The sequence below is a fragment of the Mixta mediterraneensis genome (assembly GCF_030283135.1).
GTDB lineage: Bacteria > Pseudomonadota > Gammaproteobacteria > Enterobacterales > Enterobacteriaceae > Pantoea > Pantoea mediterraneensis.
Genome location: NZ_JASUAZ010000003.1, coordinates 1 through 212,065 on the forward strand (window position 1 = coordinate 1; position 212,065 = coordinate 212,065).

General features: G+C 50.7%; 204 protein-coding genes, 3 tRNA genes, 1 other RNA gene and 3 pseudogenes. 141 read left to right on the forward strand and 70 right to left on the reverse strand.

The features are described from left to right. Window positions 1-274 (forward strand): hypothetical protein (locus QRY16_RS03140; protein WP_289775608.1); only part of this gene is annotated, 274 nt, incomplete at its 5' end. A gap of 142 nt (window positions 275-416) precedes the next feature. On the opposite strand, the gene QRY16_RS03145 is transcribed toward QRY16_RS03140, so the two are convergent. The 4 genes from QRY16_RS03145 to mutY are packed head-to-tail and all read right to left on the reverse strand — an operon-like array spanning window position 417 to window position 3,323. Further along, complete coding sequence (locus QRY16_RS03145; RefSeq protein ID WP_289775609.1) at window positions 417-785, reverse strand: hypothetical protein; 369 nt, start codon at window positions 783-785, stop codon at window positions 417-419. 47 nt (window positions 786-832) lie between these two features. Further along, a complete protein-coding gene (gene mltC, locus QRY16_RS03150) occupies window positions 833-1,912 on the reverse strand; it encodes a membrane-bound lytic murein transglycosylase MltC (RefSeq protein WP_193406017.1) in 1,080 nt (359 codons plus the stop codon). Between the two features lie 53 nt (window positions 1,913-1,965). Beyond that, window positions 1,966-2,238, reverse strand: a complete 273-nt coding sequence (locus QRY16_RS03155) for an oxidative damage protection protein (protein WP_009087157.1) — start codon at window positions 2,236-2,238, stop codon at window positions 1,966-1,968. Continuing rightward, a complete protein-coding gene (gene mutY, locus QRY16_RS03160) occupies window positions 2,238-3,323 on the reverse strand; it encodes an A/G-specific adenine glycosylase (RefSeq protein WP_289775610.1) in 1,086 nt (361 codons plus the stop codon). The genes QRY16_RS03155 and mutY overlap by 1 nt, the downstream gene beginning before the upstream one ends. A 154-nt stretch (window positions 3,324-3,477) precedes the next feature. On the opposite strand from mutY, the gene trmB reads away from it, so the two are divergent. The 3 genes from trmB (at window position 3,478) to QRY16_RS03175 (ending at window position 5,403) form a co-directional block, all read left to right on the forward strand. Beyond that, a complete protein-coding gene (gene trmB / locus QRY16_RS03165) occupies window positions 3,478-4,197 on the forward strand; it encodes a tRNA (guanosine(46)-N7)-methyltransferase TrmB (protein WP_289775611.1) in 720 nt (239 codons plus the stop codon). Beyond that, a complete protein-coding gene (locus QRY16_RS03170) occupies window positions 4,197-4,523 on the forward strand; it encodes a YggL family protein (protein WP_289775612.1) in 327 nt (108 codons plus the stop codon). Before trmB ends, QRY16_RS03170 begins: the two co-directional genes overlap by 1 nt. Window positions 4,524-4,686: 163 nt before the next feature. Continuing rightward, window positions 4,687-5,403 (forward strand): YggN family protein, encoded by a 717-nt coding sequence (locus QRY16_RS03175; protein WP_289775613.1) that lies wholly within the window; start codon window positions 4,687-4,689, stop codon window positions 5,401-5,403. 51 nt (window positions 5,404-5,454) lie between these two features. Here the strand turns inward: QRY16_RS03175 and hemW are convergent, their stop codons facing one another. From hemW to QRY16_RS03195, 4 genes are read right to left on the reverse strand one after another with little or no spacing between them, the layout of a single operon-like run. Then, complete coding sequence (gene hemW / locus QRY16_RS03180) at window positions 5,455-6,588, reverse strand: radical SAM family heme chaperone HemW (RefSeq protein ID WP_289775614.1); 1,134 nt, start codon at window positions 6,586-6,588, stop codon at window positions 5,455-5,457. After that, entirely contained in the window at window positions 6,581-7,174 is a 594-nt protein-coding gene (locus QRY16_RS03185) for an XTP/dITP diphosphatase (protein ID WP_289775615.1), read from the reverse strand. Before QRY16_RS03185 ends, hemW begins: the two co-directional genes overlap by 8 nt. Window positions 7,175-7,195: 21 nt before the next feature. Continuing rightward, window positions 7,196-7,750: a YggT family protein gene (locus tag QRY16_RS03190; protein ID WP_193406010.1), complete on the reverse strand. Its 555-nt coding sequence runs from the start codon at window positions 7,748-7,750 to the stop codon at window positions 7,196-7,198. Between the two features lie 12 nt (window positions 7,751-7,762). Continuing rightward, the gene (locus QRY16_RS03195; protein ID WP_289775616.1) at window positions 7,763-8,470 is read right to left on the reverse strand and encodes a YggS family pyridoxal phosphate-dependent enzyme; all 708 of its coding nucleotides are present in this window, start codon (window positions 8,468-8,470) and stop codon (window positions 7,763-7,765) included. A 14-nt stretch (window positions 8,471-8,484) separates the two neighbouring features. On the opposite strand from QRY16_RS03195, the gene QRY16_RS03200 reads away from it, so the two are divergent. Further along, window positions 8,485-9,480 carry a type IV pilus twitching motility protein PilT gene (locus QRY16_RS03200; protein ID WP_289775617.1) on the forward strand — a complete coding sequence of 332 codons (996 nt, stop codon included), beginning with the start codon at window positions 8,485-8,487 and terminating at the stop codon, window positions 9,478-9,480. On the opposite strand, the gene ruvX is transcribed toward QRY16_RS03200, so the two are convergent. From ruvX to metK, 8 genes are all read right to left on the reverse strand, one after another. Continuing rightward, on the reverse strand, window positions 9,474-9,893 hold the full coding sequence (gene ruvX, locus QRY16_RS03205; protein ID WP_289775618.1) for a Holliday junction resolvase RuvX: 420 nt from the start codon (window positions 9,891-9,893) through the stop codon (window positions 9,474-9,476). The genes QRY16_RS03200 and ruvX overlap by 7 nt on opposite strands. Beyond that, window positions 9,893-10,456: a YqgE/AlgH family protein gene (locus QRY16_RS03210; RefSeq protein WP_193406006.1), complete on the reverse strand. Its 564-nt coding sequence runs from the start codon at window positions 10,454-10,456 to the stop codon at window positions 9,893-9,895. The genes ruvX and QRY16_RS03210 overlap by 1 nt, the downstream gene beginning before the upstream one ends. Before the next feature lie 84 nt (window positions 10,457-10,540). Beyond that, the gene (gene gshB, locus QRY16_RS03215) at window positions 10,541-11,485 is read right to left on the reverse strand and encodes a glutathione synthase (RefSeq protein ID WP_289775619.1); all 945 of its coding nucleotides are present in this window, start codon (window positions 11,483-11,485) and stop codon (window positions 10,541-10,543) included. 106 nt (window positions 11,486-11,591) lie between these two features. Continuing rightward, window positions 11,592-12,323 (reverse strand): 16S rRNA (uracil(1498)-N(3))-methyltransferase, encoded by a 732-nt coding sequence (gene rsmE, locus QRY16_RS03220; protein ID WP_289775620.1) that lies wholly within the window; start codon window positions 12,321-12,323, stop codon window positions 11,592-11,594. A gap of 74 nt (window positions 12,324-12,397) precedes the next feature. Then, window positions 12,398-13,105 (reverse strand): deoxyribonuclease I, encoded by a 708-nt coding sequence (gene endA, locus QRY16_RS03225; protein WP_193406003.1) that lies wholly within the window; start codon window positions 13,103-13,105, stop codon window positions 12,398-12,400. Between the two features lie 74 nt (window positions 13,106-13,179). Beyond that, window positions 13,180-13,692, reverse strand: coding sequence for a SprT family zinc-dependent metalloprotease (locus QRY16_RS03230; RefSeq protein ID WP_289775621.1), 513 nt, complete (start codon window positions 13,690-13,692; stop codon window positions 13,180-13,182). Between the two features lie 85 nt (window positions 13,693-13,777). After that, complete coding sequence (locus QRY16_RS03235; RefSeq protein ID WP_289775622.1) at window positions 13,778-15,175, reverse strand: sugar porter family MFS transporter; 1,398 nt, start codon at window positions 15,173-15,175, stop codon at window positions 13,778-13,780. A gap of 455 nt (window positions 15,176-15,630) precedes the next feature. Beyond that, window positions 15,631-16,782 (reverse strand): methionine adenosyltransferase, encoded by a 1,152-nt coding sequence (gene metK, locus QRY16_RS03240; RefSeq protein WP_289775623.1) that lies wholly within the window; start codon window positions 16,780-16,782, stop codon window positions 15,631-15,633. 817 nt (window positions 16,783-17,599) lie between these two features. Between metK and speA the strand changes: the two genes are divergently transcribed. From speA to QRY16_RS03275, 7 genes are all read left to right on the forward strand, one after another. Beyond that, window positions 17,600-19,576, forward strand: a complete 1,977-nt coding sequence (gene speA / locus QRY16_RS03245) for a biosynthetic arginine decarboxylase (RefSeq protein WP_289775624.1) — start codon at window positions 17,600-17,602, stop codon at window positions 19,574-19,576. A gap of 308 nt (window positions 19,577-19,884) precedes the next feature. After that, on the forward strand, window positions 19,885-20,022 hold the full coding sequence (locus QRY16_RS03250; protein ID WP_289775625.1) for a hypothetical protein: 138 nt from the start codon (window positions 19,885-19,887) through the stop codon (window positions 20,020-20,022). A gap of 1,145 nt (window positions 20,023-21,167) precedes the next feature. After that, the gene (locus QRY16_RS03255; RefSeq protein ID WP_289775626.1) at window positions 21,168-22,319 is read left to right on the forward strand and encodes a capsule biosynthesis protein; all 1,152 of its coding nucleotides are present in this window, start codon (window positions 21,168-21,170) and stop codon (window positions 22,317-22,319) included. A gap of 34 nt (window positions 22,320-22,353) precedes the next feature. Then, window positions 22,354-24,027, forward strand: coding sequence for a polysaccharide biosynthesis/export family protein (locus tag QRY16_RS03260; protein ID WP_289775627.1), 1,674 nt, complete (start codon window positions 22,354-22,356; stop codon window positions 24,025-24,027). A gap of 12 nt (window positions 24,028-24,039) precedes the next feature. Continuing rightward, window positions 24,040-26,067: a capsule polysaccharide biogenesis protein gene (locus tag QRY16_RS03265; protein WP_289775628.1), complete on the forward strand. Its 2,028-nt coding sequence runs from the start codon at window positions 24,040-24,042 to the stop codon at window positions 26,065-26,067. Between the two features lie 41 nt (window positions 26,068-26,108). After that, complete coding sequence (locus QRY16_RS03270; protein ID WP_289775629.1) at window positions 26,109-27,353, forward strand: capsule polysaccharide biogenesis protein; 1,245 nt, start codon at window positions 26,109-26,111, stop codon at window positions 27,351-27,353. 492 nt (window positions 27,354-27,845) lie between these two features. Next, a complete protein-coding gene (locus QRY16_RS03275; RefSeq protein ID WP_289775630.1) occupies window positions 27,846-28,202 on the forward strand; it encodes a hypothetical protein in 357 nt (118 codons plus the stop codon). 85 nt (window positions 28,203-28,287) lie between these two features. Here the strand turns inward: QRY16_RS03275 and QRY16_RS03280 are convergent, their stop codons facing one another. From QRY16_RS03280 to QRY16_RS03310, 7 genes are all read right to left on the reverse strand, one after another. Next, on the reverse strand, window positions 28,288-29,385 hold the full coding sequence (locus QRY16_RS03280) for a stealth family protein (RefSeq protein ID WP_289775631.1): 1,098 nt from the start codon (window positions 29,383-29,385) through the stop codon (window positions 28,288-28,290). A gap of 15 nt (window positions 29,386-29,400) precedes the next feature. Continuing rightward, the gene (locus tag QRY16_RS03285; protein WP_289775632.1) at window positions 29,401-30,336 is read right to left on the reverse strand and encodes a hypothetical protein; all 936 of its coding nucleotides are present in this window, start codon (window positions 30,334-30,336) and stop codon (window positions 29,401-29,403) included. Further along, window positions 30,333-30,827, reverse strand: coding sequence for a glycosyltransferase (locus tag QRY16_RS03290; protein ID WP_289775633.1), 495 nt, complete (start codon window positions 30,825-30,827; stop codon window positions 30,333-30,335). Before QRY16_RS03290 ends, QRY16_RS03285 begins: the two co-directional genes overlap by 4 nt. Before the next feature lie 228 nt (window positions 30,828-31,055). After that, window positions 31,056-32,090, reverse strand: a complete 1,035-nt coding sequence (locus tag QRY16_RS03295) for a CDP-glycerol glycerophosphotransferase family protein (RefSeq protein ID WP_289775634.1) — start codon at window positions 32,088-32,090, stop codon at window positions 31,056-31,058. Between the two features lie 242 nt (window positions 32,091-32,332). After that, on the reverse strand, window positions 32,333-32,794 hold the full coding sequence (locus tag QRY16_RS03300; protein ID WP_289775635.1) for a hypothetical protein: 462 nt from the start codon (window positions 32,792-32,794) through the stop codon (window positions 32,333-32,335). Beyond that, complete coding sequence (locus QRY16_RS03305; protein WP_289775636.1) at window positions 32,769-33,431, reverse strand: ABC transporter ATP-binding protein; 663 nt, start codon at window positions 33,429-33,431, stop codon at window positions 32,769-32,771. The genes QRY16_RS03300 and QRY16_RS03305 overlap by 26 nt, the downstream gene beginning before the upstream one ends. Continuing rightward, window positions 33,428-34,204 (reverse strand): ABC transporter permease, encoded by a 777-nt coding sequence (locus QRY16_RS03310; RefSeq protein WP_289775637.1) that lies wholly within the window; start codon window positions 34,202-34,204, stop codon window positions 33,428-33,430. The genes QRY16_RS03305 and QRY16_RS03310 overlap by 4 nt, the downstream gene beginning before the upstream one ends. Before the next feature lie 709 nt (window positions 34,205-34,913). Here QRY16_RS03310 and speB point away from each other — a divergent pair. Further along, on the forward strand, window positions 34,914-35,834 hold the full coding sequence (gene speB, locus QRY16_RS03315; RefSeq protein ID WP_193405972.1) for an agmatinase: 921 nt from the start codon (window positions 34,914-34,916) through the stop codon (window positions 35,832-35,834). Between the two features lie 55 nt (window positions 35,835-35,889). Continuing rightward, a complete protein-coding gene (locus QRY16_RS03320; RefSeq protein ID WP_289775638.1) occupies window positions 35,890-36,252 on the forward strand; it encodes a YidB family protein in 363 nt (120 codons plus the stop codon). Window positions 36,253-36,302: 50 nt separating this feature from the next. Here QRY16_RS03320 and QRY16_RS03325 read toward each other — a convergent pair whose 3' ends face one another. Both QRY16_RS03325 and loiP read right to left on the reverse strand, forming a co-directional pair. Beyond that, a complete protein-coding gene (locus QRY16_RS03325; protein WP_193403339.1) occupies window positions 36,303-37,343 on the reverse strand; it encodes an IS481 family transposase in 1,041 nt (346 codons plus the stop codon). A 216-nt stretch (window positions 37,344-37,559) separates the two neighbouring features. After that, window positions 37,560-38,315, reverse strand: a complete 756-nt coding sequence (loiP, locus tag QRY16_RS03330) for a metalloprotease LoiP (protein ID WP_289775639.1) — start codon at window positions 38,313-38,315, stop codon at window positions 37,560-37,562. Window positions 38,316-38,587: 272 nt separating this feature from the next. Here loiP and tkt point away from each other — a divergent pair, with 272 nt between their 5' ends. The 7 genes from tkt to QRY16_RS03365 all read left to right on the forward strand — a co-directional run bounded on the left by tkt (window position 38,588) and on the right by QRY16_RS03365 (window position 47,350). Beyond that, window positions 38,588-40,582, forward strand: coding sequence for a transketolase (gene tkt, locus QRY16_RS03335; RefSeq protein ID WP_289775640.1), 1,995 nt, complete (start codon window positions 38,588-38,590; stop codon window positions 40,580-40,582). A 317-nt stretch (window positions 40,583-40,899) separates the two neighbouring features. Beyond that, window positions 40,900-41,919: an erythrose-4-phosphate dehydrogenase gene (gene epd / locus QRY16_RS03340; RefSeq protein WP_289775641.1), complete on the forward strand. Its 1,020-nt coding sequence runs from the start codon at window positions 40,900-40,902 to the stop codon at window positions 41,917-41,919. Window positions 41,920-41,970: 51 nt separating this feature from the next. Next, window positions 41,971-43,134: a phosphoglycerate kinase gene (pgk, locus tag QRY16_RS03345; protein ID WP_193405977.1), complete on the forward strand. Its 1,164-nt coding sequence runs from the start codon at window positions 41,971-41,973 to the stop codon at window positions 43,132-43,134. Between the two features lie 105 nt (window positions 43,135-43,239). Continuing rightward, on the forward strand, window positions 43,240-44,319 hold the full coding sequence (fbaA, locus tag QRY16_RS03350) for a class II fructose-bisphosphate aldolase (RefSeq protein ID WP_193405978.1): 1,080 nt from the start codon (window positions 43,240-43,242) through the stop codon (window positions 44,317-44,319). 388 nt (window positions 44,320-44,707) lie between these two features. Next, window positions 44,708-45,601: a small-conductance mechanosensitive channel MscS gene (mscS, locus tag QRY16_RS03355; protein ID WP_289775642.1), complete on the forward strand. Its 894-nt coding sequence runs from the start codon at window positions 44,708-44,710 to the stop codon at window positions 45,599-45,601. 124 nt (window positions 45,602-45,725) lie between these two features. Further along, complete coding sequence (gene argO, locus QRY16_RS03360; protein ID WP_289775643.1) at window positions 45,726-46,349, forward strand: arginine exporter ArgO; 624 nt, start codon at window positions 45,726-45,728, stop codon at window positions 46,347-46,349. A 272-nt stretch (window positions 46,350-46,621) separates the two neighbouring features. Then, on the forward strand, window positions 46,622-47,350 hold the full coding sequence (locus QRY16_RS03365) for an oxidative stress defense protein (protein ID WP_193405981.1): 729 nt from the start codon (window positions 46,622-46,624) through the stop codon (window positions 47,348-47,350). Window positions 47,351-47,384: 34 nt separating this feature from the next. Here the strand turns inward: QRY16_RS03365 and QRY16_RS03370 are convergent, their stop codons facing one another. Beyond that, entirely contained in the window at window positions 47,385-48,293 is a 909-nt protein-coding gene (locus tag QRY16_RS03370) for a LysR family transcriptional regulator ArgP (protein ID WP_193405982.1), read from the reverse strand. A 184-nt stretch (window positions 48,294-48,477) separates the two neighbouring features. Here QRY16_RS03370 and rpiA point away from each other — a divergent pair, with 184 nt between their 5' ends. Both rpiA and serA read left to right on the forward strand, forming a co-directional pair. After that, window positions 48,478-49,137, forward strand: coding sequence for a ribose-5-phosphate isomerase RpiA (gene rpiA, locus QRY16_RS03375; protein ID WP_193405983.1), 660 nt, complete (start codon window positions 48,478-48,480; stop codon window positions 49,135-49,137). Window positions 49,138-49,416: 279 nt separating this feature from the next. Beyond that, the gene (serA, locus tag QRY16_RS03380) at window positions 49,417-50,655 is read left to right on the forward strand and encodes a phosphoglycerate dehydrogenase (protein WP_289775644.1); all 1,239 of its coding nucleotides are present in this window, start codon (window positions 49,417-49,419) and stop codon (window positions 50,653-50,655) included. Between the two features lie 35 nt (window positions 50,656-50,690). Here the strand turns inward: serA and QRY16_RS03385 are convergent, their stop codons facing one another. From QRY16_RS03385 to zapA, 3 genes are all read right to left on the reverse strand, one after another. Beyond that, complete coding sequence (locus QRY16_RS03385; RefSeq protein ID WP_289775645.1) at window positions 50,691-51,284, reverse strand: 5-formyltetrahydrofolate cyclo-ligase; 594 nt, start codon at window positions 51,282-51,284, stop codon at window positions 50,691-50,693. A 78-nt stretch (window positions 51,285-51,362) separates the two neighbouring features. After that, window positions 51,363-51,546, reverse strand: a non-coding RNA gene (gene ssrS, locus QRY16_RS03390) — 6S RNA. Between the two features lie 37 nt (window positions 51,547-51,583). Continuing rightward, window positions 51,584-51,913: a cell division protein ZapA gene (gene zapA / locus QRY16_RS03395; RefSeq protein WP_006120829.1), complete on the reverse strand. Its 330-nt coding sequence runs from the start codon at window positions 51,911-51,913 to the stop codon at window positions 51,584-51,586. Window positions 51,914-52,083: 170 nt separating this feature from the next. Here zapA and QRY16_RS03400 point away from each other — a divergent pair, with 170 nt between their 5' ends. From QRY16_RS03400 to trhA, 10 genes are all read left to right on the forward strand, one after another. Next, window positions 52,084-52,662: a YecA/YgfB family protein gene (locus QRY16_RS03400; RefSeq protein ID WP_193405986.1), complete on the forward strand. Its 579-nt coding sequence runs from the start codon at window positions 52,084-52,086 to the stop codon at window positions 52,660-52,662. Between the two features lie 50 nt (window positions 52,663-52,712). Continuing rightward, window positions 52,713-54,035 (forward strand): Xaa-Pro aminopeptidase, encoded by a 1,323-nt coding sequence (pepP, locus tag QRY16_RS03405; RefSeq protein WP_289775646.1) that lies wholly within the window; start codon window positions 52,713-52,715, stop codon window positions 54,033-54,035. Then, window positions 54,032-55,210 carry a 2-octaprenyl-6-methoxyphenyl hydroxylase gene (ubiH, locus tag QRY16_RS03410; RefSeq protein WP_289775647.1) on the forward strand — a complete coding sequence of 393 codons (1,179 nt, stop codon included), beginning with the start codon at window positions 54,032-54,034 and terminating at the stop codon, window positions 55,208-55,210. Before pepP ends, ubiH begins: the two co-directional genes overlap by 4 nt. Before the next feature lie 13 nt (window positions 55,211-55,223). Beyond that, the gene (gene ubiI / locus QRY16_RS03415; protein ID WP_289775648.1) at window positions 55,224-56,426 is read left to right on the forward strand and encodes an FAD-dependent 2-octaprenylphenol hydroxylase; all 1,203 of its coding nucleotides are present in this window, start codon (window positions 55,224-55,226) and stop codon (window positions 56,424-56,426) included. Between the two features lie 431 nt (window positions 56,427-56,857). Next, the gene (gene gcvT / locus QRY16_RS03420; RefSeq protein WP_289775649.1) at window positions 56,858-57,952 is read left to right on the forward strand and encodes a glycine cleavage system aminomethyltransferase GcvT; all 1,095 of its coding nucleotides are present in this window, start codon (window positions 56,858-56,860) and stop codon (window positions 57,950-57,952) included. Between the two features lie 22 nt (window positions 57,953-57,974). Then, window positions 57,975-58,361 carry a glycine cleavage system protein GcvH gene (gene gcvH, locus QRY16_RS03425; protein ID WP_289775650.1) on the forward strand — a complete coding sequence of 129 codons (387 nt, stop codon included), beginning with the start codon at window positions 57,975-57,977 and terminating at the stop codon, window positions 58,359-58,361. A gap of 78 nt (window positions 58,362-58,439) precedes the next feature. Continuing rightward, window positions 58,440-61,319, forward strand: coding sequence for an aminomethyl-transferring glycine dehydrogenase (gene gcvP, locus QRY16_RS03430; RefSeq protein ID WP_289775651.1), 2,880 nt, complete (start codon window positions 58,440-58,442; stop codon window positions 61,317-61,319). A 199-nt stretch (window positions 61,320-61,518) separates the two neighbouring features. Next, on the forward strand, window positions 61,519-62,262 hold the full coding sequence (locus QRY16_RS03435; RefSeq protein WP_289775750.1) for an SDR family oxidoreductase: 744 nt from the start codon (window positions 61,519-61,521) through the stop codon (window positions 62,260-62,262). A 308-nt stretch (window positions 62,263-62,570) separates the two neighbouring features. Then, a complete protein-coding gene (locus QRY16_RS03440) occupies window positions 62,571-62,831 on the forward strand; it encodes a hypothetical protein (protein ID WP_289775652.1) in 261 nt (86 codons plus the stop codon). Then, the gene (trhA, locus tag QRY16_RS03445) at window positions 62,821-63,474 is read left to right on the forward strand and encodes a PAQR family membrane homeostasis protein TrhA (RefSeq protein ID WP_289775653.1); all 654 of its coding nucleotides are present in this window, start codon (window positions 62,821-62,823) and stop codon (window positions 63,472-63,474) included. The genes QRY16_RS03440 and trhA overlap by 11 nt, the downstream gene beginning before the upstream one ends. 97 nt (window positions 63,475-63,571) lie before the next feature. On the opposite strand, the gene tal is transcribed toward trhA, so the two are convergent. Both tal and rpiB read right to left on the reverse strand, forming a co-directional pair. Next, on the reverse strand, window positions 63,572-64,522 hold the full coding sequence (gene tal, locus QRY16_RS03450) for a transaldolase (RefSeq protein ID WP_289775654.1): 951 nt from the start codon (window positions 64,520-64,522) through the stop codon (window positions 63,572-63,574). Between the two features lie 152 nt (window positions 64,523-64,674). After that, complete coding sequence (rpiB, locus tag QRY16_RS03455) at window positions 64,675-65,133, reverse strand: ribose 5-phosphate isomerase B (protein ID WP_193405967.1); 459 nt, start codon at window positions 65,131-65,133, stop codon at window positions 64,675-64,677. A gap of 429 nt (window positions 65,134-65,562) precedes the next feature. Here rpiB and QRY16_RS03460 point away from each other — a divergent pair, with 429 nt between their 5' ends. From QRY16_RS03460 to QRY16_RS03485, 6 genes are all read left to right on the forward strand, one after another. Continuing rightward, window positions 65,563-66,894 carry an MFS transporter gene (locus QRY16_RS03460; protein WP_289775655.1) on the forward strand — a complete coding sequence of 444 codons (1,332 nt, stop codon included), beginning with the start codon at window positions 65,563-65,565 and terminating at the stop codon, window positions 66,892-66,894. 2 nt (window positions 66,895-66,896) lie between these two features. Beyond that, a complete protein-coding gene (locus tag QRY16_RS03465) occupies window positions 66,897-68,642 on the forward strand; it encodes a dihydroxyacetone kinase family protein (RefSeq protein ID WP_289775656.1) in 1,746 nt (581 codons plus the stop codon). 2 nt (window positions 68,643-68,644) lie between these two features. Continuing rightward, window positions 68,645-69,421 (forward strand): triose-phosphate isomerase family protein, encoded by a 777-nt coding sequence (locus QRY16_RS03470; protein ID WP_289775657.1) that lies wholly within the window; start codon window positions 68,645-68,647, stop codon window positions 69,419-69,421. Then, window positions 69,418-70,227: a sugar phosphate isomerase/epimerase family protein gene (locus QRY16_RS03475; protein WP_193405963.1), complete on the forward strand. Its 810-nt coding sequence runs from the start codon at window positions 69,418-69,420 to the stop codon at window positions 70,225-70,227. Before QRY16_RS03470 ends, QRY16_RS03475 begins: the two co-directional genes overlap by 4 nt. A gap of 5 nt (window positions 70,228-70,232) precedes the next feature. Then, window positions 70,233-71,087, forward strand: a complete 855-nt coding sequence (locus QRY16_RS03480) for a phosphogluconate dehydrogenase C-terminal domain-containing protein (RefSeq protein ID WP_289775658.1) — start codon at window positions 70,233-70,235, stop codon at window positions 71,085-71,087. A 121-nt stretch (window positions 71,088-71,208) separates the two neighbouring features. Beyond that, the gene (locus tag QRY16_RS03485) at window positions 71,209-72,174 is read left to right on the forward strand and encodes a sugar-binding transcriptional regulator (protein WP_289775659.1); all 966 of its coding nucleotides are present in this window, start codon (window positions 71,209-71,211) and stop codon (window positions 72,172-72,174) included. Window positions 72,175-72,254: 80 nt separating this feature from the next. On the opposite strand, the gene ygfZ is transcribed toward QRY16_RS03485, so the two are convergent. Continuing rightward, entirely contained in the window at window positions 72,255-73,241 is a 987-nt protein-coding gene (gene ygfZ / locus QRY16_RS03490; RefSeq protein ID WP_289775660.1) for a tRNA-modifying protein YgfZ, read from the reverse strand. A gap of 226 nt (window positions 73,242-73,467) precedes the next feature. Here ygfZ and sdhE point away from each other — a divergent pair, with 226 nt between their 5' ends. Both sdhE and QRY16_RS03500 read left to right on the forward strand, forming a co-directional pair. Continuing rightward, complete coding sequence (gene sdhE, locus QRY16_RS03495; RefSeq protein WP_193405960.1) at window positions 73,468-73,734, forward strand: FAD assembly factor SdhE; 267 nt, start codon at window positions 73,468-73,470, stop codon at window positions 73,732-73,734. Between the two features lies 1 nt (window position 73,735). Further along, entirely contained in the window at window positions 73,736-74,134 is a 399-nt protein-coding gene (locus QRY16_RS03500) for a protein YgfX (protein WP_309249238.1), read from the forward strand. A 4-nt stretch (window positions 74,135-74,138) separates the two neighbouring features. On the opposite strand, the gene fldB is transcribed toward QRY16_RS03500, so the two are convergent. Beyond that, window positions 74,139-74,657, reverse strand: a complete 519-nt coding sequence (gene fldB / locus QRY16_RS03505; RefSeq protein WP_193405958.1) for a flavodoxin FldB — start codon at window positions 74,655-74,657, stop codon at window positions 74,139-74,141. A gap of 102 nt (window positions 74,658-74,759) precedes the next feature. On the opposite strand from fldB, the gene xerD reads away from it, so the two are divergent. The 5 genes from xerD (at window position 74,760) to lysS (ending at window position 80,971) form a co-directional block, all read left to right on the forward strand. Then, the gene (xerD, locus tag QRY16_RS03510) at window positions 74,760-75,653 is read left to right on the forward strand and encodes a site-specific tyrosine recombinase XerD (RefSeq protein ID WP_289775662.1); all 894 of its coding nucleotides are present in this window, start codon (window positions 74,760-74,762) and stop codon (window positions 75,651-75,653) included. Between the two features lie 21 nt (window positions 75,654-75,674). Next, complete coding sequence (gene dsbC / locus QRY16_RS03515) at window positions 75,675-76,388, forward strand: bifunctional protein-disulfide isomerase/oxidoreductase DsbC (RefSeq protein ID WP_193405956.1); 714 nt, start codon at window positions 75,675-75,677, stop codon at window positions 76,386-76,388. Window positions 76,389-76,391: 3 nt separating this feature from the next. Continuing rightward, window positions 76,392-78,128 (forward strand): single-stranded-DNA-specific exonuclease RecJ, encoded by a 1,737-nt coding sequence (gene recJ, locus QRY16_RS03520; protein ID WP_289775663.1) that lies wholly within the window; start codon window positions 76,392-76,394, stop codon window positions 78,126-78,128. A gap of 214 nt (window positions 78,129-78,342) precedes the next feature. Continuing rightward, window positions 78,343-79,441, forward strand: a protein-coding gene (gene prfB, locus QRY16_RS03525) for a peptide chain release factor 2 (protein WP_193405954.1) whose coding sequence is annotated in 2 segments (ribosomal slippage) — window positions 78,343-78,417 and window positions 78,419-79,441 — 1,098 coding nt in all. Because the reading frame shifts where the segments join, the coding sequence is not laid out codon by codon here. A 9-nt stretch (window positions 79,442-79,450) separates the two neighbouring features. Beyond that, on the forward strand, window positions 79,451-80,971 hold the full coding sequence (gene lysS, locus QRY16_RS03530) for a lysine--tRNA ligase (RefSeq protein ID WP_289775664.1): 1,521 nt from the start codon (window positions 79,451-79,453) through the stop codon (window positions 80,969-80,971). A gap of 147 nt (window positions 80,972-81,118) precedes the next feature. Here the strand turns inward: lysS and QRY16_RS03535 are convergent, their stop codons facing one another. Continuing rightward, complete coding sequence (locus QRY16_RS03535) at window positions 81,119-81,745, reverse strand: S1 family serine peptidase (protein WP_193405952.1); 627 nt, start codon at window positions 81,743-81,745, stop codon at window positions 81,119-81,121. A 333-nt stretch (window positions 81,746-82,078) separates the two neighbouring features. Between QRY16_RS03535 and QRY16_RS03540 the strand changes: the two genes are divergently transcribed. Continuing rightward, entirely contained in the window at window positions 82,079-83,242 is a 1,164-nt protein-coding gene (locus QRY16_RS03540; RefSeq protein WP_289775665.1) for an MFS transporter, read from the forward strand. Here the strand turns inward: QRY16_RS03540 and QRY16_RS03545 are convergent. Then, window positions 83,239-84,159, reverse strand: a complete 921-nt coding sequence (locus QRY16_RS03545) for a LysR family transcriptional regulator (RefSeq protein WP_193405950.1) — start codon at window positions 84,157-84,159, stop codon at window positions 83,239-83,241. The two genes, QRY16_RS03540 and QRY16_RS03545, sit on opposite strands and share 4 nt — an antisense overlap. Before the next feature lie 101 nt (window positions 84,160-84,260). Here QRY16_RS03545 and lysA point away from each other — a divergent pair, with 101 nt between their 5' ends. Beyond that, window positions 84,261-85,517 (forward strand): diaminopimelate decarboxylase, encoded by a 1,257-nt coding sequence (lysA, locus tag QRY16_RS03550; RefSeq protein ID WP_289775666.1) that lies wholly within the window; start codon window positions 84,261-84,263, stop codon window positions 85,515-85,517. Between the two features lie 152 nt (window positions 85,518-85,669). Here the strand turns inward: lysA and QRY16_RS03555 are convergent, their stop codons facing one another. The 4 genes from QRY16_RS03555 to mutH form a co-directional block, all read right to left on the reverse strand. Beyond that, complete coding sequence (locus tag QRY16_RS03555; RefSeq protein ID WP_289775667.1) at window positions 85,670-86,710, reverse strand: NADP(H)-dependent aldo-keto reductase; 1,041 nt, start codon at window positions 86,708-86,710, stop codon at window positions 85,670-85,672. Window positions 86,711-86,851: 141 nt separating this feature from the next. Further along, a complete protein-coding gene (locus QRY16_RS03560; RefSeq protein WP_289775751.1) occupies window positions 86,852-87,070 on the reverse strand; it encodes a YgdI/YgdR family lipoprotein in 219 nt (72 codons plus the stop codon). A 123-nt stretch (window positions 87,071-87,193) separates the two neighbouring features. After that, window positions 87,194-87,904: a TerC family protein gene (locus tag QRY16_RS03565; protein WP_193405947.1), complete on the reverse strand. Its 711-nt coding sequence runs from the start codon at window positions 87,902-87,904 to the stop codon at window positions 87,194-87,196. Window positions 87,905-88,004: 100 nt separating this feature from the next. Further along, window positions 88,005-88,682 (reverse strand): DNA mismatch repair endonuclease MutH, encoded by a 678-nt coding sequence (mutH, locus tag QRY16_RS03570; protein WP_289775668.1) that lies wholly within the window; start codon window positions 88,680-88,682, stop codon window positions 88,005-88,007. A 684-nt stretch (window positions 88,683-89,366) separates the two neighbouring features. On the opposite strand from mutH, the gene rppH reads away from it, so the two are divergent. The 12 genes from rppH (at window position 89,367) to recD (ending at window position 107,722) form a co-directional block, all read left to right on the forward strand. Then, on the forward strand, window positions 89,367-89,894 hold the full coding sequence (rppH, locus tag QRY16_RS03575) for an RNA pyrophosphohydrolase (protein ID WP_193405945.1): 528 nt from the start codon (window positions 89,367-89,369) through the stop codon (window positions 89,892-89,894). Window positions 89,895-89,906: 12 nt separating this feature from the next. After that, window positions 89,907-92,153, forward strand: coding sequence for a phosphoenolpyruvate--protein phosphotransferase (gene ptsP / locus QRY16_RS03580; protein WP_289775669.1), 2,247 nt, complete (start codon window positions 89,907-89,909; stop codon window positions 92,151-92,153). A gap of 119 nt (window positions 92,154-92,272) precedes the next feature. Further along, window positions 92,273-93,166, forward strand: a complete 894-nt coding sequence (gene lgt / locus QRY16_RS03585; protein WP_289775752.1) for a prolipoprotein diacylglyceryl transferase — start codon at window positions 92,273-92,275, stop codon at window positions 93,164-93,166. After that, the gene (gene thyA / locus QRY16_RS03590) at window positions 93,163-93,957 is read left to right on the forward strand and encodes a thymidylate synthase (RefSeq protein WP_289775670.1); all 795 of its coding nucleotides are present in this window, start codon (window positions 93,163-93,165) and stop codon (window positions 93,955-93,957) included. The genes lgt and thyA overlap by 4 nt, the downstream gene beginning before the upstream one ends. A 189-nt stretch (window positions 93,958-94,146) precedes the next feature. Next, window positions 94,147-94,617, forward strand: coding sequence for a prepilin peptidase-dependent protein (locus QRY16_RS03595; protein WP_193405942.1), 471 nt, complete (start codon window positions 94,147-94,149; stop codon window positions 94,615-94,617). Then, window positions 94,614-95,141 carry a prepilin peptidase-dependent protein gene (locus QRY16_RS03600; protein ID WP_289775671.1) on the forward strand — a complete coding sequence of 176 codons (528 nt, stop codon included), beginning with the start codon at window positions 94,614-94,616 and terminating at the stop codon, window positions 95,139-95,141. Before QRY16_RS03595 ends, QRY16_RS03600 begins: the two co-directional genes overlap by 4 nt. Continuing rightward, a complete protein-coding gene (locus tag QRY16_RS03605) occupies window positions 95,138-95,542 on the forward strand; it encodes a DUF2509 family protein (RefSeq protein ID WP_289775672.1) in 405 nt (134 codons plus the stop codon). Before QRY16_RS03600 ends, QRY16_RS03605 begins: the two co-directional genes overlap by 4 nt. Then, complete coding sequence (locus QRY16_RS03610) at window positions 95,493-95,828, forward strand: prepilin-type N-terminal cleavage/methylation domain-containing protein (protein WP_289775673.1); 336 nt, start codon at window positions 95,493-95,495, stop codon at window positions 95,826-95,828. The genes QRY16_RS03605 and QRY16_RS03610 overlap by 50 nt, the downstream gene beginning before the upstream one ends. 138 nt (window positions 95,829-95,966) lie before the next feature. Next, a complete protein-coding gene (recC, locus tag QRY16_RS03615) occupies window positions 95,967-99,344 on the forward strand; it encodes an exodeoxyribonuclease V subunit gamma (RefSeq protein WP_289775674.1) in 3,378 nt (1,125 codons plus the stop codon). Between the two features lie 112 nt (window positions 99,345-99,456). After that, window positions 99,457-102,348: a pitrilysin gene (gene ptrA, locus QRY16_RS03620; protein ID WP_289775675.1), complete on the forward strand. Its 2,892-nt coding sequence runs from the start codon at window positions 99,457-99,459 to the stop codon at window positions 102,346-102,348. Then, complete coding sequence (gene recB, locus QRY16_RS03625; protein WP_289775676.1) at window positions 102,345-105,884, forward strand: exodeoxyribonuclease V subunit beta; 3,540 nt, start codon at window positions 102,345-102,347, stop codon at window positions 105,882-105,884. The genes ptrA and recB overlap by 4 nt, the downstream gene beginning before the upstream one ends. Further along, window positions 105,881-107,722 carry an exodeoxyribonuclease V subunit alpha gene (recD, locus tag QRY16_RS03630; protein ID WP_289775677.1) on the forward strand — a complete coding sequence of 614 codons (1,842 nt, stop codon included), beginning with the start codon at window positions 105,881-105,883 and terminating at the stop codon, window positions 107,720-107,722. Before recB ends, recD begins: the two co-directional genes overlap by 4 nt. A gap of 39 nt (window positions 107,723-107,761) precedes the next feature. Here the strand turns inward: recD and argA are convergent, their stop codons facing one another. Then, a complete protein-coding gene (gene argA / locus QRY16_RS03635; protein ID WP_289775678.1) occupies window positions 107,762-109,090 on the reverse strand; it encodes an amino-acid N-acetyltransferase in 1,329 nt (442 codons plus the stop codon). A gap of 232 nt (window positions 109,091-109,322) precedes the next feature. Here argA and amiC point away from each other — a divergent pair, with 232 nt between their 5' ends. Beyond that, complete coding sequence (amiC, locus tag QRY16_RS03640) at window positions 109,323-110,570, forward strand: N-acetylmuramoyl-L-alanine amidase AmiC (protein WP_289775679.1); 1,248 nt, start codon at window positions 109,323-109,325, stop codon at window positions 110,568-110,570. Between the two features lie 105 nt (window positions 110,571-110,675). Here amiC and QRY16_RS03645 read toward each other — a convergent pair. The 3 genes from QRY16_RS03645 to QRY16_RS03655 form a co-directional block, all read right to left on the reverse strand. Further along, a tRNA-Met gene (locus tag QRY16_RS03645) sits at window positions 110,676-110,752 on the reverse strand. A gap of 49 nt (window positions 110,753-110,801) precedes the next feature. After that, window positions 110,802-110,878 (reverse strand) — tRNA-Met (locus QRY16_RS03650). A 49-nt stretch (window positions 110,879-110,927) separates the two neighbouring features. Beyond that, a tRNA-Met gene (locus tag QRY16_RS03655) sits at window positions 110,928-111,004 on the reverse strand. 204 nt (window positions 111,005-111,208) lie between these two features. Between QRY16_RS03655 and mltA the strand changes: the two genes are divergently transcribed. Next, window positions 111,209-112,357, forward strand: a complete 1,149-nt coding sequence (mltA, locus tag QRY16_RS03660; protein WP_289775680.1) for a murein transglycosylase A — start codon at window positions 111,209-111,211, stop codon at window positions 112,355-112,357. Between the two features lie 48 nt (window positions 112,358-112,405). Next, window positions 112,406-113,206 (forward strand): tRNA cyclic N6-threonylcarbamoyladenosine(37) synthase TcdA, encoded by an 801-nt coding sequence (tcdA, locus tag QRY16_RS03665; RefSeq protein ID WP_193405932.1) that lies wholly within the window; start codon window positions 112,406-112,408, stop codon window positions 113,204-113,206. On the opposite strand, the gene csdE is transcribed toward tcdA, so the two are convergent. Both csdE and csdA read right to left on the reverse strand, forming a co-directional pair. Further along, window positions 113,203-113,652, reverse strand: a complete 450-nt coding sequence (gene csdE / locus QRY16_RS03670) for a cysteine desulfurase sulfur acceptor subunit CsdE (protein WP_289775681.1) — start codon at window positions 113,650-113,652, stop codon at window positions 113,203-113,205. The genes tcdA and csdE overlap by 4 nt on opposite strands. 1 nt (window position 113,653) lies before the next feature. After that, complete coding sequence (csdA, locus tag QRY16_RS03675) at window positions 113,654-114,862, reverse strand: cysteine desulfurase CsdA (protein WP_289775682.1); 1,209 nt, start codon at window positions 114,860-114,862, stop codon at window positions 113,654-113,656. A 222-nt stretch (window positions 114,863-115,084) separates the two neighbouring features. Between csdA and QRY16_RS03680 the strand changes: the two genes are divergently transcribed. From QRY16_RS03680 to rlmM, 4 genes are all read left to right on the forward strand, one after another. Next, window positions 115,085-115,309 (forward strand): YgdI/YgdR family lipoprotein, encoded by a 225-nt coding sequence (locus tag QRY16_RS03680; protein WP_193405929.1) that lies wholly within the window; start codon window positions 115,085-115,087, stop codon window positions 115,307-115,309. Between the two features lie 335 nt (window positions 115,310-115,644). Then, window positions 115,645-116,562: a transcriptional regulator GcvA gene (locus QRY16_RS03685; protein WP_193405928.1), complete on the forward strand. Its 918-nt coding sequence runs from the start codon at window positions 115,645-115,647 to the stop codon at window positions 116,560-116,562. A gap of 49 nt (window positions 116,563-116,611) precedes the next feature. Beyond that, window positions 116,612-117,007, forward strand: coding sequence for a DUF423 domain-containing protein (locus QRY16_RS03690; RefSeq protein ID WP_193405927.1), 396 nt, complete (start codon window positions 116,612-116,614; stop codon window positions 117,005-117,007). After that, window positions 117,000-118,100: a 23S rRNA (cytidine(2498)-2'-O)-methyltransferase RlmM gene (rlmM, locus tag QRY16_RS03695; protein WP_289775683.1), complete on the forward strand. Its 1,101-nt coding sequence runs from the start codon at window positions 117,000-117,002 to the stop codon at window positions 118,098-118,100. The genes QRY16_RS03690 and rlmM overlap by 8 nt, the downstream gene beginning before the upstream one ends. Before the next feature lie 25 nt (window positions 118,101-118,125). Here the strand turns inward: rlmM and xni are convergent, their stop codons facing one another. The 3 genes from xni to queF form a co-directional block, all read right to left on the reverse strand. Next, complete coding sequence (gene xni, locus QRY16_RS03700; protein WP_289775684.1) at window positions 118,126-118,881, reverse strand: flap endonuclease Xni; 756 nt, start codon at window positions 118,879-118,881, stop codon at window positions 118,126-118,128. Window positions 118,882-118,915: 34 nt separating this feature from the next. After that, entirely contained in the window at window positions 118,916-120,280 is a 1,365-nt protein-coding gene (gene ppnN / locus QRY16_RS03705) for a nucleotide 5'-monophosphate nucleosidase PpnN (protein WP_289775685.1), read from the reverse strand. Window positions 120,281-120,450: 170 nt separating this feature from the next. Further along, window positions 120,451-121,296: an NADPH-dependent 7-cyano-7-deazaguanine reductase QueF gene (queF, locus tag QRY16_RS03710; RefSeq protein ID WP_289775686.1), complete on the reverse strand. Its 846-nt coding sequence runs from the start codon at window positions 121,294-121,296 to the stop codon at window positions 120,451-120,453. Between the two features lie 62 nt (window positions 121,297-121,358). On the opposite strand from queF, the gene syd reads away from it, so the two are divergent. From syd to QRY16_RS03730, 4 genes are all read left to right on the forward strand, one after another. Then, the gene (syd, locus tag QRY16_RS03715; RefSeq protein WP_289775687.1) at window positions 121,359-121,907 is read left to right on the forward strand and encodes a SecY-interacting protein; all 549 of its coding nucleotides are present in this window, start codon (window positions 121,359-121,361) and stop codon (window positions 121,905-121,907) included. 583 nt (window positions 121,908-122,490) lie between these two features. Continuing rightward, on the forward strand, window positions 122,491-122,820 hold the full coding sequence (locus tag QRY16_RS03720; RefSeq protein ID WP_289775688.1) for a YqcC family protein: 330 nt from the start codon (window positions 122,491-122,493) through the stop codon (window positions 122,818-122,820). Further along, window positions 122,820-123,599 (forward strand): tRNA pseudouridine(65) synthase TruC, encoded by a 780-nt coding sequence (gene truC, locus QRY16_RS03725; protein ID WP_289775689.1) that lies wholly within the window; start codon window positions 122,820-122,822, stop codon window positions 123,597-123,599. Before QRY16_RS03720 ends, truC begins: the two co-directional genes overlap by 1 nt. 11 nt (window positions 123,600-123,610) lie before the next feature. Beyond that, window positions 123,611-124,057, forward strand: coding sequence for a flavodoxin (locus tag QRY16_RS03730; protein WP_289775690.1), 447 nt, complete (start codon window positions 123,611-123,613; stop codon window positions 124,055-124,057). A gap of 36 nt (window positions 124,058-124,093) precedes the next feature. Here the strand turns inward: QRY16_RS03730 and garD are convergent, their stop codons facing one another. Further along, window positions 124,094-125,653 (reverse strand): galactarate dehydratase, encoded by a 1,560-nt coding sequence (gene garD / locus QRY16_RS03735; RefSeq protein WP_289775691.1) that lies wholly within the window; start codon window positions 125,651-125,653, stop codon window positions 124,094-124,096. Between the two features lie 514 nt (window positions 125,654-126,167). Here garD and QRY16_RS03740 point away from each other — a divergent pair. The 6 genes from QRY16_RS03740 to QRY16_RS03765 all read left to right on the forward strand — a co-directional run bounded on the left by QRY16_RS03740 (window position 126,168) and on the right by QRY16_RS03765 (window position 133,149). Then, the gene (locus tag QRY16_RS03740; RefSeq protein ID WP_289775692.1) at window positions 126,168-127,514 is read left to right on the forward strand and encodes an MFS transporter; all 1,347 of its coding nucleotides are present in this window, start codon (window positions 126,168-126,170) and stop codon (window positions 127,512-127,514) included. Window positions 127,515-127,523: 9 nt separating this feature from the next. Beyond that, window positions 127,524-128,870 (forward strand): enolase C-terminal domain-like protein, encoded by a 1,347-nt coding sequence (locus QRY16_RS03745; protein ID WP_289775693.1) that lies wholly within the window; start codon window positions 127,524-127,526, stop codon window positions 128,868-128,870. Between the two features lie 10 nt (window positions 128,871-128,880). After that, entirely contained in the window at window positions 128,881-130,212 is a 1,332-nt protein-coding gene (gene gudD / locus QRY16_RS03750) for a glucarate dehydratase (RefSeq protein WP_289775694.1), read from the forward strand. Window positions 130,213-130,257: 45 nt separating this feature from the next. Then, window positions 130,258-131,028: a 2-dehydro-3-deoxyglucarate aldolase gene (garL, locus tag QRY16_RS03755; protein WP_289775695.1), complete on the forward strand. Its 771-nt coding sequence runs from the start codon at window positions 130,258-130,260 to the stop codon at window positions 131,026-131,028. 19 nt (window positions 131,029-131,047) lie between these two features. After that, a complete protein-coding gene (garR, locus tag QRY16_RS03760; protein ID WP_193405913.1) occupies window positions 131,048-131,932 on the forward strand; it encodes a 2-hydroxy-3-oxopropionate reductase in 885 nt (294 codons plus the stop codon). Window positions 131,933-132,009: 77 nt separating this feature from the next. Next, window positions 132,010-133,149 (forward strand): glycerate kinase, encoded by a 1,140-nt coding sequence (locus QRY16_RS03765; RefSeq protein ID WP_289775696.1) that lies wholly within the window; start codon window positions 132,010-132,012, stop codon window positions 133,147-133,149. A gap of 55 nt (window positions 133,150-133,204) precedes the next feature. Here QRY16_RS03765 and barA read toward each other — a convergent pair whose 3' ends face one another. Then, window positions 133,205-135,934, reverse strand: coding sequence for a two-component sensor histidine kinase BarA (gene barA / locus QRY16_RS03770; protein ID WP_289775697.1), 2,730 nt, complete (start codon window positions 135,932-135,934; stop codon window positions 133,205-133,207). A 515-nt stretch (window positions 135,935-136,449) separates the two neighbouring features. Between barA and QRY16_RS03775 the strand changes: the two genes are divergently transcribed. The 6 genes from QRY16_RS03775 (at window position 136,450) to queE (ending at window position 144,178) form a co-directional block, all read left to right on the forward strand. After that, window positions 136,450-136,683, forward strand: a complete 234-nt coding sequence (locus QRY16_RS03775) for a hypothetical protein (protein ID WP_193405911.1) — start codon at window positions 136,450-136,452, stop codon at window positions 136,681-136,683. Between the two features lie 305 nt (window positions 136,684-136,988). Next, window positions 136,989-139,220: a GTP diphosphokinase gene (gene relA, locus QRY16_RS03780; protein ID WP_289775698.1), complete on the forward strand. Its 2,232-nt coding sequence runs from the start codon at window positions 136,989-136,991 to the stop codon at window positions 139,218-139,220. Between the two features lie 108 nt (window positions 139,221-139,328). Continuing rightward, the gene (mazG, locus tag QRY16_RS03785; RefSeq protein ID WP_289775699.1) at window positions 139,329-140,117 is read left to right on the forward strand and encodes a nucleoside triphosphate pyrophosphohydrolase; all 789 of its coding nucleotides are present in this window, start codon (window positions 139,329-139,331) and stop codon (window positions 140,115-140,117) included. Between the two features lie 229 nt (window positions 140,118-140,346). Then, window positions 140,347-141,984: a glutamine hydrolyzing CTP synthase gene (gene pyrG / locus QRY16_RS03790; RefSeq protein ID WP_193405908.1), complete on the forward strand. Its 1,638-nt coding sequence runs from the start codon at window positions 140,347-140,349 to the stop codon at window positions 141,982-141,984. A gap of 76 nt (window positions 141,985-142,060) precedes the next feature. After that, window positions 142,061-143,356, forward strand: coding sequence for a phosphopyruvate hydratase (gene eno, locus QRY16_RS03795; RefSeq protein WP_289775700.1), 1,296 nt, complete (start codon window positions 142,061-142,063; stop codon window positions 143,354-143,356). Window positions 143,357-143,506: 150 nt separating this feature from the next. Next, window positions 143,507-144,178, forward strand: a complete 672-nt coding sequence (gene queE / locus QRY16_RS03800) for a 7-carboxy-7-deazaguanine synthase QueE (RefSeq protein ID WP_289775701.1) — start codon at window positions 143,507-143,509, stop codon at window positions 144,176-144,178. Window positions 144,179-144,212: 34 nt separating this feature from the next. On the opposite strand, the gene QRY16_RS03805 is transcribed toward queE, so the two are convergent. From QRY16_RS03805 to queD, 3 genes are read right to left on the reverse strand one after another with little or no spacing between them, the layout of a single operon-like run. Next, on the reverse strand, window positions 144,213-144,812 hold the full coding sequence (locus tag QRY16_RS03805) for an inorganic diphosphatase (RefSeq protein WP_289775702.1): 600 nt from the start codon (window positions 144,810-144,812) through the stop codon (window positions 144,213-144,215). Window positions 144,813-144,850: 38 nt separating this feature from the next. Further along, complete coding sequence (locus QRY16_RS03810) at window positions 144,851-145,066, reverse strand: hypothetical protein (RefSeq protein WP_289775703.1); 216 nt, start codon at window positions 145,064-145,066, stop codon at window positions 144,851-144,853. A gap of 24 nt (window positions 145,067-145,090) precedes the next feature. Further along, complete coding sequence (gene queD, locus QRY16_RS03815) at window positions 145,091-145,450, reverse strand: 6-carboxytetrahydropterin synthase QueD (RefSeq protein ID WP_193405905.1); 360 nt, start codon at window positions 145,448-145,450, stop codon at window positions 145,091-145,093. Between the two features lie 298 nt (window positions 145,451-145,748). On the opposite strand from queD, the gene cysJ reads away from it, so the two are divergent. From cysJ to cysH, 3 genes are read left to right on the forward strand one after another with little or no spacing between them, the layout of a single operon-like run. Next, a complete protein-coding gene (cysJ, locus tag QRY16_RS03820; protein WP_289775704.1) occupies window positions 145,749-147,551 on the forward strand; it encodes an NADPH-dependent assimilatory sulfite reductase flavoprotein subunit in 1,803 nt (600 codons plus the stop codon). Next, the gene (gene cysI, locus QRY16_RS03825; RefSeq protein ID WP_289775705.1) at window positions 147,551-149,275 is read left to right on the forward strand and encodes an assimilatory sulfite reductase (NADPH) hemoprotein subunit; all 1,725 of its coding nucleotides are present in this window, start codon (window positions 147,551-147,553) and stop codon (window positions 149,273-149,275) included. The genes cysJ and cysI overlap by 1 nt, the downstream gene beginning before the upstream one ends. Continuing rightward, window positions 149,272-150,006, forward strand: coding sequence for a phosphoadenosine phosphosulfate reductase (gene cysH, locus QRY16_RS03830; protein WP_289775706.1), 735 nt, complete (start codon window positions 149,272-149,274; stop codon window positions 150,004-150,006). The genes cysI and cysH overlap by 4 nt, the downstream gene beginning before the upstream one ends. A 34-nt stretch (window positions 150,007-150,040) precedes the next feature. Here the strand turns inward: cysH and QRY16_RS03835 are convergent, their stop codons facing one another. Both QRY16_RS03835 and QRY16_RS03840 read right to left on the reverse strand, forming a co-directional pair. Beyond that, window positions 150,041-150,325, reverse strand: coding sequence for a YciI family protein (locus QRY16_RS03835; protein ID WP_289775707.1), 285 nt, complete (start codon window positions 150,323-150,325; stop codon window positions 150,041-150,043). A 9-nt stretch (window positions 150,326-150,334) separates the two neighbouring features. Further along, complete coding sequence (locus QRY16_RS03840; RefSeq protein ID WP_289775708.1) at window positions 150,335-151,354, reverse strand: aminopeptidase; 1,020 nt, start codon at window positions 151,352-151,354, stop codon at window positions 150,335-150,337. 255 nt (window positions 151,355-151,609) lie between these two features. Here QRY16_RS03840 and cysG point away from each other — a divergent pair, with 255 nt between their 5' ends. From cysG to rpoS, 13 genes are all read left to right on the forward strand, one after another. Beyond that, on the forward strand, window positions 151,610-153,025 hold the full coding sequence (gene cysG / locus QRY16_RS03845) for a siroheme synthase CysG (protein ID WP_289775709.1): 1,416 nt from the start codon (window positions 151,610-151,612) through the stop codon (window positions 153,023-153,025). Window positions 153,026-153,035: 10 nt separating this feature from the next. Next, window positions 153,036-153,944 carry a sulfate adenylyltransferase subunit CysD gene (gene cysD / locus QRY16_RS03850; RefSeq protein ID WP_289775710.1) on the forward strand — a complete coding sequence of 303 codons (909 nt, stop codon included), beginning with the start codon at window positions 153,036-153,038 and terminating at the stop codon, window positions 153,942-153,944. An 11-nt stretch (window positions 153,945-153,955) separates the two neighbouring features. Next, on the forward strand, window positions 153,956-155,383 hold the full coding sequence (gene cysN, locus QRY16_RS03855; RefSeq protein ID WP_289775711.1) for a sulfate adenylyltransferase subunit CysN: 1,428 nt from the start codon (window positions 153,956-153,958) through the stop codon (window positions 155,381-155,383). Further along, window positions 155,383-155,988, forward strand: a complete 606-nt coding sequence (gene cysC, locus QRY16_RS03860; protein ID WP_289775712.1) for an adenylyl-sulfate kinase — start codon at window positions 155,383-155,385, stop codon at window positions 155,986-155,988. Before cysN ends, cysC begins: the two co-directional genes overlap by 1 nt. Window positions 155,989-156,041: 53 nt before the next feature. Then, window positions 156,042-156,362 (forward strand): DUF3561 family protein, encoded by a 321-nt coding sequence (locus QRY16_RS03865; RefSeq protein ID WP_193405898.1) that lies wholly within the window; start codon window positions 156,042-156,044, stop codon window positions 156,360-156,362. A 156-nt stretch (window positions 156,363-156,518) separates the two neighbouring features. After that, complete coding sequence (gene ftsB, locus QRY16_RS03870; RefSeq protein ID WP_193406020.1) at window positions 156,519-156,833, forward strand: cell division protein FtsB; 315 nt, start codon at window positions 156,519-156,521, stop codon at window positions 156,831-156,833. Between the two features lie 3 nt (window positions 156,834-156,836). Next, window positions 156,837-157,550, forward strand: coding sequence for a 2-C-methyl-D-erythritol 4-phosphate cytidylyltransferase (ispD, locus tag QRY16_RS03875; RefSeq protein ID WP_193405897.1), 714 nt, complete (start codon window positions 156,837-156,839; stop codon window positions 157,548-157,550). After that, complete coding sequence (gene ispF, locus QRY16_RS03880) at window positions 157,550-158,032, forward strand: 2-C-methyl-D-erythritol 2,4-cyclodiphosphate synthase (protein WP_289775713.1); 483 nt, start codon at window positions 157,550-157,552, stop codon at window positions 158,030-158,032. Before ispD ends, ispF begins: the two co-directional genes overlap by 1 nt. Continuing rightward, the gene (gene truD / locus QRY16_RS03885) at window positions 158,029-159,069 is read left to right on the forward strand and encodes a tRNA pseudouridine(13) synthase TruD (protein ID WP_289775714.1); all 1,041 of its coding nucleotides are present in this window, start codon (window positions 158,029-158,031) and stop codon (window positions 159,067-159,069) included. Before ispF ends, truD begins: the two co-directional genes overlap by 4 nt. Before the next feature lie 264 nt (window positions 159,070-159,333). Next, the gene (gene surE / locus QRY16_RS03890) at window positions 159,334-160,095 is read left to right on the forward strand and encodes a 5'/3'-nucleotidase SurE (RefSeq protein ID WP_289775715.1); all 762 of its coding nucleotides are present in this window, start codon (window positions 159,334-159,336) and stop codon (window positions 160,093-160,095) included. Further along, window positions 160,089-160,715, forward strand: a complete 627-nt coding sequence (locus QRY16_RS03895) for a protein-L-isoaspartate(D-aspartate) O-methyltransferase (RefSeq protein WP_193405893.1) — start codon at window positions 160,089-160,091, stop codon at window positions 160,713-160,715. Before surE ends, QRY16_RS03895 begins: the two co-directional genes overlap by 7 nt. A 166-nt stretch (window positions 160,716-160,881) precedes the next feature. Then, complete coding sequence (nlpD, locus tag QRY16_RS03900; protein ID WP_193405892.1) at window positions 160,882-161,982, forward strand: murein hydrolase activator NlpD; 1,101 nt, start codon at window positions 160,882-160,884, stop codon at window positions 161,980-161,982. A 51-nt stretch (window positions 161,983-162,033) separates the two neighbouring features. Beyond that, on the forward strand, window positions 162,034-163,026 hold the full coding sequence (gene rpoS / locus QRY16_RS03905; RefSeq protein ID WP_289775716.1) for an RNA polymerase sigma factor RpoS: 993 nt from the start codon (window positions 162,034-162,036) through the stop codon (window positions 163,024-163,026). 354 nt (window positions 163,027-163,380) lie between these two features. Here rpoS and mutS read toward each other — a convergent pair whose 3' ends face one another. The 10 genes from mutS to QRY16_RS03955 all read right to left on the reverse strand — a co-directional run bounded on the left by mutS (window position 163,381) and on the right by QRY16_RS03955 (window position 172,224). Then, window positions 163,381-165,900, reverse strand: coding sequence for a DNA mismatch repair protein MutS (gene mutS, locus QRY16_RS03910; RefSeq protein WP_289775753.1), 2,520 nt, complete (start codon window positions 165,898-165,900; stop codon window positions 163,381-163,383). 46 nt (window positions 165,901-165,946) lie between these two features. Next, window positions 165,947-167,218 carry a site-specific integrase gene (locus QRY16_RS03915; RefSeq protein WP_193405890.1) on the reverse strand — a complete coding sequence of 424 codons (1,272 nt, stop codon included), beginning with the start codon at window positions 167,216-167,218 and terminating at the stop codon, window positions 165,947-165,949. Beyond that, on the reverse strand, window positions 167,191-167,379 hold the full coding sequence (locus tag QRY16_RS03920; RefSeq protein ID WP_078003199.1) for an excisionase family protein: 189 nt from the start codon (window positions 167,377-167,379) through the stop codon (window positions 167,191-167,193). The genes QRY16_RS03915 and QRY16_RS03920 overlap by 28 nt, the downstream gene beginning before the upstream one ends. A gap of 72 nt (window positions 167,380-167,451) precedes the next feature. Next, window positions 167,452-167,949 carry a siphovirus Gp157 family protein gene (locus tag QRY16_RS03925; protein WP_289775717.1) on the reverse strand — a complete coding sequence of 166 codons (498 nt, stop codon included), beginning with the start codon at window positions 167,947-167,949 and terminating at the stop codon, window positions 167,452-167,454. Beyond that, window positions 167,946-169,961 carry a phage-associated endonuclease gene (locus QRY16_RS03930; protein WP_289775718.1) on the reverse strand — a complete coding sequence of 672 codons (2,016 nt, stop codon included), beginning with the start codon at window positions 169,959-169,961 and terminating at the stop codon, window positions 167,946-167,948. The genes QRY16_RS03925 and QRY16_RS03930 overlap by 4 nt, the downstream gene beginning before the upstream one ends. 14 nt (window positions 169,962-169,975) lie before the next feature. Then, window positions 169,976-170,323, reverse strand: a complete 348-nt coding sequence (locus QRY16_RS03935) for a hypothetical protein (protein WP_193405886.1) — start codon at window positions 170,321-170,323, stop codon at window positions 169,976-169,978. A gap of 97 nt (window positions 170,324-170,420) precedes the next feature. Beyond that, entirely contained in the window at window positions 170,421-170,573 is a 153-nt protein-coding gene (locus tag QRY16_RS03940; protein ID WP_193405885.1) for a hypothetical protein, read from the reverse strand. Between the two features lie 71 nt (window positions 170,574-170,644). Further along, window positions 170,645-170,818: a DUF1482 family protein gene (locus tag QRY16_RS03945; protein ID WP_193405884.1), complete on the reverse strand. Its 174-nt coding sequence runs from the start codon at window positions 170,816-170,818 to the stop codon at window positions 170,645-170,647. A gap of 260 nt (window positions 170,819-171,078) precedes the next feature. Further along, the gene (locus tag QRY16_RS03950) at window positions 171,079-171,465 is read right to left on the reverse strand and encodes a post-segregation killing protein PndC (protein ID WP_099707625.1); all 387 of its coding nucleotides are present in this window, start codon (window positions 171,463-171,465) and stop codon (window positions 171,079-171,081) included. 318 nt (window positions 171,466-171,783) lie between these two features. Beyond that, window positions 171,784-172,224, reverse strand: coding sequence for a helix-turn-helix domain-containing protein (locus QRY16_RS03955; RefSeq protein WP_193405882.1), 441 nt, complete (start codon window positions 172,222-172,224; stop codon window positions 171,784-171,786). 104 nt (window positions 172,225-172,328) lie between these two features. Here QRY16_RS03955 and QRY16_RS03960 point away from each other — a divergent pair, with 104 nt between their 5' ends. From QRY16_RS03960 to QRY16_RS03975, 4 genes are all read left to right on the forward strand, one after another. Next, window positions 172,329-172,580, forward strand: coding sequence for a transcriptional regulator (locus QRY16_RS03960; RefSeq protein ID WP_419776106.1), 252 nt, complete (start codon window positions 172,329-172,331; stop codon window positions 172,578-172,580). Window positions 172,581-172,590: 10 nt separating this feature from the next. After that, window positions 172,591-173,019: a toxin YdaT family protein gene (locus tag QRY16_RS03965; RefSeq protein WP_099716834.1), complete on the forward strand. Its 429-nt coding sequence runs from the start codon at window positions 172,591-172,593 to the stop codon at window positions 173,017-173,019. 285 nt (window positions 173,020-173,304) lie between these two features. Beyond that, complete coding sequence (locus QRY16_RS03970) at window positions 173,305-174,108, forward strand: phage replication initiator YdaU family protein (protein ID WP_193405880.1); 804 nt, start codon at window positions 173,305-173,307, stop codon at window positions 174,106-174,108. A 470-nt stretch (window positions 174,109-174,578) separates the two neighbouring features. Further along, a complete protein-coding gene (locus QRY16_RS03975) occupies window positions 174,579-175,652 on the forward strand; it encodes a linear amide C-N hydrolase (protein WP_289775719.1) in 1,074 nt (357 codons plus the stop codon). Window positions 175,653-175,922: 270 nt separating this feature from the next. On the opposite strand, the gene QRY16_RS03980 is transcribed toward QRY16_RS03975, so the two are convergent. Further along, complete coding sequence (locus tag QRY16_RS03980; protein ID WP_193403339.1) at window positions 175,923-176,963, reverse strand: IS481 family transposase; 1,041 nt, start codon at window positions 176,961-176,963, stop codon at window positions 175,923-175,925. A 684-nt stretch (window positions 176,964-177,647) separates the two neighbouring features. Between QRY16_RS03980 and istA the strand changes: the two genes are divergently transcribed. The 3 genes and pseudogenes from istA to QRY16_RS03995 all read left to right on the forward strand — a co-directional run. After that, complete coding sequence (istA, locus tag QRY16_RS03985; protein ID WP_193403243.1) at window positions 177,648-178,676, forward strand: IS21 family transposase; 1,029 nt, start codon at window positions 177,648-177,650, stop codon at window positions 178,674-178,676. Beyond that, window positions 178,673-179,461, forward strand: coding sequence for an IS21-like element helper ATPase IstB (gene istB / locus QRY16_RS03990; protein ID WP_193403211.1), 789 nt, complete (start codon window positions 178,673-178,675; stop codon window positions 179,459-179,461). Before istA ends, istB begins: the two co-directional genes overlap by 4 nt. Window positions 179,462-179,517: 56 nt before the next feature. Beyond that, window positions 179,518-179,667 (forward strand): annotated as a pseudogene (locus QRY16_RS03995) (IS4 family transposase); the annotation flags it as partial. 110 nt (window positions 179,668-179,777) lie between these two features. Here the strand turns inward: QRY16_RS03995 and QRY16_RS04000 are convergent. Then, window positions 179,778-180,946, reverse strand: a protein-coding gene (locus tag QRY16_RS04000) for an IS3 family transposase (protein ID WP_289775720.1) whose coding sequence is annotated in 2 segments (ribosomal slippage) — window positions 179,778-180,697 and window positions 180,697-180,946 — 1,170 coding nt in all. Because the reading frame shifts where the segments join, the coding sequence is not laid out codon by codon here. A gap of 1,076 nt (window positions 180,947-182,022) precedes the next feature. Between QRY16_RS04000 and QRY16_RS04005 the strand changes: the two genes are divergently transcribed. The 13 genes and pseudogenes from QRY16_RS04005 to QRY16_RS04065 form a co-directional block, all read left to right on the forward strand. Further along, entirely contained in the window at window positions 182,023-182,211 is a 189-nt protein-coding gene (locus QRY16_RS04005; protein ID WP_289775721.1) for a hypothetical protein, read from the forward strand. A 95-nt stretch (window positions 182,212-182,306) separates the two neighbouring features. Further along, window positions 182,307-182,900: a DUF1367 family protein gene (locus QRY16_RS04010; RefSeq protein WP_289775722.1), complete on the forward strand. Its 594-nt coding sequence runs from the start codon at window positions 182,307-182,309 to the stop codon at window positions 182,898-182,900. Window positions 182,901-182,908: 8 nt separating this feature from the next. Continuing rightward, window positions 182,909-183,469: a phage N-6-adenine-methyltransferase gene (locus QRY16_RS04015; RefSeq protein ID WP_289775723.1), complete on the forward strand. Its 561-nt coding sequence runs from the start codon at window positions 182,909-182,911 to the stop codon at window positions 183,467-183,469. 379 nt (window positions 183,470-183,848) lie between these two features. Next, the gene (locus tag QRY16_RS04020; protein WP_289775724.1) at window positions 183,849-184,142 is read left to right on the forward strand and encodes a DUF1364 domain-containing protein; all 294 of its coding nucleotides are present in this window, start codon (window positions 183,849-183,851) and stop codon (window positions 184,140-184,142) included. Beyond that, entirely contained in the window at window positions 184,139-184,789 is a 651-nt protein-coding gene (locus QRY16_RS04025; RefSeq protein ID WP_289775725.1) for an antitermination protein Q, read from the forward strand. Before QRY16_RS04020 ends, QRY16_RS04025 begins: the two co-directional genes overlap by 4 nt. A gap of 198 nt (window positions 184,790-184,987) precedes the next feature. Then, window positions 184,988-185,233, forward strand: coding sequence for an HP1 family phage holin (locus tag QRY16_RS04030; protein ID WP_419776107.1), 246 nt, complete (start codon window positions 184,988-184,990; stop codon window positions 185,231-185,233). A gap of 7 nt (window positions 185,234-185,240) precedes the next feature. Beyond that, window positions 185,241-185,762: a lysozyme gene (locus QRY16_RS04035; protein WP_289775726.1), complete on the forward strand. Its 522-nt coding sequence runs from the start codon at window positions 185,241-185,243 to the stop codon at window positions 185,760-185,762. Beyond that, window positions 185,759-186,226 (forward strand): lysis protein, encoded by a 468-nt coding sequence (locus QRY16_RS04040; RefSeq protein WP_289775727.1) that lies wholly within the window; start codon window positions 185,759-185,761, stop codon window positions 186,224-186,226. Before QRY16_RS04035 ends, QRY16_RS04040 begins: the two co-directional genes overlap by 4 nt. A gap of 82 nt (window positions 186,227-186,308) precedes the next feature. Further along, window positions 186,309-188,162, forward strand: a complete 1,854-nt coding sequence (locus tag QRY16_RS04045) for a prolyl oligopeptidase family serine peptidase (RefSeq protein WP_289775728.1) — start codon at window positions 186,309-186,311, stop codon at window positions 188,160-188,162. Window positions 188,163-188,312: 150 nt separating this feature from the next. Beyond that, window positions 188,313-188,930 (forward strand): esterase/lipase family protein, encoded by a 618-nt coding sequence (locus tag QRY16_RS04050; protein WP_289775729.1) that lies wholly within the window; start codon window positions 188,313-188,315, stop codon window positions 188,928-188,930. A gap of 88 nt (window positions 188,931-189,018) precedes the next feature. Beyond that, entirely contained in the window at window positions 189,019-190,059 is a 1,041-nt protein-coding gene (locus QRY16_RS04055; RefSeq protein WP_289775730.1) for a terminase small subunit, read from the forward strand. Then, window positions 189,989-191,377 carry a PBSX family phage terminase large subunit gene (locus QRY16_RS04060; RefSeq protein ID WP_289775731.1) on the forward strand — a complete coding sequence of 463 codons (1,389 nt, stop codon included), beginning with the start codon at window positions 189,989-189,991 and terminating at the stop codon, window positions 191,375-191,377. Before QRY16_RS04055 ends, QRY16_RS04060 begins: the two co-directional genes overlap by 71 nt. Window positions 191,378-191,379: 2 nt before the next feature. After that, a pseudogene (locus QRY16_RS04065) lies at window positions 191,380-191,958 on the forward strand (anti-CBASS protein Acb1 family protein); the annotation flags it as partial. 56 nt (window positions 191,959-192,014) lie between these two features. Here QRY16_RS04065 and QRY16_RS04070 read toward each other — a convergent pair. Continuing rightward, complete coding sequence (locus tag QRY16_RS04070) at window positions 192,015-193,055, reverse strand: IS481 family transposase (RefSeq protein ID WP_193403339.1); 1,041 nt, start codon at window positions 193,053-193,055, stop codon at window positions 192,015-192,017. Window positions 193,056-193,154: 99 nt separating this feature from the next. Here QRY16_RS04070 and QRY16_RS04075 point away from each other — a divergent pair. The 22 genes and pseudogenes from QRY16_RS04075 to QRY16_RS04180 form a co-directional block, all read left to right on the forward strand. Then, window positions 193,155-194,114, forward strand: a pseudogene (locus tag QRY16_RS04075) (phage portal protein); the annotation flags it as partial. After that, window positions 194,104-194,817, forward strand: a complete 714-nt coding sequence (locus QRY16_RS04080) for a phage head morphogenesis protein (RefSeq protein WP_309249239.1) — start codon at window positions 194,104-194,106, stop codon at window positions 194,815-194,817. The pseudogene QRY16_RS04075 and the gene QRY16_RS04080, both read left to right, overlap by 11 nt. After that, a complete protein-coding gene (locus tag QRY16_RS04085) occupies window positions 194,814-196,103 on the forward strand; it encodes a DUF2213 domain-containing protein (protein WP_289775733.1) in 1,290 nt (429 codons plus the stop codon). The genes QRY16_RS04080 and QRY16_RS04085 overlap by 4 nt, the downstream gene beginning before the upstream one ends. Continuing rightward, on the forward strand, window positions 196,103-196,600 hold the full coding sequence (locus QRY16_RS04090) for a structural cement protein Gp24 (protein ID WP_289775734.1): 498 nt from the start codon (window positions 196,103-196,105) through the stop codon (window positions 196,598-196,600). Before QRY16_RS04085 ends, QRY16_RS04090 begins: the two co-directional genes overlap by 1 nt. 1 nt (window position 196,601) lies before the next feature. Then, on the forward strand, window positions 196,602-197,669 hold the full coding sequence (locus QRY16_RS04095) for a major capsid family protein (RefSeq protein WP_289775735.1): 1,068 nt from the start codon (window positions 196,602-196,604) through the stop codon (window positions 197,667-197,669). A gap of 41 nt (window positions 197,670-197,710) precedes the next feature. After that, entirely contained in the window at window positions 197,711-198,055 is a 345-nt protein-coding gene (locus QRY16_RS04100; RefSeq protein ID WP_289775736.1) for a hypothetical protein, read from the forward strand. Beyond that, entirely contained in the window at window positions 198,052-198,492 is a 441-nt protein-coding gene (locus QRY16_RS04105) for a DUF4054 domain-containing protein (protein ID WP_160620766.1), read from the forward strand. Before QRY16_RS04100 ends, QRY16_RS04105 begins: the two co-directional genes overlap by 4 nt. Continuing rightward, the gene (locus tag QRY16_RS04110; protein WP_289775737.1) at window positions 198,489-198,947 is read left to right on the forward strand and encodes a hypothetical protein; all 459 of its coding nucleotides are present in this window, start codon (window positions 198,489-198,491) and stop codon (window positions 198,945-198,947) included. Before QRY16_RS04105 ends, QRY16_RS04110 begins: the two co-directional genes overlap by 4 nt. Continuing rightward, window positions 198,947-199,303 (forward strand): phage collar protein, encoded by a 357-nt coding sequence (locus QRY16_RS04115; RefSeq protein ID WP_289775738.1) that lies wholly within the window; start codon window positions 198,947-198,949, stop codon window positions 199,301-199,303. The genes QRY16_RS04110 and QRY16_RS04115 overlap by 1 nt, the downstream gene beginning before the upstream one ends. Further along, window positions 199,300-199,815, forward strand: coding sequence for a phage gateway protein (locus tag QRY16_RS04120; protein ID WP_289775739.1), 516 nt, complete (start codon window positions 199,300-199,302; stop codon window positions 199,813-199,815). Before QRY16_RS04115 ends, QRY16_RS04120 begins: the two co-directional genes overlap by 4 nt. A 13-nt stretch (window positions 199,816-199,828) precedes the next feature. Further along, window positions 199,829-201,316, forward strand: coding sequence for a DUF3383 domain-containing protein (locus tag QRY16_RS04125; protein ID WP_289775740.1), 1,488 nt, complete (start codon window positions 199,829-199,831; stop codon window positions 201,314-201,316). Window positions 201,317-201,326: 10 nt separating this feature from the next. After that, the gene (locus tag QRY16_RS04130; RefSeq protein ID WP_289775754.1) at window positions 201,327-201,779 is read left to right on the forward strand and encodes a phage tail fiber protein; all 453 of its coding nucleotides are present in this window, start codon (window positions 201,327-201,329) and stop codon (window positions 201,777-201,779) included. A gap of 41 nt (window positions 201,780-201,820) precedes the next feature. Further along, complete coding sequence (locus tag QRY16_RS04135; RefSeq protein WP_289775741.1) at window positions 201,821-202,288, forward strand: hypothetical protein; 468 nt, start codon at window positions 201,821-201,823, stop codon at window positions 202,286-202,288. A gap of 82 nt (window positions 202,289-202,370) precedes the next feature. Beyond that, window positions 202,371-204,047 (forward strand): hypothetical protein, encoded by a 1,677-nt coding sequence (locus QRY16_RS04140; RefSeq protein ID WP_289775742.1) that lies wholly within the window; start codon window positions 202,371-202,373, stop codon window positions 204,045-204,047. Further along, window positions 204,044-204,553, forward strand: coding sequence for a phage baseplate protein (locus QRY16_RS04145; protein ID WP_289775743.1), 510 nt, complete (start codon window positions 204,044-204,046; stop codon window positions 204,551-204,553). The genes QRY16_RS04140 and QRY16_RS04145 overlap by 4 nt, the downstream gene beginning before the upstream one ends. 5 nt (window positions 204,554-204,558) lie before the next feature. Then, the gene (locus QRY16_RS04150; RefSeq protein ID WP_289775744.1) at window positions 204,559-204,852 is read left to right on the forward strand and encodes a phage baseplate plug family protein; all 294 of its coding nucleotides are present in this window, start codon (window positions 204,559-204,561) and stop codon (window positions 204,850-204,852) included. After that, window positions 204,845-205,660: a baseplate hub protein gene (locus QRY16_RS04155; RefSeq protein ID WP_289775745.1), complete on the forward strand. Its 816-nt coding sequence runs from the start codon at window positions 204,845-204,847 to the stop codon at window positions 205,658-205,660. The genes QRY16_RS04150 and QRY16_RS04155 overlap by 8 nt, the downstream gene beginning before the upstream one ends. A 3-nt stretch (window positions 205,661-205,663) precedes the next feature. Beyond that, on the forward strand, window positions 205,664-206,356 hold the full coding sequence (locus tag QRY16_RS04160) for a Gp138 family membrane-puncturing spike protein (RefSeq protein ID WP_289775746.1): 693 nt from the start codon (window positions 205,664-205,666) through the stop codon (window positions 206,354-206,356). After that, on the forward strand, window positions 206,353-206,697 hold the full coding sequence (locus QRY16_RS04165; RefSeq protein WP_193405820.1) for a contractile injection system sheath initiator: 345 nt from the start codon (window positions 206,353-206,355) through the stop codon (window positions 206,695-206,697). The genes QRY16_RS04160 and QRY16_RS04165 overlap by 4 nt, the downstream gene beginning before the upstream one ends. Beyond that, the gene (locus tag QRY16_RS04170; RefSeq protein ID WP_289775747.1) at window positions 206,690-207,877 is read left to right on the forward strand and encodes a baseplate J/gp47 family protein; all 1,188 of its coding nucleotides are present in this window, start codon (window positions 206,690-206,692) and stop codon (window positions 207,875-207,877) included. Before QRY16_RS04165 ends, QRY16_RS04170 begins: the two co-directional genes overlap by 8 nt. Further along, window positions 207,874-208,527, forward strand: a complete 654-nt coding sequence (locus QRY16_RS04175) for a baseplate wedge 1 family protein (RefSeq protein WP_193405822.1) — start codon at window positions 207,874-207,876, stop codon at window positions 208,525-208,527. Before QRY16_RS04170 ends, QRY16_RS04175 begins: the two co-directional genes overlap by 4 nt. Before the next feature lie 3 nt (window positions 208,528-208,530). Then, window positions 208,531-209,523, forward strand: a complete 993-nt coding sequence (locus tag QRY16_RS04180; RefSeq protein ID WP_289775748.1) for a phage baseplate protein — start codon at window positions 208,531-208,533, stop codon at window positions 209,521-209,523. Between the two features lie 81 nt (window positions 209,524-209,604). Here the strand turns inward: QRY16_RS04180 and QRY16_RS04185 are convergent, their stop codons facing one another. Both QRY16_RS04185 and QRY16_RS04190 read right to left on the reverse strand, forming a co-directional pair. Beyond that, on the reverse strand, window positions 209,605-211,569 hold the full coding sequence (locus QRY16_RS04185; RefSeq protein WP_289775749.1) for an acyltransferase family protein: 1,965 nt from the start codon (window positions 211,567-211,569) through the stop codon (window positions 209,605-209,607). A 45-nt stretch (window positions 211,570-211,614) separates the two neighbouring features. Beyond that, on the reverse strand, window positions 211,615-212,025 hold the full coding sequence (locus tag QRY16_RS04190; RefSeq protein WP_193404497.1) for a type II toxin-antitoxin system HicB family antitoxin: 411 nt from the start codon (window positions 212,023-212,025) through the stop codon (window positions 211,615-211,617). Window positions 212,026-212,065 lie beyond the last annotated feature (40 nt).

Sequence of the window (212,065 nt, forward strand, 5' to 3'; positions counted from 1 at the left end):
TTCATTACTGCCGCTGCGGGCGACCGACAAGGGTTGCAGAGCGGCAACCCTTGACCCGCGCTTCCGGCCAGCCCGCCCGCCGCTGCGCGGTGCCTTCGCTTCTTCGCGATTTCTTTACGGACCGGACGGATTCGCCGTCCTGGCTCATGCCGTCCTCTTCGCGGCCTCCCTGCCGCTCGTCCTGAAATCCCTCATCCGCTCAGCGGACGGGATGGCCTCTGGTAACCCCCCGCTGCAACAGCGGCTTTTTCCTTTTATGAATTTATCGCGATAATTTTGTAGTTTTTGCATCCCAGCCAACAGACAATGCCTGGCTGAGAAAAAACTTATCACTCACAGAAGGCGGTCTGAGGAGGCATCCGTCAGGCCGCAGTGAGTGACGAAGGGACAGCGAAGGCTGCCGGACGCCGGGATTGTTAAGGGGCGGGCGTAAGCCCCTTAACACGTCCGCCTGCACAGGCCGGGCTGAAACTCCCCCCCGCCTGGCGGGCGGAACCCTCACGGAGTGAACCATCCCACCCTGCGTGCCTGACCGGCTCGTCAGGCCATGCTGACTTCCCCCCCTGGCGGTCAGAAACTTCACGGAGTGAACCATCCCACCCTGCGTGCCTGACCGGCTCGTCAGGCCATGCTGACTTCCCCCCCTGGCGGTCAGAAACTTCACGGAGTGAACCATCCCACCCTGCGTGCCTGACCGGCCTGTCAGGCCATGCTGACTCCCCCGCCTGGCGGTCAGAAACCTCACGGAGTGAAACCCCACCCGGCAGGTAAAACCTGCACGCCATACAAAGGATGAAACGCCTGGCGTTTCCCGAACCCCGTTCGGCTCCTGTCAATACCGATGGTAACTACGCTGCGCCGTACTCACCTTGTATAAATAACGACGTGACTCTGCTGACGGATGCTGTTTCGCCAGCGTCTGATAAACCTCGCTCGGCGACATGGCGTTGATAACACTGAACGCACGATCCTTATCACTCGAAAACACCCGGAGTACGCTGCCTGCACCACCGTTGTAAGCGGTGATCACTGCATAACGCCGGGACAGGGGATCCTGAATGCCGCCTAAATAACTTTTTTGCAGAATAGACAAGTACGCCGTTCCTGCGTCGATATTATTCTCTGGATCAAGCAAATAGCTGCGGCTTGGCTTGCCCCATTTGCCTTTCATGCGGAACACATCAACACCAGCCGTATGTTGCACCACCTGCATCAAACCCAGCGCGTCGGCATGGCTGACCGCATAGGGGTTAAAGCTCGATTCGGTTTGCATAATCGCCAGAATCAGCGAGGCATCCACGCCATACTCTTCGGCGGCTTTGCGCACTATCGGCAGATATTTATGGGCGCGTTTATCGAGGTGGTTCGGCACCATCGGGATAGTGATCGAATAAATCACATGCAGGCCCGACATGCGGCGCTTCAATTTATTTTTGATCAGATAATCAGCGAAGTTTTCGGCGCGACCCTGCCAGCGGATAGCCTGGCCGGTATTATCCAGCACCTGACCGTATAGCAGCGGCTCTTTGCTGATAACAATATCGTTGGCATCAGAGTAAAGATCGACATTGCCTGGATCGTCACCAATCAACAGCGTGGTCACAATCGCCTGACGCAGACTGGCCATCGGATCGGTTCCGGCAATAGTCTCGATGGTAATACTGCCGCTTTCGAAGTTGATGTGGCTGCGGGTGTAATAGTTATCGCTATATTTGACATAATCTTTCGGTCCGGCGATCAGAACCTCATTGATACCCCAAATATTCTCAATGTTATGGGCGAACTGGCCCATTAAAATGTCAAATCCGTTGGTATCCTTAACCCAGTCTTCGTGAAACAGCTGTTTTTTTTGTCCAGAACAGGAAACCAAAAGTGGTGCGATCACCAGCAGGGCTAGCAAATTTTTATTCATTGGAAATGTGTGCCTGACCAGGATAGTGGCCTCAATGTAGAGGCCAAAAGTATTTACGCTTCGGGCGGCGTGTAGCCTTCAATATGCACATCTTTGCCTTCAAACAGGAAATTCACCATCTCCTTTTCCAGCACTTTACGGTCTTCCGGGTTCATCATGTTGAGCTTCTTTTCATTGATCAACATGGTCTGCTTGGCCATCCACTTCTGCCAGGCTTCTTTGGATATTTCGTTGTAAATACGCTTGCCCAGATCGCCAGGATAGAGCTGAAAGTCCTGACCTTCAGCGTCACGTTGTAAAAAAGTACAAAAAATGGTGCGGCTCATTATTCTTCCTCATTAATCTCACAACTGTGCAAAGCCAGTTGTTGGGGATGGCGCAACTCGTGCAAAAGTCGCTCGACAGGTGCAGCTAATCCCACTGACGGTGGCAGCGCTAAGTTATACCAGAGACCGCCTGCTTCATCCATCGCCGCCCCGGCAGAAGGCCATGCCAGCCACATGGGAACAATATCCAGATGGAAATGGCTGAAGGTATGACGAAAAGCGGTTAACTGCTGCGGCTTAGCGTAGATGCCGCGTGCCTCTAACCAGTCAATTAAGGCTTCTTCATGGATAAATTGTGGAAAGCAGAACAAACCTCCCCATAATCCCACCGCTGGACGTTGTTCCAGCCAGACTTCGTCGCCATGTTGAATCATCAGGAACCAGCCGCTGCGTTCGGGCAAAATTTGTTTCGGCTTTTTACCGGGATAACTTGCCCAGCTGTTGTTAGCATACGCCACGCAGCCGCTGCTTAACGGGCAAATTTCACATTTGGGTTTCGAGCGGGTACAGACAATCGCACCGAGATCCATCATTGCCTGGTTGAACTGGCTGACGCCTTCGGCGGGTGTGACGGTTTCACTGATTTGCCATAAGCGCTTTTCGATGTCCTTTTTACCCGGCCAGCCCGCCACCGCATAGCAACGTGCCAACACGCGTTTTACATTGCCATCCAGAATCGGAAAATGCTGACCCAGCGACAGCGACAAAATTGCCCCTGCCGTTGAACGACCGACGCCAGGCAGCGCCGCCACATCATCAAAATTTTGCGGGAATTCACCTTTGTGCACATCAACAATCTGCTTTGCCGCTTTGTGCAGATTACGTGCACGAGTGTAGTAGCCAAGACCGGTCCAGAGATGTAGCACTTCATCTAACGGCGCAGCGGCTAACTCATTAATCGTCGGAAAGCGCGCCATAAAGCGTTCAAAATAGGGGATAACGGTAGCAACCTGGGTTTGCTGTAACATCACTTCGGACAGCCACACCTTATAAGGTGTTTTCTCTAACTGCCACGGCAGGGTTTTGCGGCCAAAGCGCTGATACCAGTCCAGCACCTGTTGCGCGAACTGCGGCGCTTGCATCATAAGAAGGAAATTTTCCGTGATTACTCTACACTCAGGCAGGAATTCCAGCACATGCGCAACTGGGTGTAAACCGGAAGATTGCAAAGGCTTGCTTCTGTTTATGAACTTTGCATAATGCCCGTTTCCCAGAACAGGCTAACCAGCAGGCTTTGACATGATTAATGACGTCATCACTCCGGAATTTGATGAGAACGGGCGCCCACTGCGCCGTATTCGCAGTTTTGTGCGCCGCCAGGGTCGGTTAACCAAAGGCCAGCAACTGGCGCTCGATAGTTACTGGCCGGAAATGGGCGTGGAATATCAGCCGGAGCCAATCGATCTGCCACTGCTGTTTGGCCACGAAGCGCCGGTAACGCTGGAAATTGGTTTTGGTATGGGCGCTTCTTTGGTGACCATGGCGCAAAACAATCCCCAGCAAAACTTTCTTGGTATCGAAGTTCATGCGCCGGGCGTCGGCGCGTGTTTAAGTGCAGCGAAAGAAGCGGGCGTCGAAAACCTGCGCGTAATGTGTCATGACGCAGTAGAAGTGCTGGAGGAGATGATTCCAGATAACTCGCTGCGTATGGTTCAGCTGTTTTTCCCTGACCCGTGGCACAAAGCGCGTCACAATAAGCGTCGTATCGTACAGGTCCCGTTTGCCGAATTGGTGATGCGCAAGCTGAAGCTGGGCGGCGTATTCCATATGGCGACTGACTGGGAAGCTTATGCCGTACATATGCTGGAAGTAATGAATAGCATTGATGGTTACAAAAATCAGTCCGAGAGCCAGAACTATGTGCCGCGTCCTGAGACACGTCCATTGACTAAATTTGAGCAGCGCGGGCAGCGTTTAGGCCATGGCGTATGGGATTTAATGTTTGAGAGGGTGAAATAATGGCCACGCAACGCAGCCGCCGTTTACGTAAAAAATTACACATTGATGAGTTTCAGGAGCTGGGTTTCTCCGTTGCCTGGCGTTTCCCGGAGGGGATGTCTGAAACTGAAATCGACGAAACGCTGAATCAATTTATTAATGAAGCCATCGATCCCAATGGCCTGGCCTATGACGGTAGCGGTTATCTGGCATGGGAAGGGCTGATTTGTTTGCAGCAAACCGGCAAATGCACCGAGGAACACCGTGAGCTGGTGCGTAAATGGTTACAGGATCGCAAGCTGCAAGACATCCAGGTTACCGAACTCTTTGACGTCTGGTGGGACTAAGTTAGATCGCTCGGGCTGGCTTACTTGTGCTTTGCCTGCCGGGCAGTGTTCGCATTCTTCACGTACCCGTAGGTTTTGGATGCTGTGCGCTGACCAGCACAAAAATCACTGCGGCGCGAATGCCCGACCTTTCAGCACGGTTTCAGGTGGATAAGGAGAGTTAATGATTCGGAAAGTGCTTCTTACTGCGCTGCTGTTAGCAGCGACCCAGGCTCAGGCTGCGTATGAATGTAGCGTGAAGCCGAAGGATGATGTGATAATCAAGCCGCAAAGCGTGCAGGTAGTCGGCGCTAACGGTAATCTGGAAATCACGCCGCAGGGCGACGTGCAGTTCAATGCTCAGAAAGTGCCGATGAACAATGCGGATCGCCAGAAAGCGATTGATTACCAAAATGCGTTGCGTCGCGATCTTCCATGGATTGACAGCGGAGCCACTTCGCGACTGGAAAAAAGCCGCGTGGCGCTGGATAAAGTCATTGTTGAGAAGCTCGGCGCTGACAGCAACGTGCGTAATCGCCTCAGTACGCTGAATGGCCAGTTAAAACAGCAGATGAACCGGATTATTGAGCATCGTCCGGACGGGTTAACTTTCCATCATCAGGCCATCGATCAGGTGCGCGCTGACGGCGAACAGCTGGTACAGACGACGCTGGGCGGTATTATGCAGGACAGCCTGAACGAAATGGGCAGTAAACAGGCCAGCAATGGCAGCAACCCGCTACAGGCTATTATGGGAAATCTTGGTGGGCTTCAGCAGTCGATTCAGGCGGAATGGAGCAACCAGGAACAGGACTTCAAAAACTTCGGACACGAAGTTTGTAACCGCGTCATTTCGCTGGAAGATCAGCGTAAAAGCCTGGTTGCAGATTTGAATAAGTAAATTGCCGCATCAGCCAGAACGGCTCTGGCTGATGCGTCTTTGCCAGCTATCTCAGGCTAAAAACAATTCCAGCAGCGAATTCAAAAACAACTTTCCTTTCTCGCTGATCTGCCAGTACTCATCTGTTTCAACAACATAGCCCGCCGCAATTGCCGCATCCATCTGTGGGCGAATTGCCTGTTCAGACAAGCCGGTATAACGCGTAAATTCGTTACGCGGTGCCGCCTCCAGCAGACGGAAGCGGTTCATAAAATATTCGAATGGCTTATCGGTGTCGGCGACATCATATTGCTTATCAAGGTATTTTCCCTGCATAAAGCCGCGTGGATGACGCGTTTTCACCGTGCGCACAATACGGCCATCAGGCTGCGTCAGTTTGCCGTGCGCGCCACAACCAATACCGAGATAATCACCAAAGCGCCAGTAGTTGAGGTTATGTTCGCAGCGATAGCCTGGCCTGGCGTAGGCCGACGTCTCATATTGCTGATACCCCGCAGCAGACAGCAACTGGTGGCCCTGCTCGAAAATATCCCATAGCGCATCATCATCCGGCAGCTTAGGTGGACGGGAAGCAAACAGCGTATTTGGCTCAATGGTCAGCTGATACCACGATAAATGCGGTGGGTTGAGCGCAATCGCCTGACGCAAATCATCCAGCGCGTCTTCCAGCGACTGATCGGGCAAACCGTGCATCAGATCGAGATTAAAGCTGCGTAGCTGTAAACCTTCTGCCAACTGTGCGGCGCGTCTGGCCTCTTCAGGCCCGTGGATACGACCCAGGCGCTCCAGCTTTTGTGGACTGAAACTTTGCACGCCAATTGAGATACGGTTAATACCGGCGCGTTGGTAAGCGCTAAAGCGGTCGGCTTCCACCGCGCCCGGATTAGCTTCCATGGTGATCTCAGCGCCTTCCGCCAGCGTTAAGCGCTCGCGCACACCATCCAGAAGCAGCCGCATGGCATGACTGCTTAACAGGCTTGGCGTGCCGCCACCAATAAACAGGGTATGCACTTCGCGATGATGAATCAGCGGCAGATCATTTTCCAAATCGTGTAGCAGGTGCTGCACATACTCAATGTGCGGCACCTCATCTTTCAGCGCGTGGGAATTGAAATCACAGTAAGGACATTTTTGTACGCACCACGGAATATGGATGTACAGACTCAACGGCGGTAGGTTAGGCATTACGCAGCGCTTCCAGCAACAGCGTCAATGCTTTACCACGATGAGAAACCGCGCCTTTTTCTACTTTGCTCAGCTCGGCGGCGGTTTTTCCTGCTTCAGGAACATAAAAGACAGGATCATACCCAAAGCCACCTTCACCGGCACAGGTGCGGGTAATTACGCCCTCCCAACTACCGTGAAAGACGAGCGGGGTAGGATCGTCGGCGTGGCGCAGATACACCAGCACGCAGTGGAATTGCGCCTGGCGATGGCCGTCGGGCACATTTTCCAGCGCGGTAAGCAGCTTTTCCAGATTCTGCTGATCGCTGGCCTGTTCTCCGGCGTAGCGCGCGGAATAGATTCCCGGTGCGCCGCCAAGTGCATCGACCGCTAAGCCGGAGTCATCAGCAATCGCCGGCAAACCGGTAATTTGCGCCGCGTGACGCGCTTTAAGAATGGCGTTTTCGATAAAGGTCAGGCCGGTTTCTTCAGCCGATTCCACGCCAAGTTCGGTTTGCGCCACAATATCCAGGCCAAAGGCGGATAACAGATCCGCCAGTTCACGCACTTTGCCGGGATTGCCAGTGGCGAGCACAACTTTTTGCATATCAGTTCCAGTTCAATTCGGTTACAGCAGATACCAGAGACCTGGGAACAGGTCCATGCCGAGAAAATTCAGTGCATACAACACCAGAATCACAATCATTGCTGAGAAATCGATGCCGCCCATTGCTGGCAAAATCCGGCGAATCGGAGCCATCAGCGGTTCGGTCAGCTGAATCAGGACGTAATCAACTGGCCCGCGGCCCTGGCTGATCCAGCTCATCAGTGAGCGAATAATGATGACCCAGAACACCAGGTAACCGGCCGATTTCACCAGTGACAGCAGGCCGACCAGCAGATTGGTGGGATCAATCGAGAACACGCCAACCTGAATCAATAACAGGATCGGATATTTAAGCGTAGTCAGTACAAAAGCCAGCAGCAGAGAGGCGGTATCAATCGGTCCCAGCGCAGGAATAATGCGGCGCAGCGGCTTAATGACTGGCTGAGTAATCTTCACTACAAACTGCGACAGCGGGTTGTAAAAATCACAGCGTGACCACTGCATCCAGATGCGCAGCAGCAGCACCATGACGTAGAGATCGATCAGCGTTTTTACTAAAAACGTCATTGTTAACATGAAGTTCCTCAATTATTGTTGTGGTTTGCTCGCGTAATTGCGCGCGCCAAATAATGCAGTGCCGATGCGCACCATAGTGCTGCCTGCGGCAATAGCGGCTTCCATATCATCGCTCATCCCCAGTGAGAGCGTATCGACACTGGCATAGTGCTGTTTCAGCTGTAGAAATGCGTCGGCCATTTGCTGACACACTGCCAGCTGTCGTTCGTAATCACGTTCTGGTGCGGGAATCGCCATTAATCCGCGTAGTTGAAGTTGCGGTAATTGTGTTATTTGCTGCGCCAGCTCAGGCACAGCCTCCAGCATGATGCCAGATTTGCTGTTTTCGTCACTGATATTTACCTGAATTAATACATTAAGCGGTGGCAGTGAGAGCGGACGCTGGTCATTCAAACGCTGCGCGATACGCTGGCGGTCCACGGTGTGACACCATGCGAAATTTTCTGCCACTAAGCGACTTTTATTGGATTGTAACGGGCCGATAAAGTGCCATTCCAGATGAGGATGTGCGGTCAACGCCTGAACTTTTTCAACCCCTTCCTGCACGTAATTTTCTCCAAAGGCCATTTGCCCGGCGGCGACGGCGTCTTCGACCGCGCTCGCAGGTTTGGTTTTGCTGACTGCAAGCAGGGTAATTTCTTCTGGAGCTCTGCCGCAACGCGCGGCTGCAGCAGCGATTCGCTGTCGGACTTGCTGTAGGTTGTGCTGAATTGAGGTCATAGTCAGGAGAAATTATGGATCTGGATGAAATTGTGGCGCTTAGTGTAAAGCATAACGCTGCCGATCTGCACCTTTGCAGCGGACATTTGCCCTACTGGCGACGGCAGGGCCGTCTGGAAGCCTTGCCTGACTGGCCGAAAGTCACTTCGCAATGGATGACGCAGTTTATCAATATCTGGCTGGATGAGGCGCAGCAGCAACAGCTTAAAGCCGCAGGGCAGCTTGATTTCGCGCTGAACTTATCCGGTGGTCAACGGCTACGCGCGAATCTGTTCAGACAGCGGCAGGGGCTGTCTTTAGCATTACGTACTATCGCCAGCCAGTGTCCGGCGCTGGAAAGTTTACGCTTGCCTGCGATAGTGTCCTCGCTGCTGGAAAAAGATGACGGGCTGATTTTAATTACCGGTCCTACCGGCAGCGGTAAATCGACCACCCTGGCGGCTATCGTGGATGCGATTAACCGTCAGCAGGCGCGACACATTATTACGCTGGAAGATCCCATCGAGTTTATTCATCACAGTCAGCAATCGCTGATCCAGCAGCGTGAAGTGGGCGTACATTGCCATTCGTTTAGCCACGGACTGAAAGCTGCACTACGTGAAGATCCGGATGTGATCTTGCTGGGCGAGTTGCGTGACAGCGACACCATTCGCCAGGCGCTGACCGCAGCCGAAACCGGGCATCTGGTGCTGGCAACCTTGCATACACGTGGCGCAGCGCAGGCCGTGGATCGTTTGGTTGATGTTTTTCCGGCAGAAGAAAAAAACCTGGTGCGTACGCAATTAGCCGGCAGCCTGAAAGCGGTGATCGCTCAGCGGCTGGTCTCCTCGTCTGAAGGCAAACGCATTGGCCTGTTTGAAGTGCTGGTGGCAACATCGGCGGTGTCGAATCTGATCAGGGAAGGGAAGATGTACCAGATTCCCGGCGTGCTACAAACCGGCGCACATGCCGGTATGCAGACTTTTGAACAGAGCATGTTAGCGCGTCAGGCAGAAGGATTGATTCAGTAATGCGTTTCGAACCAGTCTTGCAAAATGATTGCCGCAGACTGGGAATCAACCGAGCCTTTGTTCAGAGCGCGATATCCCCCGCGCTCAAACAGCCCGGCACGCGCTTCAATTGTACTGAGACGTTCATCCTGTAATTCGATGCGCACACCAAAGCGACCGTGGAGGCGATTGGCAAACTTACGCGCGCGGGCAGTTAATTCCTGCTCTGTACCGTCCATATTCAGCGGTAAGCCGACGACGACAAAGTCGGGCTGCCACTCTTTGAGCAGCTTTTCTATCTGCTGCCAGTCTGGCGTGCCGTTCTGGGCCTTTAATGCCGCTAACGGGCGAGCACTGCCGGTAAGCTGCTGTCCTACCGCCACACCGATGCTTTTGGTGCCAAAGTCGAAGCCTAGCAAGGTATGATTTAACATCAGGCGTGTCCGGCGTCGCTGGCCATATTGTGAATATCAACGCCAATACTGCGCGCCGCTTCACGCCATCGCTCGGCAATGGGTGTTTTAAACAGGATATTGCTGTTTGCGGATGTGGTCAGCCACGCATTTTCCATTAGCTCACTTTCCAGCTGATCTTTTTCCCAGGCACAGTAGCCCAGCGCTACCAGCACGTTCTCCGGTTGCGATTTTGTCCCAATCGCTTCCAGCACATCTCGCGAAGTCGTGATCACCGTGGTGTCGGAGATACGCACACTGGCGGAAAAAATGCGTTGTGCAGAGTGCAGGATAAAACCGCGATCTTCTGCCAGTGGACCACCGGAAAATACCGGTTTATCCAGCTTAATGGCCGGATCGCGATTGTCTGAATCGATCCTGAGCTTTTTAAGAATGCTTTCCACCGTCAGATTCTCCATGGGCTTGTTGACGATCAGTCCCATGGCTCCTTCTTCGTTGTGTTCACAAACGTACACCACGGAACGTTTGAAGAAAGGGTCTTGCAGCGAAGGCATGGCAATCAAAAAATGATGCTGTAAATTCATTCTCACTCGATGTACCAAAAATAACCGGCGCGCAATTGCCCGCCGGTGTTGGGTTGATTTCGGAGCATGACTCCGGCGTCATGCTCAGCCCAGACGTTTTTCGATGGCATCCATCAACATACCGGTGATTGAAATTGGGAATGCTGCCTCAATTTCGCGCACGCATGTCGGGCTGGTCACGTTAACTTCTGTCAGTTTATCACCGATGATGTCCAGACCGACAAAAATCAGCCCTTTTGCTTTCAACGTTGGACCAACGCGACGGGCAATTTCCCAGTCGCTTTCCGTTAGCGGGCGAGCTTCACCGCGTCCGCCTGCGGCGAGATTACCGCGCGTTTCACCACCCTGCGGAATGCGCGCCAGGCAATAAGGCACCGGTTCTCCATCAACGACCAGAACGCGTTTGTCGCCGTCTTTGATGGCGGGAATATAATTCTGCGCCATGCAAAAGAATTTGCCATGGTTGGTCAACGCTTCCGTAATCACTGAAAAGTTAGGATCTTCTTGCTTCACGCGGAAAATCGACGCGCCGCCCATACCATCCAGCGGTTTCATGATGATATCGCCATGCTCTTGCCAGAAAGCGCGAATTTTCTCTTTATTGCGAGTCACTAAAGTGTCCGGTGTAAACTCGGCAAACCATGCAGTATAGAGCTTTTCGTTGCAGTCACGCAGGCTTTGCGGCTTGTTAACAATAAGCGTGCCTTGCTCTTCTGCGCGTTCCAGAATATAGGTTGCATAGATAAATTCGGTATCAAAGGGGGGATCTTTACGCATCAGAACCACGTTCAGATCGGCGAGTTTAATCTCCTGCTCGCTGCCAAACTGATACCAGCCGTCGTAATTTTGCTCGACGCTCAGCAGACGGGTGCGGGCATAAGAGACACCGCCACGCAGCGAGAGATCACCCATCTCCATGTAGTGGATTTCGTAACCACGGCGCTGTGCTTCCAGCAACATGGCGAAGCTGCTGTCTTTTTTAATATTGATGGACGCGATGGGGTCCATCACGATGCCAAGCTTAATCATTATTCTCTCCTCAATGAGGCGGAATTACCGTCTCGTTCCTTGCGGTCAGCGTTGGGCTGATCAGTCAGGACGCCGTGTGTGCTGCGTGCGTCATAAAAATTATCGCTTAACCCAGGTCGCCAAACCTCACCTGAAGTGCCGTAATGGCGGTCAACGCGGTGGTTTCAGTGCGTAAAACCCGAGGGCCAAGCAAAATGTCAGTAAATTCATGTTGCGCTGTCATGGCGATCTCGTCAGCGGTAAGGCCGCCTTCCGGGCCAATCAGCAAACGCACCCGCTCAACCGGCTGCGGCAACGTATTAATACTGTGGCTGGCGCGAGGATGAAGATTGAGCTTTAGCCCCTTATCGTCCTCGGCACACCACGCTTCCAGCGTCATCGCCTCGCGAATTTCCGGTACGCGATTGCGGCCACACTGTTCGCAAGCAGCGATAGCGATCTTTTGCCATTGCTGGGTCTTCTTTGCCAGTCTTTCTGCATCCAGCTTTACGCCACAGCGTTCAGAAAACAGGGGCGTAATCACATTGACACCCAGCTCAATGGATTTCTGAATAGTGAATTCCATTTTTTCACCGCGTGACATCACCTGGCCTAAATGCATGAACAAAGGTGATTCACGATCGCTCAGCTGGCTTTCCAGGACACTTACTTTTACACGCTTTTTATCAACATGCGTGATCTCTGCCGCAAAAGTCAGATTACTGCCATCGAAGAGTTCCAGACGCTGGCCGCTGCTCATACGCAGTACACGGCCGACGTGATTAGATGCATCTTCATCTAGGGTAATTTCACTGCCAACGCTGAGCGGTTCAGCATGATAAATGCGAGGTATGCGCATAAGGTTCCTGAGGATGAACGCCGCGCTGAATGCCGCGGCAGAATCGAGAAAACAGCTAGTTTAGGGCAGGGTTTTTAGCGCTGGCAAGCTTGCAATACATAAGGATTATGGTTGCCCTGCACGCGCGCGATGCGTTTATCACGTTCGCATTCCCATGCAGTTACCGGATAAAGCTTGTTCCACGCCGTGAAAAGCTGGGTTTGCTGACGTGACAGGCGAAGATGATACTGGTCGCGCATGTAAAAATACGTGCGTGCAATCGCCCCGCGCGCACGTACAGGTGGCTCGGCAACCTTCTGCCTGAAATCTACTTTCATACTGCACTGACCATAAGGCTGATCGCCGCCGTTCCACTGGCTATAGGCCAGGTTACCGCGATCGCCATTCACTTCGCCGACAGCGGGTTGCAGATTATGCAGATCAGTTTCAATACGGCGATACCCGGCATCTTTTCGGCAATTTTTGCGACCACCGTTTTGCCAGCATTGCCGCTGATGACCAAATTCCCAGGCAGGCACGACATGTTCCCATTCAATGCGTTCAGCACGATTGGCATTTTTCCGTACCTGATAACCGCAGCTGTTCAGATCGGGAATGCCTTTTTTACCTTTCCAGCTGATTTTACAGCCGCAGTAAAATGTTCCCGGCGCGTCAGCATTAATCTGCGCGGCATAAACTTTAGCCTGCTGAAAATTATTCTGATGATAGTTATTCAGACTCAGCGCACTGGCGGCAAAGGGAGCAAATAACAGCGAAACAGTAATACAAATTTTGCGAGACATATTCCCATCTACTCAGACCTAAAAAAGGGCGGCAGGGTAACAGAATGGGGAATCACGCGGAATGAGAATTCTGCTCAGGAAGGGGAATACTCGCCTGGTTTTAACAGGCAGCCGCAGTGAACGCAGCGGTATTCGCTTTCACCACGTACTACCCGGTTATGACGACGCACAGTGAGCTGGTGTTGCTGGCACTGACAGCGATAGGAGAAGGTACGGCTGCGTACCGATCCCAGTTCAAAACGATGGGTACGCTGAGCGGGCACGCCAAGTATGCTTTCCATCATCCATTTCCACTCTTTGCCGTGTGGCGCAACACGACCAAATTTTTTCCATACCAGCAGATGCGCCAGTTCATGTGGCACGACTTCGTCAATAAACGCCTGTTGGTTTTCAAGCAACAAAACCGGATTGAGACGGATTTCCCACTTCTCCAGCCAGGCGGTTCCGGCAGCCGTACCGCGCTGCTGATAAACCAGTTTAGGTTCGGGGAAATCGCTCTCTAGTGTTTGATTAGCCAGATCAAGCGAATAGCGCAGAGAACGCATCACGGCTTGCTGGAGCGCGATGGGCAGGCGAGGAGTTTTCATGGCGCTAAGAATAAGGGGAGGCGGGAGTGAACTCAATATCAGAAAAGAAAACGGCGGGAAGACGTCCCGCCGTCAAAGGTGATTATCAGTCGTGTGAACCGATGTCGCGCAGTTTTCTGCCTTTCATCAGGTTGCGTTCGATGTGCTCCAGCGAGATGTTTTTGGTCTCAGGAATCAGCATTACCGTCAACAGGATAAAGAACACATTCAGCAGCGCGTATACCCAGAAGGTCGGCGCGTTGCCCAGCGTATTCAGCATCGTCAGGAAGGTAGCACCGACGATCATATTCGCAATCCAGTTGGTGGTCGTGGATACGGTAATACCAAAATCGCGGCCTTTCAGCGGCTGAATTTCAGAACACAGCACCCAGATTAACGGACCCGCCGACATAGCGAAGCCAATGATAAACATCAGCAGCATGCCGATGGCAAAATATTGCGCACCCGACGAGTTAATGCCTATATGCAGCATCGTACCCAGAATGCCCATGCCCGCAGCCATCACCAGGAAGCCGAGGATCAGCGTTGGTTTACGGCCCCAGCGGTCCACCAGACCAATCGCGATAAAGGTAGCCAGTACGTTGACGAGGCCAACGATTACCGTGCCCCACATCTGTTCCGTGGTGTTAGAAAAGCCCGCAATCTCAAAGATTTTCGGCGCATAGTACATGATGACATTCATACCGGTGAACTGCTGCATCACCTGCAACAGAATGCCGAGGAATACTGCACGACGGAAATTGCTGTTGTCTTTGAACAGGCCCCAACCGGATTGCTTGATCTTCAGGCTGTCACGAATTTCATCCAGCTCACGCTTTGCCTGCTCGCTGGTATCGCGCAGGCGATCCAGCACGCGCTGTGCATCACGGAAGTTGCCTTTCGCCGCCAGCCAGCGAGGGCTGTTAGGCAGGAAAAACACCCCAACCAGCAGCAGCGCCGCAGGAATGGTGATGACGCCCAGCATCCAGCGCCAGTTGCCAGTGAAGCTGAATGCCGTATCTGTCAGATAAGCCCCAAGGATACCGATAGTGATCATCAGCTGATACAGCGAAATCATACTGCCGCGTATTTTTTCTGGCGCGATTTCAGAGAGATAAAGCGGCGCAGTGTAGGAAGCGATACCCACAGCCAGGCCCAGTAAAACGCGCGCGCAAATCAGCATCTCAGGGTTTGGCGACATTGCCGACCACAGAGAACCGATTACGAACAGAATTGCACTTGCCATCAGGCTTTTCTTACGGCCCAGGCGAGACGACATCCAGCCACTACCGATAGCACCAACGGCTGCACCGAACATCATTGAGCTGACGATCCACTCTTGCTGGTGTGCCGTAACGTTAAAGTCTTTTGCGATGAACGGCAAAGCACCGGCGATAACGCCAATATCCAAGCCGAACAGCAGGCCAGCAAGAGCCGCCAGGAAGCAGACAAAAAAGGTCATCGCCTTATTTGATGTTCTGCTTTTGTGTGTGTTGCCAGGCATAGTGCCTCCAGATTTATCCATCGTTGTTTTTATCAATGTTAAAAAACCTTGTCCGGGAAAAAAGTGAGGGCGATCACATCAGTGTAATCGTTTACACAAGCTGAAGCCCTGAAATTCAGCATTTTCAGCCCAAAAAGGTCAAATAACCAGTGAGGTATAGCACTCATTAAGTATCTGACATTACTCTAATTATCAGCAATCAGACGACGCTGAAAATAACGCATTTTCACCAGAATAACTACGTCGTTTAATTTTTAAATTACAGATAAATAAAGCGTTTAAAACTGTAATCGTTAACATTTCTCTTACAGGAAAGGCGAAAAGAAGTGTAGCTGAGATAAAAAAAACTGCTGGCTGGCGGCAATTTTTCATCGCGCCTGAAAAACGGCAATAAAAAACCCCGCTTTATCAGCAGGGCTTTCAGGTAATGCTTAGAGGAAAGCGTGAACTTATACTTACAGACCGGCAGCGTCGCGCAGGAGTGCCGCTTTGTCAGTTTTTTCCCATGGGAAATGCTCACGGCCAAAATGACCATATGCAGCGGTTTCTTTATAGATTGGATGCAGCAGATCCAGCATCTGAATCAAACCGTAAGGACGCAGATCGAAGAACTCACGGACCAGCAGAGTCAGCTGCTCGCTAGAGATTTTCTCGGTGCCGAAGGTTTCAACCATGATAGACGTTGGTTCAGCAACGCCGATAGCGTAAGAAGCCTGAATTTCACAACGATCCGCCAGACCGGCCGCCACGATATTTTTCGCAACATAGCGTGCAGCGTAAGCGGCTGAACGGTCAACTTTTGATGGATCCTTACCTGAGAACGCGCCGCCACCGTGACGAGCCATGCCGCCGTAAGTATCCACAATAATTTTACGGCCGGTCAGACCACAGTCACCCATTGGGCCGCCGATAACAAAACGACCGGTTGGGTTAATGTGGTATTTGGTGGAAGCGTTTAACCATTCTGATGGCAGCACAGGCTTAATAATCTCTTCCATCACTGCTTCTTGCAGGTCTTTCTGGCTGATCTCTTCCGCATGCTGCGTTGACAGCACGACAGCATCGATACCGACGATCTTGCCGTCGTTGTACTGGAAAGTAACCTGGCTTTTCGCATCAGGACGCAACCACGGTAATGAACCGTTTTTACGTACTTCCGCCTGACGCTGTACTAAACGGTGTGCGTAAGTCACTGGCGCTGGCATCAGCACGTCGGTTTCGTTGGTGGCATAACCAAACATCAGGCCCTGATCACCTGCGCCTTGTTCCAGCGGATCGGTACGGTCAACGCCCTGGTTGATGTCTGGAGATTGCTTACCGATTGCGCTCAGCACAGCGCAAGAGTTGGCATCAAAGCCCATATCGGAATGAACATAGCCGATTTCACGTACGGTGTTACGGGTGATCTCTTCAATGTCGACCCAGGCGCTGGTGGTGATTTCACCGCCAACCAGAACCATACCGGTTTTAACGTAAGTTTCGCAGGCCACGCGTGCTTTTGGATCCTGTTCCAGGATTGCATCGAGCACGGCATCAGAGATTTGGTCAGCGATTTTATCAGGATGTCCTTCTGATACGGACTCGGACGTAAAAAGGTGTTTAGCCATTCTGTTCTTTACCTTACAAATGGTTTGAATTCGACTGCATAGCGTAAGTGAGGCCGGACCTGACTCAACGCCCCTTCAGGCAAAGCCGCGAGCAGTTAGGAAGTGCCAGTACATCAGGCTAACACCGCCTGGATATTAACCTGTTTAGATGGAAAACCATCTGGACGTCTATTTTAGGTTACAGAATGCGCGAATTACCAGCCCTTTTTCTGTTTCAGCATTTTACATATCGACAAAACAAAGAAATTTTTCCGGCTGTACAGCGAATAACCAAATAATCTTTTTTCATTTTTTAGCTGCAAACTGTATAAAACGCCGCTGCTTTTAAGCAGCAAAAAGGATGACGTCATCACGCGTCGCGCCTGTCAGAATTGCTTCTGACATTCACCCAGGTTGTTTTCCATATACCCCTGGTATGTGTGGAGGTGATACAAGTAATGAACCCTATTCTCTTCCCTTTCGGTTCTCTGCGCAGTTGCGCCGCGCTGGTTTTCTCCTGCTTCCCATCTTTTTCTCTGTCTTGCCGACATTTTGTTCGTTGCGGTAATTATCCCGACACGAGCGCCGGTTAATCTGTCGCGCTATCCTTACGTTTTAGTTCCTTCATTATGCTGATGCAGGTGAATGACGCACATTATCCGTGGTCCTTTTATACGTAACTGGCCGGGGTGTTTTACACTTACTCTCATGCGTGAATCGCACTGACGGCAACGTCAGGTGAACAGGACCTTGCGTTACATGGGGCAACGAATTTCCAGATTAGCGGCAGTAAAGCCGGTTAATAGTTTTATCTTTCAACGGAAAATTGAGGTTCGTGATGTCTGACGACGTGAAGAATATCAAGGGTTCGTCAGCTGGCGAACAGGGTGCACTCCGCTCAATGCAGGAGGTAGCAATGAACGATCAGGATGCCAGCAAAATGCTGCGTACCTATAACATCGCCTGGTGGGGCAACAACTATTACGACGTAAACGAACTGGGCCATATTAGCGTATGCCCGGACCCGGATCAGCCGGACGTGCGCGTTGACTTAGCCAGGCTGGTGAAAGAGCGCGAAGCGCAAGGCCAGCGCCTGCCTGCTCTGTTCTGCTTTCCGCAGATTTTGCAGCATCGTTTGCGTTCTATTAACGCCGCGTTCAAACGCGCACGCGAATCCTACGGTTATACCGGTGATTACTTCCTGGTCTATCCGATCAAAGTTAACCAGCACAAACGCGTGATTGAGTCTCTTATCCATTCCGGCGAACCGCTGGGGCTGGAGGCCGGTTCGAAAGCGGAACTGATGGCGGTGCTGGCGCATGCCGGGCAAACGCGCTCAGTGATTGTGTGTAACGGCTACAAAGACCGCGAATACATTCGCCTGGCGCTGATTGGCGAGAAAATGGGGCACAAGGTTTATCTGGTGCTCGAAAAAATGACCGAAGTGCGGCTGGTACTTGAAGAGGCTGAACGCCTGAACGTTGTGCCGCGCCTGGGTATTCGCGCCCGCTTGGCGTCGCAAGGGTCCGGTAAATGGCAGTCGAGCGGCGGTGAAAAATCCAAATTTGGCTTGTCGGCGACGCAGGTACTGAAACTGGTTGAGATCATGCGTAATGCGGGCCGTATCGACAGCCTGCAACTGCTGCATTTCCATCTTGGCTCACAGATGGCGAATATTCGCGACATCGCCACGGGCGTTCGTGAATCGGCGCGTTTCTACGTTGAGCTGGCCAAACTGGGCGTCAATATTAAGTGCTTTGACGTCGGCGGTGGATTGGGCGTGGATTATGAAGGCACCCGTTCACAGTCTGACTGCTCGGTCAACTACGGCCTGAATGAGTACGCCAACAACGTGATTTGGGCAATTGGCGATGCGTGTGATGAGCACGGCCTTGAACATCCGACGGTGATCACTGAGTCTGGACGTGCAGTAACCGCGCATCACACTGTGTTGGTGTCCAATATTATTGGCGTTGAGCGTAATGAGTTCAGCGAGCCGGAAACGCCAGATACCGATGCACCGCGTCCGATTCTCAGCATGTGGGAAACCTGGCAAGAGATGCACGAGCCAAACACGCGTCGTTCATTGCGTGAATGGTTACACGACAGCCAGATGGATTTGTTTGATATTCATACCGGTTACTCTTCCGGTACTTACGATCTCAAACAGCGTTCCTGGGCTGAGCAGCTTTATCTCAGTATCTGCCATTACATTCAGCAGCATCTTGATCCGAGCAATCGCGCGCATCGTCCAATCATTGACGAGCTGCAGGAGCGAATGGCAGACAAAATCTACGTCAACTTCTCGCTGTTCCAGTCAATGCCGGATGCGTGGGGAATTGATCAGCTATTCCCGGTGCTGCCGCTGGAAGGGCTGAATAAAAAGCCGGAGCGCCGTGCGGTGTTGCTTGATATTACCTGTGATTCCGATGGCACCATCGATCACTACGTTGATGGCGACGGCATTGCCACCACCATGCCGATGCCAGAATATGACGTAGACAATCCGCCTATGCTGGGTTTCTTTATGGTGGGCGCTTATCAGGAGATCCTGGGCAACATGCACAACCTGTTCGGTGATACCGAAGCGGTGGATGTGTATGCCCGTCCAGACGGCGAAGTGGATGTGCAGCTTTCTGATGAAGGCGATACCGTTGCGGATATGTTGCGCTACGTTCAGCTCGATCCCAATGAGTTGATGACGCTGTTCCGTAATCAGGTAACAGAAACGGAGCTTGATGAAGATCTGCGCGAGCAATTCCTGCAAGAATTCGAAAGTGGTCTTTATGGGTATACCTATTTAGAAGACGAGTAATCTGCATTGGGCTGGGCACTTTGCGTGCTCAGCCTGTAATTAAAGGCATTCTGCACTCTTACTAACAAGCCTGGTTGTTAACGCAGCCAGTGGTTTTGTTTTACAGTTTCATGCTTTTTCAGCTTTTCCGAAAAATCGCACTACGCTCACTCCGCACTTGTCCTCGCCCGAGAAAAATCATTTTTTTCAAAAAGATATGGTGGATTATGCCAATGTTTTTATGCAACTAAGATGTGAATCGTAACCCTATTGAAATATTGCCAGGTTATACGTTAGGTATTGAACTGCCATACTGAGAGCATGTCCTAATGCGTAAAGAGCAAAACAGCAAAGGTGGTTATGTGGAATATGTGCTTTATGGCCTGGGAATCACATTCTTTCTGGCCTTAATCATTGGTGTGGCAGTGGTGAAGTCGGCTGCAAAGGATATTGATAACGATTATTAGTAAAGAAGTCAGTACACTGATTTCTTCAATGATGCCTGTTCTTTCCTGTTTTCCTCTTAATCTCTTCTGTATTTTTGGTTTTTGTTTATACCATTCTGAACGGTTAATCTCTGAATTAACTTATTGATATAATTCGTAGATTTTTCTCAGTTTTCTGTCAGCGTTTTCCGTTTTAGGGTTTGTGATATTTACGCATACACATAAGAATAAGTTACTCTATGACGTGCTAGCGAGCTGGCTTCAAATGATGAATTTCCCTAAAGTCCCCTCTGCATAATGAGAGCGTGATTTATAAGCACCTCCCGCCCCGGTTTTTTAGTTTTAAGTGAAAACTAATCGCCTGCTAGTTATACCGAATTGAAAATTGTATAACACTTTTTAGCTATTATCTGTAACTACAATATCCATTACTAATAAAGAGGAAAAGCAATAGAGTGCTGTTGATTAACCTACTGTATTAAATGGTTTTTTTAAAATTATTGTATCTGGCTAGTAAGTCTGGTGTAAAAAAACACAGCGTTATGTGTTAAGAAATTTCTTAAACATCTTGTGCCATTTCTTACGCTATGTTACATAGGATTCGCTAAAACTTCCTCCCGTCAGTCACGCTGTTTTTTGACTGGCGATCTGCGCCAGGAAACACTGCTAAAAATATCCTGTGATAAACAGGAGGCCCTTTTTTTGTCTTTTTTAATGATAAAACGAGTGGCAGGTCGCGCGAAAAAAGAACGATCCAGGAAGTGAATGTTCATGGCTGCTTATTATTTAACTAAAAACTAAAACAGTATCGTGATAGCTCGTAAGCAACACAAATGCAGAAAAAAGAAGGACAGGCTCAGGCTGATAAATTCCTTAAGTAAACGATCACGTTTGCCAAATGACCATGTTGTTATTTAACCGGTAAAAAGCAACTTAATCTTATTAATCGTTTGATTTTAAAGGTTTATTTAAAGATCCCTCTAAGAGTATAGCCAGTACTAAAGTACGATATAAGGAATGTATAGTTCTGTTTTCAAACGATTGTCGATAGATAAACAGAATAAAGTCACCGATTGGTGAAATTTAACGCTAGTCCGCAGACATAAACGACGCAGCTTCAGGCGTGGCTATCTGCGTGAGCACATAAAATAAATGATGAAAGCACCATGTTAATTGAGAAAGCGAAGTCCACAACTCTGATAATGCGCAGACGCTTGTCAGCCTTATCACTGGCGAATCTGCAAAATCACCTTGGCAAAATTATCATTTTACTGCCAATGGCACTGCTACTGATTTACCTGATAATTTTCAGCCAGCCGCGCTTTATGAGCGAATCTAAAGTGGCGATTAAACGCTCTGATGATATTAACGGCAGCAGCCTGAACGTTGGTTTATTACTGGGTGCGTCAAACCCCAGCTCGGCAGAAGATGCGCTCTATTTAAAGGAGTACATTAATTCACCGGATATGCTGGCCGTACTGGATAAACAGCTTAATTTTCATGAAGCCTTCAGCCACAGCGGACTGGATTTTCTTAATCATTTAGCAAAAGAAGAAACCGCCGAACGTTTTCTTGCGTATTACCGCAGCCGCATCAGCGTGGCCTATGACGATAAAACCGGTTTGCTGGATATTCAGACACAAGGCTTTACGCCTGAATTTGCTAAGCAGTTTAACCAGGCGGTGCTGAAGGAGTCTGAGCGTTTTATCAATGAACTTTCTCATCGTATTGCCCGCGATCAGCTGACTTTTGCAGAAAACGAAATGCAAAAAGCTCGCGCCAGACTGGACCAGAGCAAAGGCGAGTTGCTGTCTTATCAGAACCACAACAATGTCTTAGATCCCGAAGCGCAAGCACTAGCCGCCAGTACGCTGGTTAATACGCTGGTAGGACAGAAAATCCAGATGGAAGCGGACCTGCGTAATTTGCTGACTTATTTGCGTGACGATGCGCCGCAGGTTATTAGCGCAAAAAACGCCGTCGCGTCGCTGCAATCGCAGATTGATGACGAGAAAAGCAAAATCACCGCGCCAGAAGGGCACAAGCTCAACCGCATGGCTGTAGATTTTGAAGAGATCAAAGCCAAAGTGGCTTTCGATACTGATATTTATAAGTTAGCGCTTACTTCTATTGAAAGGACGCGTGTAGAAGCAGCACGTAAATTAAAAGTGCTGTCGGTGATCAGTTCGCCGCAGCAGCCACAAGAATCCACCTTCCCGAATGTCCCTTATTTAATTGCCTGCTGGTTACTGGTGTGCTGCCTGCTGTACGGCACGCTGAAACTGCTGCTGGCTGTTATTGAAGATCATAAAGATTAATGCCGTCGCCCCAGGGAAATTGAACGAGTTCGCCATGAAATTATTGAAGTCTCTGTTATTCATTGCTGCGTGCCAGGCTCTACCCGCCAGCGCAATCGATATAAATGCCGATCCTAATCTGACCGGCGCAGCACCGTTACCTTCTTTTATTACTGGTCAGCAGAACACGGTACAAAGCAGCGATGGCTTTGATAATACGCCACCGCCAACCGCGCCGATGGTGATGAGCCGCATGTTTGGTGCGCAGTTGTTCAACGGCAACAGTGCCGATAACGGCGCCAGCGTCGGCTTTAACCCGAACTATGTCATCAGCCTTGGCGACACCATCCAGGTGCGTTTGTGGGGCGCATTCACTTTTGATGGCGCGCTGGCGGTCGATCCTAAAGGCAATATCTTCCTGCCGAACGTCGGCCCGCTGAAGGTTGCCGGTATCAGCAATAGCCAGCTAAATAACCTGGTGACGACGCGTGTTAAACAGGTATATCAAAGTAATGTGAACGTCTACGCTTCGCTGTTGCAGGCGCAGCCAGTAAAAGTTTATGTCACCGGTTTTGTGCGCAATCCAGGGCTTTATGGCGGCGTGACCTCGGACTCTTTACTCAATTACCTGGTCAAAGCCGGCGGCGTCGATCCTGATCGCGGTAGCTACGTGGACATAGTGGTGAAACGCGGTAATCGTGTGCGCTCTTCTGTCAATCTGTATGACTTCTTGCTCAACGGTAAACTTGGTCTTTCACAGTTCGCCGATGGGGACACCATTGTGGTTGGTCCGCGCCAGCATACCTTTAGCGTGCAGGGCGATGTGTTCAATAGCTATGACTTTGAATTCCGTGACAGCACCATTCCTGTGACGGAGGCGTTGAGCTGGGCGCGTCCGAAACCAGGTGCGACACACATGACCATTATGCGTCAGCAAGGCACGATGAAGCGCAGCGAATATTATCCGCTGAACACCGCCGCAGGTCGTATGTTGCAGGATGGCGATACGCTAATTATTAGCTCTGACCGTTACGCTGGCACTATCCAGGTTCGCATTGAAGGTGCGCATTCTGGCGAACATGCACTAGTACTGCCTTATGGTTCAACCATGCGTTCCGTACTGGCGCAGATTCGTTCTAACAGCATGTCGCAGTTGAAAGCCATTCAGCTTTATCGCCAGAGCGTGGCGACACGCCAGAAAGAGATGCTGGATCTGTCGTTGCAAAAACTGGAAGAAGCCTCGCTGTCGGCGCAATCTTCGACCAAAGAAGAAGCCAGCCTGCGTATGCAGGAAGCCCAGCTTATCAGCCGCTTTGTGGCAAAAGCCCGCACCGTGGTGCCAAAAGGCGAAGTGATTCTTAACGAAAAAAACCTGGACTCCGTGTTACTGGAAGATGGCGACGTGATCAATATTCCAGAGAAGAGTTCGCTGGTGATGGTACATGGCGAAGTGCTGTTCCCGAATGCAGTGAGCTGGGAGAAGGGACTTAGCCCGCAAGATTACATTGAGAAATGTGGCGGCCTGACGCAGAAAACCAGCAACGCCAAAATTATCGTGATTCGTCAAAATGGTGCAGCTGAGAATGCTGAAGATGTGGGTTCCTTAAATCCGGGCGACGAGTTGATGGTGCTGCCGAAATATGAGTCGAAGAATATCGAAGTGACACGCGGCATTTCCACCATCCTGTATCAGCTGGCCGTTGGCGCGAAAGTGATTCTGTCGATTTAAGGACTCAGGAACATGATTGGTATCTTTTCTTCAGGTATCTGGCGCATTCCACATCTGGAAAACTTTCTGGCACAGCCGTGCCAGAAGATCTCTGTGCTGCGACCACTGCCAGAAGAAATTGATGCCATCGCTGTTTGGGGCCATCGTCCCAGCGCCCGTAAGCCGGTAGAAATGGCTCGCGCAGCCGGAAAATCGATTCTTCGTCTGGAAGATGGTTTTATCCGTTCGCTGGATTTAGGTGTGAATGGCGCGCCGCCGCTTTCCATGGTGCTGGATGAAGAGGGCATCTATTACGATGCTAATCAGCCCAGCACGCTGGAAAGACTGATTAAAGATACTACTGGGAATCTGCCTTTTGCTATTCAGGCAGAAGAGGCGATGCAGTCTATCGTTACAGAAGATTTGTCCAAATATAACCAAGCCCCTGCCTTTAAAGCAGGTATGAGTTTGCCCTCTGACTTAGTATTGGTAGTCGATCAGACCTTTGGTGATATGTCTGTCACCTATGGCAATGCCGGGCCGGATGATTTTGCGGCCATGCTTGAAGCGGCAATCAGTGAAAACCCGAACGCCATCATCTGGGTAAAAGTGCATCCTGATGTATTGCAAGGCAAAAAGGCGGGTTATTACGCCGAACTAAAATCCACGCATCGCGTTCATTTGATGGTGGATGACGTCAGCCCGCAATCGTTGCTGCGTCATGTTTCGCGCGTCTATGTGATGACATCGCAATACGGTTTCGAAGCGTTAATGGCGGGCAAGCCGGTTACCTGCTTTGGTCAGCCCTGGTATGCGGGGTGGGGATTAACTGATGATCGCCATCCGAAAGCTGAGCAGCTTGCTAAGCGTCGCGGACCAGCAACCCTAAATGAACTGTTTGCTGCAGCTTATTTACGCTATAGCCGCTATATCGATCCGCTGACAGGCGCAGCAGCAACATTGTTTGACGTGATGCGCTGGTTGCAGCTACAGCGCCGCCATCAGCAACAGCGTAATGGGCATTTATGGGCACCGGGCTTAACGTTGTGGAAATCAACGATTCTCAGGCCTTTTTTGCGCACAAGCGGTAATCGACTAACTTTTTCTCGCCACTGCCAGGCAGCCACGGCTTGCGTGGTCTGGGGCATACGTGGTGAAAAGCGCTGGCAAGACGTAGCACAATTACGCCAGTTGCCGGTGTGGCGTATGGAAGATGGCTTTCTGAGATCGTCAGGATTAGGCTCCGATCTGCTTCCGCCGCTCTCACTGGTTTTGGATGAGCGTGGTATCTATTACGACGCTTCGCGTCCCAGTGATTTAGAAGTGCTGCTGAACCACAGCAGTTTAACGCTGGCTCAGCAACTTCGTGCCGAAAAACTGCATAAGCGTTTAGTTGAAAGCAAAATCAGTAAATACAACCTGGGCGCAGATTTCATTTTGCCGGTTGAATCGCAAGGGAAGCGCGTATTACTGGTGCCGGGGCAGGTTGAAGATGATGCATCGATTGAGACCGGTACGTGTTCAATTAACACTAATCTTGGTTTATTGCGTACCGTGCGGGAGCGTAATCCGGACGCCTTTATTATTTATAAACCCCATCCCGATGTATTAGTGGGGAACCGGAAAGGACTTTTTTCGGCTCAGGATGTTGCCCGGTTAGCCGATTATCAGGCACTGGATGCAGATGTGATTCAGTGTATTCAGGTTGCTGACGAACTGCATACCATGACGTCGCTTTCAGGTTTTGAAGCGTTACTGCATGGCAAAAAAGTGTTTTGTTACGGCCTGCCATTTTATGCCGGTTGGGGATTAACCCAGGATGAGCATAATTGCGATCGTCGTCATCGCAAACTTGAATTTTCAGATCTGGTTTATCAGGCATTGATTGCTTATCCAACTTATATCCATCCCTTGCGACTCGATGCCATTGCAGCAGAAGAGGCCGCAGAGCTGCTTATCCATGCGCCGCGTGGGCAGATGTTAATAAAAACTAGCAAACTGGAATGCATATTGCGGCAGTACCGAAAATTAATGATGTTTTTTAAAGTCAAATTCGGCTAAGGAAGCCGGGTTAATTAAAACAATAATTCTGAAGGTTGATTATGCAAAGTAACGCCTTAAAAATGCTGCTGTCTGGAAAGAAGTATTTATTACTGCAAGGGCCGATGGGACCTTTTTTTAACGATGTGGCGGAATGGCTGGAGTCGTTAGAACGCGAAGCTGTTAATGTAATATTTAACGGTGGCGATCGCTTTTATTGTCGCCAGCGTAAATATTTGCCTTATCTCAAAACGCCAAAAGAATTCCCTGGCTGGCTGCGTGAAGTCCATAAAGAATATGACTTTGACACTATTCTCTGTTTTGGAGATTGCCGTCCGTTACATCAGGCAGCAAAACGCTGGGCACAGGCAAAAGACGTGCGATTCCTGGCTTTTGAAGAAGGCTATTTACGGCCCCACTTTATTACCGTGGAAGAGGGCGGTGTAAACGCATTCTCGTCATTATCACGCGATCCTGAGTTTTATCGCCGCTTGCCTGAAACTGAGCCAATGCATGTAGAAAGTCTGAAGCCTTCTGCAATGAAACGTATTGGACACGCAACCTGGTATTATCTGGTGGGCTGGCGCTATCGGCATGAGTTTGTTACCTATCGCCATCATAAATCATTTTCGCCCTGGTATGAGGCGCAGTGCTGGGTGCGCGCTTACTGGCGCAAGAAATGGTACGGGTTAAAGCAGCGCAATGTATTAGCACATTTGCAGACCAGTCTCGATCAGCGTTATTACCTGGCAATTTTACAGGTTTATAACGATAGCCAGATCCGCAATCACAGCCCGTATAAAGATGTACGTGACTATATTAACGATGTGATGTATTCGTTTTCACGTAAGGCGCCTAAAGATGCTTTTTTGGTAATTAAACATCACCCGATGGATCGCGGCCATCGTTTGTATGGACCGTTGATTAAAAAGCTGGGTAAGAGTTTAGGCGTGAGCCGTCGGGTAATTTATGTACATGATTTACCAATGCCAGAATTACTGACACATGCAAAAGCGGTGATTACCATTAACAGTACGGCGGGAATTTCAGCGTTGATTCACAACAAACCGCTGAAGGTGATGGGCAATGCCCTTTACGACATCAAAGGACTGACGTATCAAGGGCATTTGCATCAGTTCTGGCAGGCCGATTTTAAGCCAGACAAGGAACTATTTAGAAAATTTAAGACTTATGTCCTAAATAATACACAAATTAACATAGTCTATTATGCGGATTTTAGTTTAAGGAAAAATAAGACATTAGTTCATGAGGATAAAATTTTTTCCATAATGCTAAATAAAAACTAAGTCGTTGGGATTATGGATTTACTATTTTTTTTCTGCTATAAAGAGAGATAATTATGGGATTTATTGAAAAGAAGTTTTTAGCTAAAAATAATATTGAGCTGACATATGTAGAAGATCCCTATCCAGTTGAAAATAGCTATGGTGAGAATAAAATAATATTCATTTTTTTCAATCTTTAGGAGATGAGAACTCTCAAAAGTCAGAAGAAAGATATCCCTATACATTGCTTGCAGGGTTACGTTATTTTAATTGTAAGAAAATATATATAAAAGATGATGAAGGGCTTGTAGGGAATTATTACCTTGAAGTGAATGGTAAATATACAATAAAAGATGCTGTGTTAGAATTCATAAATTCTAAAATTAGAGAATATAAAATCCTTACTGAAAATATTATATTTTTGGCTTCTCAAAAGGAGGGTATGCTGCATTACTCTTTTCTCACTATATAAAAGTTAGTTTAGTAATATGTGCAGTGCCTCAGTATGATTTAGTGAAATGGATAGATAAATATAAGTCACACCTTTCTTATATTTATCCTGAAAAAGTCAGCGTGGAGAAAAAGAATAATTATTCTAACTATTTGAAGCATGCAATAAATACGGCTGGATTTTCACCTGATAAAATATATATTGTTACTTCAAAAAATGATAACACATACGAGGACCATATTTTGCCGCTTATTGAAGCTTTGAAACATAAAGGAGAGAGTATAGTTAAATTGTATCACAATAACGAATTTTACGTAACTAAGCATAATAATGCCGTAAAGGATTCATTAAATGAAATATTTGCAATGCTATCTTATGATTTATCACCTAACAATTTAAAGGCTATATTAGGAAATTAAAATTTTTTTATTTGAAGAAAAGGAATGATATTAATGCATGCCATTAATGTGATAATGGTTTCATAAAATTCTGTAAGGGAAATTGTTACGTATTTAAGAAATAATTCTTTAAGAAATCATTCAGATTTTTTTTGTATCTCATTCCCTGAAATTCAGTTGAGCTAAAATCATTGGCGCAAAAAGAATGAGGAGCATTATCTTTGTTTTTCGTGGCTAATAGAGAATCATAATGTTTTTTTGCAGATGGAGACCTAATATTGAAATAAGAGCATATATCAATACTCGGCACAGAAAGTCCTAATTGATATTGCATATAAGGAACCATAAAAGTTGCCATATTAAGATCTAAAGATGCGCGAAATTTATTTTTAGAAAAAATGGTTATTTCTTTTTCAAAGGATTTGAATGTTAATTCAAAAGCACTTTTTTTTAATGGTACATAGGTATGTACAAGAGTATGGTTAAAACTGACACTAAATTTTTCTTGCATTAAATAATTGCAATTATTGCACGCTGTTAAAGTAGCGGTATTTCTCCCATAGGATGACATTATATCAATTTTTTTATTGCTAACAAACAAACTGCTTATTTTATTAGATTTAAAAAAATGTTGTGGCTTTAGAGGTCTTGCCACGAAAAAATCATCATTGAAATATAAAAAGTGTTCTGCTAATCCTTCTATTCTATGTAGATATGCTTCAATTACATGTGAATTAAAAGTGGGCAAGAACTGATGCGGTATAATATCAATATGATCTATGAATGTTATTTTTTTAATAAGGCTTTCTGGTATTAAAGGTTGTTGTCTATCTGTAATGATAAATATTCTATTAACCCAAGGTAAATATTTTTCTATGCTTATTAATGAGTAAAATAACTCATTATGATTTTCATACCGTGACTCTATAGTAGCATACATTTCATATTTATCTATCGTTTCAGCCGATAGATAAGAGTTTTTCTTTTTGGACCAAATAGGATCTGATGAGTCTACCCAAGTATAAACAACATCAATCGGGAAATCAGGCGCAAACGCTTGATTAATACTATCTATATTCTTAATTATTACTTCTTCAGTATTAAAGGCAATGTCGTTTTGGTTAAGGACTAAAGGATACTTATTTATTAATGCATCTCTGAAAAAAATACCGGGACTTATAAGTAACTTTTTGAGTTTTCGCATTTTTATAATCATCTCTTACGAAGCTAAATTTATTTTGTTACTTTTCGTCTCATGAAGATCAAATGATTTTTCATATATGCTTTGATGAGGTACGATGTTCTTTAAAAATAATTCATATTCTCTATAGTTATCATTCATCTGTTTAAAATTTACAGCGACAGGACATACTTTTGAACCATGTACTGCTTGTAACCATAAAAATTTTTCAATATAACCTCGATCTAAATATGCAAATTGGAGTGGATTTTTCCTCAAATTGTGTTCACCTGAGTTAATTATATTTAAAACAGGAAGTAAATCAAATAAATAATCATCAATTCTTTCAAGTTTAGTTGTCATTTTTTGGAAGTGAGTCAGATTTATATTATTAGTGCAACAATATCGCATGGCTGGTAAAAAGTTGATTTGTAAAGAAGGAAAAATGTCTCTCATTATACCCAGAATTTTTTTATCTGAACCTGATGAAGGTCTAAAAAAAGTTAATGGTAATCCCTTTTCACCAGTAAAATCCTTAAAGGACACCTCTTTAAGAAATAAAAAGTTCAAATCAATAAATAAAAAATTCTCAATGTTCGGGGCTAAATCAATGATGCGGTCGTTATAAAATGAAAAATAATTTTTGTAAATTTTCACCCCTTCAGGTTTTTGTGCTATATGTTCGGAAATATAAGACAAGCTCGAGAAGTTTGTATATTTTTCAATAGATCTGAATTGATATTTTATTAAATCAAGTTTGAAAGGATGAGTGCATAAAACGTTGTCAATAATAACTAAATGTAATTTATTTGAAAGGAAGCAGTGTTCAACCATTTTTATTTCTTTGATCTGTTTTTTTACTTCCGAAACGGCTGTCTTTTTTCCAAATTTAAGAGATGCCCCTTTTTTTCTTTTTTTTAAAGCATCCTTTATAAAAATCCTTGGTGTTTTTATGAATTTAGATAGCTTAGTCATGGGTTTATTTCCTTTATCAGACTTTCCATTACTTTCGATATTTCATATTTTTCAATGAAGGTTTTTCTTGCATTTCTTCCCAAGCTGTTACGTAGTGTTTCATCCTCTATAAGTCTCTTCATTTGACGCGCAAAGTGTTCTTTATCAAAACATGGTGATATAAGCGAATTGTGCTCATTACGTAAGAATGCTTTTGGGCCATAATCGATGTCGTAGCTGACAACTGGCTTTTCCATGCTAAAGCTTTCTATATAAACCATACCAAAGGATTCTTTATCAGAAGCTAATGCACAGAATGCGCTATTATAAAGTTCTTCATAAACTAAAGCAGTTGGTGGATGTATAATTACATTGTTGACAAGATCTAATTTTTTGATAAGTTCGAGAAGTGTATTTTTCTCATCACCGTCGCCATAAATCTCTAAAGTCCAGTCGGGAAATGTTTTAGCTATAAATGAAAAGGATTCAATCATAAGATAAAATTGTTTCATTTTTACGAGCCTTCCAAACGATACAATTCTTTTATTATTTACTTTACTTCTTCGATTTTTAATTAAACTTAGTTTATCTTGGATGCCATTAGGTATAACCGCAATGTTTTTTAAGCCTTGCTCTATGTATTCACATTCTTGATATTTAGTAAGTGCTAATACCTTTGATGCTTTTCTATAATGCTTTACTATGTCTTTTTTAATTTCATCACTATGAGAGCTAAATTGTTAATGCTCTTGAATAATTACTTTGTTGGTTTTTGAACTATATTTTATTAAATTACTACAAAGTCCAGGGAAAGTTCCAATTAAAACAGCTCCTTTTAAACTTTTAATGATCCGTTTAAGTTTAATATCAATGAGTAGTGATAATCCTGAATAGAGATCTTCTGTTTTTCTAAATGCTTTTGAGGGAAATTGAGCCAAAATATTTTCAAGCTTGTTTCTATATTTACCTTTATTTCTTACATCATTCAGATATTCAATTCTAACGCTAGGATCCAAATGAAGTGTTGGTGTTACAGAGGTGCGTCTCAAAGAAATCACTGATACCTGATAGCCTTTAACAACAAGGTAATTAGCTTGGTTAATTACTGTTTGTACCGTACCCCCAACGCCATAAATATTAAAACAGAAATATACAATATGCTTGTTTTTTTGGCTCAATGCATTGTCAATTATATTATTTGTTTTCCCAAAATTGATATAATCTTGTCGAATTAATGCGTTGTTTTTCTTGGCTAACCTTTTAAATGTTATTTTTAAATTACTATCTTCCAGTAACTGCTCTAGCTCAAAAACAGTCCTTACGACAATACCTTTAAATTCATAGGGGCTGGATAAATAATGCCCACGTTCAGATTTGTAATTATCATAATCGAATTGGAAAAAAATAACTGGCGTTTTTATCAAATTAAATTCAAATGCAACAGATGAATAATCTGTGATACATAAGTAAGTTTGAGAAAGCACAGCTGAAAAATCATGTTGCCCAACAAAATTAATTTTGTCCCCATATGCTGCTTTTAATTCATCTTTTAAATAGTGGACCTTTTCGTGTAGATAAAATGTTATATTTAAGTTTTCTTCGCTGGCGTATTTATTTATTTTTTTATTTTCTATTAGGCTTGCGACTAATCTTATGAAGCCATTACCATCACAACTTTTTATCCATTCTTCTCTCCATGTGAAAAAGAAAAGAAGATTGTTAGGTTCTTTGTTTATTTTAAATAAATTTTCATGACGGGAAAGTCCACTATTCAAAACGCGTGTGTCTAAGAAGCCAATGTTTAGAATTAGTCTTTTAAGAGTTTGTAAGTCATCTGGAGATACATCCTTATCTCTAGAATAATATCTTTCTAAAAGAGTTTTATATATTTCCTGTAGATCATTTCTTGAAAAATGATTTTTATAATGTGGTAATTTATATTTTAATATTATTTTTTTGGATTTATTATAATCTTGTGATGTTTGTAAGTTGTTACATACTATTTCATGTTCTGATTTTATCGAAGTTGAGAATTTTTGAATGCGACCATTATAATGACCTTTGTAAAAAAGACCTTTTTATATGAAATAATCCCATGTTGCAAGTAAATAATAGGGGCCCAGCCTTTACTTAAAGGGGTGTTTTTAAAGGTTGGGAATACATCTAAATAACCGTCATTTATAACTAAATAGTCTGCTTTGAAAAAGTAATGTCTATGTCTTTGGCTGTCTTTAAGTATAATGTTATTTTTGAAAAAAGTAAGTTTCTTGATGTCTATATTATCTTTACTGTATATGTAATAAGTGTTTTTAAACCCTGCTTTAATTCTATGAGAAAAATAATTAAAACCATTATCTCTAGCTTGTTTTCCAGCTTTTTCGCCTATTAATATTAGTGGATCTTCTAATCTTAAAATATCCATATTTATCACATGTTTATTTCCTTGTGTGATTTTATTGTGATTCTTTTGCATAATCATTCACAGCTTGCTCGATAGATGTATTTAAAATTACGCCACGGTCTTTAGTAATATACAATGCGATGTCGCAATAATCTTTTAAGGAACTTAGATTATGGGAAACCATAACAATACTTGATTGCATTTTACGTTCATTAAACATATCAATACATTTGCTTCTAAATCTCGCATCCCCAACCGCCGTAACTTCATCCACTAAATAATAATCAAACTTAAATGCCATACTCAGGCCGAAACCGAGTCGTGATTTCATGCCAGACGAATAGGTCTTAATCGGCATATCGAAATACTTGCCTAATTCAGCGAACTCTTCGACAAACGCGACTTTCTCTTTTAACTCTTCTTTTTTTGCATACAAACGCGCCACGAATTTCACGTTCTCACGATCGGTCAGGCTGCCCTGAAAGCCACCTGACAAACCAACCGGCCAGGAGATGGTTTTATTCGTAATAATGCTGCCGCTGTCTGGTCGATCAATGCCGCCAATCATGCGTAATAGCGTAGATTTACCCGCGCCATTACGGCCAATCAATGCCACGCTTTTACCGGTTGGGAGTTCAATATTGAGATCTTTAAAAACATAATGGCGGCCCGCAGGTGTGCGGTATGACTTAGTAAGATTTTCAATCTTAATCATGAGGTCAGCATCGCCTCTTCACGGTTGCGATACAGCGCCAGGCCAATAAACAGCGTTGCAATTGTACAAAACGCCAGGTATTGCAAACTCACGCCTTCACTAATATAGCCGGGCATCACGGCTTCACGGCTTAGTTCAACTGCGTGAACAATCGGGTTCCATAGCAGATACGGCCAATAGTCTTTCGGGATCGTATGTAGCGGATACATAATGCAGGAAATGAAATAGAGCGGCTTCAGCAGAATTGGTAAAAATTTCTGCATCTCAGGAAAGGTCTTGCCGACCACCATAAAGATCAAACCAATCCCACAAGAGAACAACACCAACAGTGACCAGGTGCATACCAACTGCAATAAGTTAGTAATAGAAAAGTATTCGCCTGCCATCCACACCACCAGCATCAGAACGATATAGACGGCGACATAGATTAGCGTTTCCAGTAGCGCACGCGCAATGATGGTATCAATGGGTTTTACCGGTCGGTAATTAAAAAGCCCCTGATTAGCTTCAATGGCACCCACAGAACGATTGCTTATATTACTGAAGATAAAATAGGGAATAATGCCGTTAAGCAGGAATACCGGAAATGAAATATCTGGCATCGTGCGATGCATAATAAAACCGAATATCCCTAATAAAATAAGTAAGTGCGCTGAAGGCTCCAGAATCGCCCAGAAATAACCCAGGCGAAACTTGCCGAATCGCGTTTTAATTTCACGTAAAAACAGTGCCTTAATGGCTGCTTGCTGTACTTCTATTCCACTTCTGGCCATTAGTTTAAAACTCTAGAAAGAACAGTTTTTTGCACGCTACCGCCCGTGGCTTAACAGCAACCAATACGCTGAATATCATGGGCGGAATATGGGTGAGGTTGTTATCTGCAGACAAAGGGAGAGCTGCTGAATAATTCAGCAAAGGTAACGCATGAAGCGATGAGTTAACTCGCAGTTTACGTCGAAAAATCTGCTTTATTTCTACCTTTACAGGCAGTTACACAGCAAAATAATTTATTTGGCGCAGGCCGAATACCCTTAAGGTCCGTAAGAAAATTCTCATTATTCGGCGGGTAAGTTACAGGGAGTGACAGAATATTCCTAAGTGTTTTACTCTATTAATCCTGCGTTAACAATCCGTTAATCCTATCATAATTCCAGCTTTTTTTGATGCTGAATAACCTATTGAAAAATAATTAAAAACATAATTTCATATAGTTTTTCTAACAGGCAATGTGAAACATTTTCATAAGGGTGCTTTACCTTTAATCGCACTTTTTTGTCTTAGATTTTACCTAATCATTCCCTCTGTCTTTCTCGCGATTTCGTCATTGCAGCAGGCAAGGTTCTTCGCGATAATCGCGCCAGATTATGAACATCATCAATCCCTTCCTCGTCGGGCTTAACGACGCGGAGGGGATTTTTTTCATCTATACCTTTTACTGACAGGCGGGCCTGGCCCGACTCATGGATATATAGAGGACGATTTATGTATAACACCCTGGGCAATCAGTACGACAACTCTCTGGTTTCAAACGCCTTCGGCTTCATGCGTTTTCCGGTCAACTTCCAGCCCTATGAAAGCGACGCTGAGTGGGTGATTACGGGAGTCCCTTTTGATGCGGCAACGTCAGGTCGTCCAGGCAGCCGTCTTGGGCCAGGTGCGATTCGTCAGGTTTCGACTAACCTGGCGTGGGAAGGATGTCGCTGGCCGTGGGATTTCGATTTGCGTCAGCGCCTGAATGTGGTGGATTGCGGCGACCTGGTTTATGCCTTTGGCGATTCACAGGATCTCTCTGACAAACTACAGGCGCACGCCGAGAAACTGCTGGCGAAAGGCAAACGTATGATGACCTTTGGTGGCGATCATTACGTTACGCTGCCATTGCTGCGCGCACACGCCAAACATTTTGGCAAAATGGCGCTGGTGCACTTTGATGCACACACCGACACCTATTCTAATGGTCCCACCTTTGATCACGGCACCATGTTCTTTACCGCGCCGAAAGAAGGTTTGATCGATCCTCAGCACTCGGTACAGATTGGCATTCGTACTGAATTTGATAAGAGCCTTGGCTTTAACGTACTGGATGCCGCGCAGGTTAACGATCGCAGCGTGGATGATATTCTGGCGGAAGTGAAGCGCACCGTGGGTGATCTGCCGGTTTATCTGACCTTTGATATTGACTGCCTGGACCCGGCCCATGCGCCTGGCACCGGCACGCCAGTGATTGGGGGTCTGACTACCGATAAAGCGACAAAGCTAATTCGTGGTCTACAGGGCATGAATATTGTTGGTATGGATCTGGTCGAAGTCGCGCCAGGCTACGATCACGCCGATCTGACTGCATTAGCGGCGGCAACGCTGGCGCTGGATATGTTGCACGTTCAGGCAGCGAATAAAGGCTAATCGCGCACATCAAAAGCTAAACTTACTGACGGTAAATTAACTTCCGGAGGCAAAGATGGGTTTTCTTGATGAACTGGTGGGGTCGTTAGGTCACGGCCAGGAACAAGGGCAGGGCAATCAGCCTGGACAGTTACTGGCTATCTGGCACTGGGTGCAGGAGCAGGGCGGAATCGAAGTGCTGCTGCATAAGTTTCAGCAAGGTGGCTTAGGCGAAGTGCTGGGTTCGTGGATTGGCACCGGTAATAATCAGCCGGTAGCGGGAAGCGATATTCAGTCTGCCTTTGGCGAAGGGGAATTGCAGTCGCTGGCCGATAAGCTGGGCACCGACGTGCAAAGTGCTTCCGGCACCTTAGCCGCGCTGCTGCCGCAGCTGATCGACAAACTGTCGCCGCAAGGGCAGATGGATGAGCTGTACTAGCTCAGACCTGATCTGACAGTTACCGGTTATTTATACAGGTGTCTGTCAGATTAAATCTGGTTCAGATTCTTTTCTGCCCAGACCCGTTTTCCATCAAGTAACGTGGCCATTGGCGTACGCCCGCAGCACATTTTCCCCTGATGAGTTCGCTCATTATTGTAATGCCACAACCAGTTGTCCAGATCCATTTGCAGGCTCTCCAGGTCTGCATATAGCTTCTTGCGGAACGTAACCTGATAAAACTCCTGCAAAATGGTTTTATGGAAGCGCTCGCAGATACCGTTCGTCTGCGGGGACATCGCTTTCGTTTTCGTATGGTCGATATCGTTGATGGCCAGATACAGCTGATAATCATGTTGCTCTACTTTACCGCAGTACTCTGTGCCCCTGTCGGTCAGTATTCTCAGCATCGGCAGCCCCTGAGCCTCATAGAACGGCAGTACCCGATCATTAAGCAGGTCGGCTGCAGTGATCGGCGTTTTACTCGTATACAGCTTGCAGTGAGCCATTTTCGAGTACGTATCCACGAACGTCTGCTGGTAGATGCGGCCAACGCCTTTCAGATTCCCAACGTAGAAGGTGTCCTGCGACCCCAGATAACCCGGGTGAGCCGTTTCGATTTCACCGCAGGCTTCGTCATCGTGCACCTTCTTCTCCAGTGCGGCGATTTGAGCATCGGTAAGCACAATGCCTTCTCTGGCGACCTTTTCCGTAAGCGCCTTCAGCCGCTTACGGAAGTTCTCCAGGTCATGTCGTTGCCAGATGGAGCGCACGCCGCTGCCGGAGATAAACACGCCTTTTTTACGCAGCTCATTACTGGTCCGGTGCTGACCGTGGGCCGGGAACTCAACGGCGTACTCAACAACCGCCCGTTCAGTGGCTTCATCGGCCCGATTCTTCAGGTTGGGTACCCGACGGTTTTGATTAACCAGCGCGTCAATGCCGCCTTCTTCAGCTAGCTCCTGGTAGCGGTAGAATGTGTCGCGTGACACCCCCATGATTTTACAGGCTTTTGATACGTTACCGAGTTCTTCGGCCAGATTGAGCAGGCCGGCTTTGTGTTTGATGATGGGATTGTTAGTATGAAGCATGAGAGTTACCTCGTGTTTTGTATAAGGATTAGACACCCATATCAAAACCGGTAACTCTCAACCTTTCAAGGTCCAGTGTCAGATCAAGTCGCGACTAATACAGATGAGCAATCGCTGCATGACAAGCAAATGGATTTAGGTTCGATGGTCGATAAGCTCTTTAAGCGATAAAATTACGCCTCACTTTGTCAAATCAACGAGAAAGTGAGGCGCCTGTTATTGCGTGTCCGCCGCGATGCGATCGCGAATATGCTGCGCACGTGCTTCTGAAGCGGGATGGGAATCAAACATTGAACTTTGACGTCCTTCTTCCAGCTTCGCCAGCTTCTCAAAGCTGGTCGCCAGCCCCATTGGATCAATGTTGCGCTTCTTCAACAGGTCATACGAATAATCATCGGCCTGCGATTCCTGCGTCTGTGAGAATTGCGCGTTAACCAGTTTTTCACCAAGCTCTCCCAGCTGCGATTGCGAAAGCGATCCAATAACACCGCCAACTGACGCAGCAGCGGTACGTGCCGCGGTAGTGGCATACGCAAGCTGCATGGCTTTACGTGTATGGCCCAACGCGACGTGGCCCATTTCATGACCCAGTACGCCTTCTACTTCATTGTCGGTCATCATATCCATTAAACCGCTGTAGACGCGGATACAGCCGTTTGCCATCGCCCAGGCATTAACATCTTTGGTTTGGTAGACCTTATAGTTGGCTGGCACGCCATTGATATTGTCGCCGAGCGCGGCGGCAATCTTATTTAAACGCTGCTGATAATCACTGGTCGCTGGCGCGATCTGATTTTCTTTATCCATTTGCTCACAGGATTGATTACTTAATTGCTTAACCTGATCGTCGCTCAGCGTATATGCCTGATACGCCTGCGCGCCCGATTGCAGCAGAGCGTTATTGTCAAAACCCGAGCAGCTACTTAGCAACACGGTTATCCCCAAAGCTAAAGCCGTTTTTTGGATTTTCATTTCAGCATCCTTTTCGTAACAAGGTAAAAAAAACAGACACCTGGAATAGAGGCAGGCATCTAAATATTCTGGTTATAACGTGATGTCTCCTGCTTTGCTAGCAGACATCGCTGAGAATGCCAGGCGAAGCGGAGACATTTAGCCATTAGCAGCATGTACTTTTGCCCTTGGTTTCATGTACATTGATGTGTAACTTTTTCCTTGCTTTGCCTGATAACTGATTAATTACAATAAGTTAAGACGCGAAGCATTAATCCGACCTGGAGTAGAAAATGCCCTCTCGTAAAGAGCTTGCCAACGCCATTCGCGCGTTAAGTATGGATGCAGTACAAAAAGCTAAATCGGGACATCCGGGTGCCCCGATGGGCATGGCGGACATCGCTGAAGTCTTGTGGCGCGGCTACCTGAATCACAACCCAACTAACCCGCAGTGGGCCGATCGTGACCGTTTTGTGCTGTCTAACGGTCACGGCTCAATGCTGATTTACAGCCTGTTGCATCTCACTGGCTACGATCTGCCGATGAGCGAGCTGGAGAACTTCCGCCAGCTGCATTCTAAAACTCCAGGTCACCCTGAATACGGCTATACCGTTGGCGTTGAAACCACTACCGGTCCGCTGGGTCAGGGCATCGCCAATGCCGTTGGCTTCGCCATTGCTGAGCGCACGCTGGCGGCACAGTTTAACCGTCCGGGCCATGACATCGTAGATCACAACACCTACGTATTCATGGGCGACGGCTGCATGATGGAAGGCATTTCACATGAAGTCTGCTCGCTGGCCGGTACGCTGAAGCTGGGCAAACTGATGGCGTTTTATGATGACAACGGTATTTCTATCGACGGTCATATTGACGGCTGGTTTACTGACGACACCGCTAAGCGTTTCGAAGCCTATGGCTGGCATGTCGTACGCGGCGTTGATGGTCATAATGCAGATGCGATTGCTAAAGCTATTGAAGAAGCCAAAGCGGTCAGCGATAAACCTTCACTGCTGATGTGCAAAACCGTTATCGGTTTCGGTTCGCCGAACAAAGCCGGAACCCATGACTCACATGGCGCGCCACTGGGCGACGATGAAATCGCACTGACCCGCAAGCAGCTGGGCTGGGAATACGCGCCGTTCGTGATCCCGTCAGAAATCTATGCTGAGTGGGATGCGAAAGAAGTGGGCCAGGCGAAAGAAGCCACCTGGAACGAGAAATTTGCGGCATATGCAAAAGATCATCCAGAGCTGGCGGCAGAATTCAAACGTCGCGTGAGCAACGAGCTGCCAGCAAACTGGCAGGAAGAGTCGCAGAAATTCATTGAACAGCTTCAGGCGAATCCGGCGAAAATCGCCAGCCGTAAAGCGTCGCAGAATACTATCGAAGCCTTCGGTAAGATTCTGCCAGAATACCTGGGCGGCTCCGCTGATCTGGCACCCAGCAATCTGACCATCTGGTCGGGCTCTAAGCCAATCAATGAAGATGCAGCCGGTAACTATATCCATTACGGCGTGCGTGAATTCGGTATGACCGCTATCGCCAACGGTCTCGCGCTGCACGGCGGTTTTCTGCCATACACCGCAACCTTCCTGATGTTTGTTGAATATGCGCGTAACGCGGCGCGTATGGCGGCCCTGATGAAGATCCGTCAAATCATGGTTTACACCCATGATTCTATCGGTCTGGGTGAAGATGGCCCAACGCATCAGCCGGTTGAGCAAATGGCCAGCCTGCGTACTACGCCGAACATGAGCCTGTGGCGTCCGTGTGACCAGGTGGAATCTGCGGTAGCGTGGAAATATGCTATCGAGCGCAAAGAGGGTCCAAGCGCGCTGATCTTCTCACGTCAGAACCTGGCGCAGCAGGCGCGTACGGCTGAACAACTGGCAAACGTGGCGCGTGGTGGTTACGTATTAAAAGATTGTGCAGGTACGCCTGAGTTGATTCTGATCGCTACCGGTTCAGAAGTTGAACTGGCGGTTGCGGCTTACGACAAGCTGACGACTGAAGGGCGTAAAGTGCGCGTGGTGTCCATGCCGTCTACCGACGCATTCGACAAGCAGAGCGACGACTATCGCGAGTCTGTGTTGCCAAAAGCCGTCAGCGCACGCGTGGCAATCGAAGCGGGCATTGCGGATTACTGGTTCAAATATACCGGCTTGCATGGCGCTATCATCGGTATGACCAGCTTCGGTGAATCTGCACCGGCTGATCAGCTGTTTACACTGTTTGGCTTTACCGTTGACAATGTGGTGGCGAAAGCCAAAGCGCTGCTGGCGTAACGGCATTATCAGGGCGGTGGATAAACCGTTTTGAGCACAGAAAAGGGACGAAGCATTTCGTCCCTTTTTTAAGCAAATTATTCCTGCAGTAATGGCTGTTTTTATGCAAATTTGTGACGCAGATCCAAATATAAAGCGCGTAGTTGATCACAATCATTCCTGTTATTCCATCCTTCCTTTATTCTAGCTGAACCGTTTCAGTTGGAGCCGGTATCGATCCCTTTCAGGGCGACGACAGGCAAGAATATCCTGTACAAAACGCAGCGGAACGCTCAGGCTATCGGCACGTTTTTTCAGTCAGATTTGGCAGGAGCAAGATGACCGTCCGGGTAGCAATTAATGGCTTTGGCCGCATTGGACGCAATGTGTTACGCGCACTGTACGAAACAGGGCGACGCGCGGAAATCACGGTGGTGGCGATAAACGAACTGGCGGAGGCGGCCGGCATGGCGCACCTGCTTAAATACGACACCAGCCATGGCCGTTTCGCTTTTGATGTGCGTCAGGAACGCGATTTGCTGTGGGTCGGAGACGACACCATCCGTATCCTGCATCAGGCTGAGCTGGCGGATTTACCCTGGCGTGAGCTAAATGTGGACGTGGTGCTGGATTGCACAGGGGTTTATGGCAGTCGCGAAGATGGCGAAGCGCATCTGTTGGCTGGCGCGAAGAAAGTGTTGTTCTCCCATCCGGGCGGCAATGACCTTGACGCAACGGTGGTGTTTGGCGTCAACGAACAGGCGCTTAAGCAAACCGACCGCATTGTTTCCAACGCTTCCTGTACCACTAATTGCATTATTCCGGTGATTAAACTGCTGGACGATGCCTTTGGCATTGAGTCCGGTACGGTAACGACCATTCATTCGGCTATGCACGATCAACAGGTGATTGATGCTTATCACAGCGACCTGCGCCGCACGCGTGCGGCAAGTCAGTCAATCATTCCGGTTGATACACGATTAGCTGCGGGCATCAGCCGTATTTTTCCTAAATTTAACGATCGTTTTGAAGCCATTGCGGTACGGGTGCCAACCATCAACGTAACAGCCATTGATCTCAGTGTTTCTGTGCGTCAGGACGTAAAGGCGTGCGAAGTTAATGCGTTGTTGCAAAGCGCGGCAGAGGGTGCATTTCGTGGTATAGTTGACTATACAGAATTACCGTTAGTCTCAGTGGATTTCAACCATGATCCGCACAGTGCCATTGTGGACGGCACGCAAACGCGGGTCAGCGGTCAGCACCTGATCAAAACGCTGGTTTGGTGTGACAACGAATGGGGCTTTGCTAACCGAATGCTCGACACAACGTTAGCTATGGCCGCAAGCGGTTTCAGGTAAGGCGCGGTCTGCGTCTGGCAAAACTTACGAGAATCAACGAGAGGATTCACCATGTCTGTAATTAAGATGACCGATCTGGATCTTGCTGGCAAACGCGTTTTGATCCGTGCCGATCTCAACGTCCCAGTGAAAGAAGGGAAAGTGACGTCTGATGCACGTATCCGTGCTTCTCTGCCTACCATCGAAGCGGCGTTGAAACAGGGCGCGAAAGTGATGGTTACCTCTCACCTGGGTCGTCCGACCGAAGGTGAATACAACGAAGAGTTCTCTCTGCTGCCGGTCGTTAATTATCTGAAAGATAAGCTGAGCGGCACCACCGTTACCCTGGCAAAAGATTACCTTGACGGCGTTGACGTCGGCACAGGTGAGCTGGTGGTTTTGGAAAACGTTCGCTTTAACAAAGGCGAAAAGAAAGACGACGAAGCGCTGGCTAAAAAATATGCCGCATTATGCGATGTGTTTGTCATGGACGCATTCGGCACCGCGCACCGCGCGCAGGCGTCAACGCACGGTGTGGGCAAGTTTGCCCCTATCGCCTGTGCTGGCCCGCTGCTGTCTGACGAACTGGAAGCGCTGGGTAAAGTGATGAACAACCCTGCACGCCCGCTGGTGGCGGTTGTTGGCGGTTCGAAAGTATCAACCAAGTTTGATGTGTTGCAGTCACTGGTGAAAATTGCGGATACCGTGATTGTAGGTGGCGGCATCGCTAACACCTTCGTCGCCATCGACAATAAAGTGGGTAAATCGCTGTATGAACCCGACTTCGTTGAAGCTGCAAAAGGTTTGCGCGATCAGTACGGTATCCCGGTTCCAACCGATTCTCGCGTTGGCACAGAATTCTCTGAAACTGCCCCGGCAACCGTGAAAAAGGTTTCCGAAGTAGCGGATAACGAAGAGATTATGGACTTTGGCGACGAAACCGCTCAGGCCATGGCTGCCCTGCTGAAAGAAGCAAAAACCATCCTGTGGAATGGCCCGGTTGGCGTATTTGAGTTCCCGAACTTCCGTAAAGGTACTGAAATTGTTGCTAACGCCATTGCAGACAGCGAGGCGTTCTCGGTAGCTGGCGGCGGCGATACGTTAGCGGCTATCGACCTGTTCGGTATCGAAAGCAAAATCTCCTACATCTCTACCGGTGGCGGCGCGTTCCTGGAGTTCGTTGAAGGCAAAAAACTGCCAGCAGTGGCCATGCTGGAAGAGCGTGCGAAGCAGTAATCTTTTGGGGGCGGGGCCAGATGGCGTCGCCTGAAGACTTGCCCGACTGGGCGTTTAAATCGTATCCCTTTATGGGGATGAACGATCACGAAACAGGACACAATCATGTCTAAAATTTTTGATTTCGTTAAACCCGGCGTTGTCACTGGTGACGACGTACAGAAGATCTTCAAAGTGGCGAAAGAGAATAAGTTCGCCCTGCCAGCGGTAAACTGCGTCGGCACCGATTCTATCAACGCTGTGCTGGAAGCCGCGGCAAAAGTAAAAGCGCCGGTTATCGTTCAGTTTTCTAACGGTGGTGCAGCATTTATCGCCGGTAAAGGCTTTAAAACCGACAAGCCACAGGGCGCAGCAATTTTCGGTGCTATTTCAGGCGCACATCACGTTCACCTGATGGCCGAGCAGTATGGCGTGCCCGTGATTCTGCATACCGACCACTGCGCGAAGAAACTGCTGCCGTGGATCGACGGTTTGCTGGACGCTGGCGAAGAGCACTTTAAGAAAACCGGTAAGCCGCTGTTCTCTTCACACATGATTGACCTGTCTGAAGAGTCACTGGAAGAAAACATTGAGATTTGCAGCAAATATCTGGCGCGCATGGCCAAACTGGACATGACGCTGGAGATCGAGCTAGGCTGCACCGGCGGTGAAGAAGATGGCGTAGACAACAGCCATATGGATGCGTCTGCGCTGTATACTCAGCCAGAGGACGTTAACTACGCGTACGAAAAACTGAATGCCATCAGCCCGCGTTTCACCATTGCGGCATCATTCGGTAACGTGCATGGCGTTTACAAGCCTGGCAATGTGAAACTGACGCCAACCATTCTGCGTGACTCGCAGAAATACGTTTGTGAAAAACACGGCCTGCCGCACAATGCGCTGGACTTCGTGTTCCACGGCGGTTCAGGTTCCTCTGCTGCCGAAATCGAAGAGTCGATCAGCTACGGCGTGATCAAAATGAATATCGATACCGATACCCAATGGGCAACCTGGGACGGCATCCTGCAGTACTACAAAAAGAACGAAGGCTATCTGCAGGCACAGCTGGGTAATCCAGAGGGTGCTGATAAGCCGAACAAGAAATATTATGATCCACGTGTATGGCTGCGTTCTGCTCAGGCATCCATGGTGGTACGTCTTGAGCAGGCATTTAAAGAGCTCAACGCGATTAACGTTCTGTAATTAATCTTTCATTACAGTGCAACAAAGGCCCGAAAGGGCCTTTTAAGTTTCTGATACCTCTGGTCTGCTGAAGCAGACAGAAGGCAAAGCATTTCGCATTATGGACGGTGCAGAGCGAGCCGCCAGGCGTGTCGCTTTTGCGGCTTTACGATCGTCCTGAACGAGCCCTGCGCTGGCAATGTTATTCACCTTCTTCCGCTTAAAAACCCGAAAGGATTTTTTTAACCAAATAAACCGAGAAATCTATCCGGATACGCTGAGAAATGTCGGTTAATTCATCTGGCTTTTGGCGCTTCGCTGGATAATTGATTACCCTTTATCATTGGGTGTCGGATTATATCTGGCAGTTTTGTCCATTCCTACGGGAACTTAATAACAGGGCTTACAAATGGAAGATTTAAACGTCGTTAATGGCATCAATAATGCGGGCGGCTGGCTGGTGCGTAACCAGGCACTGCTTTTAAGCTATGCGGTCAATATCGTAGCGGCAATTGCCATCATTATCGTCGGGATGATTATTGCCCGTTTTATTTCAAATGGCATTAACCGTCTGCTGGTGGCGCGTCATATCGATGCAACCGTGGCCGACTTCCTTTCTGCGCTGGTACGCTATGGTGTGATCGCCTTTACTATTATTGCTGCCCTGGGACGCGTCGGAGTGCAAACCGCTTCGGTGATTGCTGTTCTGGGTGCCGCCGGTCTGGCGGTCGGTTTGGCATTACAGGGTTCGCTGTCGAACCTGGCGGCTGGTGTTCTGCTGGTGACCTTCCGTCCGTTCCGTACTGGCGAGTTCGTCGATTTAGGCGGCGTGATGGGCACAGTAATGAGTGTACAGATCTTCTCCACCACCCTGAAAAGCGGTGATGGCAAAATCGTTGTAGTGCCAAACGGCAAAATTATCAGCGGCAATATCGTTAACTTCTCGCGTGAACCGGTACGCCGTAATGAGTTCATCATTGGCGTGGCTTATGATGCAGACGTGGATGAGGTTATCGCTCTGCTGCAACAGGTAGTTGAGGCCGACGAGCGTGTGCTGAAAGACATGGGTATCCAGATTGGCCTGAACGAGCTGGCTGCCTCGTCGCTGAACTTTGTGGTGCGTTGCTGGAGCAACAGCGGCGATCTCCAGAACGTTTACTGGGATCTGCTGAAAAACTTCAAACGTGCGCTGGATGCCAAAGGTATCGGCATTCCTTATCCACAGATGGATGTGCATTTTCATCAGGTTAAGCAGGCTGAGGCTGAAACGGCAGAACCAGCCGAAGAAGCAAAGCTGTCATAACGTGAAATGGGCGGCTCCGGTCGCCCATTAGCTATTCTAATCAGGCATTAACTTTTTCAATTTCCACTAATCATCTCCCCGTCACTATAATGCTTTGCATCTCCCCGATGTAAGGAAAATTCCGTTGTTATCTGTATTCTTTCAAGGGCTTGCGCTTGGCGCCGCGCTTATCCTGCCACTTGGGCCTCAAAACGCTTTTGTGATGAATCAAGGAGTTAAGCGGCAGTACCATTTAATGACCGCAACGCTGTGCACCTTAAGCGATGTTGTACTGATTTGTGCCGGGATATTTGGTGGCAGCGCGCTGCTGAATCAATCTCCGCTGCTGCTGATGGTGATCACCTGGGCAGGCGTGGCATTTTTACTGTGGTACGGTTGGGGCGCGTTGCGTACCGCCTTTAGGGGCAGCGTAGAGCTGGCCTCTGGCGGTGCAATAAAGCAGGGACGGGGACGTATTATTGCCACCGTACTGGCGGTGACCTGGCTTAATCCGCACGTTTATCTCGATACCTTTGTGGTTTTAGGCAGTTTAGGCAGCCAGCTACCTTCGCAGTCAGCACGCCACTGGTTTGCATTCGGCACGGTTAGCGCTTCGGCCCTGTGGTTTTTTGGTCTGGCGATGTTAGCGGCGTGGCTCTCTCCGCTACTGCACACCGCACGCGCCCAGCGCGTCATTAATCTGCTGGTGGGGGCAATCATGTGGTTTATCGCCTTCCAGCTGGCGCGTCAGGGCATCGCCAGTTTCTGACGCCTATGCAGGCCATAAAGTGTCAATGCTTGCCAGCCGCTTCCGCTTAATCCGCTAACATTGTGTCCTCTGCGCCAACACAGCGCGGGGGCAAAGAGGGTTATATGTGAGTGGGCGGTTGTTTGCACAAAGAATTGTGATCGATCTGCCGTTAAACCTGCGTTGTACAGAACTTTTGCCATACTCACCACTCAAAGCATGGCGCATTGCTATGCGTTTTGGGCTTCGTCACGTTGGAAGCTAATGAGTTGACATCTTCAAGGAGGACTTTCATGAAACTGAAAGCATTGGCTTTGGCCGCAATAATGAGCGCTGGGGCTGTCCCTTTAGGCGCACAAGCTGATGAACTACCGAATGCACCGCATGTCGTCACTTCTGGCAAGGCAACGATTGATGCCCGTCCCGACATCGCGACGTTATCGATTGTGGTAAATGTATCGTCAAAAAATGCGGCCGATGCTAAGAAACAGGCAGATGAACGCGTTCAGCAATACTTTGATTTCTTGCAGAAAAACAGTATTGAGAAAAAAGATATTGATGCCGCTAATCTGAGCACGCAGCCGGAATATGATTACACCAAAGAGGGTAAATCGGTTCTGAAAGGCTATCGTGCGGTACGTGAAGTGCAGGTAACGCTGCGCCATCTCGACAAATTAAATGAATTACTTGATGGCGCGCTGAAATCGGGGCTGAACGAGATTCGTAGCGTCGAGTTGGGCGTTGCTAACCCTGACAGCTACAAACAACAAGCGCGTCAGGCCGCGATTAAGAATGCGACGAAGCAAGCCTCAGAATTGGCGCAAGGCTTCAATGCGAAACTGGGGCCGATTTACAGCATCCGGTATCAGGTTTCTAATTATCAGCCTATGCCTATGGCACGTATGTATAAAGCGGCTGCATCTCCCGCCGATACGTCAGCACAAGAAACGTATGATCAGCAAAGTATCAATTTTGACGATCAGGTTGATGTAGTGTTTGAAATCCAGCCTAACGCGCAATAGCGTAAAACGGGGCATTTCGCCCCGTTTCTTTGTTTTATGCCGCAACATCATCCTGACGCAATACACGATGTCCATGCGCGATTAGCGCATCCGTTACCCGACGCATTAAACGACTCTCTGGCGCAAAGCGATGCCAGTACAACATGCGACGCTGATACAGCCCCGGCGTTAAGTCAATCAGCTCCCCGCTCGCCAGTTCGCGCTCAATCTGCAGATGCGGAATCATACAGCAGGTAGAACCCTGGCGCGCCATCTGCACAAAGGCTTCCGACGAGTTAACGATATGACAAGGCACGCTGCCGGGTGATAAGTCGAAATTCTGCTGTAAAAACGCCTGATGCATATCATCCAGATGATCAAACGCGACCGCAGGGGCTTTCAATAGTGCCGACCGCGTGACGCCATTTGGGAAGAAGCGATCGGCAAAATCACGCGAAGCCACAAACAGATAATCCAGCGCACCCAGCTGATCAACCAGGCAACTTGGCAGCGGCTGCGGCTGGATACTGACCGCACCAACCACTTCACCGCGGCGTAAACGTTCCTGAGTGCGAGTTTCATCTTCTACCTGCAAATTCAGGCGAACTGGCGAGTCAGCTAACACATCTTTCAGTGCCGGAAGCAGCCAGGTCGCCAGACTGTCGGCGTTGACCGCCAGCGACAACAGCAGCGGCGTGGTGCCGCTATTATCATCGCCGCCCAGCCACTCTTCTTCCAGCAGCTCAACCTGATGCAGCAAGGCCAGTAATTTTTGTCCCTGCTCGGTCGGGCGGGGGGGAACGGTACGCACCAGCAGCGGCTGCCCAAACAGGTTTTCCAGCTGTTTGATACGCTGCGAGACCGCTGACTGGGTAATACATAATTTTTGTGCGGCGCGCTCAAAGCCGCGTTCACGAATCACAGCATCCAGCGCCTGAAGCGTTCGATAATCGGGGCGTTTCACTATTTTTTCTCTCTCCTTCAGGGTGGACGTTACTATGCCATAAAAGTGTCACATGTGACGGATGTCTGATTTTTTTGTGGGCTGGCTTCCAAAGCGCTTAATCCACCACGATCAGCCAGGCACTTTTAACAAGCCTTGCTTTATACTACGCGCACTTCGTTGTCGCACAGGTTTTAAACATATCATGACCCAGGATGAACTGAAAAAAGCGGTAGGTTGGGCTGCACTTGACTATGTGCAACCGGGAACCGTTGTTGGCGTAGGCACCGGAACGACCGCTGCACACTTTATCGATGCACTTGCCACCATGAAGCATCAGATTGAAGGCGCGGTATCAAGCTCGGAAGCCTCAACCCAAAAGCTGAAAAGCCTCGGTATTCACGTGTTTGACCTCAACGAAATCGATACGTTATCGGTTTACGTGGATGGGGCGGATGAAATCAATCCACACATGCAGATGATCAAAGGCGGTGGCGCAGCGCTAACGCGTGAGAAGATTGTCGCGGCAGTGGCTGAAAAATTTATCTGTATCGCCGATGCCTCTAAAGAAGTGGATGTGCTGGGCCGGTTTCCATTGCCGGTTGAAGTTATTCCGATGGCGCGCAGCTACGTGGCACGTGAATTAGTGAAAATGGGAGGATTGCCGGAATATCGCCAGAAAGTCGTCACCGACAACGGCAATATTATTCTCGATGTGCATAATCTGAAAATACTCGATCCGATTGCGCTGGAAAAAAACATCAATGCACTGGCTGGTGTGGTGACGGTGGGCCTTTTCGCCACGCGTGGCGCGGATATAGCGCTGATTGGTGGCCCGGACGGCGTAAGAACTATCAAGAAATGATCTATCCGGCGCCTTCAGCGCGCCGGTAATTTTTGCTCGTGAAATATCTTTTCTTGCTCAGGTGAAATTTGGTGACTTATGTCACATAAGCGCCATCGACAGCGGATTCATTCTTTCTTATTTGCTCAGATCCCGATTTTGTACGGCAATGTGCTGCTACTGGACGTTGCCGTGCTGGTAGCAAGGCAATCGTTTGTATTGCCGGACGCGTAAATTTTGATATTTTGACAGAAGGCTGGCTTATGGCAGTCCTCATTGAATTCTGAATAGGGTCGGGAAATGGCAAAGGTATCACTGGAAAAAGACAAGATTAAGTTCCTGCTGGTGGAAGGTGTCCATCAGAGCGCGCTGACTAACCTGCGTGCAGCAGGTTACACCAATATTGAATTCCACAAAGGTGCTCTGGATTCGGAGGCGTTAAAAGCATCCATCCGTGACGCACACTTCATCGGTATCCGTTCCCGCTCCCAACTGACCGAAGAGATCTTTGCAGCGGCTGAAAAGCTGGTAGCCGTTGGCTGTTTCTGCATTGGTACTAATCAGGTCGATCTGGAGGCCGCTGCTAAGCGTGGTATTCCGGTGTTTAACGCCCCGTTCTCTAATACCCGCTCGGTTGCCGAACTGGTTATTGGTGAAATGCTGCTCATGCTGCGTGGTATTCCTGAAGCGAATGCCAAAGCGCATCGCGGAATCTGGAATAAAAATGCGAAAGGTTCGTTTGAAGCACGCGGCAAAAAACTCGGCATTATTGGTTATGGTCATATTGGGATGCAGTTAGGCGTGCTGGCTGAAAGCCTGGGCATGTATGTTTATTTCTATGACATCGAAAATAAGCTGCCGCTCGGCAATGCTAACCAGGTGAGTAGCCTGAATGAACTGCTGAACATGAGTGATGTGGTAAGCCTGCACGTGCCGGAAACCGCATCTACTCAGGACATGATCGGGGCTGAGCAGCTGGCGCAGATGAAGCCAGGCGCGCTGTTGATTAATGCCTCACGCGGAACGGTAGTGGATATTCCGGCTCTGTGTGAAGCGCTGGCAAGCAAGCAGGTAGGCGGCGCCGCAATTGACGTTTTCCCGGTAGAACCGGCAACCAACAGCGATCCGTTTATTTCTCCGCTAAGCGAGTTTGATAACGTGATCCTGACGCCACATATCGGTGGTTCAACCGAAGAAGCGCAGGAAAACATCGGGATTGAAGTGGCTGGCAAGCTGGCTAAATACTCCGATAACGGTTCTACTCTTTCGGCGGTAAATTTCCCGGAAGTGTCATTGCCCATGCACGGTGCCAGCGCCAGTCGCTTGCTGCACATCCATGAAAATCGTCCGGGTGTGCTGACCGCTATCAACCAGATCTTTACTGAGCAGGGCGTGAATATCGCCGCACAGTATCTGCAAACGTCGCCGTTTATGGGCTATGTGGTAATTGATATTGATGCAGAGAAAGAGCGGGCAGATAAAGCATTGCAGCTGATGAAGGCCATTCCAGGCACCATCCGCGCACGCTTGCTTTACTGATCCTCAGAGAAAGAGGCGCTACTGGCGCCTCTTTTTTACTCCCATAACCACAGCTTTGACGGCGTTAAGATGGCCGGTAATGGCACATCCCATGCTGCGACCGGAAGGGCATCCACCAACTGGCAATCATGTGCCAGACCAACCGGCAAAAATCCATGCTGCTTCCAGTTCTGTAGCGTGCGGTCGTAAAACCCGCCCCCCATACCTAATCGTTGTCCCTGACAGTCAAATGCCACCAGCGGCACCATCATCACGTCGAGCTGATCGAGCGTAATCATGTTACGAATATCCAGTGGCGGTTCAGGAATACGCAATTTATTGGGGGTGAGGACGGTGTCAGGCGAGTAGCGCAGAAATAACAGATTCCCTGGCGAGAAAGGATGTAAGACCGGCAGATAGATATGCTTTTTTTGCTGCCAGAGTTTGGCAATCAGCGGGCGTGTATTGAGCTCGCCATCCGCTGACAGAAACAGAGCGATATTTTGCGCTTCAGTAACCGGAGCAAAATTGATGGCATGTTCTGCCAGCAGATCAGCGGCGGTTTCTTGCTGTTCAGCGGTTAAGGCGCGGCGCAGATGACGCACATGCTGACGAATATCATGCCGTTGTAACAGAGAAGGGTGTGACATGCTTTCCCCGCAGGATAAGTCGCTGATGCCGCAACTATATCATGCAACACGGGGAAGGAAAGCAGGACTACTAAAGAGGAGATCTCCGAGATGCCGCCGTAGGCTGTAACCCTTGAACCCTTGGTTCAAGGTGAACATGCCGTCGCAACCATCAGGCTTCTCGGACGAACCGAGCATGCTCACAGGTTACGGAGCGTCACATTCTGTTTTTTTGAAATATCGGCTCAGGGGACTGGCCCACATGCAAACATCTCAGAGAATTTTTACTTCATCGTCATTGTTATCGCGACCATGAAGTTTTATTCGAACTTCGCATCCTGACGATCAGTTATGCGACCTTGCTCAACTAATGCTTGTTCAATCGTCTGCTGTAACATTCTGATGCGTTGTTCCATGTTAGCAGCATAATCACGCGTCTTGTTTTTTTCTTGCGCCAGCTCGTGGCAAATGTTTAACGCGGCGATGAACACCAGTTGTTCTGTATTGGTGACTCTAGTGCGAACTTTTAGATCTTGCAACCGTTGATTGAGGTCTTCAGCCGCTGCATTCAGCGCATCTTGCTGTTCAGGCGGACAATTCACTCTCAACGAACGACCAAAAATTTGTAAATCTACCGGTTGTGCAGACATGCCACCTTCCTGACTGATTACTTAGCCCGCAACTCCCTTAGCGGTCAACGGCTTGGGAGGCGGGCAACTATATAGACCCGCTAAATAAGTTACAACCCCTTTTCTGGAAACCTTGAGGCAGCTAGTGGTAGCATAACACGAACTTATTCTGCCAACGACGATGAAAACTTATGTCCTTACAGAACGCAACCCCCAATTACAACGCGCTGGCGGCGGCGCTGTCGCAGCAAGGTGTTGGGATGACACCAGCGGAAATGCATGGGCTGATTAGCGGCATCCTTTGTGGCGGAAATCAGGACCCGAGCTGGAAAACGCTGGTGCATGACTTAACCAATGAAGGCATCGCTTTTTCGCAAAGCCTGTCATTGCCCCTGCAATCCCTGCATGAAAGCATTGCAGAGGCGCTGGAAGACGAAGGGTTCCTCTTTCAGCTAATGTTGCCAGATGACGATGACATCACGGTTTTTGACCGTGCCGATGCGCTGGCTGGCTGGGTAAACCATTTTCTGCTTGGTCTTGGCGTCACACAGCCTAAATTGGACAAAGTGACCGGCGAAACCGGCGAAGCGATTGATGATTTGCGCACCATCGGGCAGCTCGGTTATGACGAGGATGAAGATCAGGAAGAGCTCGAACAGTCGCTTGAAGAGGTCATTGAATACGTGCGCGTAGCGGCATTGCTGTGCCATGACACCTTTAATCATCCGCAGCCTACCGCACCTGAAGTGCAGAAACCTACGCTACATTAAGCCGGACATCTCAGGATACTCACGCACTTATCTCAACGGGAAATGCAGACATGATTTCACTGGAAACTTTTCAGCAGCGTCGTCAGGCATTATTAGCAAAAATGGCGCCAGGCAGCGCGGCGTTAATTTTCGCAGCGCCGGAAGTCACCCGCAGCCATGACACCGAATATCCGTTTCGTCAGAACAGCGACTTTTGGTATTTCACCGGCTTTAATGAGCCACAGGCGTTATTAGTGCTAATCAAAAGCAATGAAACGCACAATCACAGCGTACTGTTTAATCGCGTGCGCGATCTTACCGCTGAAGTCTGGTTTGGTCGCCGTCTGGGACAAGACGCTGCACCCGCTAAGCTGGCCGTAGATCGCGCGCTTCCCTGGGATGATATTGGCGAGCAGCTACATTTGCTGCTGAACGGCCTGGATGTGGTTTATCACGCGCAAGGTGAGTATGCCGAAACCGATACCTTAGTCTTCAGTGCGCTCGACAAGCTGCGTCGCGGTTTTCGCCAGAATTTAAGCGCGCCTGCAACAATTACCGACTGGCGTCCCTGGGTGCATGAGATGCGCCTGTTCAAAAGCCCGGAAGAGATTGAGATTCTGCGTCGGGCCGGAAAAATCAGCGCGCTGGCGCATAGGCGCGCGATGGAGTGCTGTCGCCCAGGTATGTTTGAATATCAGCTGGAAGGCGAAATCCACCACGAATTTACCCGTCACGGCGCGCGTTTCCCTTCTTACAACACCATTGTCGGTTCTGGCGAGAATGGCTGCATCCTGCATTACACCGAAAACGAGTCTGAGCTACGCGATGGCGATCTGGTGCTGATTGACGCGGGCTGTGAATTTCATGGCTATGCGGGCGACATTACCCGCACCTTCCCGGTGAACGGCAAGTTTAGCGAGCCGCAGCGCGCCATCTACGACATTGTACTGGCTTCGCTGTATAAATCGCTGTCGATGTTTCGCCCCGGCATCAGCATCCGCGAAGTGAATGATGAAGTGGTGCGCATTATGGTAACGGGTCTGGTTGAGCTGGGTGTGTTGCAGGGTGAAGTTGATGTCTTAATCGCTGAAAATGCGCATCGTCAGTTTTATATGCATGGTTTAGGTCACTGGCTGGGTCTCGATGTGCATGATGTGGGTCATTATGGTACGCCAGGCCGTGATCGTATTCTCGAACCCGGCATGGTGTTAACGGTTGAGCCGGGACTTTACATCGCGCCAGACGCCGATGTGCCAGTGGAATACCGTGGGATCGGTATCCGCATTGAAGATGACATTGTTATCACCGAAACCGGTAACGAAAACCTCACCGACAGCGTCGTCAAAGACGCTGAGGCGATCGAAGCCTTAATGGCGGCGGCGCAGCGCGCATGAGCATAATCATTGCCGGTGGCGGGATGACCGGTGCGACACTGGCGCTGGCGATTTCACATTTAACGCAAGGCCAGCTGCCGGTAACGCTGATTGAAAGCCGCGAACCCACCAGCCGCGCGCATCCTGGCTACGATGGACGTGCCATTGCCCTGGCGGCAGGCACCTGCCAGCAATTAGCAGATATTAATCTCTGGCACAGCCTCGAAAGTTGCGCCACGCCGATTACGCATATCCATGTCTCTGATCGCGGTCACCTGGGCTTCGTTTCCATGAACGCGGAAGAATACGGTATCCCTGCACTCGGACAGGTCGTTGAACTGTTTGATGTCGGCCAACGTCTGTTTTCCAGGTTAAAGCAAGCACGCGGCGTTACTTTACGTTGTCCGGCGCGCGTTACCCAGACGTCGCGCACCCAGGATAAGGTCCGGGTGACGCTGGACAATGGCGAGCAGCTGGAAGGGGCATTATTAGTCGCTGCTGACGGTTCACGCTCTGCGCTTGCCGCGTCGTGCGGGATCCAGTGGCAAACCGAGGACTATCAGCAACTGGCGTTGATTGCTAACGTGACGACGCAACAGCCGCATCAGGGGCGCGCTTTTGAACGTTTTACCGAGCACGGCCCGTTGGCGTTGTTACCGATGTCGGACAATCGACTGTCACTGGTGTGGTGTCATCCTTTAGCCGTACGTAGCGAGATTGAAAGCTGGAGCGACAGCGAGTTTTTAATGCAGCTACAGCGTGCGTTTGGTTGGCGCTTAGGTAAATTTATCCAGACCGGCCAGCGAGAATGTTATCCCCTGGCTTTGCAGCAGGCGACGCAGCAAATTACGCACCGCGTCGCGGTAGTGGGGAATGCCGCGCAAACGTTGCATCCGATCGCCGGGCAAGGCTTCAACCTGGGGCTGCGTGATGTCATGTCTTTAGCGGAAACGCTGGCGGCGGCGCATCGTCATCAACAGGATGCTGGCAGCTACCCGGTTTTACATCATTATCAACAGCGTCGTGAGCGCGATCGTGCAACAACTATTGGCATCACCGACAGCCTGGTGCGCCTATTTGCCAATCGTCACGCCCCGCTAATTGTTGGCAGAAATCTGGGCTTACTGGCGATGGATCATCTGCCGTGGCTGCGAAATCAACTGGCCGAGCGCACGCTGGGTTGGGTTAAGCGTTAATTAAGGAACAGCGATGCAAACTTTTGATGTGGTGATAGCCGGTGGCGGCATGGTGGGTCTGGCGGTTGCCTGTGGCTTGCAGGGCAGCGGGCTGCGTGTTGCCGTGCTGGAAAAAGCGGCTGAACCACAATTTGATGCCAACGCATCGCCGTCTATCCGCGTATCAGCGATTAACGCCGCCAGCGAGCGTCTGCTGCAAAAGCTGGACGTCTGGTCGACTATTCTGTCGCTGCGTGCCAGCGCTTATCATGGTATGGAAGTGTGGGATCAGGACAGCTTCGGTTCCATCTCTTTCGATGATGAGCAACAGGGCTTGTCGCACCTGGGCCATATTATTGAGAATCCCGTCATCCACAGTGCGCTGTGGCAGCGCGCCGCTGTTTGCAGTGACGTGACTTTAATGGCGCCATCGCAGCTACAGCAGGTAGCATTTGGCGATAACGAAGCCTTTATCACCTTGCAGGACGGCAGCATGTTAAGTGCACGCCTGCTTATTGCCGCCGACGGCGCGAATTCATGGCTGCGAAATAAAGCCGATATTCCCGTGACCTTCTGGGATTATGATCATCATGCGCTGGTTGCCAATATTCGCACCGATTTACCGCATGATGCCGTCGCCCGGCAGGTATTTCATGGTGATGGCATCCTGGCGTTTTTGCCCATGCAGGACCCACATCTTTGCTCAATTGTCTGGTCGCTATCACCGCAGGAATCAAGCCGCCTGGAAACCATGCCCGCAGCGCTGTTTAATCAACAGCTGGCGGTCGCGTTTGATATGCGCCTTGGTCAGTGCCATCTGGAAAGCGAGCGTAAATCGTTCCCGCTTACGGCGCGTTATGCCCGCAATTTCGCTGCCCACAGGCTGGCACTGGTTGGCGATGCCGCTCACACTATTCATCCACTGGCAGGTCAGGGGGTTAATCTTGGCTTTATGGATGCAGCAGAATTAATTGGCGAAATTCGTCGTCTGCAACAGGACGGTAAAGATATAGGACAGCACCTGTATCTGCGTCGGTATGAACGCAGCCGTAAACACAGCGCGGCGCTGATGCTGGCGGGCATGCAAAGCTTTCGTGAAATATTTGCGGGCCATCATCCCGCGAAAAAACTGCTAAGAGATGTCGGGCTTAAGCTGGCAGACACGCTGCCAGGCGTAAAGCCTGTGATGTTAAAGCAGGCGATGGGCTTGAATGATATGCCTGACTGGCTACGCTAATCAACGTGCTTCAGAAACCAGCATTTTTGCTGGTTTTTTTATGTCTGCTTTTCGGTTGCACAATAAAAAGGCGGAGGTGCCCTTTCATTGTGCCTCGTTTGATTTATTCTAATTTTGCGCCCACATTCGCGTTACTTTTATTTATCTGAAATCGTTTTTGCCAAAGTGTTTTTTTTACATCCTGCGTAGCATTCCGCATAAATTTGCTGTGAATAAATAATATCGCTGTATTTATTGTGTAATAAATCACAAAAACATGGTTTTTTATCCTGCCTGCAATCGAAGTTGGCTACGCTATGCGTCGCGTTTCGACCCCGTTCTGCTTATGGTTAATCGCTACATTCGGTGGTAACGTCAGCGCAAAGAGAACGTTTGCGTCGGCTCGGAATGTGACGCTCGTTGTACCTCACTCGCTTCTGTACAGGATGATTATGACTCAGCAAACGCCTTTGTTTGAACAGCATCAGCTCTGTAGTGCCCGCATGGTGGATTTTCATGGCTGGATGATGCCGCTGCATTACGGTTCCCAGATAGATGAACATCATGCGGTGCGCAATGACGCCGGCATGTTTGATGTCTCTCATATGACTATCGTTGATCTGAAAGGCCCACGAACCCGTGAGTTTCTTCGTTACCTGCTGGCTAATGACGTCGCGAAGCTCACCCAGCCTGGTAAAGCGCTTTATACCGGCATGCTGAACGCATCAGGTGGTGTCATTGACGATTTGATTGTTTACTTTATGAACGAAGATTTCTTCCGCCTGGTGGTGAACTCAGCCACGCGTGAGAAAGATCTCGCGTGGATCGGTGAACATGCACAAGCCTATGGCATTTCGCTGACCGAGCGCGACGATCTGGCACTGATTGCCGTTCAGGGGCCGCAGGCACAGCAGAAAGTGCAGACCCTGCTCAGCGCCGAACAGCGTCAGGCGGTGGAGGGAATGAAGCCATTCTTTGGTGTACAGGCGGATGATCTTTTTATCGCGACTACCGGTTATACCGGCGAAGCCGGATATGAAATCGCCTTACCTGCGGGCAAAGCGGCGGAGTTCTGGCAGCGCCTGGTGGCGGCAGGTGTTAAGCCTGCGGGCCTGGGCGCACGTGACACGCTGCGTCTGGAAGCGGGTATGAATTTATACGACCAGGAGATGGATGAAGGTGTTTCGCCACTGGCGGCCAACATGGGCTGGACCATCAGCTGGGAACCCAGCGATCGCCAGTTTATTGGTCGCGAAGCGCTGGAAACACAGCGCGAGCAGGGCACTGAAAAGCTGGTTGGCCTGGTAATGACCGAAAAAGGGGTATTGCGTAACGGGTTGACTGTGCGCTTTACCGATGAACACGGTCAGCCACAACAAGGCATTATTACCAGTGGCTCCTTCTCACCAACGTTGGGTTACAGCATTGCCTTAGCGCGTGTTCCGGCCAGCGTTGGCACCAGAGCGGTAGTAGAAATTCGTAACCGTGAAATGCCGGTAAACGTCACCAAACCCATTTTTGTTCGCGCCGGTAAGCCGGTCCAGTAACTTTATTCAGGAGAGAATGGCGATGAGCAATGTGCCAAATGAGTTGAAGTATCGTGAAAGCCATGAGTGGGTGCGTAAGAATGCTGATGGCTCTTACACCGTAGGGATTACCGAACATGCGCAGGAATTGCTGGGCGATATGGTGTTTGTCGATCTGCCTGACGTTGGCGCAACTTTTGCGGCTGGTGAAGAGTGCGCCGTCGCGGAATCTGTAAAAGCGGCTTCGGACATCTACGCGCCAGTCAGTGGTGAGATTGTTGCTGTTAACGAAGCCCTGGGCGATTCACCGGAAACGGTTAATAACGATCCCTATCAAGAGGGTTGGCTGTTTCAAATTAAAGCCAGTGATGAGTCAGAGTTCGACTCGTTGCTGGATGCGGATGCCTATAAAGCGTCTATTGACGAATAATCGTTACGCGGCCTCACAGAGAGGCCGCACCTGTTGTTGCTTCCTTAGTTTCCCAGCCCGATTCAGGATTTACTGCTAATGAACCAGACTCTCAGCCAGCTTGAACACAACGGCGCATTTATTGAGCGCCATATCGGTCCTTCGCCAGAGCAACAAGCGGCCATGCTTGATGCTGTCGGTGCCAGTTCGCTGGAGGCGTTGATCGGCTCTGTCGTCCCTGCGGATATTCAGCTACCTGGCCCGCCAGCCGTAGGAGAGGCCGCTACCGAGCAGCAGGCACTGGCAGAACTGAAAGCCATTGCCAGCCAGAATCTGCGTTATAAATCCTGGATCGGTATGGGTTACAGCGCGGTGATTACGCCACCCGTTATTCTGCGTAATATGCTGGAAAATCCGGGCTGGTACACGGCCTACACGCCTTATCAGCCAGAAGTTTCACAGGGCCGCCTTGAAGCGCTGTTAAATTTCCAGCAGGTCACTATTGATCTGACTGGCATGGATGTGGCGTCCGCATCATTACTGGACGAAGCCACCGCCGCTGCCGAAGCGATGGCGATGGCGATGGCGAAGCGTATCAGCAAGCTAAAAACGGCCAATAAATTCTTCATCGCCCAGGATATTCATCCGCAAACGCTGGACGTAGTACGAACCCGCGCAGAGACCTTTGGTTTCGAGTTGATTATCGATCACGCTGACAACGTGCTGGATCACGCTGATCTGTTTGGCGTGCTGCTACAACAGGTTGGCACTACCGGCGAAGCGCATGATTACAGCAAGCTGATTACCGAGCTGAAAGCGCGCAAAGTGATCGTCAGCGTCGCGGCTGATTTTATGTCGTTAGTCATGCTGGAAGCACCGGGCAGGCAGGGCGCCGATATTGTCTTTGGATCAGCGCAGCGTTTCGGCGTGCCGATGGGCTACGGTGGGCCTCACGCCGCATTCTTTGCCAGCCGTGATGAGCATAAACGTTCCATGCCAGGTCGCATTATCGGCGTTTCTCGTGATGCGGCAGGTAATACCGCGCTGCGTATGGCGATGCAAACCCGTGAGCAACATATCCGTCGTGAGAAAGCTAACTCCAATATCTGTACTTCACAGGTGTTGCTGGCCAACATCGCCGGTTTGTATGCTGTTTTTCACGGCCCGGCGGGTCTGAAGCGCATTGCGTCACGCATTCACCGCTTTACCAATATTCTGGCTGCGGGTCTGCAAAACGGCGGCCTGCAGCTGCGTCATAACCACTGGTTTGACACGCTGACGGTGGAAGTTGCGGATAAAGCTGGCGTGCTGAGCCGTGCAATCAGCTTTGGTGTGAACCTGCGTAGCGACATCCATAACGCCGTGGGCATTACGCTGGACGAAACTACGTGTCGCGAAGATGTCAGCGCGCTGTTTGCGATTCTGCTGGGCGATGCACACGGTCAGGACATTGATAAACTTGACAGCGAAGTCGCCGCTGACAGCCAGTCGATTCCGGCAGGGCTGCAGCGTCAAAGCGATCTTCTGACTCATCCGGTGTTTAACCGTCATCACAGTGAAACTGAAATGATGCGTTACATGCACAGCCTGGAGAAAAAGGATCTGGCGCTAAACCAGGCAATGATTCCACTGGGCTCCTGTACCATGAAACTCAACGCCGCAGCAGAAATGATCCCCATCACCTGGCCTGAATTCGCTGAACTCCATCCTTTCTGCCCGGCAGAGCAGGCGGCAGGGTATCTGCAGATGATTGGGCAGCTGTCACAATGGCTGGTGCAATTAACCGGTTATGATGCGCTGTGCATGCAGCCAAACTCCGGCGCGCAGGGTGAATATGCCGGCCTGCTGGCCATCCGCCGTTATCACGAAAGCCGTAGCGAAGGACATCGTCATTTATGCCTGATCCCCAGCTCCGCCCACGGTACTAACCCCGCTTCTGCGCAAATGGCGGGTATGGACGTGGTAGTCGTCGCCTGCGATAAACAGGGCAACATTGATTTAGGCGATCTGCGGGAAAAAGCCGCACAGGCGGGCGACAGGCTTTCCTGCATCATGGTGACATACCCATCGACTCACGGCGTGTATGAAGAAACTATCCGCGAAGTGTGTCAGATCGTGCATCAGTATGGCGGCCAGGTTTACCTTGATGGCGCAAACATGAACGCGCAGGTCGGTATTACCACGCCAGGTTATATTGGGGCGGATGTTTCGCACCTTAACCTGCACAAAACGTTCTGCATTCCACACGGCGGTGGCGGTCCGGGTATGGGACCGATCGGCGTAAAAGCGCACCTGGCGCCTTTTGTGCCGGGTCACAGCGTGGTGCAAATTGATGGTATCCTGACGCAGCAGGGCGCGGTATCCGCTGCGCCATTTGGTAGCGCGTCAATCCTGCCAATCAGCTGGATGTATATTCGTATGATGGGTGCGGAAGGTCTGAAACAGGCCAGTTCAGTAGCCATTCTGAATGCCAACTACATAGCCAGCCGGCTGCAATCTGCTTATCCAGTTCTGTATACCGGTCGTGATGGCCGCGTAGCGCATGAATGTATCCTTGATATTCGTCCGTTGAAAGAGCAAACCGGTATCAGTGAGCTTGATATTGCTAAACGCCTGATTGATTACGGTTTCCATGCGCCGACTATGTCCTTTCCGGTTGCCGGTACGCTGATGGTTGAGCCGACCGAATCAGAAAGTAAAATTGAGCTGGATCGCTTTATTGATGCAATGTTGTCAATCCGTATGGAGATCGATCGCATAGCTGATGGAGAATGGCCAGCGGACGACAATCCGCTGGTTAACGCACCGCATACCCAGATGGAGGTGGTCGGCGAATGGACGCATCCTTACAGCCGTGAGCTGGCCGTGTTCCCGGCAGGCAGCCACAACAAATACTGGCCGACGGTGAAGCGTCTGGATGATGTGTTCGGCGACCGTAATTTGTTCTGCTCGTGCGTGCCGATGAGTGAGTACGCCTGATTTATCCGTCATACGTTGCTTCGCGCGTTGGCTATGCGTATTCGCCCGGCTCGCTTACTTCAGGAAGAGCGCCGGGATGCATTCACTTATCGCCTTCCTGCAACGAGCATGATTGAGGGTAAATACAGCAAACGCGTTTGACTTAAAGGGCCGGTTTCGGCCCTTTTCTGTTAAAGAAAATAAAGATCGGGAGACAATGATGGAACTTGCCTTAGTCACCGGTGCCAGCCGCGGCATTGGACGCGCCACCGCGCTATTGCTGGCGAAAAAGGGTTATCGCGTAGCGGTCAATTATCATCAGCGTGAAGCGGACGCGTTGTCGGTAGTGGCAGAAATTCAGCGCCAGGGGGGCGAAGCCTTTGCGGTACAGGCCAATATCGCCAATGAAGCGCAGCTAATGACCCTGTTTCAGCGGCTGGATGCAGAAGACGCGACGTTAACCGTACTGGTTAACAATGCCGGAATTTTATTTCAGCAATGTCGCGTCGAAGAGCTGACGGCGGCGCGCATTCAGCAGGTTTTCGCCACCAATGTCACAGGTACTTTTCTTTGCTGTCGTGAGGCGGTGAAACGCATGGGCACACATCACGGCGGTAAAGGTGGCGCTATCGTCAACGTCTCTTCGGCGGCAGCGCGGCTGGGTGCTGCGGGTGAATATGTGGATTACGCGGCGTCAAAAGGCGCAATGGATACGCTCACTGAAGGCTTATCGCTGGAAGTGGCGCAGCAGGGCATTCGCGTTAACGGGGTACGGCCTGGATTCATTTATACCGAAATGCATGCCGACGGCGGCGAACCGGGCAGAGTAGATCGTGTCGCCAGCGCTATTCCATTGGGGCGCGGCGGCCAGACAGAAGAGATTGCCGAAGCGATTGTCTGGTTAGCCAGCGAGGCCGCATCTTATATCACCGGCAGCATTATTGATGCCGCAGGTGGACGTTAAACGCCACAGTGAGAGCGGCGGCGTTGACGGTTTGCCACTTTCGCCGTTGCTGGCAAACACCTGTTAATACCGGCTAACGCTTTTTTTGCCTGTTATTCGTCGCCTTCTGGAAAGGTGTACGTTCAGACAGGTGAGATGGAAAAGATTTAAAACTCATTGCGGCAAACAGTGCGATCGCCTGTTGGCAATGGGAACAGAGCGTTATTGCCTGTTGATTAAGATAAAAGTTGCGGACTGAGTGTCATCGATTCGCGACTGACACCGGACTGTTCTGCCAACACGTGAATGGTCATATAACTGGCGCTTTGGTGGTGCCTGTTGATGAGTTGTTAACCCTGCATTTTGACGGTAAGAAAGCTGGCAAGCCCGTAGCACGGGACCACCAAAAAAATACGTATTGTGCAGTGGAGCGACAGGCAGTTTGTCAGTTTCAGAACGGCTGTGAATTATTACGACGGCGGCAGATTAATTTTGGCGTACATGTGTATACTGAAATTATTCCTGTTACTCAGGTGCTCAGATATTCCGCAGTTGCTACTTTTTTGAAGGACCCCTTTTATGACCGCTAACCGTTTATTGCTACCGGGGTATTCTCTGGCAGAGGAGATCGCTAACAGCATCAGTCACGGTCTGGGTTGCCTGTTTGGTGTCGTTGGGCTGATATTGTTGCTGACACAGGCGATGGAAATGGGTGTGGGGGCCACAGCCATTACCAGTTACAGCCTGTACGGCGGCAGCATGATTTTGCTGTTTCTTGCCTCGACGCTGTATCACGCTATTCCACATCCGCGCGCTAAACCCTGGCTGAAAAAGTTCGATCACTGCGCGATTTACTTGCTGATCGCCGGAACCTATACGCCATTTTTGCTGGTAGGATTGAAATCACCGCTGGCCACCGGACTGATGGTGGTGATCTGGAGCCTGGCGCTGGCAGGCATCATTTTTAAACTGACGATTGCTCACCGTTTCAAAGCGCTATCACTGGTAACCTATTTGAGTATGGGTTGGTTGTCGCTGGTGGTGATTTATCAGCTAGCGGTGAAGCTTTCAGCCGGTGGTGTGTGGCTGCTGGCCGCTGGGGGGATTATTTACTCGCTGGGTGTGATTTTTTATGTGTCGCGCCGAATCCCCTATAACCATGCTATCTGGCACGGGTTTGTATTGGGTGGCAGCATTTGTCACTTTTGCGCAATCTATTTCTACGTGCTGTAAAAAGGGCGGGTAGTTTTCCCGCCCCGTCACTGGCTTCGCCTTTCAACGTGCGGCGCCACGTTATCTGTAAACGAATCTCATAAGCACTGAAGAAACGTCAGAGTCTGGCAGACAACATATCTTCCAGCTTTTGCTGGTCCATGGCGAACTGACGAATGCCTTCAGCCAGTTTCTCAACCGCCATCGCGTCCTGATTATGTTCCCAACGGAATTCTGCTTCGGTCAGAGGTGACGGCCGGTTGAGCACCTCGCTGGAAGGCGTAAGTATGCGTTCCAGCGGTGCAGTACTGGCTTCAAGTTCCTGCAACAAAGCAGGCGAAATGGTCAGGCGATCGCAACCCGCCAGCGCCAGAATCTGCTCGGTTTTGCGGAAACTGGCGCCCATAATGACCGTATCGTAGCGATGAGATTTGTAATACTGATAGATGCCCCGCACCGACATCACGCCAGGATCGCTCTCCGCCTCGTAATGATCCTGCGGATTGCGGCTGTGATACCAGTCATAGATTCGGCCAACAAAGGGCGAGATAAGGAAAACTCCGGCTTCAGCGCAGGCGCGCGCCTGCGCGAAGGAAAACAGCAGTGTCAGGTTGCACTGAATACCGTTACGCTCAAGTTCTTCAGCAGCCCGTATCCCTTCCCAGGTTGACGCCAGCTTGATCAGAATACGCGAGCGGTTAATGCCTTGTTCCTCATACATGCGTACCAGCTTTTCAGCTTTGGTTACGCACATGCCGCGATCAAATGACAAACGCGCATCCACTTCGGTAGAAACGCGTCCCGGCACGCTTTTTAAAATCTCCAGGCCCAGGTTCACCGCCACGCGATCGCTGGCATTGATAATTTGTGTTTGTTTGCTGCCACCCTGGGTTTTGGCGTAGTCGATAGCGTCATTAATCAGGTGTTTGTAGGCGTCAAGGCTGGCGGCTTTAAGAATCAATGAGGGATTGGTGGTGGCGTCATGCGGATGATAATGCCGTATAGAATCAATATCGCCACTGTCAGCCACTACGGTCGTATGCTGTTTTAACGCCTCTAACTGATTCATCACTTCACTCCATAACGAGAAAATAAGGCGGCAACAGAGCGACAGGCGCACTTTTTCCTGCGAAGCAACGTCGCAACGTAATGCGTGATAGCTGAAGACGCCTGAAACAGGCGAAGCCGTCAGACGGCTTCGCATGAAGATGTGAGGGGGGCTTATTTTGCCTGACACGCCTGTTCGTAATAATCGATTTTTTCCACTTTAGCGGTAGAGCCGCCACCTTCAAACTCGGACGCCATCCAGGCATTGACGATATTTTTTGCCAGCTCCGGACCAATGACGCGCGCACCCATTGTCATGATCTGGGCATTATTACTCTTACGCGCACGTTCAGCTGAGAAGGTGTCATGGCATTGTGCAGCGCGTACGCCCGGCACTTTGTTCGCCACGATGGCCACGCCTATGCCGGTGCCACACAGCAGAATGCCGCGATCGTGTTTGCCATCTTTAACGGCGTTAGCCAGCGCAAAGGCGACATCGGGATACATGGGACGCTCATTTTGCGCATCATTGCTGTAATCCAGCACGTCGAATTGTTTCTCTTCTAAATGACGTTTGATCACATTTTTCAGTTCAATGGCCGCATCATCGGCACCAATTGCGATTGTTTTCATCGTTTACTCCAGTAGGTTACCCGGTTCAACCCGCCTGCATCGCAGGTCAAAAGATGTTCATCCCTAGCCTGCCACACTTCTGCTCATATGTTCAATGGTCGTTCATTTGTTTTTTGCGGATCTTTTTCTCACCTTCTGGCTGGAAACCCCTTATGTGGCCTGCTTTGTCACTGAAATGGTGACATGAATCCGAAAAAAATTTTGTTTTGGATCATTTGAACGGCTTCACAGTTTTAACAAGTGCAGTTGAGGGATGAGCAATTATACGTGTAGTGTTCATTTGTTCGCGCAGTAATACCAATGCACAAGAAGACCCGCCGAGGACTCGAACATGCGTTACAAAAATCTTACATGTACCTGCACCGACAATGCGTACTGCGTATTGCCAACACCAACGTTCTTTTATCGCGCCCGTATCGGAGATGCGTCATGACCCAGGCAACAATGGCAGCGGTTGAACAATCCGCTGTTCGTAAAATTTCCTGGCGACTGGTTCCGTTTGTCGCCCTGATGTTCTTCATTAACTTCCTTGACCGAACCGCGATCTCTTTCGCCGGTCCCAACGGCATGGCGCAGGATTTGGGGCTGACGGCGGTGCAGTTTGGTCTGGCATCCGGCGTATTCTTTATTGGCTACATCCTGTTAGAAGTGCCGAGCAACCTGGCGCTACATCGCTTCGGTGCGCGTCGCTGGCTGGCGCGGATTATGATCAGCTGGGGCATCGTGTCACTGCTGTTTACCTGGGTAAGCAGCGTGCCGGGGTTATATGGTCTGCGCTTGCTGCTGGGTATTGCCGAAGCCGGTTTTTTTCCAGGGGCGATTCTTTATCTAAGCATGTGGGTTCCGGCTCGCCATCGCAGCAAAATCCTGTCGCTTTTCTATCTCGCCCAACCGCTGACCGTGGTATTTGGTGCGCCGTTAGCGGCGGCCTTTATTGAGCAGCATGGTTTGTTCGGACTGGCGGGCTGGCGCGTGATGTTCCTGGGCGTTTCTATCCCGGCGATCCTGATCGGCATTATGGCCTTGCTCTGGCTGGTGGATTCGCCGCGCCAGGCGAAATGGCTGACCAGCGAAGAGAAAACCTGGCTGACCAATGAACTGGAAGCGGAGAGCAACGCAAAACAGCAGAAAGGCCATCAAAGTTTGCGTTCCGTCATGGGCAATGGCCGCGTATGGATGCTGTGCCTGATCTACTTTGGTTTTATTTATGGCCTGTATGCGCTGGCTTTTTTCCTGCCAACCATCATTGGTGGCTTCCAGCAGCAGTTTGGCACCACCTTTAACGTGATGCAGAAAGGAATCATTACCGGTGTGCCGTATCTGGTTGCTGCGGTCGTGATGTTCTTCTGGTCACGCGATGCGTCACGTCGCGGTTGTAAAACCTGGCATATCGCTATTCCCGCCCTGGCAGGCGCCATCAGCGTGCCACTGGCGCTTTATATGGATTCGCCATTTACCACCATTCTGGTGATTGCGATTACCGCCAGCTCAATTTTTTCCGCCTTGCCGAACTTTTGGACCTTGCCTACGCAATTCCTGTCAGGGGCGTCTGCTGCTGCTGCCATCGCCCTAATCAACACCCTAGGCAACGTAGCGGGGTTCTCGGCGGGTTATATCACGGGCGCGCTGCACGACGCGACGCAAAGTTACACCGTACCGATGTTTGTGGTAGGCGGATTTATGCTGCTATCAGCTGTGCTGATGCTGCTGTTAAACCGTAGCCGCCAGATTCAGCCGACCTCTTTAGCACAGGAGCAATAACGATGACCTACCTGTTTAACCAACCTTCAGCCTTTGCCTCCGAACTGATCGAAGGATTTGTCGCCGCAAACGCAGACAAAGTGCGGCAGGTGCCGGGCGGCGTAGTACGCAGTACGCGCAGCCAACCGGGCAGCGTAGCGGTTATTGTCGGCGGTGGCTCAGGGCACTATCCGGCATTTGCCGGATTAGTCGGGCAGGGTCTGGCGCATGGTGCGGCGATGGGGAACCTGTTTGCTTCACCTTCCGCACAGCAAATTTACAATGTGGCGCGTGCCGCAGATAACGGCGGCGGCGTGTTGCTGATGTTCGGCAACTATGCAGGCGATGTGCTGCATTTCGGCCAGGCGTGTGAACGTTTGCGCAGTGAAGGTATTCCTTGCGAAGTGCTGGCGGTTACCGATGACGTTTCCAGCGCCAGTGCAGATGAAATTGAAAAGCGTCGTGGCGTGGCAGGCGATCTCACGGTATTCAAAGTGGCCTGTGCGGCGGCAGAAGCGGGCCACGATTTAGCCAGCGTGTTGAAAGTGGCAAGCCATGCCAATGATCGCACCCGCTCATTTGGCGTCGCGTTTTCCGGCTGCACTTTGCCGGGTGCGTCCCATCCGCTGTTTGAAGTGGGAGAAGGCCGCATGGCGCTGGGCTTAGGCATTCACGGTGAGCCGGGGATTAAAGAAACCGACGTACCGACTGCAAATGAGCTGGCCGAGATTTTTGTGGATCGCCTGCTTAGCGAACTGCCGCAGGATATTACACAGGCGGAAGGTCAGCGCGTGGCGGTGATTCTCAATGGTCTGGGAACGGTAAAATACGAAGAGTTATTTGTTGTCTATCGTCGTGTTGCCCAACTGCTTGAAGCAGCAAAACTACAGGTTATTGAGCCCGATGTCGGCGAATTCGTCACCAGCTTCAACATGGCGGGCGCATCATTAACACTGATGTGGCTCGACGATGCGTTAGAAACCTTCTGGCGCGCGCCCACAAATGCCCCGGCTTATCGTAAAGGCAGCGTGATTGTCGCCGAACAGCTGGCGCCAGCGGAATGCGTGGAGCAGGCGCAGGAAACCTTGCCGCAGGCGAGCGCTGAATCGCAGGCAAGCGCCCAACGCGTGCTGCAACTGCTGGAAGCGGTAGCGAAAATGCTGCAAGCCAACGCTGAAAAACTGGGAGATATTGATGCGGTAGCGGGCGATGGCGATCACGGCATTGGCATGGAACGCGGCGTTTTGGGCGCGGTAGAAAAAGCGCGTGAAGTTGCCAGGCGGGGAGCCGGAGCGGGAACGCTACTGTGCCGCGCCGCCGATGCCTGGGCAGACAAAGCGGGAGGCACGTCCGGCGCGTTATGGGGCGTAGCGCTGACCGCGCTTGGCACGGCGCTTGGCGATCAACAACAACCTGATGCACAGCGCGTCGCCAGTGGCGTGCGTCACGCACAGGAAGGCATTATGCACTTTGGTAAAGCCAAAGTGGGCGACAAAACCATGGTCGATGTGCTGGTGCCATTTGCCGACAGCCTGAACGATGCCGTAGCTAAAGGCGAATCACTGACAGCCGCATGGTTACAGGCAGCGAAAATAGCCAATGAAGCAGCCCAGGCCACCGCGCAGTTACTGCCCAAAATGGGCCGCGCCCGTCCGCTGGCAGAAAAAAGCCTCGGCACGCCTGATGCGGGGGCCATTTCTCTGGCGATGATCGTCGATACAGTGGGAAATCTACTCAACGATAACGCGACCGCAGATCAAGGAGTATAAGCATGTCTCAACCTGCCATTTGGCTGGGCGTCAGCCTGAAAATGTACTTCGGCTATCAGCAAACGCTGACATGGTGTCGCGATGTCTCCGAGCTGGCGCGTCGTCATCCAGCGATCGTGAGCGGTGAAATCGGACTGTTTGTTCTGCCTGCTTACCCGGCGATCCCCGCTGTTGCGGAGATTTTTGCCGACACCCCGGTACGCTTTGGCGGACAGGACGTTTGTCAGGCCGAAAACGGCGCATGGACCGGCGAAGTCAGCGCCAGCATGTTACAGGAGCTGGGCTGTTCGCTGGCAGAAATTGGTCATGCCGAACGTCGTCGTCATTTTCATGAAGATAAAACGCAGATCGCCGCCAAAGTGGCAATGTCGTTACGCCATGGTTTGACGCCGGTATTGTGCATTGGTGAAGAACAGGAAGGCGAACACGCCCAGGCGATTGCACTTTGCCAGCAGCAGCTGGCCGAAGCGTTAGCCAGTGCGGAACAGCAGGGGCTGCGCGGCAGCGTATTTTTTGCCTACGAACCGCAATGGGCGATTGGCGCGCCACAACCCGCGCCCGACAGTTACATCCGCGCGGTATGCGCCGGTTTAGGTGATTTACCGACCCCCGCCGGGATCGATTTGCAGGTGATTTATGGCGGCAGCGCCGGTCCTGGCCTGATTCAACGGCTGGCAGGAGACGTTGATGGTCTGTTCCTTGGCCGTTTTGCTCACGATCCTGACGCGTTGGCGCAAATTGTTGATGAAGCCAGTGCGCTGCTCAGGGAGACCCCATGAGCCGTATCGGACTCAGCACTTACGCTTTTTTCTGGCGTATGTCATCGCAGGTGCCAAACCCATTAAGCCTGGCGCAGATGCTGGAGCAAACGGCAGCGCTCGACGTTTCCGTGTTCCAGATTTGTGATTATCCCGCCATTGAAAGCTGGACAGACGCGCAGCTTCAGGAGTTACGTCAGCAGGCAGACGCGCTAGGCATCACCATTGAACTGGGTACGCGTGGTTTGGGTACTGAGCATCTGCAACGGTATCTGCATATGGCGCGCATTCTGGATGCCCGCGTTGTGCGTTCGATGTTCTATACCGCCAGCCATCGCCCTTCGCTGGAAGAGGCTGCACAGCTGATTGAAGCTATCCTGCCCCAGTATGCGCGTCAGCAGGTAAGGCTGTGTCTTGAGACTTACGAACAGGTTAAAACCGCCGATATGATGTCGGTGATCAACCAGTTCCCGTCGCCCTGGCTGGGGGTATGCCTTGATCCCGCTAACTGCGTCGCCGGGCTGGAATTGCCTGAACAGGTCATTGCCAACACCGCCGCGCGCGTCGGCAATTTACATATCAAAGATTTCGCTTTTTCCCGTCGGGACGGTTGGGTGGGTTTCACCTACGCCGGTTGCCTGATGGGAGAAGGCCTGCTCGATTACGACCGGATGATCGCCAGCGTGCGACCGGCGGAAAAGGGCATCAATCAAATCGTCGAACACTGGTTACCGTGGCAGGAAGAGGCAGACCTCACCTGCCAGCGTGAAGCCGAGTGGACACTTCGCACCGTGGAATTCTTACGTAGTAAACAAGCTCAGGAGTAATAACAATGAATCCCTTAAAAACCATTACCGTGATTGGCGCAGGCGGCAAAATGGGCATGCGCATCTCTGCTAATTTCCAGAAAAGCGATTATCAGGTTTTTTACTGCGAGAATTCCGCCAGTGCGCAGGAGCAGGTCACAGCCCAGGGCCGTGAACTCTCCGATGCGGCTTCTGTCGTGCCGTTGAGTGGTGTGGTCATTCTGGCCGTGCCGGATATTGTGCTGGGCAAAGTGTCTGAAAGCGTCGTGCCACAGATGAAAAAAGCGGCGGTGCTGTTAACGCTTGATCCGGCTGCGGCCTACGCTAATCTGATCGCGCATCGTGAAGATATTGATTACGCAGTAGCGCATCCTTGCCATCCTTCGGTATTCCTTGATCGTTACACCAAAGAAGAGCACGCCGATGCTTTTGGTGGCGTAGCGGCAATTCAGCACGTTGCGGCGTCTTATGAAGCGGGCAGCGACGAACAGAAAGCAGAACTGAGCAAAGTCATCAGCGTCATGTACGGCCCGGTTGAAACGGTACACTGGGTAACGGTAACGCAGCTGGCTTACCTTGAACCGACGCTGGTCGAAACCGTGGCCTGTATGGTGGGTGCGTTTATGAAAGAAGCGCTGGATGAAACAGTTAAGCACAGCGGTGTGCCAGAAGAGGCCGCCAAAGCGATGTTGTATGGCCACATACAGATCGCACTGGCAGTGGCTTTCCGCGCCACCAACCCCTTCTCTGATGCCTGTATGATCGCCATGGAATATGGCCGCGAGAAGATTGTTAAGCCTGACTGGAAACAGATCTTCGATCAGAAAGAGCTGGATATTGTGATTGCCCGTATGCTGAAAATTGATGCCATTCGTCGTTAATCTGTAATGTTAGCGCGGCTCAAAGAGTCAATACCTGGCGATTTGAGCCGCATCAGTGATATAAATCCCCTCCGGAAACGCCTGTGCTTAGTCAGGTAACTCGTTGCGAGACAGATAACGCATGGAAAAACACACGCTCTCTCAGGATTCCGAACTGCTGACAGAAATTGCCGTTGCCTATTATCAGGATGAAACTACTCAGGAGGAGATAGCGCGTAAATTTGGCATTTCACGTATCAAAGTTGGACGACTGTTAAAACGCGCCAGAGAAGAAGGCATTGTTGAGATTAACGTGCGCTACCATCCGGTATTCAGTACCCGTCTTGAGCAACAGCTTCTTGATCGTTTTCCTCAGTTACAACGTGCGCTGATTTCCCTGGATCTACAGGATGACGATGAACAACGTCGTCAGGTGGCGGCGTTGGTGTCTACCTATCTTGAGCAATCGTTAAAAGAGAGTTCGGTCGTGGCTGTCGGGCAGGGACGTAATGTCGCAGCGGTTGCCGATCATCCCGGCCAGGTGCCTACGCGTAACTGCCATTTTATCAGCGGCATTGGCGGTACACATCGTCCTGGCGATGCGATCAATGCGGACCACATTAGTAGGCGACTGGCGAAAAAATTTGGTGGCATCAGCGAAACGCTATATGCCCCTGCCTATGTTGAAAATCGTGCGTTAAAAGAAGCCTTTATGCAAAACGGCACGATTAAAGAGACCCTTGACCGCGCACGCAAAGCGGATATTGCGTTGGTGGGTATCGGCGACATGAATGAAAACAGCTATATGGTGAAGCTGGGCTGGTTTACGCCGCATGAAATTATCGACGCCAGCCTGAATCAGGGCGTAACCGGCGACGTGGCAGGCTACGACTTTTTCAATTCTCAGGGCCAGCATGTTGATACGGTGATGAATGACCGGGTGATTGGGTTGAGTATTGATGAGTTACGCAAGATCCCCTGCGTGATTGCGTTAGCTTCAGAGAATACTAAAGCGCTGGCGATTCTGGGGGCGCTGCGGACAGGCGCGATAGATATTATCGCTACCACCGCACAGAATATTCGGACCATTTTAAATATGACGCAGTAGTTTCAGCGCGCCGCATTCTCTTTTCCTGGCTTCCCCCGTCTGCAAATAAAACCGGGGGAAGGGGATAATGTACTGATCTGTCAGGCTTCGTCTAGCGAATACGGCAGTGGTTGAATGGTCAGTTGACCGCCTTCATCACCCTCTACCCGTAAAATGCTGTCTGGCTCAAGATCGTTATTCATCACTACCTGCACCCAGCAAACGCCATCGTCCAGCTGCACCGCTGACAGCACCGTACCGGTGCGGCGCCAGCGCTCGCCCATCTGCAATTCCAGCGAGTCATTTGCTACCGGAACATGGCTGGCCTGACCTGCCAGCCAGTAAAGCGCACGCTTGTTAGCACCGCGATATTTAGCGCGCGCCACCATTTCCTGGCCGGTATAACAGCCTTTCTTAAAGCTGATGGCATCCAGTGCATGCAAATTAGTGGCTTGTGGAATCAACTGTTCGCTGGTAGCCGCATCAATTACCGGAACGCCCGCTTCTATATCCAGCGCCAGCCATTGCGTGCTGTCATTCAGCTGCGCATCGTTCGCCAGCTTTTGTTGCAGCGCCTGCGCCTGCGCCAGTGTCGTCACCAGTAAGAAACGCTCAGCGGGATGCTTAAACCACAGCAGCGTGGTTTCACCCTGCTGAACCACGGGTGCCTGGTCGTCTGGTAGCGTATCAAACAGGTTAGCCAGCGCTGCGCGCGCCTGAAATCCGGCTACGCCCAGCAGCACCGCATCATCGTCAGCGGTTAGCGTCACCTTCGAAAATACGGCGTATTTTTTTAGCGCCGTTAACTGAATGTCACGTAGTTCGCGACGCACCAGGTAAGCGTAACCCTCTCCACGATGAAACAGGCGCAGGTTACTCCACATTTTGCCTTTCGCATCACAGTGTGCTGCCAGCGAGTGATGCGCTGCATCCAGTCCGGCCACGTCCAGCGTTAGCTGACCCTGCAAATAGCCGGTGCTGTCAGCGCCATAAACCGAAACCAGCACCCAGGCTTCCAGGGAAATCAGCGTTAAAGGCAGACGTGACGATGCCGCAGGTTGGCGCGGTGGTAAGGTAAAAGTAGGCATGGAGGTATCCTGAGTTGAAAGGTTCATCCGAAACAATGTTATCAATGTTAAAAGAGCCGTGAAGCATTGCAACCTGTTTACCAAAAACGGCGCACAAATCGCGTTACCGCATTGAAAAGGGTTAGGTTTAATTGCGGCCTGTTGCACAGCATTGTGCAGAGCCCCTGCAGTCTGATGTAATCCAGGTTACACTAGCCGCCATTGTTTGAACTGTGGAAACTGATCGATGGATATTCATGATAAATCGCGTATTCACTGGGCTTGCCGTCGTGGCATGTTAGAGCTGGATGTCGCGATTATGCCGTTTTTCAAATACGAATATGACAGCCTGACTGACAACGATAAACAGGTGTTTATCGCTTTATTGAAAAGTGATGACCCCGATCTGTTTAACTGGCTGATGAACCACGGCGAACCGGCTGACCCAGAACTGAAGCGGATGGTACACCTTATTCAGCAGCGTAATCATGAACGTGGCCCAGTGGAGATGTAATTTGCGTCCTTCGCGCCGCGCACGCCAGTTTCACGGCATGGTGCTCAGCGGCGCGATGGCGTTTGTAGTATTAATGCCTGCCCATGAAAACGCATTGATTTTAAAATTAATGCTGTTAGCGCTGATGGGCTGGGAAGGCTGGCGTAATGATAGGCGTTTAGCCCGGCGACGCGGCTGGCTACAGCGTGAAAGCGCGCAAAGCTGGCGTTGGCAGGGAGTAAGCTGGCAACCGCAGCAGCCGCTGCTGTGGTTACCTGCTGCTGTGCTGCTGGTAGGAAAAAATGCGCAGGGCGAAAGGTTGCGGATGTGGGTAAGACAGGACAACATGCAGCCCGTTGAATGGCGCGCGTTACGCGCCTGTTGCCTCCGCGAATCGGCTGCTGTTAATGCGTTAGACTAACCCGTCAGAGCAAGTCCGCGGTTTCGGTTAAGATCTGTTCGCACCATTGCTCAACACGTTCGTCGGTCAACTCAAACTGGTTCACATCATCAAGAGCCAACCCAACAAACTGTTTGCCATCAGCGGTCAGGGGTTTGGGGCTGGTAAATTCAAAACCTTCCAGCGGCCAGTAACCAACGAAACGTACGCCCATTGGCTGCAATAAATCATGCAGCATACCTAACGCATCAAGAAACCATTCGCCGTAGCCAATTTGATCGCCCATGCCGTACAGCGCGACAATTTTGTTTTGCAGGTTCAGCGTAGGCAGCTGTTGCCAGATTGCTTCCCAGTCCTCCTGCAATTCACCGAAATCCCAGGTGGGAATGCCCAGAATAAGCAGGTCGTATTGCTCCATCAGGCTGGGATCGTCATCCTTCACATTGTGCAGCGTAACCAACTCTTCCCCAATGAAATCACGGATTTTCTCCGCTACGATTTCGGTATAACAAGTACTGGAACCGTAAAAAAGACCAATCTTCATGCAGTTAATGCTCTGTTGAGGCTGACTTTGGCGCAATTGTACCAGAAGTCGGTTTAAATCAGGCATAATGAGCACGATTTCACAGCGAACGGCGGGGATAACGTGCAAGATAGCGAACTGACAGACCAGTTTCTCGATGCGCTCTGGATTGAGCGCAATCTGGCGCAAAATACTTTGTCCTCTTATCGTCAGGATCTGCAAACGCTGACCGGCTGGCTGGCGCATCATCAGCTTACGCTGCTTAGCCTTAGCGCACTCGATTTACAGCAATTTCTCGCCGAGCGGGTAGAAGGCGGCTACAAAGCCGCCAGTTCTGCGCGCCTGCTCAGCTGCATGCGGCGCATGTTTCAATACCTTTACCGTGAGAAGCTGCGCCTGGACGATCCCAGCGCCATGCTTGCGGCACCGAAATTGCCGCAGCGGCTGCCAAAAGATCTCAGTGAGGCACAGATTGAGCGGCTGTTACAGGCACCCAATAGTGATGTCCCGCTGGAACTGCGCGACAAAGCGATGCTGGAACTCCTTTACGCTACCGGCTTGCGCGTGACGGAACTGGTCGGCCTGACGATGAGCGATATGAGTCTGCGTCAGGGCGTGGTGCGCGTGATCGGCAAAGGCAATAAAGAGCGCCTGGTGCCGTTAGGTGAAGAGGCCGTTTACTGGATCGAGCATTATCTGGAGCACGGACGTCCCTGGTTGCTGAATGGTCAGACGCTCGATGTGGTATTTCCCAGCAATCGTGCACAACAAATGACGCGGCAGACCTTTTGGCATCGCATCAAGCACTATGCCACGCTGGCAGGTATTGATAGCGAAAAGCTGTCGCCACACGTGCTGCGCCATGCTTTTGCTACTCATCTGCTGAACCACGGAGCCGATCTGCGTGTCGTACAAATGTTGCTGGGTCACAGCGATCTTTCGACTACTCAAATTTATACGCACGTCGCCACCGAGCGTTTGCGTCTGTTACATAAACAACATCATCCGCGCGCATAACCGGCGGAAATAAGGAAGAAGATGAACAAATATTTTGCCATGCTGGCCCTGTTGACTGGCACCTTTTCCGCTCTGGCTCAGGCTGATGACAGTGCGATCCAGCAATCTTTGAAAAAGTTGGGCTTGCAGCAGGCTGAAATTGTGCCGGCACCGCTGCCAGGGTTTAAAACAGTGCTAACCGAAAGCGGCGTATTGTATGTAACGGACGACGGCAAACATATGATCCAGGGTCCGCTGTATGACGTAAGCGGCGCGCAACCGGTAAACGTGACCAATACGTTACTGGACAAAAAAGTAGAGGCTCTGGCCCCGCAAATGATTGTTTATAAGGCAGCGAAAGAGCAACACGTTGTCACTGTTTTTACCGACATTACCTGCGGTTATTGCCACAAGCTACATGAGCAAATGGCCGATTACAACGCGCTGGGCATTACCGTGCGCTATCTGGCGTTCCCACGTGAAGGTTTGCATGGCCAGGTGGAAACGGCGATGAAAGCAATCTGGTGTAGCGCCGATCGTAACAAAGCCTTTGATGAAGCGATGAAGGGCGACAGGCCGAAAATGGCCGCGCCGGACACCTGTAAGATCGATCTCGACCAGCACTATAAACTCGGCATTCTGTTCGGGATCCAGGGCACGCCTGCGATTCTTACCGACAGCGGCATGATGATTCCGGGTTATCAGACTCCGCAAGAGCTGAAGCAGGTGCTGGATAATCAGAAGCGTGGCGGTTAACCGGTGTTGAAGAAAGAAGTGGAATTACGACGCCGTGGCGTGCAGGTTGATGACAGTTTACCGGCGGATCTGCCGCCGTTATTAAGGCGTCTTTACCTGCAACGCGGCGTGCGCGACGCGCTTGAGCTGGAGCGTGGTGCAAAAAATCTCCTGCCATTTCAGACCCTGACCGGCATCGACAGAGCGGTCGCGTTGCTGCATCAGGCATTGCAGGATGGGCGACGCATTATGGTGGTGGGAGATTTTGATGCCGATGGCGCAACCAGCACCGCATTAACCGTATTAGCGCTACGCAGCATGGGCGGGAGCAACGTTCAGTATTTAGTGCCAAACCGTTTTGAAGATGGTTATGGACTCAGCCCGGAAGTGGTTGAACAAGCGCGCGCGCGCGGCGCGGAAATGATCCTCACCGTGGATAATGGCATTTCGTCACATGCCGGTGTGGAGTGTGCGCATCAGCACGGCATTCCGGTACTTATTACCGATCACCATCTGCCCGGCGAAACGCTGCCTGACGCCGACGCTATCGTCAATCCCAACCTGAATGATTGCCAGTTTCCGTCGCGTTCGCTTGCGGGGGTTGGCGTGGCGTTTTATCTGATGATGGCGCTGCGTGCGCACCTGCGCACGCAAAACTGGTTCGGCGACGAGCGCGCCGAGCCAAATCTTGCGGGGTTATTAGATTTGGTGGCACTCGGCACGGTTGCTGATGTAGTGCCGCTTGACGTGAATAACCGCATTCTGGTGTGGCAAGGTTTGAGCCGGATCCGGGCGGGAAAATGCCGCCCCGGTATTCGTGCGCTGCTGGAAATTGCGCATCGTGATGCGCGTCAGCTGGTGGCCAGCGATCTGGGCTTCGCGCTGGGGCCGCGCCTTAATGCAGCAGGACGGCTGGATGATATGTCGGTCGGGGTAGCCATGTTGCTCACGGAAGATCTCAGCCAGGCACGTATGCTGGCCAGCGAACTTGACGCGCTAAACCAAACGCGCAAAGAGATTGAGCAGGGGATGCAAAGCGAGGCGCTGGCGCTGTGCCAGAAGCTAGAGCGCGAACAGACCGACTTACCGCTGGGACTGGCGTTCTATCATCCTGAATGGCATCAGGGCGTGGTAGGTATTTTGGCCTCACGGTTAAAAGAGCGTTTTCACCGTCCTGTGATCGCCTTTGCCCCGGCGGGTGACGGCACGCTGAAAGGATCGGGACGCTCCATTGCGGGTTTGCATCTGCGCGACGCGCTGGAACGACTAGATACGCTCTATCCTGGTATGATGCTGAAGTTTGGCGGACACGCGATGGCGGCGGGTTTATCGCTGGAAGAGGCGCGCTACCACGAGTTTCAACAGCGTTTTTCCGCGCTGGTAGGAGAGTGGCTGAAGGGCGAAGCGTTGCAGGGTGTTATCTGGTCAGATGGCGCGTTACAACCGGCTGAGTTTTCACTGCAAACGGCAGAGCTGCTGCGTGAAGCGGGCCCCTGGGGTCAGGCCTTCCCGGAACCTGCGTTTGACGGCAAATTTAAGCTGCTACAACAGCGTTTAGTCGGCGAACGTCATTTAAAAGTGATGGTTGAGCCGCTTGATGGCGGTCCGTTGCTTGATGGCATTGCGTTTAACGTTGATACCACCTTATGGCCGGATAGCAGCGTGCGCCATGTCGAACTGGCGTTTAAGCTGGATATTAATGAATACCGCGGTAATCGTTCGGTGCAGTTGATTATTGATCACCTGTGGCCGCTGGGCTAGAAAACACGGCGCAAATGTGACATGTAATTCTCTGTATTAAATAGATTGATAACGGTATTTCCCGTGGTTCACCCTGCGTTCCTTTTGTATTGTTTCTGTTTATCAACGGTTACCCGAAGCCGGATTGTCTCAGCGCTACAAACTGTCGCTGGTTTCGGGTAAACTTACGCGTTAATTTTCTCATCCCATCGAACGCTAAAAAGACGCTAAAGCCATGTTTGAAATCAACCCGGTCAAAAACCGTATTCAGGACCTCACTGAGCGCAGCGACGTTCTTCGGGGGTATCTTTGACTACGATGCCAAGAAAGAACGTCTCGAAGAAGTAAACGCTGAACTGGAACAACCGGACGTCTGGAACGAACCAGAACGTGCGCAGGCGCTGGGCAAAGAACGCTCTTCGCTGGAAGCCATTGTGGAAACCCTCGACCATATGACGCAGGGCCTGGACGATGTGCAGGGCCTGCTGGAGCTGGCCGTTGAAGCCGACGACGAAGAAACCTTCAACGAAGCCGTTGCTGAGCTGGATGTGCTGGAAACCCGGCTGGGCGAATTAGAGTTCCGCCGCATGTTTTCAGGTGAATACGATAACGCCGACTGCTATATCGATTTGCAAGCCGGTTCAGGCGGCACCGAAGCGCAGGACTGGGCCAGCATGCTGATGCGTATGTATCTGCGTTGGGCCGAAGCCAAAGGCTTCAAAACCGAAATCATTGAAGAGTCTGAAGGTGACGTGGCTGGGATTAAATCGGTCACGATTCGTGTGTCAGGTGATTACGCTTTTGGCTGGTTGCGTACCGAAACCGGCGTGCACCGCCTGGTACGTAAAAGCCCGTTTGACTCGGGCGGTCGTCGTCATACCTCATTCAGTTCGGCGTTTATCTACCCGGAAGTGGACGACGATATTGATATTGAAATCAATCCAGCCGATCTGCGTATCGATGTCTATCGTGCTTCTGGTGCAGGCGGTCAGCACGTTAACCGTACCGAATCTGCGGTGCGTATTACGCACGTGCCAACCGGCACCGTAACGCAATGTCAGAACGATCGTTCTCAGCATAAAAATAAAGATCAGGCCATGAAGCAGATGAAGGCGAAGCTGTATGAGCTTGAGATGCAAAAGAAAAATGCCGAGAAGCAGGCCCTGGAAGACAATAAGTCCGACATTGGCTGGGGAAGTCAGATCCGTTCTTACGTTCTCGACGATTCGCGTATCAAAGATTTGCGCACCGGCGTTGAAACCCGCAACACGCAGGCGGTGCTGGACGGCGATCTGGATCGATTCATTGAAGCAAGTTTAAAAGCAGGGTTATAAGGAACCGACATGTCTGAACAACAACCGCAGAGCGCTGACGTCGCACTTGAGTTAAATAACGAACTAAAAGCGCGTCGCGAGAAGCTTGGCGCGCTGCGTGAAACCGGCGTGGCGTTTCCTAACGATTTCCGTCGTGACACCACTTCTAATTTGCTACACGCCAGCTACGATGAGAAGAGCAACGAAGAACTGGAAGATCTCGGCATTGAGGTCAGCGTTGCGGGTCGTATGATGACCCGCCGTATCATGGGTAAAGCTTCATTCGTAACGCTGCAGGACGTTGGCGGTCGTATTCAGCTGTATGTGGCGCGTGACGATCTGGCGGAAGGTATTTACAACGAGCAGTTCAAAAAGTGGGATCTCGGCGACATCCTCGGCGCACGCGGTAAGCTGTTTAAGACGAAAACCGGCGAACTGTCGATTCACTGTTCAGAACTGCGCCTGCTGACCAAAGCGCTGCGTCCGCTGCCAGACAAGTTCCACGGCCTCGCCGATCAGGAAACCCGCTATCGACAGCGTTACCTTGATCTCATCGCCAACGATGAATCACGCAATACTTTCAAAATCCGTTCGCAAATCATGGCCGGCATTCGTCAGTTCATGGTGAGCCGCGATTTTATGGAAGTCGAAACCCCTATGATGCAAGTGATTCCTGGCGGTGCATCTGCGCGTCCGTTTATTACGCATCACAATGCGCTGGACATTGATATGTACCTGCGTATTGCGCCGGAGCTGTATCTGAAGCGCCTGGTGGTGGGCGGCTTTGATCGTGTGTTTGAGATTAACCGTAACTTCCGTAATGAAGGTATTTCGCCGCGTCATAATCCAGAGTTCACCATGATGGAACTCTATATGGCGTATGCGGATTATAACGATCTGATCGAGCTGACCGAAAGCCTGTTCCGTACGCTGGCACAAAATGTGCTGGGGACGACCGTGGTGCCTTATGGTGAGCAAGCGTTCGACTTCGGGAAGCCGTTTGAAAAGCTGACCATGCGTGAAGCGATCAAGAAATATCGCCCGGAAACTGATCTGGCTGATCTGGACGATTTCGATAAAGCGGTGGCGGTTGCGCAGTTAATCGGCATCAAAGTTGAGAAAAGCTGGGGCCTGGGCCGTGTGGTTACGGAAATTTTCGAAGAGACTGCAGAAGCGCATCTGATTCAGCCAACCTTTATTACAGAATACCCGGCCGAAGTGTCACCACTGGCGCGTCGTAATGATGAGAACCCGGAAATCACTGACCGTTTTGAGTTCTTTATTGGTGGACGTGAAATCGGTAACGGCTTCTCAGAACTGAACGATGCGGAAGATCAGGCAGAGCGCTTCCTGCAACAGTTGAACGCCAAAGATGCGGGTGACGATGAAGCGATGTTCTATGACGAAGATTACGTCACTGCGCTGGAACATGGCTTACCGCCTACCGCAGGTTTGGGTATTGGTATCGACCGGATGGTCATGCTGTTTACGAACAGCCACACCATCCGCGACGTTATCCTGTTCCCGGCGTTGCGCCCAGGCGGCAAATAATCTTTTGTTGTGAAAGCATAAAAGCCGGGATAATCCCGGCTTTTTGTTGCACTCTCCACCACGATTCTGAGCCAGCCTGCTCTGTGCGGCTTGAGACCTTACAAAAACAACAAGCGACGATTGCTGACCGGAGCCGTCGTTATATCATCAGGATTTCACCGCCTGCGTAAGCCAGTTTTTAAAGCGCGCATACGGTATATACAGCGCTACATTTTTATAGAGCGTTTTGCCACTCTTGTTATCGTTGATGCGGTCGCTATAGCCAACGATCACGCCTGCCAGCGTATCATCGGAGGCGTTATACACCGCTCCCCCTGACATGCCTTTCACCACCCCCGCATTGGCTGCCACCACAACGCAAGCCGCCTTGTTCCAGCTATTGGCTAAGGTGGTATTAATCAGATTTTGCCCGGCAGAGCTCACCGGCATCGCTGAGATAAAACTGTAACCGTAGAGATTGACGCGCTCGCCGATATGGCTGTTGCGGAAATTCGGCGGCAAATTCGCTTCATGATTCTTATGATAAACCACGGCCAGATCACATTCAGGATGCCAGGCCTTCACCCGGTAAAGAGAAAATTTGGCGACATGGGCGGCGGTCAGGCTGTAGTCCGCTGTCAGCGGGATGGTGGTGCCAAGTGTGCCTAAGCCCAACACGGTAGGAATGCCGGTAACGGTCATATCGACGCGCTTCGCGGCCTCTTTACTGTATTCATAATGACCCACCGAACAGCCGGTTAAGCCAAATACCATTAAGACAATAAGCCGTCGCATTCTCTTTCCCATGTCAGATTGATGTCATTTCATCTGGCGATCCAATAGGAGTATCGGCAACGCTAACGCTTTATTGATTGGTAAAACGAGAAAAGGATAGCTTCTGTCGGCGGGATAACCAGGCGTAGTGCGGAAACTCAGATCTGTCTTAACGTGGAGTCAGAAGCCCATTATTGCATAGCAGGCAAATTACTCTTGCGAGCGTCGGGGTGTATGACAGGAAGCGGCTATGATTTAATACGCACTGTGACGAAGATCAAATTTTAATAAGCGTCCATCGTACCGCGTAAATCTTGCGCGGGTCGCCTGCGTGTTCTTTATTGGGAGAGTGTTATGCCTGTTGCGTTATTGGCGCTGGCGCTGAGTGCGTTTGCCATCGGCACCACCGAGTTTGTGATTATGGGCCTGTTACCGGAAGTGGCTGGCGATTTACAGGTGTCGATTCCGTCGGCAGGCTGGCTGATCAGCGGTTACGCGCTGGGCGTTGCCATTGGCGCACCTATCATGGCGCTGCTGACGGCGAAGCTACCGCGTAAGCGCACTTTAATTTTGATGATGGTGATATTTATCATCGGTAACGTGCTGTGTGCGCTGGCTTACAGCTATAACCTGCTGATGATCGCGCGTGTTATCACGGCGCTGTGTCACGGTGCATTTTTTGGCATTGGTTCCGTCGTCGCGGCCAGTCTGGTAGCACCGGGGCGCCAGGCATCGGCGGTGGCATTGATGTTTACCGGTTTGACGCTGGCTAACGTCTTAGGCGTGCCGTTGGGTACCTGGTTCGGTCAGTTGTTCGGTTGGCGTGCGACTTTCTGGGGCGTGGCGATTATCGGCATCCTGGCGTTTATTGCACTGATCGTTAGCCTGCCGGGTAATAAAGAAGAAAAACCGGTACACCTGGCGAGTGAAATTAATGCGCTGGCAAACGGTAAGCTGTGGCTTTCGCTGTTGATGACGGTCTTTTTCGCCGCAGCAATGTTCGCGCTGTTTAGCTATATTGCGCCGCTGCTGTTGCAGGTTACCGGCATCAGCGCTCGCGGTGTGAGCTGGACGCTATTTCTGATTGGCGCGGGTTTAACCGTCGGCAATATTTTTGGCGGTAAACTGGCTGACTGGAAAGTATCGGTTAGCCTGATCCTGAGTTTTTCACTGATCGCTGTGTTTTCGCTGCTGTTTAGCTGGACCAGCCATGCGCTGTGGCTGGCAGAAGTGACGCTGTTTCTGTGGGCAATGGCGACGTTTGCCACGGTGCCAGGCTTGCAGATTAATGTGGTGCGTCACGGTAAAGATGCGCCCAACCTGGTGTCAACGATGAATATTTCCGCTTTCAACGTGGGCAATGCGCTGGGCGCATGGGTCGGCGGTGCGGTTATCGATCGCGGTTATGCTTTAACCGCAGTGCCGGTTGCTGCGGCTGTGCTGGCGGCGATTGGGTTGGTAATTTGTTTGATCACCTTTCGCAAATCCGGAGGTGCCGCAGTAACGGTGCGGGCTTAAACCAGCCGCGCGGCGATACGCGTTGAAAAGTGGGCCACCTGTTTTTGCAGGTGGTCGATGAAAGTGTCCAGCAGCGCTGACGCAGGGCGATGTTGCGGTTTTACCAGGCTGACGGTAAACGGCACCGCGATGCTGAATTTGCGCATTACCACACCGCTGTCAGCGTAATCCAGCGCCGTCAGCGGGTTCACAATTGAAATTCCCACACCCGCTTTCACCATTGCACACACCGATGCGGCGCTGTGCGTTTCCAGCACCAGCCTGCGTTCCACTCCCCGTTCCTGAAACAGACTATCCAGTAGTTGACGATAACTGTCGGTACGCGACAGGCTGACATAATTTTCCCCGGCAAAATCCTGGGGCGTAAGCACGTTGCGCACACACAGGGGATGCTGCTGTGGCAATACGCACACTTCATCGCAGGTCAGCAGCGCAATTCGATCCGTACCCGCCGGTGCATGTTGTGTTTCAGTCAGTCCAAGATCGTAGCGCTGTGCCGATAGCCACTCTTCCAGCAGCGGTGATTCCTGCGGAATGATATTCATACTGACGTCGGGATAGCGTTGCAGAAACGGTTGACACAGCGGTGGCAACAGCGATTGTGAAAAGACCGGCAAACAGGCAACAGAAAGCTCGCCCTGACGAAACTGGCGCAGCCCTTCGGCTGCCTCCATAATGCGATCCAGCCCATACCATGAACGCTGAACTTCTTCGAACAACCGTAAACCCTGCACGGTCGGTTGCAGACGTCCACGTATCCGTTCAAACAGTTGTAATCCAAGCTGCTGCTCCAGACGTGCCAGCTCACGGCTCACTGTTGGCTGTGAAGTCCGCAACAGCGTGGCGGCCTGGGTCAGGTTACCACTGGTCATCACCGCATGAAAAATTTCGATGTGCCGCCAGTTAATGTTCGCCACAGATCTTCCCATATCAATTTTGCATAGACGATATTTAAACAGATATTTTTCGACATGGCACGATTCTGGCTTAATAAGCAGATTGCTACAGGAGAATAGCTATGCCCATTTCGCTAAATAACACCGAAACTGCATTAACCCGCGCTAACTTATTGCCGCTGGCGCGTCATTACAGCGGTCCATTCTGGGCCTACGATGCCCAAATTATTCTGGCGCGCATTGGCCAGTTACATGCATTTGATGTGGTGCGTTTTGCCCAAAAAGCCAGTTCAAATATTCATATTCTCCGCCTGATGCGTTCAGCGGGAGTGAAGGTGGATTCAGTGTCACTGGGCGAAATTGAACGTGCGCTGGTGGCGGGGTATCAGGCGGGCGGGGATGAAATTGTTTTTACCGCTGACGTATTCGATACGCCAACGCTGGCACGTATTGCCGAATTAAACATACCGGTCAACGCCGGTTCAGTGGATATGCTGCATCAGCTTGGCAATGTTTCGCCGGGCCATGCGGTGTGGTTACGTGTGAATCCGGGCTTCGGTCACGGCCACAGCCAAAAAACCAATACTGGCGGCGAAAACAGCAAGCACGGCATCTGGCATGACGATTTGCCGCAGGCGCTGGCCGCCATTCAGCAATATGGCCTGCGCCTGGTTGGCATTCATATGCATATTGGCTCTGGCGTGGATTACGGGCATTTGCAACAGGTCTGCGATGCAATGGTCAATCAGGTGATTGAGTTCGGTCAGGATCTGGAAGCTATCTCAGCAGGCGGAGGCTTATCCATCCCTTATCACCACGGTGAAGAGGCGATTGATACGGCCCATTATTTCGGTTTGTGGGATGCAGCACGCCAGCGTATCGCGGCGCACCTTGGCCATCCGGTGAAACTCGAAATCGAACCCGGTCGCTTCCTGGTCGCTGAAGCCGGCGTGCTGGTTTCGCAGGTCCGGGCAGTCAAAGAGATGGGCCGCCGTCATTTCGTACTGGTGGATGCGGGTTTTAGCGATTTAATGCGTCCATCCATGTATGGCAGTTATCACCATATCTCGCTGATGTCAGGCGATGATCGTCAGATTGATGAGCAGAATACGGTGGAAAGTGTGGTGGCCGGCCCGTTGTGCGAATCCGGTGATGTGTTTACCCAACAGGAAGGTGGCAAAGTGGAAACCCGCGCAATTCCTGCGGCGCAGGTGGGCGATTATCTGGTGTTTCATGACACCGGCGCTTATGGCGCTTCCATGTCCTCCAACTACAACAGCCGTCCTTTGATCCCTGAAGTGCTGTTCGGGCAAGGCCAGCCACGTGAAATTCGTCGGGCGCAAACCATTCAGGAATTGCTGGCGCTGGAGCTGGGTTAAGAAGCGTGAGCGGCGCGGAGCCGCTACGCACAGGAGAAACGTATAGGTTTGCCGCTCAGCGCGGTGCTACAAAAAATACGGGTCTGGCGTGCTGTTAATAAAGTGATGCCGGGCTTTTGCCAGCCGCGATACTGTAGCTGGCAAAAGAATCCTCACGGTGCGGGATAAGTATAGCGCTGGTGAATGATCTCTAATTCTTCGGACACTTCTGCGCTCAGGGTCAGATTGAAGCTGTCGATATTGGTTTTTAGCTGTTCCAGCGTGGTCGCGCCGAGCAAAGTACTGGCGACGAAAGGCTGTTGACGCACAAAGGCCAGCGCCATCTGCGAAGGATCTAACTGATGCTTCTTCGCCAGCTCAACGTATTCCGCCACCGCTTTTTCCGACTGTTTGTTGCTGTAACGGGTAAAGCGACTAAACAGCGTATTGCGCGCTCCCGCCGGTTTAGCGCCGTTCAGGTATTTACCACTCAGGGTGCCAAACGCCAGGCTGGAATAGGCCAGCAACTCAACGCCTTCATGTTGGCTGATTTCTGCCAGACCGACTTCAAAGCTGCGATTCAGCAGGCTGTACGGATTTTGAATGGTGACAATACGCGGCAACTCATGTTTTTCCGCCAGTTGCAGGTAGCGCATTACCCCCCACGCGGTCTCGTTCGACACGCCTACATAACGAATTTTACCGGCACGTACCTGCTCGGCCAGCGCTTCCAGCGTTTCCAGTAAGGTTACCGGCGAGGTATTTTCACTGTACTGATAACCCAGCTTGCCAAAAAAATTCGTCTGGCGCTGCGGCCAGTGCAGTTGATAAAGATCGAGATAATCAGTGTTCAGGCGTTTCAGGCTGGCTTCCAGCGCTTCGCGGATATTTTTGCGATCCAGCGCCATATTGGGTCGAATCGAGGCATCATTACCACGCGAAGGACCGGCGACTTTACTGGCCAGAATGATTTTGTCGCGGCTGCCACGCTTTTTGAGCCAGCTGCCAATATATTGTTCAGTTAAACCCTGGGTTTCCGGGCGTGGTGGCACCGGGTACATTTCGGCGGTATCAATAAGGTTGATGCCGGAACTAACCGCCAAATCCAGTTGTGCATGGGCGTCGGCTTCGCTGTTTTGCTCACCAAACGTCATAGTTCCCAGCCCCAACTGACTCACTTCCAGCGTGCTGTGGGGGATACGGTGATAATGCATTGCCGGCTTCCTTTTTCTTTATGGAATGGAATGTTGTGTCCTCAAGGACTATAGCGCGAGCAATAGCGGGGAAGGAAGGGGGAAAAGATGGGGAAATCGCCTGCCAGCGAGGAAAATGCGGCAGGCTAAGACAATTTGCGCTTAACGTTCGATAATAGTCGAAACTTCGTCACCGTTAATCTGCATCTCATGACCTGACTGATCGGTGTATTGCACCAGGCCCGTTTCTTTATCTATCGCTGGTTTACCTTCGGTCATGATCATTCGACCGTCTTTTGTTGCCATTACATAATCTGAGCTGCAACCACTCAGTGTCGCCACTGCTATTACCAAACCGACTACGCCAGCCAACCCTTTCATCATTCTGCGTCCTCACCCTCACGCTGTATCACGTGCAAGAGTGTAGTAATAAAACGTTTTGTTGGCTGTGTTAATCGCATCAATCTGAAAATCAACGGACGAGCCAGCTCGTCCTTGACAATATCAGGCGGTATTTTTTTTGCTGCGCACCAGATTCAGGCACTCCACTGCCATTGAGAAGAACATGGCGAAATAAATGTAACCTTTTGGTACATGGACGGCGAAACTTTCCAGAATCAGCGTAAAACCCACCAAAATCAGGAAGGAAAGCGCCAGCATTTTCACTGAAGGATGACGCTCTACAAACTCACCAATGGCACGGGCAGCAAACATCATCATCAGCACCGCAATTACCACCGCTGCCATCATGATAAACAGATGATCGGAAAGGCCAACCGCGGTAATCACCGAATCGAGACTGAAAATAATGTCGAGCAACATAATCTGTACAATCGCGCCGAGAAAAGAGTGCACATTGGTTTTATGCTCTTCTTCGCCGCCTTCAATGGTTTCATGAATTTCCATGCTGGATTTCCACAGCAGGAACAAACCACCAAGCAGCAGAATAAGGTCGCGTGCCGAGAAAGCATGGCCCATTAGGGTAAATAAAGGATCGGTCAGTTTTGCCACCCAGGCGATAGATGCCAGCAAACCGAGGCGCATTAACATTGCGCCCATCAAACCGAGGCGGCGCGCGTTGGCTTGCTGATTTTTAGGCAGTTTTGCGACAACTAATGACAGGAAGATAATGTTATCAATACCCAACACCACTTCAAGAATGGTCAGGGTTCCCAGTGCCAGCCAGGCATTGGGATCGGCAATCCAGTCAAACATGCTTACATTCAATCCTAAACGAAAAGTAAACGGCGATTATACGCATCCAGTTTGCGTCGCACGCAAAAAAATATGTCATTTCCGTTAATTCACTAAAAATTCACAACAAAAAGTGTCGCGCCAGCAGCGGTCCCGTGAAGCTTTTTTTCAGATAGAAGCCGCGTGGGAGTGTCAGAATTGGCTGACCTTGTTCGCCAATGCCTTCCGTTAACGCTTTATTATTGGCCGCTTTTGGGCGGATTTGCAGCCAGGCGCCATGACGTGCAGTGATACGTTCGACCTGGCCCAGCACAATCATATCCATTAACTCTTCCCAGTCCTGGCGCAGCATATTGTCCTCTTCCGGGTCAGGGCTCCACAGCAGCGGTGCGCCTACACGCCGCTCACCTAACGGAATCTCGCGCTCGCCTTCGACCGGAATCCACAACACGCGCGCCAGCTTGTGACGAACGTGGCTGGTTTGCCAGGTTACGCCGCTGTTACCGGTGAGCGGAGCCACGCAAACAAATGTGGTTTCCAGCGGTTTGCCAGAGGCATCAACCGGGATAGTTTTGAGTTCAATGCCGAGATGGGCGAAATCCTGCTCAGCTTTACTTCCTGCGCTGGCGCCAAGGTGACGCTCCAGCAACGTACCCACCCAGCCTTTATCGCGTTTAAGGTTAGCAGGCAGGGGTAAACCCGCTTTTATCGCCAGCGCTTTGAGCGTCAAACCCGCTAAAGACTGCGCACGTGCCAGCAGAATGGATTCATCTTCAGGCGGCCCTGGAAGGTGGCTCATGGTGATAACTCGTATTGATTAAAAAATGAACAGCTTCTGACGTCAGATTTTTTCCACAGAAAATAGCTGTGCGTAGAACGCATAATAGCATGATAGATCATGCTTTTTTTCTGCATTATTTTTACAGAGGCAATCTTACGTTTAAGGTTATCCCCGGTTGCTATCAACAATGAACAGGATCTTAAGCCCGGTTATCCACAGAAAAGTGGGATAACCGCACGTTAACGCAGACACTGGTTCCATTTACAGCCTTGACTCTTGCTTTTATTAACAGATTTTGACCACTCTGGCCTAAGGATGAACACTTCTCTGTGGATAAAAAGCCTGGTGGTGGATCTTTCGCCATATACAAAGGCAACGCTGTTTTGCAAAGTGAAAACGTATTCCTATGGCTCCGTCTTATTAAATTAATATCAATAAAATCAAAAGGTAATAAAATTGATGGGTTGAAATAGCTAAGAATCGTCTTACGATGTTATTCAGTTAACTCCCGCGTTCTGCACAAAGCTATCCACAGAAAAGGTGAATAAGATCGTTCTTTTAATCCTTAATTGTTCATAACTTGGCGCTGCGTGATAAGTTATCCTCTTATTAATCCATTTATACCCTCCTAATCCAGTGGTTTACCGCCTGTAAGGAGTGTGAAACAATCAGGCTATTCAAATTTAGCTTTGAGGTAGTCCGGTGATCGATGATGATGGCTACCGCCCGAATGTTGGTATCGTAATTTGTAACAGGCAGGGACAAGTGTTATGGGCCAGGCGCTTTGGACAGCACTCCTGGCAATTTCCTCAGGGAGGCATCAATCCCGGTGAAAACCCCGAACAGGCTATGTATCGCGAGCTGTTCGAAGAAGTGGGGCTACACCGTAAAGATGTTCGAATACTTGCATCTACCCGTAACTGGTTGCGCTACAAGTTGCCAAAACGTTTGGTGCGTTGGGACACAAAGCCGGTATGTATCGGCCAGAAACAAAAGTGGTTTCTTCTGCAGTTGATGTGTAATGACGCGGATATTAATGTTCAGCACAGCAGCACGCCGGAATTTGATGGCTGGCGCTGGGTGAGCTTTTGGTATCCGGTGCGTCAGGTAGTCTCCTTCAAACGCGACGTTTATCGCCGTGTAATGAAGGAATTCGCTGGCGTGGTGATGTCTATGCAGGAGAGTGCGGGGCAGCGAAATAATCCTGCTCATCGACGTAAAAGAGGATAGGCCACGCCCTTTATGCTCATTCAGTTGCGCGAAATAGTAGAAAAAGTGGCGAGTGCACCGCGTCTGAATGAAGCACTCGACATTCTGGTTAATGAGATCTGTCTGGCGATGGAAACGGAAGTCTGTTCCGTTTACCTCGCCGATCACGATCGTCGCTGCTATTACCTGATGGCGACGCGTGGGCTCAAAAAGCCGCGCGGTCTTACGGTAAAACTGGCTTTCGACGAAGGCATTGTTGGGCTGGTCGGGCGTTTAGCCGAACCCATCAACCTCGCGGATGCGCAAAGTCATCCCAGCTTTAAATACATTCCCGCCGTCAAAGAAGAGCGCTATCGCTCGTTTCTCGGTGTGCCGATTATCAGCCGTCGCCAGTTGCTTGGCGTGCTGGTGGTGCAGCAGCGTGAACATCGTCAGTTCGACGAAAGCGAAGAATCGTTTCTCGTCACGCTGGCCACTCAAATGGCGGCACTGCTGTCACAATCGCAACTCAGTCAACTGTTTGGCCAGTTTCGCCAGGCACGGGTGAAGGCCATTGCCGCTGCGCCCGGCGTTGCTGTCGCACCGGGCTGGGTCGATGAAACCCAGCCGCTTCTTGATCAGGTTTCTGCTGCTTCAACATTAGATACCCAACGTGAACGCGAGCGTTTATCGCTGGCAATGAGTGAAGCTGCCAGCGAATTTCGTCGTTTCAGTAAGCGATTTACCGCCAGCGTGCAAAAAGAGAGCGCGGCGATTTTCGATCTCTATTCGCATCTGCTGACCGATGCGCGCCTGAAAAATGATCTGTTTGCAGAGATCGAACGGGGATCGGTCGCGGAATGGGCGGTGAAAACGGTCATCGAAAAGTTTGCTGAACAGTTCGCCAGTCTGACTGACAGCTATTTACGTGAGCGTGCGGGTGATTTACGCGTGTTAGGCCAGCGCCTGCTGTTTCATCTCGACGATTCGCTGGTTGGCACCAATGCCTGGCCGGAACGTTTCGTGTTGGTGGCCGACGAACTTACCGCCACCACTTTAGCCGAATTGCCGCAAGAACGCCTTGCTGGTGTGGTGGTGCGCGACGGCGCAGCCAATTCACACGCTGCCATTTTGACGCGTGCAATGGGCGTCCCGACCGTGATGGGCGCGGATATTCAACCGCATCAGCTCAACAAACGTTTATTGATCGTCGATGGCTATCGGGGCGAGCTATTGATCGATCCCGAACCGGTACTGGTTCAGGAGTATCAACGGCTGATCAGCGAAGAAAACGCGCTGAGCAAGATGGCTGAAGGCGTGGTTGATCAACCCGGTGAATTGAAGAGCGGCGAGCGCGTACAGGTAATGCTGAACGCGGGTCTGAGCCCGGAGCATGAACAAGCGCTGGGCAGCTGGGTAGACGGTATTGGGCTGTATCGCACCGAAATTCCTTTTATGCTGCAAAACGGCTTCCCTTCTGAAGAGGAGCAGGTTGCGCAGTATCAGGGGATGTTGCAGCTGTTTCACAATAAGCCAGTGACGCTACGTACGCTGGATGTCGGCGCAGACAAGCAACTACCCTACATGCCGATCAGTGAAGAGAATCCGTGCCTGGGCTGGCGTGGCATTCGCCTGACGCTCGATCAGCCAGAGATTTTTCTGGTGCAGGTGCGCGCCATGCTGCGTGCCAACGCGGCGTCCGGTAACCTCAGCATTTTATTGCCGATGATCAGCCATATTGATGAGATCGACGATGCAAAACGCCTTATCGAGCGTGCCGGGCGTGAAGTTGAAGAGATGCTGGGATACGCCATTCCCAAAACGCGTATTGGTGTGATGATTGAAGTCCCATCAATGCTGTTTATGATCCCTCATCTGGCATCGCGGGTAGATTTTATCTCTGTCGGCACCAATGATTTAACGCAATATTTGCTGGCGGTTGATCGCAACAATACGCGCGTCGCAAACCTTTATGATCCGCTGCATCCGGCGATGCTGCACGCTCTGCAATCTATCGCACAGGAAGCCCGTTTGGCGAAGCTGGAGTTATGTCTGTGTGGTGAAATGGCTGGCGATCCAATGTGTGTCGCGCTGCTGGTTGGGATGGGTTACCACCATCTCAGCATGAACGGTAAAAACGTCCCGCGGGTGAAATATCTGTTGCGCCATCTTGATCGTGAAGAAGCGCAAAAACTCAGTGAACAAGGGTTAAAGGCGCATACCGCAACCGAAGTGCGTCATTTAGTCTCGGCATTTATGGAACGGCGTGGTTTAGGTGGCCTGATTCGTGGCGGACGCTAACCGTAAACAGGGTTTACATTTCCGTGCCAACTCGCAAAACCGGCTGTGCTATTATGCGCGGCTTTTACTTTATGTGCCTGTCGCCCGCTTTTTCAGGGCTGAAAAATGAACGGTGAATGATGAATAACGGCTATATCGCATTTCCTCAATTCGATCCGGTGATCTTCTCCATCGGACCGATTTCGCTTCACTGGTACGGATTGATGTATCTGGTGGGCTTTATCTTCGCAATGTGGCTGGCTGTACGTCGTGCTAACAAGCCGGGTAGTGGCTGGAAAAAAGAGGAAGTGGAAAACCTGCTATATGCCGGTTTCCTGGGGGTATTCCTCGGAGGACGCATCGGTTACGTGCTGTTTTATAACCTACCGCTATTTCTTGAAAATCCGCTCTATCTGTTTAAGGTCTGGGATGGCGGCATGTCGTTCCACGGTGGTCTGATTGGCGTAATTCTGGTGATGTTGTGGTTTGCGCATCGTACTAAGCGAACGTTCTTCCAGGTCTCTGATTTTATTGCTCCCCTGATCCCATTTGGCTTAGGGGCCGGTCGCCTCGGTAATTTCATTAATGGCGAGCTGTGGGGACGCGTAGCCCCGGACTTCCCTTTTGCCATGCTCTTCCCTGGTTCCCGCAGTGAAGATCTGGCGCTGGCCGCGAATAATCCGTTATATCAGTCGATTATGAACGCGGCGAACAATCCCTACGGTGTCCTGCCACGTCATCCTTCGCAGCTGTATGAACTGGTACTTGAAGGGGTGGTGCTGTTCATCATCCTTAACCTCTTTATTCGTAAGCCACGTCCGATGGGCAGCGTGTCAGGCTTGTTCCTGATTGGCTATGGTGCTTTCCGCATTATCGTGGAGTTTTTTCGCCAGCCGGATGCGCAGCTTGGCCTGTTCGATGGGGGGATCAGCATGGGACAAATCCTCTCCATCCCGATGATTATCGCCGGTATTATTATGATGATTTGGGCGTACCGCCGTCGCCCTCAGCAGCAGCTTCGTGAGGAAAAATGAAACAGTATCTGGACCTGATGCAACATGTGCTGAATGAAGGCACGCCAAAAGCTGACCGTACCGGCACTGGCACGCTTTCAATTTTTGGCCACCAGATGCGTTTCAATCTGCAAGACGGCTTTCCGCTGGTGACCACTAAAAAGTGCCATCTTCGCTCCATCATTCATGAACTGCTGTGGTTTCTGCAGGGTGACACCAATATTGGTTATCTCAAAGAGAACAGGGTTTCGATTTGGGATGAGTGGGCTGATGAGAACGGCGATCTCGGGCCGGTTTACGGTAAGCAGTGGCGCAGTTGGGGAACCGCCCACGGTGAAGAGATCGATCAGATCACCAGGGTGGTTGAGCAGCTAAAAAGCGATCCTGACTCGCGGCGTATTATCGTTTCGGCGTGGAACGTCGGCGAGCTGGATCACATGGCGCTGGCGCCTTGCCATGCTTTTTTCCAGTTCTATGTAGCAGACGGAAAATTATCGTGTCAGCTATACCAGCGCTCGTGTGATGTCTTTCTCGGTCTGCCATTTAACATTGCCAGCTATGCGCTGCTGGTGCATATGATCGCACAGCAGTGTGATCTGGCAGTGGGTGATTTCGTCTGGACCGGTGGCGATACGCATCTGTACAGTAATCATCTGGAACAGGCGCGCTTACAGTTAAGCCGTGAACCGCGTCCGCTGCCGAAGCTGGTGATCAAGCGTAAACCGGCTTCCCTCTTCGATTATCAGTTCGATGACTTCGACATTGAAGGTTACGATCCGCATCCCGCGATTAAAGCGCCTGTCGCCATTTAAATCTTAACAGCGGCAACCAGAGCCCCGGCTGTGTTTTACACGCCGGGGCTTTTTTAATACATCTCCTTTTGTGAGCCTGCTCGCAGCGTTATGTGGTTAGCGGTGATCCCGTCAATAAGATTGCGAGGCTTTACCCGACACGCTACAAACACGGTTGTTCAGTTACCGGTTAACACGCAAGCTGCCGCAATGAAAACGCAAACTTCACATGGCTTTACGCTACCAGAACTGCTGTTCGTTATGGTGATTGCGGGCATTCTCAGCATCGGCGCGTTGCAGGGCTGGCAGCGTTGGCAGCAACGCCAGCAATTACGAGACACCGCGCAGCAGTTGCAGGGTTTTCTGCAGCGCTTACGGGCGCAGGCGAACTGGCATAATCGCGATCTGATTTTATGGTCTCGCACGGAGACCCCCTGGTGTATTGGCAGCGGACCCAGGCCTACCGAAAAGTGTACTGAGGGCAAACGGCTGCACTTTGTCACACCCAACAGCCAGGTAAAATTGTTCGGTATCCGTGGTGAACCCGGCTTTTATGGGCGACGAAATATGGCGAAGGCAGGCAGCATTGAAATAGGTAATGAAGCGGGGCGGTTACGATTAATCATCTCGGCCCGAGCGCGTATCCGCGTATGTCAGCCAGACGAGAGGGGCTGTGAATGAAAATAGCCGGATTCAGTCTGCTGGAGATGCTTATCGCAATGGCGATAAGCGCCGTGCTGATGATAAGTGCTGGCCGTTTTCTGCCGCTATTGCTGGGCGAGAACCTCAAATTGCAGCAGCGAGTGCAGTTGCGTCAAGAACTAGCACAGTTGATGTCAACGCTGGAGAAGGCGGTACGGCGGGCAGGTTATTGCAACGGTGATTGTGGCAGCAACGCGCTTATCCTATCCAGTAACTGTTTACTGGTGCGCTGGGATGAGAACAGTAATGGCAAATGGGAAGCGATTGATCACAGCGAAAGCGATCATTATGGGTATCGTCTGCGGCAAAACCAGCTGGAAATGCAGCGCGGGGTGAATACCTGTAGCGGTAACGGCTGGGAGCGCCTTTCTGATCCTGCATTTCTTACGATAGAAACATTCAGCGTGGCCCAGGCGGGCTCGCTGATAAAACTGCTGCTGAAAGGGCGTGCCGGATCCTGGAGCGAAACGCTGGAGAGTTGGGTTGAAGGTGAAAATCTGTGAAACAGCATGGCAATAGCGCGCTGGGCATGGTGTTGATGATTTTGCTAATGGGTAGTCTCACACTGCATACCAGCCGGGAAATGTTGGGACAGGGAATGACGCTGGTGGCAGATGAACAGCACTTTATACAGCATTTCTGGCGTGCGCAGTCTGCGCTGCAATGGGGGTTGAAACTGAACTGGCCCGCCACGGAAACGCTGTCTTGCCAGCAGGAAAACAAGGCCGGTTGGCGCAGTTGCTTACAGCGGGGTGAAAATGGAAAAGGGCTACTCAAAGGCGAAGCCAGCGGCAGTGGAATGGCGCTGTGGCATTGGGTTTCAACCCAGGATAATCGTATTCAGGCGTTGCCCCATGGCTGGATTGATTATTGCCCACAGTCGAAACCTGAATTATGTCCGTAAGGCAGCGGGATTTAGTCTGCCAGAAGCGTTATTCGCTCTGCTGTTAATGGCGTTAAGCAGTAGTGCACTGTTGCAGTATCATCGCGTGTTAGGTCTTGGTTTTAGTCAGCAATGGCAACAGCGCGAAGCCTGGCGCGTCGCCGAACAGCGCTTAACAGGGCGGGAAGTGACAGGCTGGCAAAGCGTCTTACAGCGTAGCAGTGGGCCTGACGGCTGTACGCTGGAGCGTGTGGAAGTCAGCGGGCCGCATCAGCGATCCGCTACCTTGTCGCGATTGCGCTGTTAAAGTGGACGATACGCAGGCAAATTGTCCTCTTTATATGGGCATCAGCCGTGATACGCGGTAAAGTTACCGGGCCGCTTTTGATACGCTATTCAATCATTACCGCAGCAGAAATACCTTGTTTCACCATCAGGAGTTTTCATGTTTCACGTTTATCACTCTAATCAACTTGAATTATTGAAGACTCTGGCGGCTACAGTAATTAAACGTTCCCCTCTTGCCGATCCCTTTGCTGCTGAAATGGTCCTGGTGCAAAGCCCAGGTATGGCGCAATGGCTGCAAATGGAACTGGCGCAAACGTTCGGCATTGCAGCAAATATTGCGTTCCCGCTGCCCGCCAGCTTTATCTGGGAAATGTTTGTAAGCGTACTGCCGGACATCCCGGTTGAAAGTGCCTTTAGCAAAGCCAGCATGAGCTGGAAACTGATGCACCGTTTGCCGGTTTTACTGGAACAAGATGAATTTATTTCGCTACGCCACTATCTCAATGATGACGCAGACAAACGCAAACTGTTTCAACTGAGTTCGCGTATAGCGGACCTGTACGATCAGTATCTGGTATATCGCGCTGACTGGTTAAATCGCTGGGAGCACGGCGAACTGATCGAAGGTTTAGGTGATGCTCAGCAGTGGCAGGCGGCGCTGTGGCGCGATCTGGTCACCTACACGGAAGCGCTGGGCCAGCCGAAATGGCACCGTGCCAATCTGTATGCACGCTTTATCGAAACGCTGGAAACCGCAGAAAGCCCTCCGAAAAACCTGCCTGAACGCGTTTTTATTTGTGGTATTTCTGCTTTGCCTCCGGTGTATTTGCAGGCATTACAGGCGCTGAGTCGCCATGTAGAAATCCATCTGCTGTTCACTAATCCTTGCCGCGATTATTGGGGCGATATTCAGGATTATGCTTTTCTGGCGAAGTTGCAGAGTCGCCAGCGTCGCCGACATGATGCAGACGAGGCGCGGGGCTTATTTCGCGATACAGCACAGGCGCCTGCACTTTTTAATGTCTCGGGTGAGCAGCAACTTACAAATCCGCTGCTGGCATCCTGGGGGAAGCTTGGGCGCGATAATCTTTTCCTGCTCAGCCAAATGGAAGCAAACGACGACATTGACGCTTTCGTTGAGGTTGAGGAAGACAATGTGCTGCATTGCATTCAGTACGATCTGCTTAATCTACAGGATAAGGCCATTATCGGTCTGAATGCTGAAGAGCTGGCCTACAGCGGCAACAAACGCAGACTCGATCCTGAAGATCGCTCCATCTCGATTCAGATCTGTCACAGCGCCCAGCGTGAAGTCGAAGTACTACAGGATCATCTGCTGGCGCTAATGGAAGCCGAGCCACACCTTAAAGCCCGCGATATTATCGTGATGGTGGCAGACATTGACAGTTACGCACCGTTTATTCAGGCGGTATTTACTAACGCACCGCCCGAACGTCATTTGCCGTTTGCCATTTCAGACCGTCGCGCCAGCCAGGCGCATCCGGCAATAGTCGCCTTCCTTCATTTACTGGCGCTGCCGGACAGCCGTTTTGTTTCAGAAGATATCCTGGCGCTGTTGGATGTGCCGGCGCTGGCCACGCATTTTTCTATTGATGAAAGCGGATTACGGCTATTGCGGCGCTGGGTCAGTGAATCAGGCGTACGCTGGGGCCTGGATGATGCCAGCGTCGAGGCGCTTTCACTGCCGATTACTGGCCAACATACCTGGCGCTTTGGCTTGCAACGTATGCTATTGGGCTATGCGATGGAGAGCCATAACGGTGACTGGGAAGGTATCTTACCTTATGACGAGTCCAGCGGGCTGGTGGGTGAACTGGCCGGGCATTTAGCTGAGTTGCTGGCACGATTGAATCACTGGCGTGAAGCACTGGCGCAGGCTCGTTCTTTAGACGCGTGGTTGCCGCTGTGTCGCGAACTTATTAACGCCTTTTTCAGCGCCGATACTGAAGCTGAAGCCGCATTGCTGTTGGTTGAAGAGCAGTGGAAACAGTTGATCGAATATGGCATAGATGCGCAATTTGATGAAGCGATCCCGGTGACGCTGCTGCGCGACGCTCTGCGAGGGCGGCTCGATCAGCAACGTATCAGCCAGCGCTTTCTGGCCGGGCCGATTAACTTCTGTACGTTAATGCCGATGCGGTCTATCCCCTTCAAAGTGGTTTGTCTGCTGGGAATGAATGACGGCGTTTATCCGCGTACGCTGGCACCGCTCGGGTTTGACCTGATGCAACAGCATATGCGTAAGGGTGATCGTAGCCGCCGCGATGACGATCGCTATCTGTTTCTGGAAGCATTAATATCGGCGCAGCACCAGCTTTACATCAGCTATATTGGCCGTGCGATTCAGGATAATACGGAACGCTATCCCTCCGTGCTGGTCACAGAACTGCTGGAATACATTGGGCAGAGTTTTTATCTGCCAGGCGATGAACAGTGTGAGTTGGATGAAAGCGCCGGGCGCGTGCGCATGCATCTTGAACAGCTTCATAGTCGCATGCCATTTGCCGTCGAAAATTTCCAGCCAGCTTCACGTACACAAAGTTTCGCCCGTGAATGGTTGCCTGCTGCGTTAGGCAAAGGCCATCCCCAACCCGACTTTGTTCAGCCGCTGGACGTTCCCGAGCTGGAATCGCTGACGCTAGATGCGTTTTTACGCTTCTGGCGTCACCCGGTACGTGCCTGGTTTCACCAGCGCCTGGGAGTGAGTTTTTGGCTGGAAGATAGCGAACTACCAGACACCGAGCCATTTGCGCTTGACAGCCTGGAACGCTATCAAATCAACGCTGAGTTACTCAATGCGTTGATTGAGGGCGATGATACACAGCGGCTTTATGCACGTCATCGTGCGGCAGGTAACCTGCCATATGGCGCGTTTGGCGAACTGTTCTGGCAAGCGCAGCATGAAGAGATGCAGGAAGTCGCGGCTGAGGTTTCTGCTGAGCGTAGCGACGGAGAAAGCTGGGAAATTAATCTGCAACCCGGCAACGTCACCTTAACCGGCTGGCTGTCACAGGTGCAGAGCGATGGCCTGCTGCGCTGGCGTCCTGGCGTGCTCAATATGAATGATGGTTTGCTATTGTGGCTGGAGCATCTGGTGTATTGCGCTTTAGGGGGAACGGGAGCCAGCCGAATGTATGGGCGAAAACATAGCCGCTGGCATTTCCCGTCTATAGATCAGGATGCGGCATTAGAAACGCTGAAGAAATATGTCGAAGGCTTTCGACAGGGTATGGGGCAGCCGTTAATGTTGCTCAACAAAAGCGGGGGGGCCTGGTTAGAAGCCAGTTACGACAAAAAAACGCAGCAGCTGTTAACCGATGATGTTACCCAACTGAAGGCGCGTAATAAATTGCTGCAGGCATGGCAGGGCGGTTATCAGCAGGAGGGAGAAGGTAGCGATCCCTATTTGCAGCGTCTGTGCCGGGTATTAGATGAAACGCAGTTACAACAAATCACTGAGGCCGCAACGCAATGGTACCTGCCGGTGTTACAGGCCCATCAGGATGATGAATAGCAGGCCAGAGAGCGTATCCGTTTGATGGCTAAACAGTAGAAACAGTAAAAAGCTTGCTGTACTTCAGCTACGTGTGCTTGCACCGTGGCTTCCTGGGTAATAAGGGGTTTACATGCGTACACACGCACGCTGGTTGGCGGCGGTTTTGTTTAGCCTGGTGACGTTTCACGTACTGGCGCAGGTAAAATCGGGCTGGCAGCCAGTCAATGACACCATTCACAAAAGTGAACACGATCCACGTCAGTATCAGGCAATAACGCTCGACAATGGCATGACTGTTCTGCTGGTCTCTGATAGCGGCGCCCCGAAATCACTGGCGGCGTTAACCTTACCTATTGGTTCACTGGACGATCCTGATCAGCAGCTGGGTTTAGCCCACTATCTTGAGCATATGGTATTGATGGGCTCGAAACATTATCCCCAGCCCGATAACCTTGCGGAGTTTCTCAAGAAGCATGGTGGCAGCCACAATGCCAGCACCGCGTCGTATCGCACCGCATTTTATCTGGAGGTTGAAAACGACTCGCTGGAACCTGCCGTAGATCGTCTGGCGGACGCGGTGGCAGCACCGTTGCTTGACCCGGTAAATGCCGATCGCGAACGGCACGCGGTGAATGCGGAGCTGACAATGGCGCGCTCGCGTGATGGTTTACGTATGGCGCAGGTTGGCGCGGAAACGCTGAACCCAGCCCACCCGGGCTCGCGCTTTTCGGGCGGTAATCTGGATACTCTGAAAGATAAACCTGCTAGCAAGCTGCATCAGGCGCTGACAAACTTCTATCAGACTTACTATTCAGCCAACCTGATGAAAGCGGTGATTTACAGTAATAAGCCGCTGAAGGAAATGGCTGCGATTGCGACGAAAACCTTCGGGCGTGTTTCGAATCATAACGCCAGCGTTCCAGCCATTAACGTGCCGGTGGTGACGGAGGCACAGCAGGGTATCATTATTCACTACGTACCCGCGCAACCGCGTAAGCAGCTAAAAGTTGAATTCCGCATTGCTAATAACAGCGATCGCTTTCGCAGCAAAACCGATACGCTAATCAGTTATCTGCTTAGCAACCGCAGCAAAAATACCTTAACCGACTGGCTGCAAAAACAAGGTTTAGCAGACGACGTTAATGCGGGCGCAGACCCCATGACCGATCGTAACAGCGGCGTATTTGCTATTACGGTATCGTTGACTGACAAAGGTCTGGCGCAGCGTGACGACGTGGTTGCGGCCATATTTAGCTACATCAATATGCTGCGTGAGAAGGGCATTGATAAACGCTATTTTGATGAAGTGTCGCATGTATTGGCTCTGGATTTCCGTTATCCCTCGATCAGTCGTGACATGGACTACATCGAGTGGCTAGCCGATACCATGCTGCGTGTGCCTGTTGAGCATACATTAGATGCGCCTTATTTAGCGGATGACTACGATCCCGCTGCGATAAAAGCGCGCCTTGACGGCATGACGCCGGAGAAAGCGCGAATTTGGTACATCAGCCCACAGGAGCCGCATAATAAGCAGGCTTACTTTGTTAATGCGCCTTATCAGGTCGATTCTGTTAAGCAGCAGACTTTTGCCGACTGGCAGCAGCGTGCCAGTAAGATTCAGCTTTCCATGCCGGTTCTTAACCCCTACATACCCGATGATTTCACCTTAATCGCTGATGACGGGAAAAAATATAACCATCCGGTGAAGCTGGAAAATAATTACGGGATGCGGATCTACTGGATGCCGAGCCAGTACTACGCCAGTGAACCGAAAGCCACCATCACGCTGGCATTGCGAAACAAGCAGGCGATCAGCAATGCGCGCCAGCAGGTTCTGTTTGGTCTGAATGACTATCTCTCCAGCCTGGCGCTGGATGAGCTGAACTCACAGGCGTCTGTGGGCGGCATTAGTTTCTCCACTGGTGAAAATGATGGCCTGATATTTAGCGCCAGCGGCTTTACTCAGCGTTTACCGACCTTATTGAAAAAGCTGGTAGAGAAATATTCAACATTTCAGCCGAACGAACAGCAGCTTGAGCAGGCGAAATCCTGGTATCTGGAACGTCTGGAGGCAGCAGAGAAAGGTAAAGCTTTTGAACAGGCGATTCAGCCCATGCAAATGCTGTCGCAACTGCCATATACCCAGCGCGAAACGCGTCGCAAACTGGTGAGTGCGATGACGCTGAAAGAGGTGGTAACTTACCGTGATAACTTGATTCGCAATGCCACGCCAGAAATGATGGTGCTGGGTAATCTAAGTGCTGACAGCGTGACGCAACTGGGGCGCGATCTGAAGCAGCAGATGCAAAGCGACGGTTCGCAGTACTGGCACAGTAAGTTCGTGACGTTTGACAAGCCGATCAAAGCCAACCTGCAACAAACGGGCAGTAGCACTGACTCAGCGCTGGCGGCGCTCTATATTCCGCTTGGTTACGGCGAATATCAGAGCATGGCAAACAGCTCAATGCTGAGCCAAATTATCCAGCCGTGGTTCTACAACCAGCTGCGTACCGAAGAACAGCTCGGTTATGCGGTATTTGCCTTTCAAATGCCGGTGGGAAGGCAGTGGGGGATCGGCTTCTTACTGCAAAGTAACAGCAAGCAGCCCGCCTATCTATTGCAGCGCTACCAGGCATTTTATCCGCAAGCGGAAAAGCGCTTGCGTGACATGAGCAAGCAAGACTTTTCGCAATATCAGCAGGCAATGATCAATGAGTTGCAACAGCATCCCCAAACGCTGGATGAAGAAGCGACACGCTACAGTCATGATTTTGATCGTCAAAACTATGCCTTCGATACCCGGCAAAAAATTATTGAGCAGATTCAGCAGTTAACCGCTTCTGGCCTGGCGGACTTTTTCCACCAGGCAGTGATGCGTAAAAATGGCATGGTCATGACATCGCAAATTGCCGGTAGCGGAGAAGCCAAAACAGAATTCGCTCATTTACCGGGCTGGAAAACCTGGAATGAAGTGGCGAAACTGCAACAGTCGCTGCCGGTGAAGAGTGAGACACAATGACGCAGCCACGCCCCGAACCATTAAATCCACTGACGTTGCCGCTACGAGGCGAGCGGTTGATAGAGGCGTCAGCGGGAACCGGAAAAACCTTTACTATCGGTTTGCTCTATTTGCGTTTGTTATTAGGACTTGGCGAAGAGAATGCCTATAGCCGACCGCTATCGGTAGAAGAAATTCTCGTCGTGACCTTTACCGAAGCCGCCACCGCCGAACTGCGTGGGCGTATTCGCGATAACATTCACCAGCTGCGGCTGGCCTGCGTGCGTGGCACAAGCAGCAATCCGATGCTGCAAACATTGCTTGAGCAGATCCCCGATCTGGCGCAGGCTGCCTCGCAGCTGCTGGCAGCTGAACGGCAAATGGATGAGGCGGCCATTTTTACCATTCATGGTTTCTGCCAGCGGATGCTTAACCTGAATGCTTTCGAGTCGGGCATGTTATTTGAACAGGAGCTGATCGAGGATGAACAGGCGCTGTTAAAACAGTCGGCTGCCGATTTCTGGCGTCGGCATTGTTATCCTTTGTCACTGGATATCGCCCGGGTCATTGCGGCGGAGTGGAGCAGCCCCGACCATTTGCTGACCACGCTGCGCCCGTGGTTGCAAGGGGAAACGCCCACGCTTAAGCGTCCACCGGCTGCTGAAGAAACCCTGGCATCGCGTCATGCCAGTAATCTTGCCCGCATAGCGGAAATTAAGCAGCAATGGCAGGCGTTGAGTAGCGATATAGAAGGGATTATTGCTAACTCAGGTGTCGATAAACGCAGCTACAGTAGCAAGCATCTGCCTAACTGGATCAGTAAAGTCTCTCAATGGGTGACCAGTGAAACACTGGATTATCAGCCGCCAAAAGAGCTGGAGCGTTTTGGTCAGCAGGTTCTGGTTGAGAAAACTAAAAAAGGCGAGACACCAAGCCATGCACTGTTTGAAGCGATTGATGCGTTCCTTGCCGAACCGCTGTCGCTTCGCGATGTGGTTATTTCTCAGGCACTGACTGAAGTACGTGAAGTGGTGCAGCGCGAGAAGCGCCTGCGTGCGCTCCTTGGGTTTGACGATCTGCTGAGCAAGCTGGATGAGGCATTGCAGCAGCCCGGCGGCGCGCTACTGGCCGAAACGATTCGGACGCGTTTTCCGGTAGCATTGATTGATGAATTCCAGGACACCGATCCGCAGCAATATCGTATCTTCCGCGCGCTGTATATCAATCAACCGGAACAGGCATTGCTGCTGATTGGCGACCCTAAGCAGGCGATTTACGCTTTTCGCGGCGCTGATATTTTTACTTATCTACGCGCACGTAATGAAGTCAGTGCTCACTACACTCTTGACACAAACTGGCGCTCTTCACCGGCAATGGTAGAAAGCGTCAACCGGTTATTTTCCCAGGTTGATGCACCGTTTCTGTTCTCTGCTATCCCTTTTTTAGCGGTAAACCCCGCGCCGCCGAATCAAAATTTAAATCTGGTTTTCAACCATCAGCCACAACCCGCGCTGCGCTTTTGGTTACAACCCGGCGATGGGGTGGGTGTAAGTGATTACCAACAATTTATGGCGCAGCAGTGTGCGTCTGACATCAGCCGTTGGTTATTGGCAGGGCAACAAGGGCGTGCGCAGCTTGGCAAAGGCGATGCGCTGCGTAATGTGCAGGCATCTGACATTACGGTGCTGGTGCGCAGCCGCAATGAAGCCAATGTGATTCGCGATGCGCTGAATGCATTGTCGATTCCCTCCGTCTATCTTTCCAGCCGCGATAGCGTTTATACCACCCCGGAAGCACGTGAACTGCTGTGGCTGTTGCAGGCTATTCAGGCCCCTGAGCAGGAGCGCCTGTTGCGTAGCGCACTGGCCACCTCTGTTTTCGCCATTGATGCCGCTACGCTGGACGCGCTAAGCCAGAATGAGCGCGAATGGGATGCGCTGGTTGAGCAGTTTGCCGCATGGCAGCAGCTTTGGCAGCAGCGAGGCATTCTGCCCATGCTACGCGACGTAATGATCAAGCGTCAGTTAGCGGAAAACATGCTGGCCTCAGAAAACGGTGAGCGCAGGCTGACGGATTTAATGCATCTGGGCGAACTATTGCAGGAAGCGGCGATACAACTTGATAGCCCACATGCGTTGGTGCGCTTTCTTGCTCAGCAAATTGCACGGCCTAACAGTCAGGCCGCGAATCAGCAACTTCGTCTGGAGAGCGATCGTCATCTGGTGCAGATCGTCACCATCCATAAATCGAAAGGGCTGCAATATCCGCTGGTCTGGCTACCGTTTGCCGCCGGTTTCCGTGAAGCGGCTAACGCGCTTTATCACGATCGCGAGAGTTTTATCGCGCTGCTGGATGTGCAGGGCGATGAGCAAAGTATGGAACTGGCAGAAGAAGAGCGGCTGGCGGAAGATTTACGTCTGCTTTATGTCGCATTAACGCGCTCGGTTTACCATTGCAGCGTCGGGATTGCGCCGTTAATTAAAGGGACGCGTAAAAAAGAAGGCGAAAGCGATCTGCATAAAAGTGCACTGGGTTATCTGGTACTGCGCGGCAAAGCGGCAGATGCCATACAGCTGAGCCAGTATTTGCATACTTTAAGCGGTGCAGGAATTGAACTTGTCACGGGCGAGTTGCAACCGGGTGAAGCCTGGCAAAATGGCTGGGTTTCTGACGAGGCACTAACTAGCCGCAGCGTGACGCGTGGGCTGGCAGACAGCTGGCGCGTAACCAGTTATTCAGGTTTACAGCAGCACAGTAGCTCGCCATTACTGGAGCTTATGCCGAGCTTTGATATTGATGCCGCAGGCGAAGAGGGCAGCGATGAAGCGCCAGCGCTGACACCGCATCATTTCCCGCGCGGTGCTGCACCCGGCACGTTTTTGCATGGCTTATTTGAATCCATTGACTTTGCGGAACCGCCTGACGACATCTGGCTGGAGGATCAGTTACAGCAGAATGGTTATTCTCTCGACTGGTTGCCGGTGATGAAGCAGTGGATGGAGCGCGTCCTGCACACGCCGCTGAACGATGGAAAACTGACGCTGGCAGCAATAAAAATGGAGCAGCGGCTGATCGAACTGGAGTTTTATTTGCCGATCAGTAATCTGCTGACCGCAACAGCACTGGATGCATTGCTGCGTCGCCACGATGCGCTGTCGCAACGGGCGCCCGCGCTGGATTTCCGCCAGGTCCAGGGAATGCTGAAAGGCTTTATCGATCTGGTGTTCCGCTGGCAGGGGAAATATTATCTGCTGGATTATAAATCGAACTGGCTGGGTAACAGCCATGCCGATTACACGCCACTGGCAATGGAACAGGCCATGATCGATCATCGCTACGACTTACAGTATCAGCTGTATACGCTGGCGCTGCATCGTTATCTCCGGCATCGCCTGCCTGATTATGATTATCAGCGCGATTTTGGTGGCGTGTTTTATCTGTTTCTGCGCGGCATGGATGGCAATTCACCTGGCAACGGTATCTTTGCCACCCGCCCTGGTGAAGCCTTTGTTGAAGAAATTGACGCGTTATTTGGCAATACCGGGGAGATGTCATGACTGAGATGATGTCATTACTCACGCAGGCAGTAGAAAAACGCCTGCTGCGTCCTTTAGATATTCAATTTGCCCGACTGCTGGCAGATGAGGCGCAACCCGCTTTATTACTGGCTGCGGCCTGTGTCAGCGCGGAAGCGGGCGAAGGACATGTCTGCCTGCCGCTGGTGAATCTGAGCGAAACCGGTCTGTTTGCCGGACGTCAGCCCGTCCTGGCCCAGGCGATCTGGCAAGCGGCGGGGGCACCGGAAAGCTGGTCTGAATGCCTGGCGAGCTGGAGCGCAGTGAGTGATGGCAGCCGGGTCACGCCATTAGTGCTGAGCCATCAGCGGCTTTACCTGCATCGCTTGTGGCAGAGTGAAGGGCAGGTTGCGACTTTCTTTTCGCTTCAGGATACCAGCGCGGTATTTGACGCGCATACAGCCAGTGAAGTACTCAATGACTTATTTGGTAATCAGCCGGACGACTGGCAAAAAATTGCGGCAGCGGTGGCGTTAACACGAAAAACTGCCGTGATCTCCGGTGGGCCAGGCACAGGTAAAACCACTACGGTGGCAAAATTACTGGCAGCGATGATTCGTCTGAACGACGGCGCCTTGCGTATCCAGCTCGCCGCGCCTACTGGTAAAGCGGCGGCACGCTTAACGGAATCCCTTGGCAAAGCCTTACAGGGATTATCTGTCAGCGACAAGGAGCGGGCACGTTTTCCCTCTGAAGCGACGACCTTACACCGCCTGTTAGGTGCGCAACCAGACACGCAACGCTTGCGCTACCACGCCGGAAACCGGCTGCATCTTGATGTGCTGGTGGTTGATGAAGCCTCTATGGTCGATCTGTCTATGATGGCAAAATTGATTGCCGCATTGCCGCTTCATGCGCGCGTTATTTTTCTCGGCGATCGCGATCAGCTGGCTTCCGTCGAAGCGGGGGCGGTGTTAGGTGATATTTGTCGCTGTAGCGAAAACGGCTACAGCCTGGCACGGGCTGAGCAGTTGGCATTACTGACCGGTTGCGCCCTGGAAGGAGTAGACCACCAGCAGGCACCTATGGTGCGTGACAGCATTTGCCTGCTGAGAAAAAGTTATCGTTTCGACGCGAAATCAGGCATTGGTCAGTTGGCGAGTGCGGTGAATCTGGGCGATATACAGCAGGTTGAGAAGGTGTTTGCTGCGGCGTTTGACGATATTCATTATCAAACGTTGGATAGTGGCGAAGCCTACCAACTGATGCTGAATGAGGTAGTACAAGGCTATCAGCCTTTCCTGCAACTGATTAAGCAAAACGCAGCGCCAGAGGAGATCATTGCGGCGTTTGGTCGTTATCAACTGCTGTGCGCATTACGCGATGGGCCTTTCGGCGTACAAGGATTAAACCAGCGCGTAGAGCAGCGATTAATACAGCTACAACGTATTCGCCGTCCCGTTACAGGCAGTCGCTGGTATCCGGGGCGTCCAGTGATGATTACTCGTAATGACAGCGCGCTCGGGCTGTTTAATGGCGACATCGGCATTACGCTGCGAGATGCAGAAAATCAGCTAAAAGTATTTTTTCCACTGCCGGATGGCTCTGTCAAAGCGGTTCAGCCCAGTCGTTTACCTTCGCATGAAACGGCGTGGGTCATGACCGTGCACAAATCGCAGGGGTCGGAATTTGAACATACGGCATTAGTCATGCCTGCTCAGTTTTTGCCGCTGCTAACCCGCGAACTGGTGTATACCGCTATCACGCGCGCGCGTAAACGGTTAACGCTTTATAGCGATCTCGGGATTTTTCAGCGGGCGGTTGCATTACAAACGCAGCGGCGCAGTGGCCTGGTGGAACGCCTTGCGGGCCTGACCTAAGCAAATAAATCGGGCGGCATCATTGCCGCCCGCATCGTGTTAAGTTAAATCGGCCATCAGCACTTTGGAACGACGCTGATAGTTGTACATCTCTTTCTTACTTTCCGGCAGTGATTCAATATCCACCGGCGTAAAGCCGCGTTCCTGGAACCAGTGGATACTACGCGTGGTGAGCACAAACAGCTTTTCCAGCCCCATCTGACGCGCCTGCAGCGCCACGCGTTGCAGCAGCATTTCGCCTCGTGACGAACTACGATAATCCGGGTGCACTGCGACGCAGGCCATTTCACCGATTTTTTCATCCATAAACGGATAAAGGGCGGCGCAGGCGATAGTCAAATTGTCGCGCTGAATAATCGTGAACTTATCGATTTCCATTTCCAGCTGTTCACGTGAACGACGTACCAGAATGCCTTGTTGTTCCAGCGGACGGATCAATTCAAGAATGCCGCCAATGTCATTGATGGTAGCGCGGCGGATCTGTTCCGCGGATTCCATCACGATTTGCGTGCCGATTCCGTCGCGTGAGAATAATTCCTGTAACAGCGCTCCGCTTTCCCGATAGCTAATCAAATGGCTGCGACGCACGCCGCTGCGGCAGGCTTTTACCGCGCCACGCAGGAAGCGGACGGTGCCGGAAAGGTAATCGCCTTCACGTTCAAACGCTTCAATACGCGCCTGGGCATCGTTAGGAAACAGCTCAGAGATAATATCGCCTTTGCTGTTGATGACGCCCTGCTCGGAGCAAAAGCCAATCATCTTTTCCGCTTTCAGTTTAATGGCTAACTGCGTGGCGACTTCTTCCGACGTCAGGTTAAAACTTTCACCGGTGACAGAAACTGCAACCGGGCCCAGCAAGACAATCGCGTCATTATCAAGCTGACGGTGAATGGCTTCTTCATCGATACGACGAATGCGTCCGCTGTGGCAATAGTCCACGCCAACGTCCACACCCAACGGCTGAGCAATAATAAAATTGCCGCTGACGACATTAATATGCGCGCCCTGCAGCGGAGTATTGTTAAGGCTCATCGAAAGGCGAGCGGTAATATCAAGCTGAAGGCGACCCGCCGCTTGTTTCACTAATTCGAGCGATTGCGCATCGGTAACCCGGGTAAACTTGTGATAAACCGGCTCCAGCTGGTGTTCTGCCAGGCTGGCATCAATCTGCGGACGGGCGCCATAGACCACCACCAGACGAATACCGAGGCTGTGCAAAAGGCTGATGTCGTTGATGATGGTCGGGAAGTTCTCATGCTCAATGGCTTCACCGCCGAGCATGATGACAAAGGTTTTATCCCGATGAGCATTGATATAGGGAACGGTATGGCGAAAACCCTGAACCAGTTCAGTACTACGTTCCTTCACGGCTAACCCTCAGTGAATGGTTATTCGAATTTTTTGTATTTTTATTCTTTTGTGAAGGTTATTGCAAGCGCTAATCCTGACGTTAATTTACGAATTTTTGCATGCCAAAGCCGCTAACAGCCTGCATTATTTGGAGTTTCCAGGATAACATCGCATCAGGGATTGGATAAAGTTTTCGCCACGCAATATTTAACTGGCGTTTTTTTAGACATTACACAGCAGCTGGAGCGGCATGTCCGAAGTTAATTCCTTATTTTCACGCAGACGATTTTTACAAGGTACGGGAGCATTACTGTTGTTGAGTGTCAGCCGTGTCGGCATGGCGGCAAACAGCCACATCGTTGCAGTGCGCATCTGGCCTTCCTCAACGTATTCCCGCATGACGCTGGAATCTAATGTTCCGCTTAAGTACAAGCAATTTGCGCTGAGCCATCCCGACCGGCTGGTTATTGATATTGACGGTCTGCATCTTAATCCGGTTCTGAAAGGCGTTAATAAACTGGTTCGCGTTGACGATCCTTTTATCAAAAATGCCCGTGTGGGTCAGTTTGATGCCCACACCGTGCGCATCGTGCTGGAATTAAAGCGCAACGTGTCGCCAAAAATATTCAGCCTTACCCCCGTTGCCGGAATCAAACATCGTCTGGTGGTTGATCTTTATCCCAGTCAGGATCAGGCGGAAGACGATCCGCTGCTGGCATTGCTGAAAGATTACAACCAGGGCGACCTGGAAAAAAATGAACCTGCTCAGGCCCCGCTGCCAGGCAAAGCCGGTCGCGATCGACCGATTATCATTATGATTGATCCCGGACACGGCGGCGAAGATCCCGGCGCGCATGGCAAATATAAAACGCGCGAAAAAGATATTGTGCTGAAGATTGGTCGTCGGCTGAAGGCATTAATCGATAAAGAGCCGAACATGAAAGCCTATATGACGCGTAATGAAGATGTGTTTATTCCGCTGCGGGTGAGAGTCGCAAAGGCACGTAAGCAGCGAGCCGACCTGTTTGTGTCTATCCATGCCGATGCGTTTACCAGCCGGGCCGCGCGTGGCTCATCTGTGTTTGCGCTTTCTACCCGCGGAGCCACATCTGCTGCAGCGCGCTTTTTAGCACGAACCCAGAACGAATCGGATTTGATTGGGGGCGTCAGCATGAGTGGCGATCGCTATCTCGATCACACTATGTTCGACATGGTACAGCGGCAAACCATTCATGACAGCCTGAAGTTTGGCAAGGAAGTGTTGCATCGCATGGGGCGTATTAATCATTTGCACAAACGCACCGTAGATCAGGCGGGTTTCGCTGTATTGAAAGCGCCGGATATTCCGTCAATTCTGGTAGAAACCGCGTTTATCAGCAACGTGGAAGAGGAGCGCAAGCTACGCACCACGCGCTATCAGCATCAGGTTGCTGAGGCTATCCTGCATGGCATTAAGGCGTATTTTGATAGCGGAGCGGCGCTGGCGCATCGCGAATAGAGAAAAAAGGATAGCCCTGGCTATCCTTTTTCGGCAATGCGTATGGCAACCAGACATTGCCAAATTCCAGAAACAAAAAAACACCCTTTCAGGTGCTTAAATGATTGGTTGCGGGGGCCGGATTTGAACCGACGACCTTCGGGTTATGAGCCCGACGAGCTACCAGGCTGCTCCACCCCGCGTCCGTATTGCGCATTGCGACTTTTCATATTGTCTCTTCCGCAGAAGAGTTGGTTGCGGGGGCCGGATTTGAACCGACGACCTTCGGGTTATGAGCCCGACGAGCTACCAGGCTGCTCCACCCCGCGTCCGTACTGCGCATTGCGACTTTTCACATTGTCTCTTCTACAGAAGAGTTGGTTGCGGGGGCCGGATTTGAACCGACGACCTTCGGGTTATGAGCCCGACGAGCTACCAGGCTGCTCCACCCCGCGTCCGTGGAAGCGCACTATACGCCGAGTGATGATTGTTGCAACCCCTTTTTGACCTAAAAGTTTAAATTTACAGTTATTTGCTGAAGGTTTCATCCATCTGGCGAAAAAGTAAACTGATGTGAAGCGCGTCAAAGCGGATGGATTTCATTCTGTCGGACGCTTTGCTATCGTCGCCTGGCGAACATTTTATAAAAAGAGATGATGATGAAAGGACGTTGGAAGAAGTATGCACTTACTGGCGCATTTTTAGCGCTGCTGGCTGGCTGTAGTTCCAAACCGACCGATCGTGGACAACAATATAAAGATGGCAAACTTGAACAACCTTTAGCGTTAGTGAACCAGCCTAATGCCAAAGGCCGTCCGGTTAATGGCAGGGATTTTGGCGAACAGGTGCGCCAGATTCAGTATGCATCGGCGGGTTTGTATGGACGCCAGACCGGCACTTACAGTGCGATTGAAAGCTGGTTATTAGCCGGAGCCGATACGCGTCAGTTGCGTCAGTTTGGTTTGAATGCGTTTCAGATGGAAGGCACCGACAACTACGGCAACGTGCAATTTACCGGTTACTACACGCCAGTAGTGGAAGCGCGTTATACCCGACAGGGAGAGTTCCAGTATCCTATTTACCGGATGCCGCCCCGTAAGCGTGGCGAAAAATTGCCAAGCCGTGCGTCTATATATAGCGGTGGCATTGACGATCGCTACGTCATCGCTTACAGCAACTCCTTGATTGATAACTTTATGATGGACGTACAGGGTAGCGGTTACGTTGATTTTGGCGATGGTCGCCCAATGAAGTTCTTTGGCTACGCGGGAAAAAATGGCTGGGGATACCACAGTATTGGGAAAGAGCTGATCGATCGCGGTGAAGTGAAGCGTGAAGATATGTCGATGCAGGCGATTCGCCAATGGGCAGCGGAGCATTCGCCACAGGAAGTGCGTGCGCTACTGGAAACGAATCCTTCATTTGTGTTCTTCAAGCCGGAAGAGTTTACACCGGTTCGCGGCGCAAGCGCGGTGCCGCTGGTCGCTAAAGCGTCGGTAGCCTCTGATCGCTCCATTATTCCTGCCGGAACCGTATTGCTGGCAGAAGTGCCACAGCTAAATGAGAAGGGCAAGTTCAACGGGAAATATGAAATGCGGCTGATGGTAGCGCTGGATGTTGGTGGGGCAATAAAGGGCCAGCATTTCGACATCTATCAGGGCATTGGTCCGGATGCGGCGCACCTTGCCGGTTTCTATAATCACTATGGTCGCGTCTGGGTCTTAAAAGCCGCTCCCGGTACGGGACAGCCGCTTTTCAGTAACCCGCAAAGTGGTAATAATGGTTCACTACTGTTAGGTTCTAATTAATTTCTTTTCTGCGGGCCTGCTGGCCCGCACGACTTTACAGGTTCAATTATGAGTGTGGTTAATGAAGCCTGGCGCCAGCGCTTTGGCGGCACGGCGCGTCTTTATGGTCAGGATGCGCTGCAACGTTTTGCCGACGCGCATTTTTGTGTGATTGGTATCGGCGGTGTTGGCTCCTGGGCGGCAGAAGCGTTGGTGCGCACCGGCATCGGTAAAATCACCCTGATTGATATGGATGATGTCTGTATTACCAACACTAACCGGCAAATCCATGCGTTAAATGGCAATGTCGGCCAGGCGAAAACCGAGGTGATGGCCGTGCGTTTGCGGGCAATCAATCCTGATTGTGAAGTGATTTGTATTGATGATTTTATCACTCCAGACAATACCGCCGAGCTGATGGCGGCAGGTTATGACTTCGTCATTGATGCGATTGACAGCGTGCGTCCCAAAGCCGCGCTGATCGCCTGGTGCCGTCGAAATAAGATTCCATTAGTCACCACCGGTGGCGCAGGCGGACAGATCGATCCCACCCAAATCCAGGTCGCCGATCTGGCAAAAACCATTCAGGATCCGCTGGCAGCCAAACTGCGCGAGCGCCTGAAACAACTGGGGGTGGTTAAAAACAGTAAAGGGAAGTTGGGTATTGACTGCGTGTTTTCTACCGAAGCGCTGGTTTATCCACAACCTGATGGCAGCGTATGTGCGTCTCGCAGTACGGCGGAAGGCCCGAAACGAATGGATTGTGCAGCAGGTTTTGGTGCGGCCACCATGGTAACCGCGACGTTTGGATTTGTTGCTGTGTCACATGCGCTGAAGAAGTTTCTGGCGCGCGCAGCCCGCCACGCTTAAGGCAACGCTTTACGCGCCTGAGCCTGAACGGCATCAGCTAATGCCTGTAAACCGCTGCTGCGTGATGCGCTGAGTTGGGCGCGTAAGCCTAACTCATCAAAGAGCTGCAAAGGATCTGTATTAAGAAGCATTTGCGGCGATTTGCCTTCAACGGCGGTAAGTAAAACTGCCAGCAAGCCGCGCACAATGCGACCTTCGCTGTCGCCATAAAAGTGCAGCGTGCCATCGTGGCGTAACTGGCTGCTCAGCCAGACGCGATTTTCACAGCCGCTTAGCTCAATTTCAGGCGTTTTTAACCCTTCCGCTAACGCTGGCAGCTGGCGGCTGAGTTGAATTAAGTGACGATAGCGATCTTCCCACTGATGAAAATGTGCAAACTTTTCTTGCAGGCTTTCAACGGTGATGAGATCGCCAAAAGGATGTGGCGCTAACAGGGGTGAACTCATATTAAGGCTCCGATAACAACGCAATGGCGCTACGCATGGCGCGAATCAATGCATCAACATCTTGCAGATTATTATAGGGTGCAAAGGAGACACGCAGCGTGCCGCTGACTCCCAGCGCTGCCATCAACGGTTGTGCGCAATGTTGGCCGGCGCGCAGTGCAATACCATGTTCCGCCAGCAGCGTAACAATGTCGCTGTGATGAATGCCGACAAAATCAAAAGCCAGCAGGCTGGCATTGCCGCAGCGGAAACTGCGAAAGCCCGGCAGTTCGGTAAGCTGTTCTTCAGCGAGACTGGCAAGTTGCTGACTCCACATTTCAGCTTTGCTTTGATCATGTTGCTTAAGCCAGGATAAGGCGGCGCTCAAGCCAACCACGCCAGCAACGTTAGGCGTGCCGGCTTCAAAGCGCCAGGGCACGGGTTGTGATGTGAAGCCGTTGAAATCAACATGAGTCAGCATTTTGCCGCCGCCTTGCCACGGCCCCATCTCTTCCAGCAGTTCGGCTTTGCCATACAGCACACCGATACCCATCGGCCCATAAAGTTTGTGTGCCGAAAAAGCGTAGAAGTCGATATTCAGTGCCTGCATATCCGGCGGACAGTGCACCACGCCTTGCGCGCCATCAACCATCACTTTAGCGCCTACCGCATGCGCAAGCTGTATCGCCTGGGCCAGGTCGGGACAGCCGCCGGTGACATTTGACATCTGTCCAATCGCCAGCAAACGCGTACGGCTGTTCATTAAGGCCGGCAGCAGCGAAATATCGGGCAGGCGATCGGCGCCAATCGGCCATTTAACCACTTTGGCCCCACGCGTTTGCGCTGCCATTAGCCACGGAACCAGGTTGGCATGATGTTCCGCCTCACTGACTACGATTTCATCACCGGGCTGTAAACGGGGCAGCAACCAGCTATTTGCGACTAAATTGATAGCTTCGGTAGTACCGCGCGTCCAGACAATTTGGTGCGCATCAGCAGCATTTAACCAGTCAGCCACCTGACTGCGCGCCTGCTCGTAACGCTCGGTAAGCTGACGCGCTGTGGCGAACTGGCTGCGATGTACCGTACCTGCGCTGAGGCTGTAGAACTGTTGCGCGTTGTCGATAACAGCCTGCGGCTTTAACGTGGTTGCGGCGCTGTCGAGGTAGACACCTGCATCAGCGAGCGCGGGAAATTGCTGGCGAAAAGCACTGGGATTGAATGCGGTCATGCTCGGCTCTTGAGAATAATTCGTAGTAATAAGAAACAGGACCAGGCCGAAAGAAGGGCCCCTGCCTGGCAAAGCTGAAAAAGCGCGTTATGCTGAATATTGCAAGGTTTGAACCAAACCCGCATAACGATAAGACCTTATTTAGTCGATTTCACTTATCTGCTGCTTCTGGTCAGCGTCACGCGGGTGGTTTAATGCAATCAATCTGCAAGGAGATAGAAGATGAAAAAACTCGCCGCAGTGCTGGCCATGTGTACGATGGCCTTTACCCTGGCTGCTTGTTCGAGCAACTACGTAATGCATACCAATGACGGGCGTACCATCGTAGCCGATGGTAAACCTCAGGTCGATGATGAAACCGGCATGATCCGCTATAAAGATGCCAATGGCAATAAACAGCAGATTAACCGCACCGATGTGAAAGAGATGGTTGAAATAGATCAGTAAGCAGGTAAAAAAAAGCACCGCAATTTGCGGTGCTATACTAAAAATTTACTATGGACAGACAGGGTAAATCTACAGGAATCAAAAGGTTGATCTGTAAAAGTCAGATCAAAATTGCAAACACAACATCACGACCACAAGCCAAAAGCTCTCGGAAAGTCTGCGAACTCACTCACAAATCCTAAAACTTTTCGTTCCGGCTCAGGAAGTGCGGCAACTATAGGTATTTGCTGGAGCTTCCTCAATGGACAAATTATAATGTATCGGATTAAAAATTCTAATACGTAAAGGCTTTGTATAAGCTTTGGTATTTACTGCCAGTCCGGATACGGAAAACCATGTCGAAACGTCTTCCTCCTCTTAACGCACTGCGTGTTTTTGACGCAGCTGCGCGCCATTTAAGTTTCACAAAAGCGGCTGAAGAGCTATTTGTCACCCAGGCAGCTGTAAGCCATCAGATAAAATCCCTGGAAGATTTCCTTGGCTTAAAGCTATTTCGCCGGAGGAATCGTTCGCTTTTACTAACAGAAGAAGGGCAAAGCTACTATTTAGACATCAAGGAGATTTTTTCCGCGATTAACGAAGCGACGCGCAAATTACAGGCCCGCAGCGCAAAAGGCGCATTGACGGTTAGTCTGTTGCCCAGTTTCGCTATTCAGTGGCTGGTTCCGCGCCTCTCTAGCTTTAATATGGCTTATCCGGGAATCGATGTGCGTATCCAGGCTGTTGACCGCGATGAAGAAAAATTAGCCGACGATGTCGATGTGGCTATTTTCTATGGGCGCGGCAACTGGCCGGGTTTACGTGTTGAGAAGCTGTATGCCGAATATCTGTTACCGGTTTGCTCACCCGCGTTAATGACTGGCGATAATCCGCTCAAAACACCCCTGGATCTGTCGCGCTTTACCTTGTTGCATGATGCTTCGCGTCGCGACTGGCAATCCTATATTCGTCAACTGGGTGTGCAGCATATTAACGTTCAGCAAGGACCGATTTTTAGCCACAGCGCGATGGTTTTACAGGCCGCTATTCATGGTCAGGGGGTTGCGCTAGCGAACAATGTGATGGCGCAAAGCGAAATTGAAGCCGGGCGACTGATTTGCCCGTTCAATGACGTATTAGTCAGTAAAAATGCTTTTTATCTGGTTTGTCATGACAGTCAGGCAGAACTGGGTAAAATAGCCGCTTTTCGTCAGTGGATTCTGGCAAAAGCCGCAACCGAACAAGAAAAATTCCGCTTTCGCTACGATCAGTAAATGTTGATTTCTGCACAGCGACGTGCAGATACACCTTGAGGGTAGTTTGATGTCCAGTCGTGCCATGTTTATTTTTGCCGCCATCAGTGGATTTTTACTGGTGGCTTTTGGTGCTTTTGGTGCCCATGTTTTGAGTCGCTCGCTTGGACCCGCCGAAATGGCGTGGATCCACACCGGGCTTGAGTATCAGGCTTATCACACGTTAGCGGTGACTGGACTGGGCGCTGCGATGCTACGTCGCGCCAATATCTGGTTTTACTGGAGTAGTGCATTTCTGGCACTGGGCACTGTGCTGTTTAGCGGCAGTCTGTATTGCCTGGCGCTGTCGCATTTGAAGTTTTGGGTTTTTGTCACCCCAGCTGGCGGGCTGTGCTTTCTCGTTGGTTGGTTTTTGATGTTGATTGGCGCGCTGCGTCTGAAACGAAAGGCAGATCGCCATGAATAAAGTTTTGCTGTATTGCCGTCCCGGCTTTGAAAAAGAGTGTGCCGCTGAAATTGCGGCAAAGGCTGCAGAGCGCGAAGTCTACGGCTTCCCGCGGGTTAAAGACGAGTCAGGTTATGTGCTGTTTGAATGTTATCAGCATGAGGATGCCGATCGTCTGGTCCGGGATTTGCCTTTTGATCAGCTAATTTTTGCTCGCCAGATGTTAGTTGTCGGCGAACTGTTGTGTGACCTGCCGCAGGAAGATCGTATCTCACCGGTTGTCGGGATGCTCACTGGCGTGGTTGAGAAGGGCGGCGAACTGCGTGTGGAAGTGCCGGATACTAACGAAGCCAAAGAGCTAACCAAATTCTGCCGCAAGTTTACCGTGCCGCTGCGTGCCAGTCTACGTGACCACAAAATCCTGTTGAATTACGAAAGCCCAAAACGTCCGGTGGTGCATGTCTTTTTCATCGCACCGGGGACCTGCTATGTAGGGTATTCCTATCCGGAAAACAGCTCACCTTTCTATATGGGGATCCCGCGTCTCAGGTTCCCTTCTGATGCGCCAAGTCGTTCAACGCTGAAGCTGGAAGAAGCTTTTCATGTCTTTATTCCGGCAGATGAGTGGGATGAACGCTTAGCGAGCGGCATGTATGCCGTCGATCTCGGTGCATGTCCTGGCGGCTGGACCTATCAGTTAGTAAAGCGCAGCATGATGGTTTATGCCGTGGATAATGGCCCCATGGCACCGGCTCTGATGGACACCGGTCAGGTTATGCATGAGCGCGCAGACGGCTTTAAATTCCGTCCACCACGCAGCAATATCAGCTGGCTGGTCTGCGACATGGTGGAAAAACCGGTACGCGTGGCGAACCTGATGACAGAATGGGTGGTAAATGGCTGGTGCCGTGAAGCGATATTCAATCTGAAGCTGCCAATGAAAAAGCGTTATGAAGAAGTGACGCAAAACCTGGCGATGATGGAAGAAAAGCTGCAGGAGAACGGCATTAATGCTCAGATCCGTGCACGCCAGCTTTATCACGATCGTGAAGAAGTAACGGTACATATTCGTCGTATCTGGGCGGCAGCGGGCGGGCGTCGCGACGAACGTTAATTTTTAGGGCTGAGTGCTACGGCACTCAGCTTTCGTAACGCAGCGTTTTTAAGTTGCCCTGCAACGCTAAATCTTGTTTTAGCGTTGCGACCTGACGACTGATTTGCGCCATCTGCTGTTCCGCCTGGAGTTTATTGCGCCATTTGGTGGGTACCTGATCCAGCTGCTGATAAATACCTTCCAGCGAACCAAACCGCTGTAATAATTCTTTAGCACTTTTGGGGCCGATACCGGTGATTCCTGGAATTTTGCTGCTACTGATACCACACAATCCCCAGTAATCTGGCAAAAGCTGTGGCGCAACGCCAAATTCCGCTTCAATAAAAGGGACATCCAGCCAACGTTTTTGAAAATAATCGCGGATGCGGATCGCCGGAGCCAGCAGCTGACAATATCCTTTGTCGGTGGATACAATCGTGGCCTGATGACCAGCCTGCGCCATTTTTACCGCCAGGGTAGCGGCTAAATCATCGGCTTCATCCTGTCCGGCAACCCAGCAGCTAACGCCTGCGGCGCGAAATGCGTTTTGTAGCGCGGGCATTTCTGCTTGTAAATCTTCCGGCATCGGTGGGCGTCCGTTTTTATAATCCGGCAATAAATTATGTCGCCAGCCCTGATGGCGGATTTCGCTATCGAATACGGCGACAACATGGGTAGGTCGCGTATGTGCCAGCAACTGACGCAGCGCCGCCACGCAACCTTCAACACAAGGTGAACCTTGCACGGCATGCAAACGACGAATAAGGTTCAGCGCATCAACGATGAGAAGATGAAAAGACATGTGAATTCAGGCAGCCTGTAGACTGCCTCCTGATTTATTTAATGATTTCATAGCAGGGAATATAAGCGGTTCCCGGCAGCTTCATGCGGTGCTGGGCAACGAAGCCCTGCAACAGTTCGTCCATGCGATGCATAATGTCGGCATCCCCGTGAAGCTGATACGGACCTTTTTCACGGATTTCACGAATGCCTACCTCTTTTACATTACCGGCGACGATACCAGAGAAGGCACGGCGTAGATCGGCCGCCAGTTTTTCCGCTGGCTGGTGAGTATATAAGTTGAGGTTTGCCATGTTTTCATGGGTAGGCATAAACGGCACCTGCAAATTTTGCGCAATGCGAATCGACCAGTTGAAACTGTAAGCGTCGCCGGTTTCACGACGATACTCCTTCACCTGCGGCATCGCTTTTTTCATCAGGCGCGCGACTTCAGCAGCATCGTCAATGATGATTTTATAGTGCTTACGAGCAGGTTCGCCCAGGGTGCTGACAATGAAATCATCCAATACGCGGAAGTAGTCAGCGCTCTCGCTGGGGCCGGTCAAAATCAGCGGTAAGACCTGATCGCTGTTCTGTGGATTCATCATAATGCCCAGCAGATAGAGCAGCTCTTCTGCTGTACCCACACCGCCTGGAAAAATAATGATGCCGTGTGCGATACGAACAAAGGCTTCAAGGCGTTTTTCAATATCCGGCATGATGATCAGTTCGTTCACCAGCGGGTTTGGTGGCTCTGCCGCAATAATGGATGGCTCAGTTAAGCCAATAAAACGGCTGTCACGATAGCGTTGCTGAGCGTGTCCTACCGCCGCCCCTTTCATCGGCGCTTCCATCACGCCGGGTCCACAGCCGGTACAAATATTCAGCTCACGCAGGCCCAGTTGGGTGCCGACGTTGCGGCAATATTGATATTCAACCGCGTTAATTGAATGGCCGCCCCAGCACACCACGGTGTTGGGGTATTCGCCAACGTGCAGCGCACGCGCATTACGCAGGATTGAAAATACCGTATTAGTGATGTTGGCCGAATCATCGGCGTCAGCATGTTGAAAACGTCCTGACCCGGAAAACTGACCGCTGACAAACAGAATGTCGCGTAATACCGCAAACAGGTTGGCTTGTAACGAGCGAATGATGCGTCCGTCAACAAATGCCTCTTCCGGCGGGTTGATCAGTTCAAGCTTCACCCCACGTTCACGGCGCAACACATTAATGTCGAAATTTTCAAAGCGGGAAAGCAGCTCATGACTGCTGTCGGTCTGGCTACCTGAATTGAGCACGGCGAGTGAACAATTACGAAATAGTTGATAAAGATCGCTGCTGGCCGTGCGTTTCAGCATATCGACTTCCAGCTGGGAGAGCAGATCCATCGAGCCAAGGGGGCTGATATGGGTAATCAAATGAACTCCTTTACACCCGCCTGGGTGATTGTTGACACTGTAATGACAGTGACGAAAATCCCTGGTCGGCAAACTTACCGTTTGCCGCCGTGTTCAGAGTAGCCTTGTCCGCTGGAATAGCTCAAGTGGAACTGTGCAGGTTAAGCACAGCCTGCGAGAGATCTCGCAATCTATTGACGAACCAGACGTGAGTAAGCCGGAGAAAAGGGAACATTGCTGCGCCACGGATTAATATCTAAACCACCGCGTCGGGTATAGCGCGCATATACCGTCAACGCTTCCGGATGGCAAAAGCGCAACACATCATTGAAGATGCGCTCAACACATTGTTCATGAAATTCATTATGCTGGCGGAAAGAAATCAAATAACGCAGCAGCTTTTCACGATCAAGACGCGGGCCTTTATAGCGAATCATCACCGAGCCCCAGTCGGGCTGGTTAGTAATAAGGCAATTGGATTTCAGCAAATGGCTAACCAGCGTTTCCTCTATAATTTCACTGCCGGTAGCATCGGCTAAATAGTCAGCATTGAAGCGATAATCTTCAACTTCAATGTCCTGCTCATCAATACAATATCCATTGAAATGACCAATTGGCTGGCCTTCAACTTCATTGAGCCTAAATAGCGCAACACGTACTTCACCTTTTGCACAGGCGCTCAGATCGCGCTCCAGTGTCTGACGCACTTCGCCCCAGTCAGCAAATCTGGTCTGGTTAAAACTGTTAAGATAAAGCTTGAAGCTTTTCGACTCGATAAGATGTTGACTGTTTGCATTGAGCACCACTTCGCCAACGGCAACCTGTGGCAGGCCTTTGCTGTTGAGCCAGGAAAGCTCGTACAGCGTCCAAATGTCTGCACCGGAAAACGGCAGGCTGTCGGGGAAAAGTCCTAAGGGTTCACGGTTCAGGCTACGTGGCACTGCCTGCAGCAGGCTATTGTCGTAGCGATCGTGATAGGCTGTGGGCTTGCCCAGCGTCAGGTTGTTCAGCGCCTGATCTTGTTCGTGAAAAGACATAGCGGTTTCCATCAAAATTAATCAAAGTGGATAAGTGTAACCCATCGGAAGTGAGAATATGAATGATGCAGCAAATTGCTGAAGCGCTACGCGACTTTACCGCCCGTTACTGCCAGCTCTGGCAACAGCATTATGGTCATGCCCCCGCCAGCGCTGAGCTGGCAGGGATTCCATCGCCTTGTATTACGGAAGAGCGCGACGACAGCGTGCTATGGCAACCGCAGCCGTTCAGCTTGCGGCCTTCGCTTGATGCTGTGGAAAGAGCGGTGGATATTCAACTGCAACCGGCAATCACCACATTCTATACCAGCCAGTTTGCGGGTGATATGCAGGCGCGCTTTGAGCACCACTCCCTGACTCTCTTACAGGCCTGGAGTGAAGATGATTTTCTGCGTTTACAGGAAAACTTGATCGGGCATTTAATCATGAAGCGGCGTTTAAAACTTTCTCCCACGCTGTTTATTGCCACAACCGCCTCGGAAGAAGAGATCGTTTCGCTGTGTAATTTAAGCGGCGAGATTATCCTTGAACAGCCAGGCCGTAAGCAGCGACAGATATTAGCTGACAACATTGAGATTTTTCTTAAGACTTTACAACCAGTTAGTGGGTGATTTGCAGAAATCGGCTTTTTATTCTGCGCGATTTCTCTTACAAGTGCTGTAAGAGATCATCTTAAAATAACAGAGCCGTCTGGATGGCTGTAAAGTAAAAGATTGTGAATCATCAACTTAATGGCAGTTGTCTGAAATGAGGATAATAAGAATTTGGCGTAACTTTTTTAGTACCTTGTTTGTGTCAGACATTGTGGCAGAATGTTTCACACCAGCAGGATGCTACGGAAAAAGTATCGTCAGGATGACGTTAAGCCAGGAGGCAGGAACGTAACGGAGCTTACGGCACAAGGAAGGCTTCAGGATGAAGCAGGACACTCAGGATTGAGTCAGGGACACCTCCAGGATGGAGAATGAGAGCCCCTCAGAAGAGGTGGCGGGCTAGGACGCTTAAGGATCCATTAGGAAGATGGGCGGCAGGAACGGCATGTGGACCAGTTGTCATGGAAGAGCAGGGAGCATAAACGTAGCAGGAAAGCTGCAAACGAACCGGGAGCACTGTTTATACAGTGCTCCTTTTTTTTGTCCCAACGCTAACAAATGATATGCTTGCCGCCCTTTTATTGCTCGCTGGAGGTAGTGCATGACATCAGCACCACTGATTACGCAACGGCTGGAGCAGGTTGAAGCGGTGATGCGTGAGCACAATCTCTGGCAAAGCACATCTCCCCATGCCAGCGCCTTTGAGAGTCGCGAACCCTTTTGTCTCGACACGCTTGAGCCGCTGGAATGGTTGCAATGGGTGCTCATTCCCCGCATGCATGCTTTAATCGCCGCGCAACATCCGCTGCCGCAGAATTTTGCTATCGCACCGTATTTTGAAATGGCGTTAACCCTAACCCTGCCAGGCCGCCCGCTGTTATTACTTACGCTGCGTCAACTCGACGCGCTGTTTATGGATGATACCGTCTGATGTTAGAAATTCTCTATCAGGATGAGTGGCTGGTGGCGGTGAATAAGCCGGCTGGTTGGCTGGTACATCGCAGTTGGCTGGATCGTCATGAGAAAGTCTTTGTTATGCAGACGGTACGCGACCAGATTGGTCAGCACGTATTTACCGTTCATCGTCTTGATCGGCCCACCTCCGGCGTGCTGCTGATGGGCTTATCCAGCGAAGTCGGACGTCTGCTTTCGCAACAGTTTGAACAGCATCAGGTGCAAAAAACCTATCATGCGGTACTGCGCGGCTGGCTGGAAAGCAGCGGCACGCTGGATTACCCGCTGATGGAAGAGCGGGATAAAATTGCCGATAAATTTGCCAGCGAAACGCGTATCGCCCAGCCTGCATTGACAGATTATCAGGCGCTGGCAAAGGTAGAAATGCCCGTGCCGGTTGGCCGCTACCCAACTTCGCGTTATAGCCTGGTCGAATTGTCGCCAAAGACGGGACGTAAACATCAGCTACGTCGCCATATGTCGCACCTGCGTCATCCGATGATTGGCGACAGCACGCACGGCGATCTCAAACAAAATCGTGGTGCAGCCCAACATTTTGGAGCGAACCGATTAATGCTGCACGCCAGCAGCCTGTCACTCACGCATCCTGTAACGGGTGAATCCTTGTTGATTCGCGCCGGGCTGGATTCCGTGTGGCAAAACCTGATGAACCAGTTTGGCTGGCAGGATTTAATCCCTGACGTTCCGAGGGTTGAGTTTGTGCCAGAGCCAAGCCAGGATAACCGTTCAGAATAAGGAGAGCGCTCATGGCGAAGATAGGCATTTTTGTGGGCACGGTGTACGGCAACGCGCTGCTGGTGGCAGAAGAAGCCGGGCCGATTTTGCAAGAGCAAGGGCATGAAGTAAACGTGTTTGAAGATCCGACACTGGCGCAGTGGCAGGATTACAGCACTGATGTGGCGCTAGTGATAACGTCTACCACCGGCCAGGGCGATTTCCCAGACAGCATTGCCGATCTGGTTAACGGTGTGAAAGATAAATTAGGTCATCAGCCAACGCTACGCTACGGCGTGATTGCGTTAGGTGACAGCAGCTACGATCACTTTTGTGGTGCCGGAAAAACATTTGACGCCCTTTTGCAGGAACAAGGCGCGCAACGGGTGGGTGAGGTATTGCTGGTGGATGCGGCAGAAGATCCTGAACCAGAAACAGTCACCTCGCCGTGGGTAGAAGCCTGGGGTAAATTGCTATAGCGAGTTGCGCGCTTGCAAATAAGCGCGCAACTCTTATCACGTCACTGGCGCTGGATTAAACACTGCCAGCTGATTACGAATTCCCCAGCGATCTGACCAGGTTTGCTTTCGGCCGCTGGCAATGTCCAGAATCAATTCAAACAGACGCCTGCCCACCTGCTCAATCGTCTCTTCGCCAGTTGCAATCGTCCCGGCATTGATGTCCATCAGATCATGCCAGCGCTGCGCCAGTGCATTACGCGTCGCCATTTTAATCACCGGGATCGCCGCCAGGCCATAAGGCGTTCCGCGCCCGGTAGTAAACACCTGCAACGTAATACCAGACGCCATCTGTTGGGTGCCGCAGATAAAATCACTGGCGGGCGTCGCGGCGTAAATCAATCCACGACGTGTTGGCCGCTGGCCAGGCGACAGCACTTCGACAATTGGACTACGGCCCGATTTAGCAATCGATCCCAGTGCCTTTTCTACTACATTTGCCAGACCGCCTTTTTTATTGCCCGGCGAAGGATTCGCACTGCGATCGGTTTGCCCCTGATCGAGATAATCGTCATACCACGTCATCTCTTCCAGCAGACGTTTACCCACGTCTTCATTTATTACGCGCGGCGTTAACAGGTGGATAGCATCACGCACCTCAGTGACTTCAGAAAACATCACCGTCGCGCCACAGCGTACCAGTAAATCGGAGGCAAACCCGACCGCGGGATTAGCAGTCACGCCGGAAAATGCATCGCTCCCACCGCACTGCATGCCAACGATAAGCTCGGATGCCGGACAGGTTTCGCGTTGACGCTGATTAAGGCGTTTTAAATGACGTTCTGCCACCTGCAAAATCTCATCGATCATCGCGCCAAATCCCACCAGCTTTTCATCCTGCAGGCGCACAATATCATTGTCATCCAGCGAGATGGTCTGTACATCAGGCGTGCCGGTCAGCAGACGCTCAGGCTGCAACTTTTCACAGCCCAGGCTCACAATCATCACCTCACCACCGAAGTTAGCGTTTAGCGCCAGATTGTGAATGGTGCGGATCGGTACGACCGCAGCGGGCGCGTTGATCGCCACACCGCAGCCGTAAAGGTGATTGAGCGCCACCACACCATCGACATTGGGATATTTAGGCAGCAGATCGCGTTCAATTCGCTGAACCACAAAATCTACCACGCCCGCCACGCAATGCACGCTGGTGGTAATACCCAGCAGATTACGCGTGCCAACGCTGCCATCCGTGTTGCGGTAGCCTTCAAATGTGTAACCTTCAAGCGCGGGCAGATCAGGGGGAATATTATTCGCCAGCGGCAGGCTGGCCAGTGGGGGGGCTTCGGGGAGTGCCACCAACGATTCATCAATCCAGCTGCCTTGTGCAATATCACGCAACGCGTAACCAATAATTTCGCCGTAGCGCACAATCTCGCTTGCTTCAGCGATGGCGCTCAGCGCCACTTTATGGCCTTGCGGCACATGTTCGGTCAATGTCAGGCCATCGGCAAAAGTCGTGCCTGCGGGTAAACCTTGATTGTTCACCACAATGGCGACGTTATCCGCTTCATGCACCTTGATATAGAGCGGCTGTTCAGTCGGGTTCGGGGTCATCGCTCACCTTCCAGTCGTTCGCGCCGTACTTTTGCGGCGCGGTGTAATGATGCTACTTGTCTTGTCACTCGCTCGGGATTGCTGGCTTCAGTATAAGGAGAGGTATCTCGCCATGCATTGTGCAATTGTCTGGCTTTAAGGCAATTTACAGCTCTGTTTTAGTGAAAACGGCTAAAAGCAAGTGAAGAGTCTCACAAAGCTTTTTATCACTGCGGCCTTTAGCATCTGTTCAACGAACTATTTCCATGTTCCGTGAGCCGCGCCGCAGCGTTATGTGCAAATGCCAGATAATTGGCATCAACTCCACATTATTCTCAGGCGTTCTTCCAGTGTCAGTGCGAAATCCTGTTCTTATACTGATTTTCGTTATCCAACGTTAGGTTATGTGTCACGACGCACTATCGGTTTGCCAATAACAAAATCGCCGTGTTTAACCCAACTTCTCTCTGATACCCAACGCGATGTGTATGCGGTCAGAGCGAATGTAGCTACCGCTATATTTCAGGAGTGCATCATGAATAGTTACAGCCAGGCCGCAGAATCGGTACAAAAACGTACTAATGCGCGCTACTGGATTGTGGTGATGTTGTTTATCGTCACCTCATTCAACTACGGAGACCGGGCCACGCTGTCCATTGCAGGGTCGGCAATGGCAAAAGATATTGGTCTTGATCCGGTTGGATTAGGCTACATCTTCTCTGCCTTTTCCTGGGCTTACGTGATCGGTCAAATACCGGGCGGTTGGTTACTGGATCGTTTCGGCTCAAAACGTGTTTATTTCTGCAGCATATTTCTCTGGTCGATGTTTACCCTGCTACAAGGCTTCGTTGGTCTCTTCAGCGGCTATACCATCGTCGTCGCGCTGTTCATGCTGCGTTTTATGGTTGGCCTGGCGGAAGCGCCTTCTTTCCCTGGCAACAGTCGTATCGTCGCGGCCTGGTTTCCGGCGCAGGAGCGTGGAACAGCAGTGGCGATTTTCAACTCGGCGCAGTACTTCGCCACGGTGATTTTTGCCCCCATCATGGGTTGGTTAACGTCACAAGTCGGTTGGGCGCACGTGTTCTGGTTTATGGGGGGACTCGGCATTCTGTTGAGCCTGATCTGGCTGAAAGTGATCCACGATCCCAACGATCATCCGCGTGTTAACAAGGCGGAGCTGGAATACATGGAGCAGGGCGGCGCGCTGATCAATATGGATCAAAAGAAAGAGCAGCAGCGAGTCAGCTGGAAGGAGAAGTGGTTTCAGATTAAACAGCTGCTTAGCTCGCGCATGATGATTGGCGTCTATCTCGGTCAGTATTGCATTAACGCCTTAACCTACTTTTTTATTACCTGGTTCCCGATTTATTTGGTGCAGGCGCGCGGCATGTCAATTTTGAAAGCGGGCTTTATCGCCTCGATTCCCGCAGTGTGCGGCTTTGTCGGCGGCGTGCTGGGCGGCGTCATTTCAGACTGGCTGATGCGTAAAACCGGCTCGCTGAACATTGCGCGTAAAACGCCTATCGTGCTCGGCATGCTGCTTTCCATCTCAATGGTGGTGTGTAATTACGTCGATACAGAGTGGGTGGTGGTGTTCTTTATGGCGCTGGCGTTCTTCGGTAAAGGCATTGGCGCTCTGGGTTGGGCGGTGATGGCGGATACGGCGCCAAAAGAGATCAGCGGCCTGAGCGGCGGCCTGTTCAACATGTTTGGTAACGCCTCCGGCATCATCACGCCGATTGCGATTGGTTACATCATTGCGATTAACGGCTCCTACAACGGCGCGCTGATTTATGTCGGTATCCATGCATTTGTCGCAGTGATGAGTTACCTGGTGCTGGTGGACGACATCAAGCGTATCGAACTGAAACACCGAACATAAGGACGCACTATGAATACGAAAAGTACGCCGGTTATCACTGACATGCAGGTGATTCCGGTAGCCGGTTACGACAGCATGTTGCTGAATATTGGTGGCGCGCACAATGCCTGCTTTACCCGTAATATCGTGGTGCTGACTGATAGCGCCGGGCACACCGGCGTGGGTGAGGCGCCGGGCGGTGAAACCATTTACCAGACGCTGACAGAGGCTATCCCGCAGGTTAAAGGTCAACAGATTGCACGCATGAATCGTCTGGTACAGCAGGTACATAAAGGCAACCAGTCGGCCGATTTCGATACCTTTGGTAACGGCGCATGGACCTTTGAACTGCGCGTTAATGCGGTTGCTGCACTAGAAGCCGCGCTACTCGATCTGCTTGGACAGTGCCTTGGCGTGCCGGTGGCGGAGCTGCTCGGGCCGGGCAAACAGCGCGATGACGTCACGGTGCTGGGCTACCTGTTTTACCTCGGCGATCGTCGTAAAACGGATTTGCCTTATCTTAGCGGCGAGAACGCCAGCCATGACTGGTATCACCTGCGTCATCAGGAAGCGCTCAACAGCGCTTCGGTGGTTCGTTTAGCCGAAGCCGCGCAGGATAAATACGGCTTCAAAGATTTTAAACTCAAAGGGGGCGTACTGCCGGGCGAGCAGGAAATTGAAACAGCAGTCGCGCTGAAAAAGCGCTTTCCAGGCGCTCGTATCACTGTCGATCCCAATGGGGCCTGGTTACTGGACGAAGCCATCGGGTTATGCAAGGGCATGCAGGACGTACTGACTTATGCAGAAGATCCCTGTGGCGCTGAGCAAGGCTACTCCAGTCGTGAAGAGATGGCTGAATTCCGTCGCGCAACCGGCTTGCCGGTGGCGACCAACATGATCGCTACCAACTGGCGCGAATTAAACCATGCGGTGATGTTGAATGCAGTAGAAATTCCGCTGGCCGATCCCCACTTCTGGACGCTGAGTGGCGCGGTACGTGTCGCACAGCTCTGTGACGAGTGGGGTCTGACGTGGGGCTGTCACTCCAATAATCACTTCGATATTTCGCTGGCGATGTTTACCCATGTGGGCGCTGCGGCGCCAGGTAAACCAACAGCGATAGATACGCACTGGATTTGGCAGGAGGGCGACCAGCGCCTGACTCAAAATCCCTTGCAGATCCGCAATGGCAAAATCGCCGTGCCGGACGCGCCAGGCCTTGGTATTGAGCTGGACTGGGAGCAGTTGCGTAAGGCCAACGAGCTGTACAAATCACTGCCTGCCGGGGCGCGTAACGACGCCACGGCAATGCAATATCTGATGCCAGGTTGGACATTCGACCGTAAACGCCCGGCATTTGGCCGTGCGACAGCGTAAGGAGCAGGAGATGAGTTCTACACCTACCGTCACATCCATGCAGGTGATTCCGGTTGCCGGATACGACAGCATGTTGCTAAACCTCAGCGGGGCGCACTCACCGTTTTTCACCCGTAACATTGTCATCATCAAAGATAACGCCGGACACACGGGGGTAGGAGAAATTCCCGGTGGGGAGAAGATCCGCCAGACGCTGGAAGATGCCGCTTCACTGGTGGCTGGCAAAACCGTCGGCGAGTACAAAAATATCCTTAATCTGGTGCGCAGCACCTTTGCTGACCGGGATACAAACGGGCGTGGTAACCAGACCTTTGACCTGCGTACCACCATTCATGTCGTCACCGGTATTGAAGCCGCATTGCTTGATCTGCTCGGCCAGCACTTAGGCGTCAATGTGGCCTCTTTACTGGGGGACGGACAACAGCGCGACCGTGTTGAAATGCTCGGGTATCTGTTTTATATCGGTAATCGCCAGAAAACGTCGTTGCCGTATCAAAGCCAGGAAAATGACAAATGCGACTGGTATCGCCTGCGCCATGAAGAAGCCTTGACGCCAGACAGCGTGGTGCGTCTGGCTGAAGCCGCGTATGAAAAATATGGCTTCAACGATTTCAAACTGAAAGGTGGCGTGCTGCGCGGTGGCGAAGAAGCTGAAGCGGTGACTGCGCTGGCAAAACGCTTCCCTACAGCACGCATCACGCTTGATCCGAACGGCGCATGGTCGCTCAACGAAGCGATTCTGCTGGGTAAACAGCTGAAAGACGTGCTGGCATATGCAGAAGATCCGTGCGGTGCGGAGCAGGGATATTCGGGCCGCGAGGTGATGGCAGAGTTCCGGCGTGCCACCGGTATGCAGACCGCGACCAATATGATCGCTACCGACTGGCGACAAATGGGCCACACCATTTCCCTGCAATCAGTGGATATTCCGCTGGCCGATCCGCATTTCTGGACGATGCAGGGGTCGGTGCGCGTGGCGCAAATGTGTCACGATTTTGGCCTGACATGGGGTTCGCACTCCAACAATCACTTTGATATTTCCCTGGCAATGTTTACCCACGTTGCCGCCGCCGCGCCGGGCGCGATTACCGCTATTGATACGCACTGGATTTGGCAGGAGGGCAATCAGCGCCTGACCAAAGAGCCATTCCAGATCAAAGGCGGCATGGTACAGGTGCCGCAAAAGCCGGGACTGGGCGTTGAGCTGGATATGGATCAAGTGATGCAAGCCAATGCGCTCTATCAAAAACACGGTCTGGGTGCACGTGATGATGCGCAGGCGATGCAGTTCCTGGTGCCAGGCTGGAGTTTTGACAATAAACGCCCATGCCTTGTGCGCTAACTTTTTTGGCTCCCGCACGGGAGCCAATATAACAGGAGTAAAACCATGAGCAATGCAGCCTGGCCGAATAGCTTTCGTCGTCGTTTACTGGCGGGGGAAACCCTGATTGGTAGCTGGTGCGCGCTGGCAAACCCGCTCACCACTGAAGTCTTAGGGCTGGCCGGATTTGACTGGCTGGTGCTGGATGGTGAACACGCACCTAACGACATCACGACATTTATTCCGCAGCTGATGGCGCTGAAAGGCAGTCACAGCGCGCCGGTGGTGCGTCCGCCATGCAATGAGCCGGTTATTATTAAACGTTTGCTGGATATTGGTTTTTACAATTTCCTCGTGCCGTTTGTCGAGACAGAAAAAGAGGCGATTCAGGCGGTGGCCTCCACGCGCTATCCACCGGCAGGTATTCGCGGCGTATCGGTTTCGCACCGTAGCAACATGTACGGCACGCTGGCGGATTACAACACCAGCATCAATGACAACATTACGGTGCTGGTACAGATTGAAACGCAGCAGGCGGTGGACAACATTGATGCCATCGCTGCGGTTGAGGGCGTAGACGGCATTTTTGTCGGTCCCGGCGATCTCTCTGCGGCGCTGGGTTACCTTGGCCAACCGGCGCACCCGGAAGTGCTGAAGGTCATTAAATACATATTTGAACGCGCCAGGGCTGCGGGTAAACCAGGCGGTATTCTGGCCCCTGTAGAAGCCGATGCACGCCGCTATCTGGAATGGGGCGCGAGCTTTGTTGCTGTCGGCAGCGACTTAGGGGTGTTCCGCAACGCCACGCAGGCGCTGTGCGACAAATTTAAGCAGTAATCAACGAAGGGGTAACGCAATGAAAATTGGATTTATCGGCCTGGGCATTATGGGCAAACCGATGAGTAAAAACCTGGTAAAAGCGGGCTATACGCTGGTGGTGCGCGATCATAACGTTGAGAACGAAGCGGAACTGGTTGAACTTGGCGCGACCGTGGCAAAAACGCCAAAAGAGGTCGCTGAGCAGGTTGACGTAGTGATTACCATGGTGCCGAATTCGCCGCAGGTAAAAGACGTTTGCCTGGGGGAAAACGGCATTATTGAGGGGGCAAAGCCGGGCCTGATCGTCATTGATATGAGCTCGATTGCGCCGCTGGCAAGCCGTGAAATTCACGATGCGCTTGCTGAAAAGCAGATTAAAATGCTGGACGCGCCAGTCAGTGGCGGCGAACCCAAAGCTATCGAAGGCACCTTATCGGTGATGGTGGGAGGTGACCAGGCGGTATTCGATCAGTGCTACGACATCATGAAAACCATGGCGGGATCGGTGGTGCATACCGGCGATATTGGGGCAGGGAATGTCACCAAGCTGGCGAACCAGGTGATTGTTGCTCTGAATATTGCTGCGATGTCTGAAGCGCTGTCACTGGCAACCAAAGCGGGAGTAAATCCAGATCTGGTTTACCAGGCGATTCGCGGTGGTCTGGCGGGCAGTACCGTGCTGGATGCTAAAGCGCCGATGGTGATGGATCGTAATTTCAAGCCGGGTTTTCGTATCGATCTACACATCAAGGATCTTGCCAATGCACTCGACACGTCGCACGGTATTGGCGCGCAACTCCCGCTGACCGCTGCCGTGATGGAGATGATGCAGGCGCTGCGTAACGAGGGGCAGGGCACCGCCGACCATAGCGCGCTCGCCTGCTATTATGAAAAGTTAGCGAAGGTTGAGATTTCCCGCTAAAGCGCGGTTCCGGTATCTGCGGATACCGGGCTGGCCTGCTTAAGCCTTTTAATCCATCAACAGCGCTCGGATTGCCTATGAAAATCGTTATCGCACCGGATTCATATAAAGAGAGTTTATCCGCCCTGGATGTGGCGTCGGCGATCGAAGCGGGATTCCGTGAGATCTTCCCGGATGCGCATTACGTGAAAATACCGGTCGCTGACGGTGGCGAAGGCACGGTAGAGGCAATGGTGGCGGCGACGGAAGGAAAAATCGTCAGGCTGAAGGTGACCGGCCCGCTTGGCGCGCAGGTTGACGCTTTTTATGGTCTTTCGGGTGACGAGCGCACCGCATATATCGAGATGGCGGCAGCCAGCGGGCTGGAATTAGTGCCTGCGGCGCAGCGTGATCCGCTGGTCACTACCTCATTTGGCACTGGCGAGCTGATCAAAAATGCACTGAATAAGGGCGTTGAGCACATCATTATCGGTATCGGGGGAAGCGCCACTAATGACGGCGGTGCCGGTATGATGCAGGCGCTGGGTGCCCGCTTGCTGGACAAACAGGGCCGGGAGATTGGTTATGGCGGTGGCGCGCTGCCAGAGCTGGCCAGCATCGATATTGATGCGCTGGACGCACGAATAAACCAGTGCCGGTTTGAAGTGGCGTGCGATGTGACTAATCCTTTGACCGGCGATGACGGCGCGTCGGCGATCTTTGGCCCGCAGAAGGGGGCAACGCCTGAACTGGTCAGGCAGCTTGATCAGGCGCTGACGCACTACGCGCAGATTATTCACCGCGATCTGGATATTGACGTGCTGCATATTCCTGGTGGCGGCGCGGCGGGGGGGATGGGGGCCGCGCTGCATGCGTTTTGTCAGGCGGATTTGCGCCGTGGTATTGAAATTGTCACTGAGGCGCTTGGCCTGGCAGAGCACGTTACCGATGCTGATTTGGTGATCACCGGCGAAGGGCGCATTGACAGCCAGAGTATCAACGGCAAAGTCCCGATTGGCGTGGCGAGCGTGGCGAAGCGTTTTAATAAACCGGTCATCGGGATCGCAGGCAGTTTAACGTCAGATGTTGGTGTGGTGCATGAACACGGTCTGGATGCGGTATTTAGCGTGCTGTATAGCATCTGCTCTCTGGACGATGCACTGGCAAATGCGGATAAAAACGTTCACCTGACAGCACGCAATGTGGCCGCAACGCTGAAAATGGGTGGACTTAAGTAGAAAGCTTACGGGCTGGCCCAGCGCTGATTAGCGATCAAGGGCCAGACTGTAGGTTCTATTCCGCAGCCAAAATGCGTCGAGCTTCCTGCGCCACATTCTCCATTTCATCCTGTAACTCCAAAAGCTCCGGCTCAAGCGCTGCAAAGTCGTTAGCGTGATGCAACTCTTTTTCCAGCTGATGACATAGCTGTTTCATACGCGGCACGCCACTGTAGCTGGCGCTACCGTGTAGCTTATGAATGATTTCACGCAATCCTGCCACATCATTGGCAGCGATGAACATCTCCATCTTTTCGTGCACTTCCGGTAAAAAGGCTAATAACATGCTCAGCATATCGCGTGCTAAATCTGGCTTATTTGCTGCCTGGCGCAGCGCCAGCGTCCAGTCCAGCGTCGGCAGAATTTGCGGTAACTCTGGGGGCTGAACCGTAGGTGTTGGTGTATAACGTGCCAGCAACTGGCTGAGTTTGTTCTCATCAATTGGCTTGGCGAGATAATCATTCATGCCTGCTTTAATCAGTTGTTCACGCTCGCCATCAATCGCATGCGCGGTAACAGCAACAATTGGCGTATGTGCGTGCTGCGGCAGGTTGCGAATAATTTCGCTGGCGCGGATGCCGTCTATATCTGGCATCTGAATATCCATCAGGATCACATCCAGCGGCTGAAGACGCGCCTGGCGAATAGCCTGCCCGGCACTGTTACACAGCACTATTTTTTGTACCTGCTCTTCCAGCAGTGCGCCGATCAATTTCAGGTTGGCAGGGTTGTCATCCACCGCCATCACCGTCAGCGGTAAACGCGGCGAGGCCGGTAATTCGCTGAGTTGACGGCTATGCAGCTCCAGCAGCATGGGCAATAAGCGCGTCTGCGAAACAGGTTTAGCAATGCAGCCATCGATGCCGCGCACTTTCAGTTCATCTGCCAGCAGCATCACCGGGCTTGGCAAGGCCAGCAGCACATTATCAGCGCGATCCAGCAGGGAGTTAATCAGGTCATCGGCCAGTAACTGGTGCTGATCGACATCTACTGGCATTGCCATTAACAGCAGCGGATAGTGATCCTCTTTTAGCCCTTGCAGGGTTTCGCTGTAATCAATTTGCAGCGGCGTCACGCTTAACATTTGCAGCACCGATTTCGCCACGCTGGGATGGGATTCTACGTAAGCAATACGCGAATGCGATAATGCATCCAGTACGCGGGGCATCCCCGGTGCATTAGGATTGAGATCAAGCTGGACACGGATCCAGAAAGTTGATCCCTCTCCTGGCCGGCTGTAGAAAGTAATTTCACCGCCCATCTCTTTCACTAATTTTTGCGTAATCACCAGTCCTAAACCGGTGCCGCCATGGCGACGTGAGATGCTGGCGTCAGCCTGCCGGAATGCCTGAAATAGCTGCGTTTGTTGCTGCCCGGAAATACCGATGCCGGTATCGTGTACCTGTATCTCCAGCTTGACGCGGGTAGCGTTAATCGCAAGTAGATCGACTCTGAGATCGATAGTGCCTTTTTGGGTAAATTTGATGGCGTTGCCGATCAGGTTAATCAGAATTTGCTGTAAGCGCAGGGCATCGCCAATCACGTTATCAGGCACGCTACTGTCGCACACCACGGTCAATTCCAGGCCTTTTTCATGTGCGGATGGCGCTAATAACACCAGCGTTTCATCAAGGGTGGCGCGCAGCGGGAATGGAATGGATTCCAGCACCAGCTTACCCGCTTCAAGCTTTGAAAAATCGAGCACGTCATTGATGATGCTCAACAGGTTATTCGCTGAACGCTCAATGGTTTGCATATAATCGCGCTGAGTAGTGCGCAGCGGCGTTTTCAACATCTGACGAGTAAATCCAAGCACGCCATTCAGCGGCGTGCGCAGCTCGTGCGACATATTGGCAAGGAACTCAGACTTAATACGCGCCGCTTCCTGAGCACGCTTTTTCGCCAGATCCAGTTCAACGTTCTGGATCTCCAGCTGTTCCAGCGTTTCACGCAGATCATACGTAGCCTGATCGATATTGTGCTGCATCTCTTCGTGGTAGGCGGTGAGTGACATCGCCATCGCATTAATGCCATTCTTGAGGATATTTAGCTCGCCAAGCATGTATCCCTCGACGCGACTATCAAGTTGGCCGCGACGAATGCGGTCAACGGTGCTGACCATATTGCGGATCGGGCCAGTCACGTCGCGCATAAGTCGATAGGCAAACAGCATGGCAATGCACAGGCAGAACAGCAGCATCAGCGTGGCGACAAACACTTCTTTATACTGCTGCAGGCGTACCGATTGCAGATCGAGTTCAATCGCCACATAGCCCAGCGGATTACCGGACAGCTTTGCGCCTTCACCGGGGATCTCATCCACGGCATAGCGCTCAGTGGTGATCGGTTTGCGCAGGATTAACATATTGCCGTGCCGCTCTATTGAGACGTTATCCTGCAGGGCATTAATTTTCTCTTTCTGCAGCAGGCTAAGATTGTGTTTATTGTTTGAGCTGACATAAAGCCGGTTGCCTTTGTCGAAAACCGAAATCGCCCGGACAATATCTGAATGGCGACGATGCAGCAGACTAACCAACTCACTCATGGCGTCGCGGTTATGCCACGTCATGCTGTATTCACTGGAAATCGCCAGCGGCTCGATAATATTGACGCCAGCATCCATTACCTGTCGTTGCAGCTCGTTATAGCGGTGTACAACGAAGAAAGAGCTGAGCAGCAGGCCCACCATTAAGGTTGGAGCCAAAATCAAAACCATCATTCGCGCCCGCAGGCTGTATTTGGTCATAGTACGGCTGACTCCGGCGTTTACATCCTTGTGCATCCCGTCGGTAACGCCATGCACAGCGATTTTTAAGAGAGAATTCACAAGACTATGGCGCAATTTTACGTCGCAAAACAGCGCATGGCGATCAAACTATCACAGCAGGGTAAAGCACAGCCGTTACGCCACAGGCTAAGCAAAGCAGACTATTTAGGGTGCCAGGTGTCCCGTCTTGCCCCATTTTGATGCCCACTCTTAAGGCATGGATTGCACCGTTACGTCACTGTTTGCGCGCTAAAAAGGGTAAAACGGTTGAGGCAGGCTAAACGGGTGCGGGCAGATAACGCGCCACTGCGAATTTTGCGCCATCCTGATGCATGACACGCCAGCGACAGTAAAAAACTGGAACACTTTTCGCATAAATACCCGCTAACATTAACTCCTGAGCGAGAGCAGCTAAGGAATGAATAGCGCTAAGTCATAACCAACCGTTCTGTCAGCCGCACAGTCTTAAGCTAATCTTCAGCCTGCACATTTTTATGCAGATAACCGATGCGGCGAATCAGCAGAAGGCAAAAGCTATTGTCTGGCGGGGTCTGCAACCGGACGTTCAGCTGAGGGATCGGTTTTTCGGCATGGGAGACTTCTCGCTTCCTGCAGGAAAATTCGTACAAATTGCGGTAGGTGTGGCGAGCATAGCAGCATTAGGTCAGCAGGCAGCGTATAATGCGAATCTGAATAATCTTAAAAATGTCAGCCTGTTTCTGCACTAGCTGGGAGACGCTATTTCGCGCCAGCCGTGGGTGGAGCTGGGATTTAACAAGGTGTTACTCGATCCGGTACGTACTGCCGCCGCAGGCGTGATAACGCATGTGATTAAACTAGCACCACAACATGTGGTCTATGTTTCGAGTAATCCTGTAACGCTCGTCCGCGATAGCCAGACACGGCTATCGGCGGGTTACCAATTGGAAAGGGTCGTAATGCTGGATAGTTCCGACATAGCCATCATTTCGAATCCATGGTGCTGTTCATAAAAACATAAGCGATCGTTCAGATCGGTATGCCAGGAGAGGATATGGTTGCGGTTAGAAGTGCGCATTTAAATACGGCGGGGGAGTTTGCCCTCGACCAGTGGATCGCCAGTCTTGGCATGACCAACCCGCAATCATGTCAACGTATTGCCGAAACCTGGTGCTATTGTGAAGCCCAAACGCACAACCATCCGCGACAATCTCTGCTGCTGTGGCGTGGCATTGAGATGGTCGAAATCCTCTCGATGCTCAGTATGGATATTGACAGCCTGTGCGCCGCGCTAATTTTCCCGCTCGCGAATGATGAAGTGGTCAGTGAAGAGGCGCTGGAACAAGCCGTCGGCAAAAGTATCGTTTCGCTGGTGCGTGGTGTGCGCGATATGGACGCTATCCGCCAGCTCAAAGCAATCCACAATGACTCTATGGCCTCCGAGCAGGTGGATAACGTCCGCCGGATGTTGCTGGCCATGGTGGAAGATTTCCGCTGCGTCGTACTGAAGCTGGCGGAACGCATCATGAATCTGCGCGAAATGAAAGACGCGTCGGAAGATGAGCGTGTACTGGCCGCCAAAGAGAGCACCAATATCTATGCTCCCCTGGCCAATCGCCTGGGCATTGGTCAGCTGAAGTGGGAGCTGGAGGATTACTGCTTCCGCTATTTGCATCCTGACGAATATAAACGTATCGCCAGGCTGCTTCATGAGCGCCGCATTGACCGTGAACAGTACATCGAAAATTTCGTCGATAACTTGCGCAAAGAGATGGCGAAAGAGGGCGTGCGTGCTGACGTGTATGGGCGTCCAAAACATATCTACAGCATCTGGCGTAAGATGCAGAAAAAATCGCTGGCGTTCGACGAGTTGTTTGACGTGCGTGCGGTGCGCATCGTGGCAGAACGGTTGCAGGATTGTTATGGCGCGCTGGGAACGGTGCATACGCTATACCGTCATTTGCCTAGCGAGTTTGATGATTACGTCGCTAACCCAAAACCCAACGGCTATCAGTCGATTCATACCGTAGTGCTGGGGCCGAAAGGCAAAACGGTTGAAATCCAGATTCGTACCCGCCAGATGCATGAAGATGCTGAACTGGGGGTTGCTGCGCACTGGAAGTACAAAGAAGGCCCTTCTTCCAGCAATGCGCGTGGTGCAGCCGGCCATGAAGAACGCATAGCATGGCTGCGTAAGTTGATTACCTGGCAGGAAGAGATGGCCGATTCCGGCGAAATGCTGGAAGAGGTGCGCAGTCAGGTATTCGACGATCGCGTTTACGTGTTTACCCCCAAAGGGGATGTGGTTGATCTCCCCGCCGGTTCAACGCCGCTCGACTTCGCTTATCACATTCACAGTGACATCGGGCATCGCTGCATTGGCGCAAAAATCGGCGGCCGCATCGTTCCGTTTACCTACCAGTTGCAGATGGGCGATCAGGTTGAAGTGAGCACTCAGAAACAGCCGAATCCAAGTCGCGACTGGCTGAATCCGAATCTTGGCTATATTACTACCAGCCGTGGACGTTCAAAGATTCATAACTGGTTCCGTAAACAGGATCGCGACAAGAACATTCTTGCTGGCCGACAGATTCTGGACAGCGAACTGAGCCAGATAGGCATCAGCCTGAAAGAAGCGGAAAAGCTGTTGCTGCCGCGCTATAACGTTACCTCGCTTGAAGAGCTGCTGGCATCCATTGGCGGCGGCGATATTCGCCTTAATCAGATGGTTAACTTCCTGCAGGCTAAGCTTAATAAGCCAAGCGCTGAAGAGGAGGACCGCGAAGCGTTACGTCAGTTGACGCAAAAATCGCATTCTGTATCGTCGCGCAAAGAGAGTGGACGCGTTGTAGTGGAAGGGGTTGGCAACCTGATGCATTACATTGCGCGCTGCTGCCAGCCCATTCCGGGCGACGCTATTGTTGGCTTTATTACGCAAGGTCGCGGCATTTCCATCCATCGCGCTGACTGCGACCAGCTTGCTGAGCTGATTTCACACGCGCCAGAGCGCATTGTTGATGCGGTATGGGGCGAAAGCTATTCCAGCGGTTATTCGCTGGTGGTGCGTGTAACTGCTAACGATCGCAGCGGACTGCTGCGTGACATCACCACGATTCTCGCCAACGAGAAGGTCAATGTGCTGGGCATGTCGAGCCGCAGCGATACCAGAAAGCAACTGGCTACCATTGATATGGACATTGAAATTTATAATCAGCAGGTGCTGGGCCGCGTGCTGGCACGTCTGAATCAGGTGCCCGATATTATTGATGCGCACCGCCTGCATTGAGTTACCCTCCATCAAAAATGACCGTACTGGCTGCCTCTGTCTTGCAGAGGCTAGCCTGCATCTGGCATCTTTATCTGCTCAGATCATCATCACTTAAAAGGATCCTTCATGAATTCAATTGATCGCCTGCTGGGCATTATGGAAACCCTGCGCGATCCGCAACGCGGCTGTCCGTGGGATCGCGAACAGACCTTTGCCAGCATTGCGCCTTATACCCTTGAAGAAACCTACGAAGTTCTGGACGCTATCCAGCGTCAGGACTTTGACGATCTGCGCGGTGAATTAGGCGATCTGCTGTTTCAGGTCGTGTTCTATGCCCAAATGGCCAACGAGCAAAAGCGTTTCAGTTTCGACGATATTTGCAACGCCATTAGCGATAAGCTGGTGCGCCGCCATCCGCATATTTTTGCCGACGCCAAAGCCGAAAACAGCGCGGAGGTATTGAAGAACTGGGAAGCTATCAAAACTTCAGAACGCGCCGGGAAGGCTCAGCACTCGGCGCTTGATGATATTCCCAAGGCCCTGCCTGCGTTGATGCGTGCGCACAAAATTCAGAAGCGTTGCCACAATGTCGGTTTCGACTGGACCTCCCTGGGACCGGTGGTCGATAAAGTGCATGAAGAACTCGATGAAGTGATGCACGAAGTACAGCAATCCGTTATTGATGAGCAAAAGTTAGAAGAAGAAATTGGCGATCTGCTGTTTGCGACGGTCAATTTATCGCGCCATTTGGGTAGCAAAGCCGAAATGGCATTGCAAAAAGCCAATGATAAATTTGAGCGACGCTTCCGTCAGGTAGAGGCTATTATTGCTGCACAAGGGTTAAGCATGCCGGGCGCTACGCTGGAGCAAATGGAAGCGGCCTGGCAACAGGTCAAAATTTTGGAAACAAGCTGATTATTCCACCGCTGTGCATAAAATCGCCGCTTAAGCTTACACGATTCAGCCTGGCGGCAACTTTGTGACATACATCAACCTTTCATCTTCCTCTATCCGCTATGTTAGCCGCAGCATTGCGTTGGAGAAGGGCAGTGATTCATCAATTGTGGCTGATAGCGGTTTCCAGTATACTGTTTTCCCGTCCTGGTTATTCCACCGTCTTTAAACCTAAACTCTCAGGTTCAGCATGACAACGAATTATATTTTTGTGACCGGCGGGGTTGTTTCCTCTCTGGGTAAAGGCATTGCCGCAGCCTCCCTCGCAGCCATTCTCGAAGCCCGTGGTCTGAACGTGACCATCATGAAGCTGGATCCGTATATCAACGTCGATCCAGGCACCATGAGTCCAACTCAGCACGGTGAAGTATTTGTTACGGATGACGGAGCCGAAACCGATCTGGATTTGGGCCACTACGAACGCTTCATTCGTACCCGTATGTCGCGTCGCAACAACTTCACGACTGGTCGAATCTATTCAGAAGTCCTACGCAAAGAGCGCCGTGGCGATTATCTGGGCGCGACGATTCAGGTCATTCCCCACATCACTAACGCTATCAAAGAACGCATTATTGAAGGTGGCGAAGGCCATGATGTCGTGCTGGTTGAAATCGGCGGTACTGTGGGTGACATCGAATCGCTGCCCTTCCTTGAGGCTATTCGCCAGATGGCGGTAGATGTGGGCCGCGAACATACCATGTATATGCACCTGACGCTGGTGCCTTACATGGCTGCGGCTGGCGAAGTGAAAACCAAGCCAACGCAACACTCCGTTAAAGAACTGCTTTCTATCGGTATCCAGCCAGACGTGCTGATCTGTCGTTCCGATCGCGCGGTGCCTGCCAACGAACGCGGCAAAATTGCGCTGTTCTGTAACGTGCCGGAAAAAGCGGTTATCTCACTGAAAGATGTCGATTCCATTTATAAAATTCCAGGCATGCTGAAATCGCAGGGCCTGGATGACTATATCTGCAAACGCTTCAACCTGAACGCACCAGAAGCCAATCTGGCCGAGTGGGAACAGGTGATTTACGAAGAAGCGAATCCAGGCGGCGAAGTCAATATTGGTATGGTTGGCAAATACGTTGAACTGCCGGATGCGTATAAATCCGTTATCGAAGCGTTGAAACATGGCGGCCTGAAAAATCGCGTCACCGTGAATATCAAACTGATTGACTCGCAGGATGTTGAATCGCGTGGTGTCGAAATTCTGAAAGATTTGGATGCTATCCTGATTCCCGGTGGCTTCGGTTACCGTGGCGTTGAAGGCAAGCTGATGACCGCGCAATATGCCCGTGAAAACAACGTGCCATACCTGGGTATCTGCCTTGGTATGCAGGTGGCATTGATGGAATTTGCGCGCAACGTGGCGGGTCTTGAAGGCGCCAACTCCACTGAATTTGTGCCAGACTGTAAATACCCGGTGGTTGCATTGATCACCGAATGGCGTGATGAAAACGGCAATGTTGAAGTGCGTACTGAGCAGAGCGATCTCGGCGGCACTATGCGCCTTGGCAGCCAGCAGTGTCAGTTAACGCCAGACAGCAAGGTTCGCCAGCTGTATGGTACTGATACCATTGTGGAGCGCCATCGCCATCGCTATGAAGTCAACAATATGCTGTTGAAGCCGATTGAGGCTGCAGGTTTGCGCATTGCGGGACGTTCTGGCGATGACCAACTGGTAGAGATCATTGAAATCCCCGATCACCCGTGGTTTGTGGCTTGTCAGTTCCACCCGGAATTCACGTCGACCCCACGCGATGGTCATCCACTGTTTGCCGGTTTTGTTAAGGCCGCGCATGAGTACCAGAAGCGTTTAGCGAAGTAAGTTTCACGAGCAGCGCGCGAACTTTTCGCGCGCTGTTTGTCTTAGGATTGACTAACTTGTACTGAGGAAAATCGTAATGTCCAAAATCGTAAAAGTCATCGGTCGCGAAATTATCGACTCACGTGGTAACCCGACTGTTGAAGCAGAAGTGCATCTGGAAGGCGGTTTCGTTGGTCTGGCAGCGGCGCCATCAGGTGCGTCTACCGGTTCACGCGAAGCACTGGAACTGCGTGACGGTGACAAATCTCGTTTCCTGGGCAAAGGCGTGACCAAAGCTGTTGCTGCGGTAAACGGTCCGATTGCTGACGCGGTAAAAGGCAAAGACGCGAAAGATCAGGCGAACATCGACAAAATCATGATCGACCTGGACGGTACGGATAATAAATCCAACTTTGGTGCAAACGCCATTCTGGCGGTTTCTCTGGCTGCGGCGAAAGCGGCTGCTGCGTCTAAAGGCCAGCCGCTGTATGAGCACATCGCTGAACTGAACGGCACGCCAGGCAAATATTCTATGCCGCTGCCAATGATGAATATCATCAATGGTGGTGAGCACGCCGATAACAACGTCGATATTCAGGAATTCATGATCCAACCGGTTGGCGCTTCAAACGTAAAAGAAGCTATCCGTATGGGTTCTGAAGTGTTCCACAACCTGGCGAAAGTGCTGAAAAGCAAAGGCATGAGCACCGCTGTGGGTGACGAAGGGGGCTACGCGCCAAACCTGGGTTCCAACGCCGAAGCGCTGGCTGTTATCGCCGAAGCGGTAAAAGCCGCCGGTTACGAGCTGGGTAAAGACATCACCCTGGCGATGGACTGTGCAGCCTCTGAATTCTATAAAGATGGCAAGTACGTCCTGGCGGGTGAAGGTGGCAAAGCGTTCACGTCCGAAGAATTCACCCACTTCCTGGAAGATCTGACCAAACAGTACCCCATCGTTTCTATCGAAGATGGCCTGGACGAGTCTGACTGGAACGGTTTCGCTTATCAGACCAAAGTGCTGGGTGACAAAATCCAGCTGGTAGGTGATGACCTGTTCGTGACTAACACCAAAATTCTGAAAGAAGGCATCGATAAAGGCATCGCAAACTCCATTCTGATCAAATTCAACCAGATCGGTTCTTTGACCGAAACGCTGGCTGCTATCAAAATGGCAAAAGATGCAGGCTACACTGCGGTGATTTCGCACCGTTCAGGTGAAACCGAAGATGCAACCATCGCTGACCTGGCGGTAGGTACAGCAGCGGGCCAGATCAAAACTGGCTCAATGAGCCGTTCTGACCGTGTTGCTAAATACAACCAGCTGATCCGTATTGAAGAAGCGCTGGGCTCAAAAGCGCCATTCAATGGTCTGAAAGAAGTTAAAGGCCAGTAATCGGTTGCGGATGCAGCGTAAAAGCTGCATCGCCTGATAATAAAGCCCCGCGAGTCTGCGGGGCTTTTGCTTTTTTAGCACCAGGCAGCTGTTGTTGTAAGGTATAAACCTGCCATAATCAGCGCCCTGATTTTTCCGAGCGAGTAAAAAATGTTCTACCCGATTAACGAAATGTTCCAGACGCTGCAGGGCGAAGGTTTTTATACCGGTGTGCCAGCCATCTTCATCCGTTTACAGGGATGCCCGGTGGGTTGCAGTTGGTGTGATACCCGGCATACCTGGGAAAAGCTGGCGGATCGGGAAACATCGCTCGGCGACATTCTGGTAAAAACCGTAGAAAGCGATGCCTGGGGTGATGCCGATGCTGCAACATTAATAAAAGCGATAGAGCAGCAGGGCTGGACGGCGCGCCATGTGGTTATCACCGGCGGCGAGCCCGCTATTTATGATTTGCGTCCGCTCACGGAAGCACTGGAAGCAGCCGGTTTTAATTGTCAGATTGAAACCAGTGGCACGCACGAGATCTATTGTTCTGCAAAAACCTGGGTAACGGTATCACCGAAGGTAAACATGCGTGGCGGTTATGATGTGCTGGCGCAGGCGCTAAGCCGGGCCGATGAGATCAAACATCCGGTAGCGCGTGAGCGCGATGTAGAAGCATTAGATGAATTACTGGCGGGCCTTCAGGACAGCAAATCACGCGTCATTGCATTACAGCCTATCAGCCGCAAAGAGACGGCGACCAGACTTTGCATTGACACCTGTATTGCCCGCAACTGGCGTTTATCGATGCAAACACATAAGTATCTGAATATTGCCTGATGTAAAAAGGGCGGCAATGCGCCGCCTTTGAATCTTACTGTTTTGCCTTCCAGGCGTCATACGCCTTTTTGATTTCAGTTTTCGCCGTTGCGGCATCCTGGAAACCGTTCAGCTCCACTTTCTTACGACCATCTGGCAACTGTTTATAGACGCGGAAAAAAGCCTCTAAACGCTGCACTTCCATCTTCGGCAGATCGCTTAACGATTTAATATCGTCATAAGTCGGATCGACTTTACTGGCGGGCACCGCGACGATTTTATCATCCTCTTCACCGCCATCGATCATTTTCAATACACCAATCGGACGCAGCTTGATCAATGTGCCAGGAGACATTGGCGCGCGGGTATAAAAGATCACGTCAAGCGGATCGTTATCGCCACCCAGCGACTGCGTCAGCGAACCATAATTAGCCGGATACGCGACCGGCATTGACTGAAAACGATCGGCAACAATAAAACCGGTTTTTGCGTCAGTTTCATATTTGATTATCCCACCCGCCGGAATTTCCGTGACGGCATAAAACTCTTCCGGCACGTTTTGGGGTTGTGGGAAAATAAGCACATTTTCCGCCTGAACGGCGGCAGAGGATGAAACAAGCAGAGCAATAACTGAAAGGTGTTTTACCAGGCCCATTGTTGATTCTCATGATCTTTAATGAAGGAGGTAATAACCTAGGGGGAGAAGATGACAGTGGGATGAACCAGAGCTTTTGCGTATAGCAAAATTTCAGGCAGCAGGTAACAGAGTTGCGAACGCGACGCCAGCCGCTGACCGGGTTGAGTGGCTACGGCAAGTGGCAGATGTGTCGGCAACAGGTTTGAACGCGGCTTAGCGGCGGCCCCAACGGGGCGAAACTCACCGAAGGGCCGAATAACCGGCCAGCGCACCCGCAGCCTGAAAGGCGAAATATATCAGCCGCGGTAAACGCAACCGGCGGTACAGGTCTCTTTGATCATGACTGCACTTAGCAGCGGCAAGCGGGGTTTCATCTGGTCCCAAATCCATTTTGCCAGCACTTCGCTGGTGGGATTTTCCAGCCCTGGGATCTCGTTGAGATAATAGTGATCGAGACGATTATAAACAGGTTTAAACGCTGCCTTCAGGTCGGCAAAATCCATCACCCAGCCGGTATAGGCATCCACCTCACCGGTGATTTCCAGACGAACCAGGAATGAATGGCCGTGTAAACGACCACATTTATGTCCTTCAGGCACATTCGGCAGATGATGAGCGGCTTCAAACTGGAATTCTTTAAATAACGTGGTAGACATAAGGGTTCTCAGACTTAAAAAACCGCTGAATTCTACCCGAAATGCAAATTTTTCGCACCCGATAAGCGTCAGCGCGCTTTTTTTATCATGCCTTCTGGCTTTCGTTCTGGTTAATTTCCTGATTAATAAACACTTTATTTACCACTTTTGACGATTTAGATGACCTGGAAAACCGCTTAGTCATTTTGGTTATTAAATATGTCGAAGCTTTATTTAATCGTTAATATACGGCCCGGTAACCTACTCACTCTTCCGCCATTTTACGGTCCGGACTTCTGATACTGGAATTTTTAACGCGATGACGACTCAGGCACCAGGTTCAATGCTCCCGCTCTCGCCGGAGCAACTCGCTCGCTTACAGGCGGCGACGACGGATTTTTCCACTACACAAATGGCGTGGCTCTCAGGTTATTTCTGGGGCATGGTCAACCAAACTCCCGACAGCGTGGCAGCAAGCGCGCCTGCACAGGCTGAGATTCCGGCCGTTACGCTGCTCTCTGCCTCACAGACCGGCAATGCTCGCCGCCTGGCGGAGCAGCTGCGTGATGACTTACTGGCAGCCAAACTGAACGTCAACCTGGTGAATGCCGGCGATTATAAATTCAAACAGATCGGCCAGGAAAAACTGCTGGTAGTGGTGACGTCTACGCAGGGCGAAGGCGAGCCGCCAGAAGAAGCGGTGGCGTTGCATAAATTCCTGATGTCGAAAAAAGCGCCAAAAATGGACGGAGCCGCTTTCGCGGTGTTTGGTCTTGGCGATACATCGTATGAATTTTTCAGTAAAGCGGGTAAAGATTTTGATGGTCGCCTGGCAGAACTGGGTGCCGAACGCTTGCTGGATCGCGTGGATGCTGACGTTGAATATGCCGATCAGGCCGCAGCCTGGCGCAGCGCGCTGACAGAGATACTGAAAAAGCGCATACCTACTGAGTCGGCAGCGCAAGCCGCGGTTACCGCAGCGGGTAGCGTAAATGAAGTGTTCAGCAGTCCGTATACCAAAGAAGCGCCACTCAGCGCCAGCTTTGCCGTGAATCAGAAAATCACCGGTCGCGATTCTGACAAAGACGTGCGCCACATTGAAATCGACTTAGGTGATTCTGGTCTGCGCTATCAGCCAGGCGATGCGCTTGGCGTATGGTATGAAAACGACGCGGAGCTGGTTAAGGAACTGCTTGAGCTGGTATGGCTGAAAGGTGATGAGCCGGTCGATATTAACGGACAAACCCTGCCACTGGCCGAAGCATTACAAAAGCACTTTGAACTGACGGTGAATACTGCACAGATCGTGGCGCAATACGCAACGCTGTCGCGCAACGAAGAGTTGCTGTCGCTGGTCGATGACAAAGCTAAGCTGCAGAAATATGCACAGTATTATCCCATTGTCGATATGGTGCGGCTGGCACCGGCTGAACTTACTGCTGAACAGCTGTGTGGTTTGCTGCGTCCATTAACGCCGCGTCTTTACTCCATTGCTTCTTCGCAGGCCGAAACCGACACTGAAGTACATATCACTGTGGGGGCGGTGCGTTTTGATATTGAAGATCGGCAACGCGGCGGTGGCGCATCCACCTGGCTTGCGGATCGCATTGAGGAAGATGGCGAAATTCGTGTGTTTATTGAGCACAACGATAACTTCCGTCTGCCGATTAACCCGGACGCCCCGGTCATCATGATCGGACCGGGTACGGGCATCGCACCGTTCCGCGCTTTTATGCAGCAGCGCGATAACGACGGCGCTGCCGGTAAAAACTGGCTGTTCTTCGGCAACCCACATTTCACTGAGGATTTCCTGTATCAGGTTGAGTGGCAAAAATACGTGAAGGATGGCTTGTTGACCCATATCGATTTGGCGTGGTCACGCGATCAGGCTGAGAAGATCTATGTACAAGATAAAATCCGTGCCAAAGGGGCGGAAGTGTGGCGCTGGATTGAAGAAGGCGCCCACCTTTACGTTTGCGGTGACGCGAATCGCATGGCAAAAGACGTCGAGCAGGCATTGCTGGATGTGGTGGTCGAACACGGCGGAATGGATCGTGAAACGGCTGACGAATTTTTAAGTGAACTGCGCATTGAGCGCCGTTATCAGCGAGACGTTTACTAATGAGCGAAAAACACCCTGGACCGCTGGTTGTCGAAGGCAAATTAGCGGACGCCGAGCGTCTGAAAAAACAGAGTAACTACCTGCGTGGCACTATCCTTGACGATCTCGATGATGGCCTGACGGGCGGTTTTACTGGCGACAATTTCCTGTTGATCCGTTTTCACGGCATGTATCAACAGGATGACCGTGACATTCGAGCCGAACGTGCCGGGCAGAAGCTGGAAGCGCGTCACGCGATGATGCTGCGTTGTCGTTTACCAGGCGGCATCATCACACCACATCAGTGGCTGGCGATTGATAAATTTGCGACCGATAAAACCCTTTACGGCAGCATTCGCCTGACTAACCGCCAGACTTTTCAGTTTCACGGCATCTTAAAGAAAAACGTAAAACCGTCACACCAGATGCTGCACGAAGTCGGCCTTGATGCGCTGGCAACGGCTAACGATGTGAACCGTAACGTGTTATGCACCTCAAACCCGATAGAATCGGAATTACATCAGGAAGCCTACGAGTGGGCGAAAAAACTTTCTGAGCACCTGCTGCCACGCACCCGCGCTTATGCGGAAATCTGGTGGGATCAGGAGAAAGTCGCCACCACTGATGAGGAGCCGATCCTTGGTGAAACTTATCTGCCGCGTAAGTTCAAAACTACCGTGGTGATCCCGCCGCATAACGATGTGGATCTCCATGCTAACGATCTGAACTTTATTGCCATCGCAGAGAAGGGCAAATTGATCGGTTTTAATCTGCTGGTTGGCGGCGGTTTGTCGATTGAACACAGTAACAAAGCGACCTATGCGCGTACCGCAAGCGAGTTTGGTTATCTGCCGGTAGAAAAGATCCTTGATGTGGCAGAAGCCGTGGTAACGACGCAGCGCGACTGGGGTAATCGCACCGATCGTAAAAACGCCAAAACCAAATACACGCTTGAACGTGTTGGCGTTGAGACGTTTAAAGCCGAAGTTGAGAAGCGTGCTGGTTTAACGTTTGAGCCGATTCGCCCTTATGAATTCACTACGCGTGGCGATCGTATTGGCTGGATCAAAGGCATCGACAATAAATGGCACCTGACGCTGTTTATTGAAAATGGTCGCTTGCTGGACTATCCGGGCCGTCCGCTGAAAAGCGGCATCGCCGAAATTGCCAAAATTCACCAGGGCGATTTCCGCCTGACCGCTAACCAGAATTTAATTGTGGCAGGCGTACCGGAAAGTGAAAAAGCCGCTATCGAGGCCATTGCGCGTAAGCATGGCTTAATGGAAAACATCACGCCGCAGCGTGAAAATTCCATGGCCTGTGTGGCGTTCCCAACGTGTCCGCTGGCCATGGCTGAAGCCGAGCGTTTCCTGCCATCCTTTGTAACTAAAGTTGAAGAGATCATGCACGGACACGGCGTTGGCGAAGAGCACATCGTGTTACGCGTTACCGGTTGTCCTAACGGTTGTGGTCGTGCCATGCTGGCTGAAATCGGTTTAGTCGGCAAAGCGCCAGGCCGTTATAACCTGCACATCGGCGGTAATCGCATAGGCACGCGTATTCCGCGCATGTATCGCGAAAACATTACCGAAAGCGAGATCCTTGCAAGCATCGATGACCTGGTCGGTCGTTGGGCGCAAGAGCGTCAGGGTGAAGAAGGTTTTGGCGACTTTGTTATCCGCGCTGGGATCGTAAAACCGGTAGTGGACCCCGCGCGTGATTTTTGGGATCAGGAGGTAAAATGAGCCAGTTAGACCTCGCAGCACTGAATGAAATGTCCCCGGTACAGCGCGCCATGGCGCTGGCCGCAACCAACGCACAGCTGGAGAAATCTTCTGCTGAAGAGCGCGTGAGTTGGGCGCTGGAGAATTTACCGGGCGTTTACGTGCTCTCCTCCAGTTTCGGTATTCAGGCGGCGGTGTCGCTGCACTTAGTGACGCGTCAGCAGCCAGATATTCCGGTGATCCTGACCGATACCGGCTATCTGTTTCCTGAAACCTACCGCTTTATCGATGAGCTGGCTGGCCAGCTCAATCTGAACCTGAAAGTGTTCCACGCGGAGACGTCACCTGCCTGGCAGGAGGCGCGTTACGGTAAGCTTTGGGAACAGGGCGTTGAAGGTATCGAAAAGTACAACGCAATCAATAAAGTGGAGCCGATGAATCGCGGGCTGGAAGCACTGGGCGCACAAACCTGGTTTGCCGGTTTGCGTCGCGATCAGTCTGGCAGTCGGGCGAATTTGCCCGTGCTAGGCGTACAGCGCGGCGTGTTTAAGGTGCTGCCAATCATTGACTGGGACAACCGTCAGATCCATCAGTACTTACAGGAAAATAACCTGAAATACCATCCGCTATGGGATGAAGGGTATCTTTCGGTCGGCGACACTCATACTACGCGTAAGTGGGAACCCGGCATGGCGGAAGAAGAGACGCGCTTCTTTGGCCTGAAGCGCGAATGCGGTCTGCACGAAGGCTAGTGAATAATAAGGGCGCCAGCTGGCGTCCTTATCATCAGACCTCTCTTAAGGCAGCAAACGCCTCGGCTGCACGCGTCACGTTCACTTTTGTTACCTCGTAATTTGCGACCGCCACAAACGGATCTTCTGCCAGAATCGTATCCAGACGATCACGATCAATATCCTTTACCAGCACCATGCCGCCAGTACGTGGATCCTTTCTTCCAGCCGCAATAAAAACACCGGCATCAAAATAACGATCCAGCCACTGAACATGCAGTTCCAGCAAGGCTTCGACTTCTTCTACAGGACGAGAGTAGCTCAGATAAACTACGTACATGTCAGATCCTCATACTTTGGGGTGAGTGAGCTCGCTGAGCAGCGGCAGCAATACTTTCACGCTTTCGCGGGTGCGCTGGGTAATGCGGCCCGCCAGCCAGCGATCCAGATAAGCGAGATTATCACGGTCAGTTTGATGGCGCGTGGTGCCGTCAGGAAAGTGGCGTGTGCGGCTACGCTGCTGCGCGCCATCCTGATTTCCAGACGCCCAGTTACTGGCGGTAACGTCCAGCAGCGGGAAGCCTGCTTTATCAAAGGCATTAATGCCAGGATAATCTTTGCGGTTCAGTTGGTGGCTTGCCGCCGGAATACCCAGTTCACGCGCCAGATACAATGCTCGCTCGCTGGTTTGCTTACGTACCGCGCGCGGTGTATTCAGGCCGCTATTAAAGTAAAGACGATCGCCGGTAATCAAGCTATTGAGATCAATGACCAGTAAAGTATTTTTCTTCTCTTTATCGCTCATGCGCGCCACATAATCATCCATGCCGTGCAGGTTCGCTTCACCTGCGCTCAGCGCGACAAAGCGCACGCCGTAGTGCAGCGGTTTTTCACTTAGCTTTTTCGCCAGCTCCAGCATGACACCTAAGCCGGAAGCGTTGTCATCGACGCCTTGCAGACGCAGGCCACCTATATTTTGATTTGCCTGACTACTGCTTTGCGGCATCCAGGTATCAAGTTGCGCGACGATGAGAATTTCCTGCGGCTCGCTACCGGCACGAGCGGCAATCACTGACGTTGCCGTAAGTTTATGCCAGCGTATTTTGCCATCACTCTCATGCCAGTCGTAACCGGTATTAAACTGACGGGTGTTAGTCTGAAAACCCAATGAGATAAATTGTTGTTGTAAGTAATCGGCGGCCATAAGTTCAGCCGGACTACCGCTCATACGGCCGGGAAAATAGGTAGCGATATGGCGTATTTGCTGTTCAGCAAACTGTCCTGGGGCGTCAGTCGCAGCCTGGGCAGGAAAAATACAGCTGCAACTGAGCAGCACCGCCAGCGCGGTCAGGCGGAGAGAGGCAAACATGCGGCGTTCCTTGTGGCTCATTCCGTAACAAAAATGTCGAAAAAAATTTCGCGCTTAGTATGAAACTGTGACCCTCATTACACAATTTGATTCGCTCCGAAAGGCTCGTAAGATCATCCGCTAAGCACATTTTGTTCTGAGCTTTCTTCGCCCGTTATTCCATTCGGGAACTACTCATTCCAATTCGTAATTTCATCTGGATAAACACCGGGACGTATAGTCGCGTTAACGCAAAGTTACAACGCTAAGGTTAACGTGGATTATTTGCCTCTTTTTGCCAGTCTCAAAGGCCGGCCAGTTTTGGTTGTCGGCGGTGGAGAAATTGCGGCGCGGAAAACAGAATTGCTACGTCGTGCAGGTGCGCGTGTGCAGATTGCTGCGCGCGAACTCTGTCCCGAGCTACAGTCGCTGCATGAGACGCAACAGCTGGAATGGCTGGCAACCACCTTTGATCCGGCTCAGCTCGACGGTGTGTTTCTGGTGATTGCGGCAACGGATGACAATGCGCTGAACGCGCAGGTATTTGAGACGGCTAACGCACGGCAGAAGCTGGTGAATGTGGTTGATGACCAGCCAAAATGCAGCTTTATTTTTCCTTCCATCGTGGATCGTTCACCGCTGGTGGTGGCGATCTCATCCAGCGGCACTGCGCCAGTGCTGGCGCGCATCTTACGTGAAAAACTTGAAGCGCTGCTGCCTGCCAATCTTGGCCAAATGGCAGAGGTGGCAGGTCTTTGGCGCGATAAAGTAAAACAGCGGTTTACCCGCATTGCCGATCGCCGTCGCTTTTGGGAGCGTGCATTTAATGGGTTGTTCGCCAGCCAGATGGCGGCGGGCAATGTAAATGAAGCGAAGCTGACGCTTGAATGTGAACTGAGCGATGAACCCCGTCGCCAGGGCGAAATTATTCTGGTGGGTGCAGGCCCTGGCGACAGTGGCTTGCTGACGTTACGTGGCCTGCAGGTCATGCAGCTGGCAGACGTAGTGCTCTACGACCATCTGGTCAGCGACGAAGTCCTGGATCTGGTGCGCCGCGATGCCGATCGCATCTGTGTGGGCAAACGCGCAGGCGCACATTCGGTGCCGCAGGAAGAGACAAATCACCTGTTGGTCAAACTGGCACGACAAGGCAAACGCGTGGTGCGCCTGAAAGGCGGTGACCCGTTTATTTTTGGTCGGGGCGGGGAAGAGCTACAGGCTGCACAGCAGGCGGGTATTCCTTTTCAGGTCGTACCCGGCGTTACCGCTGCAGCAGGCGCAACGGCCTATGCGGGCATTCCATTAACGCATCGCGATCATGCACAGAGCGTGCTGTTCATTACCGGCCATTGCCGTACTGATGGCGACGGCATTGACTGGTCATCACTGGCGCGTGCGCGCCAGACACTGGCGATTTACATGGGCACGGTGAAAGCGGCTGAAATTAGCGCAGGGCTGATTCAGCACGGACGCGCCGCGTCTACGCCAGTTGCGGTAATCAGCCGCGGTACGCGACAAGATCAACAGGTGTTGACCGGCACCTTAGAACAGCTTGAGGCGCTGGCGGCATCAGCGCCGACTCCGGCACTGTTAGTGATTGGAGAAGTGGTCAATTTGCACGGGCAGCTCGCCTGGTTTCAACATTCAGCACAGCAGGGGACTCGCGAGTCCGCCGTTGTCAATCTGGCTTGAGGGAAAAACTATGGACCAAAAAAGGCTCACTCATCTGCGTCAGTTAGAGGCAGAGAGTATCCATATCATTCGCGAAGTCGCGGCGGAGTTCAGCAATCCGGTGATGATGTATTCCATCGGTAAAGACTCATCGGTGATGCTGCATCTGGCGCGTAAAGCGTTTTATCCGGGTACGCTGCCGTTTCCGCTGCTGCATGTGGATACCGGCTGGAAATTCCAGGAAATGTATGCGTTCCGCGATCGCACCGTGAAAGCGATGGGCGCCGAGTTGCTGGTTCATCGTAACCCGGAAGGCGTAGCGATGGGCATTAACCCGTTTGTACACGGTAGCGCGAAGCACACCGACATCATGAAAACCGAGGGCCTGAAGCAGGCGCTGAATAAATACGGTTTTGATGCAGCTTTTGGTGGCGCACGTCGTGATGAAGAAAAGTCACGCGCGAAAGAGCGTATTTACTCGTTCCGCGATCGTTTCCATCGCTGGGATCCAAAAAATCAGCGCCCTGAGCTGTGGCATAACTACAACGGTCAAATTAACAAAGGCGAAAGCATACGTGTGTTCCCGCTGTCGAACTGGACTGAGCTGGACATCTGGCAGTATATCTTCCTGGAAAATATCGAGATCGTTCCGTTATATCTCGCTGCGCCGCGTCCGGTACTGGAGCGTGATGGCATGTTGATGATGGTGGATGATGATCGCATCGATCTGCAGCCCGGCGAAGTGATCAAGCAGCGTATGGTGCGTTTCCGTACCCTTGGCTGCTGGCCTCTGACCGGCGCTGTAGAGTCAGATGCGCAAACGCTGCCGGAAATCATCGAAGAGATGCTGGTTTCTACTACCAGCGAGCGTCAGGGCCGCGTGATCGACCGCGACCAGTCCGGTTCGATGGAACTGAAAAAACGTCAGGGTTATTTCTAAGGAGACGCCAGATGAATACTGTTATTGCACAACAAATTGCCGATCAGGGCGGCGTTGAAGCCTGGCTGACCGCACAACAACATAAAAGCCTGCTGCGTTTCCTGACCTGCGGTAGCGTTGATGATGGCAAAAGTACGCTGATTGGGCGTTTGCTGCATGACACACGCCAGATTTATGAGGACCAGCTCTCCTCGCTGCACAACGACAGCAAACGTCACGGCACCCAGGGTGAGAAACTCGACCTGGCGCTGCTGGTGGATGGTCTGCAAGCCGAGCGCGAACAGGGCATTACTATTGACGTCGCGTATCGCTATTTCTCCACCGAGAAGCGTAAGTTTATCATTGCCGACACGCCGGGACATGAACAGTACACGCGTAATATGGCGACTGGCGCGTCAACCTGTGATTTAGCGATTTTGCTGATCGACGCGCGCAAAGGTGTGCTGGATCAAACTCGCCGTCACAGCTTTATTTCTACCCTGCTGGGTATCAAACATCTGATCGTAGCGATCAATAAAATGGACCTGGTGGCGTACAAGCAGGACGTTTTCGAGCAGATCAAACAGGATTATCTCGATTTTGCTGAGCAGTTGCCGCAAGACCTGGATATCCGTTTTGTACCGATGTCGGCGCTGGAAGGGGATAATGTGGCTTCGGCAAGCCAGACGATGCCCTGGTACAGCGGTCCGACGCTGCTGGACGTGCTGGAAACCGTTGAACTGAACCGCGTCGTTGATCATCAGCCCATGCGTTTCCCGGTGCAGTACGTAAACCGTCCGAATCTCGATTTTCGCGGCTACGCGGGAACGCTGGCGTCTGGCAGCGTGAAAGTCGGACAGCGCGTTAAGGTATTGCCGTCTGGCGTGGAATCGTCCATTGCGCGCATCGTGACGTTTGATGGCGATTTGCCAGCGGCTGGCGCTGGAGAAGCCATCACGTTGGTGCTGGAAAATGAAATCGATATTAGCCGTGGCGATTTACTGGTGGATGCCAGCGCCAGCCTGAGCGCAGTACAAGCCGCCACGCTGGACGTGGTGTGGATGGCCGAGCAGCCGTTGCAGGCGGGTCAAAGCTACGACATCAAAATTGCCGGTAAAAAAGCGCGTGGCCGGGTTGAAAAGGTTCTCCATCAGGTTGAAATCAACTCGCTGGAGAAGCGCAGCGTCGATAACTTACCGCTGAACGGCATAGGTCGGGTTGAGATCACGTTTGATGAGCCGATGGTGTTAGATCCGTATCAGCAGAACCCGGTGACGGGAGGCATGATCTTTATTGATCGCCTGAGCAACGTTACCGTGGGCGCGGGCATGATTAATGAACCGCTACTGGATACGACGCAATCTACCGGTGAATTCAGCGCGTTTGAGCTGGAACTGAATGCGCTGGTGCGTCGTCACTTTCCTCACTGGAACGCTCGCGATCTGCTGGGTGGCAAATAATGGCGCAACACGATGATAACGTGGTGTGGCACGATCATCCGGTAACGCGTGAAGCGCGCGAACAGCAGCACGGCCACCAGGGCGTGGTGCTGTGGTTTACCGGGCTGTCCGGCTCGGGTAAATCTACCGTAGCGGGTGCGCTTGAGCAGGCGCTGCATCGCCTGGGCGTCAGCAGCTATTTACTGGATGGCGATAATGTGCGTCATGGCTTATGCCGTGATCTTGGCTTCAGCGATGATGATCGCAAGGAAAACATTCGTCGGGTTGGCGAAGTGGCGAAACTGATGGTCGATGCCGGGTTAGTGGTGCTCACCGCTTTTATTTCGCCGCATCGTGCCGAACGGCAAATGGTGCGTGATTTACTGGACGAAGGCCAGTTCGTTGAGGTGTTTGTCGATACGCCTTTGGCCGTTTGCGAGGCGCGCGATCCGAAAGGATTGTATAAAAAAGCCCGCGCCGGTGAATTACGCAATTTCACAGGGATTGATAGCGTGTATGAAGCGCCAGAGCAGCCGGAAATCCAGCTGGATGGCGAACAATTGGTTACAAAACTGACTGCCCAATTGTTAGACCTGCTGCGCCACCGCGATATTATCAGATCCTGAATAGACAGCGGCAAATCGATATGGGTTTGCCGTCTTCGGTCACCAGGATTTCTATGCAGAATATTACCCCTATGCTGGCACGCAAAGATGAACGGCCCCAGGATGAGCCTCGCTCGTCGCTGCCGGGCGCTATTATTGGTTTTCTTTCTTACTGGTGTGCACTGGCGATCCCTTTCCTACTGTATGGCTCTAATACGCTGTTCTTCTTTCTTTATACCTGGCCATTTTTCCTCGCACTGTTACCGGTGTCGGTGATCGTGGGCATTGCGCTGAGCATGCTGTTGCGTGGGCAACTGTTGTGGACCACGCTGATTACCCTTATTTCCGTCATTTGCCTGTTCTGGCTGCTGTTCTCTTTTCTCTCCGGCTGGTGAGCCCGCTGATGTGCAAACGCATCGGCAGGTTACAAAACTTTACCTGCTAAGTTCCTCCTGATTTGGTCACTCATACAGCAAAACAAGGCATTTTCGCTGCTGGTGTGGAGTCCTGTGCAAAGTTGTGGGATGATTGAGCCGTTTTTAGGGGGCGGGATGGGAAAACTGACGTTACTGCTATTGGTGCTGCTTGGCTGGCTGCAATACTCATTGTGGCTGGGGAAAAATGGCATCCATGATTATACGCGCGTGAATGATGACGTTGCGGTTCAACAGGCGAATAACGCCAAACTTAAATCGCGTAACGATCAGCTGTTCGCCGAAATTGACGATCTCAATGGCGGTTCAGAAGCGATCGAGGAACGCGCACGTAGTGAACTGGGCATGATTAAGCCTGGTGAAACCTTCTATCGGCTGGTACCTGACCAGAACAAACGTAACGCGCAAGCTGCGCAAAACCAACAACGATAAAACATGAACAATCTGTCCTCTCTGGATGTGATTGCCGTGGTGCCGGCGGCCGGTATCGGCAGCCGCATGCAGGCGAGCTGTCCTAAACAGTACCTGAAAATTGGTCAGCACACCCTTCTGGAACACAGCGTCGCACGCCTGTTTTCCCATCCTGCTATCAAGCAGGTCATCATTGCGCTCAGCCCCGATGATCAACATTTTTCCACCTTGCCGCTGGCAAGCGATCGGCGTGTATTACGCGTGATCGGTGGTGAGACACGGGCTGAGTCGGTGCTGGCAGGATTAGACGCGGCGCGAAGCGCAAGCTGGGTGCTGGTGCATGACGCGGCACGCCCCTGTCTGCATCTGGAAGATTTATCGCGCTTGTTGCAGGTTCGTGAACAAAGTCACGTTGGTGGCATTCTGGCTGCGCCGGTGCGCGATACCATGAAACGTGGCGAACCGGGTAAAGCGGCAATTGCACACACGGTTGAACGTGACGATCTCTGGCATGCCTTAACGCCACAATATTTTCCTCACGCGCTGCTGACCGCCTGCCTGACGCGGGCGTTAAATGAAGGTATCAACATTACTGATGAAGCCTCGGCGCTGGAACATTGTGGCTATCATCCGCTCCTGGTCAGCGGGCGCAGTGATAATATCAAAGTAACCCGGCCAGAAGATTTGGCCCTGGCGGCTTTTTACCTTAGTCAGATTCAATTAAAGGAGAGCGCATAATGCGTATCGGTCACGGTTTTGACGTTCACGCCTTCGGGGGCGTTGGTCCTCTGGTGATTGGTGGCGTGCGAATCCCATTTGAGCAGGGTTTTATTGCCCATTCCGATGGCGACGTAGCGCTGCATGCGCTAACCGACGCGCTGTTGGGGGCGGTGGCGATGGGTGACATCGGCAAACTGTTCCCTGATACCGATCCGGCATTTAAAGGGGCAGACAGCCGCGGTTTGCTGCGTGAAGCCTGGCGGCGTATTGCCGCAAAAGGTTACCGTATCGGTAACGTTGATGTGACGATTATCGCTCAGGCACCGAAAATGCTGCCGCACGTTCCGCAAATGCGCGTGAATATCGCTGAAGATCTCGGTTGCCATATGGATGAGGTGAACGTCAAAGCGACCACGACGGAAAAACTTGGCTTTACCGGACGCGGTGAGGGTATCGCCTGCGAAGCGGTGGCGCTGCTGCTGAAAGTGGAATCCGCATGATATTGCATCATCTGCATGGCGCGCCGACTGCAACAGGCGTGATCAAGGCCAACCCGGAAGATTTCGTGGTGGTAGAAGATCTTGGCTATGACGCAGACGGCGAAGGCGAACATTTGCTGGTACGCATCCGCAAAACGGGGGCGAATACCCGCTTTGTTGCCGAGGCGCTGGCGAAATATCTCGGGGTCCATGTTCGCGATCTGAGCTATGCGGGGATGAAAGATCGGCTCGCCGTCACCGAGCAAACTCTGTGTTTCCGTCTGCCAGGGAACGCAATGCCCGATCTATGCGGCTTCGCGCTGGAAGGGGTGGAAATTCTTGCAGCGATGCGCCACAAGCGTAAGCTGCGTATCGGTGCGCTGGCGGGCAATGCGTTTCGCCTGGTTATTCGACAAATCAGTCAGCGCGATGCGGTTGAGCAGCGCTTAGCCGCCATTCGCGATGCTGGCGTGCCAAACTATTTTGGCGAGCAGCGTTTTGGTCACAACGGCAATAACCTGAAGATGGCGCAACAATGGGCGCGCGATGACATTCGCCTGCGCGATCGGCATAAGCGCAGCCTGATCCTGTCTGCGGCGCGCAGTGCGCTGTTTAATCAGGTCACCAGCGCGCGATTGCAGCAGCACGGCGGATTAACGCAGGTATTAAATGGCGATGCGTTGCAATTGGCCGGGCGCGGTAGTTGGTTTGTGGTTCAGGCTGAGGAACGGGAAGCGTCGCAAAAGCGCGTTGATCAGCATGAGCTGCGTATTACTGCACCTTTGCCGGGACGCGGCGAAGCCGGTCCGCAGGCGGAGGCGCTGGCATTTGAACAACATACGCTGGCCGATTCAGCAGAGCTACTCGCCTTGCTCGACCGTGAGCGTGTGGATGCTGCACGCCGTGCCATGCTGGCCGTGCCGCGCGATCTGCGTTGGACCTGGCGGGATGACGCGACGCTGGAAATGCAGTTCTGGCTACCAGCAGGAAGTTTTGCCACCAGTGTGGTGCGTGAACTGGTTAACAATGCAGACGGTAACGCCAGCGTAGACGAATAGGCCGGTCAGGTGAGGGAACCTTTCCCGGAGGTCAGCCTGCCCCGGTTTTATCTCAAACAGCTTTAAGCCCGGCAGCTTTAAGTTTGTCGTAACATTGCACATTCATCGTTTAATGTTACGGCAAACGTCTCTAATGGGAATATTTACGCCTACCACTTCGCATCACCCGCCGCTAGAATGCAAAGACCCCCGTATGGGCTTGACAGATCTTTTTAGCTTGTCTGCCTGCGGAGGCTTGATTGAATTGAAAAAGGTCAGGGTAAAATGCGGATACTCCTCAGCAACGATGACGGAATTCATGCGCCAGGCATTCAAATACTTGCCAGGGCGTTACGGGAATTTGCCGACGTTCAGGTAGTCGCCCCCGATCGTAATCGCAGTGGGGCCTCGAACTCTCTCACGCTGGAAACGCCGTTGCGCACTTTTACCCATGATAATGGCGACATTGTCGTGCAAATGGGCACGCCGACTGACTGTGTGTTTCTTGGCGTGAATGCACTGATGCAGCCACGGCCTGAAATTGTAGTTTCGGGCATCAATGCGGGTCCTAATCTTGGCGATGACGTGATCTATTCCGGCACCGTCGCGGCGGCAATGGAAGGGCGACATCTGGGTTTGCCAGCGCTGGCAGTTTCGCTGGATGGGCATCTGCACTATAAAACTGCTGCGGCGGTCACCTGCGTCTTTCTGAAAGCATTAACGCGAGAGCCGCTGCGTACTGGCCGGATCCTCAATATTAATGTCCCTGATTTGCCTTTTGATCAGATAAAAGGCATTCGCGTAACGCGCTGTGGCAGTCGTCATCCGGCAGATCAGGTTATCCCTCAACAAGATCCACGCGGTAATACGTTGTACTGGATCGGGCCGCCAGGGCAGAAGCTGGATGCCGGTCCGGATACCGATTTTGCCGCTGTCGATCAGGGCTACGTTTCTGTTACCGCGTTGCATGTCGATCTTACCGCGCACGGCGCGCAGAACGTTCTTTCCGACTGGCTGGTTAACGCTGAGGTAAATCTGGCATGGTGAACCGGCGCATCGAAACGTTGCTGGCACAACTGCGTCAGCAGGGCATTGACGATGAAATCCTGTTAAAGGCCATCGCTGATGTGCCGCGTGAGCGTTTCATTGACGAGGCGTTTGAACATAAAGCCTGGGATAACGTGGCCTTGCCGATTGGCTCAGGCCAGACCATTTCCCAACCCTATATGGTGGCGCGCATGACGGCGCTACTTGAGCTACAGCCGCATTCGCGCGTGCTGGAAATTGGCACGGGTTCCGGTTATCAAACTGCGATCCTTGCTCATCTTGTCGATCATGTTTATTCGGTCGAGCGCATCAAAGGGTTGCAATGGCAGGCCAAGCGTCGCCTGAAGCAACTCGATCTGCATAATGTTTCAACGCGCCACGGTGATGGCTGGCAGGGTTGGCCCGCCCGCGGTCCTTTTGATGCCATCATCGTAACCGCTGCTCCCCCAGAAATTCCGATTGCGCTGATGGCGCAACTGGCAGATGACGGCATTATGGTACTTCCGGTCGGCGAAGATCAGCAGGTACTGAAACGCCTGCGTCGTAAAGGAGAAGAGTTTGTAGAAGAGATTATTGAACCGGTCCGATTCGTACCTTTAGTGCAGGGCGATTTGGCTTAACACGTCGGCTTCGTATTTCTTCACAACTGTTTCATAGCACCACGTACTTGATATTGTTACTATCCTTTTTCATCAATGAAAAAGCAGATTTTAACGCGCCGTACAGAGTATTGTGCTGGCGAGTACAGTGAGACAGGTACATCAGGGTTGCCATCACGGGGGATCAATGAGCACGGGAAGCACTATTTTTCAATTACGCCGTTTGGCGGCACTTTCATTGGTAAGTTTTTGGCTGGCGGGCTGTAGCTCAGGCGAGGACTCTCAGGCGCCTATCAGTCGTATCGGTGATGGCGGTGGCTTGAGCGCGGCTTCGGGTAACGCAAACGCAACTTCCAGTGGCGTTCCCTCTATGCCGTCTCAGGGCGGAATGGTAAGCAGTAATGTATCTTCGTCCCAAAGCAATGGTGGAATGATTAGCGCAGATAACGATGTACAAACGCAAAATGGGCGTATTGTGTACAATCGAAGTTATCAGAATATTCCGAAAGGTAGTTATTCCGGTGAGACTTATACCGTTAAGCGCGGCGATACACTTTTTTATATTGCCTGGATCACCGGTAACGATTTCCGCGATTTAGCGCAGCGTAACAACGTCGCAGCGCCGTATAGCTTGAATGTCGGGCAGACTTTGCAGGTAGGTAACGGATCAGGACAACCAATCACTGGTGGTAATGCGATTACCGTTGCCGATGCAACACAGGGCGGCGTCCCAACCTCACCACAAATTAAATCTACCCCTGTTGCACAGCAACCTGTTATTACGTATTCTGATGATTCGGGTCATTCGAGCGGCAGCAAACTTCTGCCATCGAAGGGAGCAAATGTTGCAACGACAACAGCTCCTGCCGTTACCGCACCACCCACGGTCAGCAGTACGACCAATAGTTCAACGCCGGTGGGAAGCTGGCGTTGGCCGACCGATGGGAAGATCATCGATAACTTCTCTGCCGCAGAAGGTGGCAATAAAGGTATCGATATCGCCGGATCGCGCGGACAATCTATCGTAGCCACCGCATCGGGAAGGGTGGTTTACGCGGGTAACGCACTCCGGGGTTACGGTAATTTAATCATCATCAAACATAATGATGATTACCTGAGTGCCTACGCCCACAACGATACAATGCTGGTCCGGGAACAACAGGAAGTTAAGGCGGGGCAAAAAATCGCTACCATGGGTAGCACCGGTACCAGTTCAGTAAGATTACATTTTGAAATTCGTTACAAGGGGAAATCCGTAAACCCGTTGCGTTATTTACCGCAGCGATAATCCGGCAGAACCGATGGTGTTCTGCCTTGGAATCACGGGTAGGAGCCGCTTATGAGCCAGAATACGCTGAAAGTAAACGAGTTACATGAGAATGCGGAATTCGAGGAGAACGGAGCTGAGATTTTTGATGAGAAGGTTCTCGTTGAAAACGAACCTGGTGATAACGACGTAGCGGAAGAAGAGTTGTTGTCACAAGGTGCGACGCAACGCGTTTTGGATGCGACGCAGCTCTATCTTGGGGAGATTGGCTATTCTCCTTTATTAACGGCGGAAGAAGAAGTTTTCTTCGCACGCCGTGCATTACGAGGTGACATTCCTTCTCGTCGCCGCATGGTTGAAAGTAACTTACGCCTGGTGGTGAAGATTGCCCGTCGTTATAGCAATCGTGGCCTGGCTTTGCTGGACCTGATTGAAGAAGGTAATCTTGGCTTGATTCGCGCTGTAGAGAAGTTTGACCCAGAACGTGGGTTCCGTTTCTCAACTTACGCCACCTGGTGGATTCGTCAGACCATTGAACGGGCAATCATGAACCAAACCCGTACTATTCGTCTGCCGATTCACATTGTTAAAGAACTGAACGTTTACCTGCGCACCGCGCGTGAACTTTCACACAAGCTTGATCATGAGCCAAGTGCGGAAGAAATCGCGGAGCAACTGGATAAACCGGTTGATGACGTAAGCCGTATGTTACGTCTCAACGAACGCATTACATCAGTTGATACGCCTTTAGGCGGCGATTCTGAAAAAGCGCTGCTGGATATTCTGGCCGATGAAAAAGACAACGGCCCGGAAGATACTACTCAGGATGACGATATGAAGCAAAGTATCGTTAAATGGTTGTTCGAACTGAACGCCAAGCAGCGTGAAGTATTAGCTCGTCGTTTTGGCCTGCTGGGCTATGAAGCGGCAACGCTTGAAGATGTTGGCCGTGAAATCGGTTTAACCCGCGAGCGTGTGCGTCAGATTCAGGTTGAAGGTTTACGTCGTCTGCGTGAAATCCTGCAAACGCAGGGCCTCAACATTGAAGCACTGTTCCGCGAATAATTAATCTGTTGTGATGCGAAAAGCGGTGGTGAAAACCACCGTTTTTTTATTTGGTCGATTCAGACTGAAACAGTAGATTAAGCGATGCCGATACGGCGAACCTGTTAAGCAGATGGCGTTACCTGTCCCACCACACCGACCGTTTTTGCTGAAAAAATAGCCATTTCTTTTTTACCTGTCAGCAGTTGTGCAGCGAACCCCTTCAATATAGATAAACGCTGATTGATAGTGAGGCTACAGCCTTCTCTCACGGTGATCAGCCATACGCCGAATGCGTCTGGATAGAGCAAAACGGCCCAGGGAAAAGCTAACGCAAATAATCCCGCACATAAGCATGCCTATGCGCGGAAAAATTTATACCAGCGACTTCAGGCGATAGATCCAGTCGAGTGCCTGACGTGGTGTCAGCGTATCAGGATCAAGCGCTTCCAGTGCTTCCACTGCCGGTGATGTTTCTTCCACTAATAAGGGCAGTTGTGAACCATCCACCTTTGATGAAGTAGCATGAGTTGACACCGTTTCCAGCTCTTTCAGCTTATTGCGCGCACGCTTAATCACTTCTTTTGGCACACCCGCCAGCGCGGCGACGGCAAGCCCATAACTTTTGCTGGCAGCCCCTTCCTGCACACTGTGCATAAAGGCGATGGTATCGCCATGCTCTACGGCATCCAGATGCACATTTACCACACCCTCCATTTTTTCTGGCAGCGTGGTCAGCTCAAAATAATGAGTCGCAAACAGCGTCATGGCTTTGATGCGATTTGCCAAATTTTCCGCGCAGGCCCAGGCAAGCGACAGCCCATCATACGTTGAGGTGCCGCGCCCAATCTCATCCATTAGCACTAAACTGTTTTCAGTGGCGTTGTGTAGAATATTTGCCGTTTCGGTCATTTCAACCATAAACGTCGATCGACCTGATGCCAGATCGTCTGCGGCACCCACGCGCGTAAAAATACGATCTAATGGGCCAATTAATGTTTCTTCTGCCGGTACAAAACTGCCAATCCAGGCCATAAGCGCAATAAGTGCCGCCTGACGCATATAAGTACTTTTACCGCCCATATTGGGTCCGGTAATAATCAGCATGCGGCGCTGAGGCGCCAGGGATAGCGGGTTAGCGATAAAAGGCTCTTTTAATACCTGCTCAACCACAGGATGGCGCCCACCGGTGATTTTGATCCCCGGCTTATCCTGTAACGTTGGGCGACAATAGTTTAGTGTCCATGCGCGTTCAGCTAAATTACTTAGTACGTCCAGTTCGGCTAACGCCGATGCGCTGAGCTGTAGCGCTTCCAGATGCGGTAATAACTGATCGAACAAAGCCTCATACAAACTCTTTTCCAGCGCCAGCGCTTTGCCTTTTGAAGTGAGTACCTTATCTTCATACTCTTTCAATTCAGGAATAATATAGCGCTCAGCATTTTTTAACGTTTGGCGACGCACATAGTGCATTGGCACCTGGTGGCTCTGTCCACGGCTGACCTGGATATAGTAGCCATGCACGGCATTAAAACCGACTTTAAGCGTATCCAGACCCAATTTTTCACGCTCACGGATCTCTAGCTTATCAAGGTAATCCGTCGCACCGTCGGCCAACGCGCGCCATTCGTCCAGTTCAGCGTTATAACCCGGCGCAATAACGCCGCCATCACGAATCAGTACTGGCGGTGATTCAATCACGGCTTGCTCAAGCAGCGCACGCAACTCAGCGAATTCACCCATCTGTTTGCGCAATTGATTAAGTTGTACAGCCTGGACGTCAGCCAAAAGAACGTTAATTTCAGGCAATTGCTGAAATGCATGACGCATACGCGCCAGATCACGCGGGCGTGCGGTGCGTAAAGCCAGGCGGGCCAGAATTCGTTCTAAATCACCCACCTGCCGCAATACGGGTTGCAGTGATTCAGAAAGAGTCTGCAATTCGGTGATGGATTCCTGCCGCTGGTTAATAATGCGCGTATCGCGCAGTGGCATATGTAGCCAGCGCTTAAGCATGCGGCTACCCATCGGCGTGACGGTTTTATCTAATACGGCCGCTAAGGTGTTTTCTGTGCCGCCTGCTAAATTTTGCGTAATCTCGAGGTTACGGCGTGTCGCCGCATCCATGATGATACTGTCTTGTTGGCGTTCCATGCTGAGCGAACGAATATGGGGCAGGGTAGTGCGTTGGGTATCTTTCACGTACTGCAATAAACAGCCTGCAGCGCGTAAGCCCAGATGAGCCTGTTCAACACCAAAGCCAGTGAGATCGCGGGTGCCGAATTGCAAATTTAGCTGCTGGCGGGCAGTATCAATTTCAAATTCCCACAGAGGACGACGACGTAAACCACGGCGTTGTTCAATCAGCGACATTGCCTGAAAATCTTCTGGGTAAAGCAACTCTGCGGGATTGGTGCGCTGTAGCTCAGCCGCCATGGTTTCCAGATCGGCGGGTTCGCTTAAACGGAAGCGTCCAGAGCTAATATCCAGCGTGGCGTAACCATAACCGCGTGCAGTTTGCACAATCGCCGCCAGTAAATTATCGTGACGTTCTTGCAGCAAAGCTTCATCACTAATGGTGCCAGGCGTCACAATACGCACCACTTTGCGTTCAACCGGACCTTTACTTAGCGCGGGATCGCCAGTCTGTTCGCAAATAGCGACAGATTCGCCTAACTGCACCAGTTTGGCTAAATAGCTTTCAACTGCATGATAAGGCACGCCAGCCATAGGAATGGGCTCACCTGCTGACGCGCCACGTTTGGTTAATGAGATTTCCAGTAATTGCGAAGCCCGTTTCGCATCGTCATAGAACAGTTCATAGAAATCGCCCATGCGATAAAACAACAAAATATCGGGATGTTCAGCCTTGAGGCGTAGATATTGCTGCATCATTGGCGTGTGGGCTTCAATGCCATTTTCTTCTTTATTTTTCAACGTATTAAGCTCTCCTCTTTATTTCTTGGGGCGCTATTGGGGCTTTTTCATCATGCCCCATCGCTTCCAGCGATTCCCAAATCCGTAAATTTTCCGCGCCACTTTCATTTTCCATCCAGCGGCCATATACACGGATCAACATCGAGTAGTCAGCGTGACCCATCTGTTTAGCGATGAATGCAATGTTACCGTGGGCCGTCAGGTTCCAACACGCAAATGTGTGTCGGAGTTGGTAGACTGTCCTGTAGCGGATCCCTGAGCGCCGTACTATGTTTTGCCACAACACCCGTATGCTAGTTGTTCGATACAAAATATTAAACTGATTATTTCTGCATGTTGTCGCCGGTAAGAATACAGGGTGAATATTAATATCCTCTGGTTTTTTATGCAGTTCTTCCATTTTTATCTGCAATGCGGGGAGCATCGCAGTAAATTTTCTCTGATCTGACAGTGCGGCTACGGCCGGGGGAGAAAGTTGGATAGTTCGGATCTCATCAGTTTTGGGCTTTTTCATCCGGCCATCGGAGTATGCTCTTGAAACAGTTAGCGTTTTTTTAGTCAGATCGATATCTTCCCAGGCTAGGGCACTAACCTCACCGGGGCGCATACCTGTATAGACCATCAGAGTTATCATGTTTCGGTGTGATTCATGTGTACATGCAGCCTGGGTTCTCTTGAATTCTTCGAGAGTAAAAGGATCAGGGTCTGAGGTTGATTTTTTGGCTGGACGCAACTCATCAGCTAAATTATTTCTGGTGTATCCATTTTGTTCAGCGAAGCGTAAGAAACCCCGCATTGCTGCCATGTAGTGGTTTGTGGTACTTGCTGCACGGGTGTTAAGTAACTCAGAACGCAGCCGCATTACGTCCTCAGGATATATTGCATCGATCAAGCGTGAAGGGCCAAGTATGCGCAGGCATTGGTCAAATGCAATATCATACCTACGCTGTGCAGCGTGGCCGATGTCAGTATATTTCAACACCTTGTATTCGTCGCATAGTGCATTTAGACGAATGCCTGACCGTTTGCAGCGTCCATCAAATTGTATGGCTCTTTCAGATTCAGGGAAGTGTGCGGGGTATGAGAACACCCCGCTTTTTATTTCGTGGTTGATGGCGGCTAATTTACCAGCAGCATATTTTATATTTGATTTTGTCGGAGAGAGGCCAAGAGACTCCCTGCACCTCTGTCCTTTATAGTGAAATGTGATCCGCAGTGATTTTCCGTGGATGGCTACACCCCGTGGCATTACTGAATCGGTTTGCTTTCCGCCCATCGGTCAAACTCCTCAAGATTAATTACCTTCCTGTTATCTGGAGCACGTCGCCAGATCCTTCCTTCTGCCCATACCCCTTTATTGATTTTTTCGTATATCGCTGATCGGCTGTATCCCGTGAGTTCGGCTGCTCTTTCAATACGCACCCATTTATTAATCATTGGTCATACCTCGATACGACCGGCCAACAGATTAACGCGCTGGCCGGTGTGGTTTTGATTTTTAAAAATCAGTTAGCGAACTGCGAGTGAAGGTGATCCTGTTTCAAGATGAGCACCTGGAATTTCAATACCCTCCTTGATTGCTTTTTTAATTTTGGCTTTATCCGGGGCGACAATAGTTGCCACATCGACATACTCATCGGGGATAGCGTTTTGGTTGTCGATAATCACACTGACTGAACCCGGTTTAACGGAGAAGGTATTGAAATCAGTTTTTAACGATTTCTTATCAGAGGCGATCAGACATTGCAGAGCGTATTTTTTAAGGCTGGCTGCATAGGTACTGAAGTGTTTCTCGCGTTGAGCGATTCGCTCACGCTCTGCCTTGCACGTTGCCGCCTGGCCTTCGTACTCACGCATTAATCCCATCATGCCATCAAGTTTATCGGCCAGCGCACCCTCAAGACCCTCAAACGTATCAGCCAGCATTTCAGGCGTCAGTTCGTCAGATTCCTGGGACAGTTCGAATAATTTACGGATGTCTGCTGCCAGTGAAATTGCTGTGCTCATGATTGCGGCTCCAGTTCTGCAATGCGTTTTTCGGTCAGTTTGTGAAGACTGAGAAGACGTTTTTTCAGGTAATCGGAATGCTGGCTGTCGCCAGTGCTCTCGGCATTCTTACGATGGACATCAACTTCTCTCGCCATCGTTTCATACACTTTCTTGGCTTCGTTTGGTGTGACCGCACTTTCGATGGTATTAGCGACTTTGGTGATTTTCTCGTCCAGTTCTTTACGAAGACGTACGGTATCCCCGGCTTTTTCCCCGGCATTCTCAATGGCGAATTGAGCTGCGTTTTCCTGGCGATACTGTTGATCGTCAAACAGGCCGAGGAACACATCAGCAGAGGAGCCAAGCTGAGAAAGTGCCTTTTTGGTTGCGTCTGTGAGTGATTTTTTTGGCGCTTCGCCATCGCTGATAAGGCCGTTTTTTGTGTTGTAAATATAGGGAGTGCAGCCATACGCAAAAATTTCGCCTTGTTTACCATCCAGCACGTACCACAGGCGTACTTTTGTTGTATGGTTTACTTCGGTCAGGTAGCCACCAGTCCCATTAGGGATCACTTCTTTTACGAAGTTTCCATCAGCACCTTTAACTGAGCGCATAATGGGTGCGCCATTATCAAAACGCTCTTCCAAAATCTCAATTTTCCAGTTGATACCCTGGGGGCCGAGTACCTTGGTAGCCTGCATTACCATATAGGTACCGTTGATCGATGTGCCGCCACCGTTCGTTGCGAACGCTTTGGTGAATCGTTCGTCGGTTCTGTGAAGTTTGCGCCAAAGACTGAGGTTGTCCTGTATGTCCTGCGGTTGATCCGCAATTTCTTTTTCAACCTGTGTCGCACGTTGTTGGAAATTGTCGGCAGCAATGTCACAAGGCGCAGTAACCACCACAGGGGTTACTGGTTTTTCTGTTTCATTTGGAGCGCTGGTATCGTTTGCTGGTTCAGTGCTCGAACCAATCAGACCGTCAATGCTGAATTTCCCACTTCCCAAATTACGTACTTCCGTTTTTTCTCCTTCATTTGAGGTGGTTTGCTGCGTACGCTCAACTTCTTGTTGCTCATCGTCACGGACGGGTTGGATGGTATCTTCAAAAACCATACCACAGCGTTCTGTAAGGCATTTGCGAATGTATTCCTTACGTAAAGCAGCATCGGTAGCGAACGTATCGAACTTCATACCAGCGGATACCAGTTCGAAAATTGTTTCATCATCGACATCCAGAATATCTACGATAATCCGCAGAGACGCGCTCCACATTCGCCAAGTCTGATCTCGGCCATTGATAAGCGCACGGGCATTCTTCACGTCAGAAGCTTTGGCATCGGCGCGTTTAACGCCGTTAAGTGCCAATGCTATTACCAGATCAAGCAAGTCGTAGGTACGACGCTCAGTTGTTTCTCGTACTCCGGGTCTTGTTGCTACCCATTTTTCAGCAAACGCCTGTACATCATCGGGGTTGTCATCCGGTGGCGTTCGGGCGCGGAGGGCGGTAAGCAAATTATCAACGGATGCAGGGAACATATTTTTAACGGCGGTAACGCGGCAAAGGCCATCTATCACCGCGCGAATATCTTCCGGTGCTTCTTCGTCATTCAGCATGTCGTAGGCGTTTGACAGATACTCCTGATTTACAGTTTCCGGCACTGCACTATACATGACGATATAGGCAATTCGCACATCAGCAGGGAGATCGAAAATAACGGCAGGTTCTTTGTTTTTTGGATCTTCTGCTACTATTAAATCAAAACATTTATTTTCTTCATTCCATGTGTGATTTGACATCCACTCTTCATCGAATTCATTAACAGATGGATGCTCTACGCCTTCACGATGAAGACTGATTTTAGGTTTGAAGTAGTTATTCCCTGAGTCTGGAAAACTTTCTTCTAATGCGACAGAGGCTTTCATTTCGGCCAGCTTTTCATTTTTAGCCTCAACTGCAATAGCAAGTGCCACTGTTCCGTTGGCTAATGCTGATTTCTTTGGTATAAAACCACAAATATATAATGCCATTGGTCATTCCTCGCTTATTTATGTTCAATGCAACGTAAGGATTGAATTTTTCCCTCAATCATCTGTACTTTTGCATGTGCATCGGAAAGTATTTTTCTTTTCGATTCCTCCAGGTGATTAATTTGCCCTTGTGTTAAATCGACAGATGGTATGTCAATTGATAAATCATGAGTTGTTAATAAAATGGTTGCTACATTGTCATTGCTTATTGGTTCATAATCTAAAACCCTGATGCTGAAACTCTCTTCCCAGGAATATTTCTGTGCTGCAATGAATAATACCTTGTTGATTGATGATGGAAGGGCTGTTTGCATGATTACACTCGTAGTGTTATACTCTCTGAGTCCAATGGTGGAAGCCATTGGTCATACCTCGCTGGAGTCGGTTTGGTCGCTGACTCCGCCGTCACCGGGACGTTAAGCCGGTAGACTGGCCCGCCTTGTGCGGGCCTTTTTACGGCTAATCTTCCTCGCCGCCAATCGCTACGCTAATTTCGTTAGCGAGTGATAGCCCATCGTTGCCTACCTCATCACAATGTTTAACAAAGTCACTCCATTTTGAATCGATAAATTGACGTAATACGGTTGATTGAAATTCATCAAGTTCAAACATATCTTTATTCCTGTATGTATTCGTGTTTATAAATCCTCACACACTAACGCCCATGAAAATGTAAGAGAGATTTATTTCTGATTGATGATGCTTTCTACTTCATAACAATTGCCGTTAAAAACACGCCTTTCATAAATAATGGTTTTACACTCTCGCTTAGATTCAAAAATTTCATAAACAACGTCTTTGCATGTTTCATGCGCAGGACATACGGTTACAACTAATGCGGATAATAGTTGTTGCATATATTCCCCTGGTGTTTGGCGGCTTAACTTTTTTCGTCTACTACTGCGTGGTATTTCTGTTCGTCACCATCGCAGTAGTATTCATAGCCTCGTCGATTAAACAGAAAAACCAGAGCGTCAATTGGGGTATTAGCGTAATCCATTTTTCATTCCTTTCTTTATTTGGAATTTAGCTGACTGTGGGCGGTAATCATGGACTTTATGCACATGGCTATAAGAGGTCGGTTCTCCGTCACCACAACCAGCTAAATATTTTCAAATTACAGTTCTATTGCATCTTTTGGATATTTGGTTCTTTCATTTCCTTTCATAACCAACCATTTTTCTCCATCCCATATATATGAAAACTCTTCTTGATTTAGCGGGCTGGCTTTTTCTTTGAAAGATACATTTTCTTCGCCACGATCTCGGCCATAATAAACGGTATAGCCATCAACTCGATTATCGAACGAATGTCCTTCTGGTTTATCACAGCTATTATCTAATATTGATATATCACCATGTGAAACCAGCTTTTCCGCTAATTCCTGAGAATTGTAATGCGCTGTCAGAATCGGGCCGTGATGTTCAGGATAGCCATCCCAGTGACAGTAGACGCAGTGATAAATGTCACCGACTTTTACATTGATATTTGATCTGGTCGCCATTGGTCATTCCTCGCTTATAACGTGATTGGTCATACCTCGCCCGTCTTTCCGGGGTGTCAGAACTTTTACCCATATCAGCCTGCTGTGCCGTGTTTCTCGCGACTCACCCGGTGTTTCATACGCTCGCCGGTAGCTACTTCGTGGGCTTTCCTTGCCTTATCGCGTTGGCTGCTTGCCGTTGATGGGTTTGATTAAACCACCAGCTTAAAATCATTTCAACCTCAAATCTCATAAAATTTAAACCTATGGTTGTAATTACTTGAACTTTGGACAAAAAAAAACCGACTCAAGTCGGCTTAGTAGGGGAGATATGGGAGATTAGTTATCTTTTTTGGTTTTCATTATCTCATCGATATTGCGTGATTTTAATAACTCCTTGAATAGACTATCATAATTTTCAACCATTTCTTGCAGAGCTGCAATGTGATTGGTCTTTGCACTTTCTGGTAGCCGCTCGAAAAGCTTCAAAAGAGTTTTCTGTCTGTCACTAAGTTCTGTGGGATTGAAATCATCCTCAATTGGTTCCGAGTTCTCGGATAGTTCATCGCCAAGTAACCAAGTTAACGACACACCAAAAGCTTCCGCAATTTTTAAGGCTGATTCTTTGCTGATATTACCTGTAGTGAACCACTTACCCGCCGCTTGTGGTGTTACCTCACAAATTCTTGCCAACCCGGATTTGTTAACCCCAGATCGTTTCATCAATGTGTAGAGCCGCTCTGCCACAGGGGGCATAGAAGAAGATTTTTCTTTTTTCATAACAAAAGTATAAACCAAAGGTTGTGACTAAGAAATGATCTTTTGGTTGTTATTTTATTAAACTCATGGTTTAATTTATTCGCGATTAACACTGAGGTTTAACCATGATGAAAACTGCATTACAGCGTGCTATTGACTCCGCAGGATCTTTGCGGGTTTTTGCGGCGCAATTGGAAATATCCGAGCAATCTGTTTGCCGATGGAAAAATAAGTACAAGGGCAACGTACCTTCAGGCCGTGTTTTAAAGGTCTACGAAATTTCTGGAGTAACTCCACACGAGTTGCGCCCCGATCTTTACCCAAATCCAACTGATGGCCTACCACCAGATCATCAGAGTACACCAGCAGGAGCATAAAAACTGACTTATGGAAATCAATCATGAAGCCATTTGCATTGAGCTACGCCGTTGGGCCAGTGCAACAAAACGGGAAACGGTAGCGGCTGAGATAACCCAGCGTTATTTCGATCTCGGCGGCGGGGATTTACCTCTGTATCCGGTAGAAGCCCCTGGTGCAACACACAACAACATGCAGAACATCTTCCGTTGGCTTGACGGCGATAGCCGGAAGGCGAGAGCGAAGATTGATGAGTTGAAGCCCGCGATCCTTAAAGCACTGGAGCACCGCAGGAACGGGACGATCCAATATCAGGTAGCACAGGCGCAAAAAGAGTGCGCTGAGGCGATTAGCGCGGCATTGCTGGAACTACCGGATGTTGATAAGGAAATCAGCGATGCAATTGAGGCATTGCATGTGCTGAGAAAGAGACCATCTGGCGGCATTTACTGCTGGTGACAACGAGGTATGACCAATGGCTAATTTTACGAGAGAACAGGTCGAGACGCAGATCCGCGATCACCTGGTTCGTGATGGATTCTCTGTCGATATTGCTCGTTCAGCAGCATTTCGCGGGGCAGATCATTATATGAGCAGACCCAACGCAACAATAGCATGCTGTATTGCTATCGCTAAAACATATGCCAGACCGTTGAAGCGGGTTAAAGGGAAGCAAGGCTGCAACGTCAATTCGCGCAAATAGTAACGCTGTTAGCGTTACAGAATTAAAACACTGAGGCTTCTATGGCGTCCAGTTGGATAAAAATTGAGGTGATAACCCCGGATAAACCCGAGGTGTACCAACTTGCCGAATTGTTGGACATAGATCCAGATGCTGCATTGGGCAAACTGGTGCGCCTTTGGGCATGGGCTGATCAACAAACAATTGATGGTAACGCAAAGTGTAACGCAGCAAGCGTTACCAAAAATGCCGTTGACCGGATCACATTCGTGCGTGGGTTTGCTGATGCGCTAATTCGAGTTGGATGGTTGGCGGTTGAGGGTGATACGTTAATTTTCCCTAAATTTGAACGGCATAATGGTAATTCCTCGAAAAAACGTGCTCTTACAAATGACCGTGTTACAAAAATGCGCGAAATGAAACGCAATGAAAACGCAAACAGTAACGCTCATAGCGTTACTGGGGGAGATCAAAAAGCGTTACCAGAGGAAGAGGAAGAGATAGATATAAATATAAAAGATCCCCCCTTAAATCCCCCCAAGGGGAAAGTAGCTACGAAGAAATTTAATCCGCTGGAAATTGATTTACCGGACTGGCTATTCCCTGAGCTATGGGCTGAGTGGGTCGAGTTTCGCAGGGCATTGCGTAAGCCGATTAAGACATCCCAGGGAGCGAACGGGGCTATTCGTGAGCTTGATAAATTCAGGGGACAAGGCATTTCGCCTGAGGTGGTCATTCGGCATAGCATCGCCAACGAATATCAAGGGTTGTATGCCCCCGGAGGACGGGGCATAGCGAATGGTTGCAGGGATGTTAATAAAATTTCATCGCCAGATGTTTCCATTCCACCTGGTTTCAGGGGGTAACGATGCGCGACATTTCGGCAGTTTTTAAAAGATTGCAGAATATCATCCCGTCAGGCGTAAGCCCCAAATTTACCAGCGCGGAAGATCTTATGGCCTGGCACCTTGAGGAAGGGCGAAGATACAGTGAAAAACTAATGCGCGAAAACCATCACACATGCATGAAGAAAATATTTGGTCGATCCGGGATTTGCAAACGGTACGGTATCAGGTACAGTTATTTAGGCTTGATTGTTGGTATCTTTAAATGGATAGTAAAAAAATGGAGCAGTCTTTTAAATTACAGTAAATGTATTAGCGCTGTTCATACGGCAAAATTTAAAAAAACGTGCTATTTCTTATGAACTAAGCTTTAATAAAGTGTCATCACGGGTTTTAACATCTAATAGAACTACGTGGTTGATTAAAACCCAAAAATTTCTGTGTTTCCTCGGAAAAAGGGGAACATCGATTTAATTGAATAAGGACTGAAAATGAAATTGAACAAACTGATGCGTTTATTATTACCCGGTCTACTTTCCTTTTCTTTAGCAAGTGAAGCTTGCACTACACTAGCCATTACGGATCAAAAAGGGGATATTTTTCACGGGCGAACACTCGAATATAGTCAGGAGTCTCCTTACTGGATGACTTACTACCCAGTGGGTATGTCGTTTGTTAAAAAAGCGCCAAATGGTGAGTCCGGTATGCAGTATTCTTCCAAATACGCGATGCTGGCAATTACCTCAACGTTTACTGATATTTCTGAAAAGGACGTCGTTGAGGGAATGAACAGTGCTGGTCTGTCTTTCAGTGTAAACATGATAAATAACGCAGATTTGGCTACGCTGCCTGAAGAGCACTATAAAGATGCGCTCCCAGTTACCTCGCTGGGTGAGTGGGCTTTGGCGCGTTTTGCTACTGTGGAGGAAGTTGCAGAGGCGGTCAAAAACGGCTGGTTTTGGTCACCTACGTTGTCAGCTTCTGGTAATCAGCAGGCCCCCTTTCATTATGCTTTTTATGACAAAAAAGGGGGAAGCATCGTTGTAGAAGCATCAAATGGAAAACTTCATGTCTATGATAACCCGACCCGCGTAATGACAAATGGCCCTGAGTTCCCGTGGCATCTGACAAACCTGAATAATTATACTCATCTGATTAATGAGGATCATACATCGAATACATTGGGAAATATTAAAATCACTCAGCCGGATAGTGGCATAGCCGTAGCAGCGCTTCCATCATCAGATACTTCGGTAGGCAGGTTTGTTCGTGGAGTCTATTACACTACCTACGCACAGAAAGTCTCAACCTCGTCTGAGGCTGTTAACACACTGGCCCATATTATGAACCGTTTTGATCGTCCTAAAAATATCACAGTCTACAAACTGGATAGTGAAAGCGAAAAAAAAAGCAAAACTGTATCTGAATTTACAGTCTGGACAGCGTTATCGGATCTGAGTCGTGGTGAATTATACGTCCGCACCTACAATGACATTAATTATTCGAAATATTCTTTATCTCAATATAAAGAGATGAAAGAGCCAGTATTTAAAAAAATCATGTAAAACAGAAGTATTTGATTTAGCTAAAATAAATATCCGGCTGCCTGCTTATTTTTTAATTTCTCACGCTGATATGTACAATTTTGTGTTGAATGTGGAGCTGCTGGCTTTAATGAATAAATCATAGCCAGCGGCTCCGTTTTATCCCATGGGGCATGGTGTCATATTACTTAAATCATGCCAGCTAAGTCATCTGCATTTTTGTTATGGTAGGCTGTACTAGCTCAGACCTGATCTGACAGTTACCGGTTATTTATACAGGTGTCTGTCAGATTAAATCTGGTTCAGATTCTTTTCTGCCCAGACCCGTTTTCCATCAAGTAACGTGGCCATTGGCGTACGCCCGCAGCACATTTTCCCCTGATGAGTTCGCTCATTATTATAATGCCACAACCAGTTGTCCAGATCCATTTGCAGGCTCTCCAGGTCTGCATATAGCTTCTTGCGGAACGTAACCTGATAAAACTCCTGCAAAATGGTTTTATGGAAGCGCTCGCAGATACCGTTCGTCTGCGGGGACATCGCTTTCGTTTTCGTATGGTCGATATCGTTGATGGCCAGATACAGCTGATAATCATGTTGCTCTACTTTACCGCAGTACTCTGTGCCCCTGTCGGTCAGTATTCTCAGCATCGGCAGCCCCTGAGCCTCATAGAACGGCAGTACCCGATCATTAAGCAGGTCGGCTGCAGTGATCGGCGTTTTACTCGTATACAGCTTGCAGTGAGCCATTTTCGAGTACGTATCCACGAACGTCTGCTGGTAGATGCGGCCAACGCCTTTCAGATTCCCAACGTAGAAGGTGTCCTGCGACCCCAGATAACCCGGGTGAGCCGTTTCGATTTCACCGCAGGCTTCGTCATCGTGCACCTTCTTCTCCAGTGCGGCGATTTGAGCATCGGTAAGCACAATGCCTTCTCTGGCGACCTTTTCCGTAAGCGCCTTCAGCCGCTTACGGAAGTTCTCCAGGTCATGTCGTTGCCAGATGGAGCGCACGCCGCTGCCGGAGATAAACACGCCTTTTTTACGCAGCTCATTACTGGTCCGGTGCTGACCGTGGGCCGGGAACTCAACGGCGTACTCAACAACCGCCCGTTCAGTGGCTTCATCGGCCCGATTCTTCAGGTTGGGTACCCGACGGTTTTGATTAACCAGCGCGTCAATGCCGCCTTCTTCAGCTAGCTCCTGGTAGCGGTAGAATGTGTCGCGTGACACCCCCATGATTTTACAGGCTTTTGATACGTTACCGAGTTCTTCGGCCAGATTGAGCAGGCCGGCTTTGTGTTTGATGATGGGATTGTTAGTATGAAGCATGAGAGTTACCTCGTGTTTTGTATAAGGATTAGACACCCATATCAAAACCGGTAACTCTCAACCTTTCAAGGTCCAGTGTCAGATCAAGTCGCGACTAATACATATCATACTCCAAATCAGTAAGTTGGTAGCGCTACCTGGTAGGCAATACATTGTCCAACTCGCTGTTTACCCCAAATGAAATCAAAGATAACGCTTTCTGAACTTGAACAAATAACATTGCAATAACTTGTCCTGAATCACCGGCACCGGCTGAGGAATCCCCACAAAATTACGCGTGACAAAAGACAGGCATCGGATTTTGTGATCTACTGATTGTGCGACCGTTCAATAAGATCACCATGTACCTGCCCATCAATTATGCCAGAAATCTTTCCGCGATTCCCTCAGGCCTCACCACTAATACCGACAGAATGTCCTGCCGGATGCTACCAACGCGACAGTCAACAGGGCCTCTCTCACTATGCCTGCCGGCGCTCAGGTTATAAACAAAATCAAACGAGTGGACAGGCTTCTGGATAACCAGCAGCTTCAGAAACATGTTTTGGCCCTGTTTAGCAATATTATCGTGATGCTCACACACCCGGTTATCACTGTGCTGTCGCTACCGATGTAAAACTGGCCCACCTGCCGATGTAAATCTGACCCACCTAGGGTAAAAATGGCAGTTTTAAGGCACTGCCAATGATGACATTGGAGACCAGAGTGGAGATTAGTGTTTTACACCGTCAGGGCATGTCGATACGCGCCATCGCGCGCCAGCTTTCATGCTCTCGTGAGACCGTTCGCAGATATATTCGTAGCCCGCTGCCCGTAGCGGATATGCGCTACAAGCCTCGCGCACCCAGACCCTGCAAGCTTGACCCGTTCAAGACCTATATCCTTGAGCGCGTGGCCGCTGCTAGGCCCCTCTGGATACCCGCCAGTGTGCTGCTGCGCGAGATCCGTCAGCGTGGTTACGAGGGTGGTTACAGCATGCTGACCGCTTTCCTGCACCCCATTAAGCAGCCCGTCACTGAAGAGGTAACGCGCTTCGAGACCGAGCCTGGCTTTCAGATGCAAGTTGATTTCACCATCATCAGACTCGGTCATAACCCATTGCTGGCCTTTGTCGCCACGCTGGGCTGGAGCCGCGCGACTTTCGTCAAGTTTTACAGCAACCAGGACTCCGCTGCCTGGTGTGACGGCATTGAGTCTGCGCTCAGGTTCTTCGGCGGGACGCCGCATCAGCTGCTGTTCGACAACGCCAAGGCCATCATCATTGAGCGCGATGTCTACGGCCCCGGTAAGCATCGCTGGAACCCGCAGTTGATGCACGTCGCCGAGAAGTATGCCTTTACTCCCAAGGTCTGCCGACCCTATCGCGCCAAGACCAAGGGTAAGGTTGAGCGGTTTAACCATTACCTCAAGAACAGCTTTATCGTGCCTCTTACCGCGACCTTCCGGCAGGCCGGGCTGGTACTGGATGTACCTGCTGCCAACACACGCATCGGCGAGTGGCTGGTCACCGTCGCGAACACACGAGTGCATGGCACCACAGGCGTACCGCCTGAGCAGCGCATGCCGCGCGAGCGTGCTGCGCTATTGCCGTTACCGAAGGTCACGTTGGCATTGCCTGCACCTGTCCCAGCGCTCAGCCAGCGTCCGGTGCCGACCGAGAGCCTGCAACATCCTCTGGCAACGTACCAGGCCTTGCTCGAGGTGCCAGCATGAACCTTCAACATGATCGTATTGCCGCGCTCTGCGAGCAACTCAAGCTCGACCGCCTGCCGGCAGAGTGGCCGGGTGTGGCACAGGCGACCATCGACAACAGCGGCACGCATGCCGACTTCCTGGAAGCCGTTTTGCAGCTCCAGCATGATGGCCAGAACGAACGGCGTCGCCAGACCATTTTGCGGTTATCAGGCCTGCCGGTGATAAAAACACTGGAGCAGTTCGATTACGCCTATGCCAGTGGCGTTCCACGAAGTCAGATCCAGGAGTTGGCGGGTCTGACATTTATCGAACGTCAGGAGAACGTTGTCCTGCTCGGGCCTTCTGGCGTCGGCAAAACGCACCTGGCGACCGCCATTGGCTATAAGGCCGCGATGGCGGGTTTAAGCATTCGGTTCATTACCGCCGCCGACATGATGCTGCAACTGATGGCGTCACATCGTCAGGGTGACCTGAAGGGCTACCTGAACCGCGTCGTAGGTAAACCTAAGCTGTTGATCATCGACGAAGTGGGATATCTGCCGTTCGGTAAAATGGAGGCGAACCTGTTCTTCCAGGTAGTCGCTAAACGGTATGAGTCAGGCAGCGTGATCCTGACCAGCAACCTGCCGTTTACGCAGTGGTCCGGAACGTTTGGTGATGACGAGACACTGACGGCAGCGATGCTGGATCGGCTGCTTCACCATGCGCATATCGCCCAAATCAGCGGCCAAAGCTATCGACTGAAAGATAAGCTGAAAAGCGGTCAACTCCAGAAGAAAACGAAAGCAACAACGCTCGAATGATTCAAAGGGGGTGGGTCAGTTTTACTTTGGCAGGGTGGGTCAGAATTCGATCGGTATTGACACTGTGCATCATTGCGGTGGGCTGAAGCGGTTATCCGACTCAGTATTTTCACGTACTCCTGGCCAGTCTTATCTGCGATGGACGTTCAGTACCGCCTCTGAGTCAGGTGGTTACGTCAGATATGCAGCAAAATTTCTGCGTTCAGGCTGCATCTCTCAAGGCTGATATTCACCCGTAGCACCGGACAGTGATGTCTGAGGCTGGTCCCTCGTTATGATGCCCGAATTGATTGCAACCGTGGTCGAAGTGTAGTGGTCAACTAAAACTGGCCACGGCTTTAGAGTTTTTCCAGTATCGGTTTTCCGATTCGTTTGGGGGTAACCCACCGTTATAGTCATGCGGCCTTAGCGAGCTGTAATACCCGACGATATAGTCTGTGATCGCATGAGCTGCTTCGCTAAAGTTTATATAGCCTGTCACTGGCACCCACTCGTTTTTCAGACTTCTGAAGAAGCGTTCCATCGGGCTGTTATCCCAGCAGTTTCCGCGTCGGCTCATACTTTGCCTGATTCGGTAACGCCACAATAACTGCCGGAACTGCCTGCTTGTGTAGTGGCTACCCTGGTCACTGTGGAACATCACTCCCGCTGGTTTACCTCGGGTTTCCCACGCCATTTCCAGCGCTTTGATGGTTAGCTTGCTGTCCGGTGAGAATGACATTGCCCAGCCTACCGGTTTCCTGGCGAACAAATCGAGAACAACGGCGAGGTAAGCCCAGCGCCTGCCTGTCCAGATATACGTCACATCGCCGCACCACACCTGATTAGGCTCTGTCACTGCGAACTGTCGCTCAGGGTGATTTGGGATAGCGATGTGTTCATGGCCACCACGTTTATACCGGTGGGTGGGTTGCTGACAACTCACCAGTCCCGGTTCTTTCATAAGCCTGCCGGCAAGCCAGCGTCCCATTCTGAAGCCTCTCAGGGTTGCCATAATGGCGATACTTCTCGCGCCAGCAGAGCCATGGCTAATGTTATGCAGCTCCGGAACCTGACTACGTAATACAGCCCGCTTGCCGTCTGGCTTTTCGGGGCTTTTCATCCAGTATTTGTAGCTGCTGCGATGAACCCCGAACACATGGCAGAGAGTGGCCACAGGATAACGCGCCCTGAGTTTCCCGATTATCGAGAACTGTTCAGGGAGTCTGACATCAAGAGCGCGGTAGCCTTTTTTAATATTTCATTTTCCATTTCAATACGTTGTAGCTTTTTCTTTAGCTGACGTATTTCAATCTGTTCTGGGGTTATAGGGGAGGCTTTAGGTATTTTGCCTTGTTGTTCATCCCGTAACTGCTTTACCCATCGCGTCATGGTAGAAAGTCCCACGTCCATAGCACTGGCCGCAGCTGCAACGGTGTAGTTCTGATCAAGGACCAGTTGAGCGGATTCGCGTTTAAACTCTGCGCTGAAATTTCTTTTTTTCATTGGGACACCTGTATTGTTCGGAGATGAGCATATCACCTCTGTTCAGGTGGCCAAATTCAGTAAACCACTACAAAGCTGCCTGCGCCGAATTCTGGTCTGCATTGCTCAGCACGTTGAAGAGGAGCAGTGTTCCCTGCCAGTGGACACTGGAAACGCTGAAAAATATGTTGAATAAACAAGAAATAACCTGGAAATAGAACCGTCTGTCGTTTAAATAAACGTGACGATGTAAAATTGCTGAAAATCAGCCTTACTGGATAAAATAGAGGCAGGTGCATAGCCTGGTCACTATCGGCGGGTTTACTTTGATGAAGCTGTTTTTGCCGCGTCACCATCAGCGCAGTACAGCTGGAATCCCCAGTGCAGGCTACATCAAACGGAGCCTCAGGGTCTGTATAAACGTTCCGTTTCAAAGGCGCTGCATTACATGGACAACTGCCTGTTTTACCTGGAAGTGACAAGAAGCACCACGCGGGGGCTGGCGTGACTGTTTTTTTGGAAGAGGGGGCGAAACAGGGCGATAACCGTCTGATATTTTAGTTCTGGATAATGCACGTCTCCACCACGGGAGAGATGCAGAAGTGCGAAAGCGTTGGTTAAGCGAGAATAATTTATTTTACTTTACCTTCCGGCTTACGGTTCAGAACAGAATCTGATTGAAATTCTCTGTAAACAGGCCAAACACCACTGGCAAGTTTTTACCAGGATCAGAGGCATAATGAATTCGATTCATTGCTGAATGGTTACGGCAATCAGTTTGCAATTAATCACTCTTGAGCACTGATCTGTATATTAAACTTGTGATGCGCAAAACTCATTTTCGATGTATCGGAAACCCTCTTTTTGTCAGCTAAGTCCGCATCTTGCGTGCCTGCGGTTATGGACTGAGCAGAATCGCTCCTTGCTGTGAAAAACACTTTTCCTGTACAGTCAATGATGACTTACTTAAATTACATTTATGTGAAAAAGCTTTTTGTGGAGAAGGATTTCGTTAACAATGGGATCACGCGACGGCATGGAAGCCAAAACACGGATTGGCCCCAGTAAGGGATTATTCAACGCAGCAGGTTGTTATTATGGAAAAACATATATATGAGTTGCCGATAAAGCTACCCGCAGAGGGCTGCACCTTAGTTTATACGAAAAATGGAAAAGTGAAAGCTGCGGTAGTAAAGCGTCCTGAACAATATTTAGCAACGATAGATGAATTTCTGGAGCTGACGAAAGCAGCATGTTTTCCTGTAGCTCTATCAGCAGAAGAGTAGAGCAACGCCCGGAATAGCGCTATACTACGTTCGCCAGCATGAACAACTGGCAACCCTGAATCAGTACTGTTGTGCCATCAACCCGAGAGGCGAAGATGGCACAGTTAGCATTTATCAAATCGAGCAACACAACACTGATACCGGCATCGCCCGATACCGGCGATTTTTTGCATCATAAAATCAAGATCGGCGCAGTGTTACATGCTGATTTCAAAAAAGTACGCAACCCCAAATTTCACCGTCTTTACTTTTCACTTCTCAATCTGGGCTTCGAATACTGGACACCGACTGGCGGCACAATTTCCCCCGACGAGAAAAGCCTGATCCGTGGTTATTCGAGATACCTGATCAATCTGGTAGCACACGATAGCATCATTCTTGAGTGCGAAACTGATTATCTAAAATCAGTTATGGAGCAGCGGGCTGATCGCGTGACCCTGCTTAAATCCTTTGATGCCTTTCGACGCTGGACGACCATCCAGGCGGGTTATTTCCAACTTTTGCAAATGCCTGATGGCGCAATCATCAAGGAACCCAGGTCGATCTCATTCGCGAACATGGACGATACGGAATTCGCTGAACTCTACAAAGCTACGCTAAACGTGCTCTGGCATTTCATCCTCAACAAAACATTCAGCAATCCGGCTGCGGCAGAGAATGCCGCCAGCCAGTTGCTGAGTTATGCGTGAGGTGGGCTATGGCTGATTTTGGTGGAAGTAACACGCCGGTTGATATTAAGGATTTGTGGCGGACTCCGGCTGAATTATTTGCTGCCATTGACGGAAAATTCAACTTTGTCGGAGATGTTGCTGCCAGTGATGACAATTCTCTTCATAACCGTTATCTGACTAGTGAGGACGATGCTCTATCACTGGAATGGGGTGAACTATTTCCGGCAGGATATGTTTTCTGCAACCCTCCCTATAGCGACATTACACCGTGGGTACAAAAGACCCAGGAAGCCGTAAAAAGTGCCATTGGCGTAGTGATGCTGGTTCCGGCTGATACGTCAGTAGGTTGGTTCCGCATAGCATTAACCGATGTCAGCGAGATCCGGTTTATTACCGGGGGCAGGATTTCTTTTGTCCGCGCTGATACCTGTCAGGTTGTCAATGGCAATAACATGGGGTCGATGTTACTGGTATGGCATCCAGCGGGGCGTGGCGCAGGGATCACAAAATACATTGATCGTGAAGAATTAATACAGCGAGGAAGAGCTTTCCTCGAACAGAAGGCATTGTGTGGGGAAACAGTATGAAAAACGAACCCTGCATGTTCTGCGGCGCACCGTCCACGCTACTTTGTGATGGATACCTTGGCTATCCGCCAAAGACAGAAAACGGCCTGGAATTTATCGATCCTTACCACCCATATACATGCGATGCGCCATTATGCAGCGCTTGCGCTGTGCAGCAGGGGAAAGTGCACATATGTGGCTGGGGCAAAAGGGCCGGATGCCGTATAGAAACAATAGATCATTGCCCTGTTTGCGTTCGTGATCTTCCCCCATACCCGCAGCATACCCGGCGTTTAATTTACTCCCCTGAACAGGCCAAAACCATCCGTGCAGCACATTGGGCGGGGTACAGCAACGAACACCAGAAGCGACTGAAACTTAAACAGGGAGGGGGTCAGCAATGTCTCGATCTGTGAATTTTCGAAAGGAAGCCCGCGGGCGTGAATGTCAGATTCGGATCTCAGGGGTTTGTAACGGCAACCCGGAAACCGTAGTGCTAACCCATTTCAGACTTGCGGGAACGTGCGGTACCGGGATCAAGCCACCAGATGTACAGGCTGCATGGGGCTGTAGCGGGTGCCATGACGAATGTGACCGCCGCACACGCTATATCGATAACGAAACTGCTTGTCTGTTTCATGCCGAGGGCGTGATGCGTACGCAATATATTCTCATCGCTGAGGGAAAACTATGAGGCTTAAATACGCACTGACAATCGCGGCTCCCAAATCAGCCCAAATTGGGGCATATCAGGCCCGATCAACCGGCAACAGCCATTTAACCAAAGTTGATGTGATGACTGCGCTCGGTATGACTCAGGCAAGGCACCGGGGAGGGCTATGTCTGCTGTACGCAAAATATACGAAAGATGCTGATGCCGGTCGCACCGCATTGACCGAACTGACCAAATACGCCCGGACTCAGGCGCGGAAGTATGTTGGAAAAATTCCCGGCAGGCGTGGAGGTATTGCGATTCGCACATTAGCTATGCTGGCGCTGGAAGAGTACTGTCGAACTGCTGACACACCTGGTGCCAAGTGTCGCTGTGGTGGCAGTGGTGAAGTTTGTGATCGGAAAGAAACTGAGCTTACTGGCAAATTGGTTATTATTCCCTGTAAGAAATGCCACGGTACCGGATTAAGGCCAATATCCCAAACACGGGCGCACCACGCTATCGTAGCGCTGATTCCCGGCGTATCAAGAGCAACCTGGTACAGAGTCTGGTCGCGCTTTTACGAAGCGTTACTGGCGTGGTGCTATTCGCAGGAATCAATCGCAGAATCGGAGTATCAGCACATCACCGGGATGTCTGAATTGAATAAAGAAATCATTGCAAAGTGAGACAATTTGCCCTAAATTGACACCCATAGTGGGAGATTAATACTCTCAACACTGCATACATTCTAAAGCCCGCCAAATTTCAGGCGGGTTTTTGCTATCTGAGCCTCGGTGTTTTCCGGGGCTTTATTATTTTTGGATCAAGCTACTACACAGAGGCTTCGCTGCGGCGAGGCCTTTTTTATTTTAACGGAGCCACCCATGCGGAAGGTGGAGATGATCAGAATGGATAAATACAGCTCCCAGCTTTCGTATTGGGTTGCGTCAATCCTGACCGCTGCTGGAGCATTGACGTTACAGGATTGGGCTGTGCTGGTGGGGATTATCGTTGCGATAGGCACCTTTGGCGTCAACTGGTACTACAAACGCAAACTGGTTAATAAGTTAACGGCGGTTGGCTATGACAAAGAGCGGGCGAAAGCCGCTTACCGTGCGATGAACGAATGAGGATGTTATGTCAGCAAAAATAAAAACGGGTATTGCTGGTGGCATTTGTTCAGTGGCGATAATCATCGGCCTGGTACTGGATAATGGTCATGTTCGCACCAATCAGCGGGGGCTGGAGCTTATCGGTAATGCTGAGGGTTGTCGGCGAGATCCATATAACTGTCCAGCCGGTATTCTGACCGATGGTATTGGCAATACGTATGGTGTAAAGCCCGGCAACCGCAAAACAGATGAGCAGATCGCCGCCGATTGGGAGAAAAATATTCTTGATGCCGAGCAGTGCGTAAATCGTTATGCCAACGGTGCCAACTTACCGGATAACACCTTTTCTTCTGCGGTAGAAATCACCTTGAACGTTGGTTGTCCGACGATGCAGAAATCCACCATGTTCCGTTTATTCCGACAGGGGGAGTTGGTTGCAGCGTGTAATGAGCTACCGCGCTGGGTTTATGCCAATGGAACAAAATTAAACGGACTGGTTACTCGCCGTGCTGAATCGAAAGCTCTTTGCATGGATGGTCTGAAATGAGTATCGCGTCCAGATGGAAAAATATTGCGACAGGGCTGACGGTAGCCGGAATTATTGTTTTGGCGGCGATAGTGTCTCACTACCGCAATAATTACTACCAGGCGCTAAACAAGCAGCGTGAGTTTACACAACTGGCAGAGTCCAGGCGGGACACAATCAATAACATGCAACGTCAGCAACGCGAAGTTGCAGATCTTGATGCTAAATACACCAGGGAATTGACCAATGCCAGACTTGAAAATGATCGTCTTCGTGACGATGTTGCCGCTGGTCGTCGCCAGCTGCGCATCAAAGGCACCTGTAAGCTGTCTGAAACCACCGCCAGTTCCGGCATGGGTAATGGAAGCGCCATCGAAGTCAGCAGAGAAACTGGACAGGCTGTTCTCGATATCCGATCAGGAATAATAAGTGATCAGACGAAATTACGCTTTCTGCGGAATTACGTCAGTACACAATGTCATTAATAATTATCAGCGTGCCGTTGATAAAACCGTGGCTTTATATTCATAAAGCTAATTTCATACGAGTAATATGGAGAATAATTAAATGAATTCAAATGATTCAGCTTGGATGAGTAATAATATTTCTGATGTCGGGAATAAAACACTCAGAGAAATTTGTATGCCAGGAACACATGATGCTGGCATGGGGGTCTTTACCTCAGGAACACCTTTTGCTTCCCCCTGTAATACAGTGACTCAAAAAAAACTCGTTGCAGGTCAGTTACAGCTTGGCTCACGATATTTTGATATCCGACCGGTTGTCAGTGGTGGAAAGTTTTTCACCGGTCATTATACAGAAATTGACGCTGGTTTGATCACAAGCTGGCAGGGAGCAAATGGACAATCCATTGAGTCAGTTATTAACGATATCAATGAGTATACGAAGGAAAATGCAGAACTGATTATTTTGCACTTATCTCATGACCTTGACACTGACGTTGGTAATAGCAAATATTCCCCGTTTTCTCAGGAGCAATGGGGCGATTTGCTCAGTTATATGAAAAGTAATATTGCTCATCTGAAATCAGTTGCAGGTGATGATCTTACCAAACTGACACTCAATGATTATATTAGCGATGGAAATGCCGCAGTCATTATTGTGGTGGAACCTTCAGGAGAGAATATAAAAATTGATGAATTCATTGGTAAAGGGTTTTATCCTGCCACCCGTTTTCCTGTATACAATTCCTACTCAGACACAAATGATCTGGATGCAATGATAAAAGATCAGCTGGAGAAGATGCGTAAAGAAAAAACTTCACCAGAAAGTAGTTATTTTTTGCTGTCCTGGACACTGACTCAGTCAGCCAGTCAGGTTACTACTTGCGCGACAGGGTTAGGGAAAAGCATCCTGGATCTTGCTGGAGACGCAAATGCTGCGCTGAACGAAAATTTGCTCCCAGCGTGTGACAAAAACTGCTTTCCAAATATTGTATATATTGATGCTATTAACGATGAAAGCAATGTTATTGACCTGGTGATGAAAATTAATAACGGCCAGGAAACAGAAACAGAAAGTAGCGAAATTAAGCCTCAGGAAATAAACTTTACTACAGAAGATGGTACAGTTTTGCCAGCTCTGCTCGGTTATGTGAAAGGCTCTAAACCTGGTCGGCTCATTATTTTCTGCCATGGACATACGGAAAATATGCATGTATTTGACAAATATATCCCGGAGTTCACCGATGTTAATACTATGACGCTGGCTGTTACTTATCGTAATGATGATAAATTTCCTGTACTGGCCGGTGCGAAGGATGTGATTTATGCATCAACAGCTATTCTGAAGGACTACCCCAGCGTTGAAAAAATTTACCTTTACAGTGCTTCTATGGGAGGTGCTATTGCAGGCACGGCGATTGGTGAGAGTAAACATTATACGCTACCTGGCAACAAACGATTCGAATACTGGGTCAGTGCATCCGGTGTGACGAATTTGATTGAGCTTTATGCTGAAGCTGCATTATTTGTGCCGGGTACGCGGGAGGAAATTGAAGAAGATGCAGGTGGCACTCCTGTTGAAAAAAATCAGGAATATGTTCGGCGATCTCCGGCTCTGCGTGCTGAGGACCTTAAAGCTGCAGGCCTGAAGCATGTCGAAGTTATCCACGCAAAGTATGACGGTATTGTACTTTATAATCAGGCTGAGGAATTAGTTTCAGCACTGGAAAAAAATAATGTAGATGTTGAATTGACAACGCTTAAGTGTTTTAAAGGCGATGGTAGCGCTGGTGCGACGATATACAGCGATGTTCTTTTACCTGACAATGTGGCCTGCCTCCTTAGTGGTTGTTCAATCAGTAGTGAGAAGGTTGCGGGCCATGTAAATACGGGAGACATTAATAATCCATCATCCAGTGCCGGGAGAGAAGCACTAAAAAAATTATTACTAGCGTAATAAGTATACCTTTCAGTCTACTCCTGTTTAATATTCTTTCTATAGTGCAGACAAGTAAATTAAATGTAAGTTAATTTACTAATAACATGATAAATATTTCAGCTAATTGAAGTGTGTGCTTCATTTTTAATTTATTTAAAAGGTAAATATATGTCTGATTTTTCATTGGAAAAACCACCTGTTGTGCTTGTTCATGGGCGAAATACTGATTCCGGTGTGTGGGGGGAGTTAAATCAATTCCTGATAAATAACGGTTATTCTGAAAATATGTTATTTGGATGGAATTATGACACCACGCAGTCAACCAATGAAGTCCTCTCTGCTAAGTTCAAAGAGTATGTCAAAGGTGTGCTTCAGCAAACCGGCGAAAAAAAAGTTGATATTGTCGCCCATTCTCTGGGGTCACTTCCCAGCCGCTGGTATATTAAGTTTGATGGTGGTAAAGATATCGTGCGTAACTGGATTTCGTTAGCTGGACCAAATCACGGAACAGCTCTCGGCTATCTGTGTGCTATATGGGACCAGGGATGTAAAGATATGACTCCAGATTCCTGGGTTATATCACACCTGAATGAGGATACAGAAACACCTGCCCCAACGAAGTACACAACCATCTGGTCTCCGGGAGATGAGCAGATTTCTCCTCCTACAAGCACGAAGCTTTCCGGTGCAGATAATATTGAGGTTTCTTCAATGAAGCACAATGACTTACTGAGCTCACAGGAAGTATTCGAGCATATATTATCCACGTTAGGCTCTGGCAATTAACTGCCATTTTGACAGGCAGTGGTCAGCTAAAACTGGCCACTGCCTGACGATAATTGCTGAGGCGGGAGAAACAACAGGACAGTGATTGATGAGCAAGCCGGATGAGAAAGCAATCGAGCGTGATTTCTGTGCTGGTGTGCTTTCCCTCCAGGCTGTGGCGGATAAGTACGGAATCACGATAAAAGCCCTGTGCTATATGGCCGGTAAAAAGGGCTGGATAAGGGCAAAAGGGGCAGGGACAAAAGCGGGGCAAAAAAACGGGGCAAAAAAAGTTATGCCCAAAAAAAAATCAGCTCCAAAACAATCACAGAATATGGGTGAACGGTCGCCTAAAAGGGAACAGGTTTCAACCGCTGGAATAATGCACCATGACGATATCGATCTGGCGCTGGATCCTGATGAGTTCGGATTAACCGAGAAAGAAGCGCTCTTTGCCTGGGGTTGTGTCAAGACCAACAGCAGGATAGGGGGATACCGATTTGCCGGTTACCGCGACAACAAAAAAACGGCCTATGTCGAAGCGAGTCGTCTGTATAGAAAACCCAATATTGCCTGCGCTATCCGCGAACTAAAAAACCGGATAAGAAAGCGCTACACCGCTGACCTGGATGAAATTGTCGATCAGTTAGTGTCGATCACCAAAGCCGACCCTAACGCACTGACGCAATATCGCCGTCTTAACTGTCGTTACTGCTGGGGTGAGAACCATTTGTACCAGTGGCGGGATATTCAGGAATTCGACTGTGCGGCTGAAAAAAACATGAAGGATGGAAAGGCCGAACCAGAGTATGGCGGGCTGGGCTTCATCGAGAATGCTGACCCTAACCCTGATTGTCCAAGATGCTACGGCGAAGGAAGCGGCGATATTTTCATTTCTGACACCCGTGATCTTGATGGGCCAGACCGTCACTTCCTGCTTGGTGTGAAGCAAACCAAAAACGGCATAGAAGTGATCACCGAAGATAAAAAAGCGGCGCGGCAAATGCTTATTCAGTTGATCACCAAACTTGATTTGAACAACCAGGACGACAATACCCCGAAAGGGCTGGAAGATTTTTATGCCGACCTTGGAAAAGCCAAGCCTCAATCCGGCACTGAAGCCGTTCTGGACGACGAAAGCGAGGAATAAGGTTCTTTACGGTGGCCGCACTTCTTCTAAATCCTGGGATGCTGCCGGGTTTGCTATATTTCTGGCGGATAATTACCGTCTGCGTTTCCTGTGTACTCGCCAAATCCAGAATAAAATCGAAGAATCGGTTTATGCACTGCTGAAAATTCAGATAGAGCGTTTTGGCTTACGCCACCGCTTTCGCGTCCTTGAGAATAAAATCATCAATCGCTTTACGGGCAGTGAGTTTATTTTCTATGGCCTGTGGCGACATATTGGCGAAATAAAGTCGCTGGAATCGGTAGACGTGCTCTGGAACGAAGAGGCCCACGCTATGACGCCTGCACAATGGGAGGTGTTAGAGCCGACCATTCGTAAAGAGGGATCAGAGTGCTGGTTTATTTTTAACCCCGGACTAGTAACAGATTTTGTCTGGCGACATTTCGTGGTTAATCCACCGGAAGATACGCTGGTACGAAAAATTAATTTCGACGAAAACCCCTTTCTCAGCGAAACGATTAAAAAGGTTATCGCCGCAGCTAAGGCGCGTGATGAAGATGCCTTTGAACATGTGTATCTCGGTGTGCTCCGCATGGATGATGATGCGGCGGTGATCAAACTGTCGTGGATTGAGGCCGCGATTGATGCGCACAAGGTGCTGGGCTTTGCGCCAGCCGGTAAGCACCGTGTTGGTTTCGATATTGCTGATGATGGTGCTGATAAGTGTGCCAACGTGTACGCGCATGGCTCAGTGGCATTGTGGGCTGATGAGTGGAAAGGGAAGGAAGACGAATTATTAAAAAGCTGCTCCAGAACCTGGCAGGTGGCGAGAAAATACGATTCGGAAATTACTTACGATAGCATTGGTGTTGGTGCCAGTGCCGGAGCAAAGTTTGCTGAGTTGAATACTGAACATAAAGCGAAAGTTATTTATCATAAATTTAACGCAGGTGATGCGGTGCATGAACCGGATCGTGAGTATCAGACAAAGATAAAGAACAAAGACTTTTTTTCTAATTTGAAAGCGCAATCCTGGTGGCTGGTGGCTGACCGTTTCCGCAATACTTACAATGCGGTGAATGCAGTTAAGCGGGGCGAGAAAGGCGAAAGCTTTACTGATGATGAATTGATCAGTATTTCCTCTGATTGCCCTTTTCTTGAGCAGCTTAAATTTGAGTTGTCAACGCCAAAGCGTGATTTTGATAATAACGGACGTGTGAAGGTAGAAAGCAAAAAAGATTTGGCGAAGCGTGATGTGCCATCTCCGAATATTGCCGATGCTTTTATAGAGGCGTTTGCGCCAGTGAAGCGTGGCGGATTCTTTACAACCAAGAGGTAACTATGTGGCCGTTTAAGAGGCGTAAAAATCAGGTAGCGCCGGTTAAACGGTCGGCGTTCACTACTCAGCTTTACCCCGCACTGGCGCGTTCGGAGGGATTTAACGGTCTGGACTTACCGCAACCTGTTATTAGCGGTGTGGCGATGGACTCCATCGATGGTTCCGTGCCTGCATTCAAAGGTGGGAATGTTTATGGTGTTCCCGAAGCACAGGCCATGTGGTACGCCAGTCAGGGCTTTATCGGCAACAACATGTGCGCGGTGATAGCCAAACACTGGCTGGTGGATAAGGCGTGTAATATGCCCGCACGTGATGCTATCCGGCAGGGCTATGACCTGGACTGCGACGATAAAGATGTCGCTAAATTGCTCATAAAACGCAGCAAAAAATACCGCATCAATCAGGCGATGAAAGAGTTGATCCATTTTGGTCGCGTATATGGTGGTCGTCTGGCGCTGTTTGTCGTTGAGACTTCAAACCCCAAAGAGCGGTATGAAAACCCCTTTAACATCGATGGTGTGGTCAGAGGAAGTTACAAGGGTATCAAGCAGATCGACCCGCAGTGGGTGACGCCTGAACTGTACTAGCTCAGACCTGATCTGACAGTTACCGGTTATTTATACAGGTGTCTGTCAGATTAAATCTGGTTCAGATTCTTTTCTGCCCAGACCCGTTTTCCATCAAGTAACGTGGCCATTGGCGTACGCCCGCAGCACATTTTCCCCTGATGAGTTCGCTCATTATTGTAATGCCACAACCAGTTGTCCAGATCCATTTGCAGGCTCTCCAGGTCTGCATATAGCTTCTTGCGGAACGTAACCTGATAAAACTCCTGCAAAATGGTTTTATGGAAGCGCTCGCAGATACCGTTCGTCTGCGGGGACATCGCTTTCGTTTTCGTATGGTCGATATCGTTGATGGCCAGATACAGCTGATAATCATGTTGCTCTACTTTACCGCAGTACTCTGTGCCCCTGTCGGTCAGTATTCTCAGCATCGGCAGCCCCTGAGCCTCATAGAACGGCAGTACCCGATCATTAAGCAGGTCGGCTGCAGTGATCGGCGTTTTACTCGTATACAGCTTGCAGTGAGCCATTTTCGAGTACGTATCCACGAACGTCTGCTGGTAGATGCGGCCAACGCCTTTCAGATTCCCAACGTAGAAGGTGTCCTGCGACCCCAGATAACCCGGGTGAGCCGTTTCGATTTCACCGCAGGCTTCGTCATCGTGCACCTTCTTCTCCAGTGCGGCGATTTGAGCATCGGTAAGCACAATGCCTTCTCTGGCGACCTTTTCCGTAAGCGCCTTCAGCCGCTTACGGAAGTTCTCCAGGTCATGTCGTTGCCAGATGGAGCGCACGCCGCTGCCGGAGATAAACACGCCTTTTTTACGCAGCTCATTACTGGTCCGGTGCTGACCGTGGGCCGGGAACTCAACGGCGTACTCAACAACCGCCCGTTCAGTGGCTTCATCGGCCCGATTCTTCAGGTTGGGTACCCGACGGTTTTGATTAACCAGCGCGTCAATGCCGCCTTCTTCAGCTAGCTCCTGGTAGCGGTAGAATGTGTCGCGTGACACCCCCATGATTTTACAGGCTTTTGATACGTTACCGAGTTCTTCGGCCAGATTGAGCAGGCCGGCTTTGTGTTTGATGATGGGATTGTTAGTATGAAGCATGAGAGTTACCTCGTGTTTTGTATAAGGATTAGACACCCATATCAAAACCGGTAACTCTCAACCTTTCAAGGTCCAGTGTCAGATCAAGTCGCGACTAATACACCTGAACTGACGGAGGCCAATCTGCAAGATCCGGCAGGGCTGGATTTTTACGAACCCACGTATTACGTGATTGCCGGTCGCCGGTACCATAAATCGCATTTTGTTAAATTCGTGCCCTTCCCGGTACCGAATGTACTCAAGCCTACCTACAACTATTTTGGCGTATCCGTGCCTGAGCGCATCTACGAGCGCGTTTACGCCTCAGAGCGTACAGCTAACGAAGCCCCTGAACTGGCGATGACCAAGCGTTTGTTGACGATGGGTATCAGCGATCTGGAAAGCGCAGATAAAGCGACCGTCAGCGAGAATATGGCCTATTTCATTGAAATGCGTGACAACTACGGCGTTCACGTTACCGGAAGTCAGGATACCGTGCAGCAGTTTGATACCTCACTGGCCGATCTCGATGCCACCATTATGACGCAATATCAACTGGTCGCGGCGGGTGCGAATGTTCCGGCCACAAAACTTCTTGGCACTACACCGAAAGGTTTTAACGCCACGGGGGAGTACGAGGAAGCCAGCTATCGCGAGGAACTGGAGAGTATTCAGTCGAACGACCTTGAAGAACTGTTACAGCGCCATTTCGATATGTTGTTGCGTAGCGCGGGCCTGCCTGTTGTTGAGGTCAGTATCAACTGGAAACCGCTGGATAGCCCGACCGCAGCAGAATATGCCGATATTGAACTGAAGCAGGCACAAACAGCCTCTGCATATGCTACAGCCGGAGCCATTGACGGCTACGACATTCGTAAAAAGTTGGCGGCGGATAAAGAGTCGAGTTACTACGGGCTGGACATGACCGATGAAGAAGAAAATCAGATTCCGGGACAAACGGGCGCAATGGGCGGCATCTCGTCAGGCGGTAATGAAGGGGAAACCGCTGGCTTATCCAGCCGCCCCGGCAACGCGCTACAGCCAGGCTATGTCGCAACTGGTGCGCCAGATGATAGCTGACTATCAGGCAACCTTTACCCAACTGAATGACGACGTTGCGCCGGTTGGTATGGATGCCAGCGTTGCCAGCCAGACCCGTATCTGGCTGAACCGCCTGAAACGTAAATGGGACGGTATTTTCAACAAAAAAGCGGCAGAAATAGCGGATAAGTTTGTTTCCCAGACCGATCTGGCCGCGCAACGCAACCTGGACGATTCACTAAAAACGCTATCCGGGGGGGTGACAATAAAAACGCCTGATATGCCGGGTGAGATGAAAGAACGTCTAACCGCTGCCACCGCAGAGAACGTCGCGCTGATTAAAACCATTCCTGAACAGTTTCATCGCAGGATTGAAGGCGCTGCGCTGCGATCCGTCAGCCACCCAGGCGAGGGAGCCAAAACCCTTCTCGATGAAATCAGGCAAACCGGCACGGTGACAGAAAAACGGGCGCAGTTTATCGCTGTGGATCAGAGCCGGAAAATCACCACAGCATCTAACTATGAGCGGATGAAATCAGCCGGTATCCGTAAAGCGGTCTGGCAACACTCAGCTGGTAGCGCTGAACCCAGAGAACTGCATCTCAGGTTAGACGGCCAGACGTTCGATCTGGATAACCCTCCTGTTATTGATGAAAAAACCGGTCAGCGTGGCCTACCCGGTACGTTACCCAACTGCAAATGCTTCTGGACGCCGGTTGTAGATTTTGGTGACACCTCATGAACGAAACTAAACGAACGTATGACCTCAATGGCTGGCTGGAAGTAAAAGACAACCCCCTCTCAAAAGTTGGAGTTTTTGATTATCTGGGGGCTGAGATTAATGCCCCTGACCCCGGCCGTATCTATCGTGTCTATCGGCCGGAGGAGGAGCTACGTAGCATCGATACGATTAACTCTTTCCGGCTGATGCCCTTCATTGATGAGCACGAAATGCTGGGTAAAGACGCCACCCCTGCTGAGAAAAAAGGGATACAGGGCGTCATTGGTGAAAATATCTGGTTCGATTACCCCTACTTACGGGGAAACATCAAAATTCTGTCCGACTCCGCACTGAGCAATATCAGCAGCGGGAAAATAGATTTATCGCCCGGCTATCGATGCCGCTATGACTTCACCCCTGGCAATTTCAACGGTCAGCCCTATGACGCTGTTCAGCGGCATATCAGAGCAAACCACCTTGCGCTGGTGGATGAGGGGCGAACCGGCCCCGATGTCTCCGTGCAGGATCACGTTATAACCATAGATACCAAGGAACTCATTCGCATGAATCCAGATGATGACAAAAACAAGCCCACAACTGATGACGGTGGTTTTACCCCCGAACAGGTTGAGCAAATCAAACAGATTGTTGTGGCAGCGCTGGCGGCGGGTAAGCCAACTACGGACGATCCCGATCCGACTGCACCCGCAGACCCTGCTGACCCCGTTGATCCGGCAGCAGCAGCCGAAGGGGCAGCAGCGGCAGAAGAAGGCGCGGAGGCGGCGGTAGAAGCGGCGGAGGCAGCATCGGAGGCAGCAGAAACCGGGGAGCCTACCGCTATCGAAAACGCTGAAACGGCTATCGAGTCGGCAGAATCGGCTATCGAGGAGGCGAAAGAGCATCTCGACCAGGCTACTACTGACAGTCTCAGTCGTCGGCTTAAACGCCTGCGCAGAAGTATTGGCACGGTTGACACCATCGCCGCGCTGAAACGCAAGGTGGCAAAGCTGGAGAAAAGTAAACCGACAATGGATACCGGTGCGTTGCTGAAACAAATCGGTGCCCGTGATGAACTGGCGCGGAAGTTAACGCCATTTGTTGGTGTGTTCGATCATGCGCCCATGACGGCGCAACAGGTCGCTGAATATGGCGTTGAAAAGCTGGGTATCCAGTGTGGTAAAGGCACTGAGGCTATTGCGCTTGATGCGTGGATGCAGGGGCGAGTACCGGATTCTCAAAAGCCGTCTGTTGCGATGGATAAGGCTGTCAGCAACCAGTCAATTTTAGATAAATGGGGCGATAAATAATGGCAATTCCGAAATCTATAGCAAACGGCATGATCTCCGGCGTAGTCGGTGAAGTCAGCCACTTTGGCCCACTTCGCGCCACCAGTGCCGTTCTGGACTCAGCCGATGAAAAAAAGAATCTTTTTGGTCTGGCCTATACCTACAAAGACGCCAGTGTTGAATCTGTGCAGCCAGGCGGTAATGGGGCGTTTGCGGGGATCATGATTAACCCGAAAGCGTATCGTATCGAGACAGAATATGCCCGCAACGGGACTCAGGGTGAGTTTCTCACTATGGGGGAGGTATACGTCGAAGTTACCGAATCCGCTGGCGCAATTAACATGCCGGTGGTGTTTAACGCTGATGGTGAACTGACCGCTAAAGCCACACTGGACGCCGGGGACAAAGCGATTGGCTTTGTATCACGCCACGTTGGTTCTGCTGAAACACCCCATCTCTGTCTTGTTCGCCTGACCGAGATCCCGTACCCAACCCCTGCACCAACTGGAGATGCCTGATATGGCTCTGAGCAAAGAAAAATTTTATATGTCGGGCCGCGAGATCCGCAGACGCGGGCCGCTGAATATTAAGCCCAATCAGAAGTGGACATACAATGAGCTGGGGCAACTTGGCTTTGGTGGTCTGGCGGCGATGGACTCCGCGTTAACCGGCCCAGCGGTAAGCGGTGGTCTTATTCATCGTGAAATGCTGCAACATGTTTTACCGGGTCTTATCCGCACGGCGACCCGTGTTCGTGTTCTGGATGAAATTACCGGGGTAATGAACGCGGGTGAGTGGCACGATGAAGAGTTCATCCTGAACGTGGCAATGCCGGTAGGCAAACCAGAACTGTACGGTGACCACACCAATATCCCGCTGGCTTCCTATGCGCAGGCTCAGGAACGTCGCGGCATTGTGCGTTTTGAGCAAGGTTTCCAGGTCGGTAAGCTGGAGGAGGCTCGACAGTCGGCGGCGGGTTTCGAGGCGGCAGCAGAAAAACGCGTTGCTGCTACTGAGTCACTGGAGCAGGGGCGTGAACGAGTCGGCTATCAGGGTTTTAACAGCCCGACTACCCGTGTTTTTGGGTTGTTAAACGATCCGAACCTCCCGGCTTATGAAACTGCAACCAAGCCCTGGCTGACGGCCACGTTCGACGAGATTACGAAGGACATTACCGATATGTTCTCACGTCTCGAAACGAACTCTGGTGGCATTATCCGCGACGATATGCCTATCACGCTGACGCTTCCGCTGGGGTTCCGTTCGGCGTTAGGTAAAGCGAACCCGGTCGCCAAAGGTGAAACCGTCAAAGAGTGGATCAACAACAACTATCCCAATATGCGGCAGGTCTTTTCACCCGAATTCAAAGGTGCGAATGGCGGGGCAAATATTGCCTATATGTTTGCCGATAGCGTGGATGATGGTTCTACCGCAACCAGTGCAACAATTTTGCAGGTTGTGCCGGTGAAATACCAGTTGCTGGGGTCTGAGAATCAGATCAAGGGCTATCTGGAAGATGCCACCAATGCCACTGCTGGTGTCATTGTCACCCGCCCCTGGGCGATCACCCGCCTGACCGGTCTTTGATAACAGCCCTCAATTGAGGGCTTAATCTTTAAGGATTCCCCATGTCTATCTACGTTTATTCCACGCTTTCCAGTGATCAAAATTACGCACTGGAAGCGGGTGGAGCGGTATTTATTGCCGGAAAAGCCAATATCATGACCAGGCAAATGTACACCCCGCGTGGTCGTGTTACCGATATTACCGACGAGCAGTACGTCCTGCTTAGAAAGAACCATGTTTTTCAGCTACATGAAAAAAATGGGTTTATCGCGGTTGAAGAAATAAAAGCCGATCCCGAAAAAGTGGCGACGAATATGGAAGCCAGCGACCTGTCAGCGCCAGATACGCCTGAATCTCTTGAAGCCGAAAATAAAGAGGTTCCGAAAAACAACAAAAAAGGTAAATGATTATGGATGCTGGCACCTTTCCCCTCGAAGCGTTTCGTGTTCTTTACCCGCAGTTTAACGATGTGCCTGCTGATGACCTTTTTATTATTGCAAAATCAGCAACCTGTTATTTCTCGGAATGTCAGGGGATCTGCACCAGTGAACTGTGGATGCTGGTGGTTGCACATATGTTGATGCTGCGCCAGATGGCGGCTAAAGGAGAATCCCCTTCTGGGGCGGTGACCAGCGCCACGATCGATAAAGTGAGCGTATCATTTGCTGCCCCGCCGACGAGTTCAAACTGGTCACACTGGTACAATCTGACGCCATTCGGCCAGCAATATCTGGCGTTGATTAAACGCTGTAGTGTACCGCGCTATATCGGTGGCATGGGAGAACGTGCCGCCTTTCGTAGCGTGGGTGGCCGGTTTCCGATGCGCGGGAGGCTAAGACGATGAGTAATTTTGCCAGGCTGAAAGCGGTCTACGATGAACTGAACAAAAAGCAGTTGAAGATCGGATTTTTTGAGCACAGTAAATACCCTGACGGTACGCCGATTGCTTATGTCGCGGCCATTCAGGAACTTGGGTATCCGGCTGGCGGCATCCCGCCCCGGCCTTTCCTGCGTCCAGCAATGGCAGAGAATGCCGCTGGTTACAAAAATCTCATCTCGCAAGCCGTTAATGCTTCTGTTGCAGGCAGTATTGCGCTTAACGATGGGTTGAATCAGATCGGAGCCAAAGCTGCGGGGGATGTAAAGAATGCCATCCGTACCCTGACAACGCCTCCGCTGGATACATCCACCATCCGGGGCAGAGCCAGAATACGCAGCAAAAGTAAAGCCTCAACAAAACCGCTGGTAGATACCGGACAGATGTTGCAGGCGGTCACTTATACAGTGGAGGACAAATAATGTTTGGCAATCTCTACAACGTGGCCGCACGGGTGATCCCACAGCAGACGGCCCTCTGGTATCGGTTTAACTCGCGCACGTTAGACGACCTTGGCAAATGGGTAGTACAGTACCATCCGCCCGAACCGGTCACGGGTAGCTGGCAGGCGGTGGATACACAGGATGTACAGGAGATGGGGCTGGTGACCGGCAAAGTTTATCGGCGGCTCTACACTTCGCACGATATTCACGCCATCCAGCGGGGGGATGCACCGGATTATCTGATGTTCAACGGCAAGCGCTATGACGTCACCGGTGATGCAGACTGGTACGCGCAGGACGGCTGGAAGTCTGTTCTTTGCATTGAGGCACTATGACGGATAACGAAGTTTATATCGCCATCCGGCACCAGATGCTGGCGCAAATGAATAATGCAGGGCTTTCGATACCTGTTGTTGCCGGTTTTCAGTCAACGAAGCAGGGGAGGGAGGATAGCTTTGTTATGTTCTTTCCCATCAACGAGGCAGGCCACGGATGGCAGGCGCGAAACTATCATGTCGCTGGCACGGATGCGAATCACAAAGAAATTCAGTTGGTGGAAAAAACGTTGCAGGTTCAGGGGCTGGTATCAGATGCCAGTGAACTTACAGCGACCGACCTGACTGCCACGGTTCGAATGATAGTGAACTCACTCCCTTTTGTTGACGCGCTAAAAAAACAGGGTGTGGGGGTACAACGTGCTTCTGGCATTCGAACGCCTTATTTTATCAATGACAAGGGGGATTATGAACAGAACCCCTCTTTTGATTTTAACGTCACATTCCACCGCGAAATATTCCCAAACACCACAGCAGTAAAAGCGCTTTATCCTGATATTCACCGCATTTAATTAAGGTTTCACCATGCCAATCAAACAAACACGCTATGTCAGCATTGCGAGTGCGGTCATTGGCGCGTCTGCTGTACCGATGCGCAAACTGACGGGCCGCATATTCTCTCAAAACGCAAAAATTCCATCCGGTGATGTGCTGGAATTCGCCAGCGGTCAGATTGATGAGTTTCTGGGGGCCAGCTCTCCCGAAGCGAATTTTGCCCGGCAATATTTCAGCTATACCAGCCCGGCCCCCGTCAATAAGCCCCGAGAATTGCAGGTAGCATCCTACGTATCAACCGGTCGGGCACCGACGCTTTCGGGAGGTGATGCGGCCAGTCTGGATGAGTTGAAGGCGATCACTACCGGAACACTCACGGTAACTATCGGTAATATTCGTAAAGAACTCACTGAAATCGATCTTTCTAAGGCCAAGTCCTACGCTGATGTTGCCTCGACCGTACAGCAAAAGCTAAATGCTGAATCTGAACCAGCGTTCGCTTCTGCCAGAGTGACTTTTATCGCTATCAGCGGCACGTTTGAACTCGGTGGCGGGGTACCGGAGCGAGCAAACATCAACGTTGAGTCTTCCGCTCTTGCGGATGCGATGGGGTTATCTCGCGGACAAGCCTTGCCCGGAAATACCGCACAAACTCCGCTAGAAGCCTTTATGGCGGCAGAGAAAATCTCGGATTCATTCGGCAGTGCGACTTTTATCGACCCACTGACGCTCGAACAGGCCGTTGTCCTTGCTCAGTATGTGGCAGGCGAGAACGTGAAATATCAGCTACATCTGAATATTTCCGCAACGGATGCGGAGGCTTTTAGCGCGGCGTTGATAGGTACAGCGTCAACGGCGCTGAATCTTAAAACCGAGGATAATTTTTATGCTCAGGCGTTACCGATGGCGGTTATGGCGGCAACAGACTATGACCGTACAAACGCCACCACCAACTATATGTTTCGTCAGTTTGGCGTGACGTTCCCGGCACAGGTAACCGCCGATCTGGATGCCGACAACCTGGATAAGTTGCGCGTCAACTATTACGGCGAAACGGCGGTGGCGGGTTCAAATATTGCGTTTTACCAGCGTGGTTTCCTGTGCGGGCCGGGTACCGCACCGCTGGACATGAGCGTTCATGCCAATGAGCAATGGTTAAAAGCATACATTGCACAGCAATGGTTTTCTTTATTGCTGGCGACGCGCGGCGTACCTGCAAACCGCGATGGTGAGGCCAGGGCAATGATGATTATCGCCGGAGCCGTGACCAAAGCAGTGAATAACGGCACCATCCTCCCCGGCAAAACGCTCTCGGATGTACAGAAACTCGCGGTGGCTGATGCGTCTGGTGACGATTTAGCGTGGCACGATATTCAGGACAAGGGCTACTGGTACAACGCGCAGATTGTTGAAAGTACCGGGCCATCTGGCTTGCCGGAATACGTGATGAAATACGTACTGATTTACGGTAAAGGCGACTGGGTACGTAAGGTCGAAGGCTCGCACAACCTGGTATAAGGACTAAATGATGAATGATGTATCTGCAACTGGCCTCAGCCTGTTGGTTCAGGCCAGTACAACCTTTCCGGCAGGAATACTGATAACGGCTTTCGCCGATGATGCTGACCCGTTCGATCTGCCCGCTGTCGATATCGCCCAGACCGGCATGGATATCAATGGCAATCTGGTGTCCTGGTCAACCCCAACCCCGCAGGCTGTGACGATAAATGTGCTACCGGGGAGTGAAGAAGATCAGAATCTGGCGATCCTGCTGGAGGCCAATACGGCGAAACGTGGCCGCAGACACGCCGGAGATATTATTACGCTCGTGGCGTCCTACGGTGACGGCGCGACCACTACCGCGCGAAACGGGAAAATCACCAACGGTAGTCGGGGTAACTCCGCTGCCAGCGGTGGGCGTCTTAAATCAAAGGCTTATACCTTTGTGTTCCAGGACTTTGACAGTACGCGCGTTCGTTAACTATCAGGCGGGAACATCCCGCCTTTTTTATTGGGGCCATTATGCTCATTAAGCCGAAAGTTATTGAAATTAAAGATGTTGATGGTGAGATGCATACCTTTGTGATCAGCCGTCTGCCCGCCACGTTGGGGCGTGAAATCCTGGCAAAATATCCGCTGTCGAACGCACCTAAAATTGGCGACTACGAAATCAGTAAAGAAGCCATGCTGAAAATGATGGCTCATGTGGCAGTCGTGCGGGATGGTGCAGAAATTTGCCTGAAAACCCAGACGCTGATTGATAACCATGTACCGGACGGTGAAGCGCTGATCCGCCTTGAACTGGAGATGCTGAGGTACAACACCAGTTTTTTCGGCAACGCCGGGAGCAAAGGTTTCCTGCCTTTCCTGCCTTACCTGCTGGGCAAAATCAGCGATTCACTCCCGTCGATTATAAAAATGCTGATGGATTCTTTGCAGTCATCATCTCAGAAAAACTCGCCAGCTTCACAGAACTCAAAACCTCAATAGATCTGGAAGAGGCGATGGACTTGTGGGAAATCGCCGTGACCAACCGCTATAACGAGGCGCTCGCCGCCGCAGGAAACCGATAATGTCTCTGTTAGATACCTTTGTGCAGGTGTTTGAATTCGACACCCGGCAGGCCGATGCGGCGTTTAAAAATGTTCAGCGCTCTACCGACGATATTATTGATGGTATGAAACAGGCGCAGCATGAAGCCGATAAAGCGGCTAAAAGCGTCAGTGATTTTGCCAGCGGCACGGAAACCAGCGTTGCCGCATTAGCCCAGAAAACCCTTGGGGTTCTCGGCGTATTGTTGGGGGTATCTTCCATTTTCAGCGAGTCTGTTTCACGCGCGGAGGAAGTGGAGGCGCTTGATAAGCTGGGCAAGAAGATCAATGTGGCGACGGCGGATGTGGATGCTTTCGCAGGTTCAGTTGCCGAACTGGGGGGCGCGAGGGAAAGCGCTCAGGCTGATTTGTCGGCAATGGCAAAAGCCTTTGGTGGCACCACGGACTCTATGGAGAAAATCCTCGCTACAGCGGATAAAGTAAAGGGGATGAACTTTGATAAAGCCAAAGCGCACCTTGCAAACCTTGGGGCGACGGACGACAAAACGATTGAGTTGATGATGAAAGGCCGTCATGAGATGGAACGCATGATGGGCCTGCAAAAAGAATACTCTGGCATTACCAAAGAGAGTATTGAACAGTCCCGGCGCTTTAACCAGGCCATGCAGGGGTTCAGGCAATCATCCGGCCTGTTAAAAAACAGCTTCCTCGAAATGGTGTTGCCTTACCTGACTAAGGGCATGGAATTCTTAAGTAAATTTGTTGTTTTTTGCCGGGAAAATAAGAACCTCATCATCGGTTTTTTCCTCGCGATCGGTGTGGCTGTTGCAGCGTACTACGTTCCTCCGATGCTTGCCGCCGCTGCTGCCACGCTGGCAGCAACCTGGCCAATACTCGCTATTATCGCCATCATTGCGGCGCTTGCCGCAGCGTTCGCGCTGGTTTACGACGACATCATGAATTTTATCGACGGTAATGATTCAATGATCGGGCGAATTCTTGATGCCTATCCTGAGCTTAAACAGGTCATTATGACGCTGTGGGAAGCATTCAAGACCCTGTTTGAGTACCTGAAAATCGCCGCTAAATTCGTTGCTGATGTAGTGGTTGATGCTTACAACACAATGAATAATGCCCTGAACCAGTTTATTGGCTGGTTGCTGGAGTCAATAAAAAGTCTGGTTAAATGGGGAGCACAGTTCGGGGGCGTCTTCGATAACGTGGCGGATGACGTTGTCGGCATATTTACCTGGATGTGGAAGCAGGTGCAGAAGGTGATTGGCTGGATAAGCGGCGGTCTGGATACCATCCAGAAAGGCTGGTCAGTCGTTGCGGGCTGGTTTGGTGCTGATGATGAAAAAGAACTCACCGTAGAGCGTAAAATCAGCGCTGAGGGAGAGGTGACGCACCGTATTCCTGAAGCTGAACATCCTTCACCACAGCAGGATACACAGAATATGGTCGAGCAGGGAAAAGCCCAAATTGCAGCGGCGAATAATCACCCCCTTAACCCCGTGACCAGCCAGGCGATCAGCAATCGTTCTAGCGTGAAGAATGAAACCACCCTGAATATTGGGGAAGTGAAGGTTGAAACCAAAGCAACCGATGCTAAAGGCATGGCGGCGGGCACGAAAGACGCATTGCAGGAACAGTTGCAGGATTTGGGACAGCAAACGCAAACGGGGCTGGCAATATGATCACTGATGTAAAAATCTTCGATACCGACAGTTTTACCACGCTGTTTGAAACCGCCAGCCCGATAAAAATCAATATCCGCGACGAGCACAAGGCCACCACTTTTCAGGTCGAGTCAGGGGAAACCCGTAGCGATCATGTTGTTGTGCAGGCCGTGGAAATTGGCATGGATCTGATTTTATCCGGTGAGCTTAAAAATGCTTTTGGCCTGATGCAACAAGCCTGGGAACAAAACAAGCTGGTAGGCATTCAGACCAGAGTCAAAACCTACCAGCCTATGCTGCTGGTCAATTTCTACCACGATGAGACCGCTGAGATGGCCGATGCTATCCAGTTGTCTTTACGGTTCACCGAGTGGCGCAGTGTAACACCCGAATACGGAGATCTACCGCCCAAAAAAGTTCAGAAGCCATTGCAGTCCAGTACCGTTAAAAGGGGCGGTGCACAGACAAAATCGGTATCCGAAGAACGGAAAAAATCGGTTCTGGTCAGGGTTCTGGGAGGATAAGCACGATGCGTGAAATACCGTTAAACCCGGTGCCGAACCAGCGCCTGCAAATTACCATTGATGATAACCGCTGGGATCTGACGATCAAAGTCGCGAGAAATATGATGGTATGTGATATTCGCCGCAACGATGAGGTTGTCATGCTGGCAACCAGAGCGACGACCGATGCACCCTTAATACCCTATAGCCATCTGGCCTCAGTCGGTAATTTTGCGTTTATCACAGAACGCGATGCCCTGCCCTGGTATGAGGAATTTGGCAAAACGCAAAGCCTGGTATTCTGGGGGCCGGATGATTGATTTAAGGCGGATCAGGGTGGGGGTAGAAGTCAGCGGGCGTCTACAGTGGTATGAAGGGATGCGCGTAAAGGCAAGCGGCACCAAGTATGCGAATCCGTTGCAGAATGAATGTACGGTCAGCATTGATGGCCTAAATGCGACCACCCGCAATATGCTGTTGACGGAAACTAGCCCTTATAACAAAAGCAAGCGGTCCTCCCGTCTTGTACTGGAAGCCGGGCGGGTGAGTACCGGCGTATTTCGCCTTTTCGTGGGTGATATTGTCAGTGCTGAACCCTCCAGCCCGCCTGACGTGACGCTAACGCTGAAAGCAAAAACAGGTAACGGCAGTGCTCGGGATATCGTGGCAACATCCTCCGGCGCGATGAGTAAACTGAGTGAAATATCCGCAGGGATTGCGCGGGACTGCGGTGTACGTCTGGATTTTCAGGCCACGGATAAAAATATTGCTAACTGGTATTTTTGCGGCTCAAAGCTGAAACAGGTCGAGCGGTTGCAGGATGGCGGCGGCGTTAAAGCCTTTATCGATGATGATGTTCTGTATGTGAAGGACGAAGCCGGGGCGGTCAACGGGCGAATCAAAATTATCAACCAGAATACCGGTATGGTTGGATTACCCAAGGCCACAGAAAAAGGGCTGGATGTCACCTGGCTTATCGACGGTGAATCCAGCTTGGGCGGCACGTTACGGCTGGAGAGTAAATTTAACCCATCTTTAAACGGTGATTACATCATCGAACAACTAAAGTTCGATATCGCTTCACACGATGATCCCTTCTTTTATCAGGCCACCTGTAAACGGGCTTAACCAATGAATAAACCGAATACCGATATCGCCAGTGAATCCAGTCTGGCAGGGCAGCTTATGGGCGCTTTTCGTAACCTGATGATGAACACCGACGATATGTTACCCGCAACGGTAATCAGTTATGACGATGCCATGAACCGTGCGGTGATTAAACCGCTGGTGATGATGGTGTCAACTGAAGGGCAGAGGATAGCCCGCGCCCCTGTTCATAATATTCCTGTTTTCCGCTTTGGCGGCGGCGGGTTCTTTATCCGTGTACCGCTAAAACCGGGGGATTTTGGCTGGCTTAAAGCCAATGACCGCGATATCAGTCTAATTTTTCAGCGCGGCGTTCTGGAGGATGAGCCTAATACCCACCGTCTGAAATCATTCAGTGATGCGATGTTTTTTCCTGACAGCGTTAAAGGCTGGATTGTGGATGGCAAAAATATCGATGCGCTGGTGATCCAGTCGCTGGATGGCAGCGTGTGTCTGGCGTTGCATAACGATAAGTGCGTACTGGATACGCCAGTGTTTGAAGTTAACGCCGCTGAGAGCATTTTTAACGGCAACGTGACGGTGAACGGCAATCACCAGACCAACGGTAACAGTGAGTCAAACGGCGGGACTATGCGACATAACGGTAAAAATATTGGCGCTGAACACCAGCATACCGGTGTTCAGCCGGGATCGGGCAACAGTGGGGTGCCGGTATGATGACGTTTGATGTTAATGAAGGTAATGATATTTACCTCGGAAACGATGGCAACCTGGCTTTGGTTCGTGATGAAGCGGCGGTGAAAAATTGCTGTATGCACTATGCCAGAGCGTTACGGGGTGAAATGCTGCACAGGATGGACAAGGGAATACCTTACTGGAAAACCACCTTTGGCCGCGATGCTGATTTGCCAATGTTTGAGGCGGCATTCCGCGACCGTATGCGGGAAATTTCTCAAGTTCTGGCAGTCGATTCCTTTTCTGCATCGATTGAAAACAACGAGCTTCATTACACCGCCGTGATCAGCACCCTCTACGGGAGGATAACGCTTAATGTCTGATTATCAGTTTATAGCAAGCACAGGAGTGATCATCCCTGACACTTCAACGTTGCGGGAGCAGGTTGAAAATGAGTTCCGGGATGTCTTTGGTCAGGAAATTGACCTGTCGCCGGAAACACCGCAGGGCGCACTTGTCACAATGGAAGTGGAAAATCGGGACGCCATCGCCCGCAATAACGCAGAACTGGCGAACCAGATTAACCCGGACATAGCCGGGGGGATCTTTCTCGATGCTATCTGGGCGCTGATGGGCGGGCAGCGGCTGTCCGCAACGCATTCTTTTTTGACGAATGTGGAGTTTGCAGGCGTACCACAGACTCTGATACCGAAAGGCTCTCTGGCCGAAACGCAGGCAGGGGATGCGTTTGAAACGACCAGCGTACTGATTATCGGGAATGATGGGGTAACAAAAGGTGATATGCGCTCGGTTAAAACCGGGCCAGTAGGCTGTGGGGCCGGTGGACTTGTCCGGGTGGCAAGTTCGGTTCTTGGCTGGGAAACCGTAAACAATCCGGCTGATGCGGTGCTGGGTAGGGTAGCGGAATCCGACATACGTACCCGGCGTCGTCGCAGAAATACGCTCGCCAAAAATACGGTGAGTGTCGGAGAGGCGATCACTTCGGCGCTGTACGATATCGAAGGTGTGGAATCCCTGTCGTATCGTGAAAACTATACGGATGCGGATCAGGTTATTGATGGCGTTCCGCTGGTCAAACACAGTATCTATGTTTGTGTTGATGGCGGGCCGCGTGAGGAAATCGCTGTTGCCCTGCTACGCACTAAAACAGCGGGGGCCGCGTACAATGGCAGTGAAACGGTTGAGGTGACAGAACCGTCCAGCGGTCAGGTGTATAACGTCAAATTTGACAGGCCAAAGGAAATTACCGTGTTTTGTCGGGTGACGGTGCGCAAAAGTCCCTTTGATGCACAGACCCTAATTCCCGATGCGGTTGAAAAATGGGTAGCCGGTGAAACCGATACTGATGATGGCCTGGCGGTCGGGCATGACGTTTCGCCATTTGAAATTGCGGCGGCGGTCAATACGGCTGAACCGCGATTGTTTGTGCTGAAGGTCGAGCTATCAACCGATGGCGTGACCTGGTCAACAGACGTGATCCCCGTGCAGATAAACGCCGTTGCCAGACTCAGGCGCAACGCCGTGCAGGTGGTTATCTTATGACAATACAGTCCCTTGATTTTCATTCCGACTTGCTGAAAGCCATTCTGTGGCAGTATGAAAATTCGGATAATATTAAAGCACTGGCACACTATAAATCTGAGTATTTTAACCGGGCGACAGTGGAGTTCTGGCGTAACTGGTATCGCGATGTGTTTAATATCGATACCGCGAATGATTTTGGTCTGGCGGTATGGGGGCGCATTCTGGATGTGCCGCTGGGTATTGATGTTCCACCCAGCGACAAAAATAAAATCGGTTATGGTTTCGGCGCTAATAAGCGCAATTTTAAATCCAATTTCAGGCGCAACGCTGATTACACGCTGACGCTGACCACAGCGCAAAAGCGTCTGCTGGTGAGAATGCGCTATTTCACCCTGACGGAAAGCCCGACAATTACTAATATCAACGCCTTTCTTCAGCGCTTTTTCAGTGATGAGAACGGCAAAGTATTTGTCCTCGATTCCCTCGATATGTCTTACATCTGGTACGTGTTTAATTTTAACCCGGATGAAAGGTTGCGCCTGCTGCTTGATAATTTTGACCTGCTTCCACGTCCTTCTGGAGTAGGGGCTAAATACCGTATTGTCACCCGTCAGGCATTCGGCTTTGGCGAAAACCGTAAAAACTTCACAAATAACTTCGGAAACTAAACCATGACTAAAGTGTTTAAAACACCCTTCGCTGCGCAGGGTGACAGGACTGCTGTGCCCGTAGAAACGCAGGCTGACGGCTCGGTATCTTACACTCAGGGCTACGGCTATGACTATGAGCGCGACCAGGCGACAGATCCGGCTGCGAAGGATATTGAACGTGAGAAGATGAATGCGCTTTTCCACGATGTTACCGAGGCAACTGGCGAAATGCAGCAGTTCGGCTCTGCTAACTGGTCAGAGGATGGTAAACCTTATCCGATACGCTCACAGGTTTACTACAGCGAGAGAACGTGGCAATCCAGAATAAAAAATAACAACGAAGAACCGGGAAAAGGTAGCGGCTGGATAGAATTCAAAGCCGATGTAAACCCTGTCGATATGCTGTACCCGGTCGGGATAGTGACGTGGTTTGCGCAGAACAAAGATCCTAACGCGCTTTTCCCCGGCACTACGTGGAAATATATTGGGGAGAACCGCACAATTCGTCTGGCCAGTGCTAATGGCAGCGATGTGATGACAACGGGTGGTTCCGATTCGGTCACGCTGGCAGTAGGGAATATCCCCGCACACGGCCACTCATTTTCAGCCAATACCAGCGCCTTTGATTATGGTTCCAAACAAACTACAGGGTTTGACTACGGATGGAAGACTACCAATAGTTTTGATTATGGGACTAAGACAACAAACAGTACAGGTGAACATACCCACAGCGTTAATGGTATAGCTTCTAATGCATCTAATAGCAGGCACTTTTCCGGTGGTTCTGCAGGTGTTTGGACAAATATAACAACAAGTATTAGCGGTGCTCACACCCACATAGTCGGGATTGGTGCCCATGCGCATAATCTATACATAGGTGCACACGATCATTGGGTTGGTATCGGTGCCCATTCCCACTCAGTATCAGGAACCACGTCAAATACAGGATCTGGGACGGCTTTAGGTATAACCAACTCATTTGTAAAACTTATGGGTTGGTATAGAACTGCATAGTAGATAAGTGATACTTCAAAGCGCGAGACTTTTCCCTTTGAAGTATCACACGGATAACAACTACTTACACAACGTGTGTATTTATTTAATGAAAGGGTTTTTATACTTTTTAAGATATTCCTCTCCTAATTTGTACGAAGCATAATCAGTTAGATGTCCTTGATCTCGATAGATAGGAACGTCATCAATGTTCCCAATGCATAATCCACTATTGCATTGTATTTCACTTGGGCCGATGAATATTATGTCAGGATGGCTTTGCCGAATTTTGACGAAAATATTTTCAATTAATTGATTTGGCGTAGTTTTAGCAAAGCTACAGCGGGATGGTGTTTCAATGTTATGTTTTCTGTTTTTATAAGGTGAATAAAAACACTCCATATACCTATTCGGCATGTGTGCAATTTCTTTTACTAAAACCGCTTTTGAACCTGATTTTTCAATCAAATTAACAGCATTATCTAACGCTTGGAAAATGACATTTTCGGCCTCTGCTTGAGTTGCACGTTTATTGTCTGATAGTGCAATGTTACTAAGGTAGTTTGACCATAACTCACCAATTATTACATAATCATATTTTTCTGATTGTATTTTGTTGAAATATTGATTGGTTCTATCGTAACAACTTGTGTTCAGTTTATTAGCTGTTCCCCACTGATATTGTTGTATTTTTGGTAGTGCTAAGCAACTTGAACTACTAATCGCAATAATGTTTATATTCGAATCCTTTCCAAGAACATCGAAAAATTGCCAAAAATGATTTGAATTTGAGTCGCCAATCAGTAGTGCCTTACGATTTGATTGAGCATTTCCAATGCTACAAGTCGGATTATTTGTATCAATAATACCGTTAAAACACTTCTCTCGACTTTTTGAATTTGCCCCATTCAAAAGTGATTCTATGCGGGCATACCCATCACCGAAACGAGATGGGAAACCATTAAATGTTTTACTCATCGAATATAGGGTTGTGGAAAATGTCAGGGGTATTATGGCTAAGGTAATAACCGACACCCGCAATGAAAGTCTTATTTTTCTGAATTTTTTCTCTACAAAGACATAAGAAATATACGATAGAAAAAGTGTTAACAAAAAACAGGTGATTGTGAATGTTGTGTTTTCTTCAATACCTAAATATCTGCCGGTAACAAAAATAGGCCAATGCCAAAGATATAAAGAGTATGATATCGTCCCTATGAAAACTATTGGTGATAGCGAAAGTAACCTAGTTGAAATGCTGGTTGCTGAAGTTCCAGCAAGAATCAAAAAGGCGCTAGCTAAACTAACTATAACCGCATGATAATTGGGATGGCCAACTACAATGTTTCTTTTTGATGCCACATAAAAAAGTGCCACTAAGGAGATAATTCCAAGAAGAGAGGTTATTTTTCCATTTAACCTAAGTTTTTCATAATTAAATATAACAAGACAACTACCAAACATAAATTCAAAAATACGAGACGTCAAAAAATAATAACTTTTATTTTGATATCTACTTGAAAGATAAAGCGACAGGGCAAGCATACATATAGTAATAACACTTGTTACTACTTTTAGTGATTTCTCTGATAAATTTTTACGAAGCAAATAAATACCAAGTGGTAAAAATAAGTACCATTGCCATTCAATTGATAGTGACCAAGTATGCAATAATAAAAGATATTGATTATCTTGTGCTGCATATGCTGTCGTGGCATTTGCGAAGTACTGATTAGAAGTGAGTTGTGTTGTATATTTTAAACTTTTTGCATAGTTAATAAAATCATCTGGCAGATAGAATATCGAAGCTAAAATTAAAGTAAAAATAACCACAGAAATTAGAGCTGGCTGTAATCTCCATAGCCTCCGAATATAAAAATCTGATAATGAGAAAGAACTATTTTCAATCGAACGACTAATTATTTCTGTAATCAAAAATCCTGAAATAACAAAAAATATGTCAACACCAATAAACCCCGATGGGAATAAATCGCTCCCAGCATGGAATATAAGTACAAGGATAACAGCTATTGCTCTTAACCCATCAATATCGGAACGGTAACGCATGAAATTACCTTATAAATGCACTTAATATAAGGCCTCTTGCGAGGCTTAACGTTTTTCTCGTCCTATCACTTTATCAGCCGCCACGCGGGACAGGAAGCCGGAACGGCTACCATATTCAGGATGTGCAGCGACAAACTGATCAATACGGCGGATCAGCAAAGAAGGAAGCGTTACGTTGATTTTTTCCGCTTTTCCCATCAACCGGGTAACGTCAACATCAACCAGCGCCCACACTACCCCCGCATAATCGGGATCGGCCAACCAGTTTTCCACGCTGGTGGCTTCCGGCACCGCATCGCCATCTTCCACCAGTAATTCGATATGTGCGTCGATAGCCTCACGCACGCTCTCAATCGCATCCTGATAGCTGTCGCCGCCAGAGAAGCAGCCTGGAATATCGGGTACGCGAACGCCGAAGGATGAATCGCCTTTATCAATAGCAACAGGGTATAACATTTAAACCTCCAGTAGGTGGGGCTTAAAGCCCCGCCTGTTT

Excerpts from the sequence above, each read along its gene's own strand:
- QRY16_RS03145 (WP_289775609.1), bottom strand. The coding sequence starts at position 785 with ATGGCGTGCAGGTTTTACCTGCCGGGTGGGGTTTCACTCCGTGAGGTT.
- mltC (WP_193406017.1), bottom strand. The coding sequence starts at position 1,912 with ATGAATAAAAATTTGCTAGCCCTGCTGGTGATCGCACCACTTTTGGTT.
- QRY16_RS03155 (WP_009087157.1), bottom strand. The coding sequence starts at position 2,238 with ATGAGCCGCACCATTTTTTGTACTTTTTTACAACGTGACGCTGAAGGT.
- mutY (WP_289775610.1), bottom strand. The coding sequence starts at position 3,323 with ATGATGCAAGCGCCGCAGTTCGCGCAACAGGTGCTGGACTGGTATCAG.
- trmB (WP_289775611.1), top strand. The coding sequence starts at position 3,478 with ATGATTAATGACGTCATCACTCCGGAATTTGATGAGAACGGGCGCCCA.
- QRY16_RS03170 (WP_289775612.1), top strand. The coding sequence starts at position 4,197 with ATGGCCACGCAACGCAGCCGCCGTTTACGTAAAAAATTACACATTGAT.
- QRY16_RS03175 (WP_289775613.1), top strand. The coding sequence starts at position 4,687 with ATGATTCGGAAAGTGCTTCTTACTGCGCTGCTGTTAGCAGCGACCCAG.
- hemW (WP_289775614.1), bottom strand. The coding sequence starts at position 6,588 with ATGCCTAACCTACCGCCGTTGAGTCTGTACATCCATATTCCGTGGTGC.
- QRY16_RS03185 (WP_289775615.1), bottom strand. The coding sequence starts at position 7,174 with ATGCAAAAAGTTGTGCTCGCCACTGGCAATCCCGGCAAAGTGCGTGAA.
- QRY16_RS03190 (WP_193406010.1), bottom strand. The coding sequence starts at position 7,750 with ATGTTAACAATGACGTTTTTAGTAAAAACGCTGATCGATCTCTACGTC.
- QRY16_RS03195 (WP_289775616.1), bottom strand. The coding sequence starts at position 8,470 with ATGACCTCAATTCAGCACAACCTACAGCAAGTCCGACAGCGAATCGCT.
- QRY16_RS03200 (WP_289775617.1), top strand. The coding sequence starts at position 8,485 with ATGGATCTGGATGAAATTGTGGCGCTTAGTGTAAAGCATAACGCTGCC.
- ruvX (WP_289775618.1), bottom strand. The coding sequence starts at position 9,893 with ATGTTAAATCATACCTTGCTAGGCTTCGACTTTGGCACCAAAAGCATC.
- QRY16_RS03210 (WP_193406006.1), bottom strand. The coding sequence starts at position 10,456 with ATGAATTTACAGCATCATTTTTTGATTGCCATGCCTTCGCTGCAAGAC.
- gshB (WP_289775619.1), bottom strand. The coding sequence starts at position 11,485 with ATGATTAAGCTTGGCATCGTGATGGACCCCATCGCGTCCATCAATATT.
- rsmE (WP_289775620.1), bottom strand. The coding sequence starts at position 12,323 with ATGCGCATACCTCGCATTTATCATGCTGAACCGCTCAGCGTTGGCAGT.
- endA (WP_193406003.1), bottom strand. The coding sequence starts at position 13,105 with ATGTCTCGCAAAATTTGTATTACTGTTTCGCTGTTATTTGCTCCCTTT.
- QRY16_RS03230 (WP_289775621.1), bottom strand. The coding sequence starts at position 13,692 with ATGAAAACTCCTCGCCTGCCCATCGCGCTCCAGCAAGCCGTGATGCGT.
- QRY16_RS03235 (WP_289775622.1), bottom strand. The coding sequence starts at position 15,175 with ATGCCTGGCAACACACACAAAAGCAGAACATCAAATAAGGCGATGACC.
- metK (WP_289775623.1), bottom strand. The coding sequence starts at position 16,782 with ATGGCTAAACACCTTTTTACGTCCGAGTCCGTATCAGAAGGACATCCT.
- speA (WP_289775624.1), top strand. The coding sequence starts at position 17,600 with ATGTCTGACGACGTGAAGAATATCAAGGGTTCGTCAGCTGGCGAACAG.
- QRY16_RS03250 (WP_289775625.1), top strand. The coding sequence starts at position 19,885 with ATGCGTAAAGAGCAAAACAGCAAAGGTGGTTATGTGGAATATGTGCTT.
- QRY16_RS03255 (WP_289775626.1), top strand. The coding sequence starts at position 21,168 with ATGTTAATTGAGAAAGCGAAGTCCACAACTCTGATAATGCGCAGACGC.
- QRY16_RS03260 (WP_289775627.1), top strand. The coding sequence starts at position 22,354 with ATGAAATTATTGAAGTCTCTGTTATTCATTGCTGCGTGCCAGGCTCTA.
- QRY16_RS03265 (WP_289775628.1), top strand. The coding sequence starts at position 24,040 with ATGATTGGTATCTTTTCTTCAGGTATCTGGCGCATTCCACATCTGGAA.
- QRY16_RS03270 (WP_289775629.1), top strand. The coding sequence starts at position 26,109 with ATGCAAAGTAACGCCTTAAAAATGCTGCTGTCTGGAAAGAAGTATTTA.
- QRY16_RS03280 (WP_289775631.1), bottom strand. The coding sequence starts at position 29,385 with ATGCGAAAACTCAAAAAGTTACTTATAAGTCCCGGTATTTTTTTCAGA.
- QRY16_RS03285 (WP_289775632.1), bottom strand. The coding sequence starts at position 30,336 with ATGACTAAGCTATCTAAATTCATAAAAACACCAAGGATTTTTATAAAG.
- QRY16_RS03290 (WP_289775633.1), bottom strand. The coding sequence starts at position 30,827 with ATGAAACAATTTTATCTTATGATTGAATCCTTTTCATTTATAGCTAAA.
- QRY16_RS03300 (WP_289775635.1), bottom strand. The coding sequence starts at position 32,794 with ATGATTATGCAAAAGAATCACAATAAAATCACACAAGGAAATAAACAT.
- QRY16_RS03305 (WP_289775636.1), bottom strand. The coding sequence starts at position 33,431 with ATGATTAAGATTGAAAATCTTACTAAGTCATACCGCACACCTGCGGGC.
- QRY16_RS03310 (WP_289775637.1), bottom strand. The coding sequence starts at position 34,204 with ATGGCCAGAAGTGGAATAGAAGTACAGCAAGCAGCCATTAAGGCACTG.
- speB (WP_193405972.1), top strand. The coding sequence starts at position 34,914 with ATGTATAACACCCTGGGCAATCAGTACGACAACTCTCTGGTTTCAAAC.
- QRY16_RS03320 (WP_289775638.1), top strand. The coding sequence starts at position 35,890 with ATGGGTTTTCTTGATGAACTGGTGGGGTCGTTAGGTCACGGCCAGGAA.
- QRY16_RS03325 (WP_193403339.1), bottom strand. The coding sequence starts at position 37,343 with ATGCTTCATACTAACAATCCCATCATCAAACACAAAGCCGGCCTGCTC.
- loiP (WP_289775639.1), bottom strand. The coding sequence starts at position 38,315 with ATGAAAATCCAAAAAACGGCTTTAGCTTTGGGGATAACCGTGTTGCTA.
- tkt (WP_289775640.1), top strand. The coding sequence starts at position 38,588 with ATGCCCTCTCGTAAAGAGCTTGCCAACGCCATTCGCGCGTTAAGTATG.
- epd (WP_289775641.1), top strand. The coding sequence starts at position 40,900 with ATGACCGTCCGGGTAGCAATTAATGGCTTTGGCCGCATTGGACGCAAT.
- pgk (WP_193405977.1), top strand. The coding sequence starts at position 41,971 with ATGTCTGTAATTAAGATGACCGATCTGGATCTTGCTGGCAAACGCGTT.
- fbaA (WP_193405978.1), top strand. The coding sequence starts at position 43,240 with ATGTCTAAAATTTTTGATTTCGTTAAACCCGGCGTTGTCACTGGTGAC.
- mscS (WP_289775642.1), top strand. The coding sequence starts at position 44,708 with ATGGAAGATTTAAACGTCGTTAATGGCATCAATAATGCGGGCGGCTGG.
- QRY16_RS03365 (WP_193405981.1), top strand. The coding sequence starts at position 46,622 with ATGAAACTGAAAGCATTGGCTTTGGCCGCAATAATGAGCGCTGGGGCT.
- rpiA (WP_193405983.1), top strand. The coding sequence starts at position 48,478 with ATGACCCAGGATGAACTGAAAAAAGCGGTAGGTTGGGCTGCACTTGAC.
- serA (WP_289775644.1), top strand. The coding sequence starts at position 49,417 with ATGGCAAAGGTATCACTGGAAAAAGACAAGATTAAGTTCCTGCTGGTG.
- QRY16_RS03385 (WP_289775645.1), bottom strand. The coding sequence starts at position 51,284 with ATGTCACACCCTTCTCTGTTACAACGGCATGATATTCGTCAGCATGTG.
- zapA (WP_006120829.1), bottom strand. The coding sequence starts at position 51,913 with ATGTCTGCACAACCGGTAGATTTACAAATTTTTGGTCGTTCGTTGAGA.
- QRY16_RS03400 (WP_193405986.1), top strand. The coding sequence starts at position 52,084 with ATGTCCTTACAGAACGCAACCCCCAATTACAACGCGCTGGCGGCGGCG.
- pepP (WP_289775646.1), top strand. The coding sequence starts at position 52,713 with ATGATTTCACTGGAAACTTTTCAGCAGCGTCGTCAGGCATTATTAGCA.
- ubiH (WP_289775647.1), top strand. The coding sequence starts at position 54,032 with ATGAGCATAATCATTGCCGGTGGCGGGATGACCGGTGCGACACTGGCG.
- ubiI (WP_289775648.1), top strand. The coding sequence starts at position 55,224 with ATGCAAACTTTTGATGTGGTGATAGCCGGTGGCGGCATGGTGGGTCTG.
- gcvT (WP_289775649.1), top strand. The coding sequence starts at position 56,858 with ATGACTCAGCAAACGCCTTTGTTTGAACAGCATCAGCTCTGTAGTGCC.
- gcvH (WP_289775650.1), top strand. The coding sequence starts at position 57,975 with ATGAGCAATGTGCCAAATGAGTTGAAGTATCGTGAAAGCCATGAGTGG.
- gcvP (WP_289775651.1), top strand. The coding sequence starts at position 58,440 with ATGAACCAGACTCTCAGCCAGCTTGAACACAACGGCGCATTTATTGAG.
- QRY16_RS03435 (WP_289775750.1), top strand. The coding sequence starts at position 61,519 with ATGGAACTTGCCTTAGTCACCGGTGCCAGCCGCGGCATTGGACGCGCC.
- trhA (WP_289775653.1), top strand. The coding sequence starts at position 62,821 with ATGACCGCTAACCGTTTATTGCTACCGGGGTATTCTCTGGCAGAGGAG.
- tal (WP_289775654.1), bottom strand. The coding sequence starts at position 64,522 with ATGAATCAGTTAGAGGCGTTAAAACAGCATACGACCGTAGTGGCTGAC.
- rpiB (WP_193405967.1), bottom strand. The coding sequence starts at position 65,133 with ATGAAAACAATCGCAATTGGTGCCGATGATGCGGCCATTGAACTGAAA.
- QRY16_RS03460 (WP_289775655.1), top strand. The coding sequence starts at position 65,563 with ATGACCCAGGCAACAATGGCAGCGGTTGAACAATCCGCTGTTCGTAAA.
- QRY16_RS03465 (WP_289775656.1), top strand. The coding sequence starts at position 66,897 with ATGACCTACCTGTTTAACCAACCTTCAGCCTTTGCCTCCGAACTGATC.
- QRY16_RS03470 (WP_289775657.1), top strand. The coding sequence starts at position 68,645 with ATGTCTCAACCTGCCATTTGGCTGGGCGTCAGCCTGAAAATGTACTTC.
- QRY16_RS03475 (WP_193405963.1), top strand. The coding sequence starts at position 69,418 with ATGAGCCGTATCGGACTCAGCACTTACGCTTTTTTCTGGCGTATGTCA.
- QRY16_RS03480 (WP_289775658.1), top strand. The coding sequence starts at position 70,233 with ATGAATCCCTTAAAAACCATTACCGTGATTGGCGCAGGCGGCAAAATG.
- QRY16_RS03485 (WP_289775659.1), top strand. The coding sequence starts at position 71,209 with ATGGAAAAACACACGCTCTCTCAGGATTCCGAACTGCTGACAGAAATT.
- ygfZ (WP_289775660.1), bottom strand. The coding sequence starts at position 73,241 with ATGCCTACTTTTACCTTACCACCGCGCCAACCTGCGGCATCGTCACGT.
- sdhE (WP_193405960.1), top strand. The coding sequence starts at position 73,468 with ATGGATATTCATGATAAATCGCGTATTCACTGGGCTTGCCGTCGTGGC.
- fldB (WP_193405958.1), bottom strand. The coding sequence starts at position 74,657 with ATGAAGATTGGTCTTTTTTACGGTTCCAGTACTTGTTATACCGAAATC.
- dsbC (WP_193405956.1), top strand. The coding sequence starts at position 75,675 with ATGAACAAATATTTTGCCATGCTGGCCCTGTTGACTGGCACCTTTTCC.
- lysS (WP_289775664.1), top strand. The coding sequence starts at position 79,451 with ATGTCTGAACAACAACCGCAGAGCGCTGACGTCGCACTTGAGTTAAAT.
- QRY16_RS03535 (WP_193405952.1), bottom strand. The coding sequence starts at position 81,745 with ATGCGACGGCTTATTGTCTTAATGGTATTTGGCTTAACCGGCTGTTCG.
- QRY16_RS03540 (WP_289775665.1), top strand. The coding sequence starts at position 82,079 with ATGCCTGTTGCGTTATTGGCGCTGGCGCTGAGTGCGTTTGCCATCGGC.
- lysA (WP_289775666.1), top strand. The coding sequence starts at position 84,261 with ATGCCCATTTCGCTAAATAACACCGAAACTGCATTAACCCGCGCTAAC.
- QRY16_RS03555 (WP_289775667.1), bottom strand. The coding sequence starts at position 86,710 with ATGCATTATCACCGTATCCCCCACAGCACGCTGGAAGTGAGTCAGTTG.
- QRY16_RS03560 (WP_289775751.1), bottom strand. The coding sequence starts at position 87,070 with ATGAAAGGGTTGGCTGGCGTAGTCGGTTTGGTAATAGCAGTGGCGACA.
- QRY16_RS03565 (WP_193405947.1), bottom strand. The coding sequence starts at position 87,904 with ATGTTTGACTGGATTGCCGATCCCAATGCCTGGCTGGCACTGGGAACC.
- mutH (WP_289775668.1), bottom strand. The coding sequence starts at position 88,682 with ATGAGCCACCTTCCAGGGCCGCCTGAAGATGAATCCATTCTGCTGGCA.
- ptsP (WP_289775669.1), top strand. The coding sequence starts at position 89,907 with ATGCTCATTCAGTTGCGCGAAATAGTAGAAAAAGTGGCGAGTGCACCG.
- lgt (WP_289775752.1), top strand. The coding sequence starts at position 92,273 with ATGAATAACGGCTATATCGCATTTCCTCAATTCGATCCGGTGATCTTC.
- thyA (WP_289775670.1), top strand. The coding sequence starts at position 93,163 with ATGAAACAGTATCTGGACCTGATGCAACATGTGCTGAATGAAGGCACG.
- QRY16_RS03595 (WP_193405942.1), top strand. The coding sequence starts at position 94,147 with ATGAAAACGCAAACTTCACATGGCTTTACGCTACCAGAACTGCTGTTC.
- QRY16_RS03600 (WP_289775671.1), top strand. The coding sequence starts at position 94,614 with ATGAAAATAGCCGGATTCAGTCTGCTGGAGATGCTTATCGCAATGGCG.
- QRY16_RS03610 (WP_289775673.1), top strand. The coding sequence starts at position 95,493 with ATGGCTGGATTGATTATTGCCCACAGTCGAAACCTGAATTATGTCCGT.
- recC (WP_289775674.1), top strand. The coding sequence starts at position 95,967 with ATGTTTCACGTTTATCACTCTAATCAACTTGAATTATTGAAGACTCTG.
- ptrA (WP_289775675.1), top strand. The coding sequence starts at position 99,457 with ATGCGTACACACGCACGCTGGTTGGCGGCGGTTTTGTTTAGCCTGGTG.
- recB (WP_289775676.1), top strand. The coding sequence starts at position 102,345 with ATGACGCAGCCACGCCCCGAACCATTAAATCCACTGACGTTGCCGCTA.
- recD (WP_289775677.1), top strand. The coding sequence starts at position 105,881 with ATGACTGAGATGATGTCATTACTCACGCAGGCAGTAGAAAAACGCCTG.
- amiC (WP_289775679.1), top strand. The coding sequence starts at position 109,323 with ATGTCCGAAGTTAATTCCTTATTTTCACGCAGACGATTTTTACAAGGT.
- mltA (WP_289775680.1), top strand. The coding sequence starts at position 111,209 with ATGAAAGGACGTTGGAAGAAGTATGCACTTACTGGCGCATTTTTAGCG.
- tcdA (WP_193405932.1), top strand. The coding sequence starts at position 112,406 with ATGAGTGTGGTTAATGAAGCCTGGCGCCAGCGCTTTGGCGGCACGGCG.
- csdE (WP_289775681.1), bottom strand. The coding sequence starts at position 113,652 with ATGAGTTCACCCCTGTTAGCGCCACATCCTTTTGGCGATCTCATCACC.
- csdA (WP_289775682.1), bottom strand. The coding sequence starts at position 114,862 with ATGACCGCATTCAATCCCAGTGCTTTTCGCCAGCAATTTCCCGCGCTC.
- QRY16_RS03680 (WP_193405929.1), top strand. The coding sequence starts at position 115,085 with ATGAAAAAACTCGCCGCAGTGCTGGCCATGTGTACGATGGCCTTTACC.
- QRY16_RS03685 (WP_193405928.1), top strand. The coding sequence starts at position 115,645 with ATGTCGAAACGTCTTCCTCCTCTTAACGCACTGCGTGTTTTTGACGCA.
- QRY16_RS03690 (WP_193405927.1), top strand. The coding sequence starts at position 116,612 with ATGTCCAGTCGTGCCATGTTTATTTTTGCCGCCATCAGTGGATTTTTA.
- rlmM (WP_289775683.1), top strand. The coding sequence starts at position 117,000 with ATGAATAAAGTTTTGCTGTATTGCCGTCCCGGCTTTGAAAAAGAGTGT.
- xni (WP_289775684.1), bottom strand. The coding sequence starts at position 118,881 with ATGTCTTTTCATCTTCTCATCGTTGATGCGCTGAACCTTATTCGTCGT.
- queF (WP_289775686.1), bottom strand. The coding sequence starts at position 121,296 with ATGTCTTTTCACGAACAAGATCAGGCGCTGAACAACCTGACGCTGGGC.
- syd (WP_289775687.1), top strand. The coding sequence starts at position 121,359 with ATGATGCAGCAAATTGCTGAAGCGCTACGCGACTTTACCGCCCGTTAC.
- QRY16_RS03720 (WP_289775688.1), top strand. The coding sequence starts at position 122,491 with ATGACATCAGCACCACTGATTACGCAACGGCTGGAGCAGGTTGAAGCG.
- truC (WP_289775689.1), top strand. The coding sequence starts at position 122,820 with ATGTTAGAAATTCTCTATCAGGATGAGTGGCTGGTGGCGGTGAATAAG.
- QRY16_RS03730 (WP_289775690.1), top strand. The coding sequence starts at position 123,611 with ATGGCGAAGATAGGCATTTTTGTGGGCACGGTGTACGGCAACGCGCTG.
- garD (WP_289775691.1), bottom strand. The coding sequence starts at position 125,653 with ATGACCCCGAACCCGACTGAACAGCCGCTCTATATCAAGGTGCATGAA.
- QRY16_RS03740 (WP_289775692.1), top strand. The coding sequence starts at position 126,168 with ATGAATAGTTACAGCCAGGCCGCAGAATCGGTACAAAAACGTACTAAT.
- QRY16_RS03745 (WP_289775693.1), top strand. The coding sequence starts at position 127,524 with ATGAATACGAAAAGTACGCCGGTTATCACTGACATGCAGGTGATTCCG.
- gudD (WP_289775694.1), top strand. The coding sequence starts at position 128,881 with ATGAGTTCTACACCTACCGTCACATCCATGCAGGTGATTCCGGTTGCC.
- garL (WP_289775695.1), top strand. The coding sequence starts at position 130,258 with ATGAGCAATGCAGCCTGGCCGAATAGCTTTCGTCGTCGTTTACTGGCG.
- garR (WP_193405913.1), top strand. The coding sequence starts at position 131,048 with ATGAAAATTGGATTTATCGGCCTGGGCATTATGGGCAAACCGATGAGT.
- QRY16_RS03765 (WP_289775696.1), top strand. The coding sequence starts at position 132,010 with ATGAAAATCGTTATCGCACCGGATTCATATAAAGAGAGTTTATCCGCC.
- barA (WP_289775697.1), bottom strand. The coding sequence starts at position 135,934 with ATGACCAAATACAGCCTGCGGGCGCGAATGATGGTTTTGATTTTGGCT.
- QRY16_RS03775 (WP_193405911.1), top strand. The coding sequence starts at position 136,450 with ATGCAGATAACCGATGCGGCGAATCAGCAGAAGGCAAAAGCTATTGTC.
- relA (WP_289775698.1), top strand. The coding sequence starts at position 136,989 with ATGGTTGCGGTTAGAAGTGCGCATTTAAATACGGCGGGGGAGTTTGCC.
- mazG (WP_289775699.1), top strand. The coding sequence starts at position 139,329 with ATGAATTCAATTGATCGCCTGCTGGGCATTATGGAAACCCTGCGCGAT.
- pyrG (WP_193405908.1), top strand. The coding sequence starts at position 140,347 with ATGACAACGAATTATATTTTTGTGACCGGCGGGGTTGTTTCCTCTCTG.
- eno (WP_289775700.1), top strand. The coding sequence starts at position 142,061 with ATGTCCAAAATCGTAAAAGTCATCGGTCGCGAAATTATCGACTCACGT.
- queE (WP_289775701.1), top strand. The coding sequence starts at position 143,507 with ATGTTCTACCCGATTAACGAAATGTTCCAGACGCTGCAGGGCGAAGGT.
- QRY16_RS03805 (WP_289775702.1), bottom strand. The coding sequence starts at position 144,812 with ATGGGCCTGGTAAAACACCTTTCAGTTATTGCTCTGCTTGTTTCATCC.
- queD (WP_193405905.1), bottom strand. The coding sequence starts at position 145,450 with ATGTCTACCACGTTATTTAAAGAATTCCAGTTTGAAGCCGCTCATCAT.
- cysJ (WP_289775704.1), top strand. The coding sequence starts at position 145,749 with ATGACGACTCAGGCACCAGGTTCAATGCTCCCGCTCTCGCCGGAGCAA.
- cysI (WP_289775705.1), top strand. The coding sequence starts at position 147,551 with ATGAGCGAAAAACACCCTGGACCGCTGGTTGTCGAAGGCAAATTAGCG.
- cysH (WP_289775706.1), top strand. The coding sequence starts at position 149,272 with ATGAGCCAGTTAGACCTCGCAGCACTGAATGAAATGTCCCCGGTACAG.
- QRY16_RS03835 (WP_289775707.1), bottom strand. The coding sequence starts at position 150,325 with ATGTACGTAGTTTATCTGAGCTACTCTCGTCCTGTAGAAGAAGTCGAA.
- QRY16_RS03840 (WP_289775708.1), bottom strand. The coding sequence starts at position 151,354 with ATGTTTGCCTCTCTCCGCCTGACCGCGCTGGCGGTGCTGCTCAGTTGC.
- cysD (WP_289775710.1), top strand. The coding sequence starts at position 153,036 with ATGGACCAAAAAAGGCTCACTCATCTGCGTCAGTTAGAGGCAGAGAGT.
- cysN (WP_289775711.1), top strand. The coding sequence starts at position 153,956 with ATGAATACTGTTATTGCACAACAAATTGCCGATCAGGGCGGCGTTGAA.
- cysC (WP_289775712.1), top strand. The coding sequence starts at position 155,383 with ATGGCGCAACACGATGATAACGTGGTGTGGCACGATCATCCGGTAACG.
- QRY16_RS03865 (WP_193405898.1), top strand. The coding sequence starts at position 156,042 with ATGCAGAATATTACCCCTATGCTGGCACGCAAAGATGAACGGCCCCAG.
- ftsB (WP_193406020.1), top strand. The coding sequence starts at position 156,519 with ATGGGAAAACTGACGTTACTGCTATTGGTGCTGCTTGGCTGGCTGCAA.
- ispD (WP_193405897.1), top strand. The coding sequence starts at position 156,837 with ATGAACAATCTGTCCTCTCTGGATGTGATTGCCGTGGTGCCGGCGGCC.
- ispF (WP_289775713.1), top strand. The coding sequence starts at position 157,550 with ATGCGTATCGGTCACGGTTTTGACGTTCACGCCTTCGGGGGCGTTGGT.
- truD (WP_289775714.1), top strand. The coding sequence starts at position 158,029 with ATGATATTGCATCATCTGCATGGCGCGCCGACTGCAACAGGCGTGATC.
- surE (WP_289775715.1), top strand. The coding sequence starts at position 159,334 with ATGCGGATACTCCTCAGCAACGATGACGGAATTCATGCGCCAGGCATT.
- QRY16_RS03895 (WP_193405893.1), top strand. The coding sequence starts at position 160,089 with ATGGTGAACCGGCGCATCGAAACGTTGCTGGCACAACTGCGTCAGCAG.
- nlpD (WP_193405892.1), top strand. The coding sequence starts at position 160,882 with ATGAGCACGGGAAGCACTATTTTTCAATTACGCCGTTTGGCGGCACTT.
- rpoS (WP_289775716.1), top strand. The coding sequence starts at position 162,034 with ATGAGCCAGAATACGCTGAAAGTAAACGAGTTACATGAGAATGCGGAA.
- mutS (WP_289775753.1), bottom strand. The coding sequence starts at position 165,900 with ATGATGCAGCAATATCTACGCCTCAAGGCTGAACATCCCGATATTTTG.
- QRY16_RS03915 (WP_193405890.1), bottom strand. The coding sequence starts at position 167,218 with ATGGGCGGAAAGCAAACCGATTCAGTAATGCCACGGGGTGTAGCCATC.
- QRY16_RS03920 (WP_078003199.1), bottom strand. The coding sequence starts at position 167,379 with ATGATTAATAAATGGGTGCGTATTGAAAGAGCAGCCGAACTCACGGGA.
- QRY16_RS03925 (WP_289775717.1), bottom strand. The coding sequence starts at position 167,949 with ATGAGCACAGCAATTTCACTGGCAGCAGACATCCGTAAATTATTCGAA.
- QRY16_RS03930 (WP_289775718.1), bottom strand. The coding sequence starts at position 169,961 with ATGGCATTATATATTTGTGGTTTTATACCAAAGAAATCAGCATTAGCC.
- QRY16_RS03935 (WP_193405886.1), bottom strand. The coding sequence starts at position 170,323 with ATGGCTTCCACCATTGGACTCAGAGAGTATAACACTACGAGTGTAATC.
- QRY16_RS03940 (WP_193405885.1), bottom strand. The coding sequence starts at position 170,573 with ATGTTTGAACTTGATGAATTTCAATCAACCGTATTACGTCAATTTATC.
- QRY16_RS03945 (WP_193405884.1), bottom strand. The coding sequence starts at position 170,818 with ATGCAACAACTATTATCCGCATTAGTTGTAACCGTATGTCCTGCGCAT.
- QRY16_RS03950 (WP_099707625.1), bottom strand. The coding sequence starts at position 171,465 with ATGGCGACCAGATCAAATATCAATGTAAAAGTCGGTGACATTTATCAC.
- QRY16_RS03955 (WP_193405882.1), bottom strand. The coding sequence starts at position 172,224 with ATGAAAAAAGAAAAATCTTCTTCTATGCCCCCTGTGGCAGAGCGGCTC.
- QRY16_RS03960 (WP_419776106.1), top strand. The coding sequence starts at position 172,329 with ATGATGAAAACTGCATTACAGCGTGCTATTGACTCCGCAGGATCTTTG.
- QRY16_RS03965 (WP_099716834.1), top strand. The coding sequence starts at position 172,591 with ATGGAAATCAATCATGAAGCCATTTGCATTGAGCTACGCCGTTGGGCC.
- QRY16_RS03970 (WP_193405880.1), top strand. The coding sequence starts at position 173,305 with ATGGCGTCCAGTTGGATAAAAATTGAGGTGATAACCCCGGATAAACCC.
- QRY16_RS03975 (WP_289775719.1), top strand. The coding sequence starts at position 174,579 with ATGAAATTGAACAAACTGATGCGTTTATTATTACCCGGTCTACTTTCC.
- QRY16_RS03980 (WP_193403339.1), bottom strand. The coding sequence starts at position 176,963 with ATGCTTCATACTAACAATCCCATCATCAAACACAAAGCCGGCCTGCTC.
- istA (WP_193403243.1), top strand. The coding sequence starts at position 177,648 with ATGATGACATTGGAGACCAGAGTGGAGATTAGTGTTTTACACCGTCAG.
- istB (WP_193403211.1), top strand. The coding sequence starts at position 178,673 with ATGAACCTTCAACATGATCGTATTGCCGCGCTCTGCGAGCAACTCAAG.
- QRY16_RS04005 (WP_289775721.1), top strand. The coding sequence starts at position 182,023 with ATGGAAAAACATATATATGAGTTGCCGATAAAGCTACCCGCAGAGGGC.
- QRY16_RS04010 (WP_289775722.1), top strand. The coding sequence starts at position 182,307 with ATGGCACAGTTAGCATTTATCAAATCGAGCAACACAACACTGATACCG.
- QRY16_RS04015 (WP_289775723.1), top strand. The coding sequence starts at position 182,909 with ATGGCTGATTTTGGTGGAAGTAACACGCCGGTTGATATTAAGGATTTG.
- QRY16_RS04020 (WP_289775724.1), top strand. The coding sequence starts at position 183,849 with ATGTCTCGATCTGTGAATTTTCGAAAGGAAGCCCGCGGGCGTGAATGT.
- QRY16_RS04025 (WP_289775725.1), top strand. The coding sequence starts at position 184,139 with ATGAGGCTTAAATACGCACTGACAATCGCGGCTCCCAAATCAGCCCAA.
- QRY16_RS04030 (WP_419776107.1), top strand. The coding sequence starts at position 184,988 with ATGCGGAAGGTGGAGATGATCAGAATGGATAAATACAGCTCCCAGCTT.
- QRY16_RS04035 (WP_289775726.1), top strand. The coding sequence starts at position 185,241 with ATGTCAGCAAAAATAAAAACGGGTATTGCTGGTGGCATTTGTTCAGTG.
- QRY16_RS04040 (WP_289775727.1), top strand. The coding sequence starts at position 185,759 with ATGAGTATCGCGTCCAGATGGAAAAATATTGCGACAGGGCTGACGGTA.
- QRY16_RS04045 (WP_289775728.1), top strand. The coding sequence starts at position 186,309 with ATGAATTCAAATGATTCAGCTTGGATGAGTAATAATATTTCTGATGTC.
- QRY16_RS04050 (WP_289775729.1), top strand. The coding sequence starts at position 188,313 with ATGTCTGATTTTTCATTGGAAAAACCACCTGTTGTGCTTGTTCATGGG.
- QRY16_RS04055 (WP_289775730.1), top strand. The coding sequence starts at position 189,019 with ATGAGCAAGCCGGATGAGAAAGCAATCGAGCGTGATTTCTGTGCTGGT.
- QRY16_RS04060 (WP_289775731.1), top strand. The coding sequence starts at position 189,989 with ATGCCGACCTTGGAAAAGCCAAGCCTCAATCCGGCACTGAAGCCGTTC.
- QRY16_RS04070 (WP_193403339.1), bottom strand. The coding sequence starts at position 193,055 with ATGCTTCATACTAACAATCCCATCATCAAACACAAAGCCGGCCTGCTC.
- QRY16_RS04080 (WP_309249239.1), top strand. The coding sequence starts at position 194,104 with ATGATAGCTGACTATCAGGCAACCTTTACCCAACTGAATGACGACGTT.
- QRY16_RS04085 (WP_289775733.1), top strand. The coding sequence starts at position 194,814 with ATGAACGAAACTAAACGAACGTATGACCTCAATGGCTGGCTGGAAGTA.
- QRY16_RS04090 (WP_289775734.1), top strand. The coding sequence starts at position 196,103 with ATGGCAATTCCGAAATCTATAGCAAACGGCATGATCTCCGGCGTAGTC.
- QRY16_RS04095 (WP_289775735.1), top strand. The coding sequence starts at position 196,602 with ATGGCTCTGAGCAAAGAAAAATTTTATATGTCGGGCCGCGAGATCCGC.
- QRY16_RS04100 (WP_289775736.1), top strand. The coding sequence starts at position 197,711 with ATGTCTATCTACGTTTATTCCACGCTTTCCAGTGATCAAAATTACGCA.
- QRY16_RS04105 (WP_160620766.1), top strand. The coding sequence starts at position 198,052 with ATGATTATGGATGCTGGCACCTTTCCCCTCGAAGCGTTTCGTGTTCTT.
- QRY16_RS04110 (WP_289775737.1), top strand. The coding sequence starts at position 198,489 with ATGAGTAATTTTGCCAGGCTGAAAGCGGTCTACGATGAACTGAACAAA.
- QRY16_RS04115 (WP_289775738.1), top strand. The coding sequence starts at position 198,947 with ATGTTTGGCAATCTCTACAACGTGGCCGCACGGGTGATCCCACAGCAG.
- QRY16_RS04120 (WP_289775739.1), top strand. The coding sequence starts at position 199,300 with ATGACGGATAACGAAGTTTATATCGCCATCCGGCACCAGATGCTGGCG.
- QRY16_RS04125 (WP_289775740.1), top strand. The coding sequence starts at position 199,829 with ATGCCAATCAAACAAACACGCTATGTCAGCATTGCGAGTGCGGTCATT.
- QRY16_RS04130 (WP_289775754.1), top strand. The coding sequence starts at position 201,327 with ATGAATGATGTATCTGCAACTGGCCTCAGCCTGTTGGTTCAGGCCAGT.
- QRY16_RS04135 (WP_289775741.1), top strand. The coding sequence starts at position 201,821 with ATGCTCATTAAGCCGAAAGTTATTGAAATTAAAGATGTTGATGGTGAG.
- QRY16_RS04140 (WP_289775742.1), top strand. The coding sequence starts at position 202,371 with ATGTCTCTGTTAGATACCTTTGTGCAGGTGTTTGAATTCGACACCCGG.
- QRY16_RS04145 (WP_289775743.1), top strand. The coding sequence starts at position 204,044 with ATGATCACTGATGTAAAAATCTTCGATACCGACAGTTTTACCACGCTG.
- QRY16_RS04150 (WP_289775744.1), top strand. The coding sequence starts at position 204,559 with ATGCGTGAAATACCGTTAAACCCGGTGCCGAACCAGCGCCTGCAAATT.
- QRY16_RS04155 (WP_289775745.1), top strand. The coding sequence starts at position 204,845 with ATGATTGATTTAAGGCGGATCAGGGTGGGGGTAGAAGTCAGCGGGCGT.
- QRY16_RS04160 (WP_289775746.1), top strand. The coding sequence starts at position 205,664 with ATGAATAAACCGAATACCGATATCGCCAGTGAATCCAGTCTGGCAGGG.
- QRY16_RS04165 (WP_193405820.1), top strand. The coding sequence starts at position 206,353 with ATGATGACGTTTGATGTTAATGAAGGTAATGATATTTACCTCGGAAAC.
- QRY16_RS04170 (WP_289775747.1), top strand. The coding sequence starts at position 206,690 with ATGTCTGATTATCAGTTTATAGCAAGCACAGGAGTGATCATCCCTGAC.
- QRY16_RS04175 (WP_193405822.1), top strand. The coding sequence starts at position 207,874 with ATGACAATACAGTCCCTTGATTTTCATTCCGACTTGCTGAAAGCCATT.
- QRY16_RS04180 (WP_289775748.1), top strand. The coding sequence starts at position 208,531 with ATGACTAAAGTGTTTAAAACACCCTTCGCTGCGCAGGGTGACAGGACT.
- QRY16_RS04185 (WP_289775749.1), bottom strand. The coding sequence starts at position 211,569 with ATGCGTTACCGTTCCGATATTGATGGGTTAAGAGCAATAGCTGTTATC.
- QRY16_RS04190 (WP_193404497.1), bottom strand. The coding sequence starts at position 212,025 with ATGTTATACCCTGTTGCTATTGATAAAGGCGATTCATCCTTCGGCGTT.